Source organism: Shewanella sp. SM68 (assembly GCF_025653925.1).
In the GTDB taxonomy this organism is placed as follows: Bacteria; Pseudomonadota; Gammaproteobacteria; order Enterobacterales; family Shewanellaceae; genus Shewanella; species Shewanella oncorhynchi.
Genome location: NZ_JAKKRU010000005.1, coordinates 57672 through 288357, shown reverse-complemented (window position 1 = coordinate 288357; position 230686 = coordinate 57672). Strand labels below are relative to the sequence as shown.

The window sequence follows — 230686 nt, the reverse complement described above, 5'->3', positions numbered from 1 at the left end:
ATACATTAACTATCCTGTCGCTCTGGATCTTATGTTTCATTCGCTTATTTAAAGCCAGATAACAAAGATCAGAACGGCTGGTTTACCGTAACCTGAATTGAGGTATTTTTATCGTCTATTTTGCCGCCTAACACCAGTTCAGCACAGCTTCATCCTCAGGTCCAAAACATATTGCGTCGCCAACTGTGAACTGCAAACCACTATTTTGCTTATCTCAGTCCTACAGGTTCGACATTTCTCCCGCTAACAAATAACTATAATTCATAGTGTTATTTGCAGTAACCATTCGTGTAGTGGCAATTATTCATCCTGACACTTTACATAAAAGAAAACGGTGTTTAATCACCGTTTTCTTGCTAAAAAGTGTCCCAGAATACTTCCATTTGTCAGGGTTAAGCTAAGCAAACAGCAACCCTTGGCGTAAGCTTAGTGACTAATTCATAAGCGATAGTGCCGATATGTTCAGCGACTTCCTCCACGGGTAATGCCTTACCCCACAGCAATGCACTATCTCCTACTTTATCTTGGGCACCTTGACCTAAGTCAACAGTCAACATGTCCATAGAAACACGGCCGACTATGGGTACACGGCGACCATTGACCCACACGGGTGTGCCTTCCGGTGCATTGCGAGGATAACCATCACCATAGCCAATCGCCACGACACCTAAACGGGTATCTTGCTTCGCGGTCCAGAAACAACCATAGCCGACTGGCTGATTGGCTTTATGATCCCGTACCGCAATCAACTGTGATACTAATTCCATCGCAGGAACTAGCCCGTGATTCGCACCGCAATCACCAGTAACAGGAGATACGCCATAGAGTGCAATACCAGGACGGATCCAATCGCCTTGGCTCTGAGGCCAATACAAGGCACCAGCAGAGTTTGCTAAGGTTCTAAATCCGGGCAAGCCTGCCGTTAACGTATTAAAAGCCGCCATCTGTACTGAGGTATAGGTGTTTTCAGGCTCGTCCGCACAGGCAAAATGTGTCATCAAATGGATCGGTTTTGCCACATTTGGACAGGCCATTAACCTTGCGTAAACCGTTGAAAATTGTTCGGACGTAAAACCTAAACGATGCATGCCTGAATCCACTTTAAGCCAGACAGTGACAGGTTTTGACAACACAGTTTGCTCTAACATCTCAAGCTGAGAGCTGTGGTGCACTACAGTGTCAATATCATGCCCGACGAGTAACGGGAGATCGGTGGCGCGGAAAAAACCTTCTAGTAATAACAAACGCGCTGTCACGCCGCCCGCTCGTAATTCTAAGGCCTCATCCAATCGTGCTAGGCCAAAGCCATCGGCACTGACTAAACAATTAGCGACATTCAATAATCCATGACCATAACCGTTCGCTTTAACGACGGCCATCACACGACTCGCTGGTGCCTGTTGACGCAACGCAGCGAGATTGGTTTGCAGTGCACTACTGCTAATTTCTGCACGGGGAAAAGGGTTCAAAATTTACCTTGTTTACTCAGGAAATAAAAAGTCACGGATATAAAAAATACATCAATACAGCTCATCTTCTGCAAACGCAAACTGACTGTTTTTAAACGTCAATTAATCTTCTTCAAACTGCGGCCCAGCATAATTATCGAAACGCGAAAATTGCCCTTGGAAAGTGAGCCGCACCCGACCAATGGGGCCGTTACGTTGCTTACCAATGATGATTTCTGCCGTGCCTTTATCTTGAGAATCGTTGTTATACACTTCATCGCGATAAATAAACATGATGAGATCCGCATCTTGCTCGATAGCGCCTGATTCACGTAAATCCGAGTTAACAGGACGTTTATCGGCCCTTTGTTCGAGCGAGCGGTTAAGCTGCGACAGGGCAATAATCGGGATTTCCAACTCTTTGGCTAATGCTTTCAGCGAGCGTGAAATTTCAGAAATTTCTAAGGTACGGTTATCTTTTAAGGCGGGCACCTGCATTAACTGCAGGTAATCTATCATGATCATAGATAAACCACCGTACTCACGGGCGATACGACGCGCGCGGCTGCGAACTTCTGTCGGGGTTAATCCCGAACCATCATCAATATACATTTTGCCTTGCTCGAGCATGATACCCATGGTCGATGAAACCCGTGCCCAATCCTCGTCATCGAGTTGACCAGTACGGATCTTAGTTTGATCGACGCGACCCAAGGAGGCCAACATACGCATCATAATCTGTTCTGACGGCATCTCGAGACTGAAAATAAGTACGGGTTTATCTTCATTCATTGCGGCCTGTTCGCACAAGTTCATCGCAAAGGTGGTTTTACCCATAGAAGGACGCGCCGCAACGATAATCAAGTCACCGGACTGGAAGCCAGCGGTCATCTTATCCAAATCGTTAAAGCCACTCGATACTCCAGTCACACCGTTATGGGGGTTATTGTAAAGCTGTTCAATCTTATCGACGGTTTTTTCCAGAATGGTTTTGATACCTTCGGGACCTTCATTAGCATTGGTTCGCATCTCGGCGATCTTAAAGACTTTACTCTCAGCAAGGTCGAGTAATTCACCCGAGTCCCGACCTTCTGGGTTATAGCCCGCATCGGCAATCTCATGTGCGACGCGGATCATATCACGGACCACGGCCCGCTCACGGACGATTTCAGCGTAAGATAAAATATTACCCGCACTTGGGGTATTTTTCGCAATCTCACCTAAGTAGGCAAAACCACCGGCATCTTCTAATTGGTTCTCAACTTCGAGCTGTTCAGAAACCGTGATCAAATCGATCGGTTGCCCTAAATCGACCAATCTGTGCATGGCAGAAAAGATCATCTTATGTGAGCGAGAGTAAAAATCCTCTTTTACTACAGCCTCTGCGACCCTGTCCCACGCTTCGGCATCTAACATCAAGCCGCCTAATACCGATTGTTCAGCCTCAATTGAATGCGGTGGCAGCTTGAGTCCATCAAGCTGCAAATCTCTTGGCTTACTTTTAGGCTTAAAAGCACCTTGTTGTGACATTAACGCTCCCGATTTCCAACAACTTAACAAAATATGATATAAAACCCGCGTCAAGCAAACAGGATGTTTACACTCGCCTGTTATTTCATTCCAACGGACACTCTAACAATCAATAAGGAAAGAACATGCGTATTGCATTGGTTGCGGCCTTAGTACTGACATCCGGCATAGCAACTGCCGACGAAGGACAATGGCAACCTTATCAAATGCCTTCAATTGCAGACAAACTCAGTGAACGCGGAATCGATATTCCGGCAGAAAAACTGGCCGATCTGACAAGTTATCCAATGAACGCTGTGGTTGGGCTGGGCTATTGTACCGCCAGTTTTGTCTCCCCCCAAGGGCTAGTTGTGACAAACCACCATTGTGCCTACAAGGCGATACAATATAACACTAAGCAAGAGCATAACTACCTAGAACAAGGCTTTTTAGCAACATCGATGGACAAGGAACCCTCTGCCGGTCCTAACGAACGTTTATACATCACAGAAGCAGTGACCAATGTCACCGCGCAAATCAATAAAGACCTCAGCCAAGACCCGCTAAGTCGTTACGAAGACATTCAAAATCACAGTAAAGCGCTCATCAAAAGCTGTGAAGCCGATGCTAACTATCGTTGTAATGTGCGCAGTTTCCATAACGGCTTAGAATACTACTTAATCAAGCAATTGATGATCCGCGATGTGCGCTTAGTCTACGCACCACCTGAAAGTGTTGGGGGCTATGGTGGCGATATTGATAACTATGAATATCCACGCCATTCGGGTGATTTTGCCTTCCTACGAGCTTACGTCGGAAAAGATGGCAAACCCGCCGCGTATAGCGACAATAACATTCCTTACCAACCAAAGAGCTACCTTAAGGTCAATGCCGATGGCGTAAAAGCCGGTGATGGCGTGTTTGTGGCGGGTTACCCAGGCACGACTAGCCGTTACAATCTGACCAGTGAACTTAAATTTGCCAGTGATTGGTTGTACCCAACCCAAGCTAAGCGCTATCAATTACAGATTGATACTATCGAGGCTATGGGACAAAAAGATGCCGATATCGCCATTAAGTACGCAGGTAATATGGCCTCAATGGCCAACCGGATGAAGAAACTCAACGGTCTATTAGCGGGTTTTAAAGCAACGGATATCATTGGCATTAAGCAAAGCCGTGAAGATAATTTTTTAGCTTGGCTTAAACAAAACCCTAAACTAAATCAAAATCTCATTGCTGAGTTAGAAGTGTTACTCGCCGAGCAACAACAAGCATTCCAAAGTAATTACTACTTTACCAATGCCCAATCGAGCACATTGTTAACCGCAGCAAACAGCCTCTACCGTCTTGCTAAAGAAAAACAAAAGCCCGATGCCGAGCGTGAGCAAGGCTACCAAGAACGTGATATTGCTATGCTAAGCTCACGTCTTAAACGTATCGATTCAAGTTTTGATGTCACTGTTGATAAGACTTTGTGGCTACAGGATTTAAGTGCTTACCTTAGCCAATCAAATCGCGTAGCTGCACTCGATGAAATGCTAAGTGCGAACACTAAAGATGCCGATCTCGCAGCTAAACTCGATGGTTTGTACTCACTCACTACGCTCACAGACCAAGCTAAGCGCCTCGCGTGGATGAATGCCGATGCTAGCGCTTTCGAAACCAGTGCCGATCCCTTTATTCGTTTAGCCGTAGCACTTTATGACACGAATATGGCACAGGAAAAGTCAGAAAAAATCTTAGACGGCAAGCTGTCTAGTGCTCGCCCTGATTATATGGCGGCCGTGATCGAATACTACAAAGCAAACAACTGGCCAGTCTATCCTGACGCCAACGGTACGCTACGGATCAGCTATGGCATGGTTGATGGTTATCAATCACGTGATGCGCTCTATAAACAGCCGTTTACTCGTCTTGATGGCATAGTCGCAAAACACACAGGCGTTGAACCCTATAATGTGCCGAAAAAACTCCTCGATGCAATTCACGAGCAACGTTTTGGTGAGCACTTGGTCAAATCCGTGTATCAAGATCCCCGTGGCTGGATTTGCCGTCTGTTCTCTTGCTTAGATAAACCAGAAGAATTTAACTCAGTACCGGTTAATTTCTTATCCAGCGTGGACACCACAGGTGGTAACTCCGGCTCACCAGTCTTCAACGGAAAAGGTGAGTTAGTGGGCCTTAACTTCGACTCAACCTATGAAGCTATCACTAAAGATTGGTTCTTCAACCCAACCATCACTCGCGCGGTGCACGTGGATATTCGCTATATCCTGTGGATGATGGATGAAGTCGACCATGCCGATAACTTAATCCAAGAATTGGATTTAGTGAGAAATTAATACCTTGAGCTAAATCCGTTGCTCTAAACAAAAAGCCGCTCACTGTTATGCAGTAAGCGGCTTTTATTTGGGCTCGTATTTTAGCAGCGAATACACTTTGGGATGATGAGATTGAATGAGTAGGCGCGTATCACCTATTGCTTAAATCCATCGCAGAGCCGATATCAAAACCTAAATACACTCAAATCCTAAATTTCAGCCATAAAAAAACACCGCCGAAGCGGTGTTTCTCTTAATACAAGCTAAGATTAAAGCAAGGAGTAATTAAGCTTCTGCAACGATAGAAACTTTAACAACAGCTTTAACTTCAGTGTGTAACTGAACTTCAACTTCGAAGTCGCCAGTAGTACGCAGAGCGCCTAATGGTAAACGAACTTCTGATTTAGCCAGCTCAACACCAGCAGCAGTCACTGCATCAGCGATGTCACGGTTGCCAACTGAACCAAACAGTTTGCCTTCATCACCCGCTTTAGAAGCAATAACAACAGCTTCCAGTGCAGTGATTTTCTCAGCACGTAGGTTAGCAGCAGCTAATTCAGCAGCTAATTTAGCTTCTAATTCAGCGCGACGAGCTTCAAATACTTTAACGTTGCTTTCGTTAGCAACAACAGCTTTACCTTGTGGCAAAAGGTAGTTACGAGCGTAACCAGCTTTAACAGTAACTTGGTCACCCAAGTTGCCTAGGTTAGCGATTTTATCAAGCAGAATAACGTTCATTATCAAATCCTCTATATTCGATTAGGAATACTGCAATTACTGATGTAAATCAGTGTATGGCAGTAGAGAAAGATAACGAGCACGCTTGATAGCGCGAGCTAGTTGGCGCTGATATTTAGCACTAGTACCAGTGATACGGCTAGGAACAATCTTGCCGCTTTCAGTGATGTAGTTCTTTAAAGTAACGATATCTTTGTAATCAATTTCTGCAACACCTTCAGCGGTGAAACGGCAGAACTTGCGACGACGGAAATAACGTGCCATGTTGACAGTCTCCTAAGTTTTCAATTCGACATTTTCGGCATGGATGACTAAGCGGTTCTGACCATTACGCCCCTGTTGAAGCGTCATAAAGCCTTGCACTTGTACTTCCACACCTGCTTTCAGATCTTCTGCGACGCTTTCAAAGCGTGGGCCACTCAATATCACTTGAATTTGTACGTAGACGTTGCGGAGCATTTCGGCTTCATAACGCTGCGATTTGTGTTCCAACATAATTACACTATGTGCAATACCTGCTGGGCTTTTAAAGCGTCTTGAACGAGTTATCGTTCCTGACAACACCAAGTTATTGGTGGTCACAGATTACCTTACTCAGCGATTTCTTCAGCGTGAGCTTCATCATATGAGCGTTCGCCAGCTGGGCCACGACGTGAATCGCGCTCATCTCTAGCTCTAGCCATTGGAGATGCTTCAGTAACGGCAACTTTAGTACGCATTACCATGTTACGCAGAACTGCGTCGTTGAAACGGAAAGCTGTTTCTAGCTCTTCGATCGTCTCTGCTTTAGCTTCAACGTTCATCAGAACGTAGTGAGCTTTATGCAGGTCAAGGATTGGGTAAGCCAGTTGACGACGGCCCCAATCTTCTAAACGGTGGATTGTGCCGTTAGCTTCGGTGATAACACCTGTGTAACGCTCAATCATACCTGGTACTTGTTCACTTTGATCTGGGTGAACCATAAATACGATTTCGTAATGACGCATTTATTGCTCCTTACGGTTATGTAGCCTCGGTATTGGCTCAGTCAAACCAAATGGAGGCAAGGAACGAAAAATAGTGACTGATTTGAGCGCGAGATAGTACAGAAAGCAAGCCAGAAACTCAAGCAATAACTTTGCCTCGCCAATCAATACAGGTATGATGGCGGCTCGCCTACATTCGGACGTCTGAAATCAGCTAACCAAGAATAAAACATAATGCTAAAAGTTATTGCGCCAATCAGTTTGTTTTTCCTTTCATTTCCTGCGCTTGCGCTTGTTCCACCTGATTATCAGGAACCGCCCAGCGATTTTACCGCGGAAATCGAAGCTGGCTTGCAACTGAACACAGGCAATACCGAATCCAGCAGTTTTAATGGTCGAACCCAACTGATTTACGATACAAAGCAAACCAAGCAAGAAGCCACACTAAAAGCCTATTTTGCCTCAGAAAAAAGTCAAACAACCTCCGAAAAATATGAGCTACAGTTACAATCGAACTATAAACTTACTAAGGGTTATGTCTTCGGACGTGGTGATTTTACTTGGGATCAATTCGGTAGTTACACACAAATATCGACTCTTTCGAGTGGTTACGGTTTCAATGCTATCAGTAGTTATAAAACAAAACTCAGTCTCGAGTTCGGCCCAGGTTATCGATATAACTTACCTGCAGAATCGGTAACTATCCCCAGCCCTGATGCCGAAAAAGATGTCATTCTTCGTACCGCTGCCAAATTCTCTCAAAAACTACAGGAATACAGCAGTCTCAATGCCGATCTCACCGCGGAAGTGGGCGAGAACAACAACACCCTCACCTTAGATATGAACTATAAAAATCTGGTGTTCCAAGATTGGGCATTTAAGATCGGTATGAACATCAAATACACTGAAGTGGTACCAGAAGGAAGCCAACCCATGGATACCATCACCACCTTCAACTTGCTTTACACTTTTAGATAACTCCTTTTAAAAAATACGACGAAATACATAGACTAACATGACGCTAATAGCCTACTCGGCTGGCGTCTATGTGAATGCTTTACAAGCATCCCCTTGAGTTGTTCCGACATAATTCAGTGATTTTTTGAGCAGAAATGCGCAATTAATCAAGATTTACCAACAATTTGCAACACAACATAAACACTAACCCCTGATATACTCACTCCTCATTATCAATCTAGTTTGTGTTTTCGGAGTTGTATATGACTAATCCGCTGCGCACTTTCGCCTCTTTATATAGCACCACATTATTAATGGTATTAGCCGGCGGCTTGCTTACCACCTATCTTGGGCTCAGGCTCTCAGTAATGAATGTGCCACAAATATGGATTGGCGGCATGATGTCGGCCTACTATGTTGGCCTAGTGGCTGGCTCTAAGATTGGTCATCGACTTATCGCTCAAGTGGGCCATATCCGCGCCTTTGTCGCCAGTGCAGGCATAGTCGCTGCATCGGCATTAGGCCATGCACTCGTGGATGAGCTAGCGGTTTGGCTGCTCCTCAGACTCGTGGTCGGCATGGGGATGATGTGCCAATACATGGTGTTAGAAAGTTGGCTTAACGAACAAGCTGAAAGTAATCAAAGGGGCACAGTGTTTGCGAGTTATATGATCGTATCTTACTTCGGCTTAATCTTGGGCCAAGGTGCGATCAGTATTTTCCCCGAATTAGGACTAGAGCCACTACTGCTTATCGCAATTTGTTTTTCACTCTGTATCGTACCGATTTCACTCACGCGTCGTCTTCACCCTGCGCCCTTAGTTCCTGCCCCACTCAAAATTGCCTATTACTGGAAAAAAGCGCCACAAGCACTCACGACAATCGCGATTGGTAGCATGATAGTGGGTTCGTTTTATGGTCTCGCTCCCGCCTACGCCAGTAACTTAGGTTTACCACCTGAAAAAGTCGCCACGTATATGACGGCAACGATTTTAGCGGGATTACTGGCACAATGGCCAATGGGAAAATTGTCCGACATTATGTCCCGCAGTCGCCTTATCCGTATCAACTGTATATTGCTCGGTATCTTAGCCTTAGCTATCGCCTTAACCCCCTATCATCCGGTGATTTCACTGGTGATGACTTTCCTATTTGGTATTTTAGGTTTCACTTTTTATCCGCTTGCCACAGCGCTTGCCAACTCTCGAGTAGAGCAAAATGAGCGAGTCGGCTTATCAGCAACAATACTATTAACCTTCGGCTTAGGCGCCAGTATAGGTCCGCTTATCGCATCGACATTAATGCAATGGTTTGGCAATAACATGTTATATGGCTTTATGTCAGCCTGTACCTTAATACTCTTTGTGCGTTTACGTTATGTACATTCACAGCAAAAAGTCGAAACCAATGTCACACAAGACTACATAATGGCGACGGGCGACTTAGTCTCGTCACCACTGGCGGCAGCGTTGGACCCACGGGTTGATGTTGAATCAATTCAAGAGCATATGACGCCAAGCGCTAACTTAGATGAATCGGAGCATGATTTAGGGGCCGATGGCGTCGATGACGATATTATCGATGATAATGACAGTGATGAGGAACAACTCGCCTTTAGTTTCGATATTGAGCAAGCAGAGCCTGAAGCCGCTCAAATAGATGAAACTGATAGCAATCAGGTTAACCTAGACAAAGCGATGACGTAAAAAAGGCCAATAAAAAACGGATTAACTTTATATCGTTAATCCGCCTTTTTATTACGACCAGTTGTTTCTTCAAGCCTAATACTGCATATGTGAGATCAGGCAAACGTGAGCATATTAGCTACGACGCTGACGCACTGCTTCAAATAGGCAAATACCCGTTGCAACCGATACGTTCAAGCTAGACACACTACCGGCCATAGGGATAGAGATCAGTGAATCGCAAGACTCACGGCTTAATCGGCGTAAGCCTTTGTCTTCAGCTCCCATAGCAATCGCCAATGATCCCTTGAGATCGGCTTGATAAAGCTCGCAATCTGCCTCGCCCGCAGTGCCCACAATCCACACACCTTTATCCTGCAGGTGACGCATAGTGCGCGCAAGATTAGTCACTTGGAATAAAGGTACTGTTTCCGCAGCGCCACATGCCACTTTACTCACAGTCGCAGTTAAGCCAACTGAATTGTCTTTAGGCACGATAATACCTTGTACGCCAGCCGCATCGGCATTACGTAGGCAAGCGCCTAAGTTATGGGGATCCGTCACACCATCCAAGATCAACAGGAATGCTTGCTCAGTGTTAGCAAGCAGCACATCTAAATCTTGCTCATTCAATACTTTCGCCGCTTTAACACGCGCGACTATGCCTTGATGTTGGCTGCTTTCCGCTTTGTCATCTAAGGCTTTACGAGAAGCGACTTGAATCGTCGTGCCAAAGGCTTTAGCCTGATCGGCCAGCACAGTTAAGCGCTCATCGTCACGACCTTGTAACAGCCACAACTCAATAATGCGTTCAGGGCTGTGTTTTAACAGGGCTTCAACTGCGTGGATCCCAAAAATAATATCTTGTTTTTTCATTTATTTCTTTCTCGTGCTCCGCTTAGCGGCTTTTGGCTTTTTAGCCGGATCTTTTACTGCTGCTTTTTTAGCTTTAGTGCCAGCTTTGGCCTTAGGTTTGGTTTTGCCTGTTTCAGCCTTGGCGCTAGATGCCGCGGTTTTACCCGCTTTGCCTTGCTTAGCGCCTTCACGATTAACGCGCTCACGGGCAGTCATCGGCTTATCACGGCTGGCAGATGCTTTACGCTTACCACCTTTGCCGTCATCACCCAGCATAACCAAATCAATCTGTCTGTCATCTAAGTTGACTGCAGCGACCTTAACCGTCACAGGATCGCCGACTTGATAAACTTGACCTGTGTGCTCACCGATAAGACGTTGACGCATAGGGTCGAATTGGTAGTAATCGCTACCTAGACTTGAGATATGCACTAAGCCATCGATAAACAGTTCATTTAAGCGCACAAACAAACCAAAACTGGTCACTGAGGCAATCACAGCTTCAAAGGTATCGCCGACGTGATCTTGCATAAACTCGCACTTGAGCCAATCGCTAACATCGCGAGTCGCTTCATCGGCACGACGTTCTGTGGTCGAACACTCTTCGCCTAATTTGTCGAGCTCATCGAGCTGATAGTGATAGCCACCATCCTGCGTCCACTTCTCAGTGGCTTCGCCTCTTTCCTTCGCCAGTAAATAACGGATCACACGATGTAACACTAAATCCGGATAGCGGCGAATGGGTGAGGTAAAATGTGCATATTCTTCTAAGGCTAAACCGAAGTGACCTTCGTTATCCGGAGTATAAATTGCCTGACGCATAGAACGCAGTAACATCACTTGGATAAGTTCAGCATCAGGGCGGTCGGCAATTTGCAACATCACATTCTGATAATCTGACGGCGTTGGCTCAAGTCCGCCAGGCATAGTCAAACCACGCTCAGCAAGGAACTCTTTAAAGTTCGCCAATTTTTGCTCGGATGGCGCTTCATGCACACGATACAAGACTTCGCCTTTGTGTTTCTTCACAAACTTAGCTGCAGAAACGTTGGCTAAAATCATACATTCTTCAATGATTTTATGGGCTTGATTACGGCCACGCGGCACGATTTTATCAATCTTGCGCTGCTCATTGAAAATGAACTGCGTTTCCATGGTTTCAAACGCAATCGCACCACGCTCGGCTCTTTGTTCATCGAGCGCTAAATACAATGACTGTAAACACTGCAAATGCGGGAACAAAGCCTCATGCTCAGGCGCAATGGGGCCGCCTTCTAACATTGCTGCCACTTGGGTATAAGTGAAACGGGCATGGGAATACATCACAGCCGGATAAAACTTATAACCTGATAACTTACCTTTAGCAGATACGGTCATCTCGGCGACCATACATAAACGGTCGACGTGGGGATTAAGCGAACATAGGCCGTTAGAGATTTTCTCCGGCAGCATAGGGATCACTTGCGACGGGAAATACACTGAGTTACCACGGGCACGCGCTTCGGTATCTAAGGCGGAATCGGTGCGCACATAGTAACTAACGTCCGCAATCGCAACCCATAAACGCCAGCCGCCACCGGCTTTTTTCTCCGCGTACACAGCATCGTCAAAATCGCGGGCGTCTTCACCGTCGATAGTCACTAATGGCAGATGACGTAAATCCACACGACCGACTTTATCGGCGTCGGTTACTTCATCGGGAATACGGCGCAGTTTCTTCTCGATCACTGGTGACCAAGTATGGGGTAAATCATAATTACGCAGGGCAATTTCGATTTCCATACCCGGCGCCATTTGCTTACCGAGCACTTCAGTCACTTTACCCGCAGCCTTAACAAAACGGCCTGGGCGACGCGTTAATTCAACCACAACCACATCACCTTGACGGGCGCCATTGCGATCTTCATTCGCGACTAAAATTTCTTGGGTAATACGCTTATCATCGGCAATGACAAATGCCATACCGCTATCGACATGATAACGGCCAACAATCGCGGCACTTCGCGGCTGGATCAGACGAACCAAACGCGCTTCGCGACGGCCACGACGATCTGTGCCCGCTTTTTGCGCCAGCACTTTATCACCGTGGAAATACATCAGCATGTCGCGGTTCGAAATAAATAAGTCATCACCGCCTTCATCGGGTTTGAAAAAGCCGAAGCCTTCTCTGTGTCCGAGCACAGTGCCGGGGATCAGATCCATTTTCTCGGGTAAGCCATAGCTCTGCCCACGGGTGAACACCAGTTCGCCATCGCGTTCCATCGCACGTAGGCGACGGCGCAAGGCCTCAAGTTGTTCTTCCTCTTGGATGTTTAACGCCGCGGCAATGCTGTCACGAGTGATAGGTGATTTTTGAGAACGTAAGTAATCGAGAATATACTCACGGCTTGGGATAGGGTTTTCGTACTTATCCTGTTCACGCTCAAAATGAGGGTCTTTGATCATTCAATATCCAAATAATGTGTCTCTAGATTAAGAGACCACTTAACGGGTTCGCAACTGTTCTTGCTGGGCCCGCGCCACTGCACTGGGGGGCATTTTAGCTGCTAACACCTGCAGTAAAGACAAGGCTTTTTTCTTAGTCGCCTCGTCCGCAAATACATCGTTATATAACCAATGATAGGCCATCTCGTAATCCCTAGGACTACCATAACCTTCACCGAATAAACGAACTAACATCATACGAGCGGATAAACTGCCACTTGCAGCCGCAGGCAGTAAATAATGCACTGCTCTGTCTTTATTGCGGATGACAAATTTCCCACTCTGATAATACTCGGCAAGCTTTAACATCGCTTCTGAGCTACCTTGTTCGGCCGAGTCACGTAACAAAGCAATACCCTTCACAGGGTTAGCCTTCACACACGTTCCATGATTGAGCATTTCGCCCCAAAGAAATTGATATAAAGGCTGTTTTAAGACTTGGGCTCGCGCCTCAATGTCTTGGACTAACTGGCAATCATCACGTTTCACTTTCGCTAAGTATTGATTGCTACGGATCAAATCAAGCAATTGATCTTGACTATAAATATCCACCGCCTGCGTTTCAGCAAAGCACATTGAAGATACTAAAGGCAGTAGCGCAACGAGTGCTGTACGTAGCATAACGACTCTCAATGACAGTAGGATGAATACTTGCATCGGCAGTATAACCTATTTCTTGAGCTTGAGCTGAATTTCTAACCGCAGAATAAAACAGAGAAAGGCATAAAGAAGCAGAGAAAAAGGCCGTGAAACACGGCCTTAACAGATCTTAATTGAACGGATTAACCAAAATCATGGTTTCGTTACGATCAGGACCCGTAGAGATAATGTCGATAGGTGTTTCTAATAACTCTTCAAGACGCTTGATATAATTGATCGCTGCTTGAGGCAGTTGCTCAATTGATGTCGCGCCAAAAGTCGACTCGCTCCAACCCGGCATAGTTTCATAAACCGGCGTAACCAGTTCATAACCTTCAGCGGCCAGCGGAGTGACTTTAGAGATAGTGCCATCAGGATTCTGATAACCGACACAAATCTTCACTTCTTTCAGACCATCAAGTACATCTAACTTAGTCAAGCAGAAGCCGCTAACACTGTTGATTTGAACTGCGCGGCGCATTGCCACAGCATCCAACCAACCTGGACGACGCTTACGACCCGTTGTTGCACCAAACTCATGACCTTTAGTACCTAAATGATCACCGACTTCACATAATAGTTCAGTTGGGAATGGACCTGCACCTACGCGAGTGGTGTAAGCCTTCATGATACCTAAGACATAGTCTAAGTGACGCGGACCAAAACCTGAACCCGTCGCAACACCACCGGCAGTGGTATTTGAAGAGGTTACAAATGGGTATGTTCCGTGGTCGATATCGAGTAATGTACCTTGAGCGCCTTCGAACAGAATTGGCTCTCCGGCTTTACGCGCAGTATCCAATAGTTCAGTCACATCAACACACATGCTCTTCAGATAATCGGCCATAGCCAAAGCATCTGCTAGCGTTTGCTCGTAATCAACCGCTTCGACTTGATAGTACTCTGTCAGCATAAAGTTATGATATTTCATAACTTCTTTCAGCTTTTCAGCAAACAGTTCAGCATTGAACAGGTCACCTACTCGCAGACCGCGACGAGAGATCTTGTCTTCATACGCAGGTCCAATACCACGGCCAGTCGTACCAATAGCTTTATTACCGCGCGCTTTTTCACGGGCAATATCAAGGGCACAATGGAAGGGAAGGATCAGCGGACACGCTTCAGAGATCAACAGACGTTCCTCAACAGGAACTCCACGATCTTTCAGCATGTTGATCTCTTTCATCAGGGCGTCAGGTGCAAGCACCACACCGTTGCCAATAATGCATTTCACATTATCGCGCAGGATACCCGATGGGATCAGATGAAGAACGGTTTTTTCACCGTCGATAACCAAGGTATGACCAGCATTGTGGCCGCCTTGATAGCGAACTACATATTTTGCCTGTTCTGTTAGAAGGTCGACAATCTTACCTTTTCCTTCGTCACCCCATTGGGTGCCGAGAACAACTACGTTTTTGCCCATTATTTGCTGCAAGGTTGCGGTTAAAAAAGAATTTTAACAGATCTTAGTTAATAAGGGCAAGCAGGCTATTTTTCACGCAAAAATAACCCAAATAACGACTCCAGCCGTGACTAATGCCCCACCAAGTCGCTGGATAACTTGCTGATTTTGATGGGAGAGTTCATTTAAATAACGACGCCATTTATTTGGGAATAATAATGGCCCAAGGCCTTCCAAAACCAACACAAGTGCCACTGCTAGCATAAAAATTTGAAAAGTCATGCTTACCTCAAACTCACTCGCTTAATATAAATTTATTGTATATCAGCATACTCCAACCAAAGAGTTTTCTTATACCGTCATTTTTAGCCAATAAAAAACCCAGCATAGGCTGGGTTTTTTGATATTCCAAAAACGAATTAACGCTTAGAGAATTGTGGCTTACGACGTGCTTTACGTAGACCCACTTTCTTACGCTCAACTTTACGAGCGTCACGGGTAACGAAACCAGCAGAACGTAGTGATGGACGCAGTGCTTCATCTAATTGCATCAGAGCACGGGTAATACCGTGACGGATTGCGCCTGCTTGGCCAGTGATACCACCGCCTTTAACAGTTACATAGATGTCCAGCTTGTCAGTCATTTCAACTAACTCTAAAGGTTGACGAACAACCATACGAGCAGTTTCACGACCAAAATACTGATCCAAAGGACGTTGATTTACAACGATGTTGCCACTACCTGCTTTAGCGAAAACGCGAGCTGTAGAGGTTTTGCGACGGCCAGTGCCGTAGTACTGAGTTGCAGCCATTTGCTTAATCCCGTTTAGATATCAAGAACTTGAGGTTGTTGTGCAGTGTGGTTATGTTCTGCGCCAGCATAAACTTTCAGTTTACGGAACATGGCACGGCCCAGAGGACCTTTTGGTAACATACCCTTAACTGCTTTCTCGATGATCATTTCTGGCTTTTGCGCTTGCAGCTTTTCAAAGCTGATTTGCTTAATGCCACCAGGGAAGCCTGAATGCGAGTAGTACGTTTTGCCTTTCGCTTTGTTACCAGTAACAGTCACTTTTTCAGCATTAACAACGATGATGTAATCACCGGTATCAACGTGTGGAGTGTATTCTGGCTTATGCTTACCGCGTAAACGGACAGCGATTTCAGTAGCGATACGACCTAAAGTTTTGCCGTCTGCGTCGACGACGAACCAGTCACGAGTTACAGTTTCTGGTGTAGCAGTAAAAGTCTTCATTATTACAAAAACCCAAAGTTAATTTTCTGTCTCACATGTTGTCTGCATTTGCAAACAACACAAAATTGCCTTTTAGTACCCCTTCGAGCACCGACTTCGGCTTACAACTTCCGCCCAATTGGCGGAGTAACGTGGGCAGGTGGCGGAGTATAGACAAAGCTGAGTTAAAAATCACCTGATATTTTGATAAAAATTATAAAATATCGACCAATCGGACTTGTCATCCTAAGGATTAACAAGCCTCTGGTGATTTAAGGTCGCAGCTAATGCAAAACTCTTACACTACTGGGTTACGGCAGGTGTTCGGTTTTTAAATAATCGTGGGATTGCATCTCAATTAAGCGTGAACGGCAACGTCTAAATTCGAAGTTAAGCAAACCATCGGCATAAATATCTTCGAGTGGCACTTGAGCCGATACAATCAGCTTCACATTGCGCTCGTAAAATTCGTCGACCATAGCTAAAAAACGTCTGGCAATGTCATCGCCAGTCAAAAAGGCGCCCATTTGTTCTATGCCACTCACGAGGACAGTGTGATAAATCCGCGCAAGTTCCATGTAATCACGCTGGCTTCGTGGACCATCACAGAGCGCTCTAAAATCGGCCAACAATACGCCCTGCGCCTGCTGCCGAATACTAATACTGCGGCCTTCTATTTCGATGTCAGCAGTAAGCACCTCAGACTCAGGCGCTAACTGGCTAAAATAACGTATAAGATTGGCATCAGCTTGTGCATCTAATGGATGATGATAAATCTCTGCTTGCTCAAGGGTACGCAATCGATAGTCAATGCCAGAATCCACATTGAGCACTTCACAATGTTGATTAATTAGGGCTATCGCAGGTAAGAAACGTGCGCGCTGTAAGCCATTTTTATATAAGTCGTCGGGGATAATATTCGAGGTTGCAACCAGTACAACGCCTTCTTTAAATAACGCTTGAAACAGCGTACCTAATAGCATGGCATCGGTAATATCAGAGACAAAGAATTCATCGAAACAGATAACGCGATATTTTGCAGCCATCTTTTTCGCAATCACCAACAAAGGATCGCGAACGCCTTTTAACTCGTCCAAATCTAAATGCAATTGATGCATAAAGCGATGAAAGTGAGCCCGCAATTTTTGTTCACCAGGCAAGGCATCAAAAAAAGTATCCATCAAGTAAGTTTTACCACGCCCAACTCCACCCCAAAGATACAGGCCTTTAGGTGATGCTGGTGCCGATTTTAAGCCTAATGCGCTAAACAATTTCCCAACAATAGAACTCGGCTCTTCTGCCGTAGTTAAGTCTTCATAGACGCGTTGTAACGCCTTAACGGCAATTTCTTGAGCCGGATCATGGGAAAAACCGTCACGGGTAAGATCTTTTTGATAATGCTGCCAAGGGCTTAACTGAGGCACGTTTAAATTCTCTTATGTCCTTTATTAAAACTGTGACGATATTAGCACGCCCAATATGACGCAGGATATATTAATGCAGAATACGACTTTTACCTTAACGCTAAACTGCATACAAACGTCTAATAAGCCTCTATGCTGTAGGTCATTTTAATCGGCAAAATCCGCTGATATTAGGGCTTGAAAAATCCTAATATCGCCCACAGATTTATGTTCATAAACAAGTATGAAACAGCCAAAAAAATAGGCTAAAAAAATTAACATTTATTAATATAATGAACTTTTTCAATAAGGTGCGAGTCAGAGTGATTACCTAGGCAAATAGCCGGTACCGATACAGATTTGATCTGGCACTCGCACGATTGCTGATGCATTACATCCAGATCTTTCAACCCTTATTTGGAGTTATGAATAGATGAAAACAAAATTATCTGTACTTTCAGCCGCAATGTTAGCCGCGACCCTGACTATAATGCCTGTCGTCTCACAGGCCGCCATTCCACAGACGGTTGAGGGACAATCCATTCCAAGTCTTGCGCCTATGCTTGAGCGTACGACGCCCGCTGTCGTATCAGTAGCGGTAACGGGGACTCATGTTTCTAAGCAAAGAGTACCTGATGTTTTCCGTTACTTTTTCGGCCCTAATGCGCCACAAGAGCAAGTGCAAGAACGTCCTTTTAGAGGCTTAGGCTCAGGCGTCATTATTGACGCAGAAAAAGGCTATATCGTCACGAACAACCATGTGATTGACGGTGCTGATGATATTCAAGTTGGTCTTCATGACGGCCGTGAAGTAAAAGCAAAACTGATTGGTACTGACTCAGAGTCAGATATCGCATTATTGCAAATTGAAGCGAAAAATCTCATCGCAATCAAAGCCTCTGATTCCGATGATTTACGCGTAGGTGACTTTGCCGTTGCCATTGGTAACCCCTTCGGTTTAGGTCAAACCGTCACCTCGGGCATTGTTAGTGCTTTAGGCCGTAGCGGCTTAGGTATTGAAATGCTGGAAAACTTTATTCAAACCGATGCCGCGATTAACAGTGGTAACTCGGGTGGCGCACTCGTCAATCTTAACGGCGAGTTAATTGGGATTAACACGGCAATCGTAGCACCGGGCGGCGGTAACGTCGGTATTGGCTTTGCCATCCCCGCTAATATGGTAAAAAACCTCGTGGCACAAATTGCCGAACACGGAGAAGTACGCCGCGGTGTATTAGGTATTTCGGGACGTGATCTCGATAGCCAACTCGCCCAAGGTTTCGGTTTAGACACTCAACACGGCGGCTTCGTGAATGAAGTAGCCAAGGGCAGTGCCGCAGAGAAGGCCGGTATAAAAGCAGGTGATATTATCATCAGCGTTGATGGCCGTGGTATTAAGTCATTCCAAGAACTGCGGGCTAAAGTCGCCACTATGGGTGCAGGTGCTAACGTTGAGTTAGGACTCATCCGTGACGGTGATAAGAAAACAGTTAAAGTGACCTTAGGTGAAGCGAGCCAAACCAGTGAAACAGCGGCTGGTGCCGTGCATCCTATGCTGCAAGGTGCGTCCTTAGAAAACTCATCTAAGGGCATTGAAATTACCGATGTCGCACAAGGCTCACCCGCGGCCATGAGTGGCTTACAAAAAGGAGATGTGATTGTCGGTATTAACCGTACTGCGATTAAAGATCTTAAGACACTGAAAGCACAACTTAAAGATCAAGAAGGTGCCGTTGCACTGAAGATAATGCGTGATAAGAGCATGTTGTATTTAGTCCTACGTTAATCGACAAAATAGGCCATTTTTTCTGCCACAGATAAGCATAGGGAGCTTAGGTTCCCTATGCTTACATCGATTAAACATGTTAATCTAACTCACCTTTTTCTAGATCCATCCTGCCATGACTATAAAAGACACTCTGTTATATCTCGGTAAAGCCACCCTTTTCGGCCTTATCATGGCGGCCATGTTTTTATTGGTGACACGTTATTTCGATAACCAATCCCTCGGTAGTAGTCTGCTACAAACCCGTGCCAACAACACAGTCGAGCTATCCTTTGCCAAGGCGGTACGCCGTGCAGCTCCTGCCGTTGTGAATATTTATAGCCTCAGCATAGATCAGAATCGCCCGCTTAATTCAGGCTCACTTCAAGGTCTAGGTTCTGGGGTGATAATGAGTAAAGAAGGTTATATTCTCACTAATTATCATGTCATTAAGAAGGCCGATGAGATTGTTGTCGCCCTGCAAGATGGACGCAAATTTACCTCTGAAGTGGTTGGTTTCGATCCTGAAACCGATTTATCGGTACTTAAAATTGAAGGCGATAACTTACCAATTGTCCCCGTTAATCTCGACAGTCCGCCTCAAGTCGGTGATGTCGTACTCGCTATTGGTAATCCCTACAATTTAGGCCAGACCATTACCCAAGGCATCATCAGTGCCACGGGGCGTAACGGCTTAAGTTCAGGTTACTTAGACTTCCTACAAACCGATGCAGCGATTAATGCGGGTAACTCGGGTGGCGCACTCATTGACACTAACGGCAGCCTTATCGGTATCAATACCGCAGCATTCCAAGTGGGTGAAGAAGGCGGCGGCCACGGGATTAACTTCGCTATCCCGATTAAATTAGCCCACAGCATTATGGGTAAATTGATTAAAAATGGTCGCGTGATCCGTGGCGCTTTAGGAATTTCTGGCGAGCCGATTAATCCTGTGGTAGCACAAATCCTTAATCTACCCGATCTAAAAGGTGTGCTCGTTACGGGTGTCGATCCTAATGGCCCTGCGGCCCGAGCCCTGCTAATGCCAAGGGATGTGATTATTAAATACGATGGTGAAGATGTGCCAGGCGTTGAAATGCTAATGGACCGCATCGCTGAAACCACACCGGGTAAGAAAGTGATGATGACTGTGATACGCCAAGGTAAACAACAAGAGTTACCTGTGATTATCGATGAGAAGGTTGTGATCGATAACTAGAGCGCCACTCAGTATTACAAGCTCAACTGCAGAAAACAAAAAACCAGCTTTTAGCTGGTTTTTTTAATGATTCAAAATTAGCTTAAATCAGTAACAGATCACTGAATACGCACAACCTGTGCGCCTAAACCTTGAAACTTATTCTCAATATGCTCATAGCCACGATCTAAGTGATAGATACGATCGACAATCGTCTTACCATCGGCCACTAAGCCCGCAATCACTAGACTCGCTGACGCACGTAAATCCGTCGCCATGACCTGAGCACCACTTAAAGATTCAATCCCTTGAATGATGCAGGTGTTGCCTTCAAGCTCCATGGTAGCGCCCATACGGATAAGTTCGGGCACATGCATAAAACGATTTTCGAAGATAGTCTCAGTAATGGTTGCCGTGCCTTGCGCTAAGGCATTGAGTACACAAAACTGCGCCTGCATATCGGTTGGGAAACCAGGATAAGGTGCCGTCTTGATATTCACCGCCTTCGGACGTTTACCCTGCATATCGAGCTCAATCCAATCTTCGCCCGTAGTAATCGTCGCGCCTGCATCTTCAAGTTTTGCGATAACCGACTCCAGTGAAGCAGGATCGGCTTTTAAACAACGAATACGACCACGGGTCACCGCGGCAGCAACGAGGAAGGAACCGGTTTCGATACGATCTGGCATAACTCGGTAATTGCAGCCCTGTAAACGCTCAACCCCTTGAATACGCAGTGTCGCACTACCTACACCAGTGATTTTTGCACCCATAGCAATTAAGCAATTAGCGAGATCGATCACTTCAGGTTCGCGTGCCGCGTTTTCAATCACGGTTTCGCCATCGGCTAATGCTGCGGCCATCAGTAAGTTTTCGGTGGCACCAACACTCACCATGTCCATAAAGATATGTGCGCCTTTAAGACGACCATCAACACGGGCCTTGATATAACCTTCTTTCACTTCAATCTTGGCGCCCATCATTTCGAGGCCATGTAAGTGCAAGTTCACTGGTCTTGCGCCAATGGCACAGCCGCCAGGCAATGACACATCAGCCGTACCATAGCGAGCCAATAACGGCCCTAAGATCAAGATAGAAGCACGCATGGTTTTCACGAGATCGTAGGGAGCGCAAAACTCATTCAGATTAGTGGTAGAAATGCGGATCTGTCCGTCACCGAGTTCTGTCACTTCAGCGCCGAGACAGCGTAATAATTTACAGCTCGTACTCACATCACGCAGATTGGGCACGTTAGAAACCACAAAATCGGTTTCAGCCAATACACCCGCCATCAGAATAGGCAAAGCTGCATTTTTAGCACCCGAAATAATCACATCACCGGCAAGCGGGGGGCTTGCCTGAATTGTTAGTTTATCCACTTTTCCTCACTAGCTAGGCATGTTGAAAACTTTTTCGCGTTTCCATTGAGTCGGCGTGAAAGTTTTGATCGTTAATGCATGTAATTCACCGCTGGCAATGTGTGCCGTCAACGGTGCATAAATGGCTTGTTGCTGTTTGACTCGGCTCATACCATCGAAGCATTCACCTACGGCGATCACTTTATAATGGCTACCATCCGAGCTAGCGTGAACTTCTTCAAGCCCTAACGCATCACGTAAAATCTGTTCGATTAAGCTGCATTCCATGAAATCTATTACCCTATTCTCAATGCGCTTCTTCGGTAAAGAAGGCATCTAAATCATATAAATCAATTAGTTTTTTAAGTTGTGGTGAAGCAGAACTCAATACAAGTTGGCTGCGATGTTCACGCACTAACGCCAGCAAAAATGCCATGCCAGCGCTATCACTGTATTCGAGCCCAGACAGAGACAATATCTGGGTTGACTCATTTAGCAGTTGTTGCCGCTGTGGCCAAAGTGTAATGACATCGGCTTGGGTTATGCGCCCTTTAAGATGACAAACTGTCCCCTGTTGCACAAATTCAATCACGACTGTGACTTCCCAGACTTAGCCTTCATGACCACTTTCTCTTTAGTGCGATCTTCGAGCATCTTAATCACGGGATCGATACCCTGTTGGCGAATTAGATTAGAGATTTCCGACTGCTTAGAAGACAGTAAGCTCACACCTTCGGCAACTAAATCAAATGCCTTCCATGAGTCATCCTTTAAACGGCGCGCCTTAAACAATAGTTTAATAGGTGGGCGACCGGCTTCGATGATCTGCACGTTTACATCGACCATTTTCTCTTTGCTGAAATCAATCCCAGGTGAGAATTCCACTTTTTGATTAGTATATTCAGTAAAGGCTTGGGCATAAGTAGAGATTAAATAACCTTCAAAAGCATTGACGAAACGATTGCGTTGCTCTTCGGTTGAATCCTTAAGATATTGGCCTAATACCTTATAAGAAGCGTATTTATAATCGACATAAGGCATGAGTTCTTCACGAACAATCACCTTTAAATGGTCTGAATTTGCATCGATTAATGCTTTATCTTTGTGAAAACGATCGAAGGTTTTATTGGCAACGGCTTTCACCATGGCATACGGATCTGTCGTATCGACAACCACATCAGCGGCGACTGCGCTCGTTGCCCCTAAAACCATCACTAACGGCAATAAAAAACGAGATAAGTTTTTAAACATAGCGGTAACCCCTATTTATCCTTCGAACCCATACTATATAAGAACTGACCAATCAGCTCCTCCAACACTAATGCCGAACGAGTGTCGTCAATCTTATCGCCATCTTTCAGCATACTGACATCATCGTCGACAAAACCCGGTGTTAACCCTAAGAATTGTTCGCCCAACAAACCCGAAGTCAAAATGGCTAAACTACTGGTTTCAGGGAATTTATCGTAACGCTTGTCCATCACTAATGTGACCACAGCCACTAACTTAACTGGGTCTAAATCTATGCTACTCACTCGGCCAACGACAACACCGCCAACCTTGACTGGCGAACGCACCTTCAAACCACCAATGTTGGTAAAATTGGCTTGTATGGTATAAGTGCTATCGCTGCTTTTTACTTCAATATTGGCGACGTTAAAGACTAAGACCAAAAAAGCGGCCAATCCTGTTAAAAGAAACACACCCACTAATAATTCAATTTTTCGTGTCAACATGTTCAGCTACCACTCTGTTAATCCATCTAACCTGTGTCGAAATCCGCAGTGTTCCGTTAGCGGCCAAACATCAGGGCTGTCAGTAAAAAATCCAATGCCAATACAGCGAGGCTCGACTGAACGACAGTCTGAGTCGTTGCACGGCTGATGCCTTCCGGATTTGGGATCACTTGATAACCGCGATATAACGCAATCCAAGTGACCACTACGGCAAACACACCACTTTTGATCAAGCAGTTAACTATGTCCTGACGCCATTCGACAGACGCCTGCAGAATCGACCAAAACGCACCACTGTCGATCCCTTTCCATTCCACGCCAACAAGGTGCCCGCCATAAATACCTACAGCGGTAAACATCAACGCCAGCAATGGCATACTGATCACTCCAGCCCAAAAGCGCGGTGCAATAATCTGCCTTAATGGGTCAATCGCCATCATTTCTAAACTGGAAAGCTGCTCAGTGCTTTTCATTAAACCAATTTCAGCGGTTAATGCTGAACCCGCCCGTCCCGCAAACAATAACGCGGTAACAACTGGCCCTAACTCACGCAGTAAACTGAGCGCCACCATAGGACCTAAGCTTTCTTCGGTGCCAAAACCAACTAAGATGTTATAGCCTTGCAGTGCGAGCACCATGCCGATAAAGAGTCCTGAGACTAAAATAATCACCATGGATTGCACACCGACCACATAAATCTGGCGCACTAATAATGGAAAACCTTTACGCACGCGTGGCCAGCGAAAAATCGCGCCCCACAGCATAAGGCCTGCACGGCCAAAGCCGAGCACTAACTCAATCGCGCTGCGGCCTAAGTCGGCAATACTGTCGATTAACTTCACTTGCCAACTCCTTTTGCCATTAATTCTTGCTGGTAATCATTTGCCGGATAATGGAACGGCACAGGGCCGTCCGGAGCACCTTGAATAAACTGTTTCAGCTGCGGATTATCAGCGTACTTTAATTCTTCAGGGGTACCATGGGCGATGACTTTTTTGTCAGCCACCACATATACATAATCGGCAATGCCAAGCACTTCATCCACATCGTGGGACACCACAATTGAAGTCAGATTCAGCGCATCGGATAACTCACGAATGAGCTTTACTAACACGCCCATCGATATTGGGTCTTGCCCTGCAAAAGGCTCATCGTACATCACCATTTCAGGTTCAAGCGCTATGGCTCTAGCCAATGCGGCGCGGCGTTGCATACCACCGGACAACTCGCTTGGCATCATCTGAGCGGCACCACGTAAACCTACGGCTTCAAGCTTCATCAGCACGATAGTGCGAATAATGTCTTCAGGCAGTCCAGAATGTTCACGCAGTGCAAACGCCACGTTATCGAACACATTAATGTCGGTAAACAGCGCGCCACTTTGAAACAGCATGCTCATCCGCTTACGCAGACTAAATAATTCATTGCGACTCACGCCATGGATATCGTGACCGTCGAATAACACTTGTCCATGGTCAGGCGTTAATTGGCCGCCAATCAATTTCAACAGGGTCGTTTTGCCTATGCCGCTCGGCCCCATGATCGCCGTCACCTTGCCCCTTGGAATGGACAGGCTAATATCTTCATATATCACACGCTGACCGCGGCTAAACCCCAAATTACGGATCTCAACCAACGGCGTTTGTTCTTGAGTCATGCTTGATTCCGACATTTGCAAATGAGGTGATCCTAGTCTTCCTAGACTGACCAATCGAAGAGCCGCAAATTGTACGTAATTGCGCTTTAACCTACAACCGAATCGACACTATCGCCCTGCGATACTTTCAATTTGCCTCATTTACAGCGAAAATGCGCCCTAAGTTTTCACTCTGCACAGGTAAAATGTTACTTAATGTTTTCAACCTAGTTGCAGAATTGGCAGTATTGGCTAATTCGTTCGCACTTAGCTCACTCTTCGCCCACTTTTATCGGGGAGAGTCGATACGCAATTGCGCAATAGAGGCATCCCATAGGGTAATACCCGCTGCGATATGGGATAAATCCATTGAAATAAACGACAAAGACGATGATATTGCTCAAGACCTTCTGCCGCTAAACACGTTATTGTGCGTGAATAGCTAACGCAGCTGAACTTGACGAGTCGGATCAATCGCTCTAGCCTGCCGCAATTGTTTTGCTGTTTTCGGTAATTAACCACAGCAAGACATAAGCTAAATTGTCTGAAAACAAACTAATACTTGGCAGAAAGCCTATTACATATCATCTTTATCGCGTACCAAATTGTGCTATTCCAATCCCATCAATGGGGCGACAAAGACAATGCAAAAAGAGAGATAGACATGGTAGACAAATCACAACTGCGCCAATGGGGTTGTAAAGTTATCGACATTGAAAAGTCAGCCCTAGACAATCTTTATCAATATGTTGATTCGGCTGAATTTGCAGAGGCTTGCGAGTTGATCCTCAACTGCACTGGCAAAGTGATTGTCATGGGAATGGGCAAATCGGGCCATATCGGCAATAAGATTTCTGCCACCCTCGCCAGCACAGGAACGCCAGCATTTTTTGTGCATCCGGGTGAAGCCAGCCACGGCGATCTGGGTGTATTGGCCGATAACGATGTGATTTTAGCGATTTCAAATTCTGGTGAGTCGAGTGAAATCCTCACCTTAATGCCGGTCATCCAACGTATGGGCGTGCCTGTTATTGCGGTAACGGGTAAACCCGAATCGAATATGGCGCGATTATCTAAAGTGCATTTATGTATTGAAGTCCCAGAAGAGGCTTGCCCACTTGGACTTGCCCCAACCTCAAGTACCACAGCGACCTTAGTGATGGGCGATGCCATCGCCATTGCGCTGCTGCAAGCGAAAGGCTTTACCCGTGATGATTTTGCTATGTCCCATCCCGGCGGTGCTTTAGGACGTAAGTTGCTGTTAAAAGTCTGTGATGTGATGCACAGCGGTGATGACTTACCGCTCGTCAACCACGATATTTGTATCACAGAAGCCCTGTACGAAATCTCCAAGAAAGGCCTAGGCATGACGGCGATTATCGATGATCAGCGCAAGCTGGTTGGTATCTTCACCGACGGTGATTTACGCCGCGTTATCGATGCCGAAGTGAATTTACGCACGACGCCCATTGCCGATGTGATGACCCGTAACTGCGTCACGATCACGGATAATGTATTGGCCGCCCAAGCGCTGCAAGTGATGGACTCAAAAAACATCAACGGATTAATTGTTATTGATAAAGACCGCCATCCTATCGGCGCTCTTAACATGCTAGACATGGTTAAAGCAGGAGTCATTTAATGCCACAGCAAGGATTTTACGGCCCAATCAGTGATGATGTGTGGCAACGCGCGCAAAAGATTAAACTGTTAATCTGTGACGTCGATGGGGTGTTTTCCGACGGCCGTATTTACTTGAGTAATAGCGGCGAAGAGCTCAAAGCCTTCCATACCCGTGACGGTTATGGCGTGCGCTCACTCCTCACCAGCGGTTTCAACCTCGCCGTGATCACAGGACGTCAATCCAAAATCGTTGAAAACCGTATGACAGCCCTTGGTGTTACCCATATTTACCAAGGCGTAGACAATAAGTTCGAGCCCTATGAAGCATTGCTCGCACTTTATGGTGTCACCCCAGAAGAAGTGGCTTATATCGGTGATGATATTGTCGATCTCCCCGTGATGAATGTCGTCGGTTTAGCGGTCAGTGTTGCTGACGGCCACCCCTATGTACGCCAACACGCCCATTTTGTGACTACGCTCAATGGTGGCCACGGTGCACTGCGTGAACTCACAGATCTGTTACTCCTAAGTCAAAATAAATTCACTTCGGCCCATGGAATGAGTATATGAGTCGTGTGACACTCGCGATTATCGCTTTTTTTGGAACTGCACTAGCGCTTTACTGGCAGGTCCAGAACAAACACAGCGGTGATTCCGATAACAGAGTAAAAGATCAAAATACCCCAGATTTCATCGTTGAAGATCTGCGCAGTGTTGAGTTCAATGAGCAAGGACTAGTGAATAGCCGTGTGACGGCGAAACACATGGAACATTATGATTCAACGAATCAAACTTTCTTTACTCAACCTGTTTATCTTGTTTATCCAGACCAAGGTAAAGCACAATGGCAACTCAGGGCAGATCAGGGCAAGCTAAACAAGGAAACTGGCAAGGTTGTATTAGAAAATAATGTTATTATCGATGCCATTAGCCCAGAAGAACCGATTCAGACCTTGTCCACCAGTTATCTGGAACTCGATCTCAACACTATGATAATGACCTCTGACCGTACCATTTACGTCACAGGGAAAGATTTTAATATTCAAGGCCAAGGCCTTTATGCCGACCTCAACGCGCAAGAAGTGCAATTGACCAGTCAGGTAGTAGGAACATATGAAGCAAAATAACGTATTACTTGCCAGCCTAATGCTAATTATGAGCATGAGTGCTTTCGCGAAAGTCGGCGACTTAAAGCAAGAAGTCAAAATTAAAGCTGTGAGCCAAACTGCGGATATCAAAAACAACCAGATCATCTTCTTTGGTCCGGTGGAAGTTACCCAAGGCTCAATAAAAATCCAAGCAAATGAACTGCGTGCATTTTCCGCTGAAGGTGAAAATAGCAAAACTTTGGTCGCCACAGGCAACCCTGCTACGTATAGCCAAATATTAGACGATGGCCGCCCAGCATCGGCAAGCGCGAAAGAAATTCGTTACGATATGGCAAGCCGCACCTTAACACTGAAAGGTATGGCGTCATTAGATCAAGCGGGTAGCCAAGTTACAGGCAATTTAATCCGCTATAACATGATTCAACAGAAATTGATGGCCGAGAGTACTGGCAGTGGTGACGATCGCGTGATCACTATTATTCAGCCAGAAAACTATCAAGATGATGCTAAATCAGATGCTCCAGCGGATAAACCTGTGAAAAAGCAGGACTCTAAATGACCCAAATCACCTTAAGAGCACAAAATCTGGCGAAAAGTTACAAGAGTCGCCAAGTGGTTAAAGACGTCAGTCTGACGGTAAAAACCGGTCAAGTCGTTGGCCTACTCGGTCCAAACGGTGCAGGTAAAACCACGACCTTTTACATGGTTGTCGGGCTAGTGAAGAGCGATAAGGGACATATCTTTATCGACGATGATGATTTAACCGCAGATCCTATGCATCTGCGTGCCCGCAAAGGCATAGGTTACTTACCGCAGGAAGCCAGTATCTTTCGTAAGCTAACTGTTCATGACAACATCATGGCCGTACTGCAAACTCGTAAAGAACTTAAAAACGAAGAACGAGAAGAAGAACTAGAACATCTGCTCGAAGAGTTTCATATCACCCACATCCGTGACAGCCAAGGCATGTCATTGTCGGGTGGCGAACGTCGTCGCGTCGAAATTGCGCGGGCTTTAGCCGCTAATCCTAAGTTCATTTTGCTCGATGAACCGTTTGCCGGCGTCGATCCTATTTCGGTTATCGACATCAAGAAGATTATCGAACAACTCAAAAGTCGCGGCCTTGGCGTACTGATCACAGACCATAATGTCCGCGAGACATTAGATGTATGTGAACATGCTTATATTGTGAGTCACGGAAACCTGATTGCCGAAGGAACTCCAGCAGAGATCTTAGACAATCAGCAAGTTAGGGCTGTGTACTTAGGTGAACAATTCAGGCTATAGTTAATCGAGCGAAGCCTATGGAGACAATTTATACCGCCATTAGGCTTCACTCAAGATAATATTAAGCGACCTTATCCAACAATAATAACGTAGGGATCAGCGGTAACATGAAAGCGTCACTCCAGCTCAAACTGGGTCAACAGTTAACCATGACGCCACAATTACAACAGGCCATACGTCTGTTGCAACTGTCGTCATTAGAACTGCAGCAAGAGATCCAGCAAGCATTAGATTCTAATCCCCTTCTCGAGCTGGAAGAGGATCAATTCGACGCCACTAAAACCCCTGTAAACCAAACGCTATCCGATACGGATTTCAGTGAATCTAGCACTCTGCCACCAGAAAAAGACAGCTCCACCATAGACACGGCAGAGTCGCTAACCAAAGAATCCATACCCGATGAGCTCCCCATGGACACCACATGGGATGAAGTGTTTACCGCCTCCCCAAACTCAGGCCCCGGCGGCAGTCGTGAAGACGATATGCCCTTCCAAGGCGAGACCAGTGAAGGTTTGTACGAACACTTAGAATGGCAAAAAAACCTCACGCCGTTTTCTGAAACCGATTTAGCCATTGCCACCGCCATTATTGATGCCATCGACGATCAGGGCTATCTCACCCAAAGCACTGAAGAAATTCTCGAAGCCATGGGCAATCCTGAAGTTGAGCTTGACGAAGTCGAAGCCGTACTCAAGCGTATTCAGCATTTTGATCCCATAGGCGTTGCCGCCCGCGATTTAAGTGAATGCCTGCTGATCCAACTGTCGCATTTCGCCGCTGATACTCCCAACCTAGAAAACGCCCGTATGCTGATCAAAGATCATTTAGATCTGATCGCCGCCCGTGATTTTAGGTTATTGATGCGTAAGACTAAATTAAAAGAAGATGAATTAAGGGATGGTATAGCACTTATCCAAACCCTCAATCCTCGCCCAGGTTTGTTGATCACGCCCAATAATGACGAATACGTTATCCCAGATGTGTCTGTGTCGAAGAAAAATGGCCGCTGGGTCGTTGAGCTTAATCCTGACTGCATGCCAAAAATCAATGTAAATCAACATTATGCTTCTATGGCACGCAGTACCAAAAACCAAGCCGATAGCCAATTTATTCGCGGCCATCTGCAAGAGGCTAAATGGTTTATTAAGAGCTTAGAAAGCCGTAACGATACTTTGCTTAAAGTTGCTAATTGCATAGTGCAATATCAGCAAGGTTTCTTTGAGTATGGTGAAGAAGCCATGAAGCCTATGGTGCTTAACGATATTGCCGAAGCGGTAGAAATGCATGAGTCCACCATCTCACGGGTCACAACTCAAAAATACATGCATACCCCTAAGGGACTTTTTGAACTAAAATACTTCTTCTCTAGCCACGTCGGTACTGACGATGGTGGTGAGTGCTCATCCACAGCAATCAGAGCCTTTATAAAGAAACTGGTTGCAGCGGAAAACCAGAAAAAACCATTAAGCGATAGTAAGATGGCACAACTTCTGGCAGAACAAGGGATCAACGTAGCCCGCAGAACCATTGCGAAGTACCGAGAGGCTATGCTTATTCCACCTTCTAATCAGCGTAAAAGTTTATAACCTACAGTGGATATCGGAGGACGTTTCTATGCAAATAAACCTAAGTGGACACCATGTCGAAATTACCGAATCGTTACGTGCATATGTAGAAGAAAAGTTTTCAAAACTTGAACGCCATTTCGAACAGATCAATAATGTGCACGTTGTGCTCAATGTTGAGAAAATGCAACAGATTGCTGAAGCGAGAATAAACCTCATAGGTGGTGAAGTTTTTGCTACTTCAGAGCATGCTGACATGTATGCCGCTATAGACGCCCTGATTGACAAGCTTGACCGTCAGGTTATTAAACACAAAGAGAAGTTAACAAAACACTAATAATGGAACTTTGTACCATACTGCGGCCGGAGTGCACTACCTGCGCCACTCCGGGCAGCAAGAAAAAGGTACTGGAACTCATCAGCGACTTAGTCGCTGCCCAGTACCCGACCCTCTCATCTCAAGAGATATTCGAAAGCCTAGTGGCGCGCGAAAAGATGGGGAGCACAGGTATAGGTAACGGCATCGCCATTCCACATGGTCGACTAGCCGATATAGATCAGCCCATTGCCATACTAATTAAGTGTGAAGAGCCGATAGCATTTGATGCTATCGATAAGCAACCTGTTGATATTTTATTTGCACTACTGGTGCCTGCAGACCAATGTCAGCAGCACTTAAGTACCTTGTCTTGCATGGCCGAAAAGCTGAGCGACAAGCAAATATTAAAGCAATTACGCAAGACGCATGATGAAACGGAACTCTATCAGGTAATCACTGGATGAAACTGGTCATAGTGTCGGGCCGCTCAGGCTCAGGCAAATCTGTCGCCCTTAGGGTACTCGAAGATCTCGGCTATTATTGTGTCGATAACCTTCCCTTGCCATTGATTGGCAGTTTGCTTGAGCAACTCAAAGGCAGTAACGATCTCGTCGCCATCAGTGTCGACGTGCGTAACATGCCTGAGCAGGATAAGGTCTTAGTGAAACAACTCGCTAGCCTACCTCCAGATACTGAGTTAACGAGCTTCTTCCTTAACTCCAGCGATAAAATTCTGCTTAAGCGTTACAGCGAAACCCGCCGTTTGCATCCTTTGTCGAAGAGCCGAGTCTCTTTGCAAGAAGCGATAAAGCTGGAGGGAAAACTGCTCGAGCCTATGTCAAAACTGGTCGATCACTACATAGATACGTCGAATTTGAATATCTATGATTTAAGTGACCAAGTCAGACAAATTCTCCTTGGTAGTGTCGATAAAGAACTCGTGATCAACTTCGAGTCCTTTGGCTTTAAGCACGGAATGCCCACCGAAGCCGACTTTATGTTCGATGTGCGCTTCCTGCCCAATCCCCACTGGGAGTTGGCGCTGCGGCCATTGACTGGCTTAGATGAACCCGTAGCTGAGTTCTTAAATCGCCAACCACTGGTCAATAAGTTCATCTGGCAAATCGAAAATTTACTGGAGACTTGGCTGCCACACCTCGAGCGTAACAATCGCAGTTATTTAACGGTAGCCATTGGCTGCACAGGTGGACAGCACAGATCGGTTTACGTCGCAGAGCAATTGGCAAAACGCTTTAGTAACGGTAAACATAAAGTGTATGCCCGTCATCGAGAGCTCAACAATGCCAAAGCTTGAACGTCAGATAACTATCTGTAATAAGCTCGGTTTACATGCCCGTGCCGCCACTAAGTTGGTGGTACTGGCTTCCGAGTTTGATGCGACCATCACCTTAATCCAAGGCGATAAACAAGCATCGGCCGCCAGTGTGCTTGGCTTGCTGATGCTTGAAACTGGCATGGGTAAAACCATTAAGCTTATCGCCGAAGGCCCAGATGCAGAGCCGGCTCTCGATGCCATTTGTGCCTTAATCGACGCTAAGTTTGACGAAGCCTGTTAGTTTCACTTCACACTAAGCACTTCATCGTTAGTTTCACTTCATGTCTAGTTTAAAAAACTTGCCATTCACACATGGCAAAACATTTGTCGCTCGACGATACAAGCCACAGGCGATTACACTAGCGGTCATTGCGCTGGCGCTGGCCTTAACCTTACCTTAGCCGTCTTAATCTATGTCATCGACTGACGCTTAGTCACCGCTAAATCCTAGCCCAACACTAAGATCTCAAACCAATTTGCCGCACAATGGAGGACAAATGCCCGTAGATAATGCAGAAAACGATCACACCGGACATAGTCTTGACCAGTTAAACCAAGCGCTTAGCAGCGGCATGTTCGTACACGTGCGTAATATGCTGCAAAAAATGGCCGCCTCAGATATCGCGCTGATCTTAGAATCATCACCGCCAAGTGCCAGACAAGTACTGTGGCAGCTCATCGATCAAGAACAAATAGGCGACATACTCGATGAGTTGAGTGAAGAACTCAAAGACCCACTGATCCGCAGCATGAGCCCTGAGCGAGTCGCGAAAGCGACAGCAAGCATGGACACCGACGATCTCGCCTATATTCTGCGAAGTCTTCCCGACGCCGTTTACAAACAAGTGTTGCAGTCGATGACGGAACAAAATCGCCTGAGGGTAGAACAAGCCCTATCTTATCCAGATGAGACCGCCGGCAGCTTGATGAATACAGATACAGTCACCTTAAGACCCGATGTGAATATCGATGTGGTGCTGCGCTATCTTCGGCAAAGGGGCAACCTACCCGACACCACAGATACCTTATATGTGGTCGACAAACAGGACAAAGTCCTTGGCGGTGTTAGGCTGGCAGATCTGCTGACTTGCGCGCCAAGCACCACAATTCGCAATATCATGGATCCCAATATTCAAAGTATTCCGGTGAGCATGTCCGACAGCGAAGTCGCGCAGAAATTCGAACGCAATGACTGGGTATCGGCACCTGTCGTCGACTGTGATGGTAAGCTGCTCGGACGTATCACAATCGATGACGTAGTCGATGTTATCCGCGAAGATGCTGAACATTCCATGATGGGTATGGCGGGGATGGACGGAGATGAAGATACCTTTGGTCCTGTGCTAAAAAGTACCCTACGTCGCTCGCTCTGGCTCACGATTAACTTATTCGCCGCCCTGCTCGCCTCGTCGGTCAGCAATATGTTTGAAGGCACTATTGAGCAATTTGCCACTATCGCCATCCTAATGACGATTGTCCCTAGCATGGGCGGTGTTGCCGGTAATCAGACCTTAGCGCTCGTGATCCGTGGTATTGCTTTAGGCCATATCGGCCAAAGCAACGCCCGCTGGCTTATCGGTAAAGAGCTATCGATTGGTTTTCTCAATGGCTTGATGTGGTCGATTTTAGTCTTTGTCGCCGTGTGGCTATGGAAGGATGATATGGCACTGGCGGGATTAATTGGTAGCGCCATGCTGATCAACATGACAGTAGCTGGGCTTGCAGGTGCGAGTATTCCATTGATTTTAAAAAGACTTAAAATCGATCCTGCCCTCGCTGGCGGTATGGTGCTCACCACAGTCACTGACGTGGTTGGCCTGTTCGCCTTCCTCGGGTTAGCGACGCTCTACCTGATGAACTAACGCTTTAACAGTTTGAGCTAATAACAAAAACGGCACCTCAAAGGTGCCGTTTTTTATCCCGCTGGAAAACTAAAGAAGGCTATTTTGCCGGAGGTTGAAAACCATAACTGCTCAGAATCGCTTGGCCTTTTGTCGATAGAATAAACTCAGCTAACGGCGTAGCGGCAGTATTAGCGCCTTGTAAAACCAGTAAACCATAGTCGGCACCCACGGCGAGTTCCTGCGGTAAATCGATGATTTGTAAACTCGGCACTTCTTTTTTAGCCAGCACAGCATTAGTGCAATAGGTTAAAAAGATATCCGCTTGCTTGTTTTCCATCACCCAGCCATAGGGGTTGCGATCTTTAGGCGGTTTAACGCTCTCAGGGCCGCCCGTCAGTTGTAATGCCTTGGTCTCTAACGCGGCTTTCGCATTGGGTTTTACCGCTTCGGCCTTAGCAAAAACGGCCCAGGCATAATCACCCGCGGGGTCGGCTTTCGGGGTTGAGGTGCCGACTTTAATCTTAGGATCTAACAAGGTATCGAGTAACGTCGAACTCGTCACCTGAACTGTGTCTTGAGCAACAGCGCAGAGTTGATTACGGGCAAACATTTGCACCGCTTCGCCCTGACCCGAATCCACTAATGCCTGTGGATGTTTCATATTCGCCGAGGCAAAGATATCGACTTTTTCACCCTCTTGAATACGTTTTAACAATAAACCTGAGGGCGCATATTGCGCTACAACACTCATTTGCGACTGTGCTTGATAAGCAGCAATAATATCACTCATCGCAGCCTTTAAACTGCCTGCGGCGCGCAGTTCTATCGGCGCGGCTCCTGTGGTCACTTCGGCTTTCATCGGCACTCCTTGTACAGCAGTCACCATGATGACAGGGCTTAAACTCAAGGCTACTAACACATTTTTGCTTATCATAGTCATATTCTCCTTTAGGCACTAAAAGTCATTCTTGTGACTTATTCCCATACAGAACGTGAAATCAATAAAGGGATCAAGCTGAACTCATCCCAAGGTAATTAGCAGTGATATGTTTGTGGTGCAGGTCACTCAAGGTGCGCTTCATAAAGGACAAATTGTCTAATTGAAGCACGGCAAGCTAATCACTCAATTAGCCCACCACTGAAAACAAAAAAGTCGCCCCTGGCGACTTTTTCAGCGAGAACTTTGTGCTTAGACCAGACTATTTACCCGTTGGTATTAGTACGATCTCAACGCGGCGGTTTTGTGCTCGGCCATTTGCATTGGCATTTGATGCAATAGGACTCGCTTCACCCATACCTTTTGATTTTACACGGGCAGAGGCAACGCCTTTATTCATCAAGTAATTACCCACTTCGCTAGCACGGACCTGTGACAGACGTAAATTGTAAGAGTCTGAACCACTGCTGTCGGTATAACCTAATATGTTGAGCTGCGTTTTGCTGTATTCCTTGGCCACAACCGCCACTGAATTCAGCACGCGTTTAGCACCGTCGCTTAACTCGGTTTGATCTACGCCGAAGGTCACTTCATTAGGCATATTCAAAATGATGTTATCGCCGTTACGGGTCACACTCACGCCCGTTGAGGCTAATTGTTGGCGTAATTTAGTCTCTTGCACATCCATGTAATAACCAATACCACCACCGACTGCAGCGCCCGATGCAGCACCAATTAAGGCACCTTTACCGCGGTCGCTCTTGCTCGAAGATACCACCCCAATTGCGGCACCCGCGACGGCACCAATCAATGCGCCACTGGTCGCTTTAGCGGTTTGTTCTTCGTTTGAATAGGGATTGATTGTTGTACAACCCGATGCAACTAGCGCGGTCGTCAATACCACTATGGCTAACAGGGATGGTTTAGATTGCACTGCCTGAAAACACTTCATCATTTATAACCTCTTTATATGATTGATGACTGTGAATACCGCTCAAAAGGGCAAGAAATATCACGTCCATTAGGTAATACGAATGACCTAGGGATTGCCACAAAGCAGGCAGTATATAAGCAATTGCGCTGGAGACAATCCTTTATCCATCTTCAATTATGCTAATCCAGATTTTAGTCAGCAAAGATACAGATTTCGGGTTTCAATGATGGCTTGTACCAGCCAATTTAATATCAAGTCTATGGCACCGAAATAGTGCACCTTGCACCTTTATTGGCAGCACTAAAAAATAACGCCGTTTTAATCGAAGGCGCAATCCAATGATTTAAAAGGTTAAAATAAAAATTAGAATATTGGCACGAATTTTACATACTACTAAGTGAGTAGACAGTCAGACGCGGTAGAAATCGCCGAAAACTCAAGTCGACTTCAACAGGATTAATCCAAATTAAATGGACCTATCGAGACAGAAAATGGGCTCGAGTATTTAGGGTCATGAAGGAGGAAGTATGAAAAAGGTCATGAACTTTATCGCACTATGTCGCCACGAATGGATTTGTCTGCGCCATCTAGGTCTGAGCCAGTGGGATTTAGAACAGCGTCACTATCATCAATAAAAGGCAACGCAAACGGTCATATTTTGGTTCGAAGGCAGTAAAAGAGGGAACGCTCATGGGAATCGCAGAAAATAGTCTCAAGCTACATGTTATCACCGAGGTTAAAGTACAAGGTCGCTTACTGTCGGATGTTGCACGTCAATACGGTTTATCTGCCAAGGCAGTCTACCAATGGGTGCGAGAAAGCGATCTGCAACCCCAGCAAAGAGAATGCGCATTAATGAGTGAGATTGCCCAGCTACAGAAAAGAATTAAACAGCTCAATCATGAGCTACGCACGATAGGTTAAGTGCTGCATGGCAATTGAGTGCCTGTACAACAAGCTAAACGTGCCCGAATAGACAAGGCCGGACGAGATTGCATATCGCCCTGCTGATAACGCTAACGATGTAAAAGATGTGCTAACAACAATAATAACAGCGCCCTTTTTAGTCCGGCCTTGTCGTCCAAATTGATGAACCCAGCGAAGATTGGGAAATAGTATTAACAGCAATAAACGGATAGGGACAATGCAAAAGTTTCGGCAAGACTAGGGAGGGAGTTATCTCCCCCAAGATCAAATATGTGAATTGTGCTCCCCCAAGTCATGAACATATTTCTCTCTCTGGCCTTGTCATTTTATTCACAGGATCAATGATGATCCAGCACTGCAATGAGTGTAGTGCGCCAAGGAAGGCCTTGATTGGTATTACATAGATTGACTGAAGAGTGACCAAGGTTTCGGCAAGGATTGAGGGAGTTATCTTCCCCAAAGATTAAATATGTGAATTGTGCTCCCCCAAGTCATGAACATATTTCTCTCTCAACTCTTGTCCTTTTATCACACTGTTCGATGATTGCTAGCTTGTTTGTAGCAACAAGGATGGCCCCAGCTTCCATCGGGGATTAAGCCAAGGATTGGCTAACGCCAAAAATTAAATAACAATAATAAAATCAACAATAAAAATAATAATTCCACTTAATTTTTAGGATAAAAAAGACGCTACTTTGAGCGTCTTTTTTATGGGTGAAAAACAACGACTGACGATTAATAGTCTTCTTCGTTTGCCTCTTGGATCCGCTGCTTACGCTCTTGTGCCTCTTCAAAGGCTGCTTGGATTTCTTCCAAGACCGCACTAACATCGGCTTCGACCAGCACTTCGGTAAACTCACCCGTTAATGGTGTTTCAGGCTTCAATTCACCGGCTTCAAACAGGGCCCAAATTTCTTTGGCGTATTGTGTTTTTAACAGCTCAGGAGCATACAAACCATAGTATTGAGTCATGTTATTCACATCACGCGCTAACATCCATTTAGCATGGTTATTTGCAGCGGCATCGACGGCCTGAGGTAAGTCGATAATCACTGGCCCTTCACTATCAACTAACACGTTAAACTCAGACAAGTCACCGTGCACTAACCCCGCACAGAGCATACGTTTAACATAGGTCATCACCAACGCATGATCCTTCAAGGCTTTTTCTGCCGACATACTGACATCGTTTAATCTCGGCGCGACATTGCCCTCGGCATCCGTCACTAACTCCATCAGCAACACGCCATCGAAACAACCATAAGGCGTTGGCACACGCACACCCGCATTCGCTAAACGGTAAAGTGCTTCAACTTCAGCATTTTGCCAAGCTTCTTCCTGCTGATCGCGGCCAAATTTAGACCCTTTTTCCATCGCACGTGCGCGACGACTGTTACGGACTTTTCGGCCTTCTTGATATAACACAGCTTGCTTAAAACTGCGCTTGTCCGCTTCTTTATAGACTTTGGCACAGCGGATATCATCACCACTGCGTACAACGTACACAGTCGCTTCTTTACCGCTCATTAACTGGCTAATGACCTCATCGACCAGTCCTTCATCAACCAGGGGTTGGATTCGTTTCGGAGTTTTCATAGCGCCCTTATACCTTACTTAGGCATGATATGGAATACTGCGGGCAAATCTTCATACAAAAGCGGTCTCCAGCGGAAGTTTGATGAATATAGTTTAGGATTGTTAAACGAATTTTAAGTAAAAACTAATGCACTTGCGTGTTAAACACAATACCAGATTTACTCAGCGCTTTGGCAAAGAAAGAGACTGAAAATACCGCTTTAACTAAAAGAATATTCTTTTATGCTCACCCAAATAAAACCAGACTCAAAACGACAAGCCATATTCCGCGGCGAATATGCCAATCCAAGCCAGTTGAAATAATACCCAGAGCTAAATTGCTGCAGGAACTTAACTCAAACAAACAAGGCAATCACACTGCCCACGGTCGCCGCCGCTTTCAATATTTGGCCTGCACTGTAATAGGTGTCGTTTGAACTCTTAACGTCATCTACATCATCCGCACTAGGCTCAGGTATTTTACTCGCTGCAGTGCCATCAAAACTGACCTCAGCTTTGGGAGCCGCCAGCCCTAATGCACCATAGGTAAAGGATTTAAGTCCGCTTGGCTCGGCAGTATCAAGGGATTGATGAGACGACTTAACTGCCGGTAATGAAGCAGAATACGCAGATGAAATATGTGAAATCATAGCGAGCACCAAAGCAGACATTTAAAGTGTTAACCGCAAACTAACACAATATCAGCTGGTTATCATGCATTCATACGCTAAACTGTGATGGATTTTGCCCAACAAAACGCATCTATTACAGTATAAATAGCGGTATATATAGCTAGATCTCCCCCATAAGAGCCTTTATCCTAAACGCCACAACATATAGAGAACTTATCCATGCACTATCCCAGCATTTTCCTCGCACTTTCAGTCCTATCCCTGACTCAATGCAGCAGCTTATCGATTGAAGAATGCGCCAATAGTGATTGGTTTGCCCTTGGGCTTGCCGATGGCAACCGTGGGACAAGTTCTGGGCAATTAAATCAATATCAAAAAGATTGTCGTGAATTTAATCTCACTGTCAATACCGCTCAATGGAAACAAGGATACCAGCAAGGGTTAGCCAGTTACTGCGTGCCAGAAAATGGCTACCGCGTAGGCTTAGCGGGAGAAAGTTATTATGGGGTTTGCAGTAATAACCAGTTTGTTGAGCGCTATAACCAAGGCCATCAACAATACCTGACCAACAAACGTTTAACTGAGATTGCCGATCGCTTAAATACCATAGAGAGGGAAATAAGCAGTCTTGATGGCAAGATCAATAATCTCACCGACAAGGCTGACTTATTGAAACAGAAAAACAGCCTACTCAACGAAAAAAACCAACTGTTAGATGAAAGATCTCGCCTACGCAGACCTGATATGCGCTTCGAATTTAGATTTTAAGCCATAAAAAACACTGAACCCAATAAGGACTCAGGGCGTTAGCTTCGCAGCTCGTTATTTTTGCGGTATTCCACTACTTGTAACCTTGAACATTTGACCCAAAGCGACCAATTTAGACTTTCTAAACGCAGGCGAGCGCAGAAAAAACGCATAGTAGAGTAAGCTAGCGGACGTCCATGCTATGGCTAAACTCCATAAATCATGACTCAAGAAGTGGGCGCCGCGTAACTCTTGGCCAATGCCAAATACTAGGCCCAAACTCAAACCAAAGATTAATCCAAACTTAGCTAAATGCGGGCGATACTCACGCAGCACGTAATACAAGGCAACCCAAGCAAACCCACCGCTGGCATGGCCACCAGGGAAACATTGACCAAACTCAGCACTTTTAGGTAAACGAGAAAACAAGGATGAATGTATCATCTGGCCGCCAAACTCAATCACATCCCACGGGCAGGTCATGTGAGTAATGCTTTTGCCAATTCGGACCAGCAACACACTCGCCAATACGCTACTAAATAGGTAAATCAGGCCCTTGCGGTACGGTTTTACCCTGTCACTTCGAAAACTAAAGGCAATGCCGACTACGACACTCACCGCCAGCAAGATGACAAAGTTACGCCCAGTGACATGCAGTAAATCTTCGGTCAACCAATATCCTCTCAATGGCCAAGAGTCGATGCCCCCTTGCCAATGAAATAACAAAGTCGCGACTTTCATATCAGCGTGAGTCCATTCAAGCCCCACTATGATCACTGCAAACACTAAAAGCGGCGTAATTAAATGCCCCTTAGCGAAATCCATAAATGTCATCATAACTTTATCTTTCAGATAGTTATTCACTAATAAATCCAAAAATCAGAACATTTAGTGCTAGAGTACCGTTGAATTCTTACCTAACACTTAAGAGATCTAACAGCGCAGCATTTAAGATAGAACCGAGATTTTGCAGTAACTAAATTTACCGAAAAGACTCACATCATGAGTAAAAAGACTATAGTTTATGAATAGTATCGCGCCTCTAGGACTGAGCATTCATGCCATACAACCTCGCCATTAACCAGTCTCAAAAAGATCGTTTATTTGCCGACATTGCGATCGACACAGACAAAATCGTTGTTCCCCAAGAAATGGTTTATAACTGGCAACAAACCTTAGATTTGCTCTCTGAATTAGTCGACACCCCCGCCGCTTTGATCATGCGTGTCCATCAAACCGATATTGAGGTCTTTACCTCGAGCCGCACCCAAGGTAATCCCTATAAAAAACATGATAAAGACAGTTTAGGCCACGGGCTTTACTGCGAAACAGTGATCAAAGAAGGTAAGGAACTCCACATTCCTAACGCCCTAAAGGATAAAAACTGGGACAAAAATCCTGACATTAAACTCGGCATGATCGCATACTGTGGTTTACCTTTACGTTGGCCAGATAGCAGTGCCTTTGGCACTATCTGCATGCTCGATAGCCAAGAGCATAATTACCCCCAATCTTTTCGCAGCTTACTCGCTCGGTTTCAAAATGGTATCGAAGCTAACCTAGTCACCCTTTATCAACAGGCTAAGCTACAACTGCACAATCAGCAGCTAGAGCAAAAAGTACAACAGCGCACCCATGAACTCGCCGAACTTAGCGGCAAGCTCATCAAAGAAATCGAAAACCGCACCTCCACCGAAACCTCACTGGAATACCATAAAAGCTACGATCCGCTCACGGGATTACCCAACCGCATCAATTTGATTAATAGTCTGTCGATCATGCTCGAAGAAGTTAATCGCAAAGAAAAAATTTCAGTACTCTATCTTGGGCTGCGCAATTTCAAATCCATCAACGACAGTTATGGTTACCTGATTGGCGATAAAATTCTCACTATTCTCAGCCAACGTTTACAGCACTATACCGATGAAAACACCTTTATCGCCCGCATCGCTGGCGCCGAATTTGTGATTATTCAAGCCCACAAACCTTCGAATAACGAAACCAATAAACTCATCAATAAAGTGCTTAACTGCTGTAACACGCCCTTTGGTGTGGCTGATTTTGTAATCACGATTCCCTCGAGCATGGGCATAGCACAAGCGCCTATGGATGGTATCGATGCCGCCATCCTGCTGCAAAAAGCCGGAGCGGCCATGACGATCAGCAAGGCTGATGGCTCAACTCACAGCTTCTTTAATCAAGATACGCAAGCCGCTTTAAACCTACGCTATCAACTGGAATCCCACTTGGTCGATGCACTGAACAAGAACGAGTTAAGCCTGCATTACCAACCCTTTATTAACTTAAAGACGAAGCAAGTGATTGGTGCCGAAGCCCTGCTGCGCTGGCATAATCCCATCCTTGGCAATGTCGCCCCAGACAGATTCATCGCCTTAGCTGAACGTAATGGCCAGATTATCGATATTGGCAATTTTGTATTGCATACCGCGCTGTCTCAGGCGGCAAAATGGTGTCGCGAGGTAGGCCAAGAGTTTAAAATCGCCATCAATATTTCCCCTTTGCAAATGCGCAATCCCCGCTTTAGCGAACACATAGCCGACTTACTCACCCTCTATCAATTGCCCCCCACCGCCTTAGAACTTGAAATTACCGAAGGCATGCTGATGCAGGATGAGCACATTGCCCACAATGTCATCCAAAAACTACAAGAACTCGGTATCCGCATCTCCCTAGATGATTTTGGCACAGGCTACTCATCCTTAAGTTATTTACAAAAATACTCTTTCGACACCTTAAAAATCGATCGCTGCTTTATTAGTAAACTCGAAGAAAACGAACAAAATAGAGAGTTAACAAAGGCAATTATTGCCATTGGTAAGAAACTGGACTTGGAAGTGATCGCCGAAGGCGTAGAAACCCTAGAACAAGATGCCTTTATTCGCCACGAGGAATGCGACTTAGGCCAAGGCTACCTCTACGGTAAACCCATTACCGCAATACAGTTTGAGCAGGCATTTATCCATAAAAAAGAGCATTAAGTTCATCCTTAATGCTCTTTTTATTTCGCGAATTAAAACCGACTGAATAATGTTACATGAATAGTCATTTCCACAGAATGTTATAACTCACATTTGTACAAAAGTGAGCTAGTTTTTTTACTCTAATTCGTGGAGTTCGGATTAAAATTTCTATGGGTTATCACCTTACAAACGCAAGCCAACTGTTTTACGTCCGTTTAAGCAACTTATTATGTTCTCTTGCTAACCACCACAAAAATAAGATTGCTTGTAATCCCGAAATACCTGCATAAAACAAAAACAATTCAATTTTCATAGAAGGTAGTGAAATCAGAATACCGAAAGCTAGAATCCCTAAAAAATAACACCATTTATTCTGATTAAAGAACTTTACTGCCACCCAATGCACAGGAAAGCCAATTAACATCCATCCAATAATTGAGAATATAAAATAGAACACTAAAACAAAATGTATTGATTCATAGAAGTATTTAAAATCCATTGTTATTAAGTCAGATTCATTACTCCAGTAAAACAGCATAATTGGAACAAAACATATTGCTATAGCAATAAACATGGCTCGTAAAAAGTGCTCCAAATTCACAACCTCTCCCTGAGAACATAACGCCGCAAGCGGCGAGCGTTAGCGAGTCCAGCACCGAAGGTGCGATGCTGACTTGCCTTGTTAACTTTTTGCATACTCTACAACTAAAGACAGCGGTAACAAAAAAATAGCTGCCAACAAGAAATAACAACAAAGATAAAACACTCCGTAATAAACTGAATTTGTTATCTTACAAGCTAACTCCAATCTACGGGTGCCTAGCAGAGACGGAAAATAACTAGAGAACAGATTAATCGCATCAGCATTCTCTTCAAATAGTTTCACTAAGAAAAGCCTTAGCGTTGTGATAGTCATTACCATCCCTGCAAGGACAAAGGTAAAAAATAATAACCACTCAGCCATTTCAAAAGCTGTAACACCAACGAATGCAGCAAGAACAAGTAACATAGTGCCGATAACCCACCAGCGATAATAGCTTGCCGCCTTTTTTGTAAGGGCCTGATAGCAAAATTTAAGCGGTGCTTGAGGGTGCATAGTTCTTCCATAAAGTTAACGCCCGCAGCACGCGCGGCTTTGTAGTGAAGGCGGAGCTGCAACGAAAAGGCCGTCGCTGTGCCTGCGATTGTTAGGCATTTCTACTTCCGGCCCCTCGAAATATAGTCGGCATATTCATCTTGAATCATAAACTCGTTCAATAACCTTTCAGATGATCCTGCGAATCGTTGCTCAATAAACTCTATCGCTTGGCCAAATGAAGTGAATGATTTGACCTCATTGGCATCCTCTAGCTCTAGGTCTGGATCTAATGGACCAAACTCATAAATATTAAGGAATGATTCATCACCCAAATCAGCAGTTTCGTAAACTGAAACATCTATTTCGGATTTGGGACCTCGAACGCTTAGCCACTGAATACCAGCACGGCCATACCGTTCACAGCCACCAAGAAAGCACTCAACTGCTTTCCCTCGCTTAAGCGCCGACTCGGCTTCTTGAAGATTAAGGTATCTACGGCTCATTGTGTATGCCTAACGCCGCGCAGCGGAAAATTTGTCCGACAGCAGCGCCTTGTTAACTGCAGAACTCAATTCTATAGCCTCTGGCTGTACTGTATTTTAAATCATTAAATGTGTCGCATATAACGGAACCATCAAAGAAACTAGATGCTTCATTTGTTTTCCCTTTAGTTCCGAGACCAAGTACAAGCCGCTGCAGCACTGGCAAACTATTATTTAGCTCAGAAAACAATACAGGATCTATCTTCGAATTAATTACAGCCAATTCGTTAATTGAGCTGCCTTTAATACCTGACAAAGAGGAAAGTCCATTCATGGTATCCATGACCAAGCTCTTAAGGTGCTTTAGATTGGAAACATCTGGAATGGATGTAACTTGCTTTAGAGTACTTAAATGCAATATCTCAAGAGATGTCAGGTTTTCCAGGGCACTTAGGTCGTGTAATTTCTTTACCCAAAGTATTTCTAGGCTTGTTAACTTAGATAATCCTTTAATAGCATTTAGGTCTTCAAATGTGCCGAAACCCAAATATAAACTTTCTAAATTACTCAGACTAGCAACATGCTCTATTTGTTTTTCTTGATACCCTGAAAGGGTTAGGTCTCTAAGGCTAGTGAGCGTAGCTATAGAATCGATATCTTTCTTATTTTTGACCAAACTCAGAGAATTTAACTTATTCAGATCTGATAGAGGCCTTAAAGATACAGTTTTTTTATTAAGCTCTCCCAGACTCAAAAACTCTATTTCGTTTACATGCTCAGCAATAGCATCAATACTTGTTAGCGCAGGAAGAAAAATCTCTAAAGCTCTAATGCCCGAATAGTGTTTCAGGAAATCTAAACTGTAATCGTTACCCGCAGACCATGTAGGACCAAAAGCACCACCTAAGTATGATAGAGATATACCATCGATTTTTCCTTGGCGTATTTCATCCGCGATAGATGAATGTTCTTCATCGCTCAAATTGTCGGCTATCTTTTTTAGTTTTACGCGCATAATCTCAATTCTAGGTAGCAGTTAACGTCTTAGTATTTATGCGCTGCGCTGTTTGCAGGGCATAAATCGCTTGTTGACTAAATCTCAAATATGGCCACTGCCACATCCATGTAAATGGGTATAAATGATGCTATAGGAATTTGCTTTTTTGCGGTAGCGGTTTTTTATACAGTTTGATGGGTAATCACTTGATATCGTTTTAGCTTTCTCATTTTTCGCGCTTATTTTTTGCTGATCAATCGCTATCTAACGACTCAAAACTCCAAGGAATACACCTCCACTCGGAGTTGCAGCAGGGCGAATAGAGCTCTTGATTTAATAAAGAGTGCGTGAGTTCGGTCATGGATGACCGACTAGCTTTCGCAGGTGCAGGGGCGAATGAACATCGGTGATTTTCGCGCTTATGAGCGAGAGGCTAGGACTGCCGAACTGGAGGGCTTTACATGGATGTAAAACGCATCCTTCGGAAGCGATAGCAAATTTGGCAATGAGCACAAGGGGCTTTCAACTCCGTTGGGGGCGTCTTGGAGCATCCAAGGGCGAAGGCCTACGGCCGCTTTGAACGCGAGATATGGATATCGAGCTGGCTATTTAACATGGACGTTTTTGATAGGACGAGCAGTCCTCCTTGGTCGGGTGTGGGGTGAAGCCCCACGACTTTGATTTTGATTAAAGCATTCAAACTACGAAACACACTTTGGGGCAATAGCTTCTAGCTAAAGGAAGTCATTAGGATTATTAAAGCAGCGACCATCAACATAGGGTCGCGGCTTTACATCTCACTCATAGGGATAGGGAAACGAGACTAGTCTGCTTTAATGACAGCTTGTGTCAGTATTTCTTGGTCATTCTTAAACACCACTAGCTCGCCTAGAGGACTATCGCTGCCGCCTAAGACGGTGACATAACAATAATACTGGTATGGGCCGCTGCGAAATTGGTATGAATGGTTCCCCCCACTGCCATCAAACACGAGTTTGCCTTTATTCAGCACTAAATCTGGCTTGTCGCTCAATGACTTACCCTTTGCCCATGCGGCATAGCGGTATTGGCTGTTCCCCATATCATCGACACGAATGGTAAACTTGGCGGTCTCCCAAGATAACGCTGGGCTGACAAACTCACTCACACTCGGATGTAATGCCGTTTGTTGCTTAGCAATAAGCTCTGCTTTTAGTTTTACCTCTACCGGTGTTTGATAGTTAATGGCGATGATCTTGCCATCAAAATCCAGCCACACAACACCGCTACCGAGCATAATGCCGCGCCAGCCCATCGTCTGCCAATCAGCTTCAATCTTAGAATGGGCGATCTGCTCAAGCAGGTTAGGATCAAAAACCTGATCGAAACGGGCGATCATTTCCTGGGTATTTTGAATCGCGGGGATAGGATATTCACGTTTAAGCGGGTAAGCCACACGCTTAGCAATCGCCTCAAGATCATTGGCCTTGGCGGCGTCGATAAGCCCTTGCACCAGAGGGATATATTCCTGTGGCATGGCTTCATCAGCGGCGTTTGCATTGATGCTTAAACCCATAACGCTGAATATTAACGCCGCAGAAAACGCGATATTCATTAGTGTAACTTGGCTGAAAACAGCTAATTTGCTTCCCTTGAGTCGTGAGGCGAATGGCATATTTATCCCTTACTCTAAATGTCTCTGCTGAGACTAAAGGCCAAGAATACCATAAGTGCCTCAGACTAAAACCTAAGGTGATTTACACTGCGCCAGACTAAGCGGTTAACAATAGGTTTGAGTAAATCGCCAAGGCTACCGACATAAAGATGACACCAATAACCGCATCGATAACCGGTGTTAGTCGCTGCAATTTAAGTTGCACCTGCGCCTTTGACAACATTACCGCTAAAAAGCCAAACCATGCCAATGACAAAGACAACAACAAAATAGCGGAAGCGATTTTAGTGCTCGTTGTAACACTTGGGGTAATCAAGGCCGAAAACAGGGTTAAGAAAAACACTAATGCTTTTGGATTCAATAGATTAGTATAAAGCCCAGTCAAAAAACCTTGCCTGCGCGACATAGCGCCACCTAAGCCACCAGCAACAGACGCCACGCCTTCAACGTCACCAGCGCTAATAACAGCATCATCATTTGTCCCTGCATGGACTCTGGCACTCATTTTACGTTTAGCGAGTATCGCAAGACCGGCACGCAGGGCATCAAACCCCATCCAAGCGAGGTAAGAAGCGCCCACAATTTGCACTAAGAGATACAGAGTGTGCGAACTCTTAATGAGTAGACTCACACCGGTCAGACTCAAAATCGTATGAGCTAAAATGGCTATTGAAATCCCCACAGCGGCGGCAACCGCAGTGCTTCTGGACTGCTGAGTCGCAATCTTCACCATAATAGCAAAATCGGGTCCGGGACTGATTAAAGCAACGGCATGGATTACAGCCAAGGTGAGTAATAAAGATAAATCCATAGATATGCGGCTCCGCAAAAAAGGTTAATAACGATAACTGAGGCAGCCAGTATGGCAATTTGTCGCAGCGCTGAATTGTAATAAATTGCACTATTCAGTGTTTTTAAAACCAGCGGCGTCGAAAGACGGGGAAATTAGAGCATACGCCGCTGAAATTGCACTGGCGATAATAGGAATGCCTGCTTAAAAGCTTTGTTTAAATGACTTTGATCGAAAAATCCGAACTGCTGCGCCACATCCGCCACTAAAGCACCATGACTTAAGGACTTTTTCGCCAACTCTAAACGCACCCGCTTGAGATAAGCATGGGGAGTCATTCCTGTTGCCTGTTTAAATTGCCGCAAAAACTGAAACTTACTTAAATTCACTTCATTGGCTAAGGTTTCAAGTTGAGTATTATGCCAAGGCTCATCGTGAATTCGCTGTTTCACTAAGCTCACCTGCAACTTAGATAACCCCTGCTGTTGATTCGGTTTAGATATACAAGATGAAATACCGCTCGGGTAACGCTCCAGCAGCAGATGAATAAAATTCAGTAAGTGGGACTCTCCCGCAAGCGCACTGCATTGGCCTTGAATTAATAGATCGTGTAGTTGAATAAAATATTGATAAAGCGTCGGGTCATCCACCATAGGCGCGCTGAAAAAGTGCTCCTTCAAACCCAGTTCTTGACTGACTTCATTCATGTATTCCACAGGAATCGACATCACTTTCACCCGATAACCGTCGGCATCGCGGCTCTGACCATCGTGGGTTTCGTCGGGATTTAAGGTCGATAAACTATGCTGACCAAGCTGATAACTGCTGCCCTTATTCACAAACTGCTGCGCACCTTGAGTGACTACGCCTAAGTGATAATCCAGATGCACATGTTTATCAAAACTGAAATGCGTAAATTCCGCCTGACTCAGTTCTATGCCTGATAAGCTAGGATGACGCCAATAATTAATGTTTTCAATGGGTGTTGCAGTACTCATAACTCGCGGCGATTACCTATAACATCAGCTGTAAAACAGGGGGGAAACTCAGATCGACTAGTCCTCATTCTAGCCTCCATTGCCAGCGCGGGAATAGTAAATTATTGCAGCCACATAGTTTGAAGCGATTTGTGCTTAGATTAGTGCTTAAATGAGTGCAGCAGAAAAAAAGCGCCCAACTATCTGGACGCTTAATGAGATACATTTTTGCTCGGCGACATACGTAATAACCTTCGATATCGCCTTAACCGATGAATACCACTAAAAATGATAACTTACACTGACTCTCACCATTCGTGGCTCAACAGGATGATAATGCTGATCTTCAACGCCTTCGGCAGCTTCGCCGGGCAAACGAGAGGCATAAAAATAATCTATGTCGTGATCTTTACTATCAAACACATTGAGCAGCTCAAGCTTAGTGTCAAAGCGGCGGAACTCGTATCCTAATGCGAGGTTAACTAATGTGGTCGCATCAGCCTTGTGGTCATTAAAGCTGTCGAGCACCCGCTCGCCAAGATGCCGCACGCGTACACTCGAATACAGGCCATCGCCGTCGGGTCGATAGGTGATGCCCGCACTGGCAACAAAGGGAACCGCGCCATCGATATACTTGCCCTCTTCAAATTCATTTTCAGTAAATCTAGCGTTAGTCCACGCTAATTCCATATCGATACTGATTGCCTCATTCAGCCAATAATAAGCCGTTAATTCAGCACCATAACGTTCAGATGCACGACTCGGCTCAGTGTTACCCGCATCGCCCACAAATACTAATTCTGAATCTAGTTGCAGATACCAGATCGCAGCAGAGAAATTAATAAAGTCTCTGTCATAGTATTTCACCCCAAATTCACCGCCATTTGAGCGCACGAGCAGATCGACTTTTTCGACCTCATCGCCACTCACGGGATCAACCTTAATCGTCGCACCGCGGGCATCGTTCGAATGTAGCCCTTGGCCTGCATTAACATATAACTCAAGATTATCGCTCCACAAATAAGAAGCACTGGCTTTGAGGCTGAACATACCATCGGACGCATCGCCACTGTTAAGCGGATTATCACTGTCGACCTGCACATCAAAATAATCGTAACGCAGCCCAAGATTAAAACGCCATTGATCAGCTGGCAGCCACTCAACTTTGCCAAAGATGCCACTCGACAACTCTTGCACTTCATCGAGCCTTACCGTATTCAGCCGTTGTCGCGACTGAGTGTTATACAAACCCACTGCGCCAATATCGTCATAACGCACATCGCCGCCCACACTGTAATTCAGTTGAGTGCCACCAAGTAAAGTCTGCCAATCACGCTTAAGATCGCCGCCCCAAATCATGCGTTCATCGACTTGTTCAAACTCATCACCATTGATGGGATCGTTTAAGAAATAGGTAAAATTAGAGAATAAATTCATAGTCGAGCGAATAGCGTAGACATTTCCCTGCCAATCACCTGCATCGTAATTAGCTGAAACGCTATAACGGTTAGATTCACCGCCGACGTCTTTATCTAAAGATCCATAAAAATCAATTAATCCAGAATCCACCGCACGGGCGGGGATCTGATCCGCCGAATTCCAGCTGTTGTCGTAGGCCATCATAGTGACGCTCAAGTCACCCTCGCCGAGCCGAGTTAAATAACGCCCGACGACACTGATCTTACTCACATCCTCATCAATATCCGTCCACGGGCCATCATAGGTTTGTGCCTCACCACCCCAAATAAAACGACCCATGTCAGTGTTTAGCTCCTGAGTCGCCACGAGTCGCTGGTAGCCATATTCACCCAACGTCACCCCAACTTGGTTATGGGGGAGTTGATCAGCCAGCAGTAATTGTGCAGCACCCGCGCCAGAAAAATCGGCCACCTCAGGATAATAAGCGCCTTTGGCATAACGGATCTCGCCTATAAGTTCAGGGATCAAAAAGTTAAGATCCGTATAACCCTGACCATGCCCATGGGTTCGCATATTCACAGGCATACCATCGACTCGAGTATTAAAGTCTGTGCCATGATCCAAATTAAAGCCGCGTAAGAAATACTGATTCGCTTTACCCGAACCACTGTGCTGAGTGACTATCATCCCAGGAACAAATTCGAGGATTTCGCCGGTTCGTAATAGGGGTCGACTCTCGATTTCTGCCGCGCCGACTATCCCCTCAGATGCCGAAGTACTATGGCCTAAGGTGTTAATTTGCCTGCCGCGCACCTCAAGGCGTTCGATATTGTCCGTTGCCGCCTCTGCCACTACAGCACTCGATAAACAACAAAGAGGTAATAACCACGTCATTGATAACCAAAGCTTTGATAACCGCATTCCTGATAATCCCAGTCCCGATTTCATCCTTTCTTTCCTACTACAGGTGATAGACGGCAAGGATTTAACGCCTTATTTACAAGCAAAAAACCGATCAAGCTCAAACTCTGATGAATAAAAAACCAGCAAAATACGGGCAAATATCATTTCTATGTGCCGTATCGCACATTTTCAAACCCAAAAGGACAAAATGTCCGCCAGTAGATCACATTTCAACCGTGTATTAGTGCGAAATCATGGAAATAAAATAATCTTGCTTGAATAAAAATGAACCCATTTATCAGGCTAGCTATACTCTAAATAACTCAACACTTTGAGAGACACGCTATGCAACGATGGAGCAATATGCACATTTGGAGTGTGTGGGTAGGCCTTTTCTTTTGTGTCTCGGTTCATGCAACCAGCAAATCAACAGCAGAAACCACAGTAATGATTGCTGATAAACCTATCATTACGATGGCGTTTTATGAGGACCCCAAACATAACTTCTACTTTAAATGGGCTGAACTGATTTACGCCCAAGCCTTTGAACGCTTAGGATATGACTTCTCCTATCAAGTGGTTCCCGCAGCCCGCGCCAGTATGATGGCGGACTCAGGTAAAGTGGATGGCGAGCCGGGGCGTGTATCTCATTATGGCGAAAAGTTTACCAACCTCATTCGAATTGAAGAACCGGTTATCGATACCCATTTAATTGCCTTCGCGCACAATCCCGAAATCAAAATACCTAACTGGCAAGCACTGCAAAAGAGTCGATACAAGATCGAATACTATCGAGGCGTGTTCCTCGCAGAACAAAAGCTAAAGGGACTCATTCCTAAGGAGCGTCTGACTGAATCTTCATCCCCTGCGAGCTCCTTTCGTAAAATGCTCCGCGACCGAATCGATATCTATATTGATACGGAGGCAAGCTCATTGGATCTATTACAAACGCCTGAGTTTCAAGGCAGCAAAATAATCGCGATTGCCACCCTAGAAGAACTCACCAGCTATGGTTACTTAAATAAACGTCACGCGGCACTCGCCGTTAATCTTGCTCGGGAGCTAAAACAGATGAAGCAAGAAGGTATATTTGACACCTACAAACAACAGGCCCAAAAATCGCTTAATAATGAAATGAATCATGGCGATACCCCAGAATAAATCAGCATCGAATGTAAAAGTCGTGGCTTACTTTTCCCCACAGAAGATGGCACTAATGTAAAAAGCCTGTTCAATCATACTGAACAGGCCATGTATTCGATGAAAAAGTGAATAAAACTCACCTACAAAACCTAGGTTAAACCTTACTTATTTGCTTGCGAGTTTACGCCAACGCAACCCATCGCGAATCACCTCATAGCCAGGGAACATAGCAGCAATCACTAGAGTATAACTTAGCCAATGTTCTAACTGTAATAACGTAAATTCCCCATTTAATTCAGCTCCTTGGTTTTGTACTTGGCTTTGTAATAGTGGCGAACTAAAGGCCAGAAAGACTAAGAACGAGGCATAAGCAAGATTGATCCCCATATTCGCCAGTAACAATTCAGTAGTCCACACTCGGCGGCGTAGTTGCCAGAGACTATTGCCCATAGACAGCAAAATAATAGGGCTAAACCATTGCAGTAATTGCTGAGCATTGACGCTGAAAATCACAGTCCGCGCGGCTAATTGCTCGCTACTCATCCACACAGAACACCAGATCACAAGTAAGAGAAAAAGATATGTCGCCAGATCGGTAAACACATCGCTTAAACTAATATGCTGCCAACCTGGCCCAACCTTTGGCAAATTCTGCGGCTGCCATTTTTGGCAATTACTGCCGGACATAGATTTCCCCTGAGCCGAGAAACTCCAAAAGGCCAACAGAATAGCGGTAAAGGCAAGACAGGCATCGCCGATAAAACCTTTGGCAATATGGTGGATAAATCCTAATAGATCCCCCTCTGCAGAGCCCAACCATTGAGTCGTGCCGCCCACAACCTGCAGCACAAACAAGATCCCAAGCACAGTGAAAAGTGTATGTTTAAAAAGCGGAATGTCCTCAGAGGCAATAATAGGCACTGCCGGAACAAATTGCTGCGCGACCTTACAGGGATGACCCATTTGCTTTAATACCGCGACAATTTGCGCTTCAGTCAATTCACCTTGTTCAGATAGGGCATCCAATTGGTCGCAGATATTGGCTTTTAATTCACGGCCTATTTCCTGACGTTTGTTCTCGGGCAATTCTCGCTGCACCGCGGCGATATAGCGATCGACTAATTCCATATCAAATCTCCTCTGCACTCTCGTCTGAGCTTTTCATATCTGAGCCATTAGTGTCAGCGCTTTGCTCCAGTAAAAAAGCCAAGGCGCCATTAAGTTGCTGCCATTCATCGGTCAGTTGACTGAGCAACTCAGCCCCCAATGACGACAATTGGTAATAACGACGCTCACGCCCTTCGGCCTGTCGCCACTCACTATCCAACAATCCTTGATCGGCTAGGCGGCGCACTAAGGGATACAGAGTCCCTTCGTCAATATCGATACCGCCTTCCTGCAACTGTTTGCGGAGCGAATAACCGTAGTGGGCTTGTTTTAATAATCCCAGTACCGCCAACACTAATACCCCACGGCGCAACTCGAGTCGCATTTTGACTAGCTGTGAACTTGTCATTGTCGAATTCCTGTCCTTAACACTGTGTCACACACACTGTGTGCCACACAGCAAATACTATGCAGCACACAGTAATATTGCAAGTTTTAACGCACGTTTTTTGATCGATTTGTTTATTATTAATGCAATCTATTGTTTGTATTGAATTTACAAAAATGCCAACCGTTTCTGCTAAGTGCTCACATTTCCCCACCGCCATACACTCAAAGCGAATGAGTCACACATAAGCAAATTCAAGATAAAAAATTGCAAAACTTCCTATGCTTGAGTAACTTAGCAGCCAACATTGAATCGCTGACTTGTCAACCTAAGTACGGTTTGCTCCTTAAAAGAGATAAATAGGCACGACTCAAGTAAGTATTGATATTCAATAACTAAAAATATTAAGCGGTTAAATTAAGGACATAGAAAATGCTCATGGATAGAGGCGTACTGGTACGCTGGAACGATGAAAAGGGATTTGGCTTTATTCAGCCTGAGAAAAACGCAGCCCAAGATGTGTTTATTCACATTTCAGTGCTGAAAAAGATGGCGAGAAAACCCATAGTGGGCGACAGCATTCTGTTTCAAACGGAAGTGCAAAATGACGGCAAAAGAAAAGCGGTTATCGCCTCGATTGAAGGCGTCGCAGTCGTTGCAGCGAGTGCAACAACACGCTCCCACTCTCATATCCAATCACGCAATGAAAACTTCAATAACAAAAACAAAGCGCATTACCATAGCCCACGAAAATCCTCTTTTAATACGATAATCCCGCTGCTAATAATCGTGGCCATAGTTATCTTTGGCTTTAAACAATACCAAGAATTCAATGAAGCTCCTGCAATCGATGAAGTACCAGTCCTCACGAATGAAGACACTCAGCCAATGCCCATGTATGAAACTAAAGCGCGAACACAAGCAACGGCAACACCAAGTTTCCAATGTGAAGCGGGTAAAACCCATTGCAGCCACATGAGTTCCTGTGCTGAAGCGACTTTCTATATCCAAAATTGCCCCAATACTCAAATGGATGGTGACGATGATGGCATTCCCTGCGAGCGTCAGTGGTGCAGTTAGCAATGCGACATATGTAAAGTCACGCGTATAACCTTAAGCCTGAGCAGGTAGTAGGTAGTAGGTAGTAGGTAGTAGGTAGTAGGTAGTAAATGATAAATAATCTAAAACAATGGCGAGATAGCCTGACAGGCATACAGCAAATCGGAGTGATTGCTGCCTGTATCGGGCTTCTCATGCTTGGCTTATTCTACCTTGGTCAATTTATCGGTATTAGCGTGGTAAAAATGGGCTGGCTTTAACCCTAGAAATACGCAAACTAGCCCATGAATTGATACCCATAACAACTTCCAAATGGCAACGCATGCACACTGATATCATCACGCACATTGATTCACCTGAGATACTGGAGTCCATGTTAACTGAGCATGCGGCGGTGCTATTGTTATTTGGCGCGCCGGACTGCGGTGTGTGTCAAACGCTCAAACCGAGAATTGCTGAGATGTTGGCGCAAGCGTTCCCGCAGATGCGGATGGCCTATATTGATTGCCAAGCCCAAGGTGAGATAGCGGCGAGCCGCAATGTATTTGTCTTGCCTGTGGTGGAATGTGTGTTTTATGGCAAAACCTTTGGACGGTTTTCCAAGGTGTTTTCATTAGCGGATATTCGAGGGGCGCTTGCCCGCCCCTACGCTTTAACTGTGGCGGAATAATCCAAATTAGACAGTGAGATTATTTGTTTACCAGCGGTCTAAACCCAGCGTAATGCACTGACTTATCGAGCTTAACCTGTACTGCTGGCGTGCTTATAAGACGTGTTGAACAAGGTGCTGCTTTAGCTTTACCACTGCAACCGCAGCCGTCACCTGTTGAATGACAACAGCCGCCCTTGGCTGCATGTTTGAGTGAAGCGCGACCTTGGGATGCATCCGTCAACCTAAGATTAAGATCCGCCGTTTGTGCAAGCAAAGTCGCCACTGTTTGGCTCGCACTCCCTTTGCTCACACTAATCCCCGCATCGAGCAACTTTCCTAACATGCGCTCACCGATATTCTGCACAAGTACAATGTCGGTACCTTGTTGGATAATCAGCTCTAATAAGGCTTTTTTGGCACTACAGTCACCTTCAATTGCCGGGTTATCGACCAGCTTGATCATCTGAAATTGTTCGTTATAAAAGCCAATTTGTAGGGCTTTCGTAAAGTGACTGGCGAGGCGTTCGCGGCTCATCGGCATGGCAATAATCATGATAAATCCTTGTCTGTTTGGGTTGGCAGCCTCAAGGCTTGACCTTGAGTGATAGCCGTCGCCACCTTTTTACGGGCATTGGCGAGAAGGTATCCAAAGGTTTGCCGAGAGATCCCCATCAAGGCCGCGGCTTCAATCTGGCTTAATCTTTTGACGTCACCCAGTTCGAGGGCCTCAAACTCATCGGCCTCTAATTGAATATGGGTTAATTTAACCGCAGGGATCCCATTAGGCTTAAATAGGCTACAGGGCACACAGCTCGATAATTGACGGCATTTTTTGGGTCTTGGCATAAATGTTTTTATCTTTAAGTCGTCTTATATGTCTTGAAATCGTGTTTTAGGTCTTAGTGCACATCTTTGGTACAACGAGTGACACTCGGGCTCATCTCGCTAAGGAAGTCCATAACTCTGGATTCTCAAGCGTGATAACTGACTTGATGAATAAGTTCAGTGGATGAACCATAAAACTGTCACGAGTTTCTGGCCTAGGCCAGAAACTATTATTCGCGCCAACGACATTCAAAACTGTAAGACGGCTCACAGTTACCTATATCAAGCATGGCTAATTAACAGAACTGCTGTCTGACGAATGGGGGATTAAACACTAGGGCGATACCCTCATTATCGATATGTGGTGCATCTCAGTTTTCACTGGAATACGAAAATCTTTCGCGCCACAGGTATATTGCCATTGAGCGTGACTAACACACTCAATGGCTAGCGCCCTGTAAAGTCAATTTTAACCTGCGTTGGAGTGCCGAGGGATAATGACAAACTCTGCAAACAAAGAAGCAGCCGTTAAGCCGCTGTTATTGATGATGTTCATGGATTTAAACGGGTGAAATCCTCAGATTCACAGTAGTTCACCTGTACCGAATAGCCGTCATCTTGCTTGATAAAATCGACAAAGTTTTTAATCGCAGGTAAGGCATCTTCCCTATGGTGCGACACATACAGCAATTGGCTCAGATGATGCTCGGCTATCATCTCCAGCGCCCGCATCACTAAGGTACGATTGATGAAATCTAAGCCCTGATACGGCTCATCTAAAATCAGCAACAGTGGCTGTTTAATCAAGGCGCGACCTATCAGCAGTAACCGCTGCTGACCATAATCGAGCTTCTTAAAGCTTGTGCTCGCCAGCCCTGTCATGTGCAGAATCGCCAACCATTCCTTCGCCAAATCTAGCTGAGGTTTAGTGGGTTTATGGTACAAGCCAATAGAGTCAAAAAAGCCCGAAAGCAACACATCTAAGGCCGAGCAACTGACGCGATATTGCAAGTGTAGCGCCGACGATACTATGCCAATCCGTTGTTTAATCTGCCAAATACTCTCGCCGCTTCCACGAGGTCGGCCAAAGAGCGTGATATCATTGCTATAGCATTGAGGATGGTCACCTAAAATCAGCCCTAGCAAAGTGCTTTTACCGCAGCCATTTGGGCCACGAACTTGCCAATGTTGCCCCGCCTCGATGCGCCAATTCACACCGCTGAAAATCAGCCCACTGACATATTCCACTTTGCCATTTTTAATCTCGACCAGGGGATCAAACTCCTCGGCGTTATGCCTTTGCCGCTCCATTAAGGCCAAGAGTTCATCGCTACGCTGCGCCGATAACGCATTCAGCTGCGCCATCACAGGATGATTGTGCCATTGCTCAATCGACATCGACGGGCTGAGTTTATGCACACTCTGCCCCGATTTGAGCATCTCGCCATTAAACAGCGCTACATGACTGATGCACGGCGGCAATTCTTCTTGGCGTGAGGTAATGATCAGCAACTGGCTATGCTCGGCCACTTCACTCAGCAGCTCAGATAAACTCGCCTGATGTTCAGCATCGAGCCCAGCATAAGGGTCATCTAAGATCAGCAATTGCGGTAACATTGCCAGTGCACGTGCCAGCATGACTCTGCGCGTTTCGCCCGTGGATAATTGCCGAAAACCACGCCGACGCAGAGGCTCAAGCCCAACCTTTTGTAATAATGCAGGGAGTTGCTTGGCATCTTGGCAGCATTCCAATACTAAGGATTCGACACTCGAACCGTAATCCAGTTCGTCTTTTTCTAACTCGCGCTCCAGCAACGCTTGCTGCAGTCCAAGTGACACCCAGCCGATAAGTTGCGGCAGGCCAGCAATCGTCCCTTCATCGGGCAGAATATCACCGGTTAATATTCGCCCGAGCAAGGAACCACAATAGCTGTCGGTCGCGAAAATCGCCCAATGTTCAGCAGGGTTCAGTTGCCACTCATCGACGACTAACACCTCGTTATCACGCCCGTATCGCAACTGTTTAACCACAATACTTTTGTCTTGGTTCGCGACAACATCAAGCATAACCACAGTTCCTTTCTATTTTTAAGGGATGATAAAAGCCAGCGATTACCCAATCGCATTGATCCATGATATCTAAGGCAATAATATCTAGAGCCATAATATCCAATGCAACGGCTCACGATGCACGACAGTCGCTCAGGTTTTATCGGCAGATTTTGGGGAATACGTCACCAGAGTAAAGCTTATTGGGAATAAAATCTAATGCGCTTAATGGCATAGGCAAAGCGTGGCAACATCCAATGGGTACGCATGTGTGAGGCAACCACTCTGGCAGAACTGTGATAAAATCGGCACCTGTTTAACTTTCATATCAACAAGGTAATGCAATGAATCCCATTATTGCCATCTTAAAAGAACACAACGTCAGTGACGCTAAAATCCAAGAACTGTTTCAAACATTAACCGAAAATCCATTAATGGCGATGGGCACGCTCGGTCAATTAGGTATCCCAGCCGAAAAATTACAACAACTGCTGGGGCTAGTGATGCAGAAACCAGCCTTGATCAAAGAAGCCGTGCTCGAACTCGGTTTGGATTTCTCAAAAGTAGAAGCCGCAAAAGCCCAGCTACAAAAATAAGCGCAGACTGTTCAAGTTTGTAGCCATCATACGCTAGGGGAATGCGCGTAAATCAGCTCCCCTAGCGAATGTTAAAACCACTAAACCTCAAAGCCATTGACGCTCAAAATGATCAATACCAAGTGAGCTAACTGTTTTGCGCCTGCCACTCCTCAATCGCCTCTTTCGCCGCTCTAAAAGCTTCAATCCCCGCTGGCATACCGCAGTAAACGGTGCAATGCAGTAAGACTTCTTGGATCTCTTCAACCGAGCAGCCATTGTTTAGCGCGCCCCGCACATGGCCCTTTAACTCAGTCGGCGCCTTTAATGCCGCCAGCGTCGCTATGGTAATAAAACTGCGCGTTTGCCTTGAAATGGCATCACGCACCCAAACCTCACCCCAGCAATTGGCCGTAACTAAATCTTGCAGCGGTTGTGTAAAATCCGTCGCACTATTGAGCGCCTTATCCACATAGCTATCGCCCATCACTGCACGACGCACCTCAAGACCCTTCTCGTATTGCTCATCGTTCATCGATGCATCCTTTTTGTTATGTGATTAAGCTATGTGATTAAGATCTGTAATTAGACTTATTGAACCGCCACCAACCAATCTGCCCTATATCCTTACCACCTATAACTGATAACTAACGTTAGATTGAGCGCACCCAAGCAACGAACTCTTCGGCGAGTCTGGGAGGGTTACAGGCCTCTGTCTGATCTGCGATCTCGTTATAGTACTCGAGCTCGTGAACTATGATGGGTACCGAACGACCGAAAACGCGACTAACGGTTAAGTTGGAATGGAGTGTAGAAGCGACAACGCATACTGCGGCAACAAATTGCTCGGTTATCTCCTGACCAAGCTCAAGGCAGCGCTCAAAATCGACATCTTCCTCCGCATCACTGTACCCGAGACCGAGATCGGCCACCCAGCGAGCTAAGATATCCGCAGTCTGAGAGTCAGAATCCCCAAAGACGAGGAGTTCGTTTTGAAGCCAGAAGGCATAGTTCCATTTTGCTTCGTCAGAGCTAGAAGCCTTTGGAATCGAGGCATGCCACTCATCGACTGTGTTATAGCCGACTGTCAGCGTAGGTAGACGGGGATCGTCATATTCGTTGTTGATATAGAAAGACAATGCATAGATCTGCTCCGCCTCAGTGGTTGGTATACTCTCTAGCGCTTCGGTAATAGCACTCTGAAGCGCGGTAATCATTGGGATATTCATACTGGGTTTCCTGCTCGTTTAATGCCGCATTTAGCGAATGAAAATAGTGCATTGTAATTGAGAAAAAGAGCTTAACCCACTATTTTTGTTCAGCTTAAATGTCTGCCAATATACTAGTATTCAACCAATTTATCATCGAGATAGTCTCCAATCTATCACACGTAAGACTGCCATTTTTATATCACCCTACGGCCAAGTGATAGAAGCTTGGAATACTCAAAGATACCTATATTTTTCTTGTAAATAACTCAGAAAGAAATATGTCTGTCCTCGCTTTCGATCTTATCAAAGGTCGGAAGACTATTTTGCTGCTCGTTTGCTGCTTAACAGCGGAAGCTGATGATTAAGCACTGTCATTCCAGTGACACGCCACCCCTTTTATTTCACAAGAAGTATCCATGAGGGCTCGACGACGGCATCTGCTGCATACGGAAGTGCAAATGCCGCGATCACATGGTCAATGATGTTCCAGACATCATAGTGACATTTCCCATATCCCTATGGGTCAGATGTGAAAGAGCGGCCATGCCGTCAACAGTCACTTACATGCCAATGCTTAATTCAACCAACTCTCCAGTTATCTGTATGCCTTTGTATAAGCATACACTCTGCAAATTTCACAATGGATGGCTCGTTAGATTTACCTAAAAAGCGATGCTTATCCCATCTTTGGCTTAAGAGTTAAATGTTCATCTTGAAAGGGTATACAAGTCGCTTCTTTTTTATCGCGTATGCAGGGTTGCGGTGTTATCAAGCTGGCCATTGGCATCAACCCACACCAGTACCGAATGGTCTCTGGATAATTTAACAAACTTTATCTGTTCTGCTTCAGGCTGTTGCCAGTTAAGGATAAAGAGCGAAGCGTTTTCATCCTGCTCAAACCCGCGCTCGGTATTCAGCTCCCCAAGCGTCACATGGCCATCAACGGTCATTCGATATTGGTTGCCTTGACCAATAATTTCCAGCGTGATGGGCTTAGCATTAATGACGCCACGGTATACCACGCCATCGAATTTATCGTAGGCGGTATGATCCGCATTGCGTTCACAGTGGTCAGAGTGTTGTTCGGAACCGCTGACATGCTGACAGTTATCCGCTTCGCTAACCTCAGGCGCTTGCAGGGCATATCCCCATACTGGTAGTAAAACCAGAACGCCAATAAGAGATGCTATTTTTCTTTTATTTATCAATGCCATTACCATCAAAGCTATTCCCAGAAGTGTAGTCGCCATGAGCCGATGACAATGATGCTAACCACTTCGCTTGCACTTGTCAGCAATCAAAAGGCTAGCCGCACTAATTTGCACTGAGATTGGGGATCTCTTGCTGACTGTAAAACAGCGCCACATCTTGTAATTGCTCGGCCGTTAACGCACTGATCTGTGATTGCATTAAGGGATCGAGGCGTAAGCCTGTTTTGAAATCGACTAACTGCTTATTAAGGTAAGCCGGTTTTGCCCCCTTCAGTTTGGGAATTGCTTAGCCATGGCGATCATAGCCAGCCCATGACATCGACAAAGATGGGACAGGCATCGAAAACATTAATAAATTTTTAAAAGATGTTGCGGCCAAACGACAAAGATGGGGCAGACATAACTCTTTTGGGTTTAACTGCCGATGCCAAGGCCACAGTATTTCACTCCCCCCTGCGAAATTACCGCTGGGTGATAAGATGTAGCTAGAGCTACACTTTGACATCCCTGACCTCGGCGGCAAAACTAAGGTAACGATCACATCTCGCCAGCAACTGCGCTTTGTAAAGAGCCACAAATGATGTTTCACTCTCATCGAGGGCTGGAAGCATTGAAACCACCTCAGCTATTGCCTGCGGTATTCTTCGCGCTATTGTCGTTAAGTTACTGATTAATAAATTTCTTGGTAAACCTAAGCCATCAATAAATGCGGCCAATTGATAAGCGTAAATGCTGTTTGGATCAAATTCGTCATCGATTGCCATCGCAAGCTGTTGTTCAAAATCCTCATACATAGCCACGCTGACCAAATCGTACCAAGGAGTTGGCTCCATTCCGCTTGGCGTCATAAAAAACGAGTAGTTTTTACCGTGTGCATCGGCATTACCGGTCAGTAAATTGAATAGCGCCCATTGCAACATATCCTGTTTAGCAGCCACTGGATTACAGCATTTTGCTGCGAGACTAAAGAGCCTGTTAAAACTTACCCCTTCACGAATATCTTTAACATCACGCCCTGAACCAAAATTACGTTCATATTTTTTGCTAACACTAAAACCAAGAGCTTGGCAGCTATCGACAATATGCCTTCTTAATACCCTTTGCGCATTTGGTATATAACGTCGGTCAAAGCGTTCGACACAGAGTACTTTGTAATCTCCAAAATGAACGATATCAACATTAGCCACATTCATTCCAATCGCCTTAGCTAGGCGCATCGTCATAAATTCATTGAGCACTAAATGGCGATATTTTTCGAATTTAACAATATGGGTAGATGAAAGCGCGCCTTCGGCAAATGCAAATTTTTCACCGTTATAAAACAGGTTTAATTTAGGTTGTACACCCGCTACCGACAGTCGAGGTTTGCCGTCCCAAATTTCCATAGGCCACATTGTGGGATCTTCAATTCGCTGAATAACTTCTTCAGCCTTAATTGGCCGTAATTGTGTTTCAGGCAGCAAAGTCCCTTTAGGAACAAAAGCAACAGCACCTGCAGTATCGAGACCAATTGCACGGATCAAGGCAAACGTATTTCCCTTGGAGACGCCAAGAGATTCAATTAAATAATCTAATCCTTTGTTTTCCGGTAATAAGTTAACCAAAAACATCGATATCTGACTGCTACTTCCTGTGCCATCTAAAGGAATTGTTGGAGACAGTGGGAATCCGCTTTGTTGCCAGTCTTTGGTGTAATATACGGCAAAGGTGTCGGTCGTCGCATCAAAGGACAATTCCCCGATAATTAAATCACCGAGGTGCATCTCTAACGTGAGCTTTTTAGAAGTACTCATAGGTTAATACCAGCCGTTAGTTTCGGTGTCGCTGGTTTGAACCGAAACGATATCAATCCCCAGACCATCAAGAATTTTGAATACGGTTGAGATATAAACATCCTCACCTTTTTCAACTCGGATCAGCGTTTTTTTGGTTACGCCGCACAGCATGGCCGCCACGTCTTGGGTAAGAGCAGCACTTTTCCTTCGTTCTTTAATTAACAAGCCGAGGGATTGTTGATTTAACGGTGATGCCATCATCATCTCCAAAAGTGTAACTTCATACACCTTAGCCCTAAAACCAGCCCCATTCAATATAAAAGTGTACAGAACTACACTTTTGGATTGTTGAAAATGATAAGCCACCAAAAAGTGTACAATGTTACACCTTCATGACTATTTCAGTACTTAAATCTCAAAAAGTGTAGATAAGTACACCCAATATTTCCCCAAGTTGCCAGACCAAAAACAAAACCCCGATACTGTTACCAGTATCGGGGTTTTTCTTTTACAAGAACTTTGGTTTGAGGCTTTTAGGCTCCAGACCAGCAAAGTATCTTACGTTGGATAAATCGAGTTAGAACAAGGTGCTTTACCACGACGTTTAGCTTTCTGCTCCCAATACAATCTAGAGTGGTTAAGCAACACTTCCTTAGCCCCTCAGATACAAAAAAATCCCTGACACTATTAAGTATCAGGGATTTTTTTAGGTGTCGCTCTTAGCGGACTAAGAACTTAGGCCTAGGGGTCTGACGTTTTTGCACAGCATAAAACGTTCAGTACAAGGCGCTGTGAGCGTAGCATACGTTGTGTGTATGTGAGCGAGCAGCAACGCCGTAATCAACGTTTTAGACCAGCAAAAATTACATCATGCCGCCCATTCCGCCCATCCCACCCATACCGCCCATATCTTGGCTAGCATTTTGTGGGATCTCAGCAACCATAGCTTCTGTAGTGATCATCAGACCTGCGATTGACGCAGCGAATTGCAATGCACAACGGGTCACTTTAGTTGGGTCAAGGATACCCATTTCTAACATGTCACCGTAAGTGTCATTACCGGCGTTGTAACCGAAGTTACCGCTGCCGTTCTTCACTGTGTTAGCAACAACTGACGCTTCTTCACCCGCGTTAGTGGCGATTTGACGCAGTGGTGCTTCCATTGCACGCAGTGCGATAACCACACCGTGTTTTTGGTCTTCGTTTAATACTTCAACGTCAGCGATCTTAGAAGCTACGCGAACCAGAGCAACACCGCCGCCAGGAACCACGCCTTCTTCTACCGCAGCGCGAGTTGCATGCAGAGCATCTTCAACGCGGGCTTTTTTCTCTTTCATTTCAACTTCAGTCGCTGCGCCAACTTTAATCACTGCTACGCCGCCAGCTAGTTTAGCCATACGCTCTTGCAGTTTTTCTTTGTCGTAGTCTGACGTTGATTCTTCAACTTGTTGTTTGATTTGGCTTACACGAGCAGCAATTTGTGTTTGCTCGCCGTTACCATCGATGATGGTGGTGTTGTCTTTAGTGATCACAACACGCTTAGCTGTACCTAAATCTTCCAGCGTTGCTTTTTCAAGCTCTAGCCCGATTTCTTCAGCAATAACAGTACCGCCAGTCAGGATTGCTACGTCTTGCAGCATTGCCTTACGACGATCGCCAAAGCCAGGTGCTTTAACGGCAGCCACTTTCACGATACCGCGCATGTTGTTCACAACTAAAGTTGCTAATGCTTCGCCTTCAACGTCTTCAGCAACGATAAGCAATGGCTTACCGGTTTTTGCCAGACCTTCAAGGATAGGTAACAGTTCGCGAATGTTAGAGATTTTCTTGTCTACTAACAGTACGAATGGGTGATCTAATTCAACGCTGCCCGTTTCTGGCTTGTTGATGAAGTATGGAGATAGGTAGCCACGGTCAAACTGCATACCTTCTACTACGTCCAATTCGTTTTCTAACGCTTGGCCTTCTTCAACTGTGATCACGCCTTCTTTACCGACTTTTTCCATCGCTGTTGCGATGATTTCGCCGATAGATTCGTCAGAGTTTGCAGAGATAGTCGCAACTTGTGCAATCGCTTTTGAATCTGCACAAGGTTGTGATAAGGCTTTTAATTCAGCAACTGCAGCGATAACGGCTTTGTCGATACCGCGCTTCAGATCCATTGGGTTCATACCGGCTGCAACGGCTTTTAAGCCTTCAACTACAATGGCTTGAGCCAGTACAGTTGCAGTAGTAGTACCATCACCGGCGGCGTCGTTGGCTTTAGAAGCAACTTCTTTCACCATTTGCGCGCCCATGTTTTCGAATTTGTCTTCTAACTCGATTTCTTTGGCAACAGAAACACCGTCTTTAGTGATCAGTGGTGAGCCGAAGCTCTTGTCTAATACCACGTTACGGCCTTTAGGGCCTAAGGTCACTTTAACTGCGTTTGCGAGAATGTTTACGCCAGCCAGCATTCTTACGCGAGCGTCATTACCAAATACAACTTCTTTAGCTGCCATCTTGATTATCCTTTAAATTTTTAATGATTAATTGGAATGTCGAATTGATGCTGAGGATTAACCCACTACTGCCATCAGGTCAGCTTCCGACAGGATCAAGACTTCTTGACCGTCGATTTTTTCTTTCTTAACGCCGTAACCTTCGTTGAAGATCACCACGTCACCCACTTTGACATCCAGTGGCTTAACTGTGCCATTTTCTAAAATACGGCCATTGCCCACAGCAAGGATTTCACCGCGAGTTGATTTTTCAGCGGCGCTACCGGTCAGTACTATGCCACCCGCTGATGTTGATTCAACTTCTAGACGCTTAACGATTACGCGGTCATGTAATGGACGAATATTCATCTATGAACTCTCCTAATGATTTGATGCCCTACAATCGAGCCTATTTGTGATTAAAAAAACAGACACCTTAGTCTGCTCTTTTGCTGTCTGAGATATGGGGCTGACAGTGTCGAGATCCAAGGGCATTTAGAAAAAAAACTTCAATTTTTTGATGTCGGTTTTTTCAAGTCCGCACAATCCTGCTAGAATCTCGCCTCCGCTCGCTAACAAGGCACTATTTTTCCATGAAAGACAGACACGGGCTGCTCACCGCGCCAATTGGTCGTGTACTGCTCAACATGAGCCTCCCCAACTTAATTGGCATTATGACCATTCTAGGTTTCAGCCTCGCTGACACTTTTTTTATTAGCCAATTGGGCACCGAAGCCTTAGCCGCCATTAGTTTTACCTTTCCGGTGACCTTAGTGATCTCGAGCATCGCCATTGGTATTGGCGCTGGAGTCTCGACCAATTTAGGTCGACTTATCGGTTCGGGTAATGCCCATAAGGCCAAAGTGTTCTTGCATGATGCCTTATTGCTCACCTTTGTCTTGATCGCCAGTTTAGCCGCACTGGGTAGCATTTTTATTACGCCACTGTTTCGCTTACTCGGGGCAAACGATGACAGCTTGCCGCTGATCCACGACTATATGATTTACTGGTATGTCAGCGCACCGCTGCTGGTATTGTTGATGGTAGGCAATCAAGGCTTACGTTCCACTGGCGACACCCGCTCGCCGGCGATGATCATGGCGCTGGCGGCAATCATCAATCTTATCCTCGATCCGTTACTGATTTTTGGTATTGGGCCATTTCCACGTTTAGAAATCCAAGGCGCCGCAATTGCAACCCTGTTCGCTTGGTTGATTGCCTTATCTTTGTCGGGATATTTGTTGATTGTCAGGCGCAAAATGCTCGAATGGGCCGCCTTTGACATAGACAGAATGCGCGCGAACTGGAGCAAACTAGCCCATATAGCACAACCCGCCGCCTTGATGAATTTAATCAATCCACTAGCCAATGCCATTATTATGGCCATGTTGGCGCATATCGATCACAGCGCCGTGGCAGCCTTTGGTGCCGGTACTCGGTTAGAGTCAGTGCTATTAATAGTAGTGATGGCACTGTCGTCGAGTTTAATGCCCTTTATTGCGCAAAACTTAGGGGCAGGACAGCCACTCAGAGCAAAAGAAGCCCTGCTATTATCGATAAAATTTATCTTTATTTTCCAAACCTTACTCTATATCCCACTGATCTTTTTAGCCGAGCCTATCGCGCATTTATTCAGTACCGATCCGCAGGTTATCGAATGGCTAAGTTTTTATATCTTAGTGCTGCCCTGCGCCTACGGACCTTTGGGTATAGTGATTATTGTCGCGACCTCCCTCAATGCCTACCATAGGCCTATGAGTTCATTAGTCATCAATCTGTGCCGCTTAGTACTGCTCATGCTGCCGCTAGCAGCCTTGGGATCGTATATAGGTGACGTTAAGGGCCTGCTGCTCGCGCTACCTGTGACCAATATTTTGATGGGAATTGCCTGTTACTGGCTGGCGCAGCGGATCTGTGAGCCCACAAAGATCACGACCGCAAACGCCATTAGCGAGGGGTAAACTAGCTTGATTTTTTAACGGGAAAGCGCAAAACATCGTCTGAAAACGCTCCCGTAGAGGCTTTGCAGGATCGACGTGGGCCTTGCTCACTCATATTAGTCGGCACCCCGTTTGGCACTAACTCTTGCATGATATAGTCGATAAAGCGCCGACTGGCTAAACTTACGTAACGTCTTGATGGATAAGCTAAGAAGCACTCGCCTTGGTGGGGTTGGATTTCAGGTAATAAGGTCACTAACTCACCTGTTTCCACATATTCGGCAACGACTTCAGAAGGTGCATACACGATACCGCGTCCTTGCAATCCAAACTCAACCGCCACTTCAATACTGTTGGAGCAGAAATTGCCTCTGACTCTCACCTCTTGTTCTGAACCGATAAATAACTCATTAAAGATTTTGCCATTGGATAAACGGAACATAGACACATTATGTGCTTCAATCTCTTTCGGTGTTTTAGGTGTGCCATGTGCCGCTAAATATTGCGGACTGGCGTAAAAACGTAAGTCAGTGGTAAAAATCGGCCGCACTACTAAATCTAAGGTATCCAACGCAGGCTCGACTACAAAGGCCACATCGAGATTATGTTTCACCATATCAACGGATTCTGAACTGCTGATGACTTCTAAGGTGAGTTTAGGGTGCATATCCATAAAGCGGAAAATGGCTTGCATCAAGATTTTCATGCTGTGGATGGGGAACATTTGAATACGCAAATGCCCGCTGATCTCAGCATCGTCATTGGTCATTTCGAATAGGGTTTCGTCGAGCTGAGCCAAAATATTCTGCGAGCGCTGGTAAAAATGACTGCCCGCAGAAGTGAGCGTCATAGAGCGGCTCTGACGGTGAAACAATTTAATGTTCAGCTCATCTTCCAAGGCTTGCAAACGCCGACTCACAGTCGATTTAGGTAAGTTAAGTAAATCCGCCGCTTCAATCAAACTACCGGTTTCAGCAATTCGGTGGAATAACGCTAAGTCCTCTGTCTTCATTTTGACCTTAAGTTCAATCTCATTATGTGGGACTGATAATCCCAAAGTATCCCGTTTATTGCAACTAATTTAGCTGGTATCTTCGCGCCCAGAAATGCTGACAATTTGTTAACTAGGAAATCTCCACCATGAAATCATATCGACTCTTGCCGCTGACAATGCTGCTTCCAGCCCTGATCAGTGGTTGTTCGCCTGCGGAAAGTTCAGTGCAAGTGGCAACAATTCGTCCGGTTAAACTGTTTGAAGTACTCAATGTAGAAGACGGAGATTTCAGAACATTTCCAGCCCGCGTTGCCGCCAATAGTCGCGCAGAATTATCGTTCCGCATTTCAGGACAATTAACAGAATTGGCATTAGTTGAAGGGCAAAGAGTCACTCAAGGTAGCTTGCTCGCAAAACTTGATGACAGGGACGCCCACAATAATTTAATGACCCGCGAGGCGGAGCATGAACTGTTAGCCGCTGACTTTAAACGTAAAGTTGAGCTACTCAATCGCAAGCTGATTTCACAATCTGAGTTTGATAGCACTCAAGCGCAACTCAAATCGGCCACCGCCGCCTTAGCCGCTGCACGCGATCAACTGAGTTACACCCGTTTAACGGCGCCTTTTAGCGGTACAGTCGCCAAACGTTTAGTGGATAACCACCAAATAGTGCAAGCAAACCAAGGGGTATTAACATTACAAAACAATAATTTGCTCGATATTAGCATTCAAGTTCCCGAGTCGATGGCGGCGGGTTTGAAACAATATACCGATCAAGCTCACTTTGCAGCTAAAGTGCGTTTTAGTGCCTTCCCCGAGCAAAGTTTCGATGCCAAATTTAAAGAATACTCGACTCAAGTCACGCCGGGTACTCAAGCCTATGAAGTGGTGTTTTCGTTACCTCAACCTCAAGATATTCAGTTACTTCCAGGAATGAGTGCCGAGTTGACTTTAGCCTTAGTCAAAGATCCTAGTGCCCTTGCGTCAACGGTAGTGCCAGTGACCGCTATCGATAAGCGCGACCAAGATGGCCAAGTGCAAGTGTGGATTTATCAAGCGCAATCGGGTGAAGTAAAACCGACGATGGTGACGCTAGGACGCGTGAGTAATCAAGGTGTTGAGATTTTAACGGGCGTCAACAAGGGCGATCTCATCGTCAGCGCTGGAGTGTCTCAATTATCCGATGGCATGAAAGTCAAACCACTACGCTGGCAGCGTGGGGTGTAATTGATGAACATTGCAGAATATTCGATACGCCACAAAGTCATCAGTTGGATGTTTGTGTTGCTACTACTCGTGGGTGGTAGCGTCAGTTTTACCGGTTTGGGGCAACTAGAATTCCCCGAATTTACCATTAAAGAAGCTTTAGTGATCACGGCTTATCCCGGTGCATCGCCTGAGCAAGTTGAAGAAGAAGTGACATTACCGCTCGAAGATGCCCTGCAGCAACTCGACGCCATTAAGCATGTGACTTCAATTAATAGTGCGGGTTTATCACAAATCCAAATCGAGATTAAAGAAAGTTACGATAAAACCAGCCTGCCGCAGGTGTGGGATGAAGTGCGTCGTAAAGTTAATGATGCTGCGGGAAACTTGCCGCCAGGCACAGCAACGCCACAGGTGATGGACGACTTTGGCGATGTGTATGGCATTTTATTTAACCTTTCGGGACCTGATTACAGCAACCGCGAGTTGAGCAATTACGCCGACTATCTGCGCCGCGAGCTAGTGCTAGTACCTGGAGTGAAAAAGGTTTCTGTTGCTGGCAACGTCACCGAGCAAGTCGTGATTGAAATCTCCCAGCAAAAGCTATCGGCACTGGGGTTAGATCAGAGCTATATCTATGGCTTAGTGAACAATCAAAACGTCGTCTCTAACGCGGGCAGCTTAGTGATTGGCGATAACCGTATCCGCATTCATCCCACGGGCGAATTTAGCAATGTGCAGGATCTAGCGCGTTTAATCGTCAGCCCTCCAGGTAGCTCTGAGCTGATTTACCTTGGCGACATTGCCAATATTGAAAGGGATTATGACGAAACCCCTAATGTGCTTTATCACAATAAAGGTGAAGCTGCGTTATCGCTGGGGATTTCTTTCTCTAGCGGTGTGAATGTAGTCGAAATCGGGCAAAAGGTCAGTGACCGTTTAGCCGAGCTTGAATCCCAACGCCCAATCGGGATGAATTTAGCGACGGTTTACAACCAGAGTCAGGCGGTCGATGAGACAGTCAACGGCTTCTTAATCAACCTAATGGAATCTATTGCCATAGTGATCGCCGTGCTCCTGCTGTTTATGGGGCTGCGCTCGGGTCTATTGATGGGCCTGATCTTACTGCTGACGATTCTAGGCACTTTTATCGTGATGAAAGTGCTCGGGATTGAGCTACAACTCATCTCCCTCGGCGCACTCATTATTGCCCTCGGTATGTTGGTCGATAACGCCATTGTCGTTACTGAAGGCATTTTAATTGGTATCCGTCGCGGTAAGACCCGCTTAGAAGCGGCCAAACAGATAGTGTCCCAAACCCAGTGGCCGCTATTGGGCGCGACTGTAATTGCCATTATTGCCTTTGCCCCCATTGGCTTATCGCAAAATGCCGCCGGTGAGTTCTGCCGTTCTTTATTCCAAGTGTTGATGATTTCACTGTTTATCAGCTGGATCACCGCCATCACACTCACGCCGTTTTTCTGTCATCTGTTATTTAAAGATGCGCCGAGCGATGAAGAAGCCCAAGACCCCTACAAGGGCTGGTTCTTCAGCTTATATCGCACAAGCTTAATTGTAGCGCTGCGCTTTAGACTAGTGAGCATACTGCTGGTTATCGCTATGCTTTTCAGCGCTGTGGTGGGCTTTGGTCATATCAAGAATGTGTTCTTTCCTGCTTCTAACACGCCGATTTTCTTTGTGGATATCTGGATGCCAGAGGGGACTGACATCAAGGCGACCGAGCGTTTTACCGCTGATATCGAGAAGTTAATGCTTACGCTGGACGAGCAAAAAGACGTTGGGCTAAAACACTTAACAACCGTTATTGGCCAAGGTTCGCAGCGCTTCGTACTGCCCTATCAGCCAGAAAAAGGCTATCCCGCCTTTGCGCAGTTGATAGTAGAAATGCAGGATCTCGCCGCCGTTAAAGCCTATATGCCAGAATTAGAAACCTTGTTAAATCAACGTTTCCCACAGGCACAATATCGTTTAAAAAACATGGAGAACGGCCCTTCGCCCGCCGCCAAAATTGAGGCACGCTTTTACGGTGATAACCCAGAAGTGCTGCGCGCTTTAGGTGCCCAAGCCGAGGCGATTTTCCACGCAGAGCCGAGCATGGATGGCATACGTCACAACTGGCGTAATCAAGTGCCCCTGATCCGTCCGCAACTGGAAAATGCCCAAGCGCGCGAAACAGGGATCAGCAAGCAAGACCTCGACAATGCCCTATTGGTTAACTTTAGCGGTAAGCAAATAGGTTTATACCGAGAAACCAGCCACTTGCTGCCCATCGTCGCCAGAGCGCCCGCCGAAGAACGTTTGCAGGCCGACAGCCTATGGAAGCTGCAAATTTGGAGCAGCGAACACAATACCTTTGTGCCCGCCACCCAAGTAGTCAGTAGCTTCAACACTGAGTGGGAAAATCCGCTGGTGATGCGCCGCGATCGCATGCGCATGCTCGCAGTAATGGCCGATCCTAAGCTTGGTAGCAATGAAACTGCCGATTCTGTACTGCGCAAAATCAAAGACCAGGTCGAAGCGATCAGCTTGCCCGCGGGTTACCGCTTGGAATGGGGCGGTGAATTTGAAACCGCAGGTGAAGCACAAGCGTCGGTATTTAGCTCAATTCCCTTAGGTTATCTGGCGATGTTTTTGATTACCGTATTCTTGTTCAACTCAGTGCGTCAGCCCTTAGTGATCTGGTTTACTGTGCCACTTGCATTGATTGGGGTTTCAGCGGGACTCTTGTTGTTCGATGCGCCCTTCAGCTTTATGGCACTACTCGGATTACTGAGTTTGTCGGGCATGGTGATTAAAAACGGTATTGTCTTGGTCGATCAGATCAACCTCGAGCTCAGTGAAGGTAAACCAGCCTATTTTGCCTTAATCGACTCCTGTGTCAGCCGTGTTCGTCCAGTGATGATGGCCGCGATAACCACTATGCTCGGGATGATACCGCTGATCCCCGACGCGTTTTTCGGTTCTATGGCGATTACAATTATTTTCGGTCTAGGCTTCGCTTCTCTGCTGACGCTCATCGTACTGCCAGTGATGTACAGCCTAGTATTCAATATCAAAGCGACGGCAACAGGAGGTCAATCACCCAGCTAACCTGCTCCGCATTTTATCCAAAAACGCTTCCCGGCGCGGCCGGTCAGTCATTCGTGGCTGGCTGGCCATTTCATTTTTGATCTATTGCGGTTTGAGGGACAATTTAAACAAGCACATCCATTAGATAAACAAGTTTGGCAAACTGAGATTGGTCTTTAATTACGATAACTAATATGACTGATAAATAAATATATTAATTAAAAAATATGAACTATCAGTTCCATATTTTCACTGCTAATACGGGACAATTACCTGTTACACACATTTACACGAGTAAATAGCAGCGGTATATTTAGTGCTGATTATTCATTTACAATGCCATCTGAAATACCACTACCTATAACTAACAACATAAACAATGTTATTGCTTTGTTAGCATAATAATTTATGTTTGAGAAACATCATGAAATTACGCTTTGATAGCGTCCAGACAATGAGTAAACAGACAATATTACTGGCAGTTATTAGCACTTTACTAATACTCACTACAATCCCGTTTATCTGTAGGTCATTCTGGCTCGCACTTGTACTATTATGGTATGTTTTTTGTAGTTTTTAATTCTAAAATTAATTAGAAATCTGTCTAATCAAAAACTTTATTGCTTCAAACAGAAATTTTCAGTCATTTATACATAACATCATCCTCACTACAAAACATTGCTTTTAATAGAGATTAGCTAAAAAAGAGTTTTCGATGAAATATGCAAAGAAAATTTTATTTGTGACTATTAGAGCACCTCTAATTTATACGGTAATATTTTTACCGAGTACTTTCGCAGAAAATATCAATTATAGTCATTATGGGCCACTTCGTGTGCATGCCCAATCACCTACACATGCGGGTAGCTTAACGCCTCTACTTCGTTCAGGATTTGCACTGCCTGAAGGGAAAAAAGAGGTATACGGATCTGCAACAGTAGCAAGTGTATGGGCTGAAACTGACGATTACTATGCTGACTATTATCATAATTCTCTTAATGGCGGAATAAAGTGGCAACTCACTGAAAAATGGATGTTTGATACTAATTATAAGTGGAGTTTTAGTGGGGATAACCATCTTGACTCGGTCACTATCTGGTTTCATGATGCATTTGGTGTGGGTCAAAATGGCCGCGACAATACAATCAAAGACAAAAACCAAATATTTTCAAAGAATGGTATCAATCAACCTGATCTTTCTGGCGATACGCTAACGAATGCCCTAAATGTCTATTTAGAATATCAATTGCTTAGTGAGGATAATTATGGTCTATCAATAGGTGGCAGCTTATATTACAACCATGTTAATTCTGGCCCATTTGTAGATAACCGTTTTGAGCAAGCACTACAGCTGAATTATAGCTATACATCTGGAATGCATCATTTTTACTCCACAACAGGTATAAGCTTTAGACGAAATGATGAAAGTCTATCTGGAATAGACTATAAAGACCATGCTGTAATGTTATCTTTAGGTTATGAGTATTTAATGGGACGCCATGGTTGGCTTATTGAATTACATCATTATGAAGGTTTACTCAAAACAGATAATGACTTTTCAAAACCTTCTCACGAAGTATTTCTAGGCTATAGGTATTATCTGAATAACAGTGCAATTGAATTTACTATCGTCGAAAACCTACTCAACATGGACAACAGCACTGATATTGCTTTTTCTCTTGGGTACAGAGTCATGATTTAAAAATACCTTACTTTATCGCATGAATGCGATCAAAAAGCTTTTCTCTAATATCATGTTCACTCTTATGCTGAGTGAGCGGGTTATTAGGATTGGAATTTTTTAAGAGTGAAATGGCTATTACGGGGGAGGTGAACCAGCGGCACAGGTCAGATTGATTCAGTGGGCCACTGGTATCTAAAGGATATTAGGGAGAAAACTCAAGCGAATAAACACGATAATCAAATGAGTTAATCCAATAACAAACTAACGCAACAAGCGACTAAGACAATACGAGACTCATACTAAGACTTAGGGTCTTTGTCCTGCGCTTTATCAGAGAGTTGATGGCTAGCGGGTTTGATATCACTTGGATCGACTTTATGTTCAAAGTCTCCCTCAAACACATTACCGTCCTTTTTCACACTATCATCAAATGGCGCTTGGCCAAATGGGTCCTGTGGCTTAGGCCCAAAGGGACCTTGGCCCGCTTGAAAGCCACCGTGCATTGTGCCCTGTAAACCGGCAACAACCCGTAACTGCATGCGTTTGAACAACAAGGCTGCAATGGGGCGACGGGTTAATGGCGTCAAGAATAATAGGCCAATGGCATCGGTCACAAAACCGGGGATCACGAGCAAGATGCCCGCCATAGCTAACATCATACCTTCAACGATTTCTTGCCCCGGTGCTTCACCGCGGGCGAGTTTTTGTTGTACTTGCATTAAGGTGTTTAAGCCTTGGCTGCGAACCAGAGAGACCCCGAGCACGGCGGTAAACAGCACTAAACCTATGGTAGTCCAAGTGCCAAGCACTTCACCCACACGGATCAGCACCGACAGCTCTATTACTGGGATCAGCACAAAGAGTAAAAAAATAATGAAAAACATACCGACCTCAGGTTTATCTGACTATCTCTGTAAACTAAATGGGGGTTATCCGGTCTTAATTCAAGTCAGGATAACCATTAGGACCAAGTAAGGGAGCAAAACACTGATATTTAGCTCACCCTTTTGTTAACCCGCTAATGTATGAGACCATTAAAACACGTAAAGTAGCCTAACGGAGTTGGCTTAAGCGAACTTTAAGATTCTTAAGAGACGATACCTAACACCATGCAGCATCAGTATTTAGTGGTTAGCACTACCTGCCCCGATGAAGTACAAGCCAATACCTTGGCCCGAGCTTTAATTGAGTCGCGTATTGCCGCTTGTGTCCAGATTTCCGCCCCGATACGTTCAATTTATGCTTGGGAAGGAAAAATCTGTGAAGAGCAAGAATTTAGCTTACAGATTAAATGTTTACAAAGTCGATATACAGAGTTAGAACAACTTGTGCTTAGGCTTCACCCTTATCAAGTACCCGAAATTATTGCCGTGCCTGTGACCCACGGGCTACCAGCCTACTTAGATTGGATAAAAGACAACACTCAGCCATGAAAAAACTACTCAGCCTTATTTTCACTTCTTTATTGCTTCTTGCGCCCTTAGCTCATAGTGAAGGGGTTTTCGGTAACAAATTCGACTTCATGAAGGGTGAGCCTGAATTGATGCCTGTCGATCAAGCATTTGCCTTCGATTCCAAGCAAGAAGGTAATCAGGTCAAACTCAATTGGGTGATTGCCGACGGTTACTATATGTACCGCGACAAGCTTAAATTTAGCGTCAATGGTGCCGAGTTAGGCACGGTCGCTCTACCAAAGGGAAAGCCCCATGAAGATGAGTATTTTGGTAAGCAAGAAGTCTATTATACCTATGTCGATATTCCCGTTGGTTTAAAACAGGCCGATGAAAATGCCACGCTCACAGTGACCTTTATGGGTTGTGCCGAAGGTAAATTGTGTTATCCACCGACCAAGCATGAAGTCGTTTTAAAGGCGATTGCAGCCAACGATGGCTTAATTGCAGGTGCCGAATCAACCACGACGACAGAGCAAACCAGCACTGAGCCAAGCACTGCCGATAAAGCCAATACGCAACCCATTACTCAGCAAGATACCCTGAGCCAAATGCTGTCGAACGACAGCTTAATTTGGACTTTAGTGATCTTCTTTGGTCTAGGTGTCGGTCTGGCATTAACGCCCTGCGTATTTCCTATGTATCCGATTTTGTCGGGTATTATTGTCGGCCAAGGGCAAAAGCTCTCAACCGCAAAAGCCTTTACCTTGTCCATGGCTTACGTCCAAGGCATGGCAATCACTTACTCTATCTTAGGGTTAGTGGTCGCATCGGCGGGACTAAAATACCAAGCGGCATTACAACATCCTGCCGTATTAGTCGTACTCGCGATTTTGTTCTTTGTGCTCAGCTTATCTATGTTTGGCCTATACGATTTGAAACTGCCATCGAGCTGGCAGGAGAAGATGAACTCAGTCTCGAATAATCAAAAAGGCGGCAACTTAGTTGGCGTGTTCTTAATGGGCGTGATTTCTGGCCTTGTCGCATCACCTTGTACTACCGCGCCGCTGTCGGGTGCACTCGTTTATGTGGCGCAAACCGGCGACCTACTCCAAGGTTTCTTAGCCCTGTATGTACTCAGCATGGGTATGGGATTACCACTACTGATTATCGGCACCTCAGGCGGTAAATTATTACCGAGAGCCGGCGCTTGGATGGACATCATCAAGACTATATTCGGATTCCTGCTGATCGCTGTATCTATCGTGATGCTTGGCCGTATTTGGACAGGCGTAGTATCCGATGTGCTTTGGTCACTGTGGGGCGTAAGCTTCACCGGCTACTTGATGCATCAGAACAAACTCAGTGAATTTAACTGGAAACAAACTGTACGTTCAGTCCTATTAACGCTGGCGCTACTGGCGAGCTTCTCCTACGGATTCCAAGCTGTGATGGGACACTTTGGTTTTAATAACAATTCCGTAGGCACTGCGGCGACGACCGAAGAAGTCCATGGCTTTAAACGCATTAAATCGATTGAAGATCTTGAGCAAGAAATTGCAGCCGCTACCGCCCAAGGTAAGCCAGTGATGCTCGATCTGTACGCCGATTGGTGTGTTGCCTGTAAAGAGTTCGAAGCCATCACCTTTAAAGATGCCGACGTGTTAGCCCGCATGAATAAAATCGTACTGCTACAAGCGGATGTGACTAAGAGTGACAAGGTCGATGTGGCCTTACTCGAAAAATACAATGTGCTTGGTTTGCCTACGCTGTTGATGTTTAACGAACAAGGTGAGCAAAGGGAAGATTTACGCGTGACTGGTTTTATGGGCCCCAAAGATTTTGCAACCCATTTAGATCATCTCGTGAAATAGTGACGATTTAGGCTTAGACCACCAGAGTGATTTAGTTCACTCGAGTTTTAACAGCCAAGTGTATTTACCGCAACACCAATAAAAAGCGGACTTTTTTCATTAAAAGTCCGCTTTTTTATCCAAGTGTCATAGATTTCTTATACAATCACTTACAATTTTAGACTTTTTAGATTGGAGCATCATGGAACCAGGCATCCTCATTATTACACTCATCTGCGGCATGCTCGTCAGCCGTATAGGACTCCCTCCGCTCATCGGCTACTTAGTGGCAGGCTTTGTACTGTTCATCTTAGGAATAGATAAAGAAAGCCTGCCATTACTACAAGAACTCGCCAGCCTAGGCGTCACTTTACTGTTGTTTGCCATAGGGTTAAAACTCGATATTCGTAGCCTGTTCAAGGCCGAAGTGTGGGCGGGTTCGAGTGTGCACTTAGTGCTCTCGATCGTGATTTTTGTGCCGATTCTAAAACTCTTCGGCTTACTGGGCTTAAGCCAACTCACGAGTCTGAACCTAGAACAACTGACGTTAATTGCCTTCGCGTTAAGCTTCTCCAGCACCGTATTTGCGGTCAAAGTGTTAGAAGATAAAGGAGACGTGCAATCCCTCTACGGCCGGGTCGCTATTGGTATCTTGATTATGCAGGATATCTTCGCCGTACTGTTTTTAACTATTTCTAAAGGCGATGTACCTTCGGTATGGGCCTTTGCATTACTCTTACTGCCACTGGCTAAACCGCTCATCTATAAAGCGTTCGACCGTGTCGGCCACGGTGAACTCTTAGTGCTCTTCGGCCTAGTTATGGCACTCGTGGTTGGCGCTTGGTTATTTGAATCTGTTGGCTTAAAACCCGATCTCGGCGCACTGATTATCGGCATCTTGTTGGCGGGCCACAAAAAATCCTCCGAGCTGGCAAAATCCTTATTCTATTTTAAAGAACTCTTTCTCGTTGCCTTCTTCTTAACCATAGGGCTCAACGGCTTACCTACGGTATCGGATATCGTCCTCGCGGCGCTATTGGTGTTGTTAGTGCCACTTAAAATCCTGCTATTTGTTTACATTCTGACTCGCTTTAAACTGCGTTCACGTACCTCTATGTTGGGCTCATTTAACCTAGGTAACTTCAGTGAATTCGGTTTAATCGTCGCCGCAGTAGCCACCTATAAAGGTTGGTTACCTCCCGAGTGGCTAGTAATCATCGCCGTGGCATTGAGCTTTAGTTTTTTACTCGCCGCGCCACTTAACGCCACCGTCGGTAATATCTACCAGCGATTCCAGCAGCGTTTAATCAAGCTCGAAAAACGCCCGTTACACCCAGAAGACAGACCCATCGCCATTGGCAATCCACGCTTTTTAATCTTAGGCATGGGCCGTATTGGTAGCGGTGCCTATGATGAACTCAGGGAACAATTTGATGGGGAAATTCTCGGTATTGAACACAAGCAAGACTTAGTCGACTTACATAAAACAAAGGGTCGCAATGTAGTGCAAGGTGACGCCTCAGATACCGACTTTTGGGAGAAACTCGACAGAGCACCTAATCTTGAACTGGTACTGCTAGCCATGCCGCACCACGCGGGAAATATGTTTGCAGTTGAGCAACTTAAAAAACTGAATTATCAAGGCAAAATCAGTGCAATTGTGCAGTACAGTGACGATGCTGCGGCGCTTCGAGAATCGGGTGTACACAGTGTGTACAACCTGTACGAAGCCGCAGGTGCCGGTTTTGTGGATCATGTGATTTACGAGCTATTGCAAAACTCGGAGAAAAACACAGTTCAAGCGGAAGATACAGTACAAGTGCCTGATCCTAAACTTAATGTGGAGCCAGGTAGTTAAGTGCCTGCTAATGCTGCATTAAATTAAAATCACGCCATAACAGGTCGCACAAACGAGCAGTAACATCCTCTGTTAGTTTGTGCGGCATCCAACTAAATTCTGACTAATCTTTACAAATCAATTAACTAGATAAAACACTCAATACGCTTTTTTGCCTCCTCATCCCAGTATCGATTTACTCATTGCAGCCTATCGCCATTTCAGCAAAAAATCTCAGTTACATCACTGACTCAGTCGTGATATAAATCGATGACGGTAACGAAATTAGCTCAGCTTTTTTGGAATTTTTTACAGCATGTCAAACCCTGCGCAACGCGCCACTAAGTTATTTGTCCAAACCTTTGGCACTAAAGCCGATGATTTATATCAAGCCCCAGGGCGCGTCAATCTGATCGGTGAATACACGGATTACAACGACGGTTTTGTACTCCCGGCAGCCATTAATTTTCATACAGTGATTGCGGTAAAACGCCGTGACGATACTAAGTTTCGAGCCGTCGCCGATGCGTTTCCCGGACAAATTAAAGAGTGGGTTTTCGGCCAAGAAAACGACATGGACCCGCAAGATGGCTGGGTGAATTACCTCAAAGGTTTTACTGCGGCTATGGCGCAAACTGGCTTATTAGCCAAGGGCTTAGACTTAGCCATTGTGGGCGATGTGCCACTTGCCGCAGGTCTTTCATCTTCGGGCGCACTCGTTGTCGCCTTCGGTACAGCCATTAGTGATACCAGCCAACTGCATTTATCCCCAATGGCGGTGGCGCAACTCGCACAGCGCGGTGAGCACAGGTATGTTGAGTCGGCCTGTGGCATCATGGATCAAATGTGCAGCGCCATGGGTGAACAAGACCATGCACTCCTGATTGACTGCTTAGATCTCGATAGCGAAGCCATTCCCATTCCAGAAAACCTAAGCCTTATCATCATAGATGCCCATATCGAGAAACAACGCTTAGCCGCGACCAATGAGCAACGTCGCACTGAGTGTGCACAAGCGGCAGAGTACTTTGGCTTAGATGCACTGCGTCACCTCGATTTACGCCAACTAGAAAGCGCAAAGGCCGATTTAGATGAAGTGTTATACCGCCGAGCGAAACACGTAGTCACTGAGAACCAAAGAACTCAAAATGCTGCTCGCGCCCTAGAGCAAAATAACATCCAAAAATTCAGTCGTTTAATGGCTGAATCCCATGCTTCACTGCGTGATGATTTTGAAGTCACACTGCCCGAATTTGATACTTTAGTTGAAATTGTTAGCCAAGTGATCGGCGAACGTGGTGGTATCCGCATGACCGACGGGTGTGTGGTGGCTTTAGTTGATCATGAACTGACCGACGCTGTCGTGGCCGCCGTTGAACATGAGTTTTTCGACAAAACCGCAATCGATGCCACAGTGTATTTATGTTCCGCCAGCGCTGGCGCAGGGCGCATCGATAACTAGCCAGAACAGGCAATTTGCTAGAACAAGCACTTAGCCGCACTTAAACCAAAGACAACCGAATAGAGTGACTACGCCGTCGATAACATACGAATTCATCACTGAACTTTATGCTGTTGATGGCAAATAATAGGGTTAACATACTAATTTAACACAATAAGCAGTGAGCATATTCAACACAGAGGGAAGCTAAATGGTACGTTTCAGTGTTTTGGATCCTTGGACCGATCCCCGCGGCGGTGAAATCGAACGGGTTCGGATCGACAATGGCATACTCGCATTAGAAGTCATCAGCTTAGGCGGTATTATCCGCGCTCTGTGGACCCCAGATAAACACGGTGAACGTGCCAATATCGTCTTAGGTTGTGATAGCGCCGAAGATTACTTGACTCAATCGGCTCATTTAGGTGCCATTGCAGGCCGCTTTGCAAATCGCATCGCTAACGGCAAAATGCACTATCAAGGGCATGATTATCAATTAGATGTAAACCAAGCGACTAACTGTTTGCACGGCGGCCGTGAGGGTTTTAATCGTAAAAACTGGCAACTAGGTCAACTCCCCGATGGTGTGCGTTTGACCTTAATGAGCTCAGATGGCGACATGGGCTTCCCCGGTAATTGCACGGTTCAGCTAGATTACCGCCTCGCAGGCAATAATTTGTACGTAGAAATCTTAGCCTCGGTCGATAAAGCCTGTCCCGTAAGCCTCACCCAGCACAGTTATTTCAACCTCGATGGCTCAGAGACCAATCATGAGCATCTGATGCAAATCGATGCCAAGCGCTATCTGACCATGAACGATGTCAGTGTTCCCACAAGTATTGCCCAGACGACAGGGTCGATTTTCGATTTAAGTCAACCAATACGCTTAGGTGATAAGCTGCATGCCGCTGAACTCGCAAGCACTCGCGGTTATGATCACTGTTATATGATGAATAACCCCGATGGCTCACTCGCCCGTTTTGGCTGTTTAAGCAGTCCCATCAGTGGTCGCGCTATGACGGTTTATACTAATCAACCGAGTGTGCAGCTGTACTGTGCTAATTTTTTAAATGGCACAGTAGGTCGCAATCAACAGGTATTAAATCAACATCATGCTGTGTGTTTAGAGCCGCAGATGCTGCCAGACTCACCGAACCAAGGCGAGCGCTTTGGTGATGATGTTTGGTTAGTGCCAGGCAAGGTTTATCACCATATTAGCCGTTATCAGTTCGATGCCGATGCGTAGCCATTCGCAATAAAAAATTGAGAAAACGAGGGAAAGTGCTGTTTAGCAGAAGGGAATAAATAAAGCGATAAGGAATAAAATAAACACTACTTTATTCCTTACACTCACAGTGTTAGCCCTTAGGCCGACACTGTGTTAATCATCAAAATCATCGCCCCAATCATCGTCAAAATCCACGCCAACGGCATCAGATTCGACTTCTGGTTCAACTTCAGGCTTCGCCTTACGTACAGGCGCAGTTTCCTTCACGTTGTTCAAGTCAATGCGAGCTTGATGTTTACTCATAAATTGAGATCTTGCCGCCTTCCATGCACCACCAAACTTAGCCTCAGCAGCTTTTAACGCAGCCTCATCTAAGTCGTATAGGTTCACTTTGACTATATCTTCCACATACTCAATGATCGCATCGCGATCGGTATTGTATAGGTAGATACGTCCTGGGGAGGCATCGGGCAGCTGGTTGTCATGGACGACAATCGCGTTGCCTTTCGATGTTCTCAGCTCACCATACCAAACCTGTTTCTTTGCTGTGTTATACATATATGCTAATACCCTTAAATCAACACATACACCATGAGTTTTTTAGCCTGAATAAGCGAAGCATCGCTTGCTTTGATCCACGAATAGCGCCTGAAAGTCTCTGACGTTTTCAACTGGGTATTTTTACAGAATATTTCCGATAATCAATGCCTCATACCATGAAATTTTCACTAATTACGTATTAATTTCTGCCAAAGTACCCAAAAAGTTTAATCATTAACGACTTTAGTCTAAAAAATCGACGCGGCAAGTTTTATTCCCAAGAAAAAGCAATCATATCTATGGTGTTTGATGAGTCATCAACGTTAACAATTCTAGGTTGCTGTAAAGTTAACCATCAAGGTTATCCATGAGGATTTAATTACAGCGCTACAAACTCATATTTACCGAACAATGACTAAGCCACTATGATGTCAGAATGTCTTCTAGATTGACTCGAATGGCAGCGACTTAAAGCAAATATGTCGCTGCAAAACCAAGTATGCCTAGCTCAAATGACAGTCAGTATTACTTTGCCTCTGTGCTCACCCGACTCCATCAAAGCATGGGCTTTAGCAGCCTGTGCTAATGGAAAGGTTGCAAAAATATTGGGGACAATTTTATGGGCGTTTAACAACGGCCAAACTTTCTCCAATAATTCAGCAGCAATGGCGGCTTTGGCCTCCACGCTCTGCGGTCTTAGGGTCGACCCTGTCCACATGATACGTTTTGCCATCAGGCGGAAAATCTCAACCTCGGCCTTAGGCCCCCGTTGCATAGCTACCGACACCATACGCCCGTCCATCGCTAAGGCTTGTAAGTCAAGATTGATAAAATCACCACCCGCGATATCAAATACCACGTTTACGCCCTTATCTTGAGTGAGTGCCATCACAGGTTCAACAAAGTTTTGAGTACGATAGTTGATGACTTCAGCGGCGCCAAGGCTCAAGCAATAATCGCGTTTCTCATCCTGTCCCGTCGTAGCTATTACTTTTGAACCCAGCGCACTGGCCAACTGAATAGCCGTACTACCAATGCCACCTGAGCCACCGTGGATCAGTACCGTCTCGCCCGCTTTGAGTCCCGCACGCATAAACAGGTTACCCCATACGGTGAAGAAGGTTTCTGGCAGCGCTGCTGCCTGCACATAACTAAAACCCGTCGGGATCGGCAAACAATGGGCCGCATAGGTGAGCACATACTCGCCATAACCACCGCCCGGCACTAAGGCGCATACCTTATCGCCAACTTGCCATTGGCTCACGCCGTCACCGAGGACACAAATATCCCCAGCAACCTCAAGACCAATAATCGGTGATGCACCCGGTGGCGGTGGATACGCGCCCACCCTTTGTTTAACATCGGGGCCATTCACTCCTGCTGCATGCACGCGGATCAACACTTGCCCCGCCGCAGGGACAGGCAAAGGTGAGCGCGATAGCCGCATCACCTCGGGCGCCCCAGGTTGCTCAACATGAATATGGGTGTACTCGCTTGGTAAAGCTGACATAAAAGCTCCTGTGAGAATGGCACCAACCTAATAGCAGATTGCTATGCTTAAACGGTTCGTTTGCTAAACCTTAATGCGGCTAAGCTAGCGCAATTTCAAGCCAAATAGCCACAGTTATTCCATTCTATATTCCATCGCACTAAATCAAGCGGCTGACGTTAACCATTTGAACTGAAAGCTGAACCTAAGCTGAACAGAAAAGATGTATCAAAAAAATATTATGACAAATACTAGATATATTAAAAACTTACAGCCATTATTCTGAGGCATTATTTGCTGGCTGCGATGTTTGTCGCGCTATTGTTATCACGCAAATAATCCAATGAGGTTTGATGCAAGTCTGTGTTAAATGCATCAAATAACGCCCAAGGAAGATCTGCTTTGCAGACTAGATAACTACGGATACACAATGAAAAACACACTACTCTTCGCAGCAATTAGCTTAGCGATTGCAACTCCCGTTCTTGCCCATAACACTCATGTAAGCCCCCCATTAGGCAACAACACACCAAACAGTTCACCAGCTCAACCCGTCCCGCCACCGCCCTCTGCACCAATTAGCTTAATTGAATCACATAGACCGCTACTGCGGGAGACGCCATTGATGGCATCCCCCAATGATCCGACGATGACAGAGCAGCCTAAGATTCATTCACGCCAGAAACGTCAGATAGAGGTCTCGGAGCAACCCCCACTTAAGTTGCAGAATCGTAGCGCCGCGATGCAAGTCAGCGACTGCAGTGACTTTGTTGGGAAATCAGGTCAGGCACTAGTCAATGAACTGAGCCAATCGACACCCGAATGCGTCGGTAAGCTCTATAGCCTCAAAGGCAGTGCTGCGACCGCGCTATTTAGCGAGGCCAATGTGATCAGTGTGGCTAATGCCATTGCCGCTAAAGCCAAGGACTACACTGGGGTCGATGTTCAGCATCTTGAGTCCCATATTTACTTTGTCCGCGCCGCCCTCTATGTGCAGTTTTACAGCCCAAATGATGTGCCCGCTTACAGCAGCGCCGCTAAGGCCAGCTTAAAATCAGCCCTCAACGCTTTATTTGCGAACGCTGCGATTTGGACAGTCTCCGATGCTAATGCTGGCGTGTTGAAAGAAGCCTTAATCCTGATTGACTCAGCCGAGCTCGGCGCCGAGTTTAATCATGTCACTATCAAAGTGCTTACGGACTACGACGCTTACTGGCAAGCCAGTTTCGCCATGAACGCCGCAGCAAACTCAGTGTTTACCACCTTATTCCGCGCCCAATGGAATGATGACATGCAGGCGCTGTTCGCGCGTGATCAAGGGATTTTAGATGCGCTGAATAACTTCCAACTCGAACATCGCAACTTGTTAGGCACCAATGCAGAGTACCTTTTGGTCAACTCAGTTAAAGAGTTATCTAGGCTGTATTACATTGATGCCATGCGCCCGCGAGTGACCCAGCTGGTCAAAAACATCCTCAGCAGCACCAGCAAAACCGAACCGAGCAAAGTGCTTTGGTACGCGGCGGCAGAAATGGCAGACTATTACGATCGCAGCCATTGTAACGATTACAATATCTGTGGTTTTAAGGCGCAGTTAGAAGCCGATGCTTTACCTTTTAATTGGAAATGCTCCGACAGTCTCAAGATCCGCGCCCAAGATCTCTATCAAGATCAAGCCAAGTGGGCCTGTGATGTGCTAACCAGCCAAGAAAGTTATTTCCACAGTAAACTCGAAACGGGCATGCAACCCGTGGGGCAGGATAACAACGATGACTTAGAGCTAGTGATCTTCGGCAGTTCGTCTGAGTATAAATCCTTAGCCAACAGTATATTTGGTATCAGTACCGACAATGGCGGCATGTATTTAGAAGGCTCACCCGCCGGACTCAAAAATCAGGCACGTTTCATCGCCTATGAAGCCGAATGGCGCACGCCGGATTTCCACGTCTGGAACCTGCAACACGAATACGTACACTACCTCGATGGACGCTATAACCTGTTTGGTGACTTTAGTCGTGGCACTTCGGCCAATACCATTTGGTGGATTGAAGGCCTCGCGGAATACATCTCTTACCGTGACGCAAACCCTGCGGCAATTGCCATGGGCGAAACAGGTGAGTATATGTTGTCGACCATATTCAAAAACAACTATGAATCTGGCCAAGACCGCATCTACCGTTGGGGTTATCTGGCGGTGCGTTTCATGTTTGAGCATCACAGGGACGATATAAGACAGATTCTCGCCTACCTACGTAACGACCAATACGCTGAATATCAAACCTTTATGGATGGTATTGGCACACGTTACGACAACGAGTGGCAAGGTTGGCTCGCCAGCGGCTTGAGCACGGCTGACGATGGCATTGTCGATAAAGGCCCAAGTGATGTCGATGCTGAGCCCAGTGGCCGTGAAGGTAATTGGAGTGGTCCTGCGGGCACTATCAGTAAGGATTACTCGCCTTGCCAAGTGACGAACGAAGCCTACCGTTACACTGAATCGGCCAGCCTGAAAATCGATGTGCCGATGGAATGTATTGATTCTAAACTCGGCCGCGCCAGTTTCAGTTTCACTAATACCGATCGCTCGGCCCAAGATCTTTGGATCAAGATTGGCGGAGGTTGGGGTGATGCCGACATTTATTTCAATTCTAAAGGTTGGGCAAGCCCAGAACAAAACCAAGGCGCGGGGATCGGCAACGGTAACTATCAAGTCATTAAGGTGCAGTTAAACCCTAACGAGTATTGGCACTACATTACCTTATCGGGGGACTTTGGTGGTGTCGATATGCAAGTCAGCACCACTGAGCTATTTGCTGATATCGACCCCGATCTGGGGGATGGCGGCGTGGATCCTGAGCCACCAGCCAATTGCGGCGCAGCGACCTTAAATTACGGTAAGCTCACCCTAGGCAAAAATGAGTGCATCAGTGGCGGGCGTAACAGCTTCTACTTCTGGGTTGAGGAAGATAATACCCAGTTCACTGTCACCACTAAGGGCGGCTCTGGGGATGCCAATATTTACTTCAATGCCAGTCAGTGGGCCGACGCAGATAATGCCGATGCAAAGAGCGCTAAAGCAGGAAATCAAGAATCGCTTAGCTTCAGCGCCAATCGTGGCTGGCGTTATATCACGATTGATACTGCCACTGAGTTTAGCGGCGTAACACTGACCTTAAGCACAGGCACGAGTAACACACCCGATCCGGTGCTCATTGCCAACGCCTGCGCGACGCAATCACCTTTAAGTTATGGTGAGCTCAGTGCTGGCAAAGCCATTTGCACCGCAGATGGGCGCAACGATTATTACCTTTGGGTACCAGAGGGAACGAATCAGCTAAGCATCAACTCCGCCCACGGCAGTGGTGATGTTAGCCTGTTTTCGGGGACGACTTGGGCGAATGCTCAACACTTCGATGCAGCCTCTGTGACACCCGCCAACACGCGGGAAAGCATCACAGTCAATGCGCCAAACGTGGGGTGGTATTACATCACAGTGCAAAGTGAGCCCCAGAGTGCGGGAGTCGCACTGCAGGTTGATTTACGCTAGTTTGATGACTTGCATCGCTTAAGTAAGCAGTTTTAGCCATTACGCATAAATCAAGCATTTGAATAAATAGCAAAATCCCTGCTTCTGCAGGGATTTTTATTGAAGATAAGCTGAATAAGCGACACTGACGTCATAGAGTCTTTAGCGGCAATACGTTATTAGCGCATCCCTTCGAGCAATTGCACTCTCTCCTTGGCCCTTGCTGCATAGTCGTTTGAAAACCGCTCTGCCATTTCAATGCTCTGCTGATAAAGCGTTAACGCTGCTTTTGCATCGGCCGGTCCACCCTCGCCTTTATCTAACAGGGTTGCGAACTGGAAGTAAGCATTGCCTAGAATATCCGCTTGCAAGCCTTGTTTGGCACCCAAGGTTGTCACTTTTTCTAACCAGTATCTCGCGTTAACCGTATCTCGATAGGGTTCCAATAACAGGATATTGGCAAGTTCAGCGGCGGCGTAAAGATCTCGCTCGGCGGCAATTATCCAAAACTCCTCGCTCTGCTCAAAGTCCTCTTTAAAGTAGTAATAGGTTTCGGCGGCATCTCGCGCTAAATCAGGTTGAGCTTTAACGCTTTGGCGATAATTTTCCAATGCCGTTGTAGCATTAAAATAGGGCGAACAAGATAACACTTGATAAAACGCCATCAGACTTCTTGCCTCAGGCAACCCTTGGTCAACTAGCTGATTTAACTGCTGCCATGCTTGCGTTTCACGAACCTTATCCGCACCTGTATTAACCAAGCCACGCTCAATAACCGATAAAGGTAAACGGATTAACTCAAGCTTTGCCGCATTATCGCCAAAGCTTGCGGCGCGCTCCAGCCAATAGATCTTTTCATCGGCACGCCCCGCGTAACCCGCTTGATCTCGCAGCCAATGCAGCGCCTCAATATCGCCAGCTTCAGCGGCTTCACGGTAATATTTCTGTGCCTTAATTTTATCCTTGGGTAAGGCGTGCCCAAGCTCATAGATACGTGCTAACAATCGTTTATCAGCAGCCTTTGAACTCTGAGCTAAGGTATTGATTTGTGATTCAGGTTTACCATAGGCATACAATTTCACATCACCGTTAGCATAAGTATATTGAGTACCATCGGGATAATTCACCTCAACCGTATCAGGCTGATACCAAACATTGACCTCATACTGTTCGGCAATCTGTGGATTAAAATTCACCCGCATCACAGTCTCATCACCGCGACGAACCGCTTGAGTATAAGGACTAGCCCATAGGCTAGAAATTTGCTGCAAACTACTTTTCAGCCTAGCCTCGAAGGGTTTGTCTTCCTTAGGAGAATGAATAAATACTGGATAGTAAACTGGCGCTAAAGATAAAGGCGTAGTCGCAAGCAACGAATTATCCGCCTCGCTACCCGCATAAATAGGATCGATATTAAGTTCATGACTTAAATAAAAATCATCGTGGGGTGACACTTGAGTCGGCAACGTAGTTTGGCTAGCAACTTGTGCCGCATCCACAACAGAAGTGCGCTGCAACTTAGCAAGATATTGTTGTTTAAGTGCTTTAGCCCTTTGCCACAACGGATGGTTCGGCAGTATTGTCACATCGAGCATTAAATCCTCAAGCCGCCACAGACAATCGCCGCCACCATTCAAAGCTAAGGGCAGCGAAAACTCACTCGCTTTGCTACCACTGCTAATCACTTGCCGCAGCACTGAGGTTTCTTCGAATGTCGCGCGGTAGGGATTAGCAATATCACCACTGGGAAAACGGATTTCCTTTCGAGTACAAACAGATGAGACGTAATAACCGACAAGTTCTAATTGCGTATTAGCAGGTAATACACCAACGAACTCGAAACGCGAACTGTCTACAGGTGCAGTCACTTGATCGACGGGCAACTCACTACGAAATAAAGAATCCCAAAAAGAGGCCATGACGGGAGAGGCAAACATCAATCCAGCCGAGCAAGCCAAATATAAAAAAGCCCTATGAAAGCAATGTAACAAACTCATAATGCCAGCTCTCCGTTGCTGATGAGGCAAATCCACTCGCACTTAAACACTCGCTTAAATACAACAAAGATCATTAAGCCAACGCGTTTAGCCGTTGGCTTAAATCATAACGTATTTACAGGCAAGTTGAACCCATGCCTGTCAGCCTAGGGGCGATAAACCCAGCACATAAAACTCAACTTAAGCACTTCGCAGTCTAGCAAGCACATCCTTGGCCTTCAATTCCGCCATAGCGACATAGGCCACAGGCACTACAAATAACGAGAAGAAAGTGCCCGCTAACAGACCTCCGACTAAGACTAAACCTATGTTAGCTAATCCTAACGAGCCCGGTCCCGATGCCAAGGCTAAAGGAATCGCACTTAAAATCATGGTTAAAGACGTCATTAGAATCGGTCTTAAACGAGATTTGGCACTGCTTCGCGCCGCCTCAATCGCACTCAAACCTTGGTCTTGTTGCTTATTGGCAAACTCCACCAGCAAGATACCGTGTTTAGTCACTAGCCCCACTAAGGTTAATAAACCAATCTGCGAATAGATATTCACACTCTGGCCAAACAAGGCTAAGGTCAATAACGCACCGACAATACACAAGGGCACTGTCAGTAAGATAATTAAGGGATCGACAAAACTTTCGAACTGCGCAGCCAAAATCAAATAGATAAACACCAATGCCAGCAAGAATAGCGACTGAGTGCCCGCCTGCGAATCCATAAGATCCTTCACCACACCATTGTATTTAAAGCCTTGGGCATCATTAAGCAATGTCGGCAATTGTTCATCTAAGTAGGTTTTGATTTCATCAGTTGAATAACCGGGCATAATATCTGCCGTCAATTCAGCGCTATCAAGACCCATAAACGTCTTAATGTTAGATTCTGCCGTGGTCTGTTTAATCGACACAAATTGCGACAATGGCAGTGCTTGCCCTGATTCTGAAGTGACATACAGCTTATTCAACACTTTAAAATCACTCAGTTTGTCTAAGTTTACTTGCACTTGAATAGGATAAGTAAAACCATCGGTAGCATGTAAGTCCGCCGCCTTCACTGAGCCAAGAAAGGTAGAAAGTGCATTAGTGACATCACCATAACTCACACCTGAGAGGATAATGGCGTTGCGATCGATAGACAGATCGTAGCGTAGTTGGTCCCTAAGCACTGAGTTGCCCACGTTATTCAGGCCAGGATAATCCTCGAGTAATTTTTGCACTTTGGCGGCGGTTTCGCTGAGTTCGTCCTTATTCCGATCTAAGGTCGTCAGCTCTAAACGCAAATTATTGGCAATATTGAGATTATTTGCTGAGCGAATGCTAAACGACATGTTATAGGCAGAAACGTTTTCCTTTGATGTTGTAATCAAGTCGCTGATCACATCATCTATACCCTCACTGCGCTCACCCCAAGGTTTGAGTAGCACATGGTTCACTGGCTCTCCCTCGATATAGGACAAGTTAGCCCCAACCGCGGGATGCTCGTCCATCACACCATTAAGCTCAGCATTGTGATTGAGATGATACTGCCTACCGACACCGGTAGGGCCATTAGACGCCACATCGATAAAGCCAGAGTCCTCCGCAGGCAAGAGTATTTTGGGTAATTGCCAGTAAGCAATACCCGCAAGACCCACCAAAACCACAGCCACACCAAACATCAAGCGCTTGCGGAAAAACCACTTATTCAGCTCATTGATATACAAATGATTTAACTGCTGCAGCGCATTCTCGACTCGGCTAAACCATTTAGGGTGTTGCTCAGTAGTATTGATAAGATAGGCGCTCATCATAGGCGACAAAGTCAACGCCACCACGCCAGAGATCATTACGGCCGCTGCTAAGGTAAAGGAGAATTGCCGAAACAGATCGGCGGTTAAGCCCGACATTAATCCGATCGGCAGATACACAGCGGCGAGCGTTAACGTCATGGCAATGATAGGGAAAATGATCTCCTGACAGCCTTTAATTGCCGCATTGAAAGGCGTTTCACCGTTTTCAATATGGCGATAGCAGTTCTCGACCACCACAATGGCATCATCCACCACCAGGCCAATAGCCAAAATAATCGCCAAAATAGTCAACACATTGATACTAAATCCGAGCGCCGACATCACAGCAAACACCCCAATCACGCACACGGGAATGGTAATAATGGGGATCGATGCCGCCCGCAGGCTACCCAAAAATAACACCACAATCAGCGAAACTAAGATCACCGCTTCAATCAACGCAGAAAATCCTTCGTCGATGGAGGCTTCAATAAAATCAGCTTGGTTATAAGCCAAGTTCATTTCTAAGCCTTGGGGTAAATGTTTTTGCATGCGTGCAATTTCGGCTTTAATGTTCGAAGCCACTGTCACTGGGTTAGCGTTGCTCAGCGGTAAAATCTGCAATGACATTGCACTATGTCCACCGATAGACAACATACTCGGCGACAGACTTTCCTCGCCCATCACCACATCGGCGACATCGGACACACGGATGATCTTACCCTCGCTGACCTTAATCACCAGATCCTTCACGTCTTCAAGCGTTTCAACTTGATTCAAAGGGTTAATCGAGAAATCCCGCGACTTACCTTTGATCGCACCCGAGGTAAAACTGGCATTGTAAGAGCCTAACGTGCCCACCACATCGGCAGCTTTAATATTCAGCGCCTTCATTTGTTCAGGATTGAGCCAGACTCTGACCGCCTTTTGTGAGCCACCATATGGCCCCCAAACGGCACCAACGCCTTGAACTTGTTTGAGTTGCGGTACTAACTGCTGGCTAATGTAGTCATACATAGCCTGCTTTTCCATGCCTCCCGCGTTCACAAAGGTGATGATATTACTGGCAGAATCTGTGGCCGAAGTATCGTCAGTGACTGTGGGCTTATCTATCATGCTCTGGGGGAAATCGTTAATCCCTTCGACGCTGCTACGCAACTTGTTCATTAAGTTGGTGTATTCAATATCGCTGGTGTCATCATTGAATTTAATCGTTAATGAGCAACGCCCCTCGCTACAGTCGGTCGACATGGTATCGACTTTATCTATGCCCGAAGCCGCAGCAATCAACTTATCGGCCACGTTACTCGACATAAAATCGGCGCTCGCCCCTGCAATCGACGCATTCACAGATGCCGAGTGGGTGGTATGCTCAGGGAAGTATTGGATATCGAGTTTTTGAAAGGCAATCAAGCCCAGTAACACAGCCATAATACTGAGTACGGAGGCGAAGATAGGATGACGAATACAGACTTCGGGTAAACGCATTATTCAGCCACCTCAATATTTGGAGTAGCGCCTGAATCAGCACCTTTGTCAGCGCTTGATGTTGCCGCTTTATCTGCAGTGTTTCTATCCTGCACGACTTTGATCTTGCTATCGGACTTGAGGTTTTGCATACCCGTTTTAACGACTAAATCGCCTTCGGCTAAACCTTCAGTCACGACGGCATAACCGTCATTCGTATTTTGAGCGAGTTTAACTACTTGTTTTACTACGCTATCGCCCTGCACTAGCCAGACAAAACGTTCATCGTTATTGGCAATAATCGAATTTTGCGGCACTAACAGACGTTTAATCCCTAGACTATAGAACTGCTTGATGTTGGCGAACATGCCAGGAGCAAGCTTAAACTCAGGGTTTTCAAGGGCGGCATGCACTTCAACCCGTCCTGAGCTTTCATCTACCGCAGGGGCAACATAGTTAACTAACCCTTTGAATACCTTATTACCATAGGCCTCAACAGTCACATTCACCTTTTGGCCCTTTTGCGCCTTGCCTAAATCCTTCTGACTGATGGCATAACGCACTTCGACCGGATTTAAACTATAGAGGGTGACTAAGGCCGTACCAGCACCAATTTGACTGCCGATAGACTGACTAAAGCTGGTCAACTGACCATCGAAGGGCGCCTTGATCAGGTAATCGTTCATGGTGGCTTGTTTCTGGCGAAAATCCGCATCGGCCAGATTCACATTTTCCCGTAGCTCATCCACATCTTGCTTAGCAAGCGCAAAGGGTTCTTTAATCAGTAAGTCTTCGATACGCTCCAGCTTAGTTTTAGCCAGTGCTAAGGTGCTCTTGGCTTTGTCTAAATCAGCCTTGGCTTTAATGTTGTCCTGCTCGGCAATCACTTGGCCTTTAGTCACTTTGTCGCCGTTACTAAAATGAATCGCGCTAATTTTTTCGCTAGCATTAAAGTTCAGCGTGGCTGAATCGATAGCGTTGATTTTACCGACTTCATTCACTACATCGGCAAAGGATGTTTCTTTAACGGCCTCGACCGTCACAGGGATGATATCGACCTTGTCCGCCGACATCACGGCCATAGGGGCTAAAGCGAAAACACTCGCCAGTAGAAACGGCAAAGGCGCGAATAAGGGCGCCTTTGGGAGATGATGGGAATGGCTTTTTAATGAAATATCGCATGCACTGCGTGCTCGTTCAGTTACTCTTTGTGTAAACAGCGTTCGTGTAAACATAGTATGCAAACCTATCGTTCTTACTATTCAACGGACATCCTATCCGACAACAGCAAACCGGATTGAACCCAAAACTAATACCAAGTCCCCCCAAAGTGCCTGTTTAAGCAATTTGAGGTTATTTGGGTATACAGCCTATAGGCTTAATCCCAGTCAGTGCCAGTAAAAACTCGGTTACACAACCAAACAAAACAATAACTTAACGATAAACTTAATAGTGAGCACTTAAATCACACAAACAACCATAAAATACAGCAAACTTGAAACAAGTGTAGAGCCAGCCTATTAGCAAGCCACTATTTACCTTTTAACAGGGCTCCGATGGCCTTTTTCACGTCTGCAAAACAGGGGCGCTGAGCCACATCTAACTGCATGCACTCGTCTTTAATCGCACTCAACTGTGTGTAGTAAAGAGGGCCAATCGAGGCACTCACATAGGCAGATGCATCCACATAGGCCAATAGATCTTCAATCAAGCAACCAAGCGCCCGCACTTCAATAGCTTCTATCGCTAAGCGTTCTGCTGTCGATAGATTGCATAAGTTTGATGCCGCACCAAAATCCCCAAACAATAAGCTCATCTGTTGATTAACCATAATATTATGGGCGTAGACATCACCATGGCTTACTTGTTTGGCATGCATGTGCGCCATCGCATCGGCTAACTGGTGTGTGATTTTGGCGACTTCATCAAGGCGAAATTCGCTACCGTCTTTAAAGGTATCGCGAGTGCAGGTGACAAGACTTGGTGGTAGCCCTAAGTTACTAAACCCTGGCGGAATAAGTTCCATCACTAAACCCAATTGATCTTTCTGGCTAATGTGCGCCACGACCTTAATAAGGCTGGGATGATCACCCGTTGTGAGACAGCAATCTAACTCGTCAGCGGGATAACCATCGCTCGTCACTTCACCCTTAAAGAGTTTTACCGCAATCTGCGCCGACCCCGTCGCGGCTATCATGGCTTGATTCAACCAATCGCCTCGATAAATGACCCCAGAAGCCCCTTCGCCAAGCTTCTCAGCCAACTTGATATCACCCAGAGTCACATTCGCCAATGTGGCCACATCGGCATGGGGATCGACTAAGGTATGGCTGAATGGATTTCCCGCAAAGGCGAGCCAAGTCAGTTTGGGCAAACTGAGTAACCAAGCTGGCAGTGCGTGGAGTTGATTGGCCGATAAACGCACTAACTCTAAGTTGCGGCAATTGGCCATCGACTCGGGCAAGGCTGTTAAACGGTTACCCGCTAAGGCTAATTTTTGCAGACGATGTAAATCGCCCATGGCCGTAGGCAACGTCTCAATGAGGTTATCGGTTAGGATGAGCCAGCGGGTTTGCAGCGGTAATGCCGCAGCAGTCACTGTTTTGATTTGATTGGCCTTAAAGCCAATCATCTCTAAATTTGTGCAGCGCCCTAATGCCTCAGGCAAATGTTCAAAGCGATTATTCGAGGCGAAAATTATCTTTAAATGCGATAAGCGGTGTAAATCCTCGGGCAAAGTGCTCAGTTGATTATTCGATAAATCGAGGATTTCGAGGGTATCGGCTAAATCAAAAATCTCCCGCGGGAACTCGGTTAAATCCTCAACCAATTGTAAACGTGTGATCCCTTGTAACTGCCCTGCCCTTAACTGCGCTAACGTCTGCACTTTGCTACCCAAGTTAATGAAAAATCGCGGCTATGGTAGCGTATAAATCGACAAAGCTAAACGCAGGATCTGCAATCAAAGGGCGGCACAATCGGCCTTAAGACAACTTTGATACTATAGGTAAAACTTGGGGGAGCTATCCAGAAACTCGAAAACAGATTAGCATGTGCACCAATATGGAATGCCCAGTCAACTCATCACAGGACAATCATGCGGACACATTTTCGCCAAACGCACTCTTTTACAGTGCTTATGCTTGCCATGCTAATGGCCCTACTGAGCGGTTGCGCTACAACATCAGCAAGCCCATCAACCACTGAATTCAATGCCACTGCAAGTGATGTCAGTAATGATAACGACCACTCGCCACAACAGCATCAAACGCCACCCGCCGTGGTTGAGCAGTACAGCGATGTGTGGGAAAAGATCCAACACGCCAATACCATTGACGTCCATGATGATGCCGAAGTACGTAAACAGCGTAACTTTTTCGATGATAAACAAAAATTTATGAATCAGGTTGGCGATCGCGCCGAGCCATTTTTATATTACATAGTCAGCCAGCTCGAAGCACGTAACATGCCATTAGAATTGGCGTTATTGCCCATAGTCGAAAGTGGCTATAACCCTTTAGCACAAGCTAACGGCCCCGCAGGACTGTGGCAAATGATCCCTGCTACTGGACGTAATTTTGGCTTAACGGTGAATTCTGCCTATGATGGCCGTAAAGATGCGCTGGCCTCAACCGATGCAGTGCTCGACTATCTACAGCACCTATACGACACCTTAGACAAAGACTGGATTAACGCCGTCGCCGCCTACAATACCGGTGAGCTAGTGATCAAAGCCGCCATTGATAAAAACAAAGCCAAGGGCAAACCTACGGACTTTTGGTCACTGGGTATCCCCGCTAAGCGAGTACAAACAGTCCCTAAGTGGCTGGCATTTATTCAGATTATTCGAAATCCCAACCACTACGGTTTAAAAGTCCCCCCTATTGCTAACCGCCCTTTCTTGGAAAGAGTGCCAGCACCTAATGGCGTAGATATTGGCCAGATTGCTAATGCAGCAGGGCTCAGCAAAGCAGAATTTAAAACCTATAACCCAGGCTTTCGCCAAGGTGTAATCCCCAGCAAAGGCAAATATCAAATCGCCTTACCGCTGGAAAACATAGGTCATTATCAGGAAAATCAGGACAAGCTCTACGCTCAAAAACGCTATGATAGCCAAAGCTATATCGTCAAATCTGGTGACAGCCTAGGCACAATCGCAGCCAAGTTTGATATGTCAGTGAAAGCATTAAAACAGGCCAACAATCTGACATCTGACCGCCTAAAAATCGGCCAAGAGCTCACACTGTTAACGCCAATGGCGGGCAATGATAATGAGCCAGAACCCACTAAAACCAAGGCGAAGACAGATAAAAAAGTGAGCAATAAGTCGTCGACCAAAGCTAAAGCGACTACCTCAACATCGACCGATAAACCTGTAGTAAAAGCGACCACTTACAAGGTGAAATCAGGTGATTCGCTGGATAAAATCGCCCGTACGAATAAGGTTAAACTGGCTGACTTAATGAAGTGGAACCAGCTCAATGGCAAAAGCATTATTAAGCCAGGCCAAGAACTGAAAATTTCCGAATAACGATTGTAGTTTGAACGGCAAATAAGCCCAACAAAGCGCGGTTCCCAAGCGCTGTGTTGGGCTTATTTCTATCCAGTGTCAGAGTTAACCGCCACTACTCAGTTGACCTAACAAATACTCCCGGACAATCATTCCAAAACAAACCATTCTAATTGCACGCCATTATTTTGTGTCTTTCTTCGCTAAACCAAGGGGATACAATTGCTGCTTAAACATGCCAACAGGCATGTAATCGCCCACGACACCATATTGCTCTGGCCACTCTTTCTGACCTCGAACTGCAGTCCCAAATAGGTAATCTAAAAAAGAAAAATGGGCAGCATAGTTACGGTCGATTGCCGCCTTATCGGAAGCATGATGCCAATGGTGGAATTGCGGACTGACAATTAAGTAACGTAGCCAGCCAAAGTTAACCTGCACATTGGCATGATTAAATACCGCCTGCACGCCAACGATAATCACATAAATACTGATGATATCTTTGGAGAATCCCAAGATAAAAATCGGCGTGAGCACTAAACAACGGGTAGCAATCAACTCAAACATATGTTGCCTTGAACCAGCCAACCAATCTAAATGTTTCGCGCTATGGTGCACCGAATGGAAGCGCCACAGGAAAGGAATTTCATGGTAGGCACGGTGCGCCGCATATTGCATTAAATCGGCGACCAATAAAATCAACAACAGTTGCAACGCAAAGGGAAGATCCGCGATAAAGCTTTGCACTGTGCTGGAAATAGCCCAAGAAAAGGTCGACTGCACAAATTGGTTTGCCACCAATAATACAAATCCAATCGCTAAGTGATTCACCAAAAAATGGTTTAAATCCCCTTGCCACTCGGGTCTCAATATTGCTTGTTCTGGTTTATGGGGTAGCCATTTCTCGATAAAAATGAAAATTAAGGTTGAGCCTAATAAGTCTAAAATAAACCAATCTAAACCCAGTGAGACCTTATGATTAGCAAAAGGCTCGACCTCAACTTGATGACCACCAAAGGCAATCGCTAAACTCACAAATACCCAAGCCACAAAGCCGAAACGCTTATTTTTATTTCGAATAAAATTCAATAAACCTAAACTGCCCGACACCACTAAGGCGACAAATATTAAGCTGCGAATAACATCGACATTATAGCTTTGGCGTAATTCTGGAGTGGTGAGATATTCGGGAAAATGAAACGCCAATACACCCAGAAACGATAATATCGCTAACATACACGCTATAGTGCCGCTAATACTGCCTTCACCAATTTGGAAATGGCCGTCTTTAAATCCTTTACTCATCACAGTGAACTCCTTTTCCTATATTGCTCGCGTTACTCACATCACAGCAATGCTCGGCTTAATTTTTGCCGATCAGCCTACATTAACCCCGCAGCCACAATCAATAAAAAGTGAATGCTAAGACAATAATGCTCAATCTACTAAGCCCACTAAAACGAGCACAAAAAAACAGCAAAAAAAGCGCTACCTAAGTAGCGCTGTTTTATTAGAGCCGTTCACTCACCTTAGCGGTTAGATCTTAATCAAGTTATAACCAAAGCTAGTAGAAGGATCTTTATTCAGCACCATAGTCACATTGTCTTCATTGCTGAAATCCATTAAATCGGATGCATAGACAACGGTTTTAGTACCGTTTTCCACAGCGATAACCTTAATAGAATATTCGCCAGCTGGCACAGTCAATGACTGAGGGCTCGCAGGATTGACTGCGGTGATCTTATTTACAGCCGTTTCAATCGTGTCATTTGCCTTTAAGAAATACACGGTTAGATTGCTTTTATCGGCAAAACTCACAATGTCGAACTTAAAGCTATAGGGACTTGGCGTCTGAGTTTGCTTCATCTCCATCGCCTTCACTTGGCTGCCCTGCTCGGTCGTTTGCTCATAGATGAAGATGGTTTTAATGTCATCTTGGTTAAGGGTGATAAGCACATTATCGAGCAATTTATTTTGCGTACCGTGGTCGAACACACTCACACCAAAATCATTAAACTCAGCACTTTGATAGCTAGTCACCCCAAAAGATGGCACTTCGCTAAACAGAGTATCTTGCTTACTGCTAGCCACTTTCACATCGATAATGTGCGAACCTAAACCGTTAAAGACGCGATAATCGACACTCGCTTCTAATGCTACATGATTGCGAACATTGGTGGTTGAATCGACACTGTCCAAGGTGATTTTTGAATCCGAAGCACCAAAACCTTCACGGATGATCAGCTTATAAGGCACCTTAGAACTGAATTTAATGTTCGCAGTTGTATAAGAAACATTGGTTGTTCCCGCTGGTGCGAGGTAAACCTTATATTCACCCGTATCCATCACTTGCGGCTGCGACACTTCACCGTAGGCCACACTGCCTAACATCACAGCATCGGCAAAGGTTTGGGTCGACTTAGAAACATAAGCGTCAAAGGCTTGGGCATGTACAGCAGTATTGGCAATCAAGAGCTGCATTTTACTGTTTTCAGCCACTTCGTTGAGCTTATCGAGTTCAGTGCGAGAATAGTTGATATTAAGTAATTTAGGTTCGGTAAAATCACCATGTAATACAAAGAAATGGTCCGTTGCAACTTTCAAATCGATATTTTCTTTATAAATAGAGATATCTTTATCAGAGGCATCCTTAGCCATCACTTCAATCGCAGTTACGCCAGCAGTCGACGTAAATCGCGGCATAGTGTCCCCATAGATCACACTTTCATAGGTTTTATCGGCAACTTTGAGTGCAGTAGCAGTGCTTCCAGCTGAAGCATTATAGAATTGCACATAGGTGGCATTTTGATCTGTGCCCTCTTCATTATTATCATCTGAGCCACATGCCGTTACCGCTAAACAGGCAACAGCCACCGCAGCGAATCCCTTTAGCTTACTTTTTATCATTGTTTCCCTCATTAGCAGACAAAAATTCAGTTCAATCTACGCAGTTATACAATGACAACAATGGCAATTTCCACTAAAAACAAAAACAAATATTTTACAAACTCAAACACTTAACAAACATTTCAATAACACACCAAAAAGTGATACAAACCACACTTTTCAGGCCCTTAATTGATACAAATGCGGTTGCTGATACTTTTGCTCGCTTCTCAAAAACGCTTCTGCTCCAGTGGAAAATGACTGTTCTATCGAACACCTCTCTTTTAGGCTTAAAGCGACTATGGATAAACTATCCTCAGACGGTACAAACCTTGTTCGACTAATGCGATTAGGTTACTCTCGCATCGCCAATTAAGCCTTTGGGATGGATAGGATTTGCAAGGGATTCTCAACTACTACAAACAATGTTTTCAACACGATAGTGCTGAAATCAATCTCTGGTCTAGCCACAAGCTTGCCGAGCAAGATCAGCTATTACTCCAACATGAAGACGAGTTAAGCAGTGGCTTCCTACCCCGCTTGCCAGTGCCATTTGCTCCCGCCAGTGCATTACTAGCGCGTAGCGCTTTGTATTTACGCGAAAAGGTATTATTGCACTGCTGTCTGTTTTTCTGCGGCACAGTCGACCTTAATGGCGAAAAACGTAAAGTCGTGACGCCACTGCTGTACCGCGAATGCCAATTACAGGCTGACGGCGATAATCTCTACCTAGAGAGCAATAACACTCTAGCTGGCAGCGGACCATTCACTATCAATGAAGCTCTATTAGAAAAATTAGTCGTTGAAGGACATAGCCTAAGCCAAGATTTACGCGATAATCCAACGGATGTCAGTGGCTGGATATCTTGGCTGCGGGCGGGCCAAGCCGATGTTGATACCAGTCATTTATTGCATTTTCCCAAGCTGATCGATGAGGCTGAATTCACTAGCTTATGCCGTAAACGTGGGCAGTTTCTTGTCAGTCGAAGCCAAATCATTTTGGCAGAACGTTCGATCGCGAGTCGGGGCATTTTGCACGAACTCGACAAACTAATGACAGCGCCAGAACCATCAGCACCGCTTAAAGCGCTATTCGCAGAAACACAACAAACAACATCAATCAGCGCCAGTGAAGACACACAAGAGGCTTATCTTCCTGGGTTATTAAGCCGCGCGCAAATTCAGGCCTTAAAGATTGCGGCCAATCATACTTTGGGGCAGATCTCAGGCCCACCGGGAACAGGTAAGAGTTACACCATAGCTACAGTGGCAGCAGAGCAGGTATTAAGGGGTAAATCTGTCCTCATCGTCGCCCACACCGATGTAGCTGTTGATGTGATTGCCGATAAATTGCAACAACAATTCCAGCTAGGGAGCAGCCTTATTCGAGCAGGCTCGCCGCAGTTTATAAAAGTCCTTAAAAACCAGATTGATGAAATGCTCCATGGTCAGCATCCTGCATCTGATGAAGCCGTCTCGGATAGGTTGCTACTCAATGCAAAACAACAACTTAATACCGTGACTCGTCAGCAAGTCAAAATGGAAGCGGGCTTTATACGTCATTGCCGCCATGCCATACGTCGCGGCCAAAAACTGGCGACCTTACAAAAAGGACAATCCCGTTGGCGCTTAGGATTTTACAACTGGGCTTACCGTGCAGGTATCAAAAGGTTTGCCCAGCAATGGAATGAACTCGATAAATTAACGGCCCTCATCACGCAAAAAGAAGACTTAAGCCTCAAATACTTACAATTAGCAACTCACTATCGATTAAACCAATTACTCAAACATAAGCGCAGTACGCTGGTGAGTTTTGCCAGTGCGTTACGCGCTCGGCAATCCGCTAAGCAACTCGACGGCTTCTACAAGACGGATTTTGATGCCTTAAAACAAACCTTTCCCATTTGGTTATCTAGCCTTGCCAGCTTGCATAAAGTGCTGCCCATGGAGCAGCAAATGTTTGATTTAGTGATTATTGATGAAGCCACACAAGCCAATATTGCCGCATGTTTACCGGCCTTGCAGCGAGCAAAGGCGGCACTGGTGGTGGGAGATAGCAAACAACTGCGCCATTTCTCGTTTTTATCCCGCGCAAAACAAACTCAAATCCAGACCCAACTCGGACTCGCCCCGGATTGTCGCGGCCTAATGAGCTACCGTGATGCCAGTATGCTCGACTTAGCGTCACAGTCCCTCGCGAGCCAATCCCAAGTGGTATTTTTAAATGAGCATTTTCGGAGTAAACCTGAGCTGATCCAATTTAGTAATCAGCAGTTTTATCAAGGCATGCTGAAGATTATGCAGCACAGACCTTGCACAAGTTCAGGGCACTTACACAGAGTCCACGTTACTGGCAGCCGTGATAGTAAGGGAATTAACGCCATAGAAGCGGAGGCATTAATTCAAAAGTTAGCTCAACTGATTGATGAACAAGAGAATGTATTAGTGCCCTCCAGCATTGGTGTGCTCTCCTGTTTTCGCAATCAAGCAGAGTATTTATCCCAGCAGATCCTCACGCGCTTTAGCGCACAACAACTCGAGCGTCACCACTTACGGATTGCCACGCCCTTTGGTTTTCAAGGGGAAGAGCGCGATATTATGCTGCTGTCGTTTAGCATTACGGCCAACGACAGCCGAGCCGCCGTGTATTTAAATCGAGCCGATATGTTCAATGTCGCCATCACCCGCGCTAAACAAATGCAGTGGCTATTTTTATCGGTACAAGCGCATGAACTCCCCAACAATAATTTACTGGCAACTTACTTAGCATCGGCGGGCCAATTTCAAGCGGCACACAATTATGTCGATTCCCTCGATACCTTCGGCCAGTCTGTGGCACTCGCGATTGAAGCAAAAGGCATAACAGTCTGGCGCGCCTACCATATGGCGGGGCTAGAACTGGATATTCTGTGCCGCTATGGTAACCAATATTTAGCAATAGATTTAATCGGTTACCCAGGGCCTTGGGCGGACTTTTTCGAGATTGAACTGTATAAACTGTTACAGCGCGCGGGGATTAAACTTATCCCCGTCAGCTACGGGCTATGGTGCCAACAGCGAGAACTTTGTATCCAACATATTTGTCAGCAATTGGGAATAACACCCGCCTAAGGAGCAGACAACGCGACTACCAAACTCAATCACAACAGCCGTAACCACATCGCAGTTGAATGGGACAGGAAACGCCACACGTTGACAGTCCCTTATGAGACGCCTATTAAGCTTTATGAGGCGCTTGTTAAGCTTTATGAGACGTTTGTTAAGCTTTATGAGACACTTATTAAGCTTTGTGAACCAAACGTTTACAATAAAGATCATTTCCCTTGCCTGTAACGTAGATGACAGCTTGGTTGCGAGAGTTAACTAACGAATTTAAAAGGATTGTATTGTACTTATCTTTAGTAAATTTATTGGATGAGACATCTAGATCCGCTAAGGTCCCCGCCAAATAATCAGGAATTCGAATTAACTCATCATAATGGTTTTTCCCAGACTTCTCTGGTTCTGGGAATAGAAACTGAGGGGTATCTAACATTAACACTGAATTTTCTTTTCGCTCAAAGTGTACAGAATAACTCTGTAAAAATAAAAAGTATGATAGGTCAAAAGCAAAACTATCATATCGCTCAAGCAGCGCATCTCTGTCAGAAATCCACTGAATATATTTGGGCTTTTTAGCTATAGCTAAAACTTCAAAAACGACACTAGCAAATGCTGACACTATGTAAATTTGACGGGCTAATTTTGAATTAAAGTTTTTCTTTGAGAAATCAGCTTCAAAAGCTCTAACTCTTTTCATGACTCCATCAACATAGCCGTTTTGAAATGTTGAGTTACTTGCGATATCTGATACTACATTGCGAAACGCTGGTAAGAATGACAGCATATTTTCATCTGTAGCATAATCTCTAAGCAAGTTAGCCTTTCGGTCAATTACGAAAGTAAACGAAAAGGTAACTGGGGAATTAATATATTGTAAGAATTCGACAGATACCGTCCGAGTTGATTTTATGTCTTTAGGGGCAAAGTGATTGATATATTCTTTGATATTATCCAGCTTGTCGTGATGTAAGAGAACTGTAAATGACACTGTGTCATTTTGCTTAGTTTTGTCCCCGAAACAATAATCCGAAATAACATACCAAGCAGCCCCGTCAGGCATGGAACTTAGCCAGTGCTCTAGGTCATCTTTTGCAGACTGATTTACAGTCTTCTTTAAAGGAATCAACAGTTCTAACATATATCCTCTGTGAAGCTTAACGTCTTAATCATGCGCACGCGGCTGATAAATCACTTTTATCTTGTTTCTTAGCCAAGTGATTTTGGGGTTGTGGCTGTTTCTCTTATGCCAAATCAAGGTAAAAGGAATGGCGAGTTTATCAAGATATTCGCCACTTAACGGGATCGGGCGACTGACTAAGTCAGGATGTAATTGGCGAGCATATTGCTCACAATATTGTGGCGCAATTGCCATCATGCTGTGGTGAGGCTCTGCCGCGACAAACAGTGACTGCTCAAAACTGGCCAAGGTCAGCACAATATTGCGACTTAACCCAAGCTCAATAAGCACATCATCCAAGGCCCAGGTTTCGCTCTTTTCCCACAAGATATTGATATGCGAATATTTAAGAAAGGTGTCTATATTCCACTCTTCCTGTAAGGCGGGATGATCGCGGCGTAAATACACCTGAGGAAGATCGGTAAATAAAACCTCAAAATCGATAAAATAGGGTAATAAATCAAGGGATTCCTTGGAACGGGGATGACTTTCTCGGCCGGTAAACCCCATATCAGCTTCACCACGCACAATCGCTTCGAGTGAATCGTAATCCCAATTTCGTACCTTCACCTTTGCATCAGGGTATTGAGTATAAATGGCCTGAGTCAGCTCATTAAGCATGATAAGCAACAAAGGCGACTCAAGCATCAACTCGAAGGTGAGCCCTTTGGTCATCTCGTCACCGCGCTTAGCCATCAGTTGCTTACCCATTTGCAACCATTCGGATAACTCCTGCTCCATACCGTGAGCCAATGGCGTTAACTGAAATCCCTGCGGCGTTTTGACAAATAAGGGATCGTCAAACCAATCCCGTAATTTGGCCAGCGACTTACTCACAGTGGATGGCGTGACATTGAGCTTTTTGGCAGTCTTAGAGACACTCCGCTCCTGTAATAAAAGCTGCAAAATAAACAATAAGTTAAGATCTAGCCGACTCAGGGATTTGGTCATTAATTACAATTTCCGGCAATTTAGGAACCGCTAAGATCAGTGTAATGCTCACCAGCGCACCGACAGCGAGGATCACTAATAATATATTAATCGCACTCACTTCGAGCAGACCCATCACCCAAATATATAAAGCTGAAGTACACACTTGGGCAATTCCCAGTAAAGAGCTGGCAACTCCAGCCCGAGCCACAAATGGGCTGAGCGCCTGACTCATGGTGACCCCAAATCCAATCGCAAACCCCGAACACACAAAACTAAAACCTAGCAGGTTGAATGACTGACTAACCCCGCCCAATTGAGTCAAGATCAACACCAGTGCTGCGGCGGCAAATAATGTCTGAGAGAACAAAATTAACGATTTTTCTTTAAACAAGTTAAGCAAAAAGGGCGTCGAAAATGAGGCAACCATACTCACAAATGCTGTCATAGCCATAGTGTTGGAATATTGTCCACGGTCAAACCCCATCTGCCCCATGATCAACATGGGAGAGACATTTACATAGCTTAAAATCGTGGTCACACCTAAAGTCGTTATCACCACACGACTGAGAAAAAACCGCTGTTTAAAGGATTCTTTATACCCACCTGGCTCAACTGTGGTGTGAAGTTGCGGTTTAGGATAGGTTTCGCGTAATACAAAAATACACAGGGTTAAGACCATTAATCCCATCCCCGCCATAGTGTTAAATAGGCTAGGCCATGGGAATTTAAGCATAATTAAATGGCCTATCACAGGCGCTATCACAGGGATAATGCAAGTCACGCCATTGACCATAGAGAGCACTTTTGCTCGGCGCTTATCGTCTAATACATCACGCAAAATCGCAAAAGCCACTACATAGCAAGAACCAGCACCTATCCCTTGTGCAAAGCGTGCCATTAAAAAGAGATCACTGGTTTGCGCACTACCGGCAAAGTAAGAGGCAATAGCAAACAAAAATGCGCCAAACAAGGTAATGGGTTTACGCCCAATCCTATCGGCTAAGCTCCCCGCAAACAGCATAGTGGTCGCCATGCCCGCAAGATACACAGAAAAAGCAATATGCAGCTGCGCCTCACTCGCCCCTAAATCCTGCGCAATTTGCGGCAAACCGATCAAGTACATATCTATCCCTGTCGGGTACAAAAGCACTAGACAAAAACTGCACAATAGATATCGAAACATATACCTCACCCCATTAGCCATCTCACACATTAGTTGCGCCTAGCCTAGTTTCACTCGCGCAGATCTGTGAGTGGCATTTTCGACAACAGGTATTTCCATTGACGACCTATGGGAGGACATAACACCACGAACGAGGAAGAAAAGTTGGTAACAGAACTGAAGAAGGAAAGGGGTAGAAAAATATCCCCTGCGGTTTGCGACCACAGGGGATATGTCGGTGAATGATCAGTCTACTATTCTATGAGCCCAACACTCATTGCTGAGGTTCTGGCGGTGCAGGAAGGACTTGGATCATTAAACTGCTATCGTCTTGCAGATATTGCTGCGCCAATTTATTAAGTTCTGCAACTGTCATCTGCTGCGCTAACGCTTGCCTTTGTTTAAAGGCAGCAAAACGACTAGGATGACTCTGGGCAGTTGAGGTGAGATCTAACCAAAAACCATTGGTTTGCGGCGCAGCTTGCATCCACTCAAGCACAGGTTGGCGGGCTCGATTAAGTAAGTCCTCACTGATCCCCGAAGGCGCTTTAACTTGCTTAACTGCGGCGGTGAAATACTCGGCAACCGTTGGCAACATAGCTTGAGTCGTCACGCTAAACAAACCTAAGTAACCATAACCGCTGGCATTGAAATCGTTATAAGAAAAGGCCGATGGCGAATAACTCGCGCCCGCTTTCTCCCTCACGTTTTCCGTTAATAGAATGCTTAGCACTTGCTCCAGCAGACCCAATCCCGCGTGTTGACTCAAGTGAGTCATATCCGTTGTAGGCCACACCATGGCAAGTGCCGCCATATCCAGTTGACCATAATGCGTTAATGTTTTCTGAACGGGCACTTTCGGAAACACAGGTACTATCGACTGAGCATTAGCAATAGGGCTACGCTTAATGGCGCCAAGCGTTTCAGCCACAGCAGCAATGGCACTCGCTTCGTCAAAATCGCCCACAATAGCGAGTTCAATCGCCCCTTGCTCGACGGCCGAATGGAAACTCGGCGCTAATTCTCCAAAGTGACGTTTGAGAATTTCTTCAGGCTCACCATAACCATAGCGTTTATCACCATTATGGGAGATACGGGCAAACTGATTAGAAAACTCAGATTGTGGGTTGCTATGAATACTTTGTTGCTCGGCAATCACTTGTTCACGAAACAATTGCTCAGCCTGCTTATCCATACCTGGCTCAATTAAATAAGCCGTCATTAAGCCAAGCTGCGTGCGTAGCTCTGCGGCATTAGTGCTAATCTCGCCGCCAAAACTTTGCTCACGCAGGCCTAAGTTGATGGAAATATCTTGCCCAGCAAAAATATCCTGCAGACTGTCATAATCATGGGCCTTGAGCCCACCCTGCACAAACGCACTGTTAAACAGATAAGACAAACCATCCAACTCAGGGAATGGCACTTCACCAAAGCCAATGTTTAGGCTGACCAATGTGGTGCCTTTGTTAAAGTTGGTAGGCTTAAGATTAAGGCGCACGCCATTGGCAAATTGCAGTTGGCGAATCCCCGTTTCCTTATCGCGACTGTCGGCAACTAACTTGCCTTGCTCACCAAACTGAGTATAAGCAAACTCATCAATCGCCTTGATTGCTGGTGCGCTCACCGCTTGTTTACGGCTTTTCTCGTAGCTGGCGATAAGCTGTTTTTCAGCATTTTCAATGGGCTTATTGCTGGTCAGATACAAATACGGCGTAGCGTTCCACGTTTGATTAAACACTTGGCTTAGCTTTTGCGGTGTCACTGTTGGCATTATTTTTTCAAAAAATGCGAGCTGCCAATCAGGTTCGACAGGGACGCGATTGCCCGCCACCGAATACACTAGACTCTCGGCAATATTCACACTGTGAATGGTACTGCTCCCCGCGACACTTAGCTGATATCCCTTATGCATACGTTTGATTTGCTGGTCAATTTCCTGCTGGCTAAAACCAAACTCTTTTGCTTGACGCAGGGTTTTCTCCAAGAGTGCGATTCCCTCTTGCCAGTTATTTTCCTGCGTACCTAGGCTCATTTGTGTGCCATAGGCAATATCAAACTGCGGCCCAACCTGCAGGTTTACACCATATAAACCTTGGCTATGCAGTAATTGCGACTCCATACGGCGATACAAGATGCCGTGGGCGAGCTCGAGCAACATTTCCTGCTCCCGCACAGCAGGGCTATCGGTAATCGCTGAGATGGGTTTTAGCATGCCAAGGGAAACTGACGTTGACAGACTTTGATCAAAAAATGCCGCCGCATCGACACTTTGGCGCTCTGCGACAGTACCAATAGCTTGTTCCTTGGTTTTAGCGGCCAAAGGCGCTGCTTTCCAGCTGGCAAACTGTTGTTTTATCTTTTGTTCTACCGCGGCCACCTCGATATCACCCACGACAATTAAAGTGGTGCGTGAGGGCGTATAAAAACGCTGATATAAAGACAGCAACGCCTCGCGATTGGCATTACTGATACTGTTCGCCTCACCCACAGGGAAGCGCTTTGACAGCAATGTGTTTGGCATTAAAAACTGTAATTGGTTACGGTAATTCTCAAGATCCGCACCGCTACGTTCACGCAGCTCAGACAACACCACCGCTTTTTCACGTTCAATTAGCGCTGGGTCGAGTAATAGATTACTGCCAATTTCTCTCATTAAAAACAAAGCAGTATCGATTTTATCTTGGCTATTACTTGGCAAGTTGAATTGATAGACCGTCTGCTGAAACTCAGTCACAGCATTGGTATCGGCGCCAAAACTCAGGCCAAGGCGCTGCAATGTCGGCATCATCTCCCCCGCCGCCAATCCGGTCGAGCCATTAAAGGCCATGTGTTCAAGAAAATGCACTAATCCTTGCTCGGCATCAGACTCGACCAAAGAGCCTACATCCACCCGCATCCGCACTATGACCGCCTGCTCCGGCGTCTTATTGCTCACCAATAAATAACGCATACCATTGGCAAGTTCACCGGTATGGATCCGCTCACTCATAGGCAAGCCTGTCGTTCCCATCCACAGCGGATCTTCACTCGCCTGCAGTGGCAACGCCATACTCAAAAGCGCCAATAGTAACCACTGACGCACAAAACTAATTACCTTGAAATTGTTCATTAAAATTCGCACTTTGCCCCCAAAATCAAACAAGAAACCTAGGAAGCGCTCACCTATGTTTCAGATAAAATAAGCTTTCACTATAGTACCTAAAGCACTTTAAGTCACAAAATCAATACCTTATGCCGTACTAAAAATAGTTTATCGCCTTGATATATAGTCAGAATATGCCGAAAAATAATGAGATAGGAAGGAAGCTGAAACAGCTGTGGATTTAATGGTTACTGTGGAATGGTATGCATATATTAGTGAGATATTGAGTGCTTAATTAGCCAAGCCCTTTCTTAAATCTAATTACAGAGCAATATCTTGATTGAAAATCTGAGTTGGCCCCTCACAATTTTGGCTTTAAAAATCACAACACTGTTTAGATATTTCGGCTCATGGCCTCGTGAAAAAACCACTTCACAGGTAAGCCATTAATGCAAAAGCCCTACGAATATTCGCAGGGCTTTTGTTTTATCACGCAGTTGAATCTTAAAACTGTTGAAACCAACGTTGGATCTGTTGTGGATCTTTGCTTTGCGTTAAGGACAGCATCAGTAAAATGCGGGCTTTTTGCGGGTTAAGATTACCTGCGGCGATAAAGCCATATTTAGCATCGTCTATCTCGGCATCAAGCGTGGTTGCGCCTGTGGGCACTCGGCTAGAGCGAACGACTAAGGTGCCTTTTTGACTCGCCTTAGCTAAGGTGTCAAATATTGAGTGGTAAATATTACCATTACCTACACCGGCGCTGACTATGCCATCAAAACCCGCTTCAACCATAGCTTTAACAGGTAAATCGCTGGCATTAGCATAGTTGTAGACAATCCCTACCTGTGGCAACTTGTCGAGTTTGCTAACATCAAAAGGCGTTTGCCTTGTATGTTGACGCTCAGTTTTGCCCATGTATTCAATCTTGCTGTTATGGATAACGCCAAGCGGGCCAAAGTTAGGCGCGGCAAAAGTGTGTACACCTGTAGTGTTAGTCTTAGTCACATCGCGGGCATTCAATACGGTATCGTTCATCACCACCAACACGCCTCGACCTTTAGATTCGAGGTTAGCGGCGGTCGCGACTGCGTTATACAAATTCATCGGGCCATCGGCACTCATGGCAGTTGATGGACGCATTGCCCCAACCAGTACTACAGGCTTATCGCTCTTGATGGTGAGATTTAAAAAATACGCCGTTTCCTCTAAGGTATCAGTACCATGGGTAATGACGATACCGTCGACATCTTTATCAGCCAATAGCAGATTGATGCGCTTGGCTAAGGCTAGCCAAACTTTATCGTTCATGTCCTGCGAACCGATTTTAACCAGTTGCTCACCTTGAATATCGGCAAGTTGTTTCATTTCAGGCACGGCCGCAATTAAGCTACTAATGCCCACTTCACCAGCCTGATAGTTAGACTCAGTAGCCGATTGTCCGACTCCCGCAATAGTGCCACCCGTAGCAATAATACGTACCTGTGGAAGCGCCTGCGCCGCGGAGGAGAGAAATAACCCTAAAGTGACCGAGAGCAAAAGCTTACGCATTGGAAAATTCATGCTTACATCCTTTGATTAATAATAAACGCCCACAGTGTGCACTATTGTCTAAGCCTCACTGTGATAGCTCTCACTAAAATGAAATAACAGATTTAGCGTTATCTAATTGATTATTTAAACTTTAAGGAAAGCACCATGCATTTATTATTGAGTAGATTTAACTAATCAATGATTATTCGCTATTGACGCAGTGACAATTAAATATCGTATGGTTTATTTAAATTTAAAAACACTTGAATAAATATGTCGCCGATTGGTTAACGAATAACAAATCTATAGCTAATTTGCATCAAAAAGTAATGGCTCACACTAGTGATCCGAGTTGAGAGACTTATCTAAGAAACAAAAGAAATACACTATTTCAAACAGTTAAGTGATCACCATCCTAATCCTGTTATTGCCAAAGCGTTAAGATCTACTTCGATAGTCAAGGAGACGATTCTCCTTCATGTTTTCGATGAGTTATTCTTGATGTGTTACGTATACTTATTGTACACATCCACAACTCAATACTCGGAGATATATCTTACTATTAATTGGATTTAATAGGATCGAAATGAAAGATACTAATAGCGTACGGATCGAAGAAGATTTATTGGGCACGAAAGAAGTTTCCAATGAATTTTATTATGGCATACATACATTGCGTGCCATCGAAAACTTTAAGCTGAGTAATCAAAAAATTTCCGATGTACCTGAATTAGTCCGTGGCATGATGCTAACAAAAAAAGCCGCTGCCATGGCTAACAGTGAATTAGGCGCTGTAAGTCCTGAAATCGCTGACAAAATTATTGAAGCGTGCGATCTAATACTCACAACGGGTCGATTTGTTGATCAATTTCCGGTCGATGTTTATCAAGGAGGCGCAGGCACTTCAGTCAACATGAATACCAATGAGGTATTAGCCAACGTTGCACTGGAGATCATGGGGCTAGAAAAAGGCCGTTACGATGTCATCAATCCTAATGACCATGTCAATAAATGCCAATCGACTAACGATGCCTATCCAACAGGTTTCCGTATTGCGGTCATCAACAGTACCGATATTCTGTTAGATGCATTAACCGACCTTATCAGCGCTTTCGACACTAAAGCCACAGAGTTTAAAACCGTCTTAAAAATGGGCCGCACTCAATTGCAAGATGCCGTGCCTATGACCTTAGGCCAAGAGTTTCATGCCTTTGCTGTTACATTGCGAGAAGAAATTAAGTCCATCAAGCGTTGCCAAGAGCTGTTGTTAGAAGTGAACTTAGGCGCAACCGCCATTGGTACAGGGCTCAATACGCCTGTCGGTTATTCCGCATTAGCCATTAAGTATCTGGCAGACATTACTGGCCGCGCCTATGTGCCAGCGGAAGATTTAATCGAAGCGACATCCGATTGTGGTGCCTACGTTATGCTGCACAGTGCAATTAAGCGTATGGCGATTAAAATGTCCAAGATTTGTAACGACCTACGCTTACTTTCATCGGGTCCACGTACAGGTCTGAAGGAGATTAATCTTCCTGAGCTGCAAGCGGGTTCCTCCATCATGCCAGCCAAGGTTAACCCCGTGATCCCTGAGGTCGTCAATCAGGTTGCCTTTAAGATTGTCGGCAATGATATCACTATCACTATGGCCGCCGAAGCTGGCCAATTACAGCTTAACGTAATGGAACCTGTGATTGGACAGGCAATGTTTGAGTCGCTCAGTTTGATGGGTAATGCCTGTATCTCCCTGCGTGAAAAATGCGTTGAAGGTATCACAGCAAATCCAGAGATCTGCATGGCCCATGTGATGAACTCTATCGGGATCGTGACCTACCTTAACCCAATCATCGGCCACCATGAAGGTGACATCATAGGCAAGATTTGCGCTCAAACGGGTAAAAATGTCCGTGAAGTGGTACTCGAACGCGGTTTGTTAACGGTTGAAGAACTCGATGACATTCTCTCAGTTGAAAACCTGATGAATCCTAAGTACAAAGCAAAAAACACTAGCAAAGCCAAAGTGTAACTCAGTGGGGCTGGGGAGCCTTCCCCAGCCCATAACTCGATGATTCAAGAATAAGCCTGCGCAGAGTGAATATGCGTAGGCTATTGAAATTAAAAATAAAATAGAGTTAACACTATGATTATATTAGAGATAATTATCGTCCTCGGGGCTATTTACCTTGGTGCAAGGATGGGTAGCATGGGAGTCGGCTTCGCTGGCGGTGTCGGGGTACTGATACTGACCGCGGGGATGGGACTCAAACCGGGCAATATCCCGATTGACGTGATCCTCATCATTATGTCAGTTATCACCGCGATTGCGGCCATGCAAGTGTCTGGAGGGATGGATTATTTAGTCTCACTGGCAGAAAAATTATTACGTAAGCATCCCAAACAAATCACCTTTCTGGCCCCTGTCGTCACCTATTTCATGACACTCTTTGCGGGTACAGGCCACACAGCATTCTCCACCTTACCTGTTATTGCAGAAGTCGCAAAAGAGCAAGGCATTCGCCCCTCTCGTCCCTTATCTATTGCCGTTGTCGCATCTCAAGTCGCCATTACCGCCTCACCGATTTCAGCGGCTGTCGTGTTCTTCTCGGGTATCTTAGAGCCGTTTGGCGTAGATTATTTAGTGCTGTTAGCCGTTTGTATTCCCTCAACTTTCCTCGCCTGCATGGTCGGCGCCGTTGTTGCCAACTTAATGGGTAAAGAACTGGCCGATGATCCTGTCTATCAAGAACGCTTAGCCAAAGGTTTAGTCAAAACACGCGGCAAAACGGAGATCAAAATTAAAGCCGGCGCGAAACGATCTGTGATGATTTTCTTGCTGGCGATTGCGGCTGTCATGGCCTATGCCACTGCGATATCTGACAAAGTCGGTTTGATTGTTGACCCTGTATTGCCACGCGACGCAGCAATTATGGTGCTGATGCTCACGGCAGCTGCCGCTATTACGATTTTCTGTAAGTTAGACGCGAGCGAAATCTCTAATGCGGCCACCTTCAAGTCAGGCATGTCAGCCTGTGTTTGTGTGTTAGGTGTGGCTTGGTTAGGCGATACCTTAGTGTCGAATCATATCGAGGAAATCAAAGATCTTGCCGGCACCTTACTGCAAAGTCAGCCTTGGTTATTATCGGTAACCTTATTCTTTGCCTCCATGCTGCTCTACTCCCAAGGCGCGACAACAAAAGCGCTAATGCCCGCAGCCTTGGCGATTGGTGTAAGTCCATTGACAGCCGTAGCCTCTTTCGCCGCCGTCAGCGCGCTGTTTGTATTACCGACTTACCCCACGCTACTGGCTGCGGTCGAGATGGATGATACTGGCTCGACACGGATTGGTAAGGCGGTATTTAACCATCCGTTCCTGGTCCCTGGCGTTGTGACGATTGCCACCAGTGTGGCATTAGCCTTCCTGTTTGGCGGCATGATGCTGTAGCTCAATTTTACCCTAAGTGCTCTCAGGGCTAATGCCTACAAATGGATTAACCCTCTTCTTTTAATCTGTATCTATAGACTTTGTTTTGGCGTGATGCAGGTACATTCACGCCATAGCAAATCGAGTAAGAGGTGAATTAATGTCAGCAAAAACGCGTGTTCCTACCGCCATTAACGGCGGACCATTTGGCCAAGCTTGGTCGGCTAAAGCAGACTGCTTACAAAGTGTGACAGGACTTATATTAGGTATTTTCCTCTTATTTCATATGCATTTCGAGGCGAGCATTTTATTTGGTAAAGAAACCTTCTTTCACATGGTGCAATTCTTAGAAGGCAGTATGTTTAGCTCGACGGGTCATGGCTTCCCCATAGTGACCCAGATCATTTCAGTCATTATGCTGGTGATTGTTGCAATACATGCAGCCACTGCACTACGTCGTTTTCCAGTGCAATTAGGCCAATGGCGAGCGATGCGTGGCTTTATGTCGACTATCAAGCATAGAGATACCCAAGCATGGTTCTGGCAGATGATCACCGGTTTCTTACTGTTTTTCTTAGTGTCGGCCCATCTTGCCACTATGATTTTAAACCCTGATATTGGCCCTCACCTTTCGGCCGAACGGGTTTACCACGATAACGCTTGGCTCTTATACGTGGTGTTTTTACCTATCGTGTTATTCCACGGCATCGTTGGTTTATACCGAGTGATATTAAAGTGGGGTGTGAGTAGTAACCGTCCACTTATCCGCACTATAGCGCAAGTATTGATCGTCTATTTATTGTGTTTAGGCACATTAAGCCTAGTGACCTATATCAATATTGGTATCGAATTAGTTTTGCCAGTTCAACCGTTTATTCCTCAGTAATGGGCATGACGCTATAGGCGCACCTAGCCTATATAGCAAGACAAACAACATACGGATCCTCCTCTGATACATAGTTGCAGCGCATCTATGCCCGAGGAGCGCAATGATAAATCCATGAAATGTTATCTAAATTATTAGATAAGGATCTGATTTGAAAATCATTTATACAGACTCATTAGTCATTGGTGCAGGATTGGCAGGCCTTAGAGTCGCGATTGCCACCAAAGAACGAGGCCTAGATACCTTAGTGCTATCGTTAATTCCCGCAAAACGTTCACATTCGGCCGCCGCACAGGGCGGAATGCAAGCCAGCCTAGGCAATACTGTTAAAGGCATGGGTGATAACGAAGACATTCACTTTCAAGACACAGTCAAAGGTTCTGACTGGGGCTGCGATCAAGACGTCGCACGCATGTTTGCCCACGTTGCACCTAAAGCGATCCGAGAACTCACCAACTGGGGCGTGCCTTGGTCAAGGATTTCCGCCGGCCCGCGCGAAGTCATCATGAACGCGCAAAGGGTAACGCTCAATGAGGCCGAAGAAGCTCACGGCCTGATCAATGCCCGCGATTTTGGTGGCACTAAAAAATGGCGTACCTGTTACACCGCAGACGGCACTGGCCACTCTTTACTGTACGCGGTCGATAACCAAGCTATCTCCATGGGCATTCCAGTACATGAACGGATTGAAGCACTGTCGCTTATCCATGACGGTAAGCGTTGCCATGGAGTCATTGCCCGCTGTTTAGTCACAGGTGAATTGCGCGCTTATGTGGCCAAATCCACCACCATCGCCACTGGTGGTTATGGCAAGATTTATGAAATATCGACCAATGCCACCATCTGCGAAGGCATAGGCCAAGCGTTAGCACTCGATACTGGTGTCGCCACCTTAGGCAATATGGAAGCGGTGCAGTTTCACCCTACCGCCATAGTGCCCGCGGGGATCCTTACCACTGAAGGTTGTCGTGGTGATGGCGGTATCCTGCGCGATAAAGACGGCCACCGCTTTATGCCAGATTACGAGCCAGAGAAAAAAGAACTCGCCTCCCGCGATGTGGTTTCCCGCCGCATGACAGAGCACATGCGTAAAGGTAATGGTGTCGAAAGCCCTTACGGCCCGCATCTGTGGCTGGATATTACGCAGCTGGGCCGTGAGCATATCGAAACTAACCTGCGCGAAGTGAAAGAGATTTGTGATTACTTCCTCGGTATCGATCCTTGCAAAGATTGGATCCCCGTCAGGCCTACCCAGCATTATTCCATGGGCGGCGTGCGCACCAATGCCACAGGCGAGAGTCCACAACTCAAAGGGCTGTTCAGTGTCGGAGAAGCGGCCTGTTGGGACATGCATGGTTTTAACCGTTTAGGCGGTAATTCGGTGGCAGAAACTGTGGTCGGCGGCATGATCATCGGTAAATATGTGGCTGATTTTTGTGAGAATAACGACTTAGAAATTGATACCGCACTGACCCAAAAATTCATTGATAAATTGCAGCAAGAAATCGATGGACTGGTCGAAGGCAACGGCACAGAAAACCCCTTCCAAATAAAGAAAGAAATGCAACGCATCATGATGAACTACGTCGGGATCTTCCGTAATGGACCCGAGTTAGATAAAGCCATCAAAGGCTTGAAAGACTTACTGCTGCGGGCAAAAAATCTTGGCCTTAAATGTAAAAAACGTCACGCTAATCCTGAGTTAGTCGAAGCGCTGCGCGTCACCCGTATGTTAAAAGTAGCCCTAACCGTCGCCTGTGGCGCAGAGGCTCGCACTGAAAGCCGCGGCGCCCATTCACGGGAAGATTACCCACAACGCAATGATAAAGATTGGCTCAACCGCACACTGGCAACTTGGCCTGATGCAGAATCACTTGAACCAGTACTGCGTTATGAAGCGCTAGATGTGATGAAAATGGAGCTACCACCGGGATACCGGGGCTACGGTAACGACAATACTATCGCCCATCCAGATACCGAAAAACGCGTACAAGAAATCAATCAAGTGCTCGCGAGCTTAGGTGATGACCCCGATAGAGACACACTGCAGCGAGCCCTGATGCCATACGAGCTGCCAAGCCACCTGCAGGCTCCTAATGAACGCCTCAGCGATACCTTAGCGATCACTCCAGCCCAACCGGTAGGAAACAAACCACTATGAGCCGTCAAATCAGCTTTAATATCTTCCGCTACGATCCGCAAGATGGCCAAGACAAGCCAAAGATGGAACGTTATCAGTTGACTGAAACACCGGGCATGACAGTATTTATCGCCTTAAATCAACTACGTGAGCTACAAGACCCTTCACTGCAGTTCGACTTTGTCTGCCGCGCGGGCATCTGTGGCAGTTGCGCCATGGTGATCAATGGTTTCCCCACGCTTGCCTGTCGCACGTTAACGGCAAATTATCCTAATGGCGAAATCACCCTCATGCCGCTACCTGGCTTCGAGCTGATTGGCGACTTATCGGTGAACACGGGTAAATTTATGCGTGAATTAGCCGAACGCTTAAAACTGTGGCTGCATCCTAGACCCGATGATCAGGACATTCATCGCCTCGAAAATCCAATGGCACCCGAAGAAGCCGCGCGGATCTATGAGCTAGAACGCTGCGTCGAATGTGGCGTTTGTGTGTCGGCCTGCGCCACCAAACAAATGCGTGACACCTTTGTCGGCGCGGTTGGCATGATGAAAATTGCCCGCTTTGAAATGGATAGCAGAGACAGCCGCAGCGCGGATGATTTCTACCATGTGATTGGCAATCAAGACGGCGTATTCGGCTGTATGACGCTACTCGGCTGCCAAGATAACTGCCCCAAAGATTTGCCGCACATGCAACAAATCGCTTACCTGCGCCGCAAAATGGCCGCGACCATACTCTAATCCTCCCTCTAACGTCCCGCTGTTTCGGCGGGATTGATAGGATTACACCTTTCCAAAACCAGCTGACAGCTTTTATCTGTCAGCTGCTGAGTTACGAAGCCTAATTTTCTTAGTTAGGCGCCTCCCCAGCACTATCATAAGTGCAGCTCCTTACTACTAGCGATACAGCTCAATCGGCAACAAAATCCATTAGCGTAACGCGAGTAGTTGTTATGTAAGGAAACATAAATGAAACCGTCTAAACTCACATCAGCCATACTTGTGCTGAGCTTTGCCACACCTATTTTTGCCGTTCAAGCCAATAATACAGCAGAAACCAATGACGAATTACGCACTGAGTTACAACAAATTCAGCAGAGACTCGCCATGCTCGAAGCTCAAGAAAATGAGCCATCAGTGCCATCGGATACCCAGTTTAATTTTTATGGTTCTTTACGCCCAACCTTCGGCCTGACCCACACTAACTCGGACGATGTGTGGGATGTAGGCGATGCGAACTCGCGGATTGGTTTTGCTGCAGAGCACCAACTCGGTAATGGCTTAGTCGGTTTTGCGAAAGGGGAATTTAAGGTCGATATCAAAGATGACGGTGACTTTGGCGATGCGCGCAAAGCCTATGTCGGATTAAAGGGATTTTTTGGTAGCGTAGCCATAGGTAAACAAGCCGTCACGCAGGAAATGATTTCCGATCCCGTTGATATCTTTAACCGCTCAGGAACCCCACTCGCCTATGACAGTGCGAGCCCATTCAGGCTCAATAATCTCGTGACCTATCGTAAAGAGTTTGGCGACCTATTATTTTCGGCCGATGCACAATTCGACGGCAATAAAGGCAGTGGCGGCAGTGACTTCGTTAACACGGGTATCCGTTATAAAACCGACTTCATCTACATTGCCGCGGCTTTTTATAATAAAGAGTTAGAGGACAACAAGGATGAAAATACATTTGGTGTAACCCTAGCAAAAAATTTCAATTCTCTGTTCCTCGCCGCAGCCTACCAAAACATTGAAAAAGACAGCGTCGATGGCACCACATTGGATGGTTCAACACTGGATGTAGTTGCAAGCTATCCCATCACTGACAGCTATAAAATCAAGCTAGGCGTGTCCAAATATGACGATGGCGACAATGACATCACCTCCGCGAAATACAATGCCTATAACACTACGCTGGAATGGCATAAAACACCGAAATTCAGCACCTTCATCGAATATCAAAAAACAGATTTTGAATACCGCGAAACCAATGACCAGATCATGCTAGGCATGCGTTATAACTTCGATTATACGTTCTAAGTTTCTATCTCAAACGTATCGTTATGTGAGCAAGCGAGGTGAAAGATTTAGCAACCTAACCCACGCTTCACGGCACAAAAACTAAAAGCATAAAGACAAGAAACAACAAAGCCACGACTCGCGTGGCTTTGCTTATTTAAGACGATACCGTCTTTATGCTTCGATACGTTCCAAATTAAAACTTAACAGAACTATATCTCCAGCATACCTCAGAATGGAATATCGTCATCCCAGCCATCATCCAAATCTGGAGTGAAGTTTTGCTGTGGTTGTGGCGCTGGACGCTGTGCCGGTGCTGCAGGCGCTTGATAAGCTGGTGCTGGAGCGGCTTGTGGCTTAGGCGCATAACCACCTTGTTGTGGTTGTTGAGCCTGTGGCTGACCATAACCTTGCTGCTGGGCAGGTGCTGGCGGAGCATATTGTTGCTGAGCTGGCGCTTGGTAAGCAGGTGCTGCTTGAGGCGCTGGCGCATATTGATTTTGCGCAGGCGCGGCTTGTTGTGGTGCAGATTGATAACCTGCGTTTTGTGGCATGCCGCCCATTGGCGCGCCTTGTGCTTGTCCACCTTGACCACGGCTACCTAGCATTTGCATGCTACCGCTTTGGTCGATAACCACTTCAGTGCTGTAACGGTCTTGACCACTTTGGTCTTTCCACTTACGAGTTTGCAGTTTACCTTCAAGGTAAACCTGTGAACCTTTACGCAGGTATTCACCGGTAATTTCAGCTAATTTGCCGAACAGAACCACACGGTGCCATTCAGTACGCTCTTGCTGTTGACCCTGTTGGTCTTTCCACGATTCGCTAGTCGCTACTGTGATGTTTGCGACTGCATTACCGTTTGGCATATAACGCACTTCTGGATCTTGTCCCAAATTGCCAACCAAAATTACCTTGTTAACACCACGACTGGCCATTGAAATCTCCTGCGATTCTTTAAATAATCTATTAATTCAGTATGTTGTTTATCTTTATTGCCATAGAGGAAAATCAGCTTCCCCAAATACCACACGGCAGACCAGATATTATTGAGCAGAGCCTAACACAGCTCGTGCTTCTCTTAAATCGAAATGCTCGTCTACCTTGAGATAAGCTACTTTCTCGTCCAGCACGACTATGGCTTCAACAACGCCCATTAATTGGGATAACTGGGTTGCCATATCGCGCGCTTGCGCCTTGTCTTTCACTTCAGCTTCTAAGGTGTAACTCTTTAACAGCACAGGATTTTGCATGCCTAATGTCAGGAATAACCAAATAGACATTAAGATCACGGCAACAATAAATACCCCGACTGCGCCCACGAGCTGGAAAGCACCACCACCGAGCATACCACCACAAAAAGCCCCTAAAAACTGGCTAGTAGAATACACGCCCATGGCCGAACCTTTTTCGCCGACGGGGCAAAATTTAGCAATCAAACTTGGCAGTGAGGCTTCTAAATAGTTAAACCCTGTAAAGAAGAGCACCACGGCAAAACTCAATACCCAAAGATTGCTCGCAAATGCGGCCATCGACAGCAATGCCACTATCATGATCACGAGGGCAATTTGGAACATCGCCTTAGTATTTTTGCGCTTAACCCCTATGATGATTAGCGGCACCATCAAAATAAATGCGCCCACAAAGGCGGGGAAATACAGCATCCAATGTTTTTCTTTCACTAGACCCGCATCCACCAGATCCAGCGGTAGTGCCACAAATACTGCGGTGAGCACTAAATGCAGGATAAAAATCCCAGCGTTAAGCCTAAATAATTGCGGCTCGAGGAACATACGTTTGAGCTTAGCGGGCGTTGCTAAAGTGTCTCCTTTGGGTGCCTGAGTGATGGGATTAGGCACTAAAAACTGGATCAACAGCATACCGACAATAGCCAATACCGCCGTTAACCAAAACAACCCAGTCAACCCAAGATGTTGCGCAACGATAGGCCCCATTAGCAAAGACAGGGCAAAAGATAACCCGATACACATGCCAATAATCGCCATCACCTTAGTGCGCTGCTCGTCGCGGGTTAAATCCGCGGCAAGCGCCAGCACGGCAGCGGCAATCGCGCCCATACCCTGTACAGCTCGACCAAAGACAACGCCATAAATCGTATCTGCGTTAGCAGCGATAACACTGCCAATAGCAAACAATACTAAGCCACCGAGAATAATCGGCTTACGACCATATTTGTCAGATAAAATCCCCATGGGGATTTGCAGCACGGCTTGAGTCAGGCCATAGGCGCCGATAGCAATACCCACCCACAGAGGCGAAAAGCCTTCGAGATGCTGACCATAAAGTGCAAAGACGGGCATGATCATAAACAAGCCCATCATGCGCAAACCAAATACACTGGCTAAAGAAAACGCGACTTTTTTCTCAGTACCCGAAAGTCCGTTGTTACCCATGATTTTGCCCTGGATTGAAGTCTTTTAAGGGGCGCATGTTACCACACCCAAAAGGATTTGCTCAAAAGGAAATAGTGGCCTAAACCACTGACTATACACTTAGCTTTTATCTCGTTTATCACGGACCTATATTGACTGTGTCTGAGTTAACATCTTTATTTTTAACGCTCAGACACAGGGGAATGAGTCTAACATAGTGTTCACAATTGTCCTGTGAGTCAGTGCGCAACAACAGTATTAATCTTAGTTAATCCATTCCATCCACAACATCCCGCAAAGCAGGTCGACTTAAAGCCAGTGCCAGCCCTAGGATTGGTGCAGATCACAGAATCAACTAAACTCAGCGGCGGAACTGTGCGATACTTGTGCTCATTTTTTTAAGCATATGGCATTAGAGCGATAGATGGATAAGATTGAAATACGCGGCGCACGCACCCACAATCTCAAGAATATCAACCTGACTATCCCAAGGGATAAACTGATTGTCATCACGGGCTTATCGGGATCTGGCAAATCCTCCCTCGCTTTCGATACTTTATATGCCGAGGGCCAGCGACGTTATGTCGAGTCCCTATCTGCCTATGCTCGCCAATTTTTGAGTTTAATGGAAAAACCCGATGTGGACCATATCGAAGGCTTAAGCCCGGCGATATCCATAGAGCAAAAATCCACCTCCCATAACCCACGTTCGACCGTGGGCACGATTACCGAAATTTATGATTACCTGCGCTTGATGTTTGCCCGCGTGGGTGAGCCGCGTTGTCCGACACATAATCAACCCTTGGCGGCACAAACCGTCAGTCAGATGGTCGATAAAGTGTTGGAAATGCCCCAAGACAGCCGCTTGATGCTGCTTGCACCTGTGGTCAACGCCCGTAAGGGTGAACACGTTAAATTGCTCGAAGGTCTATCGGCGCAGGGTTATATCCGCGCGCGTATCGACGGTGAAGTGTGTGACTTAACCGATCCGCCAACCTTAGACTTACACGTTAAACACACGATTGAAGTGGTCGTCGACCGGTTTAAAGTGCGTGACGATATCAAGCAACGCTTAGCGGAATCCTTCGAAACTGCGCTAGAACTCTCCGGCGGCATAGCGACCGTTGCCAGCATGGAAGACGACACTGGTACTGGTAAATCCAAAGGCGAAGAACTGATCTTCTCGGCCAACTTTGCCTGCCCGCACTGCGGTTATTCGATGGCGGAATTAGAGCCAAGGATCTTCTCCTTTAACAATCCCGCCGGCGCGTGCCAAACCTGTGATGGTTTAGGGGTACAACAATTTTTCGATCCTGAGCGCGTGATCACCAATACCGAGCTTTCACTGGCGGGCGGTGCGATTCGCGGCTGGGATAGACGCAACTTCTACTATTTCCAAATGCTTAGCTCACTCGCCGAACACTATAAGTTCGATGTCGAAGTGCCCTACGAGCAGCTTAGCGAAAAAGTCCGCAAAATCGTACTTTACGGCTCAGGTAAAGAAAGTATTGCCTTTAAATACATTAATGACCGCGGTGATGTGGTGGTGCGTAATCACCCCTTCGAAGGCATTCTAAACAACATGGACAGGCGCTATCGCGAAACCGAAAGTAACTCGGTACGTGACGAATTAGCCAAGTTTATCAATACCCAAGCTTGTCAAAGCTGTGGTGGCTCGCGCTTACGCGAAGAAGCACGTAACGTGTTTTTAGGTGATATCAACCTGCCACAACTCACCACTTGGTCGATTGGCGAAGCCTTGGACTACTTCGAGAAAGTCGAATTTAGCGGCCAAAAGGCGCAGATTGCCGAGAAGATTTTAAAAGAAATCCGCGATCGCTTAGGCTTCCTCGTCAACGTGGGCCTCAATTATTTGAGCCTATCGCGCTCGGCAGAAACCCTCTCCGGCGGTGAAGCCCAACGTATTCGACTCGCCAGCCAAATCGGTGCAGGGCTCGTCGGCGTGATGTATGTGCTCGACGAACCTTCAATCGGCCTGCATCAAAGGGATAACGAACGTCTGCTGCAAACCCTGATCCACCTACGAGATTTGGGCAACACTGTGATTGTGGTCGAACATGACGAAGATGCGATCCGTATGGCGGATCACGTGATCGATATCGGCCCAGGCGCAGGTGTACACGGCGGCGAAGTCATTTGCGACGGTCCGATTGAGAAGATCATCGCCTGTGAAGAATCGGTCACTGGCCAGTATATTTCTGGTAAGCGCAGCATTCATATCGATACGCCGCGCATTCCGTTCGACAAAAACCAAGTTATTCAATTGTTTGGCGCGCGCGGCAACAACCTGCGCAATGTGGATTTAACCATTCCCATTGGCCTATTCACCTGTGTGACGGGTGTATCAGGTTCGGGTAAATCAACCTTAATCAACGATACCTTCTTCAAAATCGCCCATAGAATGCTCAATGGGGCGACTGTGGACGAGCCTTCACCCTATGACCGTATCGAAGGGATGGAACTGTGCGACAAAGTGGTCGATATCGACCAAAGCCCGATTGGCCGCACACCGCGCTCAAATCCGGCCACTTATACCGGCATCTTCACCCCAATTCGCGAGATTTTTGCCGGAACCCAAGAGTCGAGGACTCGCGGTTATCAAGTCGGCCGTTTCTCCTTTAACGTTAAAGGTGGCCGCTGTGAGGCTTGCCAAGGCGATGGCTTGATCAAGGTAGAAATGCACTTCCTACCCGATGTGTATGTGCCCTGTGATTCTTGTAAAGGTAAGCGCTACAACCGCGAAACCTTAGAAGTACGCTATAAAGGCAAGAATATTCACGAAGTACTGCAGATGACAGTGGAAGATGCGCGTCAGTTCTTCGATGCCGTACCTGCCATTGCCCGTAAGCTACAAACCTTGATGGATGTGGGTTTGTCCTATGTGCGTCTCGGCCAAAGTGCGACCACTCTTTCAGGCGGTGAAGCCCAAAGGGTGAAACTTGCCAAAGAGCTGTCTAAGCGTGACACGGGCCAAACCTTGTATATCTTGGATGAACCGACCACGGGCTTACATTTTGCCGATATTCAATTGCTGCTCGACGTGTTGCATCGTCTCAAATCCCACGGCAACACGATTGTGGTGATTGAGCATAATCTGGATGTGATCAAAACCGCAGACTGGATTATCGACTTAGGCCCAGAAGGTGGCGGTGGTGGTGGTATGATTTTAGCCACAGGCACGCCGGAAGAAGTCGCCGAGCATCCAACCTCCCACACGGCACGCTTCTTAAAGCCACTGCTAAAACGGGATATCGAGCTGGCAAAGGCCAATAAAGCTAAGGCTTAACATTCGGCTCACGCCGCCGTTGGTCTGAATAATAAAAGCGCAGTCGCCCTAAGCACTGCGCTTTTTTCGCTCAGCAATCCAATATGCTTAAGCTATCGCATACATATAGATCTCATTGAATTAGAATCGGATTTAGGCAAAGATGATATTCATCTTCTGGCGAAGGCTTCAGCGATAAGGAATGTCCATGCGTGATAGCACTCAGTCCCCAGTGACTCACCTTATATTACCGAAGCAGTATCAATCACTTTTAAGTAAAAACCTAAGCGACATAAACCTAAGCGCATCGACTCTATTCAACCACAATCGCATCGGTCAGCTGCTCGCCAAGTTCAAGATCACGCACCTTATAAGACATCAATCCCAAAGACTTGGCTTATTAGCACTGGCCTGCGTTGTTACAACGACCCTCACTGGCTGCGCTAACTCAGCCGAAACCTGTGCACGCACAGAGCTAAAACTCACTTGGGCCGAGCCCACAGAGTTACAAGTGACAGTCACAGTATTAAGTTCGGATGAATTTGAAGGCCGCAAAACCCAAACCCAAGGTGCGGCAAAAAGTCGTGACTATATAAAGCAGCAATTTCAGGGGCTAGGTTTACAGCCTTGGGGAGCGGACTTTATCGTGCCCTTTGAATATCAAACCTTCTTCACCCAAGAAACTGGCGCCAACGTAGTCGCCACCGTGATGGCGGCAGAACCGACGAATCGATGGCGCATTATCGTCGCCCACTATGATCACTTAGGCATGAGCGGCAGCAGGATTTACCACGGCGCCGATGATAATGCCTCGGGCGTCGCCGCTATGCTCGCTATTGCCAAACATTGGCAACAGCAATTTGCCCTACAACCCAATACCTTGCCTAAGGTGAACCTGATGTTTGTGGCAACCGATGCCGAAGAACCTGGGCTCTATGGCAGTATCGCCTTGGTAGAGCAACTCAAAACCCGCCTGCCAGAAGCGACTTTTGAGCTGATGTTGAATTTAGATATGGTGAGTCACCCCGGCAGGCCCTATGCGATTTACCTCGAAGGCAGTCGAAACTTCACTCAGTTCAATCAATTTAAACCCCTACTGAATCAACAGAACCGACTTTGCATTAAACTCACGCACCCTAAACCCGTTGGTCGAAGCATACAAAGTACCGATTGGCTGCGGGCGTCGGATCATTACCCCTTCCACAAAGCGAATATCCCTTGGCTGTATTTTGGTGTGCCGACCCATCCCCAATATCACACACCAGAGGATACCGTCGCGACAATCGACATCACTTTTCTTGCGGCAGTGACAGAGTCAGCATTCGAGTTACTTCAATTAAATGTTGAATATTTAAAGAATTAATGGGAAGTGGCGCGTTTCTTGCTCAGTTTTAGCGAAAAAAATGCAGAAAACAGGTTAAATAGCGTGACTCTGATTGGTAAAGTGGCCGCCATGCTGCTATAATCCGTCGTTCGCGGGAAATCGACACGGGGTTGATTTTCTGTCTGTGAAACTTTAGCGCCATTTCGCGCGCGCATCCACAAGGCTACAACCCAATGTCATCCGATGAAAGAACTTTCCGTGAACTCGGCCTATCCGAGAATTTGTTGCGTGCTCTTGACGAGCTAGGTTATGAAAAACCAACGCCAATCCAATCAGCCAGTATCGATCCACTTATGGCTGGCAAAGATATTTTAGGTCAAGCGCAAACAGGTACAGGTAAAACTGGCGCCTTCGCGCTGCCGCTATTGAACAAGGTCACCAGCCAAACTACACCGCAAATTTTAGTATTAGCGCCAACGCGTGAATTAGCGGTTCAGGTTGCCGAAGCATTCAGTAGCTATGCCAAATTTATGAAGAATTTCCACGTTCTGCCAATTTACGGCGGTCAAAGCATGCAACAACAGTTGAATGCCCTGAAACGCGGCCCACAAGTTATCGTTGGTACGCCTGGTCGTGTAATGGACCATATGCGTCGCGGCACCTTGAAACTCGATTCATTACAAGCCTTAGTGCTCGATGAAGCCGATGAAATGTTAAAAATGGGCTTCATCGATGATATCGAATGGATCCTTGAGCACACGCCAAGCGAACGCCAACTGGCGTTATTCTCTGCCACTATGCCAGAGCAAATTAAGCGTGTTGCTAACCAGCACTTACGTAATCCTGTACATGTTCGTATCGAATCAAGCCAAACTACGGTTGAGTCAATCGAACAGCGTTTCGTACAAGTATCACAACACAACAAACTTGAAGCTTTAGTACGTGTATTAGAAGTTGAAAACACTGAAGGTGTGATCATATTCGTGCGTACTCGTAACTCATGTGTTGAGTTAGCTGAGAAGTTAGAAGCCCGCGGTTATGCTTCATCACCACTACACGGTGACATGAACCAGCAAGCCCGTGAGCGTGCAGTTGACCAACTGAAACGTGGCAAGTTAGACATTCTGATCGCGACTGACGTTGCGGCCCGTGGTCTTGACGTTGAGCGTATCGGTCACGTTGTGAACTACGATATTCCGTATGATGCCGAAGCTTATGTACACCGTATTGGCCGTACAGGCCGTGCTGGCCGTACTGGTATGGCGATCCTGTTTGTGACTAGCCGTGAAATGCGCATGCTGCGCACTATCGAACGCTCAACTAACAGCCGTATTTCACCGATGAAAATCCCAAGCCCAGAGACTGTTGCAGAACGTCGTCTGTCTCGCTTAGGTGAGCAATTGGCTGAAACAATCAACGGCGATTTAGATTTCATGAAAGAAGCTGTTGCTCAATTATGCCAACAGTTAGAAGTCGATACCGATCTGCTAGCCGCTGCATTATTACAGCAAGTTCAGCAAGAACGTCCTTTGCAATTGCCAGCCATTCAAGAACGTGTTCGTGATGAACGCAGTGAGCGCACTGAACGTAGCGACCGCGGAAGTGATCGTAATGACCGTGGTGGTGAGCGTGGTGAACGCAGAAGTCGCGAACCGCGTCCAATGCCAGCAAGCTTAGGCTCAGCTGAAGCGTTGAAAGACAACCCAGATTTAAAAATGTGCCGTTACGTGATCGACGTAGGTCGTGAGAATGGTGTAGGTGTGGGTAACATCGTTGGCGCTATCGCGAACGAAGCTAACATCGACAGCCGTTACATTGGCGCAATCCAACTTTACGATGCAGTGACCACTGTTGACCTGCCAGACGGCATGCCAAAAGACGTGTTACAGCACCTACGTAAAGTACGTGTTTGTGGCAAGCCATTGAACATCCGCGAAGCTGGCGATCAAGTATTTGTTGATTCAGGCCGCAGTGCTCGTTCAGACCGTCCTGCTGGTGACCGTAAACCACGTGGCGATCGTCCAACAGGTGACCGCCCAGCGGGTGATCGTAAGCCTCGCGCTGCGTCTACTGGTGATAAGCCATTTGCTGACCGCAAACCACGTGCAGACAAACCTGCCGGTGAGCGTAAGCCACGTAAACCACGTGAAGACTAATCTAGCTTAAGCTAGAGACTAAAAAAGGAGCCTAGGCTCCTTTTTTGTTGGCTTAACATCGCACTAGCTCAAAGCACACTGGCCAGTTGATATTTCAAGCTGATATAGTCAGTGCAAGAACGCCTAGCTTAAGGATATAAAATGGATTTTTTAGCACTGATCACTTCCCCATTGACCTCGGCACTGCCTGAACTCGCTAAGTCATGCCACAAAGATAAAACGTTATTAATCATGGTACTTGTCGGTTGCACTCTGTTTGCGGGCTTTATTGGAATGTTAGTCGCAATGGCAAATTAACTTGCAGTTAAGCCAACATGTCTATTAGTGTCGACTTAGTCTTTAGCAACGCATCTAGTGTATTTCGATGAAAAAAGCCTTTAACGCCGGCCTGTTATCCGCCTTTGTCGCCCCCGGCAGCGGCCATTTTTACCTAAAACATAAACGCTCGGCACTGGTATTTTTTAGCTTAGCGGTCGTGAGTCTTGTGCTGTTGCTATCGCAAATCTATCAAGTGGCGCAAGTCATCGCCTTAGATATTCAAAACGGCATCTTACCGCTAGATATCGGCGTAATTTCTGCCGAAATCACCCAACAAACCCAGACCACAATTGCCAATGCCAATGAACTGCTCTACGGCTTTATCCTCTGCTGGTTAGTGGCATTACTCGACAGTATTCGGCTTGGGCTTAAGCAAGATAAGCTGGATACACAAAGTAACCGCTAAATACCTTCTGACTCTTAGCGAGGCCGTAGCGACAAAAGCGATTTTGATATTGACCTAACATTTTTAATCCATTGAAAAATTGGATATTAACCTTTAGCTACCATGAAAATAACACCATAAACAGTCAAGATGGATGACGATATGTTAACTGAGCAACAACACAATTTTATCCTAAGTGAAGTGTCACAACCCGTGATTACCATTGCCCGTGAGGTTAATTTTGCCGAGCGCTATGCCTCCATGTTAGCGCGCTTTCCTAAGCTCCCTGGCGATTTTAATCCTAAGGTGCCGACGGAGCGTCAACAAATATTGGTTGCCCAGTTCCCTTACCCGATCCGCTTTTACAAAAGTGAGGGGGGGTATTACATGCTAAATGAGAAAAAGTTCGCCTACCCGCATATGACGCTTATGATGGAGATGCGGCAGTGGGTTCGCTTTCGTTTCAACCTATGGCGTGAAGATAAGCGCATCGGTGGCGGTTCTTATCAAGATATTGCCGTGGCGGAGCGATTAGCGCGAGGTGAAGAGATTGACTGGGACAAAGACTGGAATGTACCAAACTCCCCATGGTGCTATAACGAAGATCAATTACAAACGGTGCTAACCGAAAGTTTTGCACTATTTGATGACCTTTGTAAGCAATTACCTAAATAGTCACTTGAATTAATTGAGATATAGGCGGCTAAACAGGTTAACCGCCAAGGCATAAATTATTTAGGCCATGCTTGAATCAGGCTGTGGTAGCAAGAGACCAGTAAATCCGCCGCTTGGGCATAGTCGGGAATAGTTTCAGGGCAATAGAGGGCACAGTGACTACCCGCATTGCGCGCAGTTTGCAGATCAAACAGATAATCGCCCACATACAAGATCTCTGCGGGCGCGAGTTGCCACTGCTGGCAAATAAGATGAATACCTTCGGGATGCGGTTTAGGCTGCGCATCATAGCGCGTTAATACCAGTGCGATATCTATGCCGAGTTTATCGATAGTGATTTGCGCCGCTTCTGGCATATTGCGAGTCAAAATAGCCAAGGGCAGTGACTTGGCCCGTAGGCATTCGATAAGCTCCCTCGCGCCATCAATCCAACTGGCCTTGAGTGAACTTTGTCTTTCGTACTCATGGACAATGTCTAACGCTTGAGCACGAGCTTCACCCGTACTCAGACTCTCGACATGGGCCAAGATATCCGTACCAGAATGAATCCCCAACTCCCGCCGCAGCCCAGCAAAATCGGGATTAGAATGCGCTAAGGTGCCGTCGAGATCGAAGATGACCCCACGGATATCCTGAAGTTTTAATTCGCTGAGTCTAGTGATCACTGGCCTTTCCCATAGATAAAATGTCTGCGTTAGACAGCCTGCAAACGCTTCGCCTGACGATTACGGTACATAGGCAGCAATTGCACCACCATCACAGACACAATAATCACGCCAATCCCCAGCAGAGATAAACCATCTAATTCATCAGCGCGGAATACTTCTGGCCACCAGCCAAGGCTCACCACTAACGCGTGGCACTAAAGCTAAATACTGGCGTTAGGGCCAACATGGCACTGACCTGCGCCGTCGGCCAGTACTTCATCGACTGGCCAAAACAGCCATAGGCGATCAAGGTATTGGCGGCGCAAAACAGTGCTATCTGCCAATCGAAGCTGTCCATACGGACAAACTGACTAAAGTCGCTAAAGGGAGCCATTACGAAAATACCTAAGCCATAGATCACTAAGAGCACGTTCGCGGGCGACAAACGATTCAGTAAGGATTTTTGCAATAAGGCATAGCTAGTCCACGACAGTGCTGAGAACTGGATGATCATCACCCCAATCCAAACCTGATGATTATTAGCCCCAGAAAAATTTAAATTAGGATGGAAAAACATCAACATACCTAAAGCTAAGGTTGCAAAACAGCTGAGTTGCACTGCATTAAGTCGTTCCTTAAAAAACAACACACCACCAAACGCGAGGAAAAAGGGCGAAGTCTGGAAATTAAGTTGGGCGGCGCCGGGTGCGAGGTAATCGAGTGAGTAAACAAAAGACACATAATTGAGCATCAAGAAGATGCCAGCAAGCACTAACCTTAACCAAACTTTGGCATCGAGTGCTGCAAATTGCTTAAGACTACCTGCACTCCATTGGATCACTATGCTGACTAAAAGCGCGACCAGAAAACGAAACCAAGTAAGAGTCACAGGATCGATAAAGGCCGCAGAGAGCTTTAATGCTATAGGTAACATGCCCCAAAATAAAACCGCAACTGAGATGAACAGGAGCCCAAGCTGAGCATGATTATTTGCCTGAGGGGCGTTATGGCTAAGGTTCACGGAGGAGTCCAGTAGAAACCGCAAAATGGACAGCCATTCTGGCACTGAGCCAACACAATATCTAGCGGATCATCATGGAAACATTCGCGTTAGCTTGGATACTTTAGCTGACACTTATGTGAGGCAAGTTTCAGCATCTTACGATAATTGGAATATTGGCCGCACTCTTGATTCAACTGCAGCAGATTTACCCCGAAAGCCAACATTGGCATTTCCCGCGTTGCCAATAACCGAGTATATTTGGCCCATAAAAATGGCTTCTGCCACACACTCTCTAGGCCACTTCTTTTTAAGCTAACGCTTTAAATAGGAAAGTTAATGTTATCTACCGCCACGATCAAACAAGTTAAAACGCATATTAATACCGCAGCCAAAGAATTAGCCGAGCGCCGCGCAGCAGGCACGAGCGGCGATTTACTGATCCCAGAACTAAGGCCAACCAGCTTCGAACAGGCCTTCGCTATTCAACAAGCCGTAGCAGAAATATTTAAGGCAAGCGATAACAATCCTATCGCGGCGTGGAAATGCCTATTACCCACGGCGGAAAAAACCGTCGTAGCGCCTATTTATCAAGATGATGTGTATCAACAATCGACCACTTGCCCGCTCTATCCATCGACTAAAGGCCTGGCCCGAGTCGAACCCGAACTCGCCTTCGAGATTGCTCGCGATTTACCGCCAAGAAGCACACCTTACACAGAGGCTGAAATCGACGAGGCCTTAGGCCACACACGCTTAGCCTTGGAATTGATCAAAAGCCGCTACCACACACCCAGTGAAGCGACGCATTTTGATGCCCTCGCCGATGGCTTAGTCAATCAAGGACTGTGGTTAGGGCCAGTGCTTAATCCGCAAGAAGGTTTAGAAATGAGCTGTTTTGAACTCAGCGTTGATATTGCCAATGACGAGCACCAGCAAAGCGACACACTGCAAAAAACCGCCATTCATCCTAACGGTTTCCCTAAGGCGGGACTCTACTGGTTAGTTAACTTTTTATCCGCCCAAGGCATTGGCTTAACTCAAGGGCAATATGTGATCACAGGCTCCTACGCTGGCGTCCTTGATCTGCCATTGGCACAGGTCTGCAAATTTGAATACGGCGCGCTTGGACAGTTCGCCGTGACTTTCACAGCTAAGTGATTGCGACTTATAAAGCGACAAGGCACTGATAAATAAGCGAACTCAGTTTCAGCTGGGCTCGCTTATTTTCAATCTCAGTTCTCAGTGCTCAGTTATCTGCATTCACCACAAGCATCATTAACAAAAGCCAAACTAACTTGCCTCAAAATGTACACCTATGTATCATCTAAATTCATCAATAATAAGGATATATAGAATGTCACACGGAAAAATGCTGCCAATTGCCTGTCTTCTTGCCCTCACTTTAGGCACTTCTCTTAGCGTGCATGCCTCAGAAAATAGCTTTGCCAAAGCCTATAGTGACTATCAAGCCGCCGTAGAAAAAGGCGATGCTGCAAATATTGAAGCAAGCGCAAAAACCGCTTATCTACTCGGCGAAGCCCAATATGCCAAAGACAGTGTCGACTTAGCGAATCTCGCCATGAACTGGGCCAGCGCGATAGAAAAGCAAGTCGCCCCTTACCCATTTGCAGAAAAGAATCTGCCAAAAACGGCGAAGGCAAATGAGTTGTATCAGCTCGCTCTTGCAAACTATAAAGTTCATTATGGCAAAGAAGCGCTTGAGCTTATCGACCCCTTACTGGGGGCTGCACAAACCGCCGTTGAAGCCAAAGATGCGAAAAATGATTTGCTTACTGCTATCGCAATTGCTGAAAAATCCGATAAAAAGAAACTGCTCGCCGATGTAAAAATGGCCGCCTTCAACCGCTTATCAAATACAGAGCTATACACCAAAAGCGTAAGACGCTATGCCTTCGATGCCTATGATATTTATAAAGAGATTTTACCAGAGAACGCCATAGACAGAGTCAAGGCAACCTATGTGGTGGGTGCAGTTGAGTATGCAGAAAAGCATGATGACAAGGCGATGCCATTGCTTTTAGAAGTCGTGAAGCAGTTTGAAGCCCTTAACTTTAGCCATCCCTATGCCTTAAGTGCCCACGCTTATTTAGTCGAACTCTATGAGCGCCAAGGAAAGCGTGACGAGTCCACCGCCCACTGTATTGCTATCGGCAAAATGCGTCCTTGGGCCGACGCACAGGAACAACAACCTATTTTCCGTATCGTACCAGACTATCCAATGTCCTATGCTAAGCAACGTAAAAGTGGCTGGGTTCAGCTTAAATTTACTGTCGATGAACATGGGTTCGTGAAAAATCCTGAAATTTTAGCCTCTAAGGGTGGTGCTTTATTTGAAAAAGAGAGTATTGAAACCTTAAATAAATGGCGTTACGCACCCAAGTTTGAAAATGGTATAGCCGTGGAAGCACAAACTAGCGTGCAAATGGATTACACCATAAACTAATAGCCCGCTATTTCACCTCATAACCTAGCCCGTCGCTCACACTCGATGGGCTTTTTTCATCCTGCTCTGCAAGCTGCCCCAGACTTAACCCCTGCTTAAGTTGGATTAAACAAGCTTGGCAAATACACGCATCGGCAGACGGTAAAATATGGTTGATGACCCCTAGCGGCGAATCTGATGCTTGCGCTTGCAAGGCGGCCAAAGGTGGAAATGTTTGCAGAGCGCACCAACAGTCCTCAATACCCTTACCTAAAATCACAGCACATTGATTCGAGCCTTGGCACAGAGGGCAAATTTGCGCAGTTTCTAACTTAGGTTCTTCCAATGGCTGAGACACGGTAATCCTTATAGCAAGATAAGTTGTTATAGCGCGGAGATCATAATAGATTTTTGCAACTCAAACTTAATTGATTGGCACCAAAGTGAGACTTTAAAACTTTCCAAACTACGTTTGAATGCTTTAGTTAAAAAGTCGTGGGGCTTCACCCCTCAGGCTAATATTGGTGCTGTTTAGCACAATGCTATATTGATTGCGGCCTTACGGCCGAGATAAATCAAAGTCGTGGGTCTTCAACCCACACCCGACCAAGAGGGGATCAACAGCAATTCCCTCTTGGATCTCCCTTGCCGCCCCTAGCGAAGTTACATGCATTAGAGACTGGCCTTGGTCTTATGGATAAATTGCTATCGCTTCCGAAGGATGCGTCCCTGCACCTGCGAAAGCTAGCCGGTCATCCATGACCGGACTCACGCAATTTATTCCAACGCCCCGCGGCAACTTCGCAGGGGATGGTGAACTTCTGTAGTTTTAGTGTTGTCTGTGAATCCCAGAGATTTGTGTCTTTTCCATTTTTTAAAATTGGGTGTCCTGTTTTGTTGTTCAATAGTTTGTGCTCATCAAGTTATCTAACTTAAATGATATTTGGATGTATTTATTTGGCTCAGTGAACCGCATTCCTGCGTTATAGCAGTAGGGGTCACAGATGCGCACACGGTGAATACGGAAGGCGAGTTGAAATCACGTTAATTTTATGACTTTTTGAATTCTTTAAAGAATTCATCCTGTCTTTCAAATTGAGCGTTTAATTCTTCTTCAGTGATATCAGGCAGAGAGTCATACCAATGCTGTATTGATCTGATATTTGTATCTGTTTCTTTTATTCTAGCTATAAGCTTCTGAAAATTATCTGGTATCAAGCAGGCTAAATTTTCAGCTTGGACTGGACTATAAAACCCCGACATTGGTGGATTAATGCCAAATTTACGCTCCATGTCAAAACCTACTAAAAGTACAGGATTGCTTAATGCAACCGTAAGGGCTATTAATTCAACTGTTTTCAGGTAGTAAGAAAGACTCTGGCTACATGCTTTCTTATCAAATTGCGGGACGCCCATTCCATTTATATGCCGAAACCTTGGAGATATGATGTTGAAGCTATTTTCCAAGCCGTTTACATGAATGACATTACAGATATCCCAATAATGCTCTAATAAAACGTCTGTCCATGACTCGTCATTATCTTGGTCATACTGCGGAGTTGCCTTTTTTAGTGCACTTAACGCACGCTTAAAATTTGGTGTACCGTTATCTGAAACCGAATGCATCCACTTTTTTGCCTTTTCTGACTCAGTACTATCCAAGACAAAAAAACTGCCCGCTACTACGAGTTCTAAAGCTCTCCTTAAAGAATCAAAAGCATTTTTGTAGTTGCCCTGAAAGATCACCGTCAAACAACTATCCAACTCCTGTACCGCTTCAACCCACGGGAAAATGCTTACTTTTTCTAAGTGATCGACTCTTGCCGTAGGAGCTTCCATTAACTCATGCGTACAAAATGACTCAGCTTGCTCAAGCTTTTCGAGGTTTGGATAGTCATTATAGATATAGTTAGATGTCTCTGTAATAACACTTTCCAAACTAGAGAGCAGTATATCTCGTCTAGCGTTAAAACTTTCTTTTGGTAGGTTGAATGGATTCAAGGTCAACTCTTGTTAATAAATTTGACGTGCTACATACGATAACTGAAAAGATAGTTATCCACCAAAAATTAGAGTTCAATACTTTCCAAATCAGTTGATATTTTCTATCAATAAAGAAATACAGCAAGGTGTAACAAACCTTTGTTTAACCTGGTTAAAAAACTTGCAAATCAGTTTATTATGAAACACAGGAAGTGTTAACCCACCCCGATATATTTTGCCCACTCAAGATAGTTTAATGAGCCACCCATGGCTAAATTCTCTGTGTACTTTAATGATGCTAATGCTCAAAAGGCGAGTCATGGTGATTTGCGAGACGACCGTCCGCCCCATGGACGGGGCGGTCGAGCATCCACGGATGGACTGGCTGCGTGTCGGTGAGCGAATACCATGACAAGCCGATACTAGCGGGCTAAACCACTAAGTATTAATACCCTGAAATCACAGAGCGCTCAGTAGAATTGACCAACACATATTTGACCAATAAAAAAGCCAGCAAAGCTAAATGCTTACTGGCTTTTCTGTCTAACTTATTTACTCGCTTTATAACATCACACGAGCACTTAATCTCAGCGGCTCAACTATGACTTCTTAGGAAAAATCGGATAGGACTCAGTGCCTAACACTTTGCCATCAACAGTGAGACCATAGTAATCGCTGTCATTATGGTATTTCTCCTGCGCTTGCTTCACATCACCCTTGTTACGTGGGTCCTGCGGACGCTCGTGGGAGTTGATGTAAGCGGCAACATCCCAAGCCTGTTGGTTCGTCAACTGCATACTCTTACCAAAGGGCATATTTTCATAAATGAAAAATGCGGCAGTATTGACCCTGTGCATTCCCGCTCCCCAGTTATAACTTTGAGATCCCCACAGCGGCGGCAGTGCATACACACCCGCAATGGCTTGACCTTGCCCATCAACACCATGGCAAGTTTGGCAATGGGCGACATACACGGCTTTACCTCGTTCAGGTGAATAGGCTTGTTCGGGTTTTGGGATCTCAGGATAAGCGCGACCCGGCAAGTTAGCACGTTGCTCAACTGTCATCGCCTTAGCTAATGCCTCTGGTAGTGGGAAGTCATCCCGCTTTGCACCTTTGACTAACTCAGCATCACTGATCTCAGGAACAGGGCCACTGATATTAGCCTCATCCATCAAGCCGCCCATGCCTAACCAATAAGCGTAGGCAGAAAGCGCCACTAACTCAGGGCTACCTGATGCAGGGGCTTTACCATTCATCGAATAGTTAAAACAGCCTTGGATACGTTCTTCAAAGCTACTGACTTTATTGTCTTTTTTACGATACGCCGGATAAGCAAAATACGCACCCCAAAGGGGTGATGCATTGGCTTTACGGCCTGCATCCATATGGCAATTGGTACAGTTAAGCTCATTACCCACATACTTATCACGCAGCTGTTGGGTATTCACAAACAGTTGATAACCTAAACGCACTTTGTCACCAAAGGCGCCTTCGGGAATCGCACTCAAAGGTCTAGGGGTAAGATAGGTTTGATCTGCTACCTTAGGGAAAGAAGGCAGCGGAGCTTGCTTATCTGGGCGTTCTTGTACTGGCTCAGTTTCAGCTTGCGCCTGAACGGTTAACGACCCCATCGCGGCCAGTAATAACATTGCGGAATATTTCATGGCCGGCTCCTTATTTTAAATTAGCAAAGTAGTTGGCTAACGCATCAATCTCGGCGACGGTGAGCTTATTCGCGACGCTCCCCATCATGCCATCGACGTCACCTTTACGTGTGCCCGACTGCCATGCCAATAATTGCGTTTTGATATAACTCGCCTGTTGACCTGCTAAGCGAGGAAATAAGCCGCCACCTAATGCAGAAGGACCATGGCAGGTCACGCAGGCTGGTAAACCACGGGACCAATCACCTTGATAGGCTAAACGGGCGGTATCGTCATTAAAAACAACTTGTTCACCGCGGATAACAGGCTTGACGTCATTGGCAGGCTTTACTGAAAAATAGCTCGACACTTGCTCAATACCATCACCTTGGAGCGTCATTGCCATCGGCATCATGGTCGCGTTTTGGCGAACGCCCGCTTGGAAATGCTGCAATTGTGTCGAGATATATTCTTTAGATAATCCCGCTAATCGAGGGCCGAGTGGTTCAATACCCTCACCCCCGGCCCCATGGCAAGACACACATAACTGCGCAGCTTGTGGCATAACGTTCATCGATTGTTTGTCAGAAGGCTCGGCGGCAGCGGCATAGCCGCTACATAGCGTTAAGCCTATGACTAATGTTTTAATCTTCATGTTCTATCCTTGAAGAGAATTAAGCTCTAAAGCATAGGGGTTATTGTTATTTATGTTTGTGCTCACACACTAAACCCATTTTAAAATCAGCCGCTCATTTTTAAAACAGCCAATAAATGAGACTTAACATTCATTAAGAGTCACTTATTGTTCAATTCAAACGGGATAAATTTACCTTACTCTGTACAAGGTTAAGCTGCAAGCCTTCAAGACTTAATGGCCTGCTCAATAACCAAATCGCGTCGATTCGAAACGATTCAATAACTTATGTATCAAATAGCATAAAAGTAACGTGCCAACGATAGCGATTAAAATACTGCTCACTCGGTATAAGGCACTGAAGATTAAGTCGTTACCTGGGGTCAAATACTGCCCAAACAAAATCCCTAACGTGGTCATAGCACCAAAACCCACGCCAGAGCCATTCGCCTCGCGCACATGGGCTTGGCTAAAAATCATCAGTCCAATCCACAACAAGGGGACAACTAACAGCAATAGCCCTGACCAATCATAGAGCAGCAACTGCACGAATATCCCAAACGACACCCCCAACAGGGTGCCTATGGCGCGCTTACGGGCATAGTCGAGTGCACCATTCCAATGCATGGGAAACAATAGCAAAAGAGTGGTCGCTTGAGCCGACATCGAATCCCGCAGATCAAATATTTGAAACACCAGAAATGATGCCGTCGCTATGGTCGCACCGAGCAAGGCTTCGTGGCGCATTCGATGCGGCGCCTTAGGCCCAGGTTTGTAAGCCGCTCTTGGTTCCACATCGGGCCAGAGTGCCGTCATAGCGTAGGCGATAACAACTGACAGTGCTGTCGCCCAAAAGTTACTGAAAACTAAGTCGTTTAAGTCAACGCCGGGATAGCTGGCAAAGTGCAGCATGATACTGAGACTCAGCACACCGTTGGCACCAAAGAGAAACAAACTGCCGCGGGACATGGCCGCAAAGCGATATAAAAATAATAGGAAAACGATAGGAGTCATCATGCCGGGATGGCTGCCAAAGAAACCGCTGAGTAACCCAACCTCTAACCCAGCCATGGCAGATGAAGCTAATAATTGGCGCATAGCATGGCCATTCATCACTGGCACTAATCCGAGTAGTAGCATAGGTGTCACAGTGAAGAAGACTCCATTGCTCCAACCAAAAATTTTACACAGGGTAAAACCTAAGGTCGCGCCAGTCGCAATCCGTAAACACTGGCGTAAATCGTTGGCCGTCAATGGGCTATGGCGTAGTAACATGCTCGTCGCCTTGTTCTATCGATACATTAAATGAGGATGTTTAGCTGGCTTATGCTGCGTTCACACTTATGTTGCTTTGAAGCGTTCACTCAAGCGACTCGTGGCAAATACAAACCACCGCGAGTCACTCGTGCTCGTCAACACAGATAAGTACTGATGGATATGCCGATAAATATGCTGGCAAATACGCTAGTAAACATTCTAGTAAATAGGCTAGTAAATATAGTGCAGCAGGCTGATTGCTTTAATTTGCACCTTAGCGAGCAAGCTAAACAGACTATTCTCGGGCAGCAGTTGCACGGTCGCGCGCGCACCCGCAGGTAAGCTGTTCATTGCCATACCATCTAACACTAGATGTAATCTCAATCTTTGGGCATCACGTACCCAACGGTCCGATTCCTGTGGCGCGGCTAAACGGCCATTGGCATCGAATTGCCCAGCACTCACGCCCGCATCGACACTGCTCACCGTCGCCCGATATAAACGCCCAGGTTCGCCATCGAACGCAATCAAAGCGGTCGAAGTAGCATTCACGCCACGCAGACTCTTCTCGCGAAAATCGGCAATAATATCCACTTTATCCGATACCACAGCCAACAGAGGTTGCCCCACGGTCGCAAAACTCCCGACTTCTAACTGCAGGTTAGTCACTATCCCATCCTGATCTGCACGTATTTGGGTATAAGACAGATTAAGCTCGGCTTGGGCTAAATGGTTTTGCGCCTGACGCACTTTAAGATTCTCTTCGCCATAACTGCCACGACTCACTTTGAGTTTTTCTAAACGCGCATTGGCGGCAAGCAAATTGGCTTCTGCTGCTGCGGCATCGCTATCGGCTAGCTCCTTTTGCTGCTGCGATACACCATGGGTGGCATACAGGGCATCGAGACGTTTAGCCTCGCTGCGTTTTTGTTGTGAGGTGGTTTTATTGGCATTGACCTCGGCCTTAGCAGCCAATAGCGAGGCATCTAACTCAGCATTATCTTGACGGGCTTGCTCTAAGGCCAATTTAGCCTGCGATACCGCTAACTCATAGGGTGCGGGATCGACTTGAAACAACAAATCACCCTTGGCAACCGCTTGGTTATTGGTCACGGCTATGGTCTGGATTTTACCGCTGATCTGCGGTGTCACTTTCGTCACTACACGGGTCGCCATGGCTTGAGGCGTCAATGGCATCATAGTGTCGGCCAGCATGAAATAGCCAAAAACCATCACAAAGCCAAACATGGCAAATTTTACTAAACGGGCAAACTGTTGATCCGGTGTCATCTTCTTTCTCACAAAAGGGTGTCTGTAACCTTGGTTAATTTGGCGCTTGCGTTGTCGCTGATCAGGCTAATAATGCGTTCAAATTCGCTCAACTCTTCAGCACTGATCCCGCCTAATAACTCACGGCGCACTTGAATAATCCGCGCTTCCATTTGCTTTAAAACATCTAATCCCGCTGGCGTCAGGCTCACAATCCTTGCCCGCTTATCTTTGTCACAGCAATGACGCTCGACTAGACCTTGCTCTTCTAATTGCCCTAAGGTGCGCATTAGCGAAGCCAATTCAATTTCTAAGGCATCGGCCAATACTTTCTGGCTCACGCTGTCACCTAAACGCAGCAGTTTCCAAAGGGCAGTCCAACGGGGATGAGTTAATCCTAAAGGTGCCAGCTCAACATCGGCCACGGTACGCCACAGTCGATGCAGACGGCCTAAATGCTCCGCCAGTGATAACTCTTTTAGTCGCTCTAATTCTTTTTGCATCTTGCTCACCTATTTAGTTAGCGTGCTAAGCATTATACTTAGTTAGCAGGCTAAGTAAATATTTAGGTCACAAATAGATCTGTGTCCAAGGGCACGAAACGAGCGTAAGAGGGAATAAATAACTTAAAAAGGTTCGCGCCCTCTCAAATCTTATCAAGTTGTATCTCTATAATATCAAACGGATAAATTGAGTTGATTTGCACATGAATTGGAGGCTGTTTTGATAAATCTAAAAATTAGTACGAGGATCGTTATTGGGATCTGTCTATTACTGTTAACAGTAATGAGCTTTATCATGCCGCTCGTTCTCTCTGAATTCAGTCGCCAAGTTGCAGAATCCGAGCAAAGAGAACTCCATAAGATCTATGAAACCGCTGTTGCCGAGATAGCCTCATCGGGCAAATTAGCCGAAGCAATGGCAACTATCATCTCACTCACGCCAGAAGTTCAAAGCACCTTTGCAACAGGTGAACGTGATGAACTCACCGCCCGTACCTTACCTATATTTACTCAACTAAAGCGCGATTTTGCGGTTCAGCAATTCCAATTTCATAGGCCACCTGCCACTTCTTTTCTACGCTTGCATCGTCCCGAAAAATTTGGCGATGATCTCACCAGCATACGCAAGACCATAGTGGAAACAAATAGCCAAAAGCGCCCTCTTTATGGCTTGGAATATGGAGTGGAAGGATTAGGTATTCGTGGTTTAGTTCCAATGAGTTACAACGGGCAACACACAGGATCAGTTGAGTTTGGCATGTCCTTCGGTCAACCCTTTTTTGATAATTTTAAACAAGCCTATCAAGCAGAAATTGCCCTCATCTTGCCAGATGATTCTGGATATAAGTTATTTGGCGCGACATTCACGCCTGATACCCAAGCGACAGATGAACTCAATAACGTCATGCAAGGCCATGAAGTCATACGCACTATTTCCTTAAATAACAAAACCTACGCCCTATATCGCCACGCCATAAAAGATTACTCAGGAAACGTGTTTGGCGTACTCGATATTGCGATGGATAGAACCCATTCAGAACAAGCGATAGCGGATATTCGCCTTAAGTTGATCCTTATCGGTTTAGTAGCTCTGGTCATTGGAACCGCCATTGCTTGGTTTATTGCCAAAGGGATTACTCGCCCTATCGCTGAAACCACCCAAGCCATGAATGATATCGCTGAAGGTGAAGGCGATTTAACCCGCCGAATCGCGGTAAAAGGTAAGGATGAAATTGCTGAATTATCGATGGCATTCAACCGCTTTGTAGAAAAAATTCACAACACAGTTTCCCACGTCGCCGACTCAACAAGCCTGCTCGCCACCTCTGCTGAAGAAATGTCGAGCATTACGCGGGAAACCCAGAAGATGGCGAGTCGTCAGCACCTCGAAACCGAGCAAGTTGCCACCGCAATGAATGAAATGGCCGCAACAGTACAAGAAGTTGCCCATAACGCTACCGATGCGGCCGATGCCGCCAATCATGCCAATGATTCAACCGAACAAGGCAAATTGGTTGTACAAAAAGTAGTAACCACTATCGCCATATTGGCCGAGGAAATAGCCACAGCAGCGAGTGAAATCAATGAATTAGAGCGTAATACCGCTGAAATCGATTCTGTGCTTGTGGTTATCCGTAATATTGCCGACCAAACTAATTTACTCGCACTCAATGCGGCAATTGAAGCCGCAAGGGCGGGAGAACAAGGTCGAGGATTTGCGGTCGTTGCCGATGAAGTACGCACTCTGGCGAGCCGCACTCAAGCATCTACGACGGAAATTCAGCAGATGATCGAAGCGCTTCAGCATAAAGCTAAGTCCACAGTCAATGCGATGGAAACCAGCACCCGCACCACCCAAAGCTGTGTATCCCAAGTTCACCAAGCGGGTGAAGCACTCGAAGCCATTACCCATGCGGTTTCCACCATTAGCCAGATGAATATCCAGATCGCCAGCGCTGCAAATGAGCAATGTGCGGTTTCGGCAGAGATTAATAAAAATGTTAATAACATCAATGATATTGCGACCAATGCGACAGATAGTGCGGTACAAACTGCACGCGCTGGCGATGAACTTGCCCAACTCGCAGCCCGTTTAACAACGTTATTGGCTCAATTCAAAATTTAAAGCACAGAAAAACAAAACGCCGCATTCTCTGCGGCGTTTTTATTAGCTTATTTTATAAAGTTTTATTTAGGACGCACGCCTAAAGTGTGGCAAATCGCGTAGGTCAATTCGGCGCGATTTAAGGTGTAAAAATGGAAATCCTTCACGCCTTCGCGGGACAGCACTTTCACCATGTCGATGGCCACGTTTGCCCCCACCAATTGGCGTGTACCCGCATCGTTTTCTAGACCGTCGAATTGCTTATGTAACCAATTCGGTAACGACACATTGGTCATGCCCGCGAAACGTTTTAGCTGGGTAAAGTTAGTCACAGGTAAAATGCCCGGCACAATTTCAACGTCGATACCGGCGGCAACGCAGCGATCACGAAAACGCAGGTAAGATTCCACATCGAAGAAAAATTGGGTAATAGCACGGCTGGCACCCGCATCAATCTTGCGCTTAAGGTTGATCAAATCCGCCTGTGCATTGCTCGCATCGGGATGCACTTCTGGATAAGCCGCAACTGAAATATCAAAGTCAGCCACAGAGCGCAGTAAACGCACTAAATCGACCGCAAAACGGGTTGGCTTGGGGCTGCCCGCAGGTAAATCACCACGCAGTGCCACTATGTCACGAATGCCCGATTTCCAGTAATGTTTGGCCAGTTCTAATAACTCTTCATCGCTGGCATCCACTAAGGTTAAGTGCGGCGCGGCAACGAGGTCGGTTTCCTGTTGGATACGTTCAATCACGCCATGGGTGCGGTCGCGAACACCTGAGTTAGCACCGTAAGTCACAGACACAAACTTAGGATTCAGCGGCTCTAAACGACGGATAGAGTTCCACAGGATCTGTTCCATTTCGGGGGTCGATGGCGGGAAAAACTCAAAAGAAACATTAATATCGCCATTAAGCTCAGACAAGCTCTGGTTCAGCGATTGTGAATGTTGTGCGTGATGAAAAGCCATGTGTATTTCCTCAACCGCCCTTGGCGCTACTCTTTGCTAGTATGAATTAGTTCAAATGGACGTTTGGACGTCTATATGTCCATATACTAGAGAAACTGAGATGTAAGTCAAGCCCAAAAATACCCATAAACCGCATTTAATCTTGGTTAATTTGATAGATTTATTCTAGCCAATAAAAAAGGACTCGAATGAGTCCTTTAAGAGGCTTGATACCGCGTTATTCCTGCAGCAGATCGCGACAGATCTGGGTCAGATCCGACTGCACCGCCGCCGCGGTCACTTCGCGTCCAGCGCCCGGTCCACGGATGATCAGCGGATTACCTTGGTAGAAGACACTGCGGATCACAAACACATTATCACCAGGGGTTAAGTTGGCGTAAGGGTGATGGGTATCAATCCACTGCAAGCCCACTTCGGCCTTAAGCTCTGGGCCGCTGTTGTCTAAGGATGCCACATATCTAAGCACCTTATTTTGCTCCGCCGCCGCACCATACTGTTGCAGCAGATCGGCATCTAACTCGACAATACGGGTGAGAAATTGATCTAAGGGAATATCCGCCAAAGCGGCTGGTACGAGTGAGCGCAGTTCAATATCTTCGAGCTCGATTTCAAGGCCAATCTCACGGGCTAAGATAAGCAGTTTACGCTGCATATCGCGGCCGGAGAGATCGTCGCGGGGATCGGGTTCAGTAATGCCTAAGCCTCTGGCTTCAATCACTAATTCTGAAAATGGCTTGCTAGTATCGTATTTCTCAAACAACCAACACAGGGTGCCGGAGAAAATCCCGCCTACCGCTTCAACGCTATCACCGCTGTTACGCAGATCATTTAGCGCATGTTGGATGGGTAAACCTGCGCCACAGCTGGCGTTATAGCGCCAAAACAAACGACGATTACCCAGTTGCTGCTTTAACTCTCGATAGAAAGGCAGTGGACCCGAGCCCGCAAGTTTATTCGCGCTCACCACATGGATGCCACGCTCGAACAGTTCTGGATATTGCAGCGTCAAACTGGCGCTGGCACTGATATCTAAGGCCACCAGCTCATCGCAGTTAACTTGCTCTAATTGCTCGAATAAATGTTCATACTGCCAAGGCGTGGCTTCAGTATTAAACTCTGTTTGCCACGCGGCAAGATTAATCCCAGTGGATTTAATCAAGGCTTTACTCGAACTGACCAAACCGACTAACTCAACACTGGCTTCGAGTTCATGGTCCAATGATGGTGAAACCGACTTAAACAGATCGATCCAAGCCTCACCGATATTACCCACACCGAGCAGCAGGACACCAATGCGTTTACGCGGGCCAGCGCAGCGGCGGTGAACTTTTTGGGTTAACAGATTCACCTGTGACTGGGGCACTAACGTCACTAAACTTAAATCGCCACTGAACAAAGGTTTAGCATCACGGCTCAGTAAACGGGCGAAGCTGCGGCGATAATGTTCGGCGTCGGCACTCACTAATGCGACTAAACCAAAATCTGTGTTGATCTGCTGATCACTGATCCCTAATGCTTCTGCCTCGGCATCGAGTAATCTTTGAACTTGTTTTTGATTCTCAGCGGTATAGGCAAGTTCAACCCTTTGATGGGCAGAGGTCCAATGGGCCAATGGCGTTAAACCCGCGGCGATCAATAAATCTAATAAACGGGTTAACTCACCCGTGAGTTTAAAGCCGAACAGGACAACAGCATTGAGATTAGTCACCACAGGCGCGCTCGCCGACGAACTGTGGGGCGCGATTAAGGTAAAGTCGGTGTGGGACGCATAACTTGAACGCACCGCTAAGCTCACTTCGGTATTGAATAACGGCTGCAAAGTGCGCGAATGCAATACTGGCGAGCCTAAACGCGCTAGGCGATCGGCTTCGGCAAGTGACATGCTTTTCAGTAACTTGGCATCGTTGATTTTATTAGGATCGGCGTTGAACACCCCTTCCACATCGGTCCAAATGGTCACGCGCTCGATATCAGCGAGACTCGCAATCAGGCTGGCGCTAAAATCTGAACCATTACGACCAAGTAACAAGGTATCGCCACGCTCGTTAGCGCAGATAAAGCCGGTGATCACCAGCCGTTCATTTGGGTGGGCGGCTAATAGGGCTTGTACTTTAGCGCGGGATTCTTGTACCCGAATTTGCGGCACAGCGGCTTCATCGGCCACTAAAATTGAACAGGCATCCACATGGCTTGCCGCCACGCCAGATTCGCGCAGTAGCGCCGCCATTAAACGTGCCGACCAACGTTCGCCAAAGCTTACCACATGGTTGATTTGGTATTCATTGCGCTCATCTAAGGACAACAAGCTGATGAGTTGCGCTTTATCAGTGGCCAAACGCTCACGCAGATCGCGGGCTTGTTCATTCGACAACAACTGCTCAATCAACCCCTGTTGGTAGCTGATCAGCACTTGTAATTCTTCTTGCCATAGCTGACCCGCATCACGCAGCGCTAATAATTTATACAGGAAATTCGTGCTTTTACCCGCCGCAGAGACCACCACGAGATCATCACTATGACCGTGGGTTAACAGGATATGGGCGACTCGGCGATAACAATCGGCATCCGCTAAACTGGAGCCACCAAATTTATGTAAGTGACAACGTGCCATCTATTATTCCTCTACTGACAAGCCGCAACGGCGGCTAATCCTGCTTGAATATCTGCAACTAAATCGGCGGCATCTTCAATACCCACCGATAGACGCAATAGGGTGTCCTTAATACCAGCCTCGAAGCGCGCCTGCGGCTCCATGGCTCTGTGGGTCATAGTTGCGGGCACTGCCACTAAACTTTCGATGCCACCTAAACTTTCCGCCACACTAAATAAGCTGAGTGCACCTAAAAAGGCCACCACTTCGGCCTCGCCGCCTTTGAGCTCAAAGCTCAGCATAGCGCCAAAGCCCTGTTGTTGCTTGGCCGCAATGGCGTGACCTGGGTGATCCGCAAGACCTGGATAATAGACTTTGCTCACCACAGGGCTTTGCGTTAATACCTCAATAATACGCTGGGCATTGGTTTGATGCTCGCGAATACGCACAGCTAAGGTACGTAGGCCGCGCAGGGTCAGATAACTGTCGAAGGCCGACCCCGTTAAGCCTAGAGTGTTCGACCACCAATGTAAGCTTTCGCCGATTTGCGCGTCTTTGGCGACCACAGCGCCGCCGACCACATCGCTATGACCATTGATATATTTAGTGGTGGAGTGGATAACGATATCCGCGCCTAACAATAGGGGTTGTTGCAATATTGGCGATAAAAAAGTGTTATCGACCACCACCAGCGCGCCGACACCATGGCTCGCCTTAGCAATGGCTTCGATATCCACCACACGCAATAACGGGTTCGATGGGGTTTCGAGCCACACCATCTTAGGATTCTGCGCAATGGCGGCGGCTAACGCTTGGCTGTCGGTTTGGTCGACCACAATCAGCTTAAACTGGCCTTTCTTCGCCAAGTTGGTAAATAAACGGTAGGAACCACCATAGCAATCATGGGGCACAACTAATAAGTCATCGGGGCCGAGCAAAGTAGTCACTAAGGTGATGGCCGCCATGCCAGTGCAGGTCACTATGCCAGTGGCACCCTTTTCTAATTGCGCTAATGCTTCGCCTAAAATGCAGCGCGTTGGGTTGCCTGAACGACTGTAATCGAATTCGCGGGGATTTTTATGACCATCGAAGGCGTAATTAGTCGACAAATAAATCGGTGGCACAACTGCGCCATATTGAGTATCGCTTTCGATACCCTGACGCACTGCCAGTGTGGCTAATTGACGCTCTGCCATGGGTGGACTCCTAAATTCGATAGACTGATAGAGATGTCTGGACGTCTAAATGTACCTAAGCCCAACGCCATCGTCAATAGGCGTGAAGACGTTTAGACGTCTGAACATAAAGAAATCTGTTTGCAATCACAAAGAAATAGTAGCAATAATTTGACTGTTCTTTGTAAGGGTTTAAAATCTGCCCCGAATTTAGCGTTATAACAGGTGAGTCAATGACTGAATGGAATGGGGAATACATCAGCCCCTATGCTGAACATGGCAAGAAGAATGAACAAGTAAAAAAAATTACTGTGTCTATTCCGCTCAAAGTGCTTAAGGTCCTCACGGACGAACGTACTCGTCGTCAGGTCAATAATTTGCGTCACGCCACCAACAGCGAGCTGTTGTGTGAGGCATTTTTGCACGCCTACACTGGCCAGCCATTGCCCAACGATGAAGATCTGTCAAAAGATAACCCAGACAGTATTCCCGCCGAAGCCAAGTTGTTAATGGATCAAATGGGAATAGAGTGGGAAGACATGGAATAACGACTCGTCGCTTTCAAAGTCATATCACAGTGCTCATCAATAGGGATCGTTAACGATCCCTTTTTGTTTATACCCAAGCGACTTCAAACTTTAAATTTCACTATCTTGAGTTGGTTTGGGATATAGGAAATCCTATGTTTTCTATGATAGATCCACAGACACTCGCCTTAGCCTCGCTGGTCGTGTTTCTGGGCGCCTTAACCCAAAGTCTGATTGGGTTTGGACTTGCGGTTGTCGCCAGTCCTTTGCTGTATATCGTCGATCCACAACTTGTACCTGCGCCTGTTATTGCTATGGGTTTCTCCATCGCCCTGCTGACCTTAGTGCGTGAACGCGGTCACTTAGAATTCAATGGCTTGCAATATGCGCTCATAGGTCGCGTGCCCGGCGGTTTTATCGGCGCGAGCCTGTTGCTGTTTGCGCCTCAGCCCATACTGGGTTTATCCATCGCCGCCATTGTGACTGTCGCAGTGATCCTCAGCCTGTATAAATTCAGCCTGCCAGTGAATAAGAAAACCCTCTTCGGTGCAGGTGTGGTTTCAGGGATCTTCGGCAATATCGCCGCGATTGGTGGCCCACCGATGGCGATTTTGTTGGCAGGCAAAGATGCCTCGCAGTTTCGCGCAGCCCTGTCGGCCTTCTTCATTTTTAGCTCCATGATTGCACTGATCATTTTAGCGATCACTGGCTTATTAGAATTAAAACATCTGTGGCTGTCGTTGATGCTGCTCCCCTCAGTGATTTTAGGTTACTTAGTCGCAGGACGATTAGTGGGCCGTGTCGATAAAGAGAAGACAAAAATGGCGACGTTAGTCCTGTGCAGTATCAGCGCCTTAGTGCTAACGGTGAAGTCGGTTATCGAGTTATTACCCCAATAAGCGTCCTGCTTGTACTGGCAAACCTTCTCAAGATTCAAACAATAAAAAAGCACTGACATTGCCAGTGCTTTTTCTTTATCTATCAATATGTAAAGCCAGATTACACTCAGCTTAAATAGCTTTGCCCTGCGTACACAATAAAGTGTCTTAAGGCGAGTACGCCCGTTAAGCTCGCACAAGCCACCATGATCATCGCCCCCTTAGTGTGGCGAGTCGCGGCGGGTAGCAGCATAAACAGCAATGGAATACCAAAACCTATACCGACAACGCCTATCCAGAACACGCTTGCCCATAGCCCAGAAGTTAACGATGCTAAGGCCGCAGCCGCCGCGCCGCCCTTGAAGTACAAGGCGCAGAACAACATGAACAGGAACAGGATTTCAATCGCCATCACAGGCAATTCTAAACCGTGCATCTTCACTAAGGTTTTGTCGTGGCTGTCCGTCTTAAACATCAGCAACGCCAGTACCGCATTTGCCGCAGCGCCCGCCGATAGACCTGACACTAAAAACAGCGCAGGCAGTACCGCAGTGTTGAGCATAGGATAGGCATTCATCGCCGAAATTAAGAAGCCAGTGTAAGCCCCTACGCCAATGGCGAGGACAAACAACAATACTTCAATCAGCTTTCGAAATGGCATAAGTAACTTAGCGATAGGTGTTAGGAAACCCAAACCCCATTTTGGTAAGTCATTCCGCAGCACAATAATGGCGTATGCAAAGGCCAAGGGAGAATAGGCCAGCAGCGCCAGCACCCCGATTGCCATAACTGACTGGAAGTTATAGTGAATTAAGATCAGCCAAAAGTGGAATGGTTTGGTTAAATCAAACACTAAGCAAGCTAAACCTAAGCTAATTGCCACAGGTCCAATAATCGCTGCCGCCTTAAGAATGCTGCTTTCAGCTCCCGCGCTGAGTTCCTTATTCGCCCAGCGCAAACCAATGCCAATCAGTAAACTGCCCGCGGATAAACCCGCCATAAACAGGTAAACGGCGATGACCCAGTGCCAAGTGACAGGATCATATTGCGCCATGTCGCCCCAAGTATTGTTCATAATCAAATCCCCCCTCTTTTGGTAGGAACGCGATATACCCTAGGTTTAGTGCCCAAATGGGTTTTATCTTGGTAAGTGATTTTAGTGTTGAGCATGATGGCCACTTCACTGCTTGGATCATTAGCATCACCAAACACTAAGGCATCGGTTGGACACACAGTCACACACGCTGGCTCTTCGCCCCGTGCTAAACGACTGTCTTTACAGAAGTTACACTTATCCGCGGCCTTGGTTTCTGGGTTCATAAAGCGCACTTTATAAGGGCACGCTGCCACACAGTACATACAACCGACACACTTCTCGGTATGGATAGAGATAATGCCATCTTCACCCACATAGGCCGCGCCTGTTGGGCACACTTTAACGCAGGGTGCATCTTCACATTGCTGGCAAGATACCCTGTGATATTTGAAATGCAGATTGGGCATCTCACCAAAGGGGCCTTCCACACGCACTTGCAGACGAGTTACGCCTTCGGGTACGCCATTTTCACTGCGACACGCCACGTTACAAGCTTGGCAGCCGATGCACTTATTCTCGTCGTGCACCATTACATATCGTTTATTCATTTAAGCCTCCGATTAGCGCTTTGCCAGCGTGACGCCCGTGGTGTGCACTGTCATGCCACACACAGGAGCAGTAACGTGCGGCAGTAAGTTACCGCAGTGGATACCTTTGCCCGTTGCTCTGACCAACTCTTTGTTTTTAGAACCAAAGCCCATGTAAGCAAACACAGTATCTTGGCGAATGCCCGGCGTGACTAAGGCATGGCCTTCTTCTGTGCCAACACTGCTGGTGAGGCGGATTGGGTCGCCATTGCTGATGCCTAATTTGCCCGCAGTGACGGGGTGAACCCACACAGCGTTATCCGACATCAGGTTAGCGAGCATAGGCACATTGTGGGTTGCACCATTGGTGTGCACCGCCACTTTGCCTTGGATAAAGTACAGCTCATCTGCTTTTTTAAGATTCACTTCGCGGAACTTGATCACCCCACGGCCCGGTGCCATGGCTTCGACTTTCGCGGAAGTGAGTTCAATCTTGCCGCTCGGGGTTTTAAAGGTCAGTGCGCTGGCGTAAGTGCCGTCTTCATCGGCAGGTCGCGCATTGGGGTATGCCTTAATAAACTCGGCAACCATCTTAGGCTCGCACAACATAATTGGCTTACCGAAGCTCACAAAACCTTCGTCTTTGATACGGCGCAGCAGGTCAGTGTCGCGGTTCACCTGCAGCATTTGCAGGGTTTCCATGTTTTCCCATGGATAGAACTCGCCAAGGCCCATAGCCACACCCACATCCTTAAAGATCTGCCAAGAAGGCTTAGTATCACCTAAGGTTTCAACGACCCGTTGGCGCACATAATAGGCCGGATTTTTACCTGACTTATCAGCAATTTCTTCATCACGTTCAAGATAAGTTGACTCAGGTAAAATCACGTCCGCATAGGCGGCGGTTTCGCTGATATACACATCACACACGGCGATAAAGTCGAGCTTTTTCATCGCTTCAACAACGCGTGCTCTGTCTGTCATGGTTTGCATTGGGTTAGTGCGTGACATCACCCAACCGTGTAACTGGTAAGGCACAGCGCTTAATGTGGCATCGAGAATGGTTTGGTAAACGCCGCCCGATGTCCACATCATGGCGTACTGTTCTTCCACCTGATCGATACGTTTCGCTGCTGGTTTTGGCATGTCTTTCACGCCAGGTTTTGCCAATACGGGCGCAACCGCTTCACCGGCAAGCTTGTTGTAATCACCGGGTTTCTGGCCGATATAAATCCCGCCCTTACGCTCAATATTACCAATCAAGACGTTGGCGGCGTAAAGGGCGCGGCGCATCTCAAACTCTTCGGTGGTAAAGGTGGCTCTGTGACCAAAATCGACCACAGCATGGGGCGCTTTAGCGGCATATTCGTGGGCGATACGACGAATGTCTTTGGCAGGCACATCGGAGATGGTTTCAGCCCATTCAGGGGTATAGGCTTTCACTTCGGCGGCAAAGGCTTCGAAGCCTTCCACATAGCGCGCGACAAATGCCTTGTCGTAAAGATTATCTTCAATCAATACATGGCATAACGCCAAGGCGACGGCCACGTCGGTACCGGGGCGAATGGCGTACCATTCATCGGCTTTATCGGCCACGACGGAGAATCTTGGCTCGAACACCACCAGCTTGGCACCTTTGTCCATTTGCGCCGCCATCATGCCGCGGGTTTCGGACATATTGATGCCTTCGTACAGGTTATGGCCGAAGTTAATGATGTATTTAGAATTACTTAAATCACGTTTAACCTTAGTGCCAAAAATAGCCTTAGCGGCAATTTCATAACCACCAGGGCAAGTCGACGCGTGGGTAAAGGTATTTGGACTACCAAAGGCGGTCGCAAGGTGAAACAAATGCTTTTCTTGTGAGCCAGATTTTGACGAGAATGCCACGGCTTCTGGGCCATGTTCTTTTTTGATTTTATTGAGGTTTTCAGCGATTAATTTATAAGCTTCATCCCAACTGATCTCAGCCCATTTGCCTTCGCCGCGCTCACCGACCCGCTTTAACGGTTTAACGATACGCTGTGGATCGTACAATAAACTATGGCCTGCGCCGCCACGGGCACACACTTTACCGCCAAAGGATTTAGCGGCCTTGTTGCCACTAATGAAGACGTTTTTGCCCTCAATCACCCGCGCCGAAATCGGGCAACGGGTCGAACACATTTCACAAATACTGGCAATGTCTTTGCCCATGCCCTTTAGCTGCTTATTCTCTAATGCCGCTAAGCTGCCCGGCAGCAGACTGGCCAACGCACACGTGGCGCTGCTCGCTCCTGCTCCCTTTAAAAAGGTTCGCCTATTAAGCTCAATCATGGTTACCTCCATCACGCTCATCCCACCCGTCAGTCGCCACATTGGGCGCCATCGAGCAGAGGTTTGCTCACTGATTTGATTACTTTTTTAGTTATAAAGCGTTAAAACAGCGTCACCATATCTTCAAAATACACGGCATACGCTGAATACACTGCTCATCCACAGAGATTGTTATCCCGAAAGAGGTAGGTGGGTATTGTGGTAAACCACATAGGGAAGCTCGGTGTGATCTACCGCAACTAAAACCTAGGACTGACCTTGAAATACGTGAATAAGATCAATAGGTCTTAAAAAACGGACAGAAAAAGCCGCCAGATGGGACAAATGGCGGCTTCAAAAACAAACAGATATTTCAGTAAATTGCGATAACACTCGTGGGATGAGCATCACTATGCTGAGTGGAAAGTTGAGTGAAAAGCTGAGTAAAAACCTACCACTATCCTTAATCCATTAATTCTATATCGAGGCAGTTGAGCAGCCGAATCGCTTCGTCACGGCTAAACTTAGCGCCTTTGATTTTATTGTTAAAAATGTCGATATCGTAATTGGATGCCTCGCTGAAATCCGCCTCCAATAATTGAGTTCGGCCAAACAGACTATGACTAAAATCCGTGTAGGTGAAATTGGCTTGATTAAAACTGCCCTCGCGAAAATCGACATCGTGGGCCTTACACTCTTCGATGATAATTTCATCGAGGGACAAACCTAAAAATGAGCAATCATTTAAGATGGATTGCTTAAAGGAAAAGGGCGCGGCAAAGGATAAACGCGACCACGCGGCGCGGGTCCAATCGATACCGACTAACTTACATTCTTCAAACTCCACCCCGCTGAACTGACACTGGGGCACTTTCACTAAACTTAAGTTGCAACGCACAAAGCGGCAATCGATAAACTTGCATTTACGGAAAGTGCTCTCGCTAAAATGGCAATCTTGAAAGCAGCAATCCTCAAACTCGATGCCCTGTAGATCTTGGGCTAATTCCGACAAGCCATTGAACTGTTTTGATAAAAAACTATTGCCTTGCAAAGCCGCACTTTGCGCGAGTTGCGATGGCGCAAGCACTGATTGTTTAAGTACAGGCACTTCTTTCTGTGACGACATAACACCTCTAATCCTGCCCAATCCCCAGCAATAAAATATGCAGGGCAATTGGGCTAGATACTGCTTATTGTTTACTCTCTGATACGAGGCTTGAGACTCACTGGCTAAATGCTCGCGACGAGTTCCTCAAGCTGATCGGTCGCTTTAGACCACCCCTGATAAAACCCCATATCCTCATGATTCTGCCTATCTTCACTATTCCAATGCAGCACCCGCGCAGTGTACTTGGTCTTGCCGTCCACAGGTTCAAAAGTAATAGTTGCCGTCATAAAGGCTTTATCGGACGGCACCCAAGCCTCAGTAAAGGCATCGGTAAATACGATGCGCTCATTCTCAACCACCTCGAGATACACGCCACGATTCGGGAAATCCTGTCCCTCAGGGCTACGCATCACGATCACATTTGAACCACCAGCACGCACATCTAAGCTCGCGCTAGCCACAGTCCACGGCCTTGGCGTAAACCAAATTTTGAGGAGTTCTGGCTCGGTCCACGCGCGGAACAGCTTTTCTGGCGGCGCATCGATAATCCGCTCTAATACTAGCTCTCGTTGATTATCATTATGTACATGCTGACTTGTGCTCATATTCCCTCCATTGGATATTTGGCTTGATGGTCTTGTCGGCTGCAGCTACGTCATAAGCTCGCACATCAGCGCACTAAAATACAGCCCTTCAACATTCGCTCGTCCGCAGAACACCAGCACTCCATCATGCTCAGCACTGAGTGTTAGCGCGTGATTCCCTTGCAAATCCTTACGCCCGCTAGATTCAAGCCACAGAACTATATAAAGAGCAGTGTAAAGGGCTGTGTAAAGATCTATGCAAAGAGCGATGCAAATAGCCGTGGCAAATTTTGTCAAAAAAGGTAGAATGTCGCCACTTTTTCGCGGCAGTCTAGAACAAGGTTCTCTCGGATTAATGGTTAGCATTTTCGAGCAAAATGGCACGGGCCCAGCCCGCTTTCGCAGACCACTTTCACTGTGGTGCCAACCTTGCCCTGCGTTTGTTCCCTCCCTTGCATTATCTCCACCCAACACAATTCAAACACCGCCCGAAAATACCCCTTTTGCTGTTCAAGATTTAACATCAAATCCCGCAAACTGGCTGAATGCTTTACGCCCTAAGCCAAGCGCGAATAATAAAGCAGTTGCAATGAATCTGGCTGTTGCTAACGCCATAGTCCATCTGCAAACCGACACTTATAAAAACCTTATCCCTACACTCTCTATCCTAAGGAATACTCGTCATGAGTCTTGCTGATTCCGTATTAGCCGTGAATAACGATTTGCCAATCCGCACCGACAGCCCAGTCCACAGCGGCAAGGTTCGCAGCGTTTACTGGCTAACCGATGCCGACAGCCGCCGTTTAATCAAAACCAAGGGTTATAACGTCCCCGAAGATACCCCGCTCGCCATCATGGTGATCAGCGACCGTATCTCGGCCTTCGACTGTATCTTCCACGGTGAAGGTGGCCTCAAAGGCATTCCCGGTAAAGGCGCGGCATTAAACGCGATTTCTAACCACTGGTTTAAACTGTTCGCCGAAAACGGCCTAGCCGACAGCCATATTTTGGATATCCCGCACCCGTTCGTATGGATAGTCCAAAAAGCCCGCCCCATTAAAGTCGAAGCCATTTGCCGCCAGTACATCACAGGCTCAATGTGGCGCGCTTACTCTAAGGGCGAGCGAGTATTCTGTGGCATCACACTGCCAGAAGGCTTAGAGAAAGATCAAAAGCTCCCTGATCTGTTAATCACTCCATCGACTAAGGGTATTTTAACCGGCATCCCAGGCGTACCCGCTCAAGATGACGTGAACATCAGCCGCAGCGATATCGAAGCCAACTACCAAGCCTTTGGCTTTGAAAAGTTAGAAGATATCGACCTGTACGAGAAGCTGTTAAAAGATGGCTTTAAAGTGATTTCAAAAGCACTGGCCGACATTGACCAAGTGTTTGTCGATACCAAGTTCGAGTTTGGCTATGTGACCGACAAAGATGGCAACTCAAAGCTGATTTATATGGATGAAGTCGGCACCCCAGACTCATCACGTATTTGGGACGGCGCCGCCTACCGCGATGGCAAGATTTTGGAAAACTCCAAAGAGGGTTTCCGCCAGTTCCTGCTAAATCATTTCCCTGATCCTGATGTGCTGCTCAACAAAGACAGAATGCCAGAGCGTGAAGCCCTCGCCCGCGACAATGACCTGCCACTTGAGGCCATGATGCAAGTGTCACGCACTTACACCGGCGTTGCCGAGAAAGTGACTGGCGCTCCAATCCCGCTGCCAGCGAATCCAAAGGCAGATATTATTAAGATACTCAAAGATGAGTATGATCTGATTGTGTAATAGAAAGTTGTAATCAAATCTGAGGTTTTGGGTGGTTTACCCATAACTGAATAGTAGAAAAGGCGCTTAGGCGCCTTTTTGTTTAAGTCATTCACAAACTTAACCAATACACCGCTGATAATTAAGCACTGTCATTCCAGTGACACGCCATAAACTCATCCATGAGGGCTCGACGACGGCATCCATGCCGTCAACGGTCACTTACATGCCAATGCTTAATCCCGCCAACCCATCTAGTAATCAGTATGCCTTTTTACAAGCATACACTTTGCAAAATTAACAATGGATGGCTCGTTAAATTTTAATGCCAACACCCCGCGGCAACTTCGCAGGGGGGATTGGTGTACTCTAGTGGTTTCAGTGTTAGCGGTTAATCTCAAAAAAGTTCTGCCTGCCTCATATTTCTATTACAGGTTGCTTGCCTTGCAAGATTACGTTAGTAAGATGTTGTTCATAAAATAAATCAAAGCATTGTTACTCGTGAATGTCCATGATAAGCCTCCTAGACTTGCGAACGAATCAGGACGCACCTAGCAAATATTTAGAATGATGGCTTTATCTTATTCCTGCTGCAAATCGGCTAAGTGCAACAAATAAACGTTATCGCCAGCAAAAAGCGCAGACCGTGACGTCAACCCTCTGCACAGTTTTATGCACTAAATTTGGGTATTGAGCGTCTCAGCCCTTTGGCAAAACTATACGATTCGTTAGGTTAAACAAGAGAGAGAACATGCAGCAAACAGTGGTGAAGACGTATAAGGGAAGCCAGGAACAGGCTACATCTGAATACAAGGAAGATGCGGAAAGGATGGCAAAACGTGGCTACACATCGAGCAGCCAAGTGTGGACTGCGGGCTCTTACGGGTGCGGCTCGTTTGTCATCGCACTGCTGCTTTGCTTTATCCTGATCGGCATCTTGGTTTTTATCTACATGCTAATAGTGAAGCCTGCTGGAACTCTCACTGTAACGTACGTGTTGGCCCCCCGCACAGAACTTGAAAGAGTCTGTCCCAAGTGCGCAGAGCATGTAAAAGCAGCCGCAGCCGTATGTAGATTCTGCGGACATACCTTCGAGACGGCGTTCACCTCACCAATAACTATCGCGGCAACACCATCAAGGGCAGAGGTATTCGGAAGAAAGTTGGGCAGCTTCTATGCAAAAATGTGGCGAAAGTAATGAGATACAAAGATGGGACAAGCAAAATTCTTTTGGGATTAATAGCAACACAGTGGCTACAGAAGTTCACTCTCCACTGCCAAGTTGTTGAAGGACGTTGAACAGAAAAGATAGGACATGTATCACTCACTTGGGATTACGGCCAATACCGCGGCAATAGAAGGTCACCTACCCTCGGAGTTGCCGCAGGGCATTAGCGTTCGTTGCGTGATCGAGGCATGGATGCCGAGATAGCGTCAGTCGAATCAGGGACGAGCGTCTGACGCGATAGCATAAGGGCGCTAATTGCCCAAGGGGCTTTCAACTCCGTTAGGGAGCGGCAAGGGAGATCCAAGAGGGAATTGCTGTTGATCCCCTTTTGGTCGGGTGTGGGGTGAAGCCCCACGACCTTGATTTTGACTTTGCTTTAAAAAAACTATGAGAGACATATTAACCATATAAAAAAGGTGTGACACTTAGCGCGTCACACCTAAATAATTAATATTTAAATTATAAATATCGACAACAAATAATTAGAAGCGATATTCAACACCGATACTGGCTTGATTAAAGTCTGTATCTGTTTTCCCGCCATTGGCGACGCTATCGACATTAATATCTGCATCATACCAAGTATACTCAGCATTAATTAAAAATCGATCTGTGACTTTAAATGCCACACCGGCGCCGGCGAATACACCTTCACCATCGTCATTGCCAGAAAAACCGACGACGTCATAATCTGTCGAATACCATAACTGACCACCTTTAGCATATAGCTCAACTCGGTCTGCAATGGGAAGCATGACTTTAAGGGCTGCCGTATAACCATCGGTTTCGGCATTGGCTAAACCATTACCATAATCACCAAAGTTAATGTAACTACCTTCAAGAGCAAGGTATTTATTAAACTTATAACCAACAAGACCCTGCATTACATCACTATTATCATCAAAATCATCATCGCCATCGACTTTTAAATAACCGTAGTTAGCGCCGACATAGATTCCGTTTTCTGCGGCATCACTGTTGCTCATGTTATCAGCATGAGAATATGCACTAAAAGAGGCTAAAGAAATAATGGCAGCTAAAGTAAGAATGGGATTTTTCATAAAGTACTCCTAGTTAATTATTTAAATACACTAAGGACACTACAAAAATAATGCCAACCTCGAAAAACCACACTCAGATCAATACATAATGAAAATAATAACCATACTTATCAACACTATAGATTTATTTTAATATTTTAAATTCGAGTTAACTATTTTTATAAAACACATGAAACTTTTTTCATACTTACACTAAAGCCGTGCTAATTCTGTCTTAATGTATTTATTGCCTGTGAAATTGTAACTATTTCATAGGCAATAAAATAAACATACAACTTTATTACATTCAATTAATTCTATTATCATTTCTATTGTGCGACTTCTTTATTAAAGCAAGTTTATTAAAGCAAGCTTTAACGGGAATACTGTGCGGCAGCGTTATGAACAAGAGTTATGGATGACGAACTGATTGTTAAACATGGACGTTATTTGGCAAGGAATATCCAAAAGGGGAACTGGTACTTTCCCCTTTTGGTCGACTCTTGATGAAAAATCAAGAATGAAGCCCACTACTTTCATTTGGGTTTACATAAAAACAGACTGAAAGAGAAGCGAGATTTAACAAGTCACACTGACATTATGAGCAGACCTTCTGTTACCAAACTTCAACAGAAGGTCAAATCTTCACGCAAACAAACAGCGCATTACCTGATGCTAAATCCCACGGGACAATTCTTTCATAATCGTGTTCGAAAACATGCACTTCAAAATAGGGCGCTAATAATTCCTGCAGCTCAGTGAAGCTGGTAGCGACCATAGCATGTTGGTCTTGCCATTGCTCAATACTGTGGACTTCTTGTAAACCCACTTCTTGCAAACCTGCGGCGTGTAACCCAGCTTCCAGCGAGCCTAAGCCTTTCATATCAGAGACAGGTAAAGGCGAGACCTCAGCAAACGGCTGACTGCTTTTGGCAATACTCAACTTTAATGACTGTTTCTCACCTTGCCCACTGTAATGCCAGCCAGATTCAAAGGCGAAATGGCTACCATCAAACTCGGCAAAATGCTTAACCGAACTTGTGTTATCGATTCTGTGCTTATCGACAGTATTAAAACAAAACAGCCCACCGTCATTAAGTGCGCTATGCACACTGGCGATACAGCTTTTAAGGCGTTCGATGCAAGCACTGTAATGGATGGAATATAAAAAACAGGTAATCAAATCGACGCGCTCTTCTAAATAAAAAGCCGTCATATCTTGGAGGTTAAACTGAGCTTCAGGACAACGACGCATGGCCATGTCTAGCATAGGCTGATTAATATCAAGGCCACTGCACTGATAACCAAGGTCGATAAAATGCCGCACATGTGGACCAGTGCCACAGGCTAAATCAAGATGTTGCTTACCATTATTGCCGAGGAACTGATGCAGACGATGGATGCTCGCGCTCTGTTGCTGGTAGTTGATATCGGAACACATTAAATCGTAATAACCGGATAAATCGGTATAGAGCGCGTTGGAAGACATAGTAGCGAGTAGGTAACAAGGGCAATTTTAGGTGGCGCATGATATATCAGTTAGCCGATATCAGAAACAAAGAATTATCCATCGAGTCTCAGCAGGTGTTATCACTCTAATCGTGCAACGATATCAATCCACCTAACCATTTACTTTGGGGCGTGAAAGCTCAGCTCTTCATAGGAACTTAAATATTCGAGTTGTGGTTTGGCAAAATAATACCCCTGAAAATACTCAATCCCTATTCCAGCGAGATAATTAAGTTCGGCTTCAGTCTCAATGCCTTCGGCCAAAACTCTTGTATTAAGCTCTAAACAAATACGCAGTATTTCATCCACGGCTAACTGCTTTTCTCTATCAAGATCGATATCACGGATCAAGGTCATATCAAGTTTTAATACTTGAGGGCGCAGGGCTTCGAGCCAGCTTAAATCAGCAAAACCACTGCCAAAATCATCGATTGCCGTGATAAAACCACGCTTAGCATAGCTCTCGAAGATACGGACTAATTTTGCCCGATCAACAATTTGCTCGCCCTCAGTCACTTCGAACATGATTTTGTGAATATCAAACCCATACATGTCGGCGGCTTCAATCGTCGCGCGGATACAGGTCTCAGGGTTATATACGGCATTAGGTAAAAAGTTGATACTGAGCATCTTATCGAGTCCCAGTTTTGAAGCGGTTTCTATCGCTTTAACACGGCAAGCCTGATCAAAATAGTATTTATTATTTTCATTAATCCGCTCAAACACCCACGCAGCCCCTTCACCATCAGGGCCTCGGACCAGGGCTTCATAACCGCTAATCTCACGACTAGGCCAATGGATAATAGGTTGAAATGCCATTCGAATTTCAAATCCTAATGACTTACCACTTAAGCAATCCATGCAAGTTTGTTGCTTTATTCGAGCGGGAAAATCCATAAACGGCCTCCTAAACATTAACCTTACTAGTGTGAGGATAAATACTTAAATTTGCCAGTTTTTACTGTTCATCATCCTAATAAAATCCATCACATATAGAGTGAAGAATGCTATTTCCAAAAATATAAAACGATTGTAAACGGCATAAAAAAATGGATGAATCTCAATAGGAGCTTCATCCATCACCATAGGCCTCTGACTGATTTACTTCAGTTTATAAACCACTTCAACTCTATCTTCTATGCTCACTTGACCATATTGATAACTCTCGGCGGCGCCCATGGCATCGGCTTTAGCACTCATGCGTAACATGACAGGTTGCACAGGGCGTTGATCGTAATAACGGATCTGCCAAATCTTACCGAGATTTTCACCAAAGCCTTTAGCCAAAGATTCGGCTTTTTGTTTGGCATCCACAATCGCAGCTTGACGTGCTTTGGCGACGTATTCAGCTTCTTTGCTCGACTTAAGGGCGATGTTATTGACCCGATTCATGCCCTCTTCTAAGGCAGAATCTAAAATAGCATTCAAGCGGCTTAAGTCTGTTACCGTCACGGTAATTTGGCGACTGGCAGTATAACCCGTCAGCTCTGGCGCTTTATCCTGCACATACACATATTGCGGTTGAAGATTTAAATTCGCGCTCTGGATCTGATCTTTAGTCACACCCGCTGCGGTGAGACGGGCGATAAACTTAGCCACGGCGGCATCGGAATTATCTTTGGCGGCTTTAGCGGTTTTTTCGGTCACGGCCACTTCCACATTCACATCCGCCATATCGGGCTCGACTTGGATTTGGCTGACCCCCATGGTTTCAATATGCGGGAAATCGACCTCAGCGGCAATCACTGCTGGCGCCATAAACGCGCTAGAAAAAAGACCACCCGCCACCAATACCGCTAAAAGAGAATTTTTCATAACTTACTCCAAAATAATGTGCTTATACCTAAACCACTTCAAATAGAACGCATATTCAAAACGAGACGGCTAAAACGACCGTGTCGCTTATTTAGCGCTTAGGCTATCAGTAAAAAGTGCCAATACTTGTGCCAATATGTAACAGCATCAAGAAATTGTCTCTTGCCCCTATAAACGTGGCCAATTTTAAAAAGGGTTAATTTTTCTGAAAAATGTTTAGCGCTTTTTATCCAGATGAGTTCGACCTTGGATCTTTGGCTTGTCTTCCTATATCCACACCCAAAATAGGCCTTAGGGTTAACTGGCATATTCAGCGCCCCAGTTGTACACTTTTCAGCCAAAGCTACTGTACCTTTTAATCACTTCAGGTATAATCCGCCAACTTTTTTAAGGCGGCTTATACCTCAGCGAGAAACCATGACAGTTGAAACTTTTAAACCCAAGCAAACGACCACGCTTGATATCCCAGTCAAAACATTAGAAGCAGCAAGCACTAATGCTGTTGCCACTGGGAATCGCATCGGTTTCGTGTCTTTGGGCTGCCCAAAAAACCTCGTGGATTCAGAGCGTATTCTGACTCAGTTACGCATCGACGGCTACGAAGTCACTAACAGCTACGACAATGCCGACTTAGTTATCGTCAATACCTGCGGCTTTATCGATGCTGCGGTGGAAGAGTCTCTGGATGCTGTGCGTGAAGCCTTAGAAGAAAACGGCAAAGTGATCGTCACTGGCTGCCTTGGCGCTAAAGAAAACCAAATCCGCGAAGTGCACCCTGATGTGTTAGAAATCACTGGCCCACACAGCTACGAAGCGGTGTTGAAGCATGTTCACAAGTACGTGCCTAAGCCAGAGCACAACCCTTTCACCTCATTAATCCCACAAACTGGGGTTAAGTTAACGCCTAAGCATTACGCTTATTTAAAGATTTCAGAAGGTTGCGACAACCGTTGTACTTTCTGCATCATCCCTTCGCTACGTGGCGATCTCGACAGCCGCCCAGCGGGCAGCATCTTAGATGAAGCTAAGCGTTTAGTGGAATCAGGCGTACAAGAAATTCTAGTTGTGAGCCAAGACACCTCGGCCTACGGCAAAGACAAAGGCGGTCGTACCGATTTTTGGAACGGTATGCCAGTCAAGCAAGACATTACTAGCCTAGCGCGCCAACTGGGTAAAATGGGCGCTTGGGTGCGTCTGCATTATATCTATCCCTACCCATGGGTTGACGATTTGATCCCCTTGATGGCCGAAGGTTTGATTCTGCCGTATTTGGATATTCCAATGCAGCATGCAAGCCCGCGCATCCTCAAGATGATGAAGCGTCCAGGCCGTGTTGACCGTCAGTTAGAAGCGATTCAACGCTGGCGTGAAATCTGCCCAGATCTGGTGATCCGCTCAACCTTCATCGTCGGCTTCCCAGGTGAAACCGAAGAGGATTTCCAAATCCTGCTCGATTTCTTGAAAGAAGCTCGTCTCGACCGCGTAGGTTGCTTTAAGTATTCTGAAGTCGATGGCGCTGTCGCCAACACTATCGCCGAGCTTATCAGCGAAGAAGTGAAAGAAGACAGATACCACAGATTTATGGAACTCCAAGCCGAGATCAGCGCCGAGCGTTTGGCCCGTTTCGTTGGCCGTACTTTAGATATTCTGATTGACGATGTCGACGAAGAAGGCGCCATTGGCCGCAGCTTCGCCGATGCACCAGAAATCGACGGCATGGTGTTTATCAATGGTGAAACTGAACTTGAGCCAGGTATGTTGGTTCGTGCCCGCATCACCCATTCAGACGAACACGATCTGTGGGCCGAAATAGTCGACGCTGACACCCAAGACTAAGCTGTTCTGATACAGGACAGGCTATTACTCAAAAGCGAACCTCTGGTTCGCTTTTTGTTTTTTATCATTCGATGCACCGTAAACATTAACACTGCGAATGCTTCAGCATCCTTACTCCACTGTTTGGCCTCACTATCTCATCACACTGTTTCTTTTCATTATCTTGGATCACTATCTTGATTCATTGCCAGCCTCAATTTCGCTGATTTATCAGCAGCTAGGATGAGACGTTATGAATTAAGCATCGGGTCCCAACATCTTATTGGCATCGACCCAAAGCTCGAATTCTTCTGCTGTCACAAACTAAAGTTCTAATGCCGCTTGGCGCAGAGTCTTATGCTCGCTATGGGCTTTTTTGGCTATCTTAGCGGCCTTTTCATAACCGATATGTTGATTCAGCGCCGTCACTAGCATGAGTGAGTTTTCCACATGCTTAGCAATTTGTGGTTCATTTGCCACTATGCCGACCACGCAGTGATCGTTAAACGACTGGCAAGCATCCCCCAATAAGCGCCCCGATTGCAGTACATTAGCGATAATCATAGGCTTAAACACATTGAGCTCAAACTGACCATTGCTGCCGCCAATCCCAACGGCGACATCATTACCCATGATTTGCGCGCACACCATAGTCATAGCCTCGACCTGAGTCGGGTTCACTTTTCCCGGCATGATCGACGAACCGGGTTCATTTTCAGGCAGTAATAACTCACCAATGCCACAGCGCGGGCCAGAACCTAACATCCTAATATCATTTGCGATCTTCATTAAACTAACCGCCGCCACTTTATAGGCCGCCGATAGGGCGACTAATTCATCGTGGGCAGCAAGGGCTGCAAACTTATTCGGCGCAGTCACAAAGGGCAAACCCGTGAGTTTTGCGATATTGTCCGCCACCTTAACGGCGTAATCCTTGTGTGTATTCAACCCAGTGCCGACGGCGGTCGCACCTAAAGCTAACTCGGCCACCCGCTTAAGACTGTGCTCAATGCCTTCGATGGCATGACTTAACTGCGCGGCGTAACCCGAAAACTCTTGGCCTAAGGTTAACGGTGTTGCATCCATAAAATGCGTGCGACCGATTTTAACTAGGTGCGCAAACTCCTCGGCCTTATCCTGCAAGCTCTGCTGCAATAACCTCATGCAGGGCAAAACGAGCTCAACCGCTTGGCGATAGGCGGCAATGTGCATGGCGGTGGGAAAAGTATCGTTGGAAGATTGCGAGCGGTTAACATCATCATTGGGATGTAAACATTTAACCGCATCAATAAGTTGCCCACCCGAGAGCACATGGCCGCGATAGGCAATCACCTCATTGACGTTCATATTGGTTTGTGTGCCCGAACCCGTTTGCCAAATCACTAAAGGAAATTGCGCATCGAGTTCGCCTGCAATCAGCTCATCGCACACTTGGGCAATCAGTTGAGCTTTAGCTTGAGTCAAAGTGCCAAGTTGTTGATTGGTAATAGCGGCGGCTTTCTTTAAATAGCCAAAAGCGTGGATCACTTCGACAGGCATAGATGCCTCAGCACCAATACGAAAGTGCTGCCGCGAACGCTCGGTTTGTGCGCCCCAATAACAATCGACGGGGACTTTCACCTCACCCATAGTGTCGTGTTCAACTCGATATTGCTGTGCCATGTGCATCTCCTTCGCTAAAACGCTCTAAGCGTTCACCATACTCGCTCAGGGCGAAAGTACAATTAACCTCCAACAAGGAGTATCAATAATAAGGCTGATTTAAGCGTAAAGATTGGCGTAAAGGCTGGTGGAGGAGCATGAATTGGCAGGATTAACGAGGTACTAACACAGCAGACTAAAACAGCGAACTGAAGCAGTAAAAAAGCAGATTAGCAAAAGCGCAGACCTAGAAAGTCAAAAGGGGCATCGCCCTTGTGCTGATGCCCCTTTCGGTTTTGTGCCTTACGGTCGTATGACCCTTTGCCCTTTTTCGCTTTCTCGGTGCGGGTCCTAAACAAGGGACTCGTCACTAACGCTTTTAGTGCGTTGTCGGTAATGGTGCCTCGACCACTTTCGTGTTCTAAGGGCATATTTTGCGGTTTTTGCTTAGTCATTTTATGCCTCGCTGCTTAATGAAAGTTAAGCCCATAGCCTAACAGCGCAAACTATAACGCAATCAAATCAGATGTACAGAGTTTGTGCACTCCAACATAAAAAATGACTTTGACTAGTAGGAAAGTATGATAGATTATTCAAACAAAAATAATATATTAGCTTAATAATCAATAAGATTTTATTAATAGGTTTAGTGAGTGGACTTTGCCATAACCTTTATTGGCACTCAGGTTACACTTTGTAATCGACAGATAAGGAGATCAATTTGACATCCGTGTTAGTCGCTCAACCTTGGCTCGGCGCACTGCTTTTACTGATAACGCTTCAAGCCCCGCTTGCCAACGCTTTTTCCAGTTCAGATTCCTGCGTGATGACCATGGGGTATCGCACCAGCGAACGCTTACCCTTTATTGGAGACGAGTCCAATAACACGGGATTTTATCACGAACTCTACCAAGCGGCGGCGGACAAGATTGGCTGCAAACTCAATGTGGTGCGCGCACCTAAATTACGTATTCTGCGGGATCTCAAACTCGGCAATATTGATTTTTATCCCGGCCTTAATTTCACCGAAGAGCGAGCTCAATACGCGCATTTTATCCCCAATGGACTTTCACAACGGGCGATTGGCATTAGCCGTGCTGGCGCCGCCGATATTCGCTCCATTGAACAGTTAGCCCATAATGAGATGACCCTCTTAATCGCCCCCGGCAGTTATGACTTTGGCGGCTTACCCGACAAAATCAAGGTACGCAAACCGCCTGAGTTAACCGTCCCTAAGGCCTTGGATTATTTGCTTTCAAACCAAGGGGACTTTTTTATTTATGATCAAACCACTTTGCATTATTACCTCAAAAATCGCGACCAAAGCCAGTTTAAACTCCACTATCACTACAGCGAATTACCGCAGGAAATGTACCTCGGTTTCTCGAAAAAAAGCCGCCACTACCGCGGTAGACACAACCCCAACTATCGCGCCGATATCCCCATCAGCCCAGATAACAGTCCCACAGTGTTAACACCAGATTCTAAAGTCTTTGAATTTGCCAAAGCACTCGCCGCTATGGATTCCCAAGGTGAAACTCAGCGCTTGTATAGCAAGTATTTTGGCTAGCTTAAATCACAAAAAGTACCGCTAACGCAGAGTTCTATTGGACCTCTTATCAATTGAGATACCAATAAAGAGCTAAGTGAATCATGCCTAACTGATTAAAAAGTGGAAAACTTGTCTTCTGCTCAAGCCATATTCTGATGTTTTAACTCGCTTTGTTACCCTCTGCGACAATATGCCGCACCTGCCACACTGAGATGCTCTTTATAATGCAGCGCAATTAATCCAAGTGAATGGAAGACAATAAGATGGCTGCAAATTCTGCGTATTTATCTCACCCGTTTAAAACTTCAGTAATTTCCTCATCCCTCGCAATCGCCATGGGCTTATCGCTAGCGCCACAGGCCATGGCTGACGATAGTGAATTAGCCAATATTGAACGCTTAGAGGTCCATGGCCAACAGACCGAAAACCGTAACGCCTTAGGCTCGGCTGAAAATCTACTGAAAGGGCAAGGAGTCGATTTCTCCGAAGCGGGCGGCGTATCCGCCCTACCTATCCTCAATGGCATGATGGGCGATCGCATCAAAGTGCTGGTCGATGGTGCGGACATTACTGCCTCCTGTGCAAACCAAATGAATCCCCCGCTGTCCTATATCTCCGCCAATCAAATCACTACAGCCGAAGTTATTGCGGGTGTATCGCCAGTCAGCGCGGGTGGTGACAATATTGCGGGCGTGATCAAGGTTAGCAGCCTTAACCCTAAATTTGGTGAAAGCGAGGCTATCAAGTGGAATAGTGGCGATATTTCAACTGGATATCGCAGTGTGAGTGACACCTTATTACTCGGCACCAACGCCACTGTCGCAAGCAAAAATGTCAGTCTTAGCTATCAAGGCGCCTATGAAGATGCCAACAGCTATAAAGATGGCAATGGCGATAAAGTCATCGATACCCTGTACCGCGCACAAAACCATGCACTGACCGCCGCATGGCGCGATGAGACTCAAGAAGTTGCCATCAAATTGACCCACCAAAATATTCCATTCCAAGGTTTTGCTAACCAATACATGGATATGACGGATAACAAGAGTTACGGTGCCCTCGCCCGTTATCAACTCAAACTCGACGATGACGGTGAATTCAGTGCCCAAGTAAACTGGCACGGCGTGAAACACGAGATGGGCTTTTTCACTCCAGAAAAAACCGGCAAGATGCCAATGAACACTGAAGGTGATGACTACAGCTATCAACTACACTGGCGCTTGCCAATGGGTGATGACAGCACCTTACTGGTCGGCCAAGAATACTATAGCTACCGGCTCGACGATGTTTGGCCTGCGGTGCCTGGCACTATGATGGCGCCCAATGACTACATCAACATCAACGATGGCCAGCGAAAACGTGCCGCCGTTTATGGCGAATGGCAGCAAGATTTAAGTCAAAGCTGGTGGTTATCGGCGGGTGTTCGCTTTGAGTATGTCACCACCAATACAGGTGAAGTCCAAGCTTATAGCAACATGCCTATGATGGGCATGCCCAATGTCGACGCCGAAGCGGCAAAAGCCTTTAATGCGATGGACAGAAAACGTGATGATAATCTGATCGATGCCACCTTACTGGCGCGCTATCAATTATCGACCAATCAACAACTTGAGTTTGGTTTAGCCCGCAAGAATCGTGCTCCGAATCTGTACGAACGTTACAGCTGGGGCCGCGGCACTATGGCGACCACTATGATAGGTTGGTATGGTGATGGTAATGGTTATGTGGGTAATCCGGATCTTAAACCAGAAACCGCCCATACCCTGAGCGCAGCCTACAAATATAACGATGATAGCTGGCAAGTCTCGACCACGGCTTGGTACACAGCTGTAACTAACTATGTCGATGCCGAAGTCATTGGTAGCTTCAATCGCACCAGTTCGCCTGATGGCAAACGCAATATTCTCCAATTCACTAACTTAGATGCCAATCTCTATGGCGCACGTTTTAATGCGCTCTACCAGTTTGCCGAAACCAGCACAGGTAAATGGCAAGTGTTAGGCAAAGTGAATGTAACCCGTGGCGAGCGAGATGAAGGTGATGAACCTTTATATCAAATCAAGCCGTTGCAAACTGAGCTGGCACTGCAACATCAGTTAGGTCAATGGGAAAACAGTCTTTCATGGCAATGGGTTGCGACCAAAGATCGCGTAGATGACCGCCGCCTTGAAAATGAAACCGACAGTTACTCCTTGCTCAATTTGAACAGCAGTATGAAGTGGCAGGATCTGACTGTTACCTTCGCCGTGAATAATCTGTTCGACAGCTACTATGAGCTGCCACTGGGCGGCGTGAGTGTGGCTGAATTTAAGGCCGATAATACCAATGGCTTTAACCAGATTGCCGGTGCAGGTCGCTCGTTTGAACTCAGCGCAAGTTATGCATTTTAACGACTGATTTTAAAGGCACTGTTTTTAACAACATCGTTTTTAACCACATGGTTTTTAACTGCACGGCTTTTAGGTCGAACAGATCTAATCCGAACGTTAAACAAAAAGGGCAAGCAGATTAAGTGATTAATCGCTTGCCCTTTTTTATGCTCAAACCACATTCATGCCACTAATACTAAAGCACTGGCACTAAAACACTGAGACGACTTAAGCGCACTATGCAGCACGGCTGAACGAGTGACACTATGGATTAGTTACCCGCAATCTTCATTTCAGATAACAAGATACCGCCGGTACGAATCGATGAGCGCAGATCAAAATCCTTACTCACGGCTTGCACGCCACGGAACATCTCTTTTAAGTTACCCGCAATAGTGATCTCTTCCACTGGATATTGGATCTCACCGTTTTCAACGTAGAAACCCGCCGCACCACGGGAATAATCGCCCGTTACCATGTTCACGCCTTGGCCCATGACTTCGGTCACAATCAAACCTGTGCCCATGTCTTTCACCAATTCGTCGAAGGTTTGGCCAGTGTGGCCGAGCGTCCAGTTATAAATACCGCCCGCATGGCCCGTGTTGGTTAAGCCTAACTTGCGCGCCGAGTAACTGGTCAGCAAATAGGTTTCTAACATGCCGCGGTCAATAATGCGTCTGTCTTGGGTCGCCACGCCTTCACTGTCGTAGTTCGCGCTTGCCAATGCGCCCAGTAAATGCGGCTGCTCTTCGATATTAAACCAATCGGGGAAGATTTGGGTGTTGATCGAATCCAATAAGAAACTGGATTTACGGTATAAACTGCCACCGCTGATCGCACCGATAAAGTGGCCGATTAACCCTGTGGCGATATCTGGCGCTAATAAAATGGGTAAACGCGTCGTCGCGATCTTGCGCGCACCGAGGCGGCTTACTGTCTTCTCGGCGGTCTTTAAACCTACCGTTTCAGGTGCAAGCATCTCGCTGAATTTACGGGCGATAGTGTAATCGTAATCCCGTTGCATATTGCCTTCGCTATCTTCACCGATCACGCTGCAACTTAAGCTATAACGCGAGCTGCAATAACCGTTTAAGAAACCGTGGCTGTTGCCATACACTTTAACCGCAGTGTGAGCATTGGCACTGGCGCCGTCGGAATTATTGATACGTGGATCGGCATCGAGCGCCGCAGTTTCGGCGCGGATTGCCAGTTGCGCTAACTCATCGGGGGAAATATCTTGTGGATAATACAGTTGAAGATCGCGGATCTGATTTGCCATCAAGGCTTTATCGGCAAGACCACTGAATGGATCCGGAGAAGTATAACGGGCGATATCGTCGGCCGCTTTTACCGCGAGGGCGATGGCCTCTGGACTTAAATCCGACGTCGATGAACTGCCCTTGCAACCATCGCGGTAAACCGTAATTCCTAAGGCACCATCTTTATTAAATTCAACGGTTTCAACTTCTTTTAAACGGGTAGAAACCGACAAACCTTGTTGTTTACTGATCGCCACTTCGGCAGCGTTCGTTCCTAATTTGTTGGCATATTCCAGCGCCACGGCCACCGCATCTTTCAGCGCGCCCAATTCACTATCGATTCTGTTCAAAGACACAAAGCTACTCTTTCGTTGTCGGCAATTGCCGTAGCATAACAAACACAAATCCCATTCACATTAATTATTCGCGGCGGACTTAGGCTTGAGAGAGTATCCTATACCCAAACAACCTGAAGATGCAGGATTCAGCGGGAATTTAACGCACTTTAGGCAAGGCGGTTATTTGCAGACCTAGTGGACTAAGTTAAAAATAACCAACACGGCATAAAGTGCGTTAAAACCCGCCGGGACGGAGCGTCTAGGGCACTCCACTTCCGTGTCGCACCAATTCAAAAGGTGGCCGACATTCTGTCATTGATGCGCCTTGAATTGAAGCACCCTAGGCGCTCTGAAACTCGTATCTTCAGGTAGCTTGGGTATAAACACATTCACCTAGGCGATTTTTGGCTGGAGATGTTATTATTAGCCAGTAAATTACTTGAGGTTTTATCTATATGAAGATTGTTGGTGATTCAGAACATTTTAAACAGCCCTACGACATAGATGAAGATTATGTCAGCAGCAAAACAACGGACAAGCGTGATAGCGAAGCCGTGCAAAAAGTCGGTATGGAGCTTGTTTCACTGAGCAAGACTCAGCTAGATAAAATCGAGCTGGATGAGTTTTTGTACGACGCTATCCTGCAAACACGCAAAATCAAGGTCAATACTGAGGCGTATCGTCGCCACATGCAGTATATCGGCAAATTGATGCGTAATTTTGATATTGAGCCTATCAAGGCTTCACTCGCTATCGTTTTGAATAAAAACAACAACGAGACCGCTAAGTTACAAATGTTCGAAAAAATGCGTGAACGCTTACTCACCCAAGGTGATGATGAGATTCAAACTGTCGTCGAGCATTATCCGCAATTAGACAGACAAAAACTGCGTACTTTGGTGCGTCAAGCCACCAAAGAACTGGCCAAAAGCCCAGAGTCAAAATCATCTAAAGAGCTGTTTAAATATCTACGCAGCGAAATCCAAGACTAATTAACTTCAGCCCCACAAGGATGTTGCTTATGCGACTTAGCAAAACGTTATCGGTATTTTCTTGGGTATTACTGGGCGCATTAGCGCTCAGTGGTTGTAATGGCGCAGCTGATGGCACCGACACTGACGGAACAACAGACAGCTACAGCTTAACGCTGGGCTATAAAACTGTAGTTAACGGCAAGTGCGCCGATGCAACCACCAATTTAAGCTTTGCCTCCGATACGAGTTTTTGTGCCGTCGCTACCTTAAAAAAGGGTTCGAGTAAACTTAGCGGCCAACTGATTAGCTTCGCTGCGACCTTAGGTACTGTTGCGCCAGCAACAAAACTCACCAATGCAGATGGCGTTGCTGAAGTCATCATTTCTAACCCTGCATTAACAGCAGAAGCTGGTACGGTAACGGCGAGCTATACGCCGTCTGATGCAGACGCATTAACTGCAAGCCGTAACTACGAGTTCGTTGGTTCAGGCAATGGCAACACCATTGAAACACCTAAACTCAGCGCCAGTATTTTAAGCAGCTCAGCCTTAGTCACTCGCTTTAAAGTCGATGAGGCGGTGCAATTACAAGCCATATTGCTCGATAGCGAAAGCAAAGGTATCGAAGGCGCTAAAGTCACCTTTACTGCAGGTTCAGCGGCGCTCAATCCTGCCAGTGCGTTGACCAACACTCAAGGTATTGCGCAGGTACCCTATACGCCAAGTGCAACTGAATTAGGGGCAAATGCCTTAACGGTCACTGTGGACTATCAAGGTCAATCGCTGCAAACCAGCAGTTTGTATGAAGTCTTGAGTAAAGATGCCGTCAACCAAGAAGGCACGCTAAAACTCGGGTCATTCAATGGCGCAGTCTTTACCGAAGGTCAATTGGCGAGCACCTTAACAGCCGATGCCAATGGCAAATATAAAATCAGCGCAGGCGGTAGTTTTGGTGTAAGTGCAAGTTTAGTATTAGAGGCCAATGACGGCACGGTTACGCGAGTACAAACACCCTCATCCATCAGCTTTAGCTCAGATTGCACCACAAACAATAGCGCCACACTCGATACCCCAGTTACAACCTTATCGGGTAATGCGAGCTCGACCTTCCAAGACACAAGTTGCAGTGGCAACAGTGAACGTAGCGACCAAATCATCGCTACAACCGTAGCTGGCAATCAGACGTTAACGGCGAATTTCCCATTTACTCTGCAACGTCAAACGCTTGCCAGCTTAAGTTTTGAGTCGGCAGAGCCTGCACAAATTCGCATCAAAGGTGCGGGCGGCACAGGTTCAAGCGAATCCTCTTTAGTCAGCTTCAAAGTCACCAGCGCCAATGGCCAACCCGCAGCGCAACAGAATGTCAGCTTTACCTTAGATACGGTTGTCGGTGGTTTAAGTTTTGCCAATGGCACTGCGAATGCGCAAAGCCTGACTAACTCCCAAGGTATCGCCAGTGTGCGCGTATTATCCGGTACAGTACCCACGCCAGTGCGCGTAGTCGCTACTGCAGTTGATACTGATACTAAAGAAGTCATCACTAGCCAATCGGAGCAACTGACCGTCAATACCGGCTTGCCGCAACAGCTTGGATTTAGTTTAGCGACGAGTAATGCCAACCCTGAAGCGGGTAATATTGATGGTGAGAAAGTCACAGTGACAGCAAGACTGTCTGATAGTTTTGGCAACCCTGCGCCCAATGACACAACAGTTAACTTTACCAGTGAAGGTGGCCAAATAGAGCCAAGCTGCTTAACTCAAAATGGTGTCTGCAGTGTGACTTGGACATCAAGCGATCCAAGGCCTCAAAACCATCGCATAACAGTATTAGCCTACGCTTTAGGTCACGAAACCTTTTTCGACACCAATGGTAACAACCAATTTGATACAGCCGATGGTAGTGCCATTGCAAAAGCTTGCTTGATAAATGGCGGTCCTGTGGCTTGCAGTGGTAACGGCTTAGATATTGAAACCTTTCATAGCTCAGGCTTTAGCGATCTGCCGACAGCCTTTCGCGATGATAACGAAAACTTCGCCTATGATAGTGGTGAACGCTATTTCGATAACCTCGCTAGCGACACCTATAAAGGTGCCGATGGCAAGTTTAATGGCCCTCAATGTCAAGGCGCACTCTGCGGGACAGGACAAGCGAATAAGACTTATGTTCGTAAAGCAGTTGTGATGATAATGTCTGGCTCAAAAGCTTATTTCTCCCTATGGCAAGATGGTGTCAAAGTATATGAAGATCGCCTAGGTCAAAATATTCTCAACAATCTTGAGTCTTTAACGGCAATTCCTGCAGGGCAAACATCCGAATTTACCGTAAAGTTCTACGACAGTGCCGATCAAATTATGCCCTCTAGTACAACGCTTAATATCGATGCGGATAAAGGGGAATTGCTATCAACGACCTATACTGTCCCTAAAACAAATAGTGCAAATGCAGGCTTGACGGACTTTTCCCTCAAGAATACTGAAACCGCTAGCAGCCAAGTGGTACTAACTGTGAATACACCAAGTGGCGTTGAAACCTTGCTTAAGTTCAATGTGTTGCTGCAATAATAACGAACTGATAGATAATAAAAAGACCCGCGAATGCGGGTCTTTTTATTGGAAGATTTTATTAGAGGATGACAACCCACGCCCCTTCGATCTACTACACATCTTTAGTTATAGCTGTGCATCTATGAGCCATGACTCTCACTAATTTTATAACTCTTAATTTTATAGCTCTACTGCACGGCGTAAACGGAAACTCCGTAAAGCCAAATACAATGCTCCCACAGCCGCCCATATAAGCCCCAGCTCTAATGATTGTGACTCTAAGTTCACCCAAAGCACACCAATAGTGCCGGCGCCACACAAGGGTAATACTAAGTATTGTAAGTGGTCTCTAAAAGATTTATTACGCTGCTCCCTTAGATAAAACTGCACAATCACGGATAAATTCACGAAGGTGAACGCCACTAAAGCGCCAAAATTCACTAAGGCTAAGGCCATTTCCAAATCAAATGAGACGGCAGACAGCGCAAGCGCACCCACCAACAAGACATTAAATGCAGGGGTTCGCCATCTAGGATGGATATAAGCAAACCCTTTACGTGGCAACATATTATCCCGCCCCATCACATATAAAATCCGTGCAACCCCAGCATGGGCAGCCATACCGGATGCCAATACGGCAACTGTGGTCGCGACTAATACGATGGACTGGAATAGATTACCACCCACATAGAGTGCAATTTCAGGCAATACCGCATCAAGCTGTTGAAAGCGGGAAATATCGGGGAAATAGAGCTGCAAAAAATAAGACACTCCAACAAAAATCACGCCACCGAGCAAAGCCGTCAACACAATCGCGCGAGGAATAACACGTTGAGCATCTTTAGTTTCTTCAGTCAGTGAACTTAACCCGTCAAAGCCGAGGAAGGAGAAACACAGAATCGTCGCCCCTGTGAATAATGGCGCCATCGCCATATTATCGGCATAAAATGGTCGCACACTCGCGACGACACCTTCGCCTTCACCGAAGGAAATGCTATAGGCCATTAGACCAATGAACACCACAATAATGGCGATCTGTGCAAACACTATCACCCCATTAAAGTTCGCGACGAGATCAATCCCCTTGAGATTAAGCAAGGTCATTATGGTCACAAGAGCGAAAATAAAGATCCAAGGTTCGACGCTGGGAAACATGGCGGTTAAATAGATTTTTGCGAGCAACATATTGATCATTGGCATAAACATATAGTCCAGCAGCGATGACCAACCCACCATAAAACCAACATTCGGGTTAAAGGTTTTTTGAGCATAAGTGTAGGCTGAACCCGCATAGGGATATTTACGTACCAAATGACCGTAACTAAACGCGGTAAATAAAATCCCCGCCAATGCGAATAGATAAGACGTAGCCACATGGCCAGAGGTGATCTCGGAAACAATACCAAAGGTGTCAAAAACGGCCATCGGCGTGAGATAGGCAAGCCCCATCACCACCACTTGCCATAAGTTGAGGGTCTGCTTCAAACCTAGATTTTGTTGGCTCATCAGCACACCCCCATTGTACAGGGTTGAACACCTAAGCACGCATCTGCAATTAGTTTTTTCTTGCGGCTAACCGTCTGCACTCTAGGTTTAATGGCTAACGCAACAACTTGATTTACAACAACTACCGACAATCCGGTACACAACAGCCCCATTGGTCTTTCCTCAGTAAAATAGGTTCAACTGAACCTCATATCATTTCCGGATGTTTACCGGCCTCAATTGTTTTAAAACACATACGCCATAAATAAAAAATAACCGAGATACTGAGTATCTCGGTTATTTTTTCGGCGCGCATTCTCCCCCAAAACCAACAAGAAGACAACCCAATAAAAATATTAAGTGATCCGCAATTTGTGATGGCTTAGCGAAAAACGACAGAATTCAAGTACAAGACTTGATATCAACTCACTATCCTCAATCTGCTTTAATCAGAACCAATATCTCCCTTTGTCGATACATTAGAAGAATCACCAGCAGCACTGCGCAGCAAGGTTTGTAATTGTTGTAGCTCGAGTCTGATGGCTTTCAACTCCTCGTGCATTTGTCTTTGTTCCTGCTCCAAGACTTGTTTGTCCTGCTCACGCTCTAATGCATGCTCTTCGTCACTGAAGGTTTGCATGGTATTGACGATAATCGCAATAAACAAATTTAGCATAGTGAAAGTAGCCACCAGAATAAATGGCACGAAAAATACCCAAGCATAAGGGTAAACTTCCATCACTGGCCGCGAAATTCCCATAGACCAGCTTTCAAGCGTCATTATTTGAAATAGGGTATAAAACGAATCAGCAATGGTGCCAAACCATTCCGGAAACGTACCCCCAAAGATTTTGGTGGCGATCACCGCAAACACATAATAAATCAACAGTAATACCGTGGCGATCGATGCCAATCCTGGAAGTGATCCCAACAGAGCTGACACGACCCGTTTCATTGATGGCACAATTGTTAACACTCTCAGCACCCGCAACACCCGTAGCGAACGCAGTACAGCCAGAGGCCCAGATGCAGGGATCAGTGCAATCACTATCACGGTAAAATCGAACACACTCCAAGGGTCTTTAAAAAATTTCCCCCTGTAGGCATAAATCCGCAGCAATAACTCCACGACAAATACACTCAGCAACACCTTATCAAGACTCATCAACAAAGTACCGTATTGCGCCATCAGGCTGGCTGAGGTCTCCATACCTAACTGCACCGCGTTGATTAAAATCAATGTCAAAATAAAATGACCAAACCAGTTTTGCTCAACCAAGCTAATCACTCGTGCCTGCAAACCCGTTGGTACGTTAAGTAAAGATGTACTCATGTCGACTCCTATAATCACAATTGCGGCGATTGTAGCGAGTGCGCTTTCAGATGCCCAGTTTTTACGGTGGGTTAAATAACAACAGGGTTAAATGCAGTGGATTGAGCAAGATTTAGATAATATGAACAGCAACTTTTATGAGGGGGTGGGTAAAACATCATTACGTCCTCAGTAAACGATTAACACTCGCCAATAAATATAAATCTAAGGTATCGCTAAAAACTAATGGGTATCAATCAGCAACAACTTCGTTCTTCGCTTAATCCCTAACATCGCTAGGCCGAAAAAGACCGCAAATAAGCCCCATAGTTGCAGCCATTTTGGCATCACACTCGCCCAACTTGCACCCATTTGATTGAGTTCTAGCATACCCATAATCGCGGGTACGGCAGGAATAAACTGTGAGCCGAGTACTAAAGGTTCTGGGATCAGTGCTATCGGCCACACAAAACCTGACACGAATAGAATAGGCATAGAGATCAGCAGTAGCACTTGGGTGGGTAAATCGCGGCGGGTGAACAAGGTACTCATGGCAACACCTGCAGCGGCGGTAGCCAGTAAAAACGGCAATAACCACAGCGCAACTAAGCCAAGGCTCGCTTGAATACTCACGTTATACCAGTGATAACAATAGCCCACATAAAAGCTGGTAAAGAAGATATAAATCAACATGAAAGCAAGAATACGACCACAGACTAATTGCACCGGTGACACCTGCTGCCAATACCCTTTATGCCGCCATTGCCCAGCCCCTAAAATGCCAGTACCTATGAGTAAGGTTTGGTGCAAAATCAGCAAGAACAGTCCAGGTACTACATAGGGCGTATAACCTAGGCTCTGGTTAAAGGCAGGAACACTATTAAGATGAAGCGAGTTTAAACTCTCTTGGGCCTGCTTAGGATTTTGTCCTTGAGCAAGCATGCCAATCAATTGCACTTGTTTTCCCGCATCCATTCCAGCGCTAACTAAGCCTTCAACAACCGCGGAATAAATCAAAAAGTAACTAGCATCACCGCCATAGCTTAACGTCACACCTTTACCGAGCAATAAATCGCGGCGGAATCCTTCAGGGATCACGAGTAAGCCGTGGGCCTTACGCGTCTCAATAAAACGCTTCGCCTCGGTAATCGAACCGACTTGGCCTATGACTTGAATTTTTGCGCTGGCATCGGCATGACGGATCAATTGACGGCTTAGGGAAGAATGATCTAAGTCCACCACGATCAGTTGTTGCTCGGTCGGCACTTGATTCAGATAGGGCAAAGGATACAAAACCGAATAAAATAGTACACCGCCAAATAAGGTCACAGCGATCGCTTTATCGCTAATAATGGCCTTAAATTCAGTGAGGATCAGTCGCCACAGACTGAGCTGACGTGGTGTGTTTGCGTGTTCGCTATTGGATAAATTCATCCTATTGCCCCTTCGCAGATATAGCTGCGTCCGAGTCATAAACCGTCACTGAAGCATTGGTGTTAACTGTGGTAGGCAGTAATTTACGCGACAGGAAATATATCAAAGGTATCAGACAGATAAAGCCCCAATAAGTGGTGATTTGGCTCGCCACACTTGGCCAAGTGGCGCCATAACTCACGATACTAACATGGGACTCAATATAATGGCTCGATGGCATGATAAGTCGCCACCACTGGGCTAATTGCGGCATTTCGTGAGTCGGGAAAGTAATGCCCATAAAAGCAAACGCTGGCGCAAATAAAGCGGTACAAAAGCTGATGACCCGCGCACTGTCACGCATCACTACAAATATTAATAACACTAAGCTCCAGACTGCCAATAACATGACTAATTGCGCGAGCAATAATAGGGCTAAACTCCCCGCCATCGGCAGAGCAAGATACAAATACAGCCAAGCTAAAATAAAGCCGCCCTGCAGCATCAATATCGGCGTAAACAGCACCATTTTCGCCCACACTTTAGGCCAAAAATGTTTAGTTAAGATATTCGACATACCATCGGCCTGAGTGGTAGGCACTAAATGCAGCTCTCGATTTAAACTGTTTGCCATCACTAACATAGATAACAACTGCCACAGCGCAATCAGCACTGGCGGTACTAAGAAACCTATGTAGTTGTTATTTCGGTTAAACAGGGCTGTTGTTTGGCTTTTGACTGGGCTTAAATTCACTGCGACTTGGGATTTTGGTGTACCATTTGCGAGCTGCTTTAAACCCGCCACTTGTTGTAATCCGTCGCCTAAACTCAGCTGAATTTGGCTTGAGAGTAACTTACCCACCAGCAAAAATTGACTGTTGTAGCGCACATCAATTGTAGGCTTATGGCCTGTAAGTAAATCCTTTTTCATATCATAGGGAAAAACCACAATAGCGTAGACTTTCGCCTGTTGCATCGCGCTTATCGCCGAGGATAAGTCGGTAAAACTTTGCGGATCGGTAACTGGATTTGCCTTAAGCTGACGGGTCAACATGCGGCTCAATTGACTATGATCTTGGTCGACAATCGCCACGGGCAGTTGCCTTGGCAGACCTGCACTGAATAACCACCATAAGCATAAAATCCCCAGTAGTGGAATATAACTTATCAGCGCTAACTGCCAAGGGTCATGCCATAGGGCACGCAGCTCACGGCGAACTAACGCTGTGAGCAACGCCATAAAGCTTATGCTCGATGGCTGTAATTCGTCCTTAATCTTGTCCGCCGCGTTGGCGTGAGGCGTACGTTCAGTCACGACTTTTACTCACTGCGCAGCAGCACAGACATGCCGACACGCAGATCGGTAATCGGCTGGTTTGGACGCAATTCCACCTCAAAGGTACGCATATCAAAATCATGGCCACTTTCAGTCGAACGCCAAGTGGCAAACTCACCCATCACGCTGATATGGGACACAGTAAAATCCACATCCAGCCCGAGTGCCGGAATCGTTAATTGAATTGTTTGACCTTTTTTGAAACGTTTAAGTTGGTCTTCTCGCACTTGGAACACGGCCCAAGCATCCTGCATATCAATCAAACTAACAATCGGAAAACCACTGGGTGCCAATTCACCCGCCTGTAACAGCACGTCGCTGATCTCACCCGATTTAGGTGCGCGCATTTGGCTATCTTCCATAATGGCGCTAACTTCTTTCACTGCACCTTCAGCCTTACGGGCATTACCTGCAGCAGCCACTTTGGTTTCCGTCCGCGCGCCTTCTTCTGCCATTTGATACATGGCTAAGGCAGCTTGTTCTGTGTATTTTGCCGCTTGCCATTGAGTAAAGGCTTCATCGCGTTTTTGTCTTGCCGCCACACCTTCGTTAAATAAGTTTTCGACTCGGGTATAGGTGGTTTTAGCGAGCGTTGCCGCCGCCTGCGCCTTGAGCCATTGCTCCTTGGCTGCCATCACTTCTTGGCTGCGAGCACCATTGTTGGCTTCAAGCTGCATCGCCTTAGCGGCATCACGGCCACCTTCGGCCTGCATTAACTTTGCATCTAACTCAGGACTGCGGATCGCGAATAATAAATCCCCTTGGGCCACACTATCACCGCGGCGCACGAGCACTTGCTCGACTCGGCCTGGCACCTTGGACGAAACATTGTACTCACGGGCTTCAATCTGGCCCTGCAACAAACTCGGCTGCGGGCTATAAGCGAGCTTGAGTCCATAGGCTAAGATAAGGCCTAATGCGACCAACGCCACAAGGGCAAGTATTCTGTTAGCGCGCATTGTTTGTCTCCTGCACTTGGGTAGGGGCTGTGGTACGACCGATAAATTCATCTAGTTGACCACTAATGGCCATTAATCTGGCATAGGCTTGCACATAACGATAACGGGCAGCCAATTGCTGAGTTTTCACTGCGCTCAGTTTCAGCTCCGCATCGACTCTGTCGATAGAGGTTGAAAGCCCTTGATTAAAGGCGATTTCCCTAAGACGCAGGTTTTCAATAGCAAGTTCGAGCGAAGTATCGAGCGCCGTCACTTCTTCCTCGGCCTGTAATAATTGGCGATAGCTTTGATCCACCAGCAGGCTCAAGTCTTGTTTAGTTTGTGCCTTGGTATAACGAGCTTGTAAGAGTGCACTTTTCGCCGCTTCGACCTTACCGCTACGGCCATCGCGGCTGATCAGTGGCACATTGACCCCAACCCCAACCATCCAGTCAGGTGTGATGCTCGTCAAGAGTGTGTCTTCTTCATACAAGGTGTAGTTACCGAAGAGGAAAACCGTTGGATGGTATTTACCTTTTTCCAACGCTATTAAACCGTTCGCTTGCGTTTCTTTCGCTTCGAGCAATTTGAGCGCCGGATGTTGGCTCAGGGTAATTTGGCTGAGTTGAGCAAATGAAGGAGCCTGCGGCAGTACAAATAAGGGAGAATTTGTGCTCACCTGACTTTGCTGTAGCATACGAGCCAGCGCGATCACTGCCATTTCGTGTTGCCGACGAGCACTGCCTAAATTGACTTTAGCATTGTCTAGGGCGACCTGCGCATTGAGGCGCTCAACCTTCGCAATTTGCCCTTCGCGCTCTAGTGCTAAAGCATGATCAACATGCTTAGCTAACGAGCCAACCAGATCGGTCTGAGTATTCACCAATGCCAACGTCACATCGACAGCGTAATATCTATCCACCAGCAGGGTAAATAAATCACGAGTAGCCAATTGTAATTCTTGTTGCTTCTCGGCCACCATAGCCGCATGTATACCTTGAGCCGCAGTGATCTGTCCGCCCGTATAAATCGGCCACATTGCCTGTAAGCTGGCGCTAAAAATATCTTGTTCACTTAAGGGCAGCGGCGGAATACCCGCAATAATGCCGCCAAGCGATGGCGGGATAGAAATCACAGAATTTAATTCTTTCAGATCAAACTCAATCGGTTTATCCAAATGAATATAGTTACCGCGAATGTCTAATGAGGGCAAATTTAAGCTCTCGCCCGCCTCTTGTTCACCCTTAGCGCGGTTAACTTCCTGCGATTGCGCTTGCAACTTGTCGCTCACCTTCAGCACTTGCTGCCAAGCATCAGTAAAGCTAATCGGCTGAGCATAGCCAGCCGAAGGCAATGATAATAGGCACAGCCAGACTACACGTGATAGTTTCATTAACACCTCTAGAGTAGTTACTCTAATTTCCTTTGCGAATGATAACATTCATGGTGGGTAGCGACTAGAACCCATAAGCGTAAGGTTCTAGGTTTTATGCTGTTCCGCCCACGGTGAGCTTATCGAGTTTGAGGGTCGGTTGACCCACACCCACAGGCACACTTTGACCATCTTTACCACAAACGCCCACACCTTGATCTAAAGCCATATCGTTACCGACCATAGAAATCTGGCTCATAGCCTCAGGGCCATTACCGATTAAAGTGGCCCCCTTAATGGCTTGAGTAACTTCACCATTTTCAATCAAATAGGCTTCGGATGCGGAAAACACAAACTTACCCGAAGTGATATCGACTTGGCCACCACCAAAATTAGGGGCATAAATGCCTTTCTTCACCGATTTGATAATCTCACTGGGATCTGACTCACCGGCCGTCATATAAGTATTAGTCATACGTGGCATAGGCAAATGTGCGTAGGATTCGCGGCGACCGTTACCCGTTGGCGCAACACCCATTAAGCGAGCATTGAGTTTGTCTTGGATGTAACCCTTTAAAATACCGTCTTCAATCAATACGGTTCTTTGGGTTTGTACACCTTCATCGTCGATACTCAGTGAACCACGACGATTAGGCAAGGTGCCATCGTCGACCACTGTCACTAACTTAGACGCAACTTGCTGACCAACCTTGCCGCTAAAGGCACTGCTGCCCTTACGGTTAAAGTCGCCTTCCAAACCATGTCCAACCGCTTCGTGGAGCAATACACCGGGCCAGCCATTACCTAAAACCACAGGCATTTCACCCGCTGGTGCATCGATGGCGTTAAGGTTAACTTGCGCTTGACGCACTGCTTCGCGGGCAAAGGCGAAACACATAGGTAAACCTGTGTCATCGCTTGCCATTAAAACACCGTAGTCATGACGACCACCACCACCGGCGCCACCACGTTCACGTTTACCGTTTTCTTCCAAAATCACGCTACAGTTAAAGCGCACCAGAGGACGGATATCGGCCGCCAGAGTGCCATCACTCGCAGCAACGAGGATTTCTTCGTGCACCCCAGCAAGGCTAACCACCACTTGAATAATCCGGCTATCTAGACTGCGAATAAAAGCATCGGCTTCTTTCAGCAGGTTGATTTTTTTGACTTCTTCCATCGCCGCAATTGGATCTAAGCTGTCGTATAACGCCAATGCTTTTTGACGTTTAAAGGCTTGCACTTGAGTCTGCTCACCCGCACTAGCAATGCCACGGGCAGCCTGTACTGCAGCGCTTAAGGCGGCAGGAGTGATATCGTCGGCATAGGCAAAACCCGTTTTCTCACCGCTGATGGCCCGCACGCCCACACCGCGTTCAATATGGAAACTACCGTCTTTGATGATGCCGTCTTCCAGCACCCAAGATTCGTGGCGACTACCTTGAAAATAGAGATCGGAATAATCGATTTTGTGCTGATGTATGGTGTTTAGATAGGTTTGCAGGCCCTCTAACGCTAACCCATTCTTCAATAAACTTTGCTCTACTTGTGCTAAAAATGGCATCTATGCTCTCTTTGACCCCAAGGGATCTTGATATTCTGAGTGTAAATTCGGTGTACTAATTCTATGTGTTAATGCTGCATATCGGCTCAAGCGCAAATTCAGCATTTCAACTCGTCTGCTGGCTATTAGCACATTATTTCAAGCTTGGTTCAAGGAAACGATTATGCTGCATGACGGGCATTTTACTGCGAATACTGTGCAGTTCGGTTAAGTCGACCTCAGCCTGTACCCAACCTGTACCGGTTTTGAGTTCAGCCAAAATATTCCCCCAAGGACCGACTATCATGCTCTGCCCCCAAGTTTCACGGCTGCCTTCGTTATGCTGTCCCCACTGAGCTGCAGCAAGAATAACGCATTGGGTTTCAATCGCTCTGGCCTGTAGCAATACTTGCCAATGGGCTTCCCCCGTCACCTTGGTGAAGGCAGAAGGGACAGTAATAATCTCGGCACCCGCAAGGCGCATCGCCCTAAACAAGTCGGGAAAGCGTAAATCATAACAGATGGTTAAGCCAATTTTGCCAAAAGGTGTATCGATAACACTAATGTGATCACCGGGGCAGAAGGTTTCGCTCTCGCGATATTGTTTTGTACCATCGGCAACATCCACATCAAAAAGGTGCAGTTTATCGTAATACCCTAAAGTATCACCTTTATCATCAAACAGATAACTGCGACTATAGACACGACCATCCTCAGCCAACGCCGGAATAGTCCCCGCGACCATAAACACCCGATACTTGGCGGCCAGTGCACTTAACGCCGATTTGAGCGGACTCTGATGAACATCGCCCGCATAGGCAAGTTGCTGACTTTCATGGCCACCAAACAGTAAACTGCATTCGGGCAACACGACTAAATGGGGCGCATCGACATCCCGTTTGAGTTCGTTAAGCTGCGATTCGATAAACTGCAGATTGGCGCTGACGTCGCGACTGCTCTGACATTGCAACAGGCTGATGTGCATTTTGCTCTCCCTGAATTTGCTTAATCGATTCTACTGCTGGCTGATTCTCTGGTGTGGCAGGCGTGTTCGGCGCTTCAGGCGAAGGCGTCGCTTGAGGTTGCTCCCGCTTTAAATCGGGTGCTTTAATTTGATCTGTTGCTGGCTTTAGCTCTTCTGACTTTGATTCTTCAGATCTGGCCTCTTTAGGCTTAACGTCTTGTGGCTCGAGCGCTTCTGGTTGTGTTGCTTGAAGCTGTGGCTCAGATTTAGCGTTGCTTGGTTTGACTTCAGTTAACTTAGTTTCAGTTGGCTTAGCTTCAGTTAATTGAGCCTCGGTCGATTTAGTCTCTATCGGCTGAGTGATATCGGCGTTATGACTCGCGGCTTCGGTCGGCACCGCTGGGCGCTCAACGCCAACCACAGGTAAAATAGATTCTGGAATTTCAATCTCTTTACTCTTTCGCTCTAACTCTTCGACCACAGGCTCAGCCATAGTCCCAGTCACCCGAAAACGAATTTCTGAAATCACTTCAATCACAGGCTCAAGCACTTTTGTCAGGGCAAAGGCCCCCAGACCCAGTGTCCAAGCGCTGGTACTGAGCAATACGACAGTTGGCACACTTGAGGCCAATTGCGGCACAAAGCGGATATCGTAATTCAAACTTTCAGTGGTGAGATCCGTATAGCCACGCACCTTCATATTACCCGCGATGGCATCCATTTCAGTGTCAGTGGTTTTCACCACGCCATTATCAATCTGCAAATTGCCATTGAAAGAGTTGAAATACATGCCCTGACCGAAGACATCGGTGAAATCCAGCGACAGTTTACGCACCAAAGAATCTAAACTGAACAGGGAGAAAATCCGTGCGCCCTTGTCACTCACCTGAGATAAGTGGCCTTTGCCTAAGTTGAATTTCACCTTGCCATTTAAGGTTTCGAGGGAGAAGGCATAGGGAGCACCTTGCCAAGATAAGTCCGCATTAACCTTCAAGGGGGCTTCATTAACGCCAGGCTCTATACCCAATTGAGCAGATAGATAACTAAACTGAGTGGCATTTAACTCAACACTGAGGTCAGTTTTATTCTGTCCAGCCTGTTGCTGCCAAATGCCACTGCCCTGCAAATTGACATTGGGCGTAGTTAAAGACAATGTTTGAATCTTATATCCTGCCGCTTGTGGGCTCGCCTGCAAAACGAGCTTTCCAAAGGATTTATCGAAGAAACGAAAATCTTCCACATTCACTGCAACTGGCGGCAAGTTAGTGAGCACTTGATCACTGGCAAAATCGGCATCCGTGTTCGACTTTACCTTAGGTGAAAAATAAAATTTATTCGCCACAACTTTGAGACCTTGAGTTTTCCAATTTGGATAGAAATCGATCCAACCGTCAAATTCGTTGGCAACGGTATTAAAACGCCATCCCGTCTCGTTAGGCTTAGCATTAAGCCTAAGCTCCGTCAGTTCTTGCCCTAAAAGATCGAGCCGACCGATATGAGAATCGATACTCGCCACCGCGGGAAATAAACTTTTATGTGGAATATCATCAACTAAAATGCCCGTTTTCGGTATTTTCTCTTGACCAACAAAGGCATTAATCACAGGTAACCATTCGGCTAATTTGGCCTTACCGAGATCGATTTGAATATGACCTTGTTCCGTATTTCTGGCTTCATCCTCACCAAATAAACGCCCCAATAACAAGTCAAAATAACTAAAATTTGCGCCTTTATCGGCATCGAAACCACCGATAAACTCGGCATGACTGGCAAGTTTGACATCGAGCGTCGCATTATCTTGATCGCCAACAAACTCGGCGACTAAAGGTCGTGGTTCATTTTCGGGTTTAGCAAAGTATCCAGGGAGTAACAGTTGCGTCCCCAGCATATCCGAAGTCACTTTGGCTTGAATTTGATAACCTTGCTCAGTAAATAGCATAGTCATAGCACCGTCCCAACTGATTTTGCCCTGATAAAAATCACTCAAGGGATTGTGCAATTCATCGGGGAGACGACTGAGATCCCAACGACTTTTCAGCGAAAGATTAAGGCCAAAATCTTTACCTTTAGGCTGAGTGTCGAAAGTTAAACTAAGCGGTTGTTCGAACAAGCGCGCTTTGATGCCTTTTCCTGTCACAACCTCATTCGCAAAGTCGACAACACCAGTCACGCCATGAAGTTGAAGCCCTGGCTGAGCAATATATACCGGTGTGTTATCAAAACGGATTTGACCACGAATATCTTCAGCTTCACCTTCATACAGTGGAATGCTGATGTCTAAAGTGCCAGTGACAGCACCTTGCACTTGCACGACATCTAAGGTTTTACCTACTGAGTTCGCCAAAGGTGAGGCTTGTAACACCTTAGTCGCCGCACTGCCTTGAGTAGCAAGTTCGGCTTCAATCCTTAGCAGCGTCTGTTCACCAATGGCGGGAATAAATACATGGGCCCCTGTGGCATCCACATTCATCAGCTTGCCTTGGTTTAACCAAAGATCCATGCGGGTATTTTCAAACAAAGCGTTAAGGGACAGATCTGTTACCGCTGGCCAGTCGGGTTGAAACTGAAATTGGGCATCTGTTAAGGTAAATGCTGCCTGAAATACGCCGCTATTATCGTCGAAGGGAAAACCACTTAACGGACCACGCCAAACAACTTGCGCATCTTGGGTCTGACCCGCTTTAAGCCCAGTATCCAAATACTCGGCCAGTGATTCACCCATCGCCTTATTGGGGAAATACTTGTCGGCATTAGCCACATTGTTGATACGAACATTGGCCGCCAGCGCCATGTGTGCAGCACCGCTAAAGTCCAAATTCAATGCCGCATCAACACCGATATCTTCGTTTTCAAGCTGCAACTGAGGCACATTTAAACTCAGATGTTCAGTATCGAATTGACCATCAATTGGCGCACCATTGAACACTAATGGCGCCGAAAATTCATCACCAAAATCAAGAGTGTACACTTGTTCAGGTAGAGAGAAATACAACGTCTTATCTTGCCAGCGCAGGTTCACATCTACAGGATGAGTATTGGGAATACCGTCAACCTTCTGCCAATGCAACTGCTTCACTTCGGTACTGGCGAGCAAAGGCTGGTCGGCTTTTTGATACAGGCGGATTGGTCCAATATTCGCCTCGGGAGCTAACGCATGCCATTGACGTAATACGGCTCTATCGACTCCAGGAAATAGCGGCAGCAGCGGCAATAGACTCTGAGTATTAACTTGATTCACATAGGCAAATAATTCATCGTTTTGACGCTTCGCGGCCAGCGTTAATGCCGGCCAATGCTCACCATTGGTGACAAAATCCAGTCCTGAACTTTGCACTTCCCAACCCGTCTCCTTTGGCTGCCAGACAATATCGCCCGCTTGAATTTCAAATTTCTGCGGCTCTTGCTTTAATGTCCATTGCAGCCAGCTCGGCTCAAAATGAACCATAGCAGAACTGATGCTGCGGTCGGCAAACGTAAGCCAAGCCTTAAGATTGACAACCCCTTCTAAGGGTAACTTTTGAGTGGAATCATAGGGATTAGGCTGACGTGAAGCCCATTCACCTAAATCCAAAGAGTTAGCCGCCAAATAAATCTGCCCAGTCAAACTGTCGGGATTTGCACCATCGCCCTTGATATCTAACTGTAATCCGAGAGACTCATGCTTAGAGGCATTATCATCGAGATACAGTTCCCCTGCACCGCGGTGACGTTCACCCTGATTGCGCCAGTTCAAATGACGGATATGGATCGGGCGAAACTCTTGGTGCATGCTCAGCAATTGCACTGTGGCATTGGTTAAGGAGAATCTATCGAGTTGTTTGAGTAACAGGGCATAAAGCCAATCGAGTTGCGGGGCTTTATTAATTGTGGCGGGATCGTTCTCGGTAAGCTTATCCATGTCTAAAGCGACATGGACACCCTCAAAATTGACATCTTCGATTCGTGGGGTGAGCGTGAGCAGCGATTGCCAAAAATCTAACTTCACTTGTACGTTCTTGATCATCAAGGTCACAGGCAGTTGTTCCTGTGGCGGGATCACTAAGTCATCGATGTTAAGTGCAGGACCAAATGCCTGCCAATGGGCGGATAACTCCCCCACTTGCACATCGACTTTATATTCGCTTTTTACGTAATTCACCAGTTGCTGGCGAACTTCATCAACCTGCGGTAATAAACCACGGATCAAACTGACGGCAAGCGCAAACAAGACCAAAATAAGCGCCAGAAATTGCCAACAAAAACGGCTAAATTTTTTTGCAGTAAAAAACGTAGCCACTACATCATCACCACATCGTATTTGTGCTGTGAGTACATAGGCTCATTTTGCAAACGGATGCGCTTACCTATGTAAACCTCAAGTTCAGCAATAAGATGATTATCATCGGTATGCAGACTTTGATACACGGCAGGCGAACAATACAACAGGAACTCATCAGCATCGTAGGCACGGTTTAAACGGATTATTTCGCGAAAGACCTCATAGGAAACCGTCTCGACTGTCTTCATGCTCCCCGTGCCATGGCAGGCCGGACATTCGCCACAGACGACATGCTCTAAACTTTCTCGGGTACGCTTACGGGTCATTTCGACTAGACCTAACCCCGAAAAACCACTCACATTGGTTTTCACCCTGTCTTTAGACAAAGCGCTGGTTAAGCTACTAAGAACACGAGCCTTATGATCCGCCGTCATCATGTCGATAAAATCGATAATAATGATGCCGCCGAGATTACGCAGACGTAACTGCCTCGCTATCGCTTGGGTCGCTTCGAGGTTGGTATTAAAAATGGTTTCTTCAAGATTCCTATGCCCCACAAAGGCGCCGGTATTGATATCCACAGTCGTCATGGCTTCGGTTTGATCTATGATCAAATAGCCACCAGACTTGAGCTCGACTTTACGGCCGAGTGCACGTTGAATTTCGTTCTCCACATCGTAGAGATCAAAAATAGGCGCAGGTCCTGAATAGTGCTCAATCTTATCGGCAATCTCTGGCATAAACTCCTGCGCAAAAGACTGCAACTCGGCAAAAGTGCGGCGAGAATCCACTTGAATACGGTCCAGCTCAGTACCGACAAAATCACGCACAATGCGCACAGGTAAGGCTAAATCTTGATACAGGAGCGACACACCACTGCGTTTACGTCGCTCACTCACCTTTGACCAAACTCGGCGTAAAAATGCCGCATCTTGGGATAACTCATCTTCCCCTACGCCTTCGGCGGCGGTGCGGATAATAAAACCACCGTCATCATCAACATAGGGCAAAGTAATTTGTTTGAGGCGACTGCGTTCTTCTTCTAGTTCAATACGCTGGGAAACACCAACATGGCTAGAACCTGGCATAAAGACTAAATAACGGGAAGGCAGCGTGATATCGGTCGTTAGGCGTGCGCCCTTAGTGCCCAGCGGATCTTTAACCACTTGCACCATAATGTCTTGCCCTTGACGGACTAACTCGGCGATATCACGAACAACGAAATGACCTTTCTCAACATCGGCGACACACTCAGTGTGCGGTACTATGTCGGACGCATGTAAAAAAGCCGCTTTATCTAAGCCAATATCGACAAAGGCGGCTTGCATACCGGGTAACACACGGCTGATTTTACCTTTGTAAATATTCCCCACTAAACCCCGTTTCATCCGGCGTTCAATATGGACTTCTTGCAGCACACCATGCTCAACTAAAGCAACGCGCGCCTCAGATGGAGTTACGTTGATCAGTAATTCTGAACCCATCTTGCGCTGTATTTTATTTGGATTTAAGCGACTGGTATTCACGACTCACCCCATTCGGGAAACTAGATTAATTAATCGAAGTTACAAACTCTCTAAGCATGAAAACCGAATAAAGGAACAAGGTCAACGTCATTGGAGTACTCGATTCAGAGCCCTAAACGCCAATAAGGTTCATTCTAACCTCAAGCCAAAATCGCAATATAAGCAACCAGCAGCAGTTAAATAAAACCAATTTCGGCTAACAACTCACGCGTTTCAACCAGAGGTAAACCTACAACGCCAGAATAACTGCCTTCAATTGCAGCCACAAAGCAACCGCCAAGTCCTTGAATGCCATAACTGCCCGCCTTATCCATGGGCTCTTTTGAAGCCACATAAGCCTCAATGTCAGCTGTCGATAAAGCGCAAAAACGCACTTGTGTTTCAACTAAGCGCACTGAGGTTTTTAAGATTGAGTCAGACTCGCCTGCTTTGTAGGTCAGTGCCACAGCCGTCATCACAGTATGCGTTCGGCCAGACAGTTCACTGAGCGTTTGCTTAGCATCGGCCACATCCAGCGGTTTGCCTAATATTTGATTTTCAAGCACCACGATAGTATCAGAACCTAATACAGCAGGCTGTGACATATCTGCGCATAATGCCAGTCCAGCTTGGGCTTTTTCAGCGGCTAAACGTCGTACATAATCCCTTGGCGCTTCGCCCTGTTGCACAGTTTCATCAATATCCGGTGCCACTTGCGTGAAACTAAACTCAGGACAACCGAATCCAATCTGTGCCAATAATTCTTTGCGACGTGGCGAAGTTGAAGCTAAAACTAAATCCACAGTTAACGAACCTTATAATGACGTCGAACCCGACGTAAAATCCAAAATATCCAAGGCCAGATCACTAATCCTGAAATCGCAGGTAAAAATAGATCCGTTTTGAAAACAGCCTCTTGCATCACAAATTCCACCCAGTAAATCACTAAGTGATAAATACAAATCAGTAGCATGATCACTAACGACTGCTGCCATTGAGGGAAGTTTCGCAAACGCTGGCAATGCAAGATAGCGATATAAATAACCAAAGACATGGCTAAAGAGCGCACACCTAAGGTGGCTCCCAATAAAATATCTAAGACTAGGCCTAAAACCCATGCGGTTAAGATGTTGTATCTGTGGGGTAATGCGATAGACCAATAGAGAACAATCATTAATAGCCAGTCTGGACGCCAAGCATCAACAGCACTTGGCAAAGGCATGATCTGGCTGATCACGCCGATAAATAATGTCACCCAAACAATAAAGCGCCCATTGGCGGCCTGAAAACTCATTAATGCACCTCAGCCACAGGAGGAGTGGTTTCCGTTGACGGTTTGGTCGCAGGCGCGGTCACAGGTTTAGAAGCCTCTGCAGGCGTGACACTTCCGCCAGCAGGAACAGCGCTATCTGCTTTTGATACATTATCGCTCGATGAATGATCCGCAGCAGGCACGGTAGGCTGACTCGGTAAAGTCACACCAGAATCGGGGGATGGCCAAATCAACAATAAATAACGAATACGATCTAACGCCGCTAAAGGCTGGGCGGTGACTCGAGCGTAACTTTGACCATCTTCAGTCAACACTTCCATAACCCGCGCGACCGGATAACCTTCCGGGAAACGATTCCCTAAACCTGAGGTGACCAGCAAATCGCCGACACGAATGTCGGTACTCTTGGCCACATGGCGCAGCTCTATTTCATCTAACTCACCCGTACCATTGGCAACAAGGCGCACATCATTACGGGTGATACGCACAGGTAATCCGTGTGATACATCGGAGAGCAATAACACCCTACTGGTCATTTCACTGACTTGTACCACTTGGCCAACAACCCCTTGGGCATCGACCACAGGCTGCCCAACAAATACACCACTGCGTGAACCATGGTTTAGCACCGCATAGTGATGGAAAGGATCGCTAGCAACCTCCAATACTTCAGCCACCATTTTGCGCGAATCAAGGTAGGCTGGTGAGCCCAACAGTGCGCGTAAACGTTCATTTTCTTGGCGTAAGTGTTCGAAACGCTGTAAGCGTTCACTCATCAGCAGTTGCTGCCTGAGCAGCTCTTTATTTTGCAACGCTAACATATTGCGGGTGGCAAAACTTTCAGACGACCAGTCAAGCGCAACACCGGGCACGCTCGCTAAATACTGCAATGGACTAAAGAAAGAGGATAACGATTGCCGTACAGGATCGAGGCGATGATTAGCCACGAGCAAAGCCACCGACAAAATAATTGCCAGTGTCAGACGGAATTGGTTTGAAATACCACGAACAAAAATTGGCTTCATAGGAAAGCTAAGGCGGTGATTAACCGCCCCATACCGAAGTTAAATTAGGTTTCTTCGGAGAACAGATCGCCGCCGTGCATATCAATCATTTCGAGGGCTTTACCACCGCCACGTGCTACGCAGGTCAATGGATCGTCCGCCACCATTACAGGAATTCCGGTTTCTTGCATTAATAAACGGTCTAAATCACGCAATAAAGCGCCGCCGCCAGTTAACACCATACCGCGCTCAGAAATATCTGAAGCTAATTCTGGTGGAGATTGTTCTAACGCCACCATCACAGCACTTACGATGCCAGATAATGGCTCTTGTAAGGCTTCTAAAATTTCATTACTGTTCAGTGTAAAGCTACGAGGTACACCTTCTGCCAAATTACGGCCGCGGACTTCGATCTCGAGCACTTCATCGCCAGGATAAGCAGTGCCGATAGTGTGCTTGATACGCTCAGCCGTAGCTTCACCAATCAAACTCCCGTAATTACGGCGGACATAGTTGATGATCGCATCATCAAACTTATCACCGCCTATACGGACTGAAGACGAATACACTACACCATTAAGTGAAATAATCGCGACTTCAGTGGTACCACCACCGATATCCACCACCATAGAGCCAGTCGCTTCAGATACGGGTAAACCCGCACCAATCGCAGCTGCCATTGGTTCTTCAATTAAATACACTTCGCGAGCACCAGCGCCCATGGCTGATTCACGAATAGCACGGCGTTCTACTTGAGTGGCACCAACGGGCACACACACAAGCACGCGTGGACTTGGACGAAAAAAGCTATTGTTGTGCACTTGTTTAATAAAGTGCTGCAACATTTTCTCCGTCACATAAAAATCTGCAATAACACCGTCCTTCATTGGGCGGATAGCTTGGATATTGCCAGGCGTTCTGCCTAGCATTTGTTTAGCTTCTGTGCCGACCGCGGCAACAGATTTCTGACCGGAGCCACTACGCTCACCACGTATAGCAACAACAGAAGGCTCATTGAGGACTATGCCTTCGCCACGAACATAAATTAATGTGTTAGCTGTACCCAAATCGATCGATAGATCATTAGAAAAAATGCCGCGTAGCTTCTTAAACATGTAACTAGCCTGTATTCTGTGGAGTCAGAAGAAAAGAAAAATCAGCTAACTTTATCAATGCCACCCTGATTCCACAAGACCGAGGAGGTTAACAATCGCTAATGAAGTGATTTTTTTTCAAATCGCCACGTAAAAAACAGTATTTAAGCGGAAAATACTGTTTATTGACGAAAATATCAGCAACAAAAAACGAGTAAACACACAATTCAGCAACAAATATCAAACTAAGGCATTGCATTTAGAATCTGTTACAAGCGTTTTCGTCGACTTCTAATAAGTAAAATGGCAGCCCATTTCAAGGGAAAGCCTGAGTTCAATTTAATGAGAGAAATAACTCAGATTAGTTTACCTCACGCCAATAGATTATTTTGTCATGCCCTCGATAACGACCAAAATACGCACTTGCCCGCGGTTCAGTGACCGCTGTTGGCGATACGCCATTCCAATTCCAGTACCATTCTAGCCATGGCTGCACATCCAAGGGCGCTGTCACTTGACCTCGGTATGGCAACCCACTTGTTGTGACGGCTTGCCAGAGCAACTCAAATTGGCCAACTTGGAATGTTGCAGTCCCGCCAGAACGCACAACACTTTGCCCCGCCACTAAGTCGGGATCAAAATTGTAACCCAGAGCGGAATGATCAACCTGCGAACCCAAAGCATACACTGCCGTTGTGCAGTTATCGGCAGTATTTAAGGCCCAGCTGCTGCCATTCCAATATTCGGCTCGAGTCGGCATACGCAGTATTTCTGTCTCAGGACCATAGGTGTTATCCATCACCACACGGCCATGACGAAGGGTTTGAGTGCTGATTTTCTTAGCATTACAGTTAGTGCAAGTGCCTGTAGATGCCGCATCCATGTCTGGTGAGGCCACATAGCTGTAAAGCCCATTCGGCCGAGGATCGTTATCCATCAATTGCACGCCAATATCGAGCAGCTCGAAGGGACCATCCTGATACAGATTCGTCGCCACATTTGGGGTCACCCGACTAAAGTTAGCTTGGTAAGAAGCATCGACCGTCGCCACACCTTGATTCCAACTTTCAGCCTTTATAGGTAAGGCACTTAAGCGACTCTGTAAATCGACACCATTATTGTTATTTTCTCCCACTAATTTGGCAGTGGCGAGGGAAAATGGCGGGAAATAGTTTTTCGTTATATCCCCCGCGATATTTAAAGCACTGAGCTCCATCGACATAGGGAACAGCTGATCCATATAGCTAAAGCCGCCACAGGCAGGTATGACCGATACGTTACTGACTAAAAATCTATCGGGCACAAAACGGCCAATATTAGCTGAATATCCAATTGGAATATTTAAGCTGCTTGCCGTCCCTAAATAATTTGGGCTCGCCTGCGCTGCAATTTGGAATACTCCAACTTCGCTGATGGTCTGATTGCTGATGGTATTGAGATTATTGGCCTGCGCCGAGTGGCTGTAGGATGCCACGCCTAACGCCCCATCAAGTCCGCCGTTGGCAATGCTTGGCGCAACGACTTTACTGGCAAGCTTCATCTGCGCATCACTAAAGTTAGGCGTGGGTAAGTTGCCCGAACAAAAGTCCGGATCGCCATCTTTTTCCCATGCCATCGCTTGCACCGTCATACCAAAGGTTTGACCCGCTTTACGATAAACATTACACGTCATATTCGCGCTTGAGCAGCTAGCATTGGCATCTACAGGCTTAACACACAATCCCGCTGGTACGCTGACAAATTGGTCTGAACCTGCCATGACTAAGCCCTGTTCATCACCAGTACCTGTATATTTTGCATCTAATTGTAATTTACCTGCATCAGGGTAATTGACTGAAATGCTTGCTTGTCCGTTGGTATCAAACAGCAGGTTCACCGCCGTAGGCAAGACACTCGAGGTGCCAATTGCCGTATTGTTGATGGTGACGGCTTTAGACGAGATAGGCGCGCTTGGCGTTTGGTAACTGCTCCAGAAATTCAGCGTTTTGGTCTGGCTTTGGAAGCTTGGGATACACTGCTTCGTCACATCGGATTTTTTCACCGCTTTGACTAACACTTGCTCGGGGCGATTCGCACGCTTATCGGGTACATCGAATACAAAACCACTGTCGGCAAAGGTGAGTGAACAATTGTTTTCACTCAAGCCACCATTGCCAATACGGCAAAGGGTTTTGCTTAAGGGTTTGGTGGTGGGATTAGAGCCCTTCACGCCTAAAGTCACTACACCGGGAGTATTTCGCCTCAGTTGCAGTTGCGCTGTGCCACCGCTAAAACTCACTTGATTACCGCCAACCCATACGCCATCTGCCGCAGAATCAGGTAATAAGGTTGCGCTAAGAGGTGCAGTAAAGAGTTGACTACAACTCGCATTTGCACAGGCTCTAATCGTTACCGTCTCAGCATTACAGGTCAGACCTTGACCCGTATGATCAAACTCAAAATGATCGATCTGAGCACCAATAGGATTCGATTTTAACGCACAAATTTGCACGTTATCGATTTCGTGGTTGTTATTTGAGCCCCCCGTTGAGCCCGTTAAAGACAATAAAAAATCACTTGGAATGGCCGCCTGACCATTTTGTGCTGCGGCGTTAAATGCGGGAACTAAAGTCACAAAACCAGAACCTGTATTACGCTCAATTTTCACAATAGATTGATTCGCGGCTTGCGAATCAATTGTGATTTTATACCTGTGTGCAGGCGACACATTATTGCCGTCTACCGCAGGCGATAAGCAACTACCGTTCGTATTAGTAGTGCCATTACTACAAGCGCCGCGTAAATAATTATACCCTGACGTGCCGACACCCGAACCGCGAACCGCAACGGACTGGCGTCGCTGACCGACATTAGAACTACCGCCTTCACCGGAGAAGTTACCGAACTCATCAATACCAAACCCAAGCCAACCACCCGCGAACCCATTAATACCAGGTTTATAACCGTAACCCAATGGACCGCCAAAGGCGCCAGGCTGCGGCGTTATAGAAGCATCCGATAACACTACCGCAATGCCGTCGGCACCATTGCCACCATAGGCATAGTGATCAAACTGGATCTCCACTAAGTTAGCTTTTCCAGGAAAGAGTCTTTGATAGGTAGATGCCGTAGATTGGTCAGATTTAGCTTCGTTTAAGCGTAATCGACCACTTCGAATAGATGGAGTAAAAGTGCCACTGCTACGGGAAACGACCCAATCACTGCTTAATGCACTTTGGGAGAAAGTGTCATTAAAACACTGTAATACCGGTACATAATCATTAATACGACCACTACTCATAACCAAATAACGGCTGGTGACTCGGCCATTGATAATCGAGTTATTATTTAGACTTAATGTTGCATCGCTATAAACTCGCCCATTGAGTACAGCATCACTATTTAGCTGAATATTGCTATAACCAATAATAAGAGCAGAAGCAGCATTATTTTCATTGAATTTACTGCCATTTAATTCAAACTGTTGCTTTATAAAAATGCGGACATTGCCTTGCAAAATCACCTTAGCATCTTGATTCAAAGTAAAACTATCTACCCAATAGTCCCCTTCAGGTAAAACGAGTGTCGCGCCGCCTCCAATAGCGATAGTGTTAAATCGATACTCATTTTGAGTTGCCGATAGAGTCAGAGTACAAGCAGAATAAAGCGAAACATTGCTAAACTGACTTTGCCCATTACCACCAAGCGTTAATTGCTCGCCAGTATTACAAGAACCATAACCGCCACCAGCACCACTACTCGATAAAAAAGCATTACTCCCAGTTAATTTTAAACCTCGAATATCACTGCCATCGATAGTGCATTTCCGCACTCCGCCTGTACCGTTATCACAACTGTTATTAGAAAGCCCACTGCCATCGTTACTCGAGCAATAATCTAATGCAGCACCACCAGTACCATTAATGATGCCATTACCATTTATCATTAATTGTGGCGATGATATCTGACGGCACACGTTTGAGTAATCACCATGATGCCCTTGAGCAACTTTGGCAAAAATCACACTCTGATCAATAGGGTCGAATGCCATCACTGACGAGGGAAAACTCAAAATAAGTACTGCCAATATGGCACGATAAAAAAGATTAATTCCCACGAGCTTCTACCTCAACTTGTCGGCTAACACGGGTCTCGCCGCTTTCACATACTGCTTTACTGTTGATTCGATATTGGGTGGTGGTACCTACCGCATAGGCTTTGCACGTCAAGGTCACAGTGCAGACATGGAAACCGGTTACATTAGGAGGATTCCAAGTGCTCGTTACAGGGCAAATGCCAACTGAACCATTTAATGGGAATAATGTTGCCAATGCGGCATCGGCGCCACTGTTCGCGGCGGCAAAGGCACGCGTCCCCCACACCTCCTGGGTTAATCCAGTATCCCCATCCTGCACAATATTGATCAGGGCTGACGCCAGTAGAAACATCACAGTGATCACAAATACGCCAATAATCAATGCACTGCCGCGTTGACGCGCAGGCAGAGCGTGAGAGGACGATCTTGATAGTGATGATCTGGATGCTGAGTTACGCCCTACCGAGCGACAATGTGAATTAAGGGGCATTGATCACCTGCACTTGATGTCGGTATTGGAACGTCTCACCATTTACATTAAACCGCGGTTGTAAATGCACCATAGCATTATTCACTAGGCTAGATGGCGTTAAAATCAGCGGTAAATCAGCACCATTATTTAAAACATTTGCCACACTTTGCGCCATTAGCACGCCCGAGCCCATAGTGGCAGGCATAGCGGCAGGATTTGGCTGAACGGCATTAAAGTTATAACCAGCATAACGCACGATTTGCAAATCATTACCGCTTGGCTCTTTTTCAAAACAATAACTCACAGGATTTGAACCAAAATAGATTCGCTGCCGTGGTGATGCTTCAGCAAAACGTGTTGGCGCAGTAAACGTCAGCGTCACTTGATGCTCCAAAGGGGAAGGCGAAGTCGCAATCGTTTTAACCTGTGCTCGTTTTTGTCGCGTACTGCTATACACATCGGCGTCAATCAAGGGATAGATCCAAGCAAATTGATTCACGCGAATCGCACTCGCGGTATTATCTAGAATAACTATCCCAGTACTCGCGGCGGCAGCTGGCACTATTGGCATAGTTAGATAAGTCGTGCTGGCTTCGATAGGCACAAACTCAACACATTGATAGGTCAGCGAATCGGTATTAACTCGCAGGCTATTAGGCAAGGCACTACGCAACTCACGGGTCATTCGCTCAACGGCAAAACGGCTCTGACTTAGCACTTGATCGACTGAACTCGACTCAACAAAAATCCGCGTACCAAAAATAATAAAACTACTCACCCCGACCACGAGAATCCCCAGAATCAAGATAACAGTGACCATCTCGACCAAGGTAAAACCTAGTGTGGATTTTTTATTAACCGCAGATAAAGGTGAGGCCATCAGTAATTACTCCTCACCATATTGTAAGTAATCACTTCGTTGTCGGGCGTAGTCACATTAATCGTCACTAGCTTAGTATTGGACACTGCGCCATAAGCAACGGTGACGCTTAAGCGATAGTTAGGATAAGCATTTGCATAGGTTTGGGTCGAATTGAGCATAGTCGCGGTTTCATTTAAGCCGTTGTAATCATCCACATCGTTAAAGTTGTTACGACTCTCACCGAACTCAGGGCCTAATGACGTTGAACAATTACTACCGAGCGGACTACCACAGGCTGGTGTGCCACCATTGGCATTAGTGTTTTGATCGTAACGTTTACCCCAGATTTCATTCATCACCGAATGTGCAAGCTCAGCACTGCGTACTCTATGTAAGGTACTGGCCGCACGATCAGCTTGGGGGAATAACATGCTGGTTAGCATCACTATCGCAATGGCAATCACCAGCATGCCAATCACTAATTCGATAAGGGTAAAACCCTGCTGTGGTTTGGCTTTTTTGGATGCTTTTACTGATGCTTTGCCCAATAGCAACCGAGGATTAATTCGCATAAATATAGCCCTCGGAGGAGACGTTAATCATCACAGTGTCATTAGCAATCACATTAATGCATGGCCCATTACAAGCCAACGAAGTGCTACCATCGATATCGAAATCGAGGCTGAAGTTGCTGATATTAGTACTGTTAGGGCCTACTAGCACTAATTGAGCACCACCTTGAAAAGCTTGGGTATAAAGCGGGTTTGGCGATAATGCGGTACCAGAACAAACCGCCCCATTTCGGGTAGAGAATTGACTCACTTGATAGCCAGTGCCAGAAACGGTTACACGAAAACACCTGTCGGTATTATTGAGCGCTTTTTGCTGTACTTGACGCAGCTCGCTAATGAACTCGTTACGTAAACTATACACACTGTAGGAAGACTGAGTAAACAGGCGTGGCAGTACAACCACAGCAAGAATTGAAATCAAGATGATGGTCGTTACTAATTCTACTAAAGTAAATCCGGCCTGTTTTGACATAGAGAAGTTAAGCATCGCTCGGGTTAATTGCTGATTTCAAGTGCTAGGTTCAGTTTCTGTCAACTATATGATTAACGCAAATAAATGTCGGTAAATTTGGCGGACTCATTTATTTAAAATCATGTAAGAACCGTATTTTATCTAAAAAAAAGGCCTGCTAGGCAGGCCTTTTCACATAAATTAAATTAACAACCATTATCGGTTAGAGTAATAGTCGGCAAAGCACCTGCACTTGCTGCTGCAGTGTAAACAATCTTACAGCTTGCTTCAGAACCAGTTGTAGTTACATCAGCAGGAGCGCCACGCTGCCAGATAGTCGCACTATTACCACTTGCATTTATAACCCAATCAGCAGCATCTTCACCAGAAGGTACTGCTGATGATGGGGAAGTTCCAGTATTAAACTTAACATCCATACCCTTTTCTAAAGCAGCCTTAGTTGCAGCCATATAACCATATACTACCGGAACATCGTCAGTAGCTGTCGCAGGAGTCCCTGCAACTGTATTACCGAGCACATCAACACTACCTGTATCTGCACCTTCAATACCGAGTAATGCCGCTTTTGAATAAACTAAGCTATTGGCACCTTGAATAGCCCCTTTCATTCCTTGAATTGTAGAAGCACGCGCATCACCTTGCAAATTAATAAACTTAGGCGCTGCAGTCACAGCCAAAATCCCTAATATAATAATAACAACCACTAATTCAATTAATGTAAAACCATTTTGCTTTTTCATTCTGCGAAACTCCATTAACACGCGGTAGCTACAACTAAATACACAGGTAATGTAGTGCTAGTTGCAGGTGTATATTCTAAACGGCAGTCTTCAGTGTCTTTCTTTCCCTTAGGAACAATAATGAAAGATGTAGCACTTTTGTACACAACCCCAAAGTCATTTACTGTGCCTACGGTGCCTGTTGCCAATGCATCAAATTTCATATCTAAAGCTTTTTCAAGGTTAGTCTGAACTGTTGCAGAATCAGCCCTGCTATTCAAGTAACCAAAGTCAGCAGTCACTTTAATATCTTCAGTACCATTTTTACCGATAATCACATTTTCATCAGCAGCTTTACCTAACCCCTGTATAGCAGCTTTTGAATAGACAAGAGTGTTTGCCCCCTGCAGCGCAGCCTTAACGCCTTCGACAGTCGACTTACGGGCATCTCCTTGCAAATTTATAAACTTAGGTGCCGCTGTGACAGCAAGAATACCTAAAATAATAATAACTACGACTAATTCAATTAAGGTAAAACCTTGTTGTCTTTTCATTCTTAATTACCTATTCAATAACTTTACAAAAAAGTTGATTAACTTAAGCATGACGCTTTAGTTTCTATGGTACAAATGGTGTTTGAGTGAAGCTTAATACTCTGCCTGTGCCTGGGTTATACACTATTCCCTTAGCACCTACCGTTGTTAAATCAGGGGCAGGAGTGGGTACACCATTCGTTTGATTTAACACCAGTGAAGCCACTTGGTGATAAACACATAAATCTAAACCTGCGACGACTGCGCCAGTAATTGAGTTAGCACTGCCGCCTGCGGCGTTAATAACACGAGCGGTATAACGTTGATTACGTGCATCTTGGTTAAATAATACGTTACGTGGAGCACTCTGCAACACAGTGTTAAACACTTCTTGGCAACTGGCATTTGTCATAGCTGTCGCACTGGTTACTGAAGTTCCCGTTGGATAGCCAAAACGTGTATCGACATTTACTGTGTTACCGTCGAGGATAACGCTGCTATTTTGACGCCCATCAACTTCCCACTGAGAACGCACAAAGCTAACTGCAGTCGATAAACCACCCGCAACACCGTCAACACTGGCATCTTCAGCATCATCGGTGACATTTAAGAATCGTGGAATCGCCGTTGCGGCGAGTAAACCCAAAATCACAATCACAATCACAAGTTCGATTAATGAGAACCCTGTTTGCTTAGTTTTCATATATATGTCCCCAGACCTCAGAAATTTTATTCTAACAGTTAAATCAATTTTAAAAAGCCATTGAGTTAACAATATTTTACGGAGCAGTCAAAAAAATGACCCTGCCAGAGTTCAGTTGATAGCCTAAACTATCGCCATTTTTAGACCGATAGTGGCAGCTATTATCCTTAGCCAAATAATCCGCCTCTAGACCTAAATTATCAGTTTCAGCGCCCATTAACTGTTGCCACAAATCTTGGCAGCCTTGATCATTTAAGTGCTTAGGTTGTGGCCATCCTAAATCATTGATATCGACAACACTCGACTCAGTTTCTGGGGAGGGATTATCAAATACCTCCCAGTTCAACTGCAATTGCGCCGGCTTACCCAAAGACAACCACTGGGAACGCACCATCACCAGCACATTTAAAAAACGGGCGTGTTCCACTTCCAATCCACGAGCCGCTATTTGCGGTAGTGTAAAAAAGTACTTAGCTCCGATCACCGCCATGATAACCAATACAATTCCAATGGCGATCATACGTCCATAGATATGTAATAGATCGCTTTCAGCCTTTTGCTGAGTCTGCATTTAACCTCAGTCCCACGTATAAGATAGGAAATAAATATTATCCATATCGCTTACTTACCGCCTTTGACAACATTGAGCATATCCCACATTGGCAGGTATATCCCCAAGGCTAACACTAAGACAATCACGGCCACAAAACCGATCAAAATTGGCTCCAATTTCGCGGTGAGGTTCTTTAAATCATAGTCTACTTCGCCCTCATAGAAATCTGCCGCATCATTGAGTAATTGATCGATTTGCCCCGTTTCTTCGCCCACAGCCACCATTTGCAGCACTAGTGGCGTAAATAACTTACTCTGATTCGATACCCTCAACATAGAGTCGCCAGACTCTATGCCACGGCGCATACCGACTATCTTGTCGTGCATATAGGCATTATCTACCGCGTCGGCCACTAAACTTAAGGCCTGCGTCATCGGTACGCCCGCACTGAGCATCATAGAGAAACTGCGACAATAACGGGCTAACGTCGAACGCTCAATAATCGACCCTACGGCGGGAATGTGTAACTTCCACTTATCCCACTGCTTCTCACCCTTTTCTGTATGGTGCCAGTAACGAATGCCAATGATAGTGCCAATCAGCGCCACCAACATCAGCGCCCAATAATTCACGAATAGATTTGATGTACCAATCAACACTTTTGTCGCCCACGGCAAGTCGGCGCCAAAGCGAGAAAACATCTCGGCAAACTTAGGGATCACCATGATATTGAGGATCACCATAGCGAGCGCAATCGCAATCAATACAAACATGGGATAACGCATGGCCGATTTAATTCGTCGCCGCGTCTCTTGCTCACGCTCGATATAACCTGAAAGTTGAATGAAGGCATCTTCTAACTTACCCGTGTTCTCCCCCACGTGCACCATAGAAACAAACAAAGAATCAAACACATCGGGATGTTGATTCATGGATGATGACAAGGGGCGCCCTGCGGTAAGCTGCTCAGAAATATCATTAAGCGCATCTTTCATTCGCTGGGAATGCGCCGTTTCAGATAAGCCTGCTATTGCCCGCAAAATAGGAATGCCAGAACGGGTCAAGGAGTACATTTGTCGGGTAAAAATCTGTAATTCTTCTAACGCGACTTTGCCACCAAATAACTTAGTCAGTGAGAACGACTTAGCCACTTTGGCGACTTTGACTTCAAGGGGGATAATGCCACGCGCCAATAGCATGTCAGCAGCGGCACTTTCCGACGCGGCATCCAATTGTCCCGTAACGGATTGACCTTGACCACTGCGTCCACGGTATTGATAAATTGGCATAATTACGCCTCAACGCCTTGTTGGCTGATAATATCCTTCGACAAAGGTATCTGAGATTCACTCACGTCTTCCACCAACTTAGCAACCTCTTCAATCGTCGTCATGCCTTCGCTCAGATATTGCAAAGCAGACTCTGCGAGTGGGGTGAAGTTAGGGCTCTGCAACGCGGCTCTGGCAAAATCCTGTGGATTACCAGTACGCATAGCATCGATCATCTTTTCATCTAGCTCGAGGATTTCAAAAATACCGATCCGCCCGCGATAACCACTGCCATTACAACTCTGGCAACCCGTGCCAATCCTAAAATTCGCATGGGTAAAATCTTTGCGGCTCACACTACTCAGCCAGGCTTTTTCCTGCGGTGTCGGTTGATACTCTACCCCACAGTTATGGCAGACACGGCGCACTAAACGCTGGGCAATAATCACCCTTAAGGCACTAGCAACTAAATAACTCGCAGCGCCCATATCGAGTAAACGCAGCGCACTTGTAACCGCATCGTTGGTATGCAAGGTCGATAGCACAAAGTGACCCGTTAATGCGCCCCTAAGACCAATCTCCACGGTTTCTTGGTCACGCATTTCCCCCACCATTATGATATCGGGGTCTTGACGTAAGGTGGTGCGTAATACATTTGAAAAGTTTAAGCCAATCTTATGGTTAACTTGTACTTGGTTGATCCGCGGCAATTGATATTCGACCGGATCTTCGACCGTGATGATCTTACGGTCGGCGGTATTGAGCTCACTCAAAATACCGTACAAGGTGGTCGTTTTGCCGCTACCCGTTGGACCTGTGACCAGTAGCATGCCGTGGGGACGTTTAATCTGTTTACGAATACGCGCCAAAATAGCAGGTGGCATACCGGTTTCGTTTAAGGTCAATAAACCCGCTGATTGATCGAGTAAACGCATCACCACAGATTCGCCGTGGTAAATCGGCATAGTCGACATACGCACATCGATATGATGACCTTTGATTTCCATATGGAAACGACCATCCTGCGGCAAACGTTTCTCGGAAATATCGAGACCCGCCATCAACTTAAGTCGTAATACTAAAGCCGCAGCAATATTAACTTCATTCAGAATCGTTTCATGTAGTTGACCATCGATACGCTGGCGAATACGTAAGGCTTTATCACCGGGTTCGATATGAATATCCGAGGCGCGCATTTGCACCGCATCTTCAAAAATCGACTGCAGCAACTTAACCACTGTGGTTTCATTGTCACTGTCACCCGACGTGAGGCTGGCTAAATCGAACATCTCATCGGCGGCGTATTCTTCTTCGAGCTTACCGGCAATCTGGGCAATTTGGTCTGTACGGCGATATAAGTTATCAAACGCTTGCAGCAGTTGCTGCTCGGGCGTTACCGCTAACTTCAAACGCTTAGGTGCGATAAGCATTTCGAGGTGATCGAGCGCCTGCAAATCCGCGGGGTCGCTCATTGCAACTAATACGCTATCGCCCCTGTCTTCAACCGCTAAAGCGCGGAAACGTCGTGCTTGCACCTCAGGAATAAGATGCACCACTTCCGCTGGGATTGGCATTTTACTGATATCCAGCAAAGGCACATTCAATTGTTGCGACAAGAACTGCAGTAACTGATGTTCAGTAATCGATTGCAAATCAATCAGAGTACGACCCAGTTTTTTGCCCGTATTGCGCTGCTCAGCCAACGCCTGTTGCAACTGCGCTTCAGTAATAATGGCTTCTTGAACTAACAGATCGCCCAAACGCATTTTTAATCTGGGTTTCATTGGCTATCTCCTAGCTGAGTCAAACGTTGTTCGATAAAGGCACTCGCTTGCGCCGATAAGCCTCTATGGCCTAAAGCAGTCCGATAGGCTTGGCGTGCTTGAGGAAATTGTTGCTGCGAATCGAGCGCATAGGCCAGCCCCATCCACCATTTAGCCTGTTGAGGTTCTTGTTGCAATAATTGTCTATAGGCTTGTTCTGACAACGAAAACTGTCCTAACTTTTGCGCCAAATCCGATTGTGCCATCCACTTTTGTCTCGCCAGTGAATGCGTGTCAGGTATGTTGGCTAACGTCACTAATGCGAGATCAGCCTGACCAGAGGCTTGCTGAACCCGAGCAAGCAATAAGGCAAAGTCTAACTGCTGTGGGAATAACAGCATGCCTTGCTGTAACACTTCACTGGCTTTGGCTAATTGACCTTGCCCATAATGCAGCGCAGCTAACTGCTTGCGCGCTTCATGCATGCTGGGATCAAAGCCTAATGTTTGCTCATAATAACTAATGGCATCTTTGAGTTTGCCATCCCTTTCAGCCTCATTCGCTAATGTGAACCGCTTTTGCGCCAGCTGCTTTGGGGTCAACTCCACCTCAGTAATCGCCATTTGCCCTTGCTGTTGGGGCGTGAGTCGATTAGTGCCTGCATCAGCTTTAACTTCTTGTACTTTAAGCTCATTGCTCGCGTTAAGTTCATTATCGGCGGCAACACTGGCACGTTCTGACATCATTAATGCAGAGGGTGCGGCAGCAGTGACCTCGGCGCTTCGCACACTCGATGTCACACGATTTGACTGTGAATGGCTTGGCTCGCTTGACGTATCAACTAGGTCATCTGCGAGTGCTGAGCTCTCATCTTGTTGTCGTTGTGACTCTTGTTCAACCTCATTTTCTGATTCAAATTCTTGCGGCGGATTAAGTACAACGTCGTCGACACTGGGCTCAAGTTCTTCACTCTTAGTCGTAAACTCCTGCGTAGTCGCAACGTTAAGCGGTTCTTCGACGACTTCGACGCTTGCTGAAGGCTGTCTCGAGGTAATCTTGTCTACCTGCACAGGCTCGATTTGAGTCTGAGTAGATTCATTTTGCCCATTTGCTTGAGCCGAAATAGTCGCTTCAGCAGGCTTTGCCATGAAAAGTTGCCAGCCATAAACCGTGCCACCACCGAATAGCAATGACACACCACAGAGCAGCAGCCCGTTAAACGGAGCCCGCCTGCGAGCTAAATATTGCACCTGTGGCTGAGCCACGTTGCTGAGCTCATGCCCCTGCTGACGCTTGTCGAGATCCTGCAGCATCTTGTTGATCACGCTCATACAACACCTCTGAAAAAGTGTTGTAATCCCAAACCGAAAGCCACTGTCATCAAAGTGAAAAAAGGCAACCATTTCCACGATAATAATCGGCGAACACTTGCATCTTCGGTGTCTTGAATTGCGGCTTTAACGTGGGAGGTTTGCACACGAGTAGCGCCTTCGCCGAAACTCAATAACAAGGCTTTATGGGCAAGAATATTGATCAATCTGGGGATCCCCCGGGACGCATAGGCTATCTGACGTGTTTCCCGTGATGTAAAGAGTGGTTCGCCCGCACGCCCAGCGATAGCTAATCGGTGGCGAAGATAAGCGTCGGTTTCATCCCATGTCAGTGGGCGAAGGTTGTAGCTAAAAGTAATCCGCTGTCTTAATTGCCTAAATTCTTGGCGTTTAAGCCTGTCATCGAGCTCGGGTTGCCCAAATAACACTACCTGTAATAATTTGCGTGTCTCGGTTTCCAGATTAGTGAATAACCGCAGCGCCTCAAGACTGTCGTCCGGCAATGCCTGCGCTTCATCGAGTACCAATACGATGGCGTGACCGTGGGTGCTCAAGGCTAAAAGCTGCTGTTGAATAAGTCCTGTGAGTTGCTGCTGATCGATATTGCTGGTGTATTTAAGGCCCAACTCACTCGCTACCGCCCAGCGTAATTCAGCTGGAGTGAGATAAGGATTAGGCAAATATGCGCAATGAAACTGACTCGGCAATTCGTTGATAAGCTTGCGGCAAATCAACGTTTTACCAGTCCCCACTTCCCCTGTCACCTTGATAAAGCCTTCGCCCGTTTGCAGCGCGGTTTGCAACACTTGCAAGGCTTCCACGTGTGGCGACAGGCCGAAAAAAAATCCGGTATTCGGTGTCAGTGAAAATGGAGGTTGGCTTAGGCCAAAATGCTTCTGATACATAGAAGCTTACTTTGTCTCCGGATACCAACGATCTAATAAGGTCTTAGAACGTTGTAGCTCAGTTTTCCAGGTATCAACACCAACTACCGTAGGTTTTAACAGAATAATAAGCTCGGTTTTCTTCTTCTGCTTACTACGGTTTTTAAACAATTCACCGAGGAAAGGAATATCACCCAACAAAGGTACTTGCGATACCACTTCAATGTTTTCACTCTTCATCAAGCCACCGATGATGACTACGTCACCGGAGGCGGCGCGGATGACAGTATCAGACTCACGAATTTCACTCTGCGCTAACGGTAGCTCCAACGAAGCGTCACTCACTTTGATGTCTTTAGTCTGCTCTTTCACATCGATAACGGATGGATGCACGTGCAATAACACATTACCGTCACTATCAATTTGCGGCGTAACGTCTAAGGCAATGCCCGAGAAAAATGGCGTAAGCTCGACTTGTGGAGTGGTCACAGGCGTTGTACCCGCAACTGTGGTCGATGAAACGTCGGTGACAAAGTACTCATCAGTACCGACTTTGATCACCGCTTTTTGGTTATTCGATGCAGTGACCCTTGGGCTAGACAGTACATCCACATCACCTTGGGTATCTAATAGGTTGATCATGGTCGTAAAGTCAGAACCTTTAATGCTCAACGAGGTGACACCACCCATAGCCGAGGTGATTTTATCACTTAAACCTGGGCCCGCTGATGTACCAAAATTCACATTAGTATTGCCAACATGTCCCAGCACATTATCCCATTGGATACCTTGCTGATAACCATCGGATAATGTGACTTCGAGGATCTTCGCTTCTAAAATCACTTGGCGTTGCAAATGACTTTCTGCGGAATTTAAGAAAGTACGCACTTGGCGTAATTCACTAGGAAAAGCACGAATGGTCACTAAACCCGCCTGCGGAGTAACAACAACCTGACGACCGCCACCCGTTTCGCCGATTATCGAGGATAATGTCTCTTTTAACTCTCCCCAAAAATCTGTCTTAGTACGCGAACGGATAAAAGTACCGTTGCTACTATCGCTACCGCCATTACTGCTCGAGTTATTGCCATTACTGCTGTTCGAGTTATTGTTATTATTCGAGCCGCTATTGTTTGAATTGTTATTGTTCGAATTACTATTGGAATTATTGCTATCCGAAATCCGTCCTGAACTCACTGACGTCACAGATAAGCCATCGCGTTCCATATAGAGATAATTCAGCGGAAACGTCTCGGTACGCATTCCAGCAGGAAACACTCTTAGGATGCGCCCTTCACGACTGACTTCGTAGCCGTAGATATCTTCAACCACTTGAATTGCTTCAGTTAACGTCACACCTTTAAGGGATAATGAGATCGTACCTTGCACGTCAGGATGTACGGCGACACTCAGTGGTGTACCTTGGACTAAGCTTGGAAAAAATACTTTAGCATCAACATCGTGGGCTGATACATCGAAACGACGCTCAGTTTCCAATGTGGGGGTCAAACCTGATAGCAATGCGCCTGAATTCAATTCCCGCTGAACCGCGTCCGGCATAGTCGCAGGCGGTGGCGTCGTTGATGCCGTTGCCGTCGCCATTGAGGCCGCTAATTCCGCCTTACTCGCCTCCGGCTGTGGCCTATTTGTGGTCTGACACGCCACAAGGCAAAGTGAGAGCAGAGGTGTAAAGTATTTAATCGCTTTCATCTGAGGTGTATTCCCTATCTCTCTGTTATTGCTTGAAACAATGTCAATTTCCGTCCATCGGACAGCGATACATAAGTGGGGGTAATTTTAACGATACTCAGCCCCTGAACGCTGTCGCCAACAGACAATATCTTGTTATTTATCACAGCATAAGCCGTGTTTCCTGAGCTTACTATGCTGTTAAGTACAAGCGCCTGATCCTGCATTTGACTCGCATGACTCTGCACAGCAAAGCCTTTACCGGGCAAAGTCGGGTCGCGCAGCGATTCAGCAGACACCATAGGGCTACTAACCAATAACAACACACTGATAATATAAGACTTATTTAGAAACACTGATAAAGTCCTTATTAATACTCAAGGTATAAAGTTCAATCTCAACGGTCGCTTTTGGATATTCCGCGACTTTATAGTCGAGACGTTTCCAATAAAGTTTATCTGGCATGGCCTCAACGGCTTCAACAAAGCGCAACACAGAAAAATAATCGCCCTCTAGACTTAAGCGAATACCATGGCTATATAGATTGAGTTTTTTCTCTTCACCCACAGGTAACAAAGGGATGGGCGCTATCGACATAAACTTAATTAACTTAATCCCTTGCACTTGTCCTAGTAAATTACCCAGCAACTGCGGCATATAGTCAGCCGGCACCATATCCACCATCTGCTCATCGAGCTGGGCATCTAGGGCTTGATTCTGTTGCTGCAACAGCACTAAACGCTGTTGGTAATCTTGATTGGGATCTAACGCTAAACGTTGCTGATACAAGTCAATCTGCTGAGCCGAAATCGCGTTTTCCTGCTCTAAGGCTTTTAGCTGTTGTGAAACAGCCACATGGGTTTTCCACAGGGACTCTAAGGGTAAATAACTCAGCATGCCGACTACGGCCAGAATGGCGACTGAGATCAACACTCGCTCACGGCGACTTAGCGCATCAAACTGTTGTCCTAATTGGGCTAACTTTTGCTTCATTGCGCGGCTTCCTCCTTGTTATCGCTTTTCAAGGTAAAGGCCAAAGGTTTATCTTCACCGCGATCCATGCTCATCGACGAGAAAGCTTGCCCCTTTAAAGTCTGCGTAGTTTTAAGTTTGCCAATCCACTGCGGAATGCTTTGAGGATGGTCGGCAAAACCTTCGAACATAAAATCTTGCTCATTAATGACGATATGACTAAGCCAAACACTCGCATCCGACACGACGGCTAAATCTTTAAGAACTGGCGCAAAACCACGGCTAGTTAAAGAAGTCCTAAGACTCAATTCTCCCATGAGTAATTGCTTCAGCTCTAACTGTTGTGCCGCTAAATCGACTCGCGCAACAAGATCGACATCGGGTTTACGCGCAGCAATTTGTGCTTCTAATGCCTGTTTTTGGGTATCGAATTGCTGCTTTTGTTGGGCAGCCAACTGCTGTGCCTGTTGTAACTCACTGACTTGCCAATAGCTATAACCACCTAAAACCGCAAATAAGATCGCAAAAACCAAGGCGTAGGCACTTAAACGCGCAAAGGTTAATCTTTGCTTCGGGGGCAATAATGAAGGAGTGTAAAGATTGACTCGGTATTTAATCACTCAGTACCTCGATAAAATTCGGCAAAGGCTAATCCCGCCATTCGCGCGCCAACACAGCTTTTATCAATGACATTCACAGCTTGATTGAAGTTTGCCGAGACTAACTTAGCTAAAGTATCCACGGCACCATCGGCGAGGAGTTCGATAGAAGATACCGGAGCCTGTCTCAATTGACTTTCAAAATAATCCATAGAGCGCTGAATTTCTAAGCTTAAATTGTCTGCCATGCCATAACTTAACTCATCCGCTTGAGTCTTATCCAATTGAGTAAATCCGCGCACGCGACGCTGCATATACAGCTGACCTTGCTTAACCACAGTCAGTAGCAATTCTTGACCGGGATTATGGCTTACCACCAGACGCGCTTGGTTGTCATCATTAAATAGGTTAGTCACGGCTAACTCTTCGATACTAATACCGAAAAGCTGTAAATCTTGTTCATGAATGGCCTGCACCATACTCACTAACTTAGCTTTATCCACCACCACAACATTGATTTTATTACTCGGAATGGGTGACTCAAAGTAATCCAAATGGATTTGCGGTACAGGTAGCGTGACCATGTCTTTAATTGACCACAACAAGGCTTGGGATAACTCGACAGTATCGACATTCGGTTTATCGGTCAGCAGTAATTGATAAAGGCCGGAAGCCAAAATCAGCTGTAACTGTGCATTGGGAAAGGATTTAGCCACAGCAGCAAACGCCAATGACCAGTGCTCATCTTTCAGCTCAAAGGGTAACCACTGCTCAGCATTTTCTTTTTGGGCAGGTGCGTAAACCCATAATTTATCGGCGCAGACATAGACACCAAGGCTAGTCGGTTCTGTTCTCTTCTGCCAAAAGGCTAATCGACCTATAAGACTTTTTTCCATAAAGATGCCTATAACCAACTGAATTTAAAAGCTTGAGTAGTCTCTTTCGCACAAACTTCCTGTCACTCCACTCTCCAGTGCTCCTTGACCTATGACCTGCTCGATACAGAATAAAAACCGCAAACGTCATATTTTTGGCACTGGCTAGTTTAGCCGCAAATGCTCGTATTTTATAGATAAATACGTGAATAATAGGATCTATTTGTCTCTAAGACGACATTAATCACCCAAACACTGAACTTCCCTTACTTAGCCTCTATGGGTTCACTGAAATACATTCCCTGCGCTGCGCCAACACCGAGGATTTGCAGTGTCTGCCACTCTTCAAAGACTTCTACCCCTTCGGCGCAGACTTGTACTTCCGTTCGATATAAACCGCCAATCAAACTGCGGATAAATAATTGGTTTTCTGGTCGTAAATGAATATGACGCACGATGGATCTGTGTAACTTAATTAAATCAAAATGGCATTCGCGAATGTAATAAGTACCGACAACCTGCTGACCCACATGATCGACGCATAATCTCGCGCCCATTTTACGGATCATATCTAATTTAGGCTGCAACTTTTCTTGATGTTGAATAACGATATCTTCAGACACTTCGAAAATCAGTCGCGTGGTGAGATGGCGATATTCTAATAGCGTCGTTTTTAGCCATTGAGTGAAGGCTCGGCTCATTAGCGAATCCAAACTCAGATTAATACTGTATATCTGCGGCGCTGATTTCTTAACTGTTTGAGCATTCGATACGCCGTCCACTAATTCATTCGACAATAATAACAATACCCGCTCAATAATTTGCCGTTCGACCTGTGGCATTAAGCCACATTTATTCGCCATAGGAATGAAGAGTGTGGCACGGATTAACGCCCCCTGATTATCCCTAGCCCGCGTAAATATCTCTTTATGGTGCTCATTACCATCTGAATCAATTATCGGCTGGCTAAAGGGGAAGAATCGCCTTTGCACTAACGCATTTTCTAAAAAACTACGCCAACGCACTGAGCCTTTGGCAAATTCTTCATCAATCGCGCCTTTGTCGTACATAAACCAATTACTATTACCCTGTAATTGTGCCGCCCTCAAAGCCATATCGGCTTCTTCAATTAACTGAGCCGCATTATCGCCTGCGGTAAAATAAGCGCATCCGAGGTGGAAAAAGTTATCGCTATTCTCAACATCAGGCAAAGGCTGGCTTAGACATATCTTGAGTAATTTGCTGGCAAATTGATCCGCTTCAATTAAGGAGATTTGCGGCACGACTATGGCAAATTGATTATGGGAACGACGGGCAAAAATACTATTAGCTTGAGTTTGCAGCAATTGACTTATCGCATTAACTGTCGAGTTTAATAGCTCTTTCGTCACAGCTTCACCTTGGGATTGCTGCAATAAATCCAGATCATCCATTTCTAATAAATAGATTACCCCATGGGCAAGCATAGCCTGATTATGGCTAAGGGCGTCGAGACGATTATTCAAAAAGAGTCTGTTACCAATGCGCGTTTCAGCATCAAGAAAGGTATTAGAACGGATGAATTTGTCGAAACGCCCCCGCTCCTTTTGGGCGTCTTGTAACTCTTCTAACAACTTAGTCAAAGCACGGTTAATCAGCCTTGGTTTACCATTTCCGGGAGTCGCGAGTGCTTGCTCATGCTTACCTTGCAGAATCAATCGACTGCGTAAGGCTAATTCTTCAATGCCATCGAGCTGCTGTGAAAACCATAAATAACCAAAACGCACTAAGGCAGCCACGGCTAAGATACCGACCAACAAAATCAGAATTTCATACCAACTGAAAGTGTAATGTTCAAAGGGCTGAGTCAAGGTTAACTGCATACGCAAGCCTGATGTCGGTTCTAGCACATGGTCATACACCATCGCATTTTGCGTAGAAAGGTTGCCTTCATAGGCAAATAACACTTCATCTTTCAAGGTCAACCGAAAATTAACGGCATTGTAAGCAAGCAGCATGGGCGGTAGCCAAGCCTCTAGCTCCCAATCAGGTTGGTGTTGGAACTGATCGACTAACATAGTTTCGAGTTCAGCGACTTTTTGCTGCTGAAATTTATAAGTCAGCTGCACGAAACTCATCATAGCGCTCAGCAAAAATACAAAGGCGATAGCGGCTAATGACATTAACCAAAAGCTGGTTAATTTTGTAGTTAACATTCGGGTGAATTTCATCTATCCGCTATCCTGCAGGATTATTATAATTATTTGTGCGATTTTAACAGAAGTTCAACAAAAGTTGTCCGTTGATTATTCAGTAGCATAACCTAAAAGGCAACTAAGACGCTGTGACTTTAATGTCCACTTAAAAACAAAAAAGAGGCTAATTAGCCTCTTTTTAATGTTTTTACCACTTTTAGCCTAGTCGGCGTATTTAGGTAAAGTGGTGATAGCAGCCACACCAGAGTCGATAGCCGCTTGTGCAACCGCACGGGCAACATTAGGCAATAAACGTGGGTCCATAGGTTTTGGCAGCACGTATTCTGGGCCAAAACTCAGCGACGTCACATTAGGGTAAGCCTTCAACACACTCGCGGGCACTGACTCTTTTGCCAGTGATGCAATTGCATGAACTGCCGCAATTTTCATCTCATCATTAATGCAAGACGCACGCACATCCAATGCGCCACGGAAAATAAATGGGAAACACAATACGTTATTCACTTGGTTTGGATAGTCGCTACGACCCGTACCCATGATCAAATCACTACGTGTTGCATGAGCAAGTGCAGGTTTGATTTCAGGGTCTGGGTTAGAACACGCAAAAATCACTGGCTTATCGGCCATCAGCGCGACTTCTTCTGCACCAATGACGTCAGGACCTGATAGACCTAAAAACACGTCTGCGCCTTTAATAACATCAAGAAGCGTGCGATTTTCGGTATCATTCGCAAAGAGTGCTTTATATTCATTAAGATCTGTACGACCAGAATGAATAACACCCTTAGTATCTAGCATGTAAATGTTGGCGCGATTCGCACCACATTTTACCAGCATAGTCATACAAGCGATGGCAGCAGCACCAGCGCCCATACAGACAAAAGTCGCGTCGCTTATCAACTTGCCTTGAATTTCCAGCGCATTGATCATACCCGCCGCAGTCACGATTGCGGTGCCGTGTTGATCATCATGGAATACAGGTACTTTACAACGAGCAATCAATTCACGTTCGATAACAAAGCATTCGGGCGCTTTAATATCTTCAAGATTGATACCACCAAAAGTGTCAGCAATCGCAGCAACAGTATTGATAAATTCCTCAGGCGTATTATGCGTAATCTCAATATCTGTCGAATCGATATTCGCAAAATGCTTGAACAATAATGCTTTACCTTCCATTACAGGTTTAGAAGCCAAAGGGCCCAAATTCCCTAAACCTAAGATAGCCGTACCATTGGTAATCACGGCAACCGTATTACCTTTATTGGTATAACGATACGCATTGTCAGGATCTGCAGCGATTTCGCGTACTGGCTCAGCCACACCTGGGCTATAAGCTAGGGCGAGATCGTGACTCGTTTCGGCGGGTTTGGTAAGGCAAACTGCGGTTTTGCCTGGTATGGGGAATTCATGATAATCGAGTGCTTGTTGACGAATATCTGACATTTTAAAATCCTGAAATGCGACATTTATAATTGATGAGAGTAAGACCTACCAACACACATCTAGTCTCACCAAAGGGTGATGTTAATAGTCTGGCTGGTCGGGGTAAGATACGCCAATAAGGGGAATTTATAAATAAGAGATTCATAAATTTCACTTTAGCCGCCAAATAGCCCCTCTAAGCTTAGTTTTATAAACTTATCTCCTATAATAAAGCTGCATTTCTTAATATGTTTTGTAGGAAACAAACATATATTTTGTAGTTACTGCGCTAGTTGTAGCGACTTAATCTCAAAAATGTTGGTTAAATTACAATATATAGCGACTAGCATATTTATCTTATAGTTAATTGCTATAAATAAGTCGAATTATACACTTGAACTCTCAATACAGAATAAGTTGACGATTTATTGAGTGAAGTCGTACCAGCTAGATATGTAGAATAAGCGGAATAAAGAAAATTGACGAATAACAAAAAGCAAAAAGGCGCCATAGGCGCCTTTTCTAGAAACATTGCAATCGCAATTATTTCTTTGCAAGCACTGCGAAGCGCTTGTTGAATTTGTCGATACGACCGCCGGTATCAACAACTTTTTGTGTACCAGTGTAGAATGGGTGACAAGCACCACATACGTCTAAATGCAGATCTTTACCAGCAGTAGAGTTTACTTTGATAACGTTACCACAAGTACAGTTTGCAGTGATGATAGCGTATGTTGGGTGGATACCTGGTTTCATTGGGGTTACCTCAAAAGTGTAAGGCCATGTCGCTCTTCCAACCCGTAGTCGGACACCACATGCATGTTAATAACAATATGTTTAGGGCGCAGAATGGTACAGCATACCTACAAGGGATACAAGTAGATTATCTGAGCGTTTGCCGGTTAATCTGTGTCTATTTTGACTTTAGTTAAGCGGCTTATTTTCCCGCTTCTTTAGCCTCAAATACCGCCCGCGCCTCTTTAGCATCAGAATGCTGATCCAAAATCATTTTCGAAGGACAAGATAGCACCGCATTACTCTTGAGTGCATTGATTCTATTCTTCGAGAAAGCCACAGGATTTGCCTCGTAAATCGCCAACATAGCGCCATATACACTCACATCCCAATCCTTGGCATATCGATTGGCGATACGCCACAACGTCTCGCCAGCAAGATACGTTAACTGGCAATGTTCGGGCGTCTGTGAGGCCGTTTCAGCAATATTCTGTTTTTGCTCATTATTTGCCGTTTTCACTATTTCTGGAACCACAGTTTCAGTTGCAGCGTTTTCAACGACCACTTTTTCAACAGCAATCGTCTCAGAGGTTTTAGCGAAGGCGTTTATCTCAGTAGCCGACGTATTTTGTTTATCCGCTGCTTCAGGAAATTTAAAGCCAGTCACCACTTCTACCGTTGGCACGTTGGATTGGGTATTTGCAGCAGTAGCAACAGTCACTGCGGGCATTACCTCTTCAAGTGGCTTTGATTCTGCCACCACTTTTACAGGCTTAATGCCCACTTTATCCGCATTTTTGGGGGCGCCCGCTGTGGTGGTATTTTTCGAATCCGAAACCGCTTTTGTCGCTAACGCGGCAGAGGCAGGTTTAGCCGCACCGAATAAATTGATACTTTTGACGTCATACCATCGGTCAAGGCGATACTCTCTCACTAAGAGTTTAGCGCTGCTATCCTTCACATCTTCAACGCCAGTGAGTAAAACTAAAAAGCGATTAATCTCCTCAACCATTAACCTTTCTTCGCCGCTAGCTTGCTGCACGACAAACTCTAAGCGCGACATATCTTGATTGTCTGCGATCACATTCACCCTGAGTTTAGGGTAAGCGCCTAATTCAAACATCCGGCTATTAATGCTCACATGGGAGACTTGTGCCATGCTAGGTGCGCTGCACACCAAAGCAAGTAGACCTAATGATTTCACTATATTAGCCATTTATTTACTCTCAACTATCCTTGGTAAACCATCATTAGGGCTAGCCCTAGCCAGCCGCGCTGAGTACACTAAACCACATTCTTGTCTAAGACTTGCCTGCATATGTCATTGTTTGTCGAAGTTGCGTTACCTGTGCCTATGCGGCAAACCTTTAGCTACCGCGTACCCGAATCCTATCCTAGTACACCGCAAATAGGTGTGCGCGTTAAAGTTCCCTTCGGTCGTCAACAATTGATCGGGTTAGTCACAGGTATCACTGAGTCTTGCAGCTTAGCCCCAAAGCAAATTAAGTCTGTGCTCGAGTTTATCGACGATAAACCTTTACTGCCTGAATCACTTTATAAATTAACTCTTTGGGCTGCGAGATACTATTTTTGCAGCCAAGGGCAGATGCTAACCCAAGCCTTACCTGTGGCTCTGCGTAAAGGGCTCGATGCCGCGCCACAAAAAATCCAATTCTGGCAATTAACTGAAATAGGCCAAAATATTGCGCCCGAAGCGGTTAAACGCGCACCCGCACAGAAAAAACTACTCGAGTTACTCAAAACCGCCAGCTTAACCCAAGAAGAGGTTATCAGCTTAGACATCAGTAAAGCGGCGCTTAAAGCCCTAGAAGATAAAGGCTGGGTGGCACGCCATGAAAAAATTGCCGAGCTTAACCTCGACTGGCGCACCACACTCGAAATGGACGAAACGCCACATAAACTCAATAAAGAACAAGCCGTCGCCGTTGCCACTTTAAATCTGCAACAAGGATATCACTGTACTTTATTAGAAGGCATTACCGGTTCGGGTAAAACGGAAGTCTATCTTGCTGTACTCGAAGAAATCCTCAAGCAAGGCAAACAAGCGTTAATTTTAGTGCCTGAAATCGGCTTAACACCCCAGACAATCAATCGCTTTAAGCGCCGTTTCAAAGTCAATGTTGCCATTTTGCATTCAGGGTTAACCGACAATCAAAGACTCGAAGCATGGCGCCAAGCCCGCTGTGGTCAGGCGGCAATCATTATTGGCACGCGTTCAGCATTGTTCACACCTATGGCGTATCCCGGCATCATCATACTCGATGAAGAACACGACAGTAGCTTCAAACAACAGGAAGGCGTTGGTTATCATGCCCGCGACTTGGCAGTCATGCGTGGCCATTTAGAAGCGATTCCGGTGATTTTGGGCACAGCAACGCCCTCACTCGAAAGTCTACAAAATGCCTTAAGCGGCCGTTACCATCATTTACAATTGGGTGAACGCGCAGGTGCGGCTAAAAAAGTGCGCCAAGGCATTATCGATATTAAAAATATGCCGCTGAAAGCCGGTATGTCAGTGCCGTTACTGAACGAAATCCGCCTGCATTTAGACGCAGGCAACCAAGTCTTGTTGTTTCTCAATCGCCGCGGCTTCGCACCAGCCCTGCTTTGCCACGAGTGTGGGCACTTACACGAATGCGACCGCTGCGACGCGTTTTTCACTGTACATCAATCCCTTGGCGAAATTTGCTGTCACCATTGTGGCAATCAATACGCTATCCCCAAGCAGTGTCACAAATGTGGCAGCACTATGTTGATGGGCCAAGGCATAGGCACAGAACAGCTCGCAGAAGCGCTGCAACAGGAGTTTCCGAAACATCCAGTAGTGCGCATCGACCGTGATACGACCCGCCTTAAAGGTTCATTAGAAACCCACTTAAATGCGATTCATAAGGGAGAATATAAAATCCTCGTCGGCACGCAAATGCTGGCTAAGGGCCACCACTTCCCTGATGTGACGCTTGTTGGGTTACTCGATGTCGATGGCGCTTTATTTAGCGCCGACTTCCGCGCGCCCGAACGTTTTGGACAACTCTATACCCAAGTTGCAGGTCGCGCAGGGCGCGCAAGTAAACCCGGCACGGTATTATTGCAAACTCACCAGAGCGACAATCCCATTTTGCGGGATTTGCTGCACCGCGGTTATGGCGAGTTTGCTCGCAGCCAGCTCAAAGAGCGTCAACAGGCACTGCTGCCGCCAGCATGGCATATGGTATTGGTGCGTGCCGAAGCGCATTTAGCCAGTGATGCCGATAACTTTCTCAACGCCTTTGCCGCGCTTTTGCCGCAAGATAAAGAATTTGAGGTGATTGGTCCTATGCCAGCGCCCTTAGATAAAAAAGCCGGCAAGTTCCGCCGCCAACTCTTATTCCAAGCTAAAAACCGCAATCGCTTGCAACAAGAGTTTGAACGTATTCATCCGCTTGTAGAGCAACTTATCGAAGCTAAACGCTGCCGATGGAGCTTAGACAGAGATCCACAGGATCTCCTCTGAGTCGAGTATTTGATAAGTATTTAAGCGCCATTTGATAAAAAATCATCGGGAAGATAGCAATTGTTAACCACAAACGGCTAAAATATGCGGTTATTCCCTGTATTCACTCTTAAAGTTAGTGCCGATTAGAACCCATGAAATCACATATCCAATCATTACTTGAACAAACTCTAGAATCCTTTAAACAACAAGGTATTGTGCCTGCTGACTTTGAAGCACGCATTCAGGTAGATCGAACCAAGGATAAGAGTCATGGCGACTTGGCAACCAACTTAGCCATGATGCTAACCAAGGTCGCAGGCAAGAATCCACGCGAATTAGCCCAACTGATCATAGATACCTTACCGGCTTCGGCTTTTGTGGCTAAGGTTGAAATTGCAGGACCAGGCTTTATCAACTTTTTCATCAACGACAGCGCCTTAGCAGATCAACTGCAAAATGCCGTCAACGATGAGCATTTAGGCATTAAGTTACCGACACCACAAACCGTTGTTGTCGATTACTCTTCACCCAACCTCGCCAAAGAAATGCATGTAGGCCATCTACGTTCAACCATCATTGGTGACAGTGTTGTGCGTGCGTTAGAATTTTTAGGCCACAAGGTTATTCGTCAAAACCATGTGGGCGACTGGGGCACACAATTTGGTATGTTGCTGGCCTATATGGAAGAGCTGCGCGCCAAAAATGGTGAAGAAGCTCAACTTGAACTGTCTGATTTAGAAAACTTTTATCGTGCCGCTAAACTGCGTTTCGACGAATCAGCAGAATTCGCAACCCGCGCTCGTCAGTTAGTGGTCGAACTGCAATCTGGTGACGAGTATTGCAACAAACTGTGGCGCGAATTTAACGACATTTCGTTAAGCCACTGCCATGAAGTCTACGCCCGTTTAGGTGTGAGCCTGACCCGCGCCGATGTACACGGCGAAAGTGCTTATAACGCCGATCTCGAGCAAGTGGTTAAAGATTTAGATGCCCAAGGTTTATTAACCGAAAGTAACGGCGCTAAAGTCGTATTCCAAGAAGCCTTCCGCAACAAAGAAGGTGAGCCATTGCCTGTTATCATCCAAAAGGCCGATGGCGGCTATTTGTATGCCACCTCAGATCTTGCGGCAATGCGCTACCGCTCGAACGTGTTAAAGGCCGATCGTGTCCTGTATTTTGTTGACCTACGTCAGGCACTGCATTTCCAACAAGTCTTTAGCCTAGCGAAACTGGCTAAGTTTGTCCGTGAAGATATGTCGTTAGAACACTTAGGTTTTGGCACTATGAACGGCGAAGATGGCCGTCCATTCAAAACCCGTAGCGGCGGTGTCGTTAAATTAGTTGACCTGTTAGAAGAAGCCAATGTGCGCGCGCTAGAACTCGTTCGTAGCAAAAATCCTGATATGGATGAGGCCACACTAACTGAAATCGCCCGTGTCGTTGGGATCAGTGCCGTTAAATATGCTGACTTGTCGAAAAACCGCACCAGCGATTACATTTTCAGCTTTGAACAAATGCTCAGCTTCGAAGGTAATACCGCACCTTACCTACTGTACGCTTACACCCGCGTTGCGGGCATATTCAAGCGAGTAACCGATCTGGATCTCAGCCAAGCGAAAATCGTGCTTGAGCATGAAAAAGAGAAAGATCTCGGTAATAAGTTGGCGCAGTTCGGTGAGATCCTCAATCGTGTTGTCGATAAAGGTCAGCCGCACGTACTGTGTGCTTATTTATATGAATTAGCAGGTGCTTTCTCTAGCTTCTACGAAGCTTGTCCAGTGCTTGCCGCCGATAATGACGCGCAAAAGAACAGCCGTTTATTACTCGCGCAACTGACGGCTCGTACGTTACAAAAAGGCCTAAATCTACTCGGTATTGAAACCTTAGAGCGGATGTAAGCCATGAGTAATCGCGATTATGCCAATAGAAGGCCGCAGTCGGGCGCTAAACCGCGCCCAATCCGCGCGACTCGCCCAACTCGAGCAAAGCCTTCACAATCTAAATCGGCGCCGCGTAAGAAGCTGCCGCTGACCTTGATAGGCTTTGTCATACTCGCTGTGGGTTGTTTCGTCTATTTCCTGTCAAGCATTAAAGATAATGCTAAGCAAGAAGTGAAGCCGATACCCGCTCCAGCCAAGAAAACGGAAGTACAAGTTAAGCCTCAAGAGACAGCGGTGCTTACTCCTAAGGTCAAAGAACCTGAACGCCAAGCGGTCGTTATCCCAGTAGAGACAACTGAAACTGCTGAGCTTATTGTTCCGCCAAAGAAGGATCCTAATGCTCTGCCACCACAACCAAAGGAAGAATGGACCTATCTGAACGAGCTTGAAAATAAGCATGTTGAGGTCGATATTCCCGATATTGTTGCGAGCAGAACACCGATGCAATATCAGTTGCAGTGTGCTTCTTTCCGCCAAGAATCACAGGCGAACGAGATGAAAGCTGTCATCGCTTTCCAAGGTTTAGAGGCGCAAGTGAGACAAGTCGAAGGTACGACTGGCGTATGGTACAAGGTTGCTTTAGGCCCCTTCGAGCGTAAACGTGATGCAGAGCGTAAACGTCATACACTGCAAAAAGCGGGGATTAATGGTTGCCAGATTCTGGCGATTCCTAAATAAGGCTTTAGCCTACTCCTGATAGACTATTAAGAATAAATAGCGGCCAGCGTTTTATCGCTCGTCGCTATTTTTTTATCCGTATAACATGACTCACTCATTGATTCTGCCTGCCCATAAAAACTCAGTTTTAAACAACAACTCATTTCAAATTTGCTGATCTACTAAATTTATAACCCATTATTTGTAAACAACAAAATCATTTATTAAGAAAGATTAATATGCAGTTTAATTGACCTAGATCAAACTTAGGCGTATCTCTTAATTAACAGCAAGACCGCTGTATCTGTGTCAAATCCAACCTCAGGGTGAAGTATTATGAATGCATTAATCGAGATAGAAGCCACCGAATTCAGCCAACTGTTCAAGAGTGGCGACATGCTGGGAATTAGGATGTTTATGGAACATGTGCGCATGCCGCTGGATGTTCAAGACAAGATTTATGACGAAATTTCTGCGCTTCAGCAATTAGAACAAAACCAAATTGCCAAGCTCATTGAAACCCACGCCCATTCCCAAATTCATGAACGCCTAGCTTATTAGCCTTCCATTCAATGAAAAATTTATCTATGCCCAACTGCAGCTTCTGGCGGTTCATTCAACAGAAGCTGTCTAACCCACCTACTCTTCATAACTCAGTATCCAATTACAGCCAAAAAATAAGGCCAAATACTTGGGTATTTGACCTTAATGAACTAGCTAGTTTCAGATTTTAACCACATAACCACAGCCTTAGCTCGGTTTTTCTTCCGTTAAGCCTATGCTATTCATCCAATAATCGAAATCCACCATATTACCCGGCAATACGACTCGACTATTCTTCTGGCTTAAGCCATCGAGCTGTTTAAAGTATTGCTCACCGAGTTGCATCCGCAGGGCATTGTGACCACCCGGCGCGGCAATAACAGAGGCGAGACGTTCAATCGATTCTGCCGTTGCGCGGGAAATGGTTAAAATTTCCTCAGCCTTACCTTCGGCTTCGTTAATCCGGCGCTGCATCTCACCTTCAGAACGGTTTACCGTTTCAGCTTTAACCCCTTCAGAACGGTTAATTTTACTCTGTTTGTCGCCTTCACTCTTAGCCAATAATGCACGGCGCTCACGCTCGGCATTTACTTGCATTTCCATGGCATTTTTAACGGTTTCAGGTGGTGTGATATTTTTAATTTCATAACGATGCACGCGTATTCCCCACAGGGCACCCGCTTGATCTAAGACTTGCACTACCTTAGCTGAAATCACATCACGCTCTTCAAACGTACGATCAAGATCAAGTGTCCCTATGACAGAGCGCGTCGTCGTTTGCGCCAACTGAATTGCTGCATAACGATAATCGGTAATACCATAGCTGGCCTTCACAGGGTCAGTCACAGAGATATAAATCACCCCATCCACTTCAACGTTTACTTCGTCGCTCGAGAAACATTCCTGCGGCGGTACGTCGATGGTTTCTTCTTTCAAATCATGAATAAAAGCCACTTTATCCACAAAGGGGATCAAAGTATGGAACCCCGCATCTAACGTACTGTGATACTTACCTAAACGCTCAACAATAAAAGCCGATTTAGTGGGTACTAGGCGGATCGATTGAAATAGTTTAATCACAAAAATGGCAAATATTAGTCCCCAAATTGCCATCACAATCAAATCTGTATCTACTGGAATATTCATTATCGCGCTCCTTTGCCAAGATTATTCTGGCCACTCATAGTCTGAGTGACTTGCTCCATACCTTCGAAGAAACCTTCAAGTTTTGCCATTTCAGCGGGAACAACAGAGACTTGTGCATCATTGAGGATCTTACCAACTTGAGCAATAAACTGTTCTTTTAATAGCATATTCATCGCATCTGTACCGCCATTGACGGCTAATGCTTGCGAGATCATTGCCATACCTTCGGATTTTGCTTTCGCTATGATAGCGATCTCCTGACCTGTACCTTTAGCTTCATTAATCCGTTTCTGTTTTTGACCTTCTGACAGGTTAATGGCCTCTTGGCGCTCACCTTCAGACATATTGATCATCGCGGCTTTTTCGGCATTCGCTAAGGTGATTTCGGCACGTTTACGGCGTTCAGCTTCCATCTGCTTCTCAAGGGTGTGGATAACATGGCGTGAAGGCGTGATATTACGAATTTCATAGCGCAATACCTTGATTCCCCATGGCTCGGAAGCCTTATCTATTTCCCGCACGATTGATTCATTTAAGCTATCACGCTCAGAGAAAGTCTCACTCAAACTCAGCTTGCCGATTTCAGATCGCATAGTGGTCTGGGCTAAATTCACAGCTGCTTTACGGTAGTTTTCAATGCCATAACTCGCCAATTTGCCATCCATCACTTTTAGGTAGACCAAGCCGTCCACTTCAAGCTGAGTGTTATCTTTGGAGATACAACTCTGTGGCGGTACATCTAATACTTGCTCACGGGTATCGTGACGGTAGGAGACGCGGTCGAAGAAAGGGATCAAAAAATGAAATCCAGGGCTTAATACTGCGCGGAATTTGCCAAGACGCTCAATGACATGCACTTCACGCATCGGCACAATTAACATCAACTTATAAAGAATAAAAAAGATAAATAAAATGACTAAGGTAAATACAAACATAGATTCCATCCTTTAGTTTTTGGAAGCTTCTATTGAAATAGGCTCAACGACTAGAGCGATATTTTCACGACAAATAATTCTGACTTCGGTACCCGCCTCAATAATGCTGCCATCGCCAAGCGCTGGCCATTCACTACCTTGAAACTCCACCCGCCCAGGTGTTTGCCCAGGACCTATGGTCTGCTTTACGCGAACAATTTGATTGTATAGTTCGATTGCTTCATCCGTGTTATCCACATGGGAATCACCACCAACGAGCCTCTGAGTGACTTGTCTGAAAGCCAATAACAACACAATGGCAGAGATAAACCATAGAGTCATGCTCTGCACGACACCTTCGACCAGTCCTATGCCTAACGCACCTGCCACGACTAAACAAGCCGCACCCAGCAACACTATTATGCCACCTGGAACCACTATTTCGGCGAGCATTAACACTAAACCAATCACTGCCCACACTAAAATCGGATTTGAAAACTCCATATTTCCCCCTGAAATGAGAGTGTCCTTTACTGCACTATAACAGCAGAGTTTCGGATAATCGACATAATATGTCAAAATTTACCCTATCAAAATGCACACTCAATCACCGATGACTTAATCCTCATTCTCCCATATCCGCCCACGAAAGCCGTTAGGTTGTTTTAAAATTAAGCATAATCAATTCAAAAAGATAGCAAGCTCCCAATCCACAAGCGGCGCAATAACAATAAAAAACATTAAAAATCAATTATCTAAAAATAAAATCCTTCACTAATGATTATGTGATTTTGACAACAACATTCGATAAAAACTTTGAATAAATGTAAATTTTTGCATATATTGCCCCCACTTTTGAGCAAGTCCTTTGACGTACACTCGCGCTAGGTTTGAACTTACCCATCAAACCATGCCATAGGTCAGAGAGCGGATTGAGTAAGACACGAATTAACTTCGACCTATACAACAGGAAATAACAATGAAAAAAACATGCCTATGCCTAGCACTAATGCTTTCTCCTCAAGCATTTGCGGGTGACTTAGTACAGTGGTGGGATTTCAGTGCAACAGCCCTCTATGGCGAAGACTACGATTTAGCGCCATCAGATAAACAAGCCACTATTACCTTAGAAACGGCTGGCGGCTGGAAATACGGTGATTGGTTTGCCTTCCAAGATTTTATCTATTTCAAAGGTAACGACACGGGCATGGAAAGCACTACCTATGGTGAAATTTCGCCACGTTTTAGTGCCAGTAAAATTCTTGGCGAAAAAATAGCCTTTGGCCCAATAACAGACTTGTCTCTAGCGTTAACCTATGAAGAAGGTGAAGGCCCAGTCCACAGCTTACTTTACGGTTTAGGGGTTGACGTAGCAGTACCATACTTCACTTATCTTAACTTTAACACCTATCGCCGCGATGGTATGAGCACTGGTAACAATAGTGACGGCTGGCAGTTCACTCCTGTATTTCGTATCGATATCCCTGTTGGATCTGCCAACATAGTACTCGATGGCTTTATCGACTGGGTATTTGCCACCGACGATAACGGCTACGAGGAGAACTTCCATTTCAACCCACAGCTAAAATACGATCTCGGAAAGAGCCTGTTCGGTGATCATCAAGCCAATAAATTATTGGTGGGTATCGAATACGATCTGTGGACCAATAAATACGGTGTGAAAGGCGTCGATCAAGACACTTACTCTGTGATTGCTCAATACCATTTCTAATCAGTATCGGCATAGTTTTAAAGCAACAAAAAAGGTGCCATTGGCACCTTTTCTATTCTGAGCACTCACTTTGCAGGGGAGTGTTGCTTAGCTTACTAAAAATTAAGCTAACAATTTTTTCGCTGCTGCAACCACGATAGAAACCGCACTCACTTCAGTTTTCTTCATTGTGGCTTCATTAGGAATTTCTTGTTGGGTGCGGTTTACAATCACACCAGCAACGCAGGCTGCACGCCAACCTTGAGTGGCACACATAGTGAACAAAGTGGAAGACTCCATCTCATAGTTCAGTACGCCCATATCTTGCCATTCTTTCATTGAACCCGCGAAACGACGCGTTACACGGCCTGTGACAGTGTCATAACGCTCTTGGCCTGGGTAGAAAGTATCAGAAGAAGCTGTTACGCCAATGTGTGGCTCAACACCAGCATCGCGACACGCTGCAACCATAGCAGTGGTACATTCAAAGTTTGCAACCGCTGGATATTCCATAGGTGCAAAATGTAAGCTCGCGCCATCTAAACGTACTGAAGCTTGAGTAACAATCACATCACCCACATTAACATGAGGTTGGATTGCGCCTGTAGTCCCTACACGCAGGAAGGTATTCACACCTAATTGTGCAAGTTCTTCTACTGCGATAGAAGTAGATGGACCACCAATACCGGTTGAACACACTACTACTGGCTTGCCATCGGCATACGCTAAATAGCTTGTATACTCGCGGTGGCTAGCAAGAAACGTCGCATTGTCCATTAGTTCAGCAATACGTTTTACACGCTCTGGATCACCAGGAACGATTGCTAAGGTTGCACCATCGAGCATCGCTTTGGTCAAACCTAAATGAAATACATCAGCCATTGTGAAAACCCCTTTCATTTTTGATAATTAAATTCTTATAAAATCGACTTTAACCTAGTATCGAAGCGGTGAAGGTTAACTTGATCACAGAATTATCGGCAAGAAGTAATTGTTTAGTCGTAATGAAATTACCAACTACACCAGCATCTGCTCACAAGATAGCAAATTTGCCCATATTTCGAATGTCAGTCTGATTTATACCAAACAAAGTGTGAACCAGATCCTGAACTCATGCCAGAGTCTGTGGCAACAAATGCCTAAGATGCTGATTTAAAATAGATTAAAATAAATCATCCATTAGTATTAATCTAAGTGACCGCTAAAAGTGATCTAAGTCACGTTTAACGACTTGGTATAAGGTTAGGGTTAAGGCGTAACCTGAAGTGTAGTAAATGACGACAAGGAGAATGCCGATGTTTCCAGAGTACAGAGAATTAATTTCCACCCTGAAAACCCAAGATGCTCATTTTCAACGTAAGTTTAATGAGCATAATCAGTTAGACGAGGAAATCAAACAACTGGAAAAACGTGTCGCCAGTGATTTCAATCCCACTGTGAAAGAACTCAAAAGCAGAAAGTTACACTTAAAAGAGGAAATTTATCAGATCCTCAAATCCCACGAGTAATCCCACTATTACTCTAAAGACAAATAAGGGCGCCTAAGCGCCCTTATTAATGTCATCACAATCGCTTACAGATAGTAATCCTTCAGCGGTGGGAAACCGTTAAAGCATACTGCTGAATACGTCGTCGTATAAGCCCCTGCGGTTAACCAATACATACGGTCGCCAATGGCTAAGTCATTTGGTAAGCCATAGCTATAGTGCTCATACATGATATCTGCACTGTCACAGGTTGGGCCGGCAATCACGCATTTATCCAGCTCGCCTTGACGCTCAGTATAAATCGGGAACTTAATCGCCTCGTCCATCGTTTCAATCAAGCCAGAGAATTTACCCACATCGGTAAACACCCAACGCTCTAACGCTGTGTAAGATTTTTTGCTGATCAGTACCACTTCAGACACTAAAATCCCCGCGTTAGAGATCAACGAACGACCTGGTTCCAAAATAATTTGTGGTAAATCATCACCAAAATCTTCCTTCAGGAAGTGAGTGATTTGCTCGGCATACACACCCAATTGATTGGTTTTATCAATATAGTTAGCAGGGAAACCGCCGCCCATATTGATCATCTTCAGGGTGATATTGTGCTCATCACGCAGACGGTCAAAAATACTTTTCACTTTACCAATAGCGGAATCCCAAGCACCTATGTCACGTTGCTGAGAACCCACATGGAAAGAAATACCGAAAGGTTCTAAGCCTAATTCCTGTGCCAATACTAA

The 230686-nt window shown here is 46.1% G+C and carries 194 protein-coding genes and 2 pseudogenes (1 of these 196 running past the window's edge); 68 read left to right on the top strand and 128 right to left on the bottom strand.

Annotation, left to right across the window (positions count from 1 at the left end; translation table 11 throughout):
- Nucleotides 1–392 precede the first annotated feature (392 nt).
- Nucleotides 393–1469: an alanine racemase gene (alr, locus tag L5M40_RS11045; RefSeq protein ID WP_263146709.1), complete on the bottom strand. Its 1077-nt coding sequence runs from the start codon at nt 1467–1469 to the stop codon at nt 393–395.
- 102 nt (nt 1470–1571) lie between these two features.
- Nucleotides 1572–2978, bottom strand: coding sequence for a replicative DNA helicase (dnaB, locus tag L5M40_RS11040; protein WP_105251415.1), 1407 nt, complete (start codon nt 2976–2978; stop codon nt 1572–1574).
- 125 nt (nt 2979–3103) lie between these two features.
- Between dnaB and L5M40_RS11035 the strand changes: the two genes are divergently transcribed.
- Nucleotides 3104–5302 carry a S46 family peptidase gene (locus L5M40_RS11035; RefSeq protein WP_263176653.1) on the top strand — a complete coding sequence of 733 codons (2199 nt, stop codon included), beginning with the start codon at nt 3104–3106 and terminating at the stop codon, nt 5300–5302.
- 264 nt (nt 5303–5566) lie between these two features.
- Here the strand turns inward: L5M40_RS11035 and rplI are convergent, their stop codons facing one another.
- Genes rplI through rpsF form a run of 4 tightly spaced genes read right to left on the bottom strand, consistent with a single transcriptional unit; the run spans nt 5567 to nt 7005 of the window.
- Nucleotides 5567–6019: a 50S ribosomal protein L9 gene (rplI, locus tag L5M40_RS11030; protein ID WP_113939970.1), complete on the bottom strand. Its 453-nt coding sequence runs from the start codon at nt 6017–6019 to the stop codon at nt 5567–5569.
- A 36-nt stretch (nt 6020–6055) separates the two neighbouring features.
- The gene (gene rpsR / locus L5M40_RS11025) at nt 6056–6283 is read right to left on the bottom strand and encodes a 30S ribosomal protein S18 (protein WP_006083042.1); all 228 of its coding nucleotides are present in this window, start codon (nt 6281–6283) and stop codon (nt 6056–6058) included.
- Nucleotides 6284–6295: 12 nt separating this feature from the next.
- Nucleotides 6296–6601, bottom strand: coding sequence for a primosomal replication protein N (gene priB, locus L5M40_RS11020; RefSeq protein WP_105251411.1), 306 nt, complete (start codon nt 6599–6601; stop codon nt 6296–6298).
- 8 nt (nt 6602–6609) lie between these two features.
- Nucleotides 6610–7005 carry a 30S ribosomal protein S6 gene (rpsF, locus tag L5M40_RS11015; RefSeq protein WP_105251410.1) on the bottom strand — a complete coding sequence of 132 codons (396 nt, stop codon included), beginning with the start codon at nt 7003–7005 and terminating at the stop codon, nt 6610–6612.
- Nucleotides 7006–7218: 213 nt separating this feature from the next.
- Between rpsF and L5M40_RS11010 the strand changes: the two genes are divergently transcribed.
- Both L5M40_RS11010 and L5M40_RS11005 read left to right on the top strand, forming a co-directional pair.
- Nucleotides 7219–7962, top strand: coding sequence for a YdiY family protein (locus L5M40_RS11010; protein WP_168825486.1), 744 nt, complete (start codon nt 7219–7221; stop codon nt 7960–7962).
- A 242-nt stretch (nt 7963–8204) separates the two neighbouring features.
- Nucleotides 8205–9647 carry an MFS transporter gene (locus L5M40_RS11005; RefSeq protein ID WP_173246886.1) on the top strand — a complete coding sequence of 481 codons (1443 nt, stop codon included), beginning with the start codon at nt 8205–8207 and terminating at the stop codon, nt 9645–9647.
- Nucleotides 9648–9761: 114 nt separating this feature from the next.
- Here L5M40_RS11005 and rlmB read toward each other — a convergent pair whose 3' ends face one another.
- From rlmB to zapE, 8 genes are all read right to left on the bottom strand, one after another.
- Nucleotides 9762–10502: a 23S rRNA (guanosine(2251)-2'-O)-methyltransferase RlmB gene (rlmB, locus tag L5M40_RS11000; RefSeq protein ID WP_028759536.1), complete on the bottom strand. Its 741-nt coding sequence runs from the start codon at nt 10500–10502 to the stop codon at nt 9762–9764.
- Complete coding sequence (gene rnr / locus L5M40_RS10995) at nt 10503–12926, bottom strand: ribonuclease R (RefSeq protein ID WP_263176651.1); 2424 nt, start codon at nt 12924–12926, stop codon at nt 10503–10505.
- Nucleotides 12927–12965: 39 nt separating this feature from the next.
- Nucleotides 12966–13622: a flagellar protein MotX gene (gene motX / locus L5M40_RS10990; protein WP_105251405.1), complete on the bottom strand. Its 657-nt coding sequence runs from the start codon at nt 13620–13622 to the stop codon at nt 12966–12968.
- Between the two features lie 112 nt (nt 13623–13734).
- Entirely contained in the window at nt 13735–15030 is a 1296-nt protein-coding gene (locus tag L5M40_RS10985; RefSeq protein ID WP_028759421.1) for an adenylosuccinate synthase, read from the bottom strand.
- Nucleotides 15031–15102: 72 nt separating this feature from the next.
- The gene (locus L5M40_RS10980) at nt 15103–15291 is read right to left on the bottom strand and encodes a DUF2065 domain-containing protein (RefSeq protein ID WP_105251404.1); all 189 of its coding nucleotides are present in this window, start codon (nt 15289–15291) and stop codon (nt 15103–15105) included.
- A gap of 137 nt (nt 15292–15428) precedes the next feature.
- On the bottom strand, nt 15429–15821 hold the full coding sequence (rpsI, locus tag L5M40_RS10975) for a 30S ribosomal protein S9 (RefSeq protein WP_006083052.1): 393 nt from the start codon (nt 15819–15821) through the stop codon (nt 15429–15431).
- Between the two features lie 14 nt (nt 15822–15835).
- On the bottom strand, nt 15836–16264 hold the full coding sequence (rplM, locus tag L5M40_RS10970) for a 50S ribosomal protein L13 (RefSeq protein WP_105251403.1): 429 nt from the start codon (nt 16262–16264) through the stop codon (nt 15836–15838).
- Nucleotides 16265–16554: 290 nt separating this feature from the next.
- Nucleotides 16555–17667 carry a cell division protein ZapE gene (gene zapE, locus L5M40_RS10965; RefSeq protein ID WP_105251402.1) on the bottom strand — a complete coding sequence of 371 codons (1113 nt, stop codon included), beginning with the start codon at nt 17665–17667 and terminating at the stop codon, nt 16555–16557.
- A 412-nt stretch (nt 17668–18079) separates the two neighbouring features.
- Here zapE and degQ point away from each other — a divergent pair, with 412 nt between their 5' ends.
- Nucleotides 18080–19432 (top strand): Do family serine endopeptidase DegQ, encoded by a 1353-nt coding sequence (gene degQ, locus L5M40_RS10960; RefSeq protein WP_105251401.1) that lies wholly within the window; start codon nt 18080–18082, stop codon nt 19430–19432.
- A 115-nt stretch (nt 19433–19547) separates the two neighbouring features.
- Nucleotides 19548–20630 (top strand): outer membrane-stress sensor serine endopeptidase DegS, encoded by a 1083-nt coding sequence (gene degS / locus L5M40_RS10955; RefSeq protein ID WP_105251400.1) that lies wholly within the window; start codon nt 19548–19550, stop codon nt 20628–20630.
- A gap of 98 nt (nt 20631–20728) precedes the next feature.
- On the opposite strand, the gene murA is transcribed toward degS, so the two are convergent.
- The 7 genes from murA to mlaF are packed head-to-tail and all read right to left on the bottom strand — an operon-like array spanning nt 20729 to nt 25360.
- Nucleotides 20729–21988, bottom strand: a complete 1260-nt coding sequence (gene murA, locus L5M40_RS10950) for a UDP-N-acetylglucosamine 1-carboxyvinyltransferase (protein WP_105251399.1) — start codon at nt 21986–21988, stop codon at nt 20729–20731.
- Nucleotides 21989–21997: 9 nt separating this feature from the next.
- A complete protein-coding gene (locus tag L5M40_RS10945; protein WP_006086065.1) occupies nt 21998–22255 on the bottom strand; it encodes a BolA family protein in 258 nt (85 codons plus the stop codon).
- A gap of 19 nt (nt 22256–22274) precedes the next feature.
- Nucleotides 22275–22559 (bottom strand): lipid asymmetry maintenance protein MlaB, encoded by a 285-nt coding sequence (locus L5M40_RS10940; RefSeq protein WP_105251398.1) that lies wholly within the window; start codon nt 22557–22559, stop codon nt 22275–22277.
- Nucleotides 22556–23218 carry a phospholipid-binding protein MlaC gene (locus L5M40_RS10935; RefSeq protein WP_105251397.1) on the bottom strand — a complete coding sequence of 221 codons (663 nt, stop codon included), beginning with the start codon at nt 23216–23218 and terminating at the stop codon, nt 22556–22558. The genes L5M40_RS10940 and L5M40_RS10935 overlap by 4 nt, the downstream gene beginning before the upstream one ends.
- 11 nt (nt 23219–23229) lie before the next feature.
- Complete coding sequence (gene mlaD / locus L5M40_RS10930; RefSeq protein ID WP_028759401.1) at nt 23230–23703, bottom strand: outer membrane lipid asymmetry maintenance protein MlaD; 474 nt, start codon at nt 23701–23703, stop codon at nt 23230–23232.
- Nucleotides 23704–23759: 56 nt separating this feature from the next.
- Entirely contained in the window at nt 23760–24545 is a 786-nt protein-coding gene (gene mlaE, locus L5M40_RS10925; RefSeq protein WP_105251396.1) for a lipid asymmetry maintenance ABC transporter permease subunit MlaE, read from the bottom strand.
- Entirely contained in the window at nt 24542–25360 is an 819-nt protein-coding gene (gene mlaF, locus L5M40_RS10920) for a phospholipid ABC transporter ATP-binding protein MlaF (RefSeq protein ID WP_063882287.1), read from the bottom strand. Before mlaF ends, mlaE begins: the two co-directional genes overlap by 4 nt.
- A gap of 643 nt (nt 25361–26003) precedes the next feature.
- Between mlaF and L5M40_RS10915 the strand changes: the two genes are divergently transcribed.
- The 11 genes from L5M40_RS10915 (at nt 26004) to mgtE (ending at nt 34440) form a co-directional block, all read left to right on the top strand.
- Nucleotides 26004–26981, top strand: a complete 978-nt coding sequence (locus L5M40_RS10915; protein WP_168825500.1) for a KpsF/GutQ family sugar-phosphate isomerase — start codon at nt 26004–26006, stop codon at nt 26979–26981.
- On the top strand, nt 26981–27532 hold the full coding sequence (gene kdsC / locus L5M40_RS10910) for a 3-deoxy-manno-octulosonate-8-phosphatase KdsC (protein ID WP_028759542.1): 552 nt from the start codon (nt 26981–26983) through the stop codon (nt 27530–27532). The genes L5M40_RS10915 and kdsC overlap by 1 nt, the downstream gene beginning before the upstream one ends.
- Nucleotides 27529–28089: an LPS export ABC transporter periplasmic protein LptC gene (gene lptC, locus L5M40_RS10905; RefSeq protein ID WP_105251394.1), complete on the top strand. Its 561-nt coding sequence runs from the start codon at nt 27529–27531 to the stop codon at nt 28087–28089. Before kdsC ends, lptC begins: the two co-directional genes overlap by 4 nt.
- The gene (gene lptA / locus L5M40_RS10900) at nt 28076–28630 is read left to right on the top strand and encodes a lipopolysaccharide transport periplasmic protein LptA (protein ID WP_105251393.1); all 555 of its coding nucleotides are present in this window, start codon (nt 28076–28078) and stop codon (nt 28628–28630) included. Before lptC ends, lptA begins: the two co-directional genes overlap by 14 nt.
- Entirely contained in the window at nt 28627–29358 is a 732-nt protein-coding gene (lptB, locus tag L5M40_RS10895) for an LPS export ABC transporter ATP-binding protein (protein WP_105251392.1), read from the top strand. Before lptA ends, lptB begins: the two co-directional genes overlap by 4 nt.
- A gap of 107 nt (nt 29359–29465) precedes the next feature.
- On the top strand, nt 29466–30944 hold the full coding sequence (locus L5M40_RS10890) for an RNA polymerase factor sigma-54 (RefSeq protein ID WP_263256657.1): 1479 nt from the start codon (nt 29466–29468) through the stop codon (nt 30942–30944).
- Nucleotides 30945–30972: 28 nt separating this feature from the next.
- Nucleotides 30973–31260, top strand: a complete 288-nt coding sequence (gene hpf, locus L5M40_RS10885; protein WP_006083070.1) for a ribosome hibernation promoting factor — start codon at nt 30973–30975, stop codon at nt 31258–31260.
- Between the two features lie 2 nt (nt 31261–31262).
- Complete coding sequence (gene ptsN / locus L5M40_RS10880; protein WP_006083071.1) at nt 31263–31706, top strand: PTS IIA-like nitrogen regulatory protein PtsN; 444 nt, start codon at nt 31263–31265, stop codon at nt 31704–31706.
- Complete coding sequence (rapZ, locus tag L5M40_RS10875; protein ID WP_105251390.1) at nt 31703–32557, top strand: RNase adapter RapZ; 855 nt, start codon at nt 31703–31705, stop codon at nt 32555–32557. The genes ptsN and rapZ overlap by 4 nt, the downstream gene beginning before the upstream one ends.
- Nucleotides 32544–32819 carry an HPr family phosphocarrier protein gene (locus tag L5M40_RS10870; protein WP_006083073.1) on the top strand — a complete coding sequence of 92 codons (276 nt, stop codon included), beginning with the start codon at nt 32544–32546 and terminating at the stop codon, nt 32817–32819. The genes rapZ and L5M40_RS10870 overlap by 14 nt, the downstream gene beginning before the upstream one ends.
- Before the next feature lie 256 nt (nt 32820–33075).
- Nucleotides 33076–34440, top strand: coding sequence for a magnesium transporter (gene mgtE, locus L5M40_RS10865; RefSeq protein WP_219250594.1), 1365 nt, complete (start codon nt 33076–33078; stop codon nt 34438–34440).
- Nucleotides 34441–34519: 79 nt separating this feature from the next.
- Here mgtE and L5M40_RS10860 read toward each other — a convergent pair whose 3' ends face one another.
- A complete protein-coding gene (locus L5M40_RS10860) occupies nt 34520–35356 on the bottom strand; it encodes a molybdate ABC transporter substrate-binding protein (protein ID WP_131524132.1) in 837 nt (278 codons plus the stop codon).
- A 265-nt stretch (nt 35357–35621) separates the two neighbouring features.
- Nucleotides 35622–36311 carry an OmpA family protein gene (locus L5M40_RS10855; RefSeq protein ID WP_173497922.1) on the bottom strand — a complete coding sequence of 230 codons (690 nt, stop codon included), beginning with the start codon at nt 36309–36311 and terminating at the stop codon, nt 35622–35624.
- A gap of 672 nt (nt 36312–36983) precedes the next feature.
- Between L5M40_RS10855 and L5M40_RS10850 the strand changes: the two genes are divergently transcribed.
- The gene (locus L5M40_RS10850; protein WP_168825505.1) at nt 36984–37217 is read left to right on the top strand and encodes a transposase; all 234 of its coding nucleotides are present in this window, start codon (nt 36984–36986) and stop codon (nt 37215–37217) included.
- Nucleotides 37218–37955: 738 nt separating this feature from the next.
- Here L5M40_RS10850 and L5M40_RS10845 read toward each other — a convergent pair.
- Complete coding sequence (locus L5M40_RS10845) at nt 37956–38816, bottom strand: PA4780 family RIO1-like protein kinase (RefSeq protein WP_028759534.1); 861 nt, start codon at nt 38814–38816, stop codon at nt 37956–37958.
- 335 nt (nt 38817–39151) lie between these two features.
- On the bottom strand, nt 39152–39466 hold the full coding sequence (locus L5M40_RS10840) for a hypothetical protein (protein WP_411569011.1): 315 nt from the start codon (nt 39464–39466) through the stop codon (nt 39152–39154).
- Between the two features lie 180 nt (nt 39467–39646).
- On the opposite strand from L5M40_RS10840, the gene L5M40_RS10835 reads away from it, so the two are divergent.
- Complete coding sequence (locus tag L5M40_RS10835) at nt 39647–40195, top strand: DUF2799 domain-containing protein (RefSeq protein ID WP_263176648.1); 549 nt, start codon at nt 39647–39649, stop codon at nt 40193–40195.
- A 54-nt stretch (nt 40196–40249) separates the two neighbouring features.
- Here the strand turns inward: L5M40_RS10835 and L5M40_RS10830 are convergent, their stop codons facing one another.
- Nucleotides 40250–41008 (bottom strand): phosphatase PAP2 family protein, encoded by a 759-nt coding sequence (locus tag L5M40_RS10830; protein ID WP_263176677.1) that lies wholly within the window; start codon nt 41006–41008, stop codon nt 40250–40252.
- 224 nt (nt 41009–41232) lie between these two features.
- Here L5M40_RS10830 and L5M40_RS10825 point away from each other — a divergent pair, with 224 nt between their 5' ends.
- The gene (locus tag L5M40_RS10825; RefSeq protein WP_263256654.1) at nt 41233–43173 is read left to right on the top strand and encodes a GGDEF domain-containing protein; all 1941 of its coding nucleotides are present in this window, start codon (nt 41233–41235) and stop codon (nt 43171–43173) included.
- 187 nt (nt 43174–43360) lie between these two features.
- On the opposite strand, the gene L5M40_RS10820 is transcribed toward L5M40_RS10825, so the two are convergent.
- From L5M40_RS10820 to L5M40_RS10785, 8 genes are all read right to left on the bottom strand, one after another.
- Nucleotides 43361–43756: a hypothetical protein gene (locus tag L5M40_RS10820; protein WP_263256652.1), complete on the bottom strand. Its 396-nt coding sequence runs from the start codon at nt 43754–43756 to the stop codon at nt 43361–43363.
- Between the two features lie 81 nt (nt 43757–43837).
- The gene (locus tag L5M40_RS10815; protein ID WP_263177672.1) at nt 43838–44251 is read right to left on the bottom strand and encodes a hypothetical protein; all 414 of its coding nucleotides are present in this window, start codon (nt 44249–44251) and stop codon (nt 43838–43840) included.
- A 101-nt stretch (nt 44252–44352) separates the two neighbouring features.
- On the bottom strand, nt 44353–44736 hold the full coding sequence (locus L5M40_RS10810) for a hypothetical protein (RefSeq protein WP_219253626.1): 384 nt from the start codon (nt 44734–44736) through the stop codon (nt 44353–44355).
- A gap of 52 nt (nt 44737–44788) precedes the next feature.
- The gene (locus L5M40_RS10805) at nt 44789–45730 is read right to left on the bottom strand and encodes a hypothetical protein (protein ID WP_263256651.1); all 942 of its coding nucleotides are present in this window, start codon (nt 45728–45730) and stop codon (nt 44789–44791) included.
- Nucleotides 45731–46535: 805 nt separating this feature from the next.
- Nucleotides 46536–47366 (bottom strand): hypothetical protein, encoded by an 831-nt coding sequence (locus tag L5M40_RS10800; protein ID WP_263177666.1) that lies wholly within the window; start codon nt 47364–47366, stop codon nt 46536–46538.
- 97 nt (nt 47367–47463) lie between these two features.
- Nucleotides 47464–48177, bottom strand: a complete 714-nt coding sequence (locus tag L5M40_RS10795) for a LysE family translocator (protein ID WP_263177667.1) — start codon at nt 48175–48177, stop codon at nt 47464–47466.
- A 134-nt stretch (nt 48178–48311) separates the two neighbouring features.
- On the bottom strand, nt 48312–49154 hold the full coding sequence (locus L5M40_RS10790; RefSeq protein ID WP_219236018.1) for an AraC family transcriptional regulator: 843 nt from the start codon (nt 49152–49154) through the stop codon (nt 48312–48314).
- A gap of 261 nt (nt 49155–49415) precedes the next feature.
- Entirely contained in the window at nt 49416–51473 is a 2058-nt protein-coding gene (locus tag L5M40_RS10785) for a TonB-dependent receptor (RefSeq protein ID WP_411569084.1), read from the bottom strand.
- Between the two features lie 327 nt (nt 51474–51800).
- Between L5M40_RS10785 and L5M40_RS10780 the strand changes: the two genes are divergently transcribed.
- Nucleotides 51801–52616, top strand: coding sequence for a hypothetical protein (locus L5M40_RS10780; protein ID WP_263176387.1), 816 nt, complete (start codon nt 51801–51803; stop codon nt 52614–52616).
- A 147-nt stretch (nt 52617–52763) separates the two neighbouring features.
- On the opposite strand, the gene L5M40_RS10775 is transcribed toward L5M40_RS10780, so the two are convergent.
- Both L5M40_RS10775 and L5M40_RS10770 read right to left on the bottom strand, forming a co-directional pair.
- Nucleotides 52764–53726, bottom strand: a complete 963-nt coding sequence (locus L5M40_RS10775) for a hypothetical protein (protein WP_263176388.1) — start codon at nt 53724–53726, stop codon at nt 52764–52766.
- Between the two features lies 1 nt (nt 53727).
- Nucleotides 53728–54114: a PadR family transcriptional regulator gene (locus L5M40_RS10770; RefSeq protein ID WP_105251375.1), complete on the bottom strand. Its 387-nt coding sequence runs from the start codon at nt 54112–54114 to the stop codon at nt 53728–53730.
- 411 nt (nt 54115–54525) lie between these two features.
- Here L5M40_RS10770 and L5M40_RS10765 point away from each other — a divergent pair, with 411 nt between their 5' ends.
- The 3 genes from L5M40_RS10765 to L5M40_RS10755 all read left to right on the top strand — a co-directional run bounded on the left by L5M40_RS10765 (nt 54526) and on the right by L5M40_RS10755 (nt 55822).
- Nucleotides 54526–55173 carry an excalibur calcium-binding domain-containing protein gene (locus tag L5M40_RS10765; RefSeq protein WP_263169188.1) on the top strand — a complete coding sequence of 216 codons (648 nt, stop codon included), beginning with the start codon at nt 54526–54528 and terminating at the stop codon, nt 55171–55173.
- Nucleotides 55174–55262: 89 nt separating this feature from the next.
- A complete protein-coding gene (locus tag L5M40_RS10760; RefSeq protein WP_263176390.1) occupies nt 55263–55412 on the top strand; it encodes a hypothetical protein in 150 nt (49 codons plus the stop codon).
- A 62-nt stretch (nt 55413–55474) separates the two neighbouring features.
- Entirely contained in the window at nt 55475–55822 is a 348-nt protein-coding gene (locus tag L5M40_RS10755) for a thioredoxin family protein (protein WP_263176391.1), read from the top strand.
- A 19-nt stretch (nt 55823–55841) separates the two neighbouring features.
- Here the strand turns inward: L5M40_RS10755 and L5M40_RS10750 are convergent, their stop codons facing one another.
- From L5M40_RS10750 to L5M40_RS10740, 3 genes are all read right to left on the bottom strand, one after another.
- The gene (locus L5M40_RS10750) at nt 55842–56357 is read right to left on the bottom strand and encodes a NifB/NifX family molybdenum-iron cluster-binding protein (RefSeq protein ID WP_263176392.1); all 516 of its coding nucleotides are present in this window, start codon (nt 56355–56357) and stop codon (nt 55842–55844) included.
- The gene (locus tag L5M40_RS10745) at nt 56354–56650 is read right to left on the bottom strand and encodes a DUF134 domain-containing protein (protein WP_012088215.1); all 297 of its coding nucleotides are present in this window, start codon (nt 56648–56650) and stop codon (nt 56354–56356) included. Before L5M40_RS10745 ends, L5M40_RS10750 begins: the two co-directional genes overlap by 4 nt.
- Before the next feature lie 531 nt (nt 56651–57181).
- Nucleotides 57182–58696, bottom strand: a complete 1515-nt coding sequence (locus L5M40_RS10740; RefSeq protein ID WP_263176395.1) for an ATP-binding cassette domain-containing protein — start codon at nt 58694–58696, stop codon at nt 57182–57184.
- Between the two features lie 326 nt (nt 58697–59022).
- Between L5M40_RS10740 and L5M40_RS10735 the strand changes: the two genes are divergently transcribed.
- Nucleotides 59023–59274 (top strand): DUF2999 family protein, encoded by a 252-nt coding sequence (locus L5M40_RS10735; protein ID WP_006083102.1) that lies wholly within the window; start codon nt 59023–59025, stop codon nt 59272–59274.
- Between the two features lie 127 nt (nt 59275–59401).
- On the opposite strand, the gene L5M40_RS10730 is transcribed toward L5M40_RS10735, so the two are convergent.
- The 7 genes from L5M40_RS10730 to L5M40_RS10700 all read right to left on the bottom strand — a co-directional run bounded on the left by L5M40_RS10730 (nt 59402) and on the right by L5M40_RS10700 (nt 66299).
- The gene (locus L5M40_RS10730; RefSeq protein WP_263256646.1) at nt 59402–59788 is read right to left on the bottom strand and encodes a carboxymuconolactone decarboxylase family protein; all 387 of its coding nucleotides are present in this window, start codon (nt 59786–59788) and stop codon (nt 59402–59404) included.
- Nucleotides 59789–59906: 118 nt separating this feature from the next.
- Nucleotides 59907–60482, bottom strand: a complete 576-nt coding sequence (locus L5M40_RS10725) for a hypothetical protein (RefSeq protein ID WP_263256645.1) — start codon at nt 60480–60482, stop codon at nt 59907–59909.
- Nucleotides 60483–61204: 722 nt separating this feature from the next.
- Nucleotides 61205–61678 carry a hypothetical protein gene (locus L5M40_RS10720; protein WP_263146640.1) on the bottom strand — a complete coding sequence of 158 codons (474 nt, stop codon included), beginning with the start codon at nt 61676–61678 and terminating at the stop codon, nt 61205–61207.
- Nucleotides 61679–62166: 488 nt separating this feature from the next.
- Nucleotides 62167–63468 carry a HipA domain-containing protein gene (locus L5M40_RS10715; RefSeq protein ID WP_263176399.1) on the bottom strand — a complete coding sequence of 434 codons (1302 nt, stop codon included), beginning with the start codon at nt 63466–63468 and terminating at the stop codon, nt 62167–62169.
- 3 nt (nt 63469–63471) lie between these two features.
- Nucleotides 63472–63708 (bottom strand): type II toxin-antitoxin system antitoxin HipB, encoded by a 237-nt coding sequence (hipB, locus tag L5M40_RS10710; protein ID WP_105253052.1) that lies wholly within the window; start codon nt 63706–63708, stop codon nt 63472–63474.
- A 605-nt stretch (nt 63709–64313) separates the two neighbouring features.
- A complete protein-coding gene (groL, locus tag L5M40_RS10705) occupies nt 64314–65951 on the bottom strand; it encodes a chaperonin GroEL (protein ID WP_263146635.1) in 1638 nt (545 codons plus the stop codon).
- 57 nt (nt 65952–66008) lie between these two features.
- Nucleotides 66009–66299: a co-chaperone GroES gene (locus L5M40_RS10700; RefSeq protein WP_006086113.1), complete on the bottom strand. Its 291-nt coding sequence runs from the start codon at nt 66297–66299 to the stop codon at nt 66009–66011.
- Between the two features lie 224 nt (nt 66300–66523).
- On the opposite strand from L5M40_RS10700, the gene L5M40_RS10695 reads away from it, so the two are divergent.
- The gene (locus L5M40_RS10695; RefSeq protein ID WP_263176400.1) at nt 66524–67891 is read left to right on the top strand and encodes an MATE family efflux transporter; all 1368 of its coding nucleotides are present in this window, start codon (nt 66524–66526) and stop codon (nt 67889–67891) included.
- A 1-nt stretch (nt 67892) separates the two neighbouring features.
- Here L5M40_RS10695 and L5M40_RS10690 read toward each other — a convergent pair whose 3' ends face one another.
- Nucleotides 67893–68882: a LysR family transcriptional regulator gene (locus L5M40_RS10690; RefSeq protein ID WP_006086115.1), complete on the bottom strand. Its 990-nt coding sequence runs from the start codon at nt 68880–68882 to the stop codon at nt 67893–67895.
- A gap of 128 nt (nt 68883–69010) precedes the next feature.
- Between L5M40_RS10690 and L5M40_RS10685 the strand changes: the two genes are divergently transcribed.
- The 3 genes from L5M40_RS10685 (at nt 69011) to L5M40_RS10675 (ending at nt 74864) form a co-directional block, all read left to right on the top strand.
- Nucleotides 69011–70093, top strand: a complete 1083-nt coding sequence (locus L5M40_RS10685; protein WP_173246975.1) for an efflux RND transporter periplasmic adaptor subunit — start codon at nt 69011–69013, stop codon at nt 70091–70093.
- 3 nt (nt 70094–70096) lie between these two features.
- A complete protein-coding gene (locus L5M40_RS10680) occupies nt 70097–73183 on the top strand; it encodes an efflux RND transporter permease subunit (RefSeq protein ID WP_263176401.1) in 3087 nt (1028 codons plus the stop codon).
- Nucleotides 73184–73877: 694 nt separating this feature from the next.
- On the top strand, nt 73878–74864 hold the full coding sequence (locus tag L5M40_RS10675) for a DUF3187 family protein (protein ID WP_263176402.1): 987 nt from the start codon (nt 73878–73880) through the stop codon (nt 74862–74864).
- A 281-nt stretch (nt 74865–75145) separates the two neighbouring features.
- Here L5M40_RS10675 and L5M40_RS10670 read toward each other — a convergent pair whose 3' ends face one another.
- Nucleotides 75146–75730 (bottom strand): FxsA family protein, encoded by a 585-nt coding sequence (locus L5M40_RS10670; protein ID WP_113940009.1) that lies wholly within the window; start codon nt 75728–75730, stop codon nt 75146–75148.
- 225 nt (nt 75731–75955) lie between these two features.
- On the opposite strand from L5M40_RS10670, the gene cutA reads away from it, so the two are divergent.
- The 5 genes from cutA to L5M40_RS10645 all read left to right on the top strand — a co-directional run bounded on the left by cutA (nt 75956) and on the right by L5M40_RS10645 (nt 82614).
- Nucleotides 75956–76279: a divalent-cation tolerance protein CutA gene (gene cutA / locus L5M40_RS10665; RefSeq protein ID WP_113940010.1), complete on the top strand. Its 324-nt coding sequence runs from the start codon at nt 75956–75958 to the stop codon at nt 76277–76279.
- Nucleotides 76276–78111, top strand: a complete 1836-nt coding sequence (locus L5M40_RS10660; RefSeq protein ID WP_263176403.1) for a protein-disulfide reductase DsbD — start codon at nt 76276–76278, stop codon at nt 78109–78111. The genes cutA and L5M40_RS10660 overlap by 4 nt, the downstream gene beginning before the upstream one ends.
- 181 nt (nt 78112–78292) lie before the next feature.
- Nucleotides 78293–79948: a cation:proton antiporter family protein gene (locus L5M40_RS10655; RefSeq protein ID WP_263176404.1), complete on the top strand. Its 1656-nt coding sequence runs from the start codon at nt 78293–78295 to the stop codon at nt 79946–79948.
- Between the two features lie 295 nt (nt 79949–80243).
- On the top strand, nt 80244–81389 hold the full coding sequence (gene galK, locus L5M40_RS10650; protein WP_263176406.1) for a galactokinase: 1146 nt from the start codon (nt 80244–80246) through the stop codon (nt 81387–81389).
- A gap of 190 nt (nt 81390–81579) precedes the next feature.
- Nucleotides 81580–82614 carry an aldose epimerase family protein gene (locus tag L5M40_RS10645; RefSeq protein ID WP_113940013.1) on the top strand — a complete coding sequence of 345 codons (1035 nt, stop codon included), beginning with the start codon at nt 81580–81582 and terminating at the stop codon, nt 82612–82614.
- Nucleotides 82615–82749: 135 nt separating this feature from the next.
- Here the strand turns inward: L5M40_RS10645 and L5M40_RS10640 are convergent, their stop codons facing one another.
- Together L5M40_RS10640 and L5M40_RS10635 are read right to left on the bottom strand one after the other, a co-directional pair.
- Nucleotides 82750–83154, bottom strand: a complete 405-nt coding sequence (locus tag L5M40_RS10640) for a hypothetical protein (protein ID WP_105251357.1) — start codon at nt 83152–83154, stop codon at nt 82750–82752.
- Between the two features lie 490 nt (nt 83155–83644).
- The gene (locus tag L5M40_RS10635; protein WP_263146616.1) at nt 83645–84646 is read right to left on the bottom strand and encodes an NAD(P)H-quinone oxidoreductase; all 1002 of its coding nucleotides are present in this window, start codon (nt 84644–84646) and stop codon (nt 83645–83647) included.
- A 409-nt stretch (nt 84647–85055) separates the two neighbouring features.
- Here L5M40_RS10635 and L5M40_RS10630 point away from each other — a divergent pair, with 409 nt between their 5' ends.
- A complete protein-coding gene (locus L5M40_RS10630; protein ID WP_263176407.1) occupies nt 85056–88172 on the top strand; it encodes a M9 family metallopeptidase in 3117 nt (1038 codons plus the stop codon).
- Nucleotides 88173–88330: 158 nt separating this feature from the next.
- Here the strand turns inward: L5M40_RS10630 and L5M40_RS10625 are convergent, their stop codons facing one another.
- The 4 genes from L5M40_RS10625 to L5M40_RS10610 form a co-directional block, all read right to left on the bottom strand.
- Entirely contained in the window at nt 88331–90148 is a 1818-nt protein-coding gene (locus L5M40_RS10625; protein ID WP_173247002.1) for a sel1 repeat family protein, read from the bottom strand.
- Nucleotides 90149–90328: 180 nt separating this feature from the next.
- Entirely contained in the window at nt 90329–93400 is a 3072-nt protein-coding gene (locus L5M40_RS10620; RefSeq protein ID WP_219234535.1) for an efflux RND transporter permease subunit, read from the bottom strand.
- Entirely contained in the window at nt 93400–94614 is a 1215-nt protein-coding gene (locus tag L5M40_RS10615) for an efflux RND transporter periplasmic adaptor subunit (protein WP_263176411.1), read from the bottom strand. The genes L5M40_RS10620 and L5M40_RS10615 overlap by 1 nt, the downstream gene beginning before the upstream one ends.
- A 296-nt stretch (nt 94615–94910) precedes the next feature.
- On the bottom strand, nt 94911–96266 hold the full coding sequence (locus tag L5M40_RS10610; protein WP_263176413.1) for a leucine-rich repeat-containing protein kinase family protein: 1356 nt from the start codon (nt 96264–96266) through the stop codon (nt 94911–94913).
- A gap of 210 nt (nt 96267–96476) precedes the next feature.
- Between L5M40_RS10610 and L5M40_RS10605 the strand changes: the two genes are divergently transcribed.
- On the top strand, nt 96477–97910 hold the full coding sequence (locus tag L5M40_RS10605) for a LysM peptidoglycan-binding domain-containing protein (RefSeq protein WP_263176414.1): 1434 nt from the start codon (nt 96477–96479) through the stop codon (nt 97908–97910).
- Between the two features lie 162 nt (nt 97911–98072).
- Here the strand turns inward: L5M40_RS10605 and L5M40_RS10600 are convergent, their stop codons facing one another.
- Entirely contained in the window at nt 98073–99194 is a 1122-nt protein-coding gene (locus tag L5M40_RS10600; RefSeq protein ID WP_105251349.1) for a sterol desaturase family protein, read from the bottom strand.
- A 231-nt stretch (nt 99195–99425) separates the two neighbouring features.
- Entirely contained in the window at nt 99426–100796 is a 1371-nt protein-coding gene (locus L5M40_RS10595; protein WP_263148686.1) for a DUF4397 domain-containing protein, read from the bottom strand.
- A 375-nt stretch (nt 100797–101171) separates the two neighbouring features.
- Between L5M40_RS10595 and L5M40_RS10590 the strand changes: the two genes are divergently transcribed.
- On the top strand, nt 101172–103886 hold the full coding sequence (locus L5M40_RS10590) for a DEAD/DEAH box helicase (RefSeq protein WP_263176416.1): 2715 nt from the start codon (nt 101172–101174) through the stop codon (nt 103884–103886).
- Nucleotides 103887–104055: 169 nt separating this feature from the next.
- Here the strand turns inward: L5M40_RS10590 and L5M40_RS10585 are convergent, their stop codons facing one another.
- The 5 genes from L5M40_RS10585 to ansB form a co-directional block, all read right to left on the bottom strand.
- Nucleotides 104056–105015: a hypothetical protein gene (locus L5M40_RS10585; RefSeq protein ID WP_263176417.1), complete on the bottom strand. Its 960-nt coding sequence runs from the start codon at nt 105013–105015 to the stop codon at nt 104056–104058.
- A 24-nt stretch (nt 105016–105039) separates the two neighbouring features.
- Nucleotides 105040–106005, bottom strand: coding sequence for an HTH-type transcriptional regulator YidZ (yidZ, locus tag L5M40_RS10580; protein ID WP_263176418.1), 966 nt, complete (start codon nt 106003–106005; stop codon nt 105040–105042).
- Complete coding sequence (locus L5M40_RS10575) at nt 105974–107170, bottom strand: MFS transporter (RefSeq protein WP_263176419.1); 1197 nt, start codon at nt 107168–107170, stop codon at nt 105974–105976. The genes yidZ and L5M40_RS10575 overlap by 32 nt, the downstream gene beginning before the upstream one ends.
- 253 nt (nt 107171–107423) lie before the next feature.
- A complete protein-coding gene (locus tag L5M40_RS10570) occupies nt 107424–110258 on the bottom strand; it encodes a M16 family metallopeptidase (protein WP_263256643.1) in 2835 nt (944 codons plus the stop codon).
- 477 nt (nt 110259–110735) lie between these two features.
- Entirely contained in the window at nt 110736–111794 is a 1059-nt protein-coding gene (ansB, locus tag L5M40_RS10565; protein WP_113940026.1) for an L-asparaginase 2, read from the bottom strand.
- 556 nt (nt 111795–112350) lie between these two features.
- Here ansB and aspA point away from each other — a divergent pair.
- The 6 genes from aspA to L5M40_RS10535 all read left to right on the top strand — a co-directional run bounded on the left by aspA (nt 112351) and on the right by L5M40_RS10535 (nt 120250).
- On the top strand, nt 112351–113790 hold the full coding sequence (aspA, locus tag L5M40_RS10560) for an aspartate ammonia-lyase (RefSeq protein ID WP_105251342.1): 1440 nt from the start codon (nt 112351–112353) through the stop codon (nt 113788–113790).
- Nucleotides 113791–113904: 114 nt separating this feature from the next.
- Nucleotides 113905–115206, top strand: a complete 1302-nt coding sequence (locus L5M40_RS10555; protein ID WP_105251341.1) for an anaerobic C4-dicarboxylate transporter — start codon at nt 113905–113907, stop codon at nt 115204–115206.
- A 139-nt stretch (nt 115207–115345) separates the two neighbouring features.
- On the top strand, nt 115346–116071 hold the full coding sequence (locus tag L5M40_RS10550) for a fumarate reductase cytochrome b subunit (RefSeq protein WP_105251340.1): 726 nt from the start codon (nt 115346–115348) through the stop codon (nt 116069–116071).
- 151 nt (nt 116072–116222) lie between these two features.
- Nucleotides 116223–118232 (top strand): fumarate reductase flavoprotein subunit, encoded by a 2010-nt coding sequence (locus L5M40_RS10545; RefSeq protein WP_263176422.1) that lies wholly within the window; start codon nt 116223–116225, stop codon nt 118230–118232.
- Nucleotides 118229–118954, top strand: a complete 726-nt coding sequence (locus L5M40_RS10540) for a fumarate reductase iron-sulfur subunit (RefSeq protein WP_105251338.1) — start codon at nt 118229–118231, stop codon at nt 118952–118954. Before L5M40_RS10545 ends, L5M40_RS10540 begins: the two co-directional genes overlap by 4 nt.
- A 228-nt stretch (nt 118955–119182) precedes the next feature.
- Nucleotides 119183–120250: a porin gene (locus tag L5M40_RS10535; protein WP_168825595.1), complete on the top strand. Its 1068-nt coding sequence runs from the start codon at nt 119183–119185 to the stop codon at nt 120248–120250.
- Between the two features lie 209 nt (nt 120251–120459).
- Here L5M40_RS10535 and ssb read toward each other — a convergent pair whose 3' ends face one another.
- Complete coding sequence (ssb, locus tag L5M40_RS10530) at nt 120460–121167, bottom strand: single-stranded DNA-binding protein (RefSeq protein ID WP_131524379.1); 708 nt, start codon at nt 121165–121167, stop codon at nt 120460–120462.
- 108 nt (nt 121168–121275) lie between these two features.
- On the bottom strand, nt 121276–122643 hold the full coding sequence (locus tag L5M40_RS10525) for an MFS transporter (protein ID WP_263176439.1): 1368 nt from the start codon (nt 122641–122643) through the stop codon (nt 121276–121278).
- Nucleotides 122644–123046: 403 nt separating this feature from the next.
- Between L5M40_RS10525 and uvrA the strand changes: the two genes are divergently transcribed.
- From uvrA to L5M40_RS10495, 6 genes are all read left to right on the top strand, one after another.
- Nucleotides 123047–125929: an excinuclease ABC subunit UvrA gene (gene uvrA, locus L5M40_RS10520; protein ID WP_105251335.1), complete on the top strand. Its 2883-nt coding sequence runs from the start codon at nt 123047–123049 to the stop codon at nt 125927–125929.
- Nucleotides 125930–126116: 187 nt separating this feature from the next.
- Nucleotides 126117–127271: a M28 family peptidase gene (locus tag L5M40_RS10515; protein ID WP_105251334.1), complete on the top strand. Its 1155-nt coding sequence runs from the start codon at nt 126117–126119 to the stop codon at nt 127269–127271.
- A gap of 194 nt (nt 127272–127465) precedes the next feature.
- Nucleotides 127466–129388, top strand: a complete 1923-nt coding sequence (locus L5M40_RS10510) for a DEAD/DEAH box helicase (protein WP_011847889.1) — start codon at nt 127466–127468, stop codon at nt 129386–129388.
- 141 nt (nt 129389–129529) lie between these two features.
- Nucleotides 129530–129685, top strand: coding sequence for a hypothetical protein (locus tag L5M40_RS10505; protein WP_173247071.1), 156 nt, complete (start codon nt 129530–129532; stop codon nt 129683–129685).
- 67 nt (nt 129686–129752) lie between these two features.
- Nucleotides 129753–130112, top strand: coding sequence for a hypothetical protein (locus L5M40_RS10500; protein ID WP_168825605.1), 360 nt, complete (start codon nt 129753–129755; stop codon nt 130110–130112).
- A gap of 141 nt (nt 130113–130253) precedes the next feature.
- Entirely contained in the window at nt 130254–130766 is a 513-nt protein-coding gene (locus tag L5M40_RS10495; protein ID WP_219253678.1) for a hypothetical protein, read from the top strand.
- A 56-nt stretch (nt 130767–130822) separates the two neighbouring features.
- On the opposite strand, the gene L5M40_RS10490 is transcribed toward L5M40_RS10495, so the two are convergent.
- Both L5M40_RS10490 and L5M40_RS10485 read right to left on the bottom strand, forming a co-directional pair.
- A complete protein-coding gene (locus L5M40_RS10490; protein ID WP_263176442.1) occupies nt 130823–131431 on the bottom strand; it encodes an HAD family hydrolase in 609 nt (202 codons plus the stop codon).
- Between the two features lie 29 nt (nt 131432–131460).
- Nucleotides 131461–132434: pseudogene (locus L5M40_RS10485) on the bottom strand (DMT family transporter).
- 318 nt (nt 132435–132752) lie between these two features.
- Between L5M40_RS10485 and L5M40_RS10480 the strand changes: the two are divergent.
- On the top strand, nt 132753–133574 hold the full coding sequence (locus tag L5M40_RS10480) for a hydratase (protein WP_263176444.1): 822 nt from the start codon (nt 132753–132755) through the stop codon (nt 133572–133574).
- 196 nt (nt 133575–133770) lie between these two features.
- Nucleotides 133771–134880 (top strand): energy transducer TonB, encoded by a 1110-nt coding sequence (locus tag L5M40_RS10475; protein ID WP_263176445.1) that lies wholly within the window; start codon nt 133771–133773, stop codon nt 134878–134880.
- A gap of 7 nt (nt 134881–134887) precedes the next feature.
- Here L5M40_RS10475 and L5M40_RS10470 read toward each other — a convergent pair whose 3' ends face one another.
- Nucleotides 134888–135217 carry a cysteine-rich CWC family protein gene (locus L5M40_RS10470; protein ID WP_263176446.1) on the bottom strand — a complete coding sequence of 110 codons (330 nt, stop codon included), beginning with the start codon at nt 135215–135217 and terminating at the stop codon, nt 134888–134890.
- A gap of 692 nt (nt 135218–135909) precedes the next feature.
- Complete coding sequence (locus L5M40_RS10465) at nt 135910–136860, bottom strand: hypothetical protein (RefSeq protein ID WP_168825619.1); 951 nt, start codon at nt 136858–136860, stop codon at nt 135910–135912.
- A 249-nt stretch (nt 136861–137109) separates the two neighbouring features.
- Here L5M40_RS10465 and L5M40_RS10460 point away from each other — a divergent pair, with 249 nt between their 5' ends.
- Nucleotides 137110–137241: a hypothetical protein gene (locus tag L5M40_RS10460; RefSeq protein WP_263256641.1), complete on the top strand. Its 132-nt coding sequence runs from the start codon at nt 137110–137112 to the stop codon at nt 137239–137241.
- A 200-nt stretch (nt 137242–137441) separates the two neighbouring features.
- On the opposite strand, the gene L5M40_RS10455 is transcribed toward L5M40_RS10460, so the two are convergent.
- The 5 genes from L5M40_RS10455 to slyA all read right to left on the bottom strand — a co-directional run bounded on the left by L5M40_RS10455 (nt 137442) and on the right by slyA (nt 142151).
- Nucleotides 137442–138509, bottom strand: a complete 1068-nt coding sequence (locus L5M40_RS10455) for a c-type cytochrome (RefSeq protein WP_263256639.1) — start codon at nt 138507–138509, stop codon at nt 137442–137444.
- A 10-nt stretch (nt 138510–138519) separates the two neighbouring features.
- Nucleotides 138520–139143 (bottom strand): c-type cytochrome, encoded by a 624-nt coding sequence (locus tag L5M40_RS10450; protein ID WP_263256637.1) that lies wholly within the window; start codon nt 139141–139143, stop codon nt 138520–138522.
- 225 nt (nt 139144–139368) lie between these two features.
- Complete coding sequence (locus tag L5M40_RS10445) at nt 139369–140397, bottom strand: DUF2955 domain-containing protein (protein WP_263177525.1); 1029 nt, start codon at nt 140395–140397, stop codon at nt 139369–139371.
- Between the two features lie 213 nt (nt 140398–140610).
- Nucleotides 140611–141669 (bottom strand): HlyD family secretion protein, encoded by a 1059-nt coding sequence (locus L5M40_RS10440; protein WP_263177523.1) that lies wholly within the window; start codon nt 141667–141669, stop codon nt 140611–140613.
- Between the two features lie 8 nt (nt 141670–141677).
- Nucleotides 141678–142151: a transcriptional regulator SlyA gene (gene slyA, locus L5M40_RS10435; protein ID WP_105251323.1), complete on the bottom strand. Its 474-nt coding sequence runs from the start codon at nt 142149–142151 to the stop codon at nt 141678–141680.
- 223 nt (nt 142152–142374) lie between these two features.
- On the opposite strand from slyA, the gene L5M40_RS10430 reads away from it, so the two are divergent.
- On the top strand, nt 142375–144276 hold the full coding sequence (locus tag L5M40_RS10430; protein ID WP_263186146.1) for a methyl-accepting chemotaxis protein: 1902 nt from the start codon (nt 142375–142377) through the stop codon (nt 144274–144276).
- Between the two features lie 62 nt (nt 144277–144338).
- Here the strand turns inward: L5M40_RS10430 and metF are convergent, their stop codons facing one another.
- From metF to metB, 3 genes are all read right to left on the bottom strand, one after another.
- Nucleotides 144339–145226, bottom strand: coding sequence for a methylenetetrahydrofolate reductase (gene metF, locus L5M40_RS10425; protein ID WP_012088154.1), 888 nt, complete (start codon nt 145224–145226; stop codon nt 144339–144341).
- 217 nt (nt 145227–145443) lie between these two features.
- The gene (locus L5M40_RS10420; RefSeq protein ID WP_263256635.1) at nt 145444–147837 is read right to left on the bottom strand and encodes a bifunctional aspartate kinase/homoserine dehydrogenase II; all 2394 of its coding nucleotides are present in this window, start codon (nt 147835–147837) and stop codon (nt 145444–145446) included.
- A gap of 11 nt (nt 147838–147848) precedes the next feature.
- Complete coding sequence (gene metB / locus L5M40_RS10415; RefSeq protein WP_263256633.1) at nt 147849–149012, bottom strand: cystathionine gamma-synthase; 1164 nt, start codon at nt 149010–149012, stop codon at nt 147849–147851.
- Between the two features lie 212 nt (nt 149013–149224).
- Between metB and metJ the strand changes: the two genes are divergently transcribed.
- Nucleotides 149225–149539, top strand: a complete 315-nt coding sequence (gene metJ / locus L5M40_RS10410) for a met regulon transcriptional regulator MetJ (protein ID WP_105251319.1) — start codon at nt 149225–149227, stop codon at nt 149537–149539.
- 134 nt (nt 149540–149673) lie between these two features.
- Entirely contained in the window at nt 149674–150417 is a 744-nt protein-coding gene (locus L5M40_RS10405) for a sulfite exporter TauE/SafE family protein (RefSeq protein WP_131524361.1), read from the top strand.
- A 106-nt stretch (nt 150418–150523) separates the two neighbouring features.
- On the opposite strand, the gene nrfD is transcribed toward L5M40_RS10405, so the two are convergent.
- The 5 genes from nrfD to L5M40_RS10380 form a co-directional block, all read right to left on the bottom strand.
- Complete coding sequence (gene nrfD, locus L5M40_RS10400) at nt 150524–151471, bottom strand: NrfD/PsrC family molybdoenzyme membrane anchor subunit (RefSeq protein ID WP_263256631.1); 948 nt, start codon at nt 151469–151471, stop codon at nt 150524–150526.
- A 2-nt stretch (nt 151472–151473) separates the two neighbouring features.
- Nucleotides 151474–152040 carry a 4Fe-4S dicluster domain-containing protein gene (locus tag L5M40_RS10395; RefSeq protein WP_198573398.1) on the bottom strand — a complete coding sequence of 189 codons (567 nt, stop codon included), beginning with the start codon at nt 152038–152040 and terminating at the stop codon, nt 151474–151476.
- 12 nt (nt 152041–152052) lie between these two features.
- The gene (gene phsA, locus L5M40_RS10390) at nt 152053–154335 is read right to left on the bottom strand and encodes a thiosulfate reductase PhsA (protein WP_168825633.1); all 2283 of its coding nucleotides are present in this window, start codon (nt 154333–154335) and stop codon (nt 152053–152055) included.
- 442 nt (nt 154336–154777) lie between these two features.
- Nucleotides 154778–155440: a pentapeptide repeat-containing protein gene (locus tag L5M40_RS10385; RefSeq protein WP_107402699.1), complete on the bottom strand. Its 663-nt coding sequence runs from the start codon at nt 155438–155440 to the stop codon at nt 154778–154780.
- Between the two features lie 104 nt (nt 155441–155544).
- Nucleotides 155545–156027 (bottom strand): SRPBCC family protein, encoded by a 483-nt coding sequence (locus L5M40_RS10380; protein ID WP_263256629.1) that lies wholly within the window; start codon nt 156025–156027, stop codon nt 155545–155547.
- A gap of 247 nt (nt 156028–156274) precedes the next feature.
- On the opposite strand from L5M40_RS10380, the gene L5M40_RS10375 reads away from it, so the two are divergent.
- The 3 genes from L5M40_RS10375 (at nt 156275) to L5M40_RS10365 (ending at nt 158970) form a co-directional block, all read left to right on the top strand.
- Entirely contained in the window at nt 156275–156703 is a 429-nt protein-coding gene (locus L5M40_RS10375; protein ID WP_168825639.1) for a hypothetical protein, read from the top strand.
- Nucleotides 156690–157793, top strand: coding sequence for a phosphoribosylaminoimidazolesuccinocarboxamide synthase (locus L5M40_RS10370; protein WP_263256627.1), 1104 nt, complete (start codon nt 156690–156692; stop codon nt 157791–157793). Before L5M40_RS10375 ends, L5M40_RS10370 begins: the two co-directional genes overlap by 14 nt.
- A 730-nt stretch (nt 157794–158523) precedes the next feature.
- The gene (locus L5M40_RS10365) at nt 158524–158970 is read left to right on the top strand and encodes a zinc ribbon domain-containing protein (RefSeq protein ID WP_263256626.1); all 447 of its coding nucleotides are present in this window, start codon (nt 158524–158526) and stop codon (nt 158968–158970) included.
- Nucleotides 158971–159482: 512 nt separating this feature from the next.
- Here the strand turns inward: L5M40_RS10365 and L5M40_RS10360 are convergent.
- The 4 genes from L5M40_RS10360 to L5M40_RS10345 form a co-directional block, all read right to left on the bottom strand.
- Nucleotides 159483–160061, bottom strand: a complete 579-nt coding sequence (locus L5M40_RS10360; protein ID WP_105251308.1) for a porin family protein — start codon at nt 160059–160061, stop codon at nt 159483–159485.
- Between the two features lie 616 nt (nt 160062–160677).
- Nucleotides 160678–161529, bottom strand: a complete 852-nt coding sequence (locus L5M40_RS10355) for a class I SAM-dependent DNA methyltransferase (RefSeq protein ID WP_105251307.1) — start codon at nt 161527–161529, stop codon at nt 160678–160680.
- Between the two features lie 140 nt (nt 161530–161669).
- Complete coding sequence (locus L5M40_RS10350) at nt 161670–162446, bottom strand: EAL domain-containing protein (protein WP_113940061.1); 777 nt, start codon at nt 162444–162446, stop codon at nt 161670–161672.
- A 204-nt stretch (nt 162447–162650) separates the two neighbouring features.
- A complete protein-coding gene (locus L5M40_RS10345) occupies nt 162651–163364 on the bottom strand; it encodes an oxidative stress defense protein (RefSeq protein WP_263255282.1) in 714 nt (237 codons plus the stop codon).
- Nucleotides 163365–163781: 417 nt separating this feature from the next.
- Between L5M40_RS10345 and rimO the strand changes: the two genes are divergently transcribed.
- Nucleotides 163782–165200, top strand: coding sequence for a 30S ribosomal protein S12 methylthiotransferase RimO (rimO, locus tag L5M40_RS10340; RefSeq protein ID WP_263176093.1), 1419 nt, complete (start codon nt 163782–163784; stop codon nt 165198–165200).
- Nucleotides 165201–165437: 237 nt separating this feature from the next.
- On the opposite strand, the pseudogene fumC reads toward rimO, so the two are convergent.
- Together fumC and L5M40_RS10330 are read right to left on the bottom strand one after the other, a co-directional pair.
- Nucleotides 165438–166841 (bottom strand): annotated as a pseudogene (fumC, locus tag L5M40_RS10335) (class II fumarate hydratase).
- A 209-nt stretch (nt 166842–167050) separates the two neighbouring features.
- A complete protein-coding gene (locus L5M40_RS10330) occupies nt 167051–167275 on the bottom strand; it encodes a ribosome alternative rescue factor ArfA (RefSeq protein ID WP_131523432.1) in 225 nt (74 codons plus the stop codon).
- 266 nt (nt 167276–167541) lie between these two features.
- On the opposite strand from L5M40_RS10330, the gene L5M40_RS10325 reads away from it, so the two are divergent.
- Together L5M40_RS10325 and L5M40_RS10320 are read left to right on the top strand one after the other, a co-directional pair.
- A complete protein-coding gene (locus tag L5M40_RS10325; RefSeq protein ID WP_317629548.1) occupies nt 167542–168390 on the top strand; it encodes a substrate-binding periplasmic protein in 849 nt (282 codons plus the stop codon).
- A gap of 245 nt (nt 168391–168635) precedes the next feature.
- Nucleotides 168636–170762, top strand: a complete 2127-nt coding sequence (locus L5M40_RS10320; protein ID WP_263256623.1) for a TonB-dependent receptor — start codon at nt 168636–168638, stop codon at nt 170760–170762.
- Between the two features lie 250 nt (nt 170763–171012).
- On the opposite strand, the gene pmbA is transcribed toward L5M40_RS10320, so the two are convergent.
- Nucleotides 171013–172356 carry a metalloprotease PmbA gene (gene pmbA, locus L5M40_RS10315; protein WP_105251299.1) on the bottom strand — a complete coding sequence of 448 codons (1344 nt, stop codon included), beginning with the start codon at nt 172354–172356 and terminating at the stop codon, nt 171013–171015.
- Between the two features lie 437 nt (nt 172357–172793).
- Between pmbA and yjgA the strand changes: the two genes are divergently transcribed.
- Together yjgA and L5M40_RS10305 are read left to right on the top strand one after the other, a co-directional pair.
- Nucleotides 172794–173330 (top strand): ribosome biogenesis factor YjgA, encoded by a 537-nt coding sequence (yjgA, locus tag L5M40_RS10310; RefSeq protein ID WP_198573074.1) that lies wholly within the window; start codon nt 172794–172796, stop codon nt 173328–173330.
- 29 nt (nt 173331–173359) lie between these two features.
- Nucleotides 173360–175873 carry an Ig-like domain-containing protein gene (locus L5M40_RS10305; RefSeq protein WP_263256621.1) on the top strand — a complete coding sequence of 838 codons (2514 nt, stop codon included), beginning with the start codon at nt 173360–173362 and terminating at the stop codon, nt 175871–175873.
- A gap of 162 nt (nt 175874–176035) precedes the next feature.
- Here L5M40_RS10305 and L5M40_RS10300 read toward each other — a convergent pair whose 3' ends face one another.
- The 36 genes from L5M40_RS10300 to L5M40_RS10125 form a co-directional block, all read right to left on the bottom strand.
- Complete coding sequence (locus L5M40_RS10300) at nt 176036–177361, bottom strand: APC family permease (protein WP_105251296.1); 1326 nt, start codon at nt 177359–177361, stop codon at nt 176036–176038.
- A 424-nt stretch (nt 177362–177785) separates the two neighbouring features.
- Nucleotides 177786–178673: an ion transporter gene (locus L5M40_RS10295; protein ID WP_219234506.1), complete on the bottom strand. Its 888-nt coding sequence runs from the start codon at nt 178671–178673 to the stop codon at nt 177786–177788.
- A 222-nt stretch (nt 178674–178895) separates the two neighbouring features.
- A complete protein-coding gene (locus L5M40_RS10290; protein ID WP_219253730.1) occupies nt 178896–180086 on the bottom strand; it encodes an ABC transporter permease in 1191 nt (396 codons plus the stop codon).
- Between the two features lies 1 nt (nt 180087).
- Nucleotides 180088–181305 carry an ABC transporter permease gene (locus tag L5M40_RS10285; RefSeq protein WP_263256669.1) on the bottom strand — a complete coding sequence of 406 codons (1218 nt, stop codon included), beginning with the start codon at nt 181303–181305 and terminating at the stop codon, nt 180088–180090.
- A gap of 80 nt (nt 181306–181385) precedes the next feature.
- On the bottom strand, nt 181386–182360 hold the full coding sequence (locus L5M40_RS10280) for an HlyD family secretion protein (protein WP_263256620.1): 975 nt from the start codon (nt 182358–182360) through the stop codon (nt 181386–181388).
- Nucleotides 182350–183732: a TolC family protein gene (locus L5M40_RS10275; RefSeq protein ID WP_263172904.1), complete on the bottom strand. Its 1383-nt coding sequence runs from the start codon at nt 183730–183732 to the stop codon at nt 182350–182352. Before L5M40_RS10275 ends, L5M40_RS10280 begins: the two co-directional genes overlap by 11 nt.
- 94 nt (nt 183733–183826) lie before the next feature.
- Nucleotides 183827–185275 (bottom strand): metalloprotease TldD, encoded by a 1449-nt coding sequence (gene tldD / locus L5M40_RS10270; protein WP_105251291.1) that lies wholly within the window; start codon nt 185273–185275, stop codon nt 183827–183829.
- Nucleotides 185276–185408: 133 nt separating this feature from the next.
- Entirely contained in the window at nt 185409–186239 is an 831-nt protein-coding gene (locus L5M40_RS10265) for a carbon-nitrogen hydrolase family protein (RefSeq protein ID WP_263256619.1), read from the bottom strand.
- Complete coding sequence (locus L5M40_RS10260) at nt 186163–190494, bottom strand: YhdP family protein (protein ID WP_263256618.1); 4332 nt, start codon at nt 190492–190494, stop codon at nt 186163–186165. Before L5M40_RS10260 ends, L5M40_RS10265 begins: the two co-directional genes overlap by 77 nt.
- A complete protein-coding gene (gene rng / locus L5M40_RS10255) occupies nt 190494–191960 on the bottom strand; it encodes a ribonuclease G (protein WP_168825804.1) in 1467 nt (488 codons plus the stop codon). Before rng ends, L5M40_RS10260 begins: the two co-directional genes overlap by 1 nt.
- 218 nt (nt 191961–192178) lie before the next feature.
- Nucleotides 192179–192784: a Maf family protein gene (locus L5M40_RS10250; RefSeq protein WP_263176108.1), complete on the bottom strand. Its 606-nt coding sequence runs from the start codon at nt 192782–192784 to the stop codon at nt 192179–192181.
- 2 nt (nt 192785–192786) lie between these two features.
- Entirely contained in the window at nt 192787–193275 is a 489-nt protein-coding gene (gene mreD / locus L5M40_RS10245; RefSeq protein WP_105251286.1) for a rod shape-determining protein MreD, read from the bottom strand.
- A complete protein-coding gene (mreC, locus tag L5M40_RS10240) occupies nt 193275–194279 on the bottom strand; it encodes a rod shape-determining protein MreC (RefSeq protein ID WP_263148058.1) in 1005 nt (334 codons plus the stop codon). The genes mreD and mreC overlap by 1 nt, the downstream gene beginning before the upstream one ends.
- A 44-nt stretch (nt 194280–194323) precedes the next feature.
- Complete coding sequence (locus L5M40_RS10235; RefSeq protein WP_105251284.1) at nt 194324–195373, bottom strand: rod shape-determining protein; 1050 nt, start codon at nt 195371–195373, stop codon at nt 194324–194326.
- Between the two features lie 340 nt (nt 195374–195713).
- Nucleotides 195714–199448 carry a DUF6701 domain-containing protein gene (locus L5M40_RS10230; protein ID WP_263176109.1) on the bottom strand — a complete coding sequence of 1245 codons (3735 nt, stop codon included), beginning with the start codon at nt 199446–199448 and terminating at the stop codon, nt 195714–195716.
- A complete protein-coding gene (locus L5M40_RS10225; RefSeq protein ID WP_263176110.1) occupies nt 199438–199917 on the bottom strand; it encodes an MSHA biogenesis protein MshP in 480 nt (159 codons plus the stop codon). Before L5M40_RS10225 ends, L5M40_RS10230 begins: the two co-directional genes overlap by 11 nt.
- Entirely contained in the window at nt 199907–200779 is an 873-nt protein-coding gene (locus L5M40_RS10220) for a PilW family protein (protein WP_263176111.1), read from the bottom strand. The genes L5M40_RS10225 and L5M40_RS10220 overlap by 11 nt, the downstream gene beginning before the upstream one ends.
- Entirely contained in the window at nt 200779–201333 is a 555-nt protein-coding gene (locus L5M40_RS10215) for a type II secretion system protein (RefSeq protein WP_263176113.1), read from the bottom strand. Before L5M40_RS10215 ends, L5M40_RS10220 begins: the two co-directional genes overlap by 1 nt.
- On the bottom strand, nt 201323–201820 hold the full coding sequence (locus tag L5M40_RS10210; RefSeq protein WP_263176114.1) for a Tfp pilus assembly protein FimT/FimU: 498 nt from the start codon (nt 201818–201820) through the stop codon (nt 201323–201325). Before L5M40_RS10210 ends, L5M40_RS10215 begins: the two co-directional genes overlap by 11 nt.
- 170 nt (nt 201821–201990) lie before the next feature.
- Nucleotides 201991–202545 carry a type II secretion system protein gene (locus L5M40_RS10205; RefSeq protein ID WP_263176115.1) on the bottom strand — a complete coding sequence of 185 codons (555 nt, stop codon included), beginning with the start codon at nt 202543–202545 and terminating at the stop codon, nt 201991–201993.
- 14 nt (nt 202546–202559) lie between these two features.
- On the bottom strand, nt 202560–203078 hold the full coding sequence (locus L5M40_RS10200; protein ID WP_263176116.1) for a type II secretion system protein: 519 nt from the start codon (nt 203076–203078) through the stop codon (nt 202560–202562).
- Between the two features lie 64 nt (nt 203079–203142).
- On the bottom strand, nt 203143–203760 hold the full coding sequence (locus tag L5M40_RS10195; protein ID WP_105251278.1) for a prepilin-type N-terminal cleavage/methylation domain-containing protein: 618 nt from the start codon (nt 203758–203760) through the stop codon (nt 203143–203145).
- 76 nt (nt 203761–203836) lie between these two features.
- Nucleotides 203837–204331, bottom strand: coding sequence for an MSHA biogenesis protein MshF (locus L5M40_RS10190; RefSeq protein ID WP_263176117.1), 495 nt, complete (start codon nt 204329–204331; stop codon nt 203837–203839).
- A 50-nt stretch (nt 204332–204381) separates the two neighbouring features.
- Entirely contained in the window at nt 204382–205602 is a 1221-nt protein-coding gene (locus L5M40_RS10185) for a type II secretion system F family protein (protein ID WP_126491075.1), read from the bottom strand.
- Nucleotides 205603–205604: 2 nt separating this feature from the next.
- The gene (locus L5M40_RS10180) at nt 205605–207365 is read right to left on the bottom strand and encodes a GspE/PulE family protein (RefSeq protein ID WP_263176118.1); all 1761 of its coding nucleotides are present in this window, start codon (nt 207363–207365) and stop codon (nt 205605–205607) included.
- The gene (locus L5M40_RS10175) at nt 207362–208675 is read right to left on the bottom strand and encodes a tetratricopeptide repeat protein (RefSeq protein WP_263176119.1); all 1314 of its coding nucleotides are present in this window, start codon (nt 208673–208675) and stop codon (nt 207362–207364) included. The genes L5M40_RS10180 and L5M40_RS10175 overlap by 4 nt, the downstream gene beginning before the upstream one ends.
- Entirely contained in the window at nt 208672–209580 is a 909-nt protein-coding gene (locus L5M40_RS10170) for an ExeA family protein (protein ID WP_263176120.1), read from the bottom strand. Before L5M40_RS10170 ends, L5M40_RS10175 begins: the two co-directional genes overlap by 4 nt.
- A 6-nt stretch (nt 209581–209586) precedes the next feature.
- Nucleotides 209587–211269, bottom strand: coding sequence for a pilus (MSHA type) biogenesis protein MshL (mshL, locus tag L5M40_RS10165; protein WP_263176121.1), 1683 nt, complete (start codon nt 211267–211269; stop codon nt 209587–209589).
- A 14-nt stretch (nt 211270–211283) separates the two neighbouring features.
- Entirely contained in the window at nt 211284–211604 is a 321-nt protein-coding gene (locus tag L5M40_RS10160; protein WP_263256617.1) for an MSHA biogenesis protein MshK, read from the bottom strand.
- Complete coding sequence (locus L5M40_RS10155) at nt 211591–212241, bottom strand: MSHA biogenesis protein MshJ (RefSeq protein ID WP_131523452.1); 651 nt, start codon at nt 212239–212241, stop codon at nt 211591–211593. The genes L5M40_RS10160 and L5M40_RS10155 overlap by 14 nt, the downstream gene beginning before the upstream one ends.
- Nucleotides 212238–212840 carry a fimbrial assembly protein gene (locus L5M40_RS10150; protein WP_263256616.1) on the bottom strand — a complete coding sequence of 201 codons (603 nt, stop codon included), beginning with the start codon at nt 212838–212840 and terminating at the stop codon, nt 212238–212240. Before L5M40_RS10150 ends, L5M40_RS10155 begins: the two co-directional genes overlap by 4 nt.
- Nucleotides 212837–213715, bottom strand: a complete 879-nt coding sequence (locus tag L5M40_RS10145) for an MSHA biogenesis protein MshI (protein WP_105251268.1) — start codon at nt 213713–213715, stop codon at nt 212837–212839. The genes L5M40_RS10150 and L5M40_RS10145 overlap by 4 nt, the downstream gene beginning before the upstream one ends.
- Before the next feature lie 245 nt (nt 213716–213960).
- A complete protein-coding gene (csrD, locus tag L5M40_RS10140) occupies nt 213961–215904 on the bottom strand; it encodes an RNase E specificity factor CsrD (RefSeq protein ID WP_263256615.1) in 1944 nt (647 codons plus the stop codon).
- Between the two features lie 186 nt (nt 215905–216090).
- Complete coding sequence (locus tag L5M40_RS10135) at nt 216091–217335, bottom strand: malic enzyme-like NAD(P)-binding protein (protein ID WP_263176128.1); 1245 nt, start codon at nt 217333–217335, stop codon at nt 216091–216093.
- A 522-nt stretch (nt 217336–217857) separates the two neighbouring features.
- Nucleotides 217858–218070, bottom strand: a complete 213-nt coding sequence (gene rpmE / locus L5M40_RS10130; RefSeq protein ID WP_063883331.1) for a 50S ribosomal protein L31 — start codon at nt 218068–218070, stop codon at nt 217858–217860.
- Between the two features lie 181 nt (nt 218071–218251).
- Nucleotides 218252–219265 (bottom strand): FimV/HubP family polar landmark protein, encoded by a 1014-nt coding sequence (locus L5M40_RS10125; protein WP_263176130.1) that lies wholly within the window; start codon nt 219263–219265, stop codon nt 218252–218254.
- Between the two features lie 102 nt (nt 219266–219367).
- On the opposite strand from L5M40_RS10125, the gene priA reads away from it, so the two are divergent.
- The 4 genes from priA to L5M40_RS10105 all read left to right on the top strand — a co-directional run bounded on the left by priA (nt 219368) and on the right by L5M40_RS10105 (nt 224703).
- Entirely contained in the window at nt 219368–221563 is a 2196-nt protein-coding gene (gene priA, locus L5M40_RS10120; RefSeq protein ID WP_113940093.1) for a primosomal protein N', read from the top strand.
- A gap of 134 nt (nt 221564–221697) precedes the next feature.
- On the top strand, nt 221698–223443 hold the full coding sequence (argS, locus tag L5M40_RS10115; RefSeq protein ID WP_105251263.1) for an arginine--tRNA ligase: 1746 nt from the start codon (nt 221698–221700) through the stop codon (nt 223441–223443).
- Between the two features lie 3 nt (nt 223444–223446).
- On the top strand, nt 223447–224163 hold the full coding sequence (locus L5M40_RS10110) for an SPOR domain-containing protein (protein WP_168825699.1): 717 nt from the start codon (nt 223447–223449) through the stop codon (nt 224161–224163).
- Between the two features lie 315 nt (nt 224164–224478).
- Nucleotides 224479–224703, top strand: a complete 225-nt coding sequence (locus L5M40_RS10105) for a hypothetical protein (RefSeq protein ID WP_006083282.1) — start codon at nt 224479–224481, stop codon at nt 224701–224703.
- 189 nt (nt 224704–224892) lie between these two features.
- On the opposite strand, the gene L5M40_RS10100 is transcribed toward L5M40_RS10105, so the two are convergent.
- From L5M40_RS10100 to L5M40_RS10090, 3 genes are read right to left on the bottom strand one after another with little or no spacing between them, the layout of a single operon-like run.
- Nucleotides 224893–225831: an SPFH domain-containing protein gene (locus L5M40_RS10100; protein WP_168825701.1), complete on the bottom strand. Its 939-nt coding sequence runs from the start codon at nt 225829–225831 to the stop codon at nt 224893–224895.
- Nucleotides 225831–226766 carry an SPFH domain-containing protein gene (locus L5M40_RS10095; RefSeq protein ID WP_105251260.1) on the bottom strand — a complete coding sequence of 312 codons (936 nt, stop codon included), beginning with the start codon at nt 226764–226766 and terminating at the stop codon, nt 225831–225833. Before L5M40_RS10095 ends, L5M40_RS10100 begins: the two co-directional genes overlap by 1 nt.
- A gap of 12 nt (nt 226767–226778) precedes the next feature.
- The gene (locus L5M40_RS10090; protein ID WP_113940097.1) at nt 226779–227249 is read right to left on the bottom strand and encodes an NfeD family protein; all 471 of its coding nucleotides are present in this window, start codon (nt 227247–227249) and stop codon (nt 226779–226781) included.
- A 475-nt stretch (nt 227250–227724) separates the two neighbouring features.
- Between L5M40_RS10090 and L5M40_RS10085 the strand changes: the two genes are divergently transcribed.
- Nucleotides 227725–228477, top strand: a complete 753-nt coding sequence (locus L5M40_RS10085) for an outer membrane protein OmpK (RefSeq protein ID WP_028759442.1) — start codon at nt 227725–227727, stop codon at nt 228475–228477.
- Nucleotides 228478–228579: 102 nt separating this feature from the next.
- On the opposite strand, the gene udp is transcribed toward L5M40_RS10085, so the two are convergent.
- Nucleotides 228580–229338, bottom strand: a complete 759-nt coding sequence (gene udp / locus L5M40_RS10080) for a uridine phosphorylase (RefSeq protein ID WP_105251257.1) — start codon at nt 229336–229338, stop codon at nt 228580–228582.
- Between the two features lie 413 nt (nt 229339–229751).
- Between udp and L5M40_RS10075 the strand changes: the two genes are divergently transcribed.
- A complete protein-coding gene (locus L5M40_RS10075) occupies nt 229752–229964 on the top strand; it encodes a YdcH family protein (RefSeq protein ID WP_006083288.1) in 213 nt (70 codons plus the stop codon).
- A 65-nt stretch (nt 229965–230029) separates the two neighbouring features.
- On the opposite strand, the gene L5M40_RS10070 is transcribed toward L5M40_RS10075, so the two are convergent.
- Nucleotides 230030–230686, bottom strand: the 3' portion of a protein-coding gene (locus L5M40_RS10070) for a type III PLP-dependent enzyme (RefSeq protein WP_105251256.1). 519 nt of this gene lie beyond the right edge of the window; 657 of the gene's 1176 nt are visible here — the last part of the coding sequence; its start codon lies off the right edge, out of view; its stop codon occupies nt 230030–230032.

Coding starts and splice junctions, on each gene's coding strand:
- dnaB (WP_105251415.1), bottom strand. CDS start 2,978: ATGTCACAACAAGGTGCTTTTAAGCCTAAAAGTAAGCCAAGAGATTTG.
- L5M40_RS11035 (WP_263176653.1), top strand. CDS start 3,104: ATGCGTATTGCATTGGTTGCGGCCTTAGTACTGACATCCGGCATAGCA.
- rplI (WP_113939970.1), bottom strand. CDS start 6,019: ATGAACGTTATTCTGCTTGATAAAATCGCTAACCTAGGCAACTTGGGT.
- rpsR (WP_006083042.1), bottom strand. CDS start 6,283: ATGGCACGTTATTTCCGTCGTCGCAAGTTCTGCCGTTTCACCGCTGAA.
- rpsF (WP_105251410.1), bottom strand. CDS start 7,005: ATGCGTCATTACGAAATCGTATTTATGGTTCACCCAGATCAAAGTGAA.
- L5M40_RS11010 (WP_168825486.1), top strand. CDS start 7,219: ATGCTAAAAGTTATTGCGCCAATCAGTTTGTTTTTCCTTTCATTTCCT.
- L5M40_RS11005 (WP_173246886.1), top strand. CDS start 8,205: ATGACTAATCCGCTGCGCACTTTCGCCTCTTTATATAGCACCACATTA.
- rlmB (WP_028759536.1), bottom strand. CDS start 10,502: ATGAAAAAACAAGATATTATTTTTGGGATCCACGCAGTTGAAGCCCTG.
- rnr (WP_263176651.1), bottom strand. CDS start 12,926: ATGATCAAAGACCCTCATTTTGAGCGTGAACAGGATAAGTACGAAAAC.
- motX (WP_105251405.1), bottom strand. CDS start 13,622: ATGCAAGTATTCATCCTACTGTCATTGAGAGTCGTTATGCTACGTACA.
- L5M40_RS10985 (WP_028759421.1), bottom strand. CDS start 15,030: ATGGGCAAAAACGTAGTTGTTCTCGGCACCCAATGGGGTGACGAAGGA.
- L5M40_RS10980 (WP_105251404.1), bottom strand. CDS start 15,291: ATGACTTTTCAAATTTTTATGCTAGCAGTGGCACTTGTGTTGGTTTTG.
- rpsI (WP_006083052.1), bottom strand. CDS start 15,821: ATGGCTGCAACTCAGTACTACGGCACTGGCCGTCGCAAAACCTCTACA.
- rplM (WP_105251403.1), bottom strand. CDS start 16,264: ATGAAGACTTTTACTGCTACACCAGAAACTGTAACTCGTGACTGGTTC.
- degQ (WP_105251401.1), top strand. CDS start 18,080: ATGAAAACAAAATTATCTGTACTTTCAGCCGCAATGTTAGCCGCGACC.
- degS (WP_105251400.1), top strand. CDS start 19,548: ATGACTATAAAAGACACTCTGTTATATCTCGGTAAAGCCACCCTTTTC.
- L5M40_RS10945 (WP_006086065.1), bottom strand. CDS start 22,255: ATGGAATGCAGCTTAATCGAACAGATTTTACGTGATGCGTTAGGGCTT.
- L5M40_RS10935 (WP_105251397.1), bottom strand. CDS start 23,218: ATGTTTAAAAACTTATCTCGTTTTTTATTGCCGTTAGTGATGGTTTTA.
- mlaD (WP_028759401.1), bottom strand. CDS start 23,703: ATGTTGACACGAAAAATTGAATTATTAGTGGGTGTGTTTCTTTTAACA.
- mlaF (WP_063882287.1), bottom strand. CDS start 25,360: ATGACTCAAGAACAAACGCCGTTGGTTGAGATCCGTAATTTGGGGTTT.
- L5M40_RS10915 (WP_168825500.1), top strand. CDS start 26,004: ATGGTAGACAAATCACAACTGCGCCAATGGGGTTGTAAAGTTATCGAC.
- kdsC (WP_028759542.1), top strand. CDS start 26,981: ATGCCACAGCAAGGATTTTACGGCCCAATCAGTGATGATGTGTGGCAA.
- lptC (WP_105251394.1), top strand. CDS start 27,529: ATGAGTCGTGTGACACTCGCGATTATCGCTTTTTTTGGAACTGCACTA.
- lptA (WP_105251393.1), top strand. CDS start 28,076: ATGAAGCAAAATAACGTATTACTTGCCAGCCTAATGCTAATTATGAGC.
- lptB (WP_105251392.1), top strand. CDS start 28,627: ATGACCCAAATCACCTTAAGAGCACAAAATCTGGCGAAAAGTTACAAG.
- L5M40_RS10890 (WP_263256657.1), top strand. CDS start 29,466: ATGAAAGCGTCACTCCAGCTCAAACTGGGTCAACAGTTAACCATGACG.
- hpf (WP_006083070.1), top strand. CDS start 30,973: ATGCAAATAAACCTAAGTGGACACCATGTCGAAATTACCGAATCGTTA.
- ptsN (WP_006083071.1), top strand. CDS start 31,263: ATGGAACTTTGTACCATACTGCGGCCGGAGTGCACTACCTGCGCCACT.
- rapZ (WP_105251390.1), top strand. CDS start 31,703: ATGAAACTGGTCATAGTGTCGGGCCGCTCAGGCTCAGGCAAATCTGTC.
- L5M40_RS10870 (WP_006083073.1), top strand. CDS start 32,544: ATGCCAAAGCTTGAACGTCAGATAACTATCTGTAATAAGCTCGGTTTA.
- mgtE (WP_219250594.1), top strand. CDS start 33,076: ATGCCCGTAGATAATGCAGAAAACGATCACACCGGACATAGTCTTGAC.
- L5M40_RS10860 (WP_131524132.1), bottom strand. CDS start 35,356: ATGATAAGCAAAAATGTGTTAGTAGCCTTGAGTTTAAGCCCTGTCATC.
- L5M40_RS10855 (WP_173497922.1), bottom strand. CDS start 36,311: ATGAAGTGTTTTCAGGCAGTGCAATCTAAACCATCCCTGTTAGCCATA.
- L5M40_RS10850 (WP_168825505.1), top strand. CDS start 36,984: ATGGGAATCGCAGAAAATAGTCTCAAGCTACATGTTATCACCGAGGTT.
- L5M40_RS10845 (WP_028759534.1), bottom strand. CDS start 38,816: ATGAAAACTCCGAAACGAATCCAACCCCTGGTTGATGAAGGACTGGTC.
- L5M40_RS10840 (WP_411569011.1), bottom strand. CDS start 39,466: ATGTCTGCTTTGGTGCTCGCTATGATTTCACATATTTCATCTGCGTAT.
- L5M40_RS10835 (WP_263176648.1), top strand. CDS start 39,647: ATGCACTATCCCAGCATTTTCCTCGCACTTTCAGTCCTATCCCTGACT.
- L5M40_RS10830 (WP_263176677.1), bottom strand. CDS start 41,008: ATGACATTTATGGATTTCGCTAAGGGGCATTTAATTACGCCGCTTTTA.
- L5M40_RS10825 (WP_263256654.1), top strand. CDS start 41,233: ATGCCATACAACCTCGCCATTAACCAGTCTCAAAAAGATCGTTTATTT.
- L5M40_RS10815 (WP_263177672.1), bottom strand. CDS start 44,251: ATGCACCCTCAAGCACCGCTTAAATTTTGCTATCAGGCCCTTACAAAA.
- L5M40_RS10810 (WP_219253626.1), bottom strand. CDS start 44,736: ATGAGCCGTAGATACCTTAATCTTCAAGAAGCCGAGTCGGCGCTTAAG.
- L5M40_RS10805 (WP_263256651.1), bottom strand. CDS start 45,730: ATGCGCGTAAAACTAAAAAAGATAGCCGACAATTTGAGCGATGAAGAA.
- L5M40_RS10800 (WP_263177666.1), bottom strand. CDS start 47,366: ATGCCATTCGCCTCACGACTCAAGGGAAGCAAATTAGCTGTTTTCAGC.
- L5M40_RS10795 (WP_263177667.1), bottom strand. CDS start 48,177: ATGGATTTATCTTTATTACTCACCTTGGCTGTAATCCATGCCGTTGCT.
- L5M40_RS10790 (WP_219236018.1), bottom strand. CDS start 49,154: ATGAGTACTGCAACACCCATTGAAAACATTAATTATTGGCGTCATCCT.
- L5M40_RS10785 (WP_411569084.1), bottom strand. CDS start 51,473: ATGCGGTTATCAAAGCTTTGGTTATCAATGACGTGGTTATTACCTCTT.
- L5M40_RS10780 (WP_263176387.1), top strand. CDS start 51,801: ATGCAACGATGGAGCAATATGCACATTTGGAGTGTGTGGGTAGGCCTT.
- L5M40_RS10775 (WP_263176388.1), bottom strand. CDS start 53,726: ATGGAATTAGTCGATCGCTATATCGCCGCGGTGCAGCGAGAATTGCCC.
- L5M40_RS10770 (WP_105251375.1), bottom strand. CDS start 54,114: ATGACAAGTTCACAGCTAGTCAAAATGCGACTCGAGTTGCGCCGTGGG.
- L5M40_RS10765 (WP_263169188.1), top strand. CDS start 54,526: ATGCTCATGGATAGAGGCGTACTGGTACGCTGGAACGATGAAAAGGGA.
- L5M40_RS10760 (WP_263176390.1), top strand. CDS start 55,263: ATGATAAATAATCTAAAACAATGGCGAGATAGCCTGACAGGCATACAG.
- L5M40_RS10755 (WP_263176391.1), top strand. CDS start 55,475: ATGCACACTGATATCATCACGCACATTGATTCACCTGAGATACTGGAG.
- L5M40_RS10750 (WP_263176392.1), bottom strand. CDS start 56,357: ATGATTATTGCCATGCCGATGAGCCGCGAACGCCTCGCCAGTCACTTT.
- L5M40_RS10745 (WP_012088215.1), bottom strand. CDS start 56,650: ATGCCAAGACCCAAAAAATGCCGTCAATTATCGAGCTGTGTGCCCTGT.
- L5M40_RS10740 (WP_263176395.1), bottom strand. CDS start 58,696: ATGCTTGATGTTGTCGCGAACCAAGACAAAAGTATTGTGGTTAAACAG.
- L5M40_RS10735 (WP_006083102.1), top strand. CDS start 59,023: ATGAATCCCATTATTGCCATCTTAAAAGAACACAACGTCAGTGACGCT.
- L5M40_RS10730 (WP_263256646.1), bottom strand. CDS start 59,788: ATGAACGATGAGCAATACGAGAAGGGTCTTGAGGTGCGTCGTGCAGTG.
- L5M40_RS10725 (WP_263256645.1), bottom strand. CDS start 60,482: ATGAATATCCCAATGATTACCGCGCTTCAGAGTGCTATTACCGAAGCG.
- L5M40_RS10720 (WP_263146640.1), bottom strand. CDS start 61,678: ATGGCATTGATAAATAAAAGAAAAATAGCATCTCTTATTGGCGTTCTG.
- L5M40_RS10715 (WP_263176399.1), bottom strand. CDS start 63,468: ATGAGTACTTCTAAAAAGCTCACGTTAGAGATGCACCTCGGTGATTTA.
- hipB (WP_105253052.1), bottom strand. CDS start 63,708: ATGGCATCACCGTTAAATCAACAATCCCTCGGCTTGTTAATTAAAGAA.
- groL (WP_263146635.1), bottom strand. CDS start 65,951: ATGGCAGCTAAAGAAGTTGTATTTGGTAATGACGCTCGCGTAAGAATG.
- L5M40_RS10700 (WP_006086113.1), bottom strand. CDS start 66,299: ATGAATATTCGTCCATTACATGACCGCGTAATCGTTAAGCGTCTAGAA.
- L5M40_RS10695 (WP_263176400.1), top strand. CDS start 66,524: ATGAAAGACAGACACGGGCTGCTCACCGCGCCAATTGGTCGTGTACTG.
- L5M40_RS10690 (WP_006086115.1), bottom strand. CDS start 68,882: ATGAAGACAGAGGACTTAGCGTTATTCCACCGAATTGCTGAAACCGGT.
- L5M40_RS10685 (WP_173246975.1), top strand. CDS start 69,011: ATGAAATCATATCGACTCTTGCCGCTGACAATGCTGCTTCCAGCCCTG.
- L5M40_RS10680 (WP_263176401.1), top strand. CDS start 70,097: ATGAACATTGCAGAATATTCGATACGCCACAAAGTCATCAGTTGGATG.
- L5M40_RS10675 (WP_263176402.1), top strand. CDS start 73,878: ATGAAATATGCAAAGAAAATTTTATTTGTGACTATTAGAGCACCTCTA.
- L5M40_RS10670 (WP_113940009.1), bottom strand. CDS start 75,730: ATGTTTTTCATTATTTTTTTACTCTTTGTGCTGATCCCAGTAATAGAG.
- cutA (WP_113940010.1), top strand. CDS start 75,956: ATGCAGCATCAGTATTTAGTGGTTAGCACTACCTGCCCCGATGAAGTA.
- L5M40_RS10660 (WP_263176403.1), top strand. CDS start 76,276: ATGAAAAAACTACTCAGCCTTATTTTCACTTCTTTATTGCTTCTTGCG.
- L5M40_RS10655 (WP_263176404.1), top strand. CDS start 78,293: ATGGAACCAGGCATCCTCATTATTACACTCATCTGCGGCATGCTCGTC.
- galK (WP_263176406.1), top strand. CDS start 80,244: ATGTCAAACCCTGCGCAACGCGCCACTAAGTTATTTGTCCAAACCTTT.
- L5M40_RS10645 (WP_113940013.1), top strand. CDS start 81,580: ATGGTACGTTTCAGTGTTTTGGATCCTTGGACCGATCCCCGCGGCGGT.
- L5M40_RS10640 (WP_105251357.1), bottom strand. CDS start 83,154: ATGTATAACACAGCAAAGAAACAGGTTTGGTATGGTGAGCTGAGAACA.
- L5M40_RS10635 (WP_263146616.1), bottom strand. CDS start 84,646: ATGTCAGCTTTACCAAGCGAGTACACCCATATTCATGTTGAGCAACCT.
- L5M40_RS10630 (WP_263176407.1), top strand. CDS start 85,056: ATGAAAAACACACTACTCTTCGCAGCAATTAGCTTAGCGATTGCAACT.
- L5M40_RS10625 (WP_173247002.1), bottom strand. CDS start 90,148: ATGAGTTTGTTACATTGCTTTCATAGGGCTTTTTTATATTTGGCTTGC.
- L5M40_RS10620 (WP_219234535.1), bottom strand. CDS start 93,400: ATGCGTTTACCCGAAGTCTGTATTCGTCATCCTATCTTCGCCTCCGTA.
- L5M40_RS10615 (WP_263176411.1), bottom strand. CDS start 94,614: ATGTTTACACGAACGCTGTTTACACAAAGAGTAACTGAACGAGCACGC.
- L5M40_RS10605 (WP_263176414.1), top strand. CDS start 96,477: ATGCGGACACATTTTCGCCAAACGCACTCTTTTACAGTGCTTATGCTT.
- L5M40_RS10600 (WP_105251349.1), bottom strand. CDS start 99,194: ATGAGTAAAGGATTTAAAGACGGCCATTTCCAAATTGGTGAAGGCAGT.
- L5M40_RS10595 (WP_263148686.1), bottom strand. CDS start 100,796: ATGATAAAAAGTAAGCTAAAGGGATTCGCTGCGGTGGCTGTTGCCTGT.
- L5M40_RS10585 (WP_263176417.1), bottom strand. CDS start 105,015: ATGTTAGAACTGTTGATTCCTTTAAAGAAGACTGTAAATCAGTCTGCA.
- yidZ (WP_263176418.1), bottom strand. CDS start 106,005: ATGACCAAATCCCTGAGTCGGCTAGATCTTAACTTATTGTTTATTTTG.
- L5M40_RS10575 (WP_263176419.1), bottom strand. CDS start 107,170: ATGTTTCGATATCTATTGTGCAGTTTTTGTCTAGTGCTTTTGTACCCG.
- L5M40_RS10570 (WP_263256643.1), bottom strand. CDS start 110,258: ATGAACAATTTCAAGGTAATTAGTTTTGTGCGTCAGTGGTTACTATTG.
- ansB (WP_113940026.1), bottom strand. CDS start 111,794: ATGAATTTTCCAATGCGTAAGCTTTTGCTCTCGGTCACTTTAGGGTTA.
- aspA (WP_105251342.1), top strand. CDS start 112,351: ATGAAAGATACTAATAGCGTACGGATCGAAGAAGATTTATTGGGCACG.
- L5M40_RS10555 (WP_105251341.1), top strand. CDS start 113,905: ATGATTATATTAGAGATAATTATCGTCCTCGGGGCTATTTACCTTGGT.
- L5M40_RS10550 (WP_105251340.1), top strand. CDS start 115,346: ATGTCAGCAAAAACGCGTGTTCCTACCGCCATTAACGGCGGACCATTT.
- L5M40_RS10540 (WP_105251338.1), top strand. CDS start 118,229: ATGAGCCGTCAAATCAGCTTTAATATCTTCCGCTACGATCCGCAAGAT.
- L5M40_RS10535 (WP_168825595.1), top strand. CDS start 119,183: ATGAAACCGTCTAAACTCACATCAGCCATACTTGTGCTGAGCTTTGCC.
- ssb (WP_131524379.1), bottom strand. CDS start 121,167: ATGGCCAGTCGTGGTGTTAACAAGGTAATTTTGGTTGGCAATTTGGGA.
- L5M40_RS10525 (WP_263176439.1), bottom strand. CDS start 122,643: ATGGGTAACAACGGACTTTCGGGTACTGAGAAAAAAGTCGCGTTTTCT.
- uvrA (WP_105251335.1), top strand. CDS start 123,047: ATGGATAAGATTGAAATACGCGGCGCACGCACCCACAATCTCAAGAAT.
- L5M40_RS10515 (WP_105251334.1), top strand. CDS start 126,117: ATGCGTGATAGCACTCAGTCCCCAGTGACTCACCTTATATTACCGAAG.
- L5M40_RS10510 (WP_011847889.1), top strand. CDS start 127,466: ATGTCATCCGATGAAAGAACTTTCCGTGAACTCGGCCTATCCGAGAAT.
- L5M40_RS10505 (WP_173247071.1), top strand. CDS start 129,530: ATGGATTTTTTAGCACTGATCACTTCCCCATTGACCTCGGCACTGCCT.
- L5M40_RS10500 (WP_168825605.1), top strand. CDS start 129,753: ATGAAAAAAGCCTTTAACGCCGGCCTGTTATCCGCCTTTGTCGCCCCC.
- L5M40_RS10495 (WP_219253678.1), top strand. CDS start 130,254: ATGTTAACTGAGCAACAACACAATTTTATCCTAAGTGAAGTGTCACAA.
- L5M40_RS10480 (WP_263176444.1), top strand. CDS start 132,753: ATGTTATCTACCGCCACGATCAAACAAGTTAAAACGCATATTAATACC.
- L5M40_RS10475 (WP_263176445.1), top strand. CDS start 133,771: ATGTCACACGGAAAAATGCTGCCAATTGCCTGTCTTCTTGCCCTCACT.
- L5M40_RS10460 (WP_263256641.1), top strand. CDS start 137,110: ATGGCTAAATTCTCTGTGTACTTTAATGATGCTAATGCTCAAAAGGCG.
- L5M40_RS10455 (WP_263256639.1), bottom strand. CDS start 138,509: ATGAAATATTCCGCAATGTTATTACTGGCCGCGATGGGGTCGTTAACC.
- L5M40_RS10450 (WP_263256637.1), bottom strand. CDS start 139,143: ATGAAGATTAAAACATTAGTCATAGGCTTAACGCTATGTAGCGGCTAT.
- L5M40_RS10445 (WP_263177525.1), bottom strand. CDS start 140,397: ATGTTACTACGCCATAGCCCATTGACGGCCAACGATTTACGCCAGTGT.
- L5M40_RS10440 (WP_263177523.1), bottom strand. CDS start 141,669: ATGACACCGGATCAACAGTTTGCCCGTTTAGTAAAATTTGCCATGTTT.
- slyA (WP_105251323.1), bottom strand. CDS start 142,151: ATGCAAAAAGAATTAGAGCGACTAAAAGAGTTATCACTGGCGGAGCAT.
- metF (WP_012088154.1), bottom strand. CDS start 145,226: ATGGCTTTTCATCACGCACAACATTCACAATCGCTGAACCAGAGCTTG.
- L5M40_RS10420 (WP_263256635.1), bottom strand. CDS start 147,837: ATGGCACGTTGTCACTTACATAAATTTGGTGGCTCCAGTTTAGCGGAT.
- metB (WP_263256633.1), bottom strand. CDS start 149,012: ATGGCAGAGCGTCAATTAGCCACACTGGCAGTGCGTCAGGGTATCGAA.
- metJ (WP_105251319.1), top strand. CDS start 149,225: ATGACTGAATGGAATGGGGAATACATCAGCCCCTATGCTGAACATGGC.
- L5M40_RS10405 (WP_131524361.1), top strand. CDS start 149,674: ATGTTTTCTATGATAGATCCACAGACACTCGCCTTAGCCTCGCTGGTC.
- nrfD (WP_263256631.1), bottom strand. CDS start 151,471: ATGAACAATACTTGGGGCGACATGGCGCAATATGATCCTGTCACTTGG.
- L5M40_RS10395 (WP_198573398.1), bottom strand. CDS start 152,040: ATGAATAAACGATATGTAATGGTGCACGACGAGAATAAGTGCATCGGC.
- phsA (WP_168825633.1), bottom strand. CDS start 154,335: ATGATTGAGCTTAATAGGCGAACCTTTTTAAAGGGAGCAGGAGCGAGC.
- L5M40_RS10385 (WP_107402699.1), bottom strand. CDS start 155,440: ATGTCGTCACAGAAAGAAGTGCCTGTACTTAAACAATCAGTGCTTGCG.
- L5M40_RS10380 (WP_263256629.1), bottom strand. CDS start 156,027: ATGAGCACAAGTCAGCATGTACATAATGATAATCAACGAGAGCTAGTA.
- L5M40_RS10375 (WP_168825639.1), top strand. CDS start 156,275: ATGCAAATAGCCGTGGCAAATTTTGTCAAAAAAGGTAGAATGTCGCCA.
- L5M40_RS10370 (WP_263256627.1), top strand. CDS start 156,690: ATGAGTCTTGCTGATTCCGTATTAGCCGTGAATAACGATTTGCCAATC.
- L5M40_RS10365 (WP_263256626.1), top strand. CDS start 158,524: ATGCAGCAAACAGTGGTGAAGACGTATAAGGGAAGCCAGGAACAGGCT.
- L5M40_RS10360 (WP_105251308.1), bottom strand. CDS start 160,061: ATGAAAAATCCCATTCTTACTTTAGCTGCCATTATTTCTTTAGCCTCT.
- L5M40_RS10355 (WP_105251307.1), bottom strand. CDS start 161,529: ATGTCTTCCAACGCGCTCTATACCGATTTATCCGGTTATTACGATTTA.
- L5M40_RS10350 (WP_113940061.1), bottom strand. CDS start 162,446: ATGGATTTTCCCGCTCGAATAAAGCAACAAACTTGCATGGATTGCTTA.
- L5M40_RS10345 (WP_263255282.1), bottom strand. CDS start 163,364: ATGAAAAATTCTCTTTTAGCGGTATTGGTGGCGGGTGGTCTTTTTTCT.
- rimO (WP_263176093.1), top strand. CDS start 163,782: ATGACAGTTGAAACTTTTAAACCCAAGCAAACGACCACGCTTGATATC.
- L5M40_RS10330 (WP_131523432.1), bottom strand. CDS start 167,275: ATGACTAAGCAAAAACCGCAAAATATGCCCTTAGAACACGAAAGTGGT.
- L5M40_RS10320 (WP_263256623.1), top strand. CDS start 168,636: ATGGCTGCAAATTCTGCGTATTTATCTCACCCGTTTAAAACTTCAGTA.
- yjgA (WP_198573074.1), top strand. CDS start 172,794: ATGAAGATTGTTGGTGATTCAGAACATTTTAAACAGCCCTACGACATA.
- L5M40_RS10305 (WP_263256621.1), top strand. CDS start 173,360: ATGCGACTTAGCAAAACGTTATCGGTATTTTCTTGGGTATTACTGGGC.
- L5M40_RS10300 (WP_105251296.1), bottom strand. CDS start 177,361: ATGAGCCAACAAAATCTAGGTTTGAAGCAGACCCTCAACTTATGGCAA.
- L5M40_RS10295 (WP_219234506.1), bottom strand. CDS start 178,673: ATGAGTACATCTTTACTTAACGTACCAACGGGTTTGCAGGCACGAGTG.
- L5M40_RS10290 (WP_219253730.1), bottom strand. CDS start 180,086: ATGAATTTATCCAATAGCGAACACGCAAACACACCACGTCAGCTCAGT.
- L5M40_RS10285 (WP_263256669.1), bottom strand. CDS start 181,305: ATGGCGTTGCTCACAGCGTTAGTTCGCCGTGAGCTGCGTGCCCTATGG.
- L5M40_RS10280 (WP_263256620.1), bottom strand. CDS start 182,360: ATGCGCGCTAACAGAATACTTGCCCTTGTGGCGTTGGTCGCATTAGGC.
- L5M40_RS10275 (WP_263172904.1), bottom strand. CDS start 183,732: ATGAAACTATCACGTGTAGTCTGGCTGTGCCTATTATCATTGCCTTCG.
- tldD (WP_105251291.1), bottom strand. CDS start 185,275: ATGCCATTTTTAGCACAAGTAGAGCAAAGTTTATTGAAGAATGGGTTA.
- L5M40_RS10265 (WP_263256619.1), bottom strand. CDS start 186,239: ATGCACATCAGCCTGTTGCAATGTCAGAGCAGTCGCGACGTCAGCGCC.
- rng (WP_168825804.1), bottom strand. CDS start 191,960: ATGGGTTCAGAATTACTGATCAACGTAACTCCATCTGAGGCGCGCGTT.
- mreD (WP_105251286.1), bottom strand. CDS start 193,275: ATGAGTTTTCAGGCCGCCAATGGGCGCTTTATTGTTTGGGTGACATTA.
- mreC (WP_263148058.1), bottom strand. CDS start 194,279: ATGAAGCCAATTTTTGTTCGTGGTATTTCAAACCAATTCCGTCTGACA.
- L5M40_RS10235 (WP_105251284.1), bottom strand. CDS start 195,373: ATGTTTAAGAAGCTACGCGGCATTTTTTCTAATGATCTATCGATCGAT.
- L5M40_RS10225 (WP_263176110.1), bottom strand. CDS start 199,917: ATGCCCCTTAATTCACATTGTCGCTCGGTAGGGCGTAACTCAGCATCC.
- L5M40_RS10220 (WP_263176111.1), bottom strand. CDS start 200,779: ATGGCCTCACCTTTATCTGCGGTTAATAAAAAATCCACACTAGGTTTT.
- L5M40_RS10215 (WP_263176113.1), bottom strand. CDS start 201,333: ATGCGAATTAATCCTCGGTTGCTATTGGGCAAAGCATCAGTAAAAGCA.
- L5M40_RS10210 (WP_263176114.1), bottom strand. CDS start 201,820: ATGCTTAACTTCTCTATGTCAAAACAGGCCGGATTTACTTTAGTAGAA.
- L5M40_RS10205 (WP_263176115.1), bottom strand. CDS start 202,545: ATGAAAAAGCAAAATGGTTTTACATTAATTGAATTAGTGGTTGTTATT.
- L5M40_RS10200 (WP_263176116.1), bottom strand. CDS start 203,078: ATGAAAAGACAACAAGGTTTTACCTTAATTGAATTAGTCGTAGTTATT.
- L5M40_RS10195 (WP_105251278.1), bottom strand. CDS start 203,760: ATGAAAACTAAGCAAACAGGGTTCTCATTAATCGAACTTGTGATTGTG.
- L5M40_RS10190 (WP_263176117.1), bottom strand. CDS start 204,331: ATGCAGACTCAGCAAAAGGCTGAAAGCGATCTATTACATATCTATGGA.
- L5M40_RS10185 (WP_126491075.1), bottom strand. CDS start 205,602: ATGCCAATTTATCAATACCGTGGACGCAGTGGTCAAGGTCAATCCGTT.
- L5M40_RS10180 (WP_263176118.1), bottom strand. CDS start 207,365: ATGAAACCCAGATTAAAAATGCGTTTGGGCGATCTGTTAGTTCAAGAA.
- L5M40_RS10175 (WP_263176119.1), bottom strand. CDS start 208,675: ATGAGCGTGATCAACAAGATGCTGCAGGATCTCGACAAGCGTCAGCAG.
- L5M40_RS10170 (WP_263176120.1), bottom strand. CDS start 209,580: ATGTATCAGAAGCATTTTGGCCTAAGCCAACCTCCATTTTCACTGACA.
- mshL (WP_263176121.1), bottom strand. CDS start 211,269: ATGAAAGCGATTAAATACTTTACACCTCTGCTCTCACTTTGCCTTGTG.
- L5M40_RS10155 (WP_131523452.1), bottom strand. CDS start 212,241: ATGAAGCAAAAGTTAGCCCAATTAGGACAACAGTTTGATGCGCTAAGT.
- L5M40_RS10145 (WP_105251268.1), bottom strand. CDS start 213,715: ATGGAAAAAAGTCTTATAGGTCGATTAGCCTTTTGGCAGAAGAGAACA.
- csrD (WP_263256615.1), bottom strand. CDS start 215,904: ATGAAATTCACCCGAATGTTAACTACAAAATTAACCAGCTTTTGGTTA.
- L5M40_RS10135 (WP_263176128.1), bottom strand. CDS start 217,335: ATGTCAGATATTCGTCAACAAGCACTCGATTATCATGAATTCCCCATA.
- rpmE (WP_063883331.1), bottom strand. CDS start 218,070: ATGAAACCAGGTATCCACCCAACATACGCTATCATCACTGCAAACTGT.
- L5M40_RS10125 (WP_263176130.1), bottom strand. CDS start 219,265: ATGGCTAATATAGTGAAATCATTAGGTCTACTTGCTTTGGTGTGCAGC.
- priA (WP_113940093.1), top strand. CDS start 219,368: ATGTCATTGTTTGTCGAAGTTGCGTTACCTGTGCCTATGCGGCAAACC.
- argS (WP_105251263.1), top strand. CDS start 221,698: ATGAAATCACATATCCAATCATTACTTGAACAAACTCTAGAATCCTTT.
- L5M40_RS10110 (WP_168825699.1), top strand. CDS start 223,447: ATGAGTAATCGCGATTATGCCAATAGAAGGCCGCAGTCGGGCGCTAAA.
- L5M40_RS10105 (WP_006083282.1), top strand. CDS start 224,479: ATGAATGCATTAATCGAGATAGAAGCCACCGAATTCAGCCAACTGTTC.
- L5M40_RS10100 (WP_168825701.1), bottom strand. CDS start 225,831: ATGAATATTCCAGTAGATACAGATTTGATTGTGATGGCAATTTGGGGA.
- L5M40_RS10095 (WP_105251260.1), bottom strand. CDS start 226,766: ATGTTTGTATTTACCTTAGTCATTTTATTTATCTTTTTTATTCTTTAT.
- L5M40_RS10090 (WP_113940097.1), bottom strand. CDS start 227,249: ATGGAGTTTTCAAATCCGATTTTAGTGTGGGCAGTGATTGGTTTAGTG.
- L5M40_RS10085 (WP_028759442.1), top strand. CDS start 227,725: ATGAAAAAAACATGCCTATGCCTAGCACTAATGCTTTCTCCTCAAGCA.
- udp (WP_105251257.1), bottom strand. CDS start 229,338: ATGGCTGATGTATTTCATTTAGGTTTGACCAAAGCGATGCTCGATGGT.
- L5M40_RS10075 (WP_006083288.1), top strand. CDS start 229,752: ATGTTTCCAGAGTACAGAGAATTAATTTCCACCCTGAAAACCCAAGAT.